168 protein-coding genes, 3 tRNA genes and 1 riboswitch are annotated in these 187,545 nt (G+C 36.6%); of the genes, 62 read left to right on the top strand and 109 right to left on the bottom strand.

Annotated features, from left to right (window positions below):
- From H560_RS0113360 to H560_RS0113350, 3 genes are all read right to left on the bottom strand, one after another.
- Positions 1–270 (bottom strand): transposase (locus tag H560_RS0113360; protein WP_027380512.1); only part of this gene is annotated, 270 nt, incomplete at its 3' end.
- A complete protein-coding gene (locus tag H560_RS0113355) occupies positions 267–623 on the bottom strand; it encodes a T6SS effector amidase Tae4 family protein (protein WP_228372475.1) in 357 nt (118 codons plus the stop codon). The genes H560_RS0113360 and H560_RS0113355, both read right to left, overlap by 4 nt.
- A 51-nt stretch (positions 624–674) precedes the next feature.
- The gene (locus tag H560_RS0113350; protein WP_027380510.1) at positions 675–1,778 is read right to left on the bottom strand and encodes a hypothetical protein; all 1,104 of its coding nucleotides are present in this window, start codon (positions 1,776–1,778) and stop codon (positions 675–677) included.
- Between the two features lie 103 nt (positions 1,779–1,881).
- Between H560_RS0113350 and H560_RS0113345 the strand changes: the two genes are divergently transcribed.
- Both H560_RS0113345 and H560_RS0113340 read left to right on the top strand, forming a co-directional pair.
- On the top strand, positions 1,882–2,250 hold the full coding sequence (locus H560_RS0113345) for a helix-turn-helix domain-containing protein (RefSeq protein ID WP_027380509.1): 369 nt from the start codon (positions 1,882–1,884) through the stop codon (positions 2,248–2,250).
- A complete protein-coding gene (locus H560_RS0113340; protein WP_027380508.1) occupies positions 2,251–3,009 on the top strand; it encodes a type III pantothenate kinase in 759 nt (252 codons plus the stop codon).
- A gap of 81 nt (positions 3,010–3,090) precedes the next feature.
- Here the strand turns inward: H560_RS0113340 and H560_RS0113335 are convergent, their stop codons facing one another.
- From H560_RS0113335 to H560_RS21615, 11 genes are all read right to left on the bottom strand, one after another.
- Positions 3,091–3,522 carry a nucleoside deaminase gene (locus H560_RS0113335; RefSeq protein WP_027380507.1) on the bottom strand — a complete coding sequence of 144 codons (432 nt, stop codon included), beginning with the start codon at positions 3,520–3,522 and terminating at the stop codon, positions 3,091–3,093.
- Positions 3,523–4,146, bottom strand: coding sequence for a hypothetical protein (locus tag H560_RS0113330; RefSeq protein WP_228372473.1), 624 nt, complete (start codon positions 4,144–4,146; stop codon positions 3,523–3,525). It lies immediately after the preceding gene.
- 55 nt (positions 4,147–4,201) lie between these two features.
- Complete coding sequence (locus tag H560_RS0113325; protein WP_027380505.1) at positions 4,202–5,122, bottom strand: helix-turn-helix transcriptional regulator; 921 nt, start codon at positions 5,120–5,122, stop codon at positions 4,202–4,204.
- 317 nt (positions 5,123–5,439) lie between these two features.
- Entirely contained in the window at positions 5,440–5,916 is a 477-nt protein-coding gene (locus H560_RS0113315; protein WP_027380504.1) for an SMI1/KNR4 family protein, read from the bottom strand.
- Between the two features lie 7 nt (positions 5,917–5,923).
- On the bottom strand, positions 5,924–8,308 hold the full coding sequence (locus H560_RS0113310; protein ID WP_027380503.1) for a hypothetical protein: 2,385 nt from the start codon (positions 8,306–8,308) through the stop codon (positions 5,924–5,926).
- A gap of 71 nt (positions 8,309–8,379) precedes the next feature.
- Positions 8,380–12,165 carry a hypothetical protein gene (locus H560_RS22440; protein WP_051289332.1) on the bottom strand — a complete coding sequence of 1,262 codons (3,786 nt, stop codon included), beginning with the start codon at positions 12,163–12,165 and terminating at the stop codon, positions 8,380–8,382.
- A gap of 20 nt (positions 12,166–12,185) precedes the next feature.
- The gene (locus H560_RS0113300; protein ID WP_027380502.1) at positions 12,186–13,850 is read right to left on the bottom strand and encodes a hypothetical protein; all 1,665 of its coding nucleotides are present in this window, start codon (positions 13,848–13,850) and stop codon (positions 12,186–12,188) included.
- A gap of 2 nt (positions 13,851–13,852) precedes the next feature.
- Positions 13,853–14,485, bottom strand: coding sequence for a leucine-rich repeat domain-containing protein (locus H560_RS0113295; RefSeq protein ID WP_027380501.1), 633 nt, complete (start codon positions 14,483–14,485; stop codon positions 13,853–13,855).
- Positions 14,486–14,760: 275 nt separating this feature from the next.
- A complete protein-coding gene (locus H560_RS22965) occupies positions 14,761–14,931 on the bottom strand; it encodes a hypothetical protein (protein WP_162143861.1) in 171 nt (56 codons plus the stop codon).
- A 309-nt stretch (positions 14,932–15,240) separates the two neighbouring features.
- The gene (locus H560_RS0113285) at positions 15,241–16,278 is read right to left on the bottom strand and encodes a patatin-like phospholipase family protein (protein WP_027380500.1); all 1,038 of its coding nucleotides are present in this window, start codon (positions 16,276–16,278) and stop codon (positions 15,241–15,243) included.
- 190 nt (positions 16,279–16,468) lie between these two features.
- Positions 16,469–16,945: a M15 family metallopeptidase gene (locus H560_RS21615; protein ID WP_228372474.1), complete on the bottom strand. Its 477-nt coding sequence runs from the start codon at positions 16,943–16,945 to the stop codon at positions 16,469–16,471.
- A 206-nt stretch (positions 16,946–17,151) separates the two neighbouring features.
- Here H560_RS21615 and H560_RS0113275 point away from each other — a divergent pair, with 206 nt between their 5' ends.
- Positions 17,152–18,423 (top strand): Y-family DNA polymerase, encoded by a 1,272-nt coding sequence (locus H560_RS0113275; RefSeq protein ID WP_027380499.1) that lies wholly within the window; start codon positions 17,152–17,154, stop codon positions 18,421–18,423.
- Between the two features lie 50 nt (positions 18,424–18,473).
- Here H560_RS0113275 and H560_RS0113270 read toward each other — a convergent pair whose 3' ends face one another.
- The 3 genes from H560_RS0113270 to H560_RS0113260 all read right to left on the bottom strand — a co-directional run bounded on the left by H560_RS0113270 (position 18,474) and on the right by H560_RS0113260 (position 21,899).
- Positions 18,474–19,088: a YdeI/OmpD-associated family protein gene (locus H560_RS0113270; protein ID WP_027380498.1), complete on the bottom strand. Its 615-nt coding sequence runs from the start codon at positions 19,086–19,088 to the stop codon at positions 18,474–18,476.
- Positions 19,089–19,133: 45 nt separating this feature from the next.
- A complete protein-coding gene (locus H560_RS0113265; protein WP_034752856.1) occupies positions 19,134–20,273 on the bottom strand; it encodes a serine hydrolase domain-containing protein in 1,140 nt (379 codons plus the stop codon).
- An 84-nt stretch (positions 20,274–20,357) separates the two neighbouring features.
- Positions 20,358–21,899, bottom strand: coding sequence for a glycine--tRNA ligase (locus tag H560_RS0113260; protein WP_027380496.1), 1,542 nt, complete (start codon positions 21,897–21,899; stop codon positions 20,358–20,360).
- Between the two features lie 350 nt (positions 21,900–22,249).
- On the opposite strand from H560_RS0113260, the gene H560_RS0113250 reads away from it, so the two are divergent.
- Positions 22,250–22,945: a pseudouridine synthase gene (locus H560_RS0113250; RefSeq protein ID WP_027380494.1), complete on the top strand. Its 696-nt coding sequence runs from the start codon at positions 22,250–22,252 to the stop codon at positions 22,943–22,945.
- A 208-nt stretch (positions 22,946–23,153) separates the two neighbouring features.
- A complete protein-coding gene (locus tag H560_RS0113245; protein ID WP_027380493.1) occupies positions 23,154–24,191 on the top strand; it encodes a quinone-dependent dihydroorotate dehydrogenase in 1,038 nt (345 codons plus the stop codon).
- A gap of 48 nt (positions 24,192–24,239) precedes the next feature.
- On the opposite strand, the gene H560_RS0113240 is transcribed toward H560_RS0113245, so the two are convergent.
- The gene (locus H560_RS0113240) at positions 24,240–25,121 is read right to left on the bottom strand and encodes a hypothetical protein (RefSeq protein WP_027380492.1); all 882 of its coding nucleotides are present in this window, start codon (positions 25,119–25,121) and stop codon (positions 24,240–24,242) included.
- A gap of 30 nt (positions 25,122–25,151) precedes the next feature.
- Positions 25,152–26,396 (bottom strand): DUF445 domain-containing protein, encoded by a 1,245-nt coding sequence (locus H560_RS0113235; RefSeq protein WP_027380491.1) that lies wholly within the window; start codon positions 26,394–26,396, stop codon positions 25,152–25,154.
- A gap of 263 nt (positions 26,397–26,659) precedes the next feature.
- Between H560_RS0113235 and msrB the strand changes: the two genes are divergently transcribed.
- Both msrB and H560_RS0113225 read left to right on the top strand, forming a co-directional pair.
- Positions 26,660–27,103, top strand: a complete 444-nt coding sequence (gene msrB, locus H560_RS0113230) for a peptide-methionine (R)-S-oxide reductase MsrB (protein ID WP_027380490.1) — start codon at positions 26,660–26,662, stop codon at positions 27,101–27,103.
- A gap of 126 nt (positions 27,104–27,229) precedes the next feature.
- A complete protein-coding gene (locus H560_RS0113225) occupies positions 27,230–27,985 on the top strand; it encodes a murein L,D-transpeptidase catalytic domain family protein (RefSeq protein ID WP_027380489.1) in 756 nt (251 codons plus the stop codon).
- A gap of 149 nt (positions 27,986–28,134) precedes the next feature.
- On the opposite strand, the gene fabF is transcribed toward H560_RS0113225, so the two are convergent.
- From fabF to H560_RS0113155, 13 genes are all read right to left on the bottom strand, one after another.
- Positions 28,135–29,376, bottom strand: coding sequence for a beta-ketoacyl-ACP synthase II (fabF, locus tag H560_RS0113215; RefSeq protein ID WP_027380488.1), 1,242 nt, complete (start codon positions 29,374–29,376; stop codon positions 28,135–28,137).
- Complete coding sequence (locus H560_RS0113210) at positions 29,377–29,802, bottom strand: PaaI family thioesterase (protein WP_027380487.1); 426 nt, start codon at positions 29,800–29,802, stop codon at positions 29,377–29,379.
- 7 nt (positions 29,803–29,809) lie between these two features.
- Positions 29,810–31,078, bottom strand: a complete 1,269-nt coding sequence (locus H560_RS0113205; protein ID WP_027380486.1) for an acetyl-CoA C-acetyltransferase — start codon at positions 31,076–31,078, stop codon at positions 29,810–29,812.
- A 10-nt stretch (positions 31,079–31,088) separates the two neighbouring features.
- Positions 31,089–31,694, bottom strand: a complete 606-nt coding sequence (locus tag H560_RS0113200; protein ID WP_027380485.1) for a TetR/AcrR family transcriptional regulator — start codon at positions 31,692–31,694, stop codon at positions 31,089–31,091.
- A gap of 101 nt (positions 31,695–31,795) precedes the next feature.
- Positions 31,796–32,200, bottom strand: coding sequence for a hypothetical protein (locus tag H560_RS0113195; protein WP_027380484.1), 405 nt, complete (start codon positions 32,198–32,200; stop codon positions 31,796–31,798).
- Entirely contained in the window at positions 32,200–33,339 is a 1,140-nt protein-coding gene (locus tag H560_RS0113190) for a hypothetical protein (protein ID WP_027380483.1), read from the bottom strand. The genes H560_RS0113195 and H560_RS0113190 overlap by 1 nt, the downstream gene beginning before the upstream one ends.
- A gap of 191 nt (positions 33,340–33,530) precedes the next feature.
- Complete coding sequence (locus H560_RS0113185; protein ID WP_027380482.1) at positions 33,531–33,950, bottom strand: OsmC family protein; 420 nt, start codon at positions 33,948–33,950, stop codon at positions 33,531–33,533.
- A gap of 89 nt (positions 33,951–34,039) precedes the next feature.
- Entirely contained in the window at positions 34,040–34,906 is an 867-nt protein-coding gene (locus H560_RS0113180) for a helix-turn-helix domain-containing protein (protein ID WP_027380481.1), read from the bottom strand.
- Between the two features lie 141 nt (positions 34,907–35,047).
- Positions 35,048–37,741, bottom strand: a complete 2,694-nt coding sequence (locus H560_RS0113175; RefSeq protein ID WP_027380480.1) for a TonB-dependent receptor domain-containing protein — start codon at positions 37,739–37,741, stop codon at positions 35,048–35,050.
- 106 nt (positions 37,742–37,847) lie between these two features.
- Positions 37,848–38,213 (bottom strand): hypothetical protein, encoded by a 366-nt coding sequence (locus H560_RS0113170; protein WP_027380479.1) that lies wholly within the window; start codon positions 38,211–38,213, stop codon positions 37,848–37,850.
- An 18-nt stretch (positions 38,214–38,231) separates the two neighbouring features.
- A complete protein-coding gene (locus H560_RS0113165) occupies positions 38,232–38,882 on the bottom strand; it encodes a hypothetical protein (RefSeq protein ID WP_027380478.1) in 651 nt (216 codons plus the stop codon).
- Positions 38,883–38,960: 78 nt separating this feature from the next.
- Positions 38,961–39,647, bottom strand: coding sequence for a response regulator transcription factor (locus H560_RS0113160; protein WP_027380477.1), 687 nt, complete (start codon positions 39,645–39,647; stop codon positions 38,961–38,963).
- A gap of 92 nt (positions 39,648–39,739) precedes the next feature.
- Positions 39,740–41,284: a sensor histidine kinase gene (locus H560_RS0113155; protein WP_027380476.1), complete on the bottom strand. Its 1,545-nt coding sequence runs from the start codon at positions 41,282–41,284 to the stop codon at positions 39,740–39,742.
- A 205-nt stretch (positions 41,285–41,489) separates the two neighbouring features.
- Here H560_RS0113155 and H560_RS0113150 point away from each other — a divergent pair, with 205 nt between their 5' ends.
- Positions 41,490–41,978 carry an SRPBCC family protein gene (locus H560_RS0113150; RefSeq protein ID WP_027380475.1) on the top strand — a complete coding sequence of 163 codons (489 nt, stop codon included), beginning with the start codon at positions 41,490–41,492 and terminating at the stop codon, positions 41,976–41,978.
- Between the two features lie 199 nt (positions 41,979–42,177).
- Here the strand turns inward: H560_RS0113150 and H560_RS0113145 are convergent, their stop codons facing one another.
- From H560_RS0113145 to H560_RS0113130, 4 genes are all read right to left on the bottom strand, one after another.
- Positions 42,178–42,522 (bottom strand): hypothetical protein, encoded by a 345-nt coding sequence (locus H560_RS0113145; protein ID WP_027380474.1) that lies wholly within the window; start codon positions 42,520–42,522, stop codon positions 42,178–42,180.
- Between the two features lie 120 nt (positions 42,523–42,642).
- On the bottom strand, positions 42,643–44,685 hold the full coding sequence (locus tag H560_RS0113140) for a S9 family peptidase (protein WP_027380473.1): 2,043 nt from the start codon (positions 44,683–44,685) through the stop codon (positions 42,643–42,645).
- An 88-nt stretch (positions 44,686–44,773) separates the two neighbouring features.
- The gene (locus H560_RS0113135; RefSeq protein WP_034752887.1) at positions 44,774–45,514 is read right to left on the bottom strand and encodes a uroporphyrinogen-III synthase; all 741 of its coding nucleotides are present in this window, start codon (positions 45,512–45,514) and stop codon (positions 44,774–44,776) included.
- A gap of 12 nt (positions 45,515–45,526) precedes the next feature.
- A complete protein-coding gene (locus H560_RS0113130; protein ID WP_027380471.1) occupies positions 45,527–46,195 on the bottom strand; it encodes a DUF4271 domain-containing protein in 669 nt (222 codons plus the stop codon).
- A 75-nt stretch (positions 46,196–46,270) separates the two neighbouring features.
- Between H560_RS0113130 and H560_RS0113125 the strand changes: the two genes are divergently transcribed.
- The 4 genes from H560_RS0113125 to H560_RS0113110 are packed head-to-tail and all read left to right on the top strand — an operon-like array spanning position 46,271 to position 49,678.
- Complete coding sequence (locus tag H560_RS0113125) at positions 46,271–46,987, top strand: polyprenol monophosphomannose synthase (RefSeq protein WP_027380470.1); 717 nt, start codon at positions 46,271–46,273, stop codon at positions 46,985–46,987.
- Positions 46,988–46,996: 9 nt separating this feature from the next.
- Positions 46,997–47,368 carry a DUF4296 domain-containing protein gene (locus tag H560_RS0113120; RefSeq protein WP_027380469.1) on the top strand — a complete coding sequence of 124 codons (372 nt, stop codon included), beginning with the start codon at positions 46,997–46,999 and terminating at the stop codon, positions 47,366–47,368.
- A 57-nt stretch (positions 47,369–47,425) separates the two neighbouring features.
- A complete protein-coding gene (gene tgt / locus H560_RS0113115) occupies positions 47,426–48,556 on the top strand; it encodes a tRNA guanosine(34) transglycosylase Tgt (RefSeq protein WP_027380468.1) in 1,131 nt (376 codons plus the stop codon).
- A gap of 9 nt (positions 48,557–48,565) precedes the next feature.
- A complete protein-coding gene (locus H560_RS0113110) occupies positions 48,566–49,678 on the top strand; it encodes an LptF/LptG family permease (protein WP_027380467.1) in 1,113 nt (370 codons plus the stop codon).
- Here H560_RS0113110 and H560_RS0113105 read toward each other — a convergent pair.
- Complete coding sequence (locus H560_RS0113105) at positions 49,672–50,385, bottom strand: biotin--[acetyl-CoA-carboxylase] ligase (RefSeq protein WP_027380466.1); 714 nt, start codon at positions 50,383–50,385, stop codon at positions 49,672–49,674. The genes H560_RS0113110 and H560_RS0113105 overlap by 7 nt on opposite strands.
- A gap of 86 nt (positions 50,386–50,471) precedes the next feature.
- Here H560_RS0113105 and rsfS point away from each other — a divergent pair, with 86 nt between their 5' ends.
- The 5 genes from rsfS to H560_RS0113080 all read left to right on the top strand — a co-directional run bounded on the left by rsfS (position 50,472) and on the right by H560_RS0113080 (position 55,146).
- Positions 50,472–50,840 carry a ribosome silencing factor gene (rsfS, locus tag H560_RS0113100; protein WP_027380465.1) on the top strand — a complete coding sequence of 123 codons (369 nt, stop codon included), beginning with the start codon at positions 50,472–50,474 and terminating at the stop codon, positions 50,838–50,840.
- 15 nt (positions 50,841–50,855) lie between these two features.
- Positions 50,856–52,874 carry an ATP-dependent zinc metalloprotease FtsH gene (gene ftsH / locus H560_RS0113095; protein WP_027380464.1) on the top strand — a complete coding sequence of 673 codons (2,019 nt, stop codon included), beginning with the start codon at positions 50,856–50,858 and terminating at the stop codon, positions 52,872–52,874.
- 135 nt (positions 52,875–53,009) lie between these two features.
- Positions 53,010–53,591 (top strand): LUD domain-containing protein, encoded by a 582-nt coding sequence (locus H560_RS0113090; RefSeq protein ID WP_027380463.1) that lies wholly within the window; start codon positions 53,010–53,012, stop codon positions 53,589–53,591.
- Between the two features lie 24 nt (positions 53,592–53,615).
- Positions 53,616–54,488, top strand: a complete 873-nt coding sequence (locus tag H560_RS0113085; protein ID WP_027380462.1) for a phosphatidate cytidylyltransferase — start codon at positions 53,616–53,618, stop codon at positions 54,486–54,488.
- Between the two features lie 4 nt (positions 54,489–54,492).
- On the top strand, positions 54,493–55,146 hold the full coding sequence (locus H560_RS0113080; RefSeq protein ID WP_027380461.1) for a phosphatidylserine decarboxylase family protein: 654 nt from the start codon (positions 54,493–54,495) through the stop codon (positions 55,144–55,146).
- Between the two features lie 199 nt (positions 55,147–55,345).
- On the opposite strand, the gene H560_RS0113075 is transcribed toward H560_RS0113080, so the two are convergent.
- The 4 genes from H560_RS0113075 to H560_RS0113060 form a co-directional block, all read right to left on the bottom strand.
- Positions 55,346–55,696 (bottom strand): DUF1801 domain-containing protein, encoded by a 351-nt coding sequence (locus H560_RS0113075; RefSeq protein ID WP_027380460.1) that lies wholly within the window; start codon positions 55,694–55,696, stop codon positions 55,346–55,348.
- Positions 55,697–55,762: 66 nt separating this feature from the next.
- Positions 55,763–57,601, bottom strand: coding sequence for an ABC transporter ATP-binding protein (locus tag H560_RS0113070; protein WP_027380459.1), 1,839 nt, complete (start codon positions 57,599–57,601; stop codon positions 55,763–55,765).
- Positions 57,602–57,794: 193 nt separating this feature from the next.
- Positions 57,795–58,715, bottom strand: a complete 921-nt coding sequence (locus tag H560_RS0113065) for a M28 family peptidase (protein WP_027380458.1) — start codon at positions 58,713–58,715, stop codon at positions 57,795–57,797.
- Positions 58,716–58,960: 245 nt separating this feature from the next.
- Positions 58,961–59,350 carry a DUF4293 family protein gene (locus tag H560_RS0113060; protein ID WP_027380457.1) on the bottom strand — a complete coding sequence of 130 codons (390 nt, stop codon included), beginning with the start codon at positions 59,348–59,350 and terminating at the stop codon, positions 58,961–58,963.
- Positions 59,351–59,497: 147 nt separating this feature from the next.
- Between H560_RS0113060 and rho the strand changes: the two genes are divergently transcribed.
- Together rho and H560_RS0113050 are read left to right on the top strand one after the other, a co-directional pair.
- Entirely contained in the window at positions 59,498–61,336 is a 1,839-nt protein-coding gene (gene rho, locus H560_RS0113055; RefSeq protein WP_027380456.1) for a transcription termination factor Rho, read from the top strand.
- Positions 61,337–61,659: 323 nt separating this feature from the next.
- Positions 61,660–62,256 carry a superoxide dismutase gene (locus H560_RS0113050; protein WP_027380455.1) on the top strand — a complete coding sequence of 199 codons (597 nt, stop codon included), beginning with the start codon at positions 61,660–61,662 and terminating at the stop codon, positions 62,254–62,256.
- Positions 62,257–62,306: 50 nt separating this feature from the next.
- Here H560_RS0113050 and H560_RS0113045 read toward each other — a convergent pair whose 3' ends face one another.
- Both H560_RS0113045 and H560_RS0113040 read right to left on the bottom strand, forming a co-directional pair.
- Positions 62,307–62,729 (bottom strand): DUF6146 family protein, encoded by a 423-nt coding sequence (locus H560_RS0113045; protein WP_027380454.1) that lies wholly within the window; start codon positions 62,727–62,729, stop codon positions 62,307–62,309.
- A gap of 44 nt (positions 62,730–62,773) precedes the next feature.
- A complete protein-coding gene (locus tag H560_RS0113040; RefSeq protein WP_027380453.1) occupies positions 62,774–63,964 on the bottom strand; it encodes an endonuclease/exonuclease/phosphatase family protein in 1,191 nt (396 codons plus the stop codon).
- 251 nt (positions 63,965–64,215) lie between these two features.
- Here H560_RS0113040 and H560_RS0113035 point away from each other — a divergent pair, with 251 nt between their 5' ends.
- Both H560_RS0113035 and H560_RS21610 read left to right on the top strand, forming a co-directional pair.
- Complete coding sequence (locus H560_RS0113035; protein WP_027380452.1) at positions 64,216–67,083, top strand: carboxypeptidase-like regulatory domain-containing protein; 2,868 nt, start codon at positions 64,216–64,218, stop codon at positions 67,081–67,083.
- A 36-nt stretch (positions 67,084–67,119) separates the two neighbouring features.
- Positions 67,120–68,433 (top strand): DUF5689 domain-containing protein, encoded by a 1,314-nt coding sequence (locus H560_RS21610; protein WP_051289331.1) that lies wholly within the window; start codon positions 67,120–67,122, stop codon positions 68,431–68,433.
- A 150-nt stretch (positions 68,434–68,583) separates the two neighbouring features.
- Here H560_RS21610 and H560_RS0113025 read toward each other — a convergent pair whose 3' ends face one another.
- The 5 genes from H560_RS0113025 to H560_RS0113005 all read right to left on the bottom strand — a co-directional run bounded on the left by H560_RS0113025 (position 68,584) and on the right by H560_RS0113005 (position 72,141).
- Complete coding sequence (locus H560_RS0113025) at positions 68,584–69,054, bottom strand: DUF6702 family protein (RefSeq protein WP_027380451.1); 471 nt, start codon at positions 69,052–69,054, stop codon at positions 68,584–68,586.
- A 58-nt stretch (positions 69,055–69,112) separates the two neighbouring features.
- On the bottom strand, positions 69,113–69,865 hold the full coding sequence (locus H560_RS0113020) for an LOG family protein (protein ID WP_051289330.1): 753 nt from the start codon (positions 69,863–69,865) through the stop codon (positions 69,113–69,115).
- 9 nt (positions 69,866–69,874) lie between these two features.
- Positions 69,875–70,588, bottom strand: a complete 714-nt coding sequence (locus H560_RS0113015) for a nucleotidyltransferase family protein (RefSeq protein ID WP_027380449.1) — start codon at positions 70,586–70,588, stop codon at positions 69,875–69,877.
- A 79-nt stretch (positions 70,589–70,667) separates the two neighbouring features.
- Positions 70,668–71,078 (bottom strand): RapZ C-terminal domain-containing protein, encoded by a 411-nt coding sequence (locus tag H560_RS0113010; RefSeq protein ID WP_027380448.1) that lies wholly within the window; start codon positions 71,076–71,078, stop codon positions 70,668–70,670.
- A 43-nt stretch (positions 71,079–71,121) separates the two neighbouring features.
- Positions 71,122–72,141, bottom strand: coding sequence for an aminoglycoside phosphotransferase family protein (locus H560_RS0113005; RefSeq protein WP_027380447.1), 1,020 nt, complete (start codon positions 72,139–72,141; stop codon positions 71,122–71,124).
- Positions 72,142–72,189: 48 nt separating this feature from the next.
- On the opposite strand from H560_RS0113005, the gene xrtF reads away from it, so the two are divergent.
- Both xrtF and H560_RS0112995 read left to right on the top strand, forming a co-directional pair.
- On the top strand, positions 72,190–72,720 hold the full coding sequence (gene xrtF / locus H560_RS0113000) for an exosortase family protein XrtF (RefSeq protein ID WP_027380446.1): 531 nt from the start codon (positions 72,190–72,192) through the stop codon (positions 72,718–72,720).
- On the top strand, positions 72,707–73,135 hold the full coding sequence (locus H560_RS0112995) for an exosortase F system-associated membrane protein (protein WP_027380445.1): 429 nt from the start codon (positions 72,707–72,709) through the stop codon (positions 73,133–73,135). The genes xrtF and H560_RS0112995 overlap by 14 nt, the downstream gene beginning before the upstream one ends.
- Before the next feature lie 95 nt (positions 73,136–73,230).
- On the opposite strand, the gene H560_RS0112990 is transcribed toward H560_RS0112995, so the two are convergent.
- The 20 genes from H560_RS0112990 to H560_RS0112895 form a co-directional block, all read right to left on the bottom strand.
- The gene (locus tag H560_RS0112990; protein ID WP_027380444.1) at positions 73,231–74,229 is read right to left on the bottom strand and encodes a cation diffusion facilitator family transporter; all 999 of its coding nucleotides are present in this window, start codon (positions 74,227–74,229) and stop codon (positions 73,231–73,233) included.
- A 53-nt stretch (positions 74,230–74,282) separates the two neighbouring features.
- A complete protein-coding gene (locus tag H560_RS0112985) occupies positions 74,283–75,275 on the bottom strand; it encodes an aspartate-semialdehyde dehydrogenase (protein ID WP_027380443.1) in 993 nt (330 codons plus the stop codon).
- A gap of 78 nt (positions 75,276–75,353) precedes the next feature.
- Positions 75,354–75,785, bottom strand: coding sequence for a hypothetical protein (locus H560_RS0112980; protein WP_027380442.1), 432 nt, complete (start codon positions 75,783–75,785; stop codon positions 75,354–75,356).
- 94 nt (positions 75,786–75,879) lie between these two features.
- Entirely contained in the window at positions 75,880–78,507 is a 2,628-nt protein-coding gene (locus H560_RS0112975) for a TonB-dependent receptor (RefSeq protein WP_027380441.1), read from the bottom strand.
- 210 nt (positions 78,508–78,717) lie between these two features.
- Positions 78,718–79,578 carry a carboxylating nicotinate-nucleotide diphosphorylase gene (nadC, locus tag H560_RS0112970; RefSeq protein WP_027380440.1) on the bottom strand — a complete coding sequence of 287 codons (861 nt, stop codon included), beginning with the start codon at positions 79,576–79,578 and terminating at the stop codon, positions 78,718–78,720.
- Positions 79,579–79,587: 9 nt separating this feature from the next.
- Entirely contained in the window at positions 79,588–80,220 is a 633-nt protein-coding gene (locus H560_RS0112965) for a hypothetical protein (protein ID WP_027380439.1), read from the bottom strand.
- A gap of 13 nt (positions 80,221–80,233) precedes the next feature.
- The gene (gene nadB / locus H560_RS0112960; protein ID WP_027380438.1) at positions 80,234–81,805 is read right to left on the bottom strand and encodes an L-aspartate oxidase; all 1,572 of its coding nucleotides are present in this window, start codon (positions 81,803–81,805) and stop codon (positions 80,234–80,236) included.
- Positions 81,806–81,838: 33 nt separating this feature from the next.
- Positions 81,839–82,465 (bottom strand): NAD(P)H-dependent oxidoreductase, encoded by a 627-nt coding sequence (locus H560_RS0112955; protein WP_027380437.1) that lies wholly within the window; start codon positions 82,463–82,465, stop codon positions 81,839–81,841.
- A gap of 126 nt (positions 82,466–82,591) precedes the next feature.
- Positions 82,592–84,586, bottom strand: a complete 1,995-nt coding sequence (locus tag H560_RS22435) for a T9SS type B sorting domain-containing protein (protein WP_027380436.1) — start codon at positions 84,584–84,586, stop codon at positions 82,592–82,594.
- Positions 84,587–84,841: 255 nt separating this feature from the next.
- Positions 84,842–86,830, bottom strand: a complete 1,989-nt coding sequence (locus H560_RS22430) for a T9SS type B sorting domain-containing protein (RefSeq protein ID WP_081413976.1) — start codon at positions 86,828–86,830, stop codon at positions 84,842–84,844.
- A gap of 293 nt (positions 86,831–87,123) precedes the next feature.
- Positions 87,124–89,373, bottom strand: coding sequence for a T9SS type B sorting domain-containing protein (locus H560_RS22425; protein ID WP_051289328.1), 2,250 nt, complete (start codon positions 89,371–89,373; stop codon positions 87,124–87,126).
- A gap of 164 nt (positions 89,374–89,537) precedes the next feature.
- On the bottom strand, positions 89,538–90,014 hold the full coding sequence (gene rnhA / locus H560_RS0112935) for a ribonuclease HI (RefSeq protein ID WP_027380435.1): 477 nt from the start codon (positions 90,012–90,014) through the stop codon (positions 89,538–89,540).
- 174 nt (positions 90,015–90,188) lie between these two features.
- The gene (gene dnaB, locus H560_RS0112930; protein WP_027380434.1) at positions 90,189–91,781 is read right to left on the bottom strand and encodes a replicative DNA helicase; all 1,593 of its coding nucleotides are present in this window, start codon (positions 91,779–91,781) and stop codon (positions 90,189–90,191) included.
- Positions 91,782–91,949: 168 nt separating this feature from the next.
- The gene (locus H560_RS0112925) at positions 91,950–94,022 is read right to left on the bottom strand and encodes a T9SS type B sorting domain-containing protein (protein ID WP_027380433.1); all 2,073 of its coding nucleotides are present in this window, start codon (positions 94,020–94,022) and stop codon (positions 91,950–91,952) included.
- A gap of 87 nt (positions 94,023–94,109) precedes the next feature.
- A complete protein-coding gene (locus H560_RS0112920) occupies positions 94,110–96,188 on the bottom strand; it encodes a T9SS type B sorting domain-containing protein (RefSeq protein WP_027380432.1) in 2,079 nt (692 codons plus the stop codon).
- A gap of 91 nt (positions 96,189–96,279) precedes the next feature.
- Complete coding sequence (locus tag H560_RS0112915) at positions 96,280–97,515, bottom strand: MFS transporter (RefSeq protein ID WP_034752844.1); 1,236 nt, start codon at positions 97,513–97,515, stop codon at positions 96,280–96,282.
- Positions 97,516–97,607: 92 nt separating this feature from the next.
- On the bottom strand, positions 97,608–97,973 hold the full coding sequence (locus H560_RS0112910) for a hypothetical protein (RefSeq protein WP_027380430.1): 366 nt from the start codon (positions 97,971–97,973) through the stop codon (positions 97,608–97,610).
- A 69-nt stretch (positions 97,974–98,042) separates the two neighbouring features.
- The gene (locus H560_RS0112905; protein ID WP_027380429.1) at positions 98,043–99,542 is read right to left on the bottom strand and encodes a GH3 auxin-responsive promoter family protein; all 1,500 of its coding nucleotides are present in this window, start codon (positions 99,540–99,542) and stop codon (positions 98,043–98,045) included.
- A 126-nt stretch (positions 99,543–99,668) separates the two neighbouring features.
- A complete protein-coding gene (locus H560_RS0112900) occupies positions 99,669–99,938 on the bottom strand; it encodes a hypothetical protein (protein WP_027380428.1) in 270 nt (89 codons plus the stop codon).
- A 205-nt stretch (positions 99,939–100,143) separates the two neighbouring features.
- A complete protein-coding gene (locus H560_RS0112895) occupies positions 100,144–100,536 on the bottom strand; it encodes a hypothetical protein (RefSeq protein ID WP_027380427.1) in 393 nt (130 codons plus the stop codon).
- A 252-nt stretch (positions 100,537–100,788) separates the two neighbouring features.
- On the opposite strand from H560_RS0112895, the gene mfd reads away from it, so the two are divergent.
- The 7 genes from mfd (at position 100,789) to pth (ending at position 109,827) form a co-directional block, all read left to right on the top strand.
- Positions 100,789–104,160 carry a transcription-repair coupling factor gene (gene mfd, locus H560_RS0112890; protein WP_027380426.1) on the top strand — a complete coding sequence of 1,124 codons (3,372 nt, stop codon included), beginning with the start codon at positions 100,789–100,791 and terminating at the stop codon, positions 104,158–104,160.
- Positions 104,161–104,742: 582 nt separating this feature from the next.
- Entirely contained in the window at positions 104,743–105,564 is an 822-nt protein-coding gene (locus tag H560_RS0112885) for a hypothetical protein (RefSeq protein WP_027380425.1), read from the top strand.
- 19 nt (positions 105,565–105,583) lie between these two features.
- On the top strand, positions 105,584–106,399 hold the full coding sequence (locus tag H560_RS0112880; protein WP_027380424.1) for a hypothetical protein: 816 nt from the start codon (positions 105,584–105,586) through the stop codon (positions 106,397–106,399).
- A 5-nt stretch (positions 106,400–106,404) separates the two neighbouring features.
- Entirely contained in the window at positions 106,405–107,148 is a 744-nt protein-coding gene (locus H560_RS0112875; RefSeq protein ID WP_027380423.1) for a hypothetical protein, read from the top strand.
- A gap of 143 nt (positions 107,149–107,291) precedes the next feature.
- Entirely contained in the window at positions 107,292–108,140 is an 849-nt protein-coding gene (locus tag H560_RS0112870; RefSeq protein WP_027380422.1) for a hypothetical protein, read from the top strand.
- Between the two features lie 102 nt (positions 108,141–108,242).
- A complete protein-coding gene (locus H560_RS0112865; protein ID WP_027380421.1) occupies positions 108,243–109,175 on the top strand; it encodes a hypothetical protein in 933 nt (310 codons plus the stop codon).
- Positions 109,176–109,263: 88 nt separating this feature from the next.
- The gene (gene pth / locus H560_RS0112860) at positions 109,264–109,827 is read left to right on the top strand and encodes an aminoacyl-tRNA hydrolase (protein WP_027380420.1); all 564 of its coding nucleotides are present in this window, start codon (positions 109,264–109,266) and stop codon (positions 109,825–109,827) included.
- A gap of 6 nt (positions 109,828–109,833) precedes the next feature.
- Here the strand turns inward: pth and H560_RS21590 are convergent, their stop codons facing one another.
- From H560_RS21590 to H560_RS0112800, 10 genes are all read right to left on the bottom strand, one after another.
- Positions 109,834–110,256, bottom strand: coding sequence for a hypothetical protein (locus H560_RS21590; protein ID WP_051289327.1), 423 nt, complete (start codon positions 110,254–110,256; stop codon positions 109,834–109,836).
- A 381-nt stretch (positions 110,257–110,637) separates the two neighbouring features.
- Complete coding sequence (locus H560_RS0112840; RefSeq protein WP_027380419.1) at positions 110,638–111,273, bottom strand: carbonic anhydrase family protein; 636 nt, start codon at positions 111,271–111,273, stop codon at positions 110,638–110,640.
- Between the two features lie 46 nt (positions 111,274–111,319).
- Positions 111,320–112,912 carry a SulP family inorganic anion transporter gene (locus H560_RS0112835; RefSeq protein WP_027380418.1) on the bottom strand — a complete coding sequence of 531 codons (1,593 nt, stop codon included), beginning with the start codon at positions 112,910–112,912 and terminating at the stop codon, positions 111,320–111,322.
- A gap of 138 nt (positions 112,913–113,050) precedes the next feature.
- Positions 113,051–113,350, bottom strand: coding sequence for a hypothetical protein (locus H560_RS0112830; protein WP_027380417.1), 300 nt, complete (start codon positions 113,348–113,350; stop codon positions 113,051–113,053).
- Positions 113,351–113,372: 22 nt separating this feature from the next.
- A complete protein-coding gene (locus tag H560_RS0112825; protein ID WP_027380416.1) occupies positions 113,373–114,041 on the bottom strand; it encodes a carbonic anhydrase in 669 nt (222 codons plus the stop codon).
- Positions 114,042–114,291: 250 nt separating this feature from the next.
- Entirely contained in the window at positions 114,292–114,849 is a 558-nt protein-coding gene (locus H560_RS0112820; protein WP_027380415.1) for a serine acetyltransferase, read from the bottom strand.
- Positions 114,850–114,890: 41 nt separating this feature from the next.
- Positions 114,891–116,042, bottom strand: a complete 1,152-nt coding sequence (locus H560_RS0112815) for a glycosyltransferase (protein ID WP_027380414.1) — start codon at positions 116,040–116,042, stop codon at positions 114,891–114,893.
- The gene (locus H560_RS0112810) at positions 116,043–116,606 is read right to left on the bottom strand and encodes an acyltransferase (RefSeq protein ID WP_027380413.1); all 564 of its coding nucleotides are present in this window, start codon (positions 116,604–116,606) and stop codon (positions 116,043–116,045) included.
- Positions 116,603–117,766 (bottom strand): glycosyltransferase, encoded by a 1,164-nt coding sequence (locus H560_RS0112805; RefSeq protein WP_027380412.1) that lies wholly within the window; start codon positions 117,764–117,766, stop codon positions 116,603–116,605. The genes H560_RS0112810 and H560_RS0112805 overlap by 4 nt, the downstream gene beginning before the upstream one ends.
- Positions 117,766–118,608, bottom strand: coding sequence for a glycosyltransferase family 2 protein (locus H560_RS0112800; protein WP_228372472.1), 843 nt, complete (start codon positions 118,606–118,608; stop codon positions 117,766–117,768). The genes H560_RS0112805 and H560_RS0112800 overlap by 1 nt, the downstream gene beginning before the upstream one ends.
- 85 nt (positions 118,609–118,693) lie before the next feature.
- On the opposite strand from H560_RS0112800, the gene H560_RS0112795 reads away from it, so the two are divergent.
- The 4 genes from H560_RS0112795 to H560_RS0112780 all read left to right on the top strand — a co-directional run bounded on the left by H560_RS0112795 (position 118,694) and on the right by H560_RS0112780 (position 123,015).
- Entirely contained in the window at positions 118,694–119,464 is a 771-nt protein-coding gene (locus H560_RS0112795; RefSeq protein WP_027380410.1) for a class I SAM-dependent methyltransferase, read from the top strand.
- Between the two features lie 25 nt (positions 119,465–119,489).
- Complete coding sequence (locus H560_RS22740; protein WP_081413975.1) at positions 119,490–120,518, top strand: acyltransferase family protein; 1,029 nt, start codon at positions 119,490–119,492, stop codon at positions 120,516–120,518.
- 135 nt (positions 120,519–120,653) lie between these two features.
- Entirely contained in the window at positions 120,654–122,087 is a 1,434-nt protein-coding gene (locus H560_RS0112785; protein WP_027380409.1) for an MBOAT family O-acyltransferase, read from the top strand.
- Between the two features lies 1 nt (position 122,088).
- Positions 122,089–123,015 (top strand): hypothetical protein, encoded by a 927-nt coding sequence (locus H560_RS0112780; RefSeq protein WP_228372471.1) that lies wholly within the window; start codon positions 122,089–122,091, stop codon positions 123,013–123,015.
- On the opposite strand, the gene H560_RS0112775 is transcribed toward H560_RS0112780, so the two are convergent.
- The 21 genes from H560_RS0112775 to H560_RS0112675 form a co-directional block, all read right to left on the bottom strand.
- Complete coding sequence (locus H560_RS0112775) at positions 123,007–123,948, bottom strand: glycosyltransferase family 2 protein (RefSeq protein ID WP_027380407.1); 942 nt, start codon at positions 123,946–123,948, stop codon at positions 123,007–123,009. The genes H560_RS0112780 and H560_RS0112775 overlap by 9 nt on opposite strands.
- Before the next feature lie 67 nt (positions 123,949–124,015).
- On the bottom strand, positions 124,016–124,951 hold the full coding sequence (locus H560_RS0112770) for a glycosyltransferase family 2 protein (protein WP_027380406.1): 936 nt from the start codon (positions 124,949–124,951) through the stop codon (positions 124,016–124,018).
- On the bottom strand, positions 124,951–126,747 hold the full coding sequence (gene asnB, locus H560_RS0112765; RefSeq protein WP_027380405.1) for an asparagine synthase (glutamine-hydrolyzing): 1,797 nt from the start codon (positions 126,745–126,747) through the stop codon (positions 124,951–124,953). Before asnB ends, H560_RS0112770 begins: the two co-directional genes overlap by 1 nt.
- A 6-nt stretch (positions 126,748–126,753) precedes the next feature.
- Complete coding sequence (locus H560_RS0112760; protein ID WP_027380404.1) at positions 126,754–128,352, bottom strand: hypothetical protein; 1,599 nt, start codon at positions 128,350–128,352, stop codon at positions 126,754–126,756.
- Between the two features lie 5 nt (positions 128,353–128,357).
- On the bottom strand, positions 128,358–129,143 hold the full coding sequence (locus H560_RS22420) for a class I SAM-dependent methyltransferase (protein WP_027380403.1): 786 nt from the start codon (positions 129,141–129,143) through the stop codon (positions 128,358–128,360).
- Positions 129,144–129,166: 23 nt separating this feature from the next.
- A complete protein-coding gene (locus H560_RS0112750; RefSeq protein WP_027380402.1) occupies positions 129,167–130,090 on the bottom strand; it encodes a glycosyltransferase family 2 protein in 924 nt (307 codons plus the stop codon).
- A 33-nt stretch (positions 130,091–130,123) separates the two neighbouring features.
- Positions 130,124–131,044, bottom strand: a complete 921-nt coding sequence (locus H560_RS0112745; protein ID WP_027380401.1) for a glycosyltransferase family 2 protein — start codon at positions 131,042–131,044, stop codon at positions 130,124–130,126.
- A gap of 4 nt (positions 131,045–131,048) precedes the next feature.
- Positions 131,049–131,717, bottom strand: coding sequence for a Rossmann-fold NAD(P)-binding domain-containing protein (locus H560_RS0112740; RefSeq protein ID WP_027380400.1), 669 nt, complete (start codon positions 131,715–131,717; stop codon positions 131,049–131,051).
- Positions 131,714–132,679 carry a capsular polysaccharide synthesis protein gene (locus H560_RS0112735; RefSeq protein ID WP_027380399.1) on the bottom strand — a complete coding sequence of 322 codons (966 nt, stop codon included), beginning with the start codon at positions 132,677–132,679 and terminating at the stop codon, positions 131,714–131,716. The genes H560_RS0112740 and H560_RS0112735 overlap by 4 nt, the downstream gene beginning before the upstream one ends.
- Before the next feature lie 48 nt (positions 132,680–132,727).
- On the bottom strand, positions 132,728–133,639 hold the full coding sequence (locus H560_RS21575; protein WP_051289326.1) for a glycosyltransferase family 2 protein: 912 nt from the start codon (positions 133,637–133,639) through the stop codon (positions 132,728–132,730).
- 76 nt (positions 133,640–133,715) lie between these two features.
- Entirely contained in the window at positions 133,716–134,882 is a 1,167-nt protein-coding gene (locus tag H560_RS0112725; protein WP_027380398.1) for a glycosyltransferase WbsX family protein, read from the bottom strand.
- An 18-nt stretch (positions 134,883–134,900) separates the two neighbouring features.
- Positions 134,901–136,400 carry a glycosyltransferase family protein gene (locus H560_RS0112720; protein ID WP_027380397.1) on the bottom strand — a complete coding sequence of 500 codons (1,500 nt, stop codon included), beginning with the start codon at positions 136,398–136,400 and terminating at the stop codon, positions 134,901–134,903.
- A gap of 3 nt (positions 136,401–136,403) precedes the next feature.
- Positions 136,404–137,504, bottom strand: a complete 1,101-nt coding sequence (locus tag H560_RS0112715; RefSeq protein WP_027380396.1) for a DegT/DnrJ/EryC1/StrS family aminotransferase — start codon at positions 137,502–137,504, stop codon at positions 136,404–136,406.
- 10 nt (positions 137,505–137,514) lie between these two features.
- Positions 137,515–138,447: a GNAT family N-acetyltransferase gene (locus H560_RS0112710; RefSeq protein WP_034752835.1), complete on the bottom strand. Its 933-nt coding sequence runs from the start codon at positions 138,445–138,447 to the stop codon at positions 137,515–137,517.
- Between the two features lies 1 nt (position 138,448).
- Positions 138,449–139,315, bottom strand: coding sequence for a GNAT family N-acetyltransferase (locus tag H560_RS23700; protein WP_081413974.1), 867 nt, complete (start codon positions 139,313–139,315; stop codon positions 138,449–138,451).
- On the bottom strand, positions 139,305–139,706 hold the full coding sequence (locus H560_RS0112700; protein WP_027380394.1) for a sugar 3,4-ketoisomerase: 402 nt from the start codon (positions 139,704–139,706) through the stop codon (positions 139,305–139,307). The genes H560_RS23700 and H560_RS0112700 overlap by 11 nt, the downstream gene beginning before the upstream one ends.
- Positions 139,703–140,962 (bottom strand): ABC transporter ATP-binding protein, encoded by a 1,260-nt coding sequence (locus tag H560_RS0112695; RefSeq protein WP_027380393.1) that lies wholly within the window; start codon positions 140,960–140,962, stop codon positions 139,703–139,705. The genes H560_RS0112700 and H560_RS0112695 overlap by 4 nt, the downstream gene beginning before the upstream one ends.
- 38 nt (positions 140,963–141,000) lie before the next feature.
- Positions 141,001–141,849 (bottom strand): ABC transporter permease, encoded by an 849-nt coding sequence (locus H560_RS0112690; RefSeq protein ID WP_027380392.1) that lies wholly within the window; start codon positions 141,847–141,849, stop codon positions 141,001–141,003.
- A 178-nt stretch (positions 141,850–142,027) separates the two neighbouring features.
- The gene (rfbA, locus tag H560_RS0112685) at positions 142,028–142,891 is read right to left on the bottom strand and encodes a glucose-1-phosphate thymidylyltransferase RfbA (RefSeq protein ID WP_027380391.1); all 864 of its coding nucleotides are present in this window, start codon (positions 142,889–142,891) and stop codon (positions 142,028–142,030) included.
- 18 nt (positions 142,892–142,909) lie between these two features.
- Positions 142,910–143,989 carry a dTDP-glucose 4,6-dehydratase gene (gene rfbB / locus H560_RS0112680; protein WP_027380390.1) on the bottom strand — a complete coding sequence of 360 codons (1,080 nt, stop codon included), beginning with the start codon at positions 143,987–143,989 and terminating at the stop codon, positions 142,910–142,912.
- A gap of 68 nt (positions 143,990–144,057) precedes the next feature.
- Positions 144,058–145,368, bottom strand: a complete 1,311-nt coding sequence (locus tag H560_RS0112675; RefSeq protein WP_027380389.1) for a UDP-glucose dehydrogenase family protein — start codon at positions 145,366–145,368, stop codon at positions 144,058–144,060.
- Positions 145,369–145,587: 219 nt separating this feature from the next.
- On the opposite strand from H560_RS0112675, the gene rimP reads away from it, so the two are divergent.
- The 5 genes from rimP (at position 145,588) to H560_RS23375 (ending at position 151,789) form a co-directional block, all read left to right on the top strand.
- The gene (gene rimP, locus H560_RS0112670; RefSeq protein ID WP_027380388.1) at positions 145,588–146,055 is read left to right on the top strand and encodes a ribosome assembly cofactor RimP; all 468 of its coding nucleotides are present in this window, start codon (positions 145,588–145,590) and stop codon (positions 146,053–146,055) included.
- A 15-nt stretch (positions 146,056–146,070) separates the two neighbouring features.
- Entirely contained in the window at positions 146,071–147,306 is a 1,236-nt protein-coding gene (nusA, locus tag H560_RS0112665) for a transcription termination factor NusA (protein ID WP_027380387.1), read from the top strand.
- A gap of 77 nt (positions 147,307–147,383) precedes the next feature.
- A complete protein-coding gene (infB, locus tag H560_RS0112660) occupies positions 147,384–150,392 on the top strand; it encodes a translation initiation factor IF-2 (RefSeq protein WP_027380386.1) in 3,009 nt (1,002 codons plus the stop codon).
- A gap of 108 nt (positions 150,393–150,500) precedes the next feature.
- Positions 150,501–150,833 (top strand): hypothetical protein, encoded by a 333-nt coding sequence (locus H560_RS23380; RefSeq protein WP_228372470.1) that lies wholly within the window; start codon positions 150,501–150,503, stop codon positions 150,831–150,833.
- A gap of 233 nt (positions 150,834–151,066) precedes the next feature.
- On the top strand, positions 151,067–151,789 hold the full coding sequence (locus tag H560_RS23375) for an IS3 family transposase (protein WP_262486280.1): 723 nt from the start codon (positions 151,067–151,069) through the stop codon (positions 151,787–151,789).
- A 55-nt stretch (positions 151,790–151,844) separates the two neighbouring features.
- On the opposite strand, the gene H560_RS21555 is transcribed toward H560_RS23375, so the two are convergent.
- Entirely contained in the window at positions 151,845–153,755 is a 1,911-nt protein-coding gene (locus H560_RS21555; RefSeq protein ID WP_051289325.1) for a S8 family serine peptidase, read from the bottom strand.
- Between the two features lie 132 nt (positions 153,756–153,887).
- On the opposite strand from H560_RS21555, the gene H560_RS0112640 reads away from it, so the two are divergent.
- The 9 genes from H560_RS0112640 to pckA all read left to right on the top strand — a co-directional run bounded on the left by H560_RS0112640 (position 153,888) and on the right by pckA (position 168,385).
- A complete protein-coding gene (locus H560_RS0112640) occupies positions 153,888–156,761 on the top strand; it encodes a SusC/RagA family TonB-linked outer membrane protein (protein WP_027380385.1) in 2,874 nt (957 codons plus the stop codon).
- A gap of 22 nt (positions 156,762–156,783) precedes the next feature.
- Positions 156,784–158,325, top strand: coding sequence for a RagB/SusD family nutrient uptake outer membrane protein (locus H560_RS0112635; protein WP_034752832.1), 1,542 nt, complete (start codon positions 156,784–156,786; stop codon positions 158,323–158,325).
- Positions 158,326–158,344: 19 nt separating this feature from the next.
- Positions 158,345–159,145: a hypothetical protein gene (locus H560_RS0112630; protein WP_027380383.1), complete on the top strand. Its 801-nt coding sequence runs from the start codon at positions 158,345–158,347 to the stop codon at positions 159,143–159,145.
- A gap of 130 nt (positions 159,146–159,275) precedes the next feature.
- Positions 159,276–161,207, top strand: coding sequence for a putative porin (locus H560_RS0112625; RefSeq protein WP_027380382.1), 1,932 nt, complete (start codon positions 159,276–159,278; stop codon positions 161,205–161,207).
- A gap of 15 nt (positions 161,208–161,222) precedes the next feature.
- Positions 161,223–162,812 carry a bacillithiol biosynthesis cysteine-adding enzyme BshC gene (gene bshC / locus H560_RS0112620; protein WP_027380381.1) on the top strand — a complete coding sequence of 530 codons (1,590 nt, stop codon included), beginning with the start codon at positions 161,223–161,225 and terminating at the stop codon, positions 162,810–162,812.
- Positions 162,813–162,849: 37 nt separating this feature from the next.
- A complete protein-coding gene (locus H560_RS0112615) occupies positions 162,850–164,772 on the top strand; it encodes a LysM peptidoglycan-binding domain-containing protein (protein ID WP_051289324.1) in 1,923 nt (640 codons plus the stop codon).
- A 70-nt stretch (positions 164,773–164,842) separates the two neighbouring features.
- The gene (fabD, locus tag H560_RS0112610; RefSeq protein WP_027380379.1) at positions 164,843–165,718 is read left to right on the top strand and encodes an ACP S-malonyltransferase; all 876 of its coding nucleotides are present in this window, start codon (positions 164,843–164,845) and stop codon (positions 165,716–165,718) included.
- A gap of 13 nt (positions 165,719–165,731) precedes the next feature.
- On the top strand, positions 165,732–166,637 hold the full coding sequence (locus tag H560_RS0112605) for a GYDIA family GHMP kinase (protein ID WP_027380378.1): 906 nt from the start codon (positions 165,732–165,734) through the stop codon (positions 166,635–166,637).
- A gap of 128 nt (positions 166,638–166,765) precedes the next feature.
- Positions 166,766–168,385: a phosphoenolpyruvate carboxykinase (ATP) gene (gene pckA, locus H560_RS0112600; protein ID WP_027380377.1), complete on the top strand. Its 1,620-nt coding sequence runs from the start codon at positions 166,766–166,768 to the stop codon at positions 168,383–168,385.
- A 125-nt stretch (positions 168,386–168,510) separates the two neighbouring features.
- Here the strand turns inward: pckA and H560_RS0112595 are convergent, their stop codons facing one another.
- Positions 168,511–168,921: a type II 3-dehydroquinate dehydratase gene (locus tag H560_RS0112595; protein WP_027380376.1), complete on the bottom strand. Its 411-nt coding sequence runs from the start codon at positions 168,919–168,921 to the stop codon at positions 168,511–168,513.
- Positions 168,922–169,042: 121 nt separating this feature from the next.
- Here H560_RS0112595 and H560_RS0112590 point away from each other — a divergent pair, with 121 nt between their 5' ends.
- The 10 genes from H560_RS0112590 to H560_RS21550 all read left to right on the top strand — a co-directional run bounded on the left by H560_RS0112590 (position 169,043) and on the right by H560_RS21550 (position 180,321).
- The gene (locus H560_RS0112590) at positions 169,043–169,462 is read left to right on the top strand and encodes a Fur family transcriptional regulator (RefSeq protein WP_027380375.1); all 420 of its coding nucleotides are present in this window, start codon (positions 169,043–169,045) and stop codon (positions 169,460–169,462) included.
- A gap of 43 nt (positions 169,463–169,505) precedes the next feature.
- A complete protein-coding gene (locus H560_RS0112585) occupies positions 169,506–171,461 on the top strand; it encodes a heavy metal translocating P-type ATPase (RefSeq protein ID WP_027380374.1) in 1,956 nt (651 codons plus the stop codon).
- A 204-nt stretch (positions 171,462–171,665) separates the two neighbouring features.
- Complete coding sequence (locus H560_RS0112580) at positions 171,666–172,025, top strand: hypothetical protein (protein WP_027380373.1); 360 nt, start codon at positions 171,666–171,668, stop codon at positions 172,023–172,025.
- Between the two features lie 132 nt (positions 172,026–172,157).
- Positions 172,158–172,433 carry a YHS domain-containing protein gene (locus H560_RS0112575; protein WP_027380372.1) on the top strand — a complete coding sequence of 92 codons (276 nt, stop codon included), beginning with the start codon at positions 172,158–172,160 and terminating at the stop codon, positions 172,431–172,433.
- Positions 172,420–173,100 (top strand): SCO family protein, encoded by a 681-nt coding sequence (locus H560_RS0112570; RefSeq protein WP_155845005.1) that lies wholly within the window; start codon positions 172,420–172,422, stop codon positions 173,098–173,100. Before H560_RS0112575 ends, H560_RS0112570 begins: the two co-directional genes overlap by 14 nt.
- A 105-nt stretch (positions 173,101–173,205) precedes the next feature.
- Positions 173,206–173,880, top strand: a complete 675-nt coding sequence (locus H560_RS0112565) for a superoxide dismutase (RefSeq protein ID WP_027380370.1) — start codon at positions 173,206–173,208, stop codon at positions 173,878–173,880.
- Positions 173,881–173,985: 105 nt separating this feature from the next.
- Positions 173,986–174,170, top strand: a riboswitch (cobalamin riboswitch).
- 111 nt (positions 174,171–174,281) lie between these two features.
- Positions 174,282–176,303 (top strand): TonB-dependent receptor, encoded by a 2,022-nt coding sequence (locus H560_RS0112560; protein WP_027380369.1) that lies wholly within the window; start codon positions 174,282–174,284, stop codon positions 176,301–176,303.
- A gap of 4 nt (positions 176,304–176,307) precedes the next feature.
- Positions 176,308–177,435 carry a YncE family protein gene (locus H560_RS0112555; protein ID WP_034752865.1) on the top strand — a complete coding sequence of 376 codons (1,128 nt, stop codon included), beginning with the start codon at positions 176,308–176,310 and terminating at the stop codon, positions 177,433–177,435.
- A gap of 13 nt (positions 177,436–177,448) precedes the next feature.
- Positions 177,449–178,645: a hypothetical protein gene (locus H560_RS0112550; RefSeq protein WP_027380367.1), complete on the top strand. Its 1,197-nt coding sequence runs from the start codon at positions 177,449–177,451 to the stop codon at positions 178,643–178,645.
- A gap of 35 nt (positions 178,646–178,680) precedes the next feature.
- Positions 178,681–180,321, top strand: coding sequence for a T9SS type A sorting domain-containing protein (locus tag H560_RS21550; protein ID WP_081413972.1), 1,641 nt, complete (start codon positions 178,681–178,683; stop codon positions 180,319–180,321).
- Positions 180,322–180,601: 280 nt separating this feature from the next.
- On the opposite strand, the gene H560_RS0112540 is transcribed toward H560_RS21550, so the two are convergent.
- From H560_RS0112540 to H560_RS0112515, 6 genes are all read right to left on the bottom strand, one after another.
- Positions 180,602–180,673, bottom strand: a tRNA-Glu gene (locus H560_RS0112540).
- Positions 180,674–180,768: 95 nt separating this feature from the next.
- Positions 180,769–180,840, bottom strand: a tRNA-Glu gene (locus H560_RS0112535).
- An 11-nt stretch (positions 180,841–180,851) separates the two neighbouring features.
- A complete protein-coding gene (gene rpsT / locus H560_RS0112530; RefSeq protein ID WP_027380366.1) occupies positions 180,852–181,106 on the bottom strand; it encodes a 30S ribosomal protein S20 in 255 nt (84 codons plus the stop codon).
- A gap of 68 nt (positions 181,107–181,174) precedes the next feature.
- Positions 181,175–181,495, bottom strand: a complete 321-nt coding sequence (locus H560_RS0112525) for a hypothetical protein (RefSeq protein WP_027380365.1) — start codon at positions 181,493–181,495, stop codon at positions 181,175–181,177.
- An 11-nt stretch (positions 181,496–181,506) separates the two neighbouring features.
- Positions 181,507–181,581 (bottom strand) — tRNA-Glu (locus H560_RS0112520).
- Positions 181,582–181,639: 58 nt separating this feature from the next.
- On the bottom strand, positions 181,640–182,926 hold the full coding sequence (locus tag H560_RS0112515) for an N-acetylmuramoyl-L-alanine amidase family protein (RefSeq protein ID WP_051289323.1): 1,287 nt from the start codon (positions 182,924–182,926) through the stop codon (positions 181,640–181,642).
- A 64-nt stretch (positions 182,927–182,990) separates the two neighbouring features.
- Here H560_RS0112515 and H560_RS0112510 point away from each other — a divergent pair, with 64 nt between their 5' ends.
- The 3 genes from H560_RS0112510 (at position 182,991) to H560_RS0112500 (ending at position 186,480) form a co-directional block, all read left to right on the top strand.
- On the top strand, positions 182,991–185,579 hold the full coding sequence (locus H560_RS0112510; protein WP_027380363.1) for a putative LPS assembly protein LptD: 2,589 nt from the start codon (positions 182,991–182,993) through the stop codon (positions 185,577–185,579).
- A 68-nt stretch (positions 185,580–185,647) separates the two neighbouring features.
- A complete protein-coding gene (locus tag H560_RS0112505; RefSeq protein ID WP_027380362.1) occupies positions 185,648–186,028 on the top strand; it encodes a RidA family protein in 381 nt (126 codons plus the stop codon).
- Positions 186,028–186,480: a hypothetical protein gene (locus tag H560_RS0112500; RefSeq protein WP_027380361.1), complete on the top strand. Its 453-nt coding sequence runs from the start codon at positions 186,028–186,030 to the stop codon at positions 186,478–186,480. Before H560_RS0112505 ends, H560_RS0112500 begins: the two co-directional genes overlap by 1 nt.
- A gap of 49 nt (positions 186,481–186,529) precedes the next feature.
- On the opposite strand, the gene H560_RS0112495 is transcribed toward H560_RS0112500, so the two are convergent.
- Complete coding sequence (locus H560_RS0112495) at positions 186,530–187,027, bottom strand: hypothetical protein (RefSeq protein WP_027380360.1); 498 nt, start codon at positions 187,025–187,027, stop codon at positions 186,530–186,532.
- Between the two features lie 6 nt (positions 187,028–187,033).
- A complete protein-coding gene (locus tag H560_RS23595; RefSeq protein WP_262486278.1) occupies positions 187,034–187,168 on the bottom strand; it encodes a hypothetical protein in 135 nt (44 codons plus the stop codon).
- A gap of 137 nt (positions 187,169–187,305) precedes the next feature.
- On the opposite strand from H560_RS23595, the gene H560_RS23775 reads away from it, so the two are divergent.
- Positions 187,306–187,545 (top strand): transposase (locus H560_RS23775; protein ID WP_155845007.1); only part of this gene is annotated, 240 nt, incomplete at its 3' end.

Below are 187,545 nucleotides of genomic sequence, written 5' to 3'. Positions count from 1 at the left end.
GATGCCTACCGCCTTTTTTAAGATATCACGTTCAAGCTTTGTTTCTTCCAGTTCTTTGCGAAGTCTCAATAACTCTTCCCTTATTGGATCAGAGGATATTTGTTTTTCCTTGCTAAGTTTACCTTCTTTGTGAAGTTTTCGCCAATTAACGAGACTTTCTTTACAGATCCCCAATTCTTCAGCTACCGAGGATACATTGCCTCGCTGCTCACTTAAAGATACTGCTTGGATCTTAAACTCTAGACTGTAATTTTTTCTGATCTTTTTCATACTCTTAAAGATAAAGAGTATAAGAATTGTGTCCTAACAAAGTTAGCAACTCCAACATGACCTGTATAATTAGCTTGATGAGAATCATTATTTACAATAACGTATATTCCTGTTTTTCCTTTTAAAAAATTTGCGACTTTTGTAGGGTTATTAGCATCTGTTCCTTCTAATTTATACGATGGATTTCCAAAAATTTTTTGCATTGCATCTCCCGCAGTTACAGCTCTCATGTAATAATATCGTGATTGTCCGTTTACGTCTGCACCTCTTAAACTTAAACTATTTTGTGGAATTAATATTCCTAACCTATTCATTGCTAATGACCATCTTACGGTACAGGCATTTCTGTAAATACCATTATCTCCTCCTTTTGAAAATATACAAACTTTTTAAGGGATCACCTACTATTGAATAGACTTGTGATGCGGGCATTTGTTTATAGTATCCAGATAACCATAATAATCTAATTTAGGAAAGGCATTTACAAATTGAGAATAGGTGGGCATCTGTTTCGTTTGATACTGTATTGTGTTAAGTATATCGTCTAAATTATCAATGTATTCTCCGTCGCTATCCTCGGATTTTGTAATAAACCAATTTTCAAACTGCTCCCAAGTTGTTTCTGAGTTGTCATTTTTAAACTGTACAGCCCAGCTGATAAAATTCTTTACTTCCTGAGAATATGTATTGCTATAAAAATAATTATTCAATCCCCAATAAAAATCCAGATTACTTTCACTGTTGATTACCTGCTGAAGGTTTGTTGGTAATTGATGAATCAGTCTTGTAAAAGCAAAATTATTAGGTACAGGAAGTGTAGGAGTTAGAGGATCTAATGTGCCCGGATCTGAAGGATTCGTAGGGCCTCCTATTGTTCCGGTGCCGCCTCCATTTCCGGTACAGGAAATTTCCTCTATTTTAACATAAGTTTGTGGCTTTTGAGGGTGAGTACACTGCCCCCAATCCTGTATATTGGTAGAATTATGCTGGCCGGATCCGCATTGTATATACACTGTTGTCTCCCTGTAGCATCTTCCGTTAGATTCAAATTTTCCGTTCAAGGCATTGGCGTCAGTAGTAACAGAACTTACTTTTCCTGCGTAATCTATTCCGTTACCTTTTAGCAATTGAGATTTTTCATGCCCGGTAAGGTTATAGCTTACTATTTTTGTTTTTATCTCTCCATTAGGATATTGGGTAACTACAATATTTTGAAAAGGAGCATCAGGATTGCTGTTTAGTATTTTAAAGGTGTAGGTTTCCCGGTCACCATACTGCAAATATTCTACATGATTATAGTCAATAAAACTTTCGGTACTGTCTTTTTGTAAAATCCCGGAGAATGATGCTTTCTGAGCAATAAGGCTGCTTTTTTCTAAATTAATGGTTCTAAAGGAAACCTTTTGATTGTCAGGTATTGTTTCATTTTCAAAAGTAAGGTTCTCTTCTCTGCAGCCGAAGAGCAGGAATGCTGATACTAAAAGCATCAGGAAATAAATTTTTTTCATCGTGTATTGAATTATTTTTTTTGCAATACTAAAATAAATTCCCTGATGTGCAATACACTTTCGCGGAAAAATTATTACTTTTACGAAAAGTATTTTTACTATTATGGAAAAAATTATCAAAAAGATAGCGGAAATCCGCAGTAAAAAAGGGTTCTCTTATGAGAATATGGCTCATGATCTCGATCTGAGTACTTCCGCATACCGCAAAATAGAAACCGGAGAAACAAAGCTGACGGTTGAGAGACTGGTTGATATTTCTAAAATTTTGGAAACTCCTCTTAATGAATTTTTAGATACTGATTCGCAAAAAAATTTTAACCAAGAAATACGAGAAAACGGAACAGGTTATCAGGCTGTTGATAATGAAAATATTTATTATGAATACTCAGAAGTTTCAAAAAAACTAATTGAAGTTTACGAGCAGCAAATCAAAGACCTGAAAGTAGAAATTGAGCAATTGAAAACCAAATAAATGAATTCAATCGTAATAAACATAGGGAACAGCAATATCAGATTTGGGCTTTTTGATGATGACAATTGTGATATTTCGTGGGTAATCAATACAAAACCCTACAGAACGGCGGATGAGTTGTATGTCCAGATGCTGATGCTGTACCAGACCTATAAAGTGGAACCGCAGGAAATCAATAAAGTAATTATAGGATCTGTCGTACCTCAGCTGACGAAAGTGATGAGCTCGGCGATCAAGAAAATTCATGGGATTCTTCCTGTGATTGTCGATAGAAGCACACCTTCCGGGGTTCTGGCAAAATCTAAGCAGATGGGAACGGATATTTATGCGAATCTTGTTGCAGCCCACAATATGTACCCGGACAGAAAGAAAATTGTGCTGGATTTCGGAACGGCTCTTACCGCCAGTTGTGTTGCTGAAAATGGTGAAACTTTAGGCGTTATTATCGCTCCGGGAATTGTTACGGCCCTGAATTCGCTGATCAGCCAGACCGCTCAGCTTCCTGAAATAGAATTGAAGAAACCAAAGACTGTTTTAGGCTTAGATACCGTTACTTGCATGCAAAGCGGGATGGTGTATGGTTTTTTAGGCATGGTAGAAGGTTTTATCGATAGAATCAACGAAGAAGTGAATGATAGCTGTTTTGTGGTTGCCACCGGCGGAGTTTCTCATGTATACAAGCCTTTAACGGATAAAATCCACGTGATGGACAGGCTTCATACCTTGAAAGGATTATACTTTTTGGGGAAAGATTTGTAAAATAAGGTTAAGATTAAGGTTGAGGTTGAGGCTGAGACTAATATATTAGGATGTTTGTCTCAACCTTAACCTCAATCTCATTTATCTTTTTGATTTAAAAAATTCTTTTACAATAGAAGAGCATTCGTTTTCCATAACTCCGGTTACGATTTCCGTTTTTGGATGAAGGTTGAGGTTTTTATTGATGAAGCCCCTCTGCTCGTCTCTTGCTCCAATCACAATCTTGGAAATCTGTGCCCACGAAAGCGCTCCCGAGCACATTACACAAGGCTCAAGGGTTACATAAAGTGTGCAGTCTTTCAGGTATTTTCCGCCTAAGAAATTAGCGGCTGAGGTGATGGCCTGCATTTCTGCATGGGCTGTTACATCGTTTAAAGTTTCTGTGAGGTTATGTGCTCTTGCGATTATCCTGTTGTTGGAAACCACAACGCAGCCAATGGGAACCTCATCTTTTTCTAATGCATTTTCGGCTTCATTGAGAGCCATTTTCATGAAATATTCGTCGGTAAACATTTATTCAAAATTCATGGTTAAAGGAAGCCTGAAACGATATCTTACCGTATTTCCTTTGAAAACAGCAGGTGAGAATTTTTCTGAAATAGAGTACAGTGCAATTTCTGCCTGTCTGTTGAAGGTAAAATTATTTCCCTGGGCCTGAACATTGCTGATCGTTCCGTCTTTTTCTACAATAAATGCTACATTGGCCTTTACCAGCTTTTCATCTGCATACACACCGTCGGTATAAAAAATATTCACCACTTCCTGCCGTAAAGCATTAAGTCCACCCGGATAGTCTGCCGCCTTATCGGTTACGGGAATAAAATCTGCATTGGGATCTATTTTAAGGTTTCTGCTTTGAATCTTTGAGAGATCTTCCAGATTTTTTACTTTTAATAAAGCTCCGATAAGTGCAACGTTTTCTATACTGTCCATCTTTTTCATAAAAAATACAAAATCACGCTTGATCCCATCCTTAGAAAGAATATTAGGCTCGTTTTCATATTTTTTCTTAAACTCATTATTGAGCAGTACACGATGATGGTTGTAATAGTTCTTTACATTCTTAAACTCTTCCAGCTGCTGTGAAAAGCAATAGGAAGAAATAAGACAAAAAAAGCAAAGAAATAGTGATTTCACTTTTGATATATTTATGTAAATGTAATCAAAAAATATCAAAAATCTGCGAAACTTTTCAGCTGTCCAGGTAGCTGTTAAGAGATTCCTGCAGGTGGTTTCGGATTTCATCAACTAAAACTTTCGGTTCCAAAACACGGACTTCTTTTCCGTAGGATAGAATCTCCTGCATAAAGTCGTATGTCGGGTGAAGGAAGAACTCAAAAAAGATCTCGTCGGGAGTTTCTTTGGTTTCTTTCTGCGACTGATGAAGCGGGAAGCTTTTGATATATTCTCCCTGATGACGGCTGCATTTCAGCACAATTTTTTGTGGATTCTGTTCGGTAAGATTCATCACTCCGAATGCATTTTTAAAATGTTCCCGGAAATTGTATTTATATTTTTCCCGAAACTGCTTATCACTTACATCAAGGTAATTGATCCTGTCTAATCCGAAAGATTTTAAAATTTTATCCTTTGTATCAATGGCAATGAGATACCACCTGTCTTTGGATTCTTTTAGGGCTAAGGGATGAACTTTCCGTGAGGTCATCAGCTTATTTTTGTAATTGTAATGCTCGAAAGAAACGATTCTTTTATTACGGATGGCGAAAAATAAGTCATAAAAATTCTCCACTCCGGTGGGTTTTCTGCTTTCAAAAAAGATAAAATCTGCAAAATCCGGATGGGTGTTCATAGCGTTGCTTACCTGGAAAGATTCGAGCAGCTTTTGATTGTATTCATCCACTTCCATGATGGGGCGGCTTTCGATATAATAGCGGTTGTCACCCTTCTTTTTATTGTGAATGGAAAGATTAAAAAGATCGGAAATCTCACGAATATCCCTTTGAAGGGTACGAATCGAGTAGCTCTTGATCCCTGCGTCCTGAAATTCGAAAGAGTTGAGTAGATAGTCCTCCAGCTGCGAATAGGTAGCCGGAGAACTTTCTAATCTTTTAATAATTAAGGCATATCTTGTCAGGTAAAAATCTTTTTTCATGGTAGAATTTTATAAGACAAATATATGGGCTTAATGCGACAAATGGTGTCGTGTTTTATTTTTGTGGATAAGTTTTTGAAAACGATTTTCTAAAACTTGTACATTTTCTTTGCTATGTTTTTGCCATTAATTCTGGTAAATCATGATCGTTTTGGTTTAAGATTTTTTTTCACTAAAAAGAGACTGTCTCAAAAAGTCAAATTATTTGGTTTTGTCATTCTGAAGAACGAAGAATCTCTTGGGTAATTAATTATTTGAGATTCTTCATTCCGTTGCATTTTATTCACAATGACACTTTTGAGACAGCCTCTTTTGTATTAATATCCAAACTTGGAAAAATGAATGGACTTGTCTATTACTGTACTTATAAACTCACTAAAAGTTTCATTTAATGCATAAATAATTCCTTTATCTTCGCCATCATAAGTTACTCCCCATACTTTTGGATCTTCTGTGTTTTCGTCTAAGTAAAAAAAGTAGAATTGGTCAAAACTGTCTTTTTCTGCTATTACCCAAAAAGGTCTGGCAATGTCTAGCTTTTTTCCTTTTAAAGCTTCTTTTAAATAGCCTAATACCTCATCATCTGCCAGCATATCTAAACTGGTATGGCCGTCTGCGAGTTGTAATCCGCCCGTGTATTCACCAGCTAAGAGTAAAAACTCTTTATAGGCGAGTGGGAATTTGATATTTAGTCTATTTTCTACTTTTGTAATCTCGGCTGCGGAAACACCTCTTGTTTTTTGATCTCTTATTTTAGGTGCATCTGCTAATTTTTGCATATATAGATATCCCATGAATAATTTATTTTAAATTTTTTATTGCTTCTAAAAATTCTATATTTCCCACTACATATCGGTTTTTATTGAATCTAACTGCCTCTACACTTAATTTTTCTATTTTATACATTTCTTGTCTTATGATGATTTGTTTCTTACAAGATAGGCAAGGCTCATATAGAGATTTAAAATTGTTTTCTATAACCTGCACATTTTCTTCGCCATGTTTTGCCATTAATGCTGCCAAATCATGATCATTTTGTGCAAATATTTTGTGTTCTGAATCTTTGAAACGTAACATTTTACCATTTTGTTCTAAAGTTTCGTAATGCAAATTTAATTCTTCCATTGACATTCCTAATTGCTTTGCTATGTAATCTTTATTAGGATTTCCACAAAATCCTGGGGCATTTTCGGTCGCAAAAGCTTTGTACTCTAATTCGATTACTTCACCTTTTACTCTTACTTTTTGCTTCATAACAGCTACGTTTGAAGCTTTTTTGTCTCCTAAAAACTTTCTTCTCCAGTCCAGCATCATTTCCATATCTTGCTTTGAAAGATCACGCATAGGCTTCAGTTTATCCCAACTTTTTATTACTTTGGCTACATCCGCATATTTAAGCAACAAATCTCTAAATCCTTTATAAAAAGCTTTTATCAATCTTTTTTGCAATGCAATTTCTGCCGGACCTAAAAGAGGGAGTTGCATATTCAAAGAACTTCTAGTTTCTTTGGAATAAAGCTTAAAAGCTTCAAAGACTTCATCAATCATTTTACGAATTTCTTCTTTGCCCTGACTCAAAAAATCAATAAAAGCGTCTAAAATGCGAATGAACTCATCTATAACTTTAGAAAATAGTCTTGCTCCTTTTTGCCAAGCTTTTTTTACTCCTCTAGCAAATGTAGTGAAAAAGCCAAAAAGTTCTTGTCCTAACCTACGTATAATTTCTTCTACTGAAAGAACACCTCCTGTAAGTAAAATACCAATAATAACTTCAATAATTAAGGATATTATAAACCCACAAAAACCACCGACAAAATAAGCTATATGAATTAAATCTATATTTAAAGCAGCATTAATAGCTTTTTCAAGAAAATATAAAGTAAGTTGATAAAGATCTAAATTGTCAAATTTTTGAAGTGCTTCTTCAACTCGATCTACTAGTCTGGGCAAATAAGTATTCAAGTTTTTCATTAATTCCTTTGTTGACGTGCTGATATTGATAATCATTTTCACCATATCCAGAAGGCTTATAACAGCATCTAATAAAGAATTCCAAACACCACAAACAAAAGCATTCCAGGTTCTGATACCAGTTTTAAGTAAATCAGAAACATCTATAGTTTCCAAGTTTTTGATGATTGACTGGCATTTTTGATAGATCTGTTTAAAAGAATTATAAACAATTTCATTAAGACTTAAATCTTTTGACCTTTTTTGTTTATTAGAAGATACATTTAATAGTTTATTAAAAAAGATATCATAACTTCTAAATTTATCACTAAGCTCTTGAACAATTCCTCGAATCTTTTCATTCAATTTTTTATCATCTAATTTGTCAAGCTCATTTTCAATTGCTAATGGATAAAATTTAGGATCAAAAGGTTCTGGAGATTTTGGATTCCAACGATGATCCTCAATCTTTCCTTTGTTGATAAATTCTATAGCTCCATCCAATAGTTTGCTTAATCCATAATTTGAAACTTCTGTAATTGTTCCAAATGAGACGAAATCTATAATTGTATAGGCTACAGATATTGTTTTCAATGCAGGATATTCTGCTTTTCCATTTTTTAATAATTCTTCTACAAAAGTTTTTTCCAAGAAATATCCTGTTTCTTCTACAAAAGAATTTAATATATATGAAATTAAATTTTCATTCTTTTCAATATCTTGTTCATAATTATTCAGGAGATTTTCTTTCAATTTATTTCCAATGCTTACAGCTCCGAAAATAAAATTAGTTTTATCGGTTGCATTGTCTTCAAGAAAAATTAGAAGTTCGAACTCACCGGGAGTAGTACTCATAAACGCTTCTTCTAGTTTTTTTGCACTAGGAGAGATATAAATTTTTACTTTGTAAGCAAATTTTTGATCTTTACTTTTAGGAGAATAGCTAAAATCACCTTCTTTAATTTTGATTTTGTCAGGATCTGATTCAGGATCTACAATAGTATCAATTCCATTATATGAAATGATTTTAGCATCTACAAAATAATTTAACGTTGTAAAATCAGAATTTCCAGATACGGCTCCATTTGCAAGTCTTGCACTGATATGATCCATGCCTCTGTATGAACCTCCATAGGAAGTATTTATTTTTGACTGCTTATTAATATTAAACTTATTCTCCATCGACAAAGCCTCCTCACCAATATCAAAAACATCTTTGTATTCTGTGTTTTTCATTTTTAATAATTTTAAAGATTAATAAAAAGGCAGAGCTTTACACTCTGCCTATTAAGTATGATTAAACAGAATTATTGAAGAGCCTCTTTAAGGTCAGCTAAAGGAAGCTGGGCTACGACTTCTTTTGGGTTGTCATCTGTAGTGAGCTGAAGGAATCCGTTATTTAATTCAATGTTGTCGACAAATCTGTCGTCTCCGGAATTCAATTGAGAATCTACAATTGAGAATTCAGTTTCTGTAACTACATCAGAAGGAACTTCAAACTCCTCAGTATTTTCCTGTGTGAATGGTAATGCTGTAGCAGTTATCAATCCGGCAGAATCTTTTTGAAGAATGTTTAGCGAGGTCGGTAAAGTGGTGATCCAGGCTTTTCCTTGTTTTACACCTACTGGCTCACGCATTTCATCAACAATACTCATATACATCGGGTCTCCTATTACAGGAACTTCTCCGCCATTCCAGATTCTTCCGGTTGTAAGGAAGAACTGAACCGCGTCTTCAAATCCAGGGTTTACCGTAACAACTACTCTTGCCATACCCGCCTGCAGGAAGCTTCTGAATAATGGATCTGCACTTTCCGACAAGTACATCGTCTGCCATTCTTCACGGTTGGCCCAATAATACGGATAGAAGGTATAATCCATAATGGTCCATTCAAATGCCTGTTCCATAAACTTGGCTAAAGCCGTGTACTGATCAAGGTTTTCATCCAAAATAATACTGAAATCCTGCATTGCTTTTGCATTATTGGTAAGGTTTTTACCTAGTGCGGAATAATCCTGAAGCAAGAAAGCAATACAATTGTGTTTTAGGATTACTCTTTCCATATCACGGTAGAAGTTGGATAATTTTTCTTTGTTGGCTTCTTCCTGCTCTTTTGCAGCCGCTTCCAATTCTTTTTTCTTCTCCTGGAATTCGGCATAAGCATCCTGATAAGCTTTGATGATGACGTCAAAATTTTCCTGCTTCCATGCATTCATGTAGGCATCAGAAAGTTTACAAGTCACTTCAAAATTAAAGTTGACAGAATCAATATTCGAACCTTGATAAACAAAATCATAACTACCGGTTACGTTTTGCGGAGAGAATTCTGCAGTGGCGTCAATAGAACGTCCTCCGTTATAGAAAGAAGACATACCTCCGGCAAAATTACTTGTATATAAGGTACTTCCTCCAGATCTGTTTCTTTCAAATCCGTACCACATTTTCACGTGGCTTGCCTGGTAATTCGCTGGAATGTCAATTGTTAAATGCTTATAACCGCCATCCCCGTTCAATTTAATCCATTGTACACCTGTAGTGAATTTTTTGGTAGATTCTATAAGCTCGGTCAATTTTACATTGTAAATGCTTGCCCAATGCTGCAGCTGATCTACTGTTGCCGATTTAGGATCTGCCATTGTCCATGGAGCCGGAGCTGTTCTAGGGTCAATTGGTGCTGTTAATGTCTCAGTTACAGAAGCGGCTGTTGCAAGACGGTGTAATTTTGCAGGTTCCGGAATCATGAATTCAAACATGGTACGTTTTCCATAATTATAGATCTGATTTTTCATTTTTTTATCTACCCATCTGTAAACGCCGATTACATGCTTGTCTCCATTTCTGTTATCAAAGCCATGAGCATTATTTTCCTCAAATTCTTCAATAATTTTTTCAATTCTTTCTTCTGCTACTTTTGTAAGAAGTCTCTCGGTTGCTTTTTCTGTAATCTCCTGAGATTTTGCAACAGCTTGTCTGGTGCTGATTTCTTTAGAATTATTTGTAGCGAAACCACCTCCAACTTCATAAGGCAGTTTTCCACCACCATATCTAAAATGAGCTTCAGCATTGATTTGGCTCTGAATAATATTCGCCACTTCAGACTGCATATCATTTCTTGTTGTAGTAGTTGTATCATTAAGAGTTTCTCTTTCTGTAGATTTTGAAGTTGTTGTCTGGATTTCGCTTCTTCTCAGTCTTCTGGTAGATTTTTGCTTAAACTCTTTTGCCATTACATTCTCAATATGGGTTACTTCTCCGGGAACATAAGCATGAGTAGACTGTACAACTTTTAAATAATCTGCGATACCCAATCTTTTTACCCCGAAATGTTTAGGGAAGAAAGTGCCAGGCTGTGGTGTCCCTATACCTTCTTCGGGAGTTTCAGGATCTTCGGTTAAGGTTTCTTCTGTATATAAAATCCCAGTATAAGGCTGATCTATAATAAGGTCGGTGTATTCTACAGTTGCCTGTTTTCCATTGTTAAAGAAAATCTGAATTCTTAATGACCTGATCAACTTGCCAAATTTATCAACTAAAAGAGGAGGGAATGTTACTTTATTATCTACAATAGCAATATTGGAATGTGTTTCTTCAAAACTTCCAAAATCCGTAGTAGCTAAAATTTTTGCGGACCCTAATCCCCAAGAGCTGCTTTCTGCCTGATAATAGAAAACAATAGATGCAGGTGTTCTTGAATAAACCGGATTATAGGTAGCTTTTAAATAATAGGTTCTTGAAATAATCTGCGAAAGATTGCTTCTGGAATTGCTGACAGGAACCAGAATATTTCCAAGATTAAGATACTTCTGCTCCTGAAGTGGTGCTTTTTGGAATAATTGTCGGGTATTGGCAGATAACTCTTCGTCTAATTTTTCAAAAAGTTCAACATAAGTGTCATAAAAGTCGATTATTTTTATAATGGCACTTCCCAGCTGTAGCTTTCTGTCTGCATATACGAAGGTATTTGAATAATCGTAACCATCCGCCGGGATTTCTCCACTTTCCAGTTCTGTAAAAATATTTACAAATAGCTTTAAAGAGTCTAAGGAAAGTTTCTCCGTAAAATCTGTGAAGTTAAGCTCTTCTTTATAAACAAATTCAAAACCCGGAATATTTAATGGTTGAAATCCTGCATATAATTCTTCGATTTGATCTTCCGTCATTCCCTCTCTAATTTGAGACTGAATATGCTCAAGCTGCAGGTTATAAGCATTAATTTGTTCCTTATATTGCTCCTTATAAGCCTTTAAAGCCTCTTCGTAAGCTTTATTCTTAGCTTTTACATATACAAGCTGAATTTTTTCCAGCTCGGCTTTTAATCTCGTAAGACCTTCTTTTTCAAAATTAAGTTTTGATAATTCTGTGATTTTATCACCTTCGGCCTTTAATTGTTGCTGGATGGACATTGGAATATCTGTTCCGTTGATCACCCCGTCTCCGATTTGAGAAACATTTACCTGGAACGCATTGTTTCCTGTAGTTCCGGAAGGATTCGTTGTAGCCACTCCTTCATAACCGTCCCCGAAAAATTTCATCGGCAGTACAACCCTTGCTTCAAGGGCCTTTGCCTTCAAGTCGTCTCCGTTGATTTTTATAAGTTCGGGCGTTACAGGCAGGTCGCATACATATCCGAAATGCAATGCTTTTAAAATATGAACTAAAGCTTCTTTTACATAAAAGTTTTTCTCAGTAACCGTTTGATACATTAAATTATCCCATACCGCTGCAACTTTGCTTTGAATGCTGCTGCTGTTGTACAGGCTTTTGGCTGTATTTTCATCGGCTACAGTAAGAGCTTCTCTTTTACTGATTTTTCTACCGATTTTTAAAGCTTCGGATAAGGCTCCCTGTTCGATAATCAGCTCAGATTCGTATCCTGCAGGATCGAAACTTTTTGCAGCTCGCTCCAGGGCTTGGAATTTAGCTAATGCAGATTCATTTGGGTTTACAGCATTATCAAAAGCACTCGGTAGTGCGGATGATCTTAGGATAAAGCCTAGATTTTCTTTTTTAGTTTCCGTTAATTGCGGATTTCTTAAGCTTACAAATCTGAAAAGAGTTTGTGCAGAATTGTTTTGTGTTTCGTTTGTTGCCATTTTATATTAATAATTTAGTGTTAGTTTGTTGTTTTTGTGTATTCAAGGGTTAGGGTGAAAGAATCAATAAGTGAATAATCGTAATCCGGCATTTTGATGGACTGAATTTTCACTGACTTCGGCTGTATTGTTATGAATGCTTCTGCGTTCCATTGGTTTCCGGCAAAAGCAATATCCATCGCATACCATTCTGTAAACATCTGATTGGAAACAATCATTTCAACATCTGTAAAATCTCGTGAAATATCTATTTCTCCATGATAAGGAAGGGTATTATATACTACAGTCTTTCTGTAAATCGGTTTTCCGTTGATCCATTTTCCGCCGGTTTTTTCTTCCTGAGATGTATAAGAATGTTGTTTGTCTGAATATTTTTTCTGAATAAATGAATTATCTGTATAATAAGCACCATAATAATAAGAGCCCAATATACCGTTTGCTAAGGCACTTGTTCCGTTTAAGTCTATTCCTGATATGTCTACATTGCTTGAGTTTGGACTATTATTAATTTCCACAACACCGTCATCTAAAAAAGAGATGTAAGAATTGTAAGCGTTTCCTTTTAATACTTTTGTGCCATTCAGATTATCAAATTCAATATTTCCTGTAATAGGTTTGTTGATTTCAGTCCCAGATAAAGGAATTCCGGTAACTTTATTCTCCCATCCAAAAGTTCCGTCCGGTTTAGCGACAATATTTTTTGTGTAGCTGCTGTCAGATGAAGGCATTTGACCTGGAGTTACGGAAAATTTTCCGTTGATGTTGACGTATCTGTCAACAAAGTCTCCTGAAATTAAAGCATGAGAAACTGTTTTGATAGAACCTAAAGTAGAAGAGTGTATATATAATTTATTTTGTAAAACGGCATTACCAAAAGTTGATTCTGCACCAATAATAATATTATTAGTTGAAAGGGTTCCTAAGCCACAACCGGAAAAATACCCCAAAATAGTATTCTGCGTTAAAGTGTCACCTGAAAACAACCCAGCATAAGTTCCGTAAACTGTGTTAGCAAATGCATTATTTGCATTACTGAAGGCATTATAACCAAATACAGAATTTTCGCTTGAACTTGTGGATTGTGCCATTGAGAAATGTCCAACCACGGTGTTTCCAATTGAGCCACTGTCATTAATAGCCACTGCATTATTTCCAATTACCAGATGATCAGTTCCCTCTGGTTTTGTTCCTTTTCCAATAGCAATAGTTCCTCCAGCTCTATTATTTACAAATGTAGATTCATCTCCGATAATAATGTTCTGCGCATTTTCTAATCCTCCAAAGTAAATTCCCTGAATTTTAATATTTTCGGTTGTTTCTTTGCCTCTTTCCGTAACTGTCTGTAAGGTTCCAATGTCTCCTTGTGTAATATTGACATATTGCGTTTGAGCCCATCTGTAAAGATTGTCATTATCTATTGTTACATAAATTTTCCCCGATTCTCCCTGCGCTGGTAAAGAAGAGAAAGAAGGAAATTCAACTACATCATCCACATAGCTTGGAAGCTGCGAAGCGGGAACTTTTCCACCGAGAAGGTCTGCTTTATGTGAAAGATCCAAGTCTACTTTGTCCGCAGGAATCTGTTCTTCTTTATGCCAGTAAGAGTCTTGCCATTCCCAGAATTGTTCCTGATTTGGGATGTCTCCGTTTTCGAAGAATTTTTTTATTTCTTGTTTTGATTTCATGATTATCTGTATGTGATTACTGCGGTAGATGGAATTCCTGCATTGCTTAAGTCTAATCCTGTGGGAGCTGAAACTGTCTGCAAAGATGGTATGTCAAATGATCCTACACCTATGGATCGTACAGAAGAAGGAATGTATAGGTTTTTACAAAGTATTATTTTAGGAGAACTAAATGCATAATTACCAATAGTGGTAAGTCCTTCATTAAGTATAATTTCTTCTATTGAATCCACCCCATTGATATTATTTCCTTGGTTTGCAAATGCATAACTTCCAATAATTTTCAGGGTAGAAGGAGTTTTAATACTCTTAATATTTTGAGTGTGAAAAGCAGATGATTCTATTTCTTCAAGCCCTTCATTAAAAACTGCTTTGACAATTTGATATGACATTCCCGTGTATGCATACGCAGAGTTTAGAATCTTTTTAGTGTTTTTAGGAATTGTAAGCAGCATAGCTGAGCCTTGTAAATTGTCATTTATTAGAAAAGGAATTATTTTCTCAATTCCTTCTAAGGAATCTTGTGTAATTTTCTCATCCTTATGCCAATAAGAGTCCAGCCATTGCCAGAAATGTTCTTGTGTAGGCTTGTCTCCATTTTCAAAATAGAGTTTTAGTTCTTCTTTTGTTTTCATAAATTTTTGTGATTGTTTAATTAGTTGTATTACTGAACTTTTTATACGTTTTGTTTTGCCTGATTTTAAGATTGGCAGGCGTTGTTTTTAACTTTTGTCCTTTTTCATTTTCTGTTTTGAATTTTTGTTTTTAAACACAGTTCTGGCTGTCCAATATTTGTGAATGGTGAATTCAAAGGATTGGAGAAAGTTTATTTGATTGTTTTTTTGCTTTATTTATATCTTCAAAATTAATATCAGACAGCGACAGAACTTGGCGTGTTTAAAAATTTAGTTTAATAAATATCTTCTTCAAGAATATCTTTTTCAAAATCTTCGCGGAAGAAGCTTTCGATGTCATTCAGATAGTTTTCATAGTCTATCTCTGCATTTTCGATGTCGCTCCACTCAATGGTATAGAGATCTTCATCGAAAACAGTATCTGGATTGTGATTTGGTGTTTCCATGTTTTGTGACTGGTGTTTGGTGTTAAAAATTGAGCGTTTTTCTGGCTGTTCAGCATTAATAAATGTTGAATTCAATAGTTATTTTTTAAGTTTTATTTGATTGTTTTGTGCTTTGTTTTATACTTCAAAGATAGAAGCGGAGGGCGACAAAACTTGACGTGTTTTAAACGTTTTTTAGAATAAAAAATATTTTCTTTTAAGTATTTATTAATCAATAAGAAAAATAAAGTGTCAAAAAATTAGAATATAATCGATTTATTTTAGTTATAAGTTAAAAAGCTTATATTAGACTGTTATAAGCTGTAAAGCTTATATTTTGTTTTTGATTAATTTCTGTACGATTTGGTTTAAAACTTCCCTGTTATCATCGATATAGCTTAATCCGGCCTGTATCAGGTTCTCAATATTCGATCCTCTAACGTTATCCATTGCCGGAGTAGCATTTTTCAACGAAGGATTTAGTCGATAATAATTTTGCTGATTTCTCACTCCTAAAGTCTGGAACATCTGGCATAGCTGATAATCTACGGTTTCCGCATTAGCTGACATTAAAATGTCTATAATAGGATTTACCCAACCTATTTTTCCGGCCTTTTGCAGTTTTTTAAAGGAATATGGCCTGGACTCTACACCAGTTCCTATGGAAACTATCAGGAGATCATTCACCGTAGGATGGTTGGCCTTTTGATGGTTCTTCAAAACTTCCGCAAAAGGTATTTTCCGGGCTTCCGCGTATGCACAAAGTGCAGGATTATTGGCAAACATACCGCCGTCTATCAGGCTGAAAATCTGCCCATACATTGATTTAATCTGAACCGGGCTAAAATATGTAGGTGCAGCCGAAGTCGCTCTGCAAACATCTTTTACATAAAAATTATCTGTACTCAGGCTCGCCTTCCATGAGTTGAAAATCTTTGCTCTTCTGTTTTCGATATCATAGCTTGTTATTAAACACGGTTTTATTAATTCTTTTAGTTCTAAATTTCCAAAAAAGTCATTCAAATTTTTTTCAAGCTCTTCCTGTGAGATTTTTTCATTAATTAATCCAAACGGATTTACTAAACGCTCCCAAAAAGAAACCTGGAATATGTCGCCACCTTTTTCGGCGTATAATTCTAATCCTTTCTGGATAGAATACTTTGCCTTCCGGTGTTCATCGGGACATAGAATAATAGACGCAATCAGCCCTCCTGTGCTGCTTCCGGCCACGAGATCAAAATAGTCTCCAAGCTTGGCGCTTGGTTTATCATGAATCTGCAGCTGCTCTTCTATGTAACGCAGAATAATGCAGGTGATAATTCCCCTGATTCCGCCCCCGTCCAAAGAAAGAATGGTTGTCTTTTTCATGTTGCTTTTACATTTTTCCTGGAAAAACCTTAGCAGCCTTAGACAAGTAAAACCAATAGTTTTCCGAAGAATTAACTATTGGTTTTAGCTTATTATTGAGATCGCTTTTGGTGTTTTCCTGTAAAGCAAAGGTAGGTCGGGGAAGCGACAGAACTTGTCGTGTTAAAAATAAATTTCAATTAAAGGAGAATTAAATAACCACATACCCGTCCTCATCTGTATTCATTTTTATGAGTGTTCTCCAGCTTGTTTTTACTATACCTTTTTTCGTCAGGATGCTTTTCTTTTCAAAATGGGGAAGGTCCTTAAAGGTTTTCCAGTTTCCACCCCAGTCCCAGCCGTGTTTTGCAAAAATCTTTACGCATTCGTACCAGTCGGCTACTTTATCGTTATCCCAGTCTTTTACGGTGTCCCAGCTCGCAGTTTTCCCGTCAATCATCATACAAATATCCACTGCGAAGCCATAATTGTGAATGCTTTGTCCGGCCTTGGCATTGGTTACTTTTTTTCCTGTGGTAATTCTTCCGATTGCGTACAGTTTTTCCTGCTCTTCAAAACTTCTCAGGCCCTGCGTAATTCTTACTTTCGCTCTTCCCGTTAAGGCTGTGTCACATTCTTTAATGATCTGTTTTACTTCTTCCCTTACTGACGGGTGAAGCTTTTCTATTCTCTATAAAGTCACTTTATCCATATCAATTATTTAATGTTTTTGGAAAGCAAAGTTAGCGCTGTGGTACGACAAAACTTGACGTATTTGGAGTAAATTAATGTATTGATAATCAAATATTTAATATACTGTTAAAATTTAAATTTAACATAAATATCTATTCAAAAAGTTATAATTTTGTATTGAAAATGTTTCATCAGTAAGCCATGTATGCTTTAGTAGATTGCAATAATTTTTTTGTTTCCTGTGAACGGACTTTAGATCCTGAGCTGGAAAATAAGCCCGTTGTGGTTCTTTCCAACAACGACGGATGTGTTGTGTCCCGAAGCAAGGAAGCCAAAGAGCTTGGAATTCCGATGGCGGCTCCTGCGTTTAAGTATAAAAAGCTTTTCAAGGAACATGACGTGAAATCTTTTTCTGCGAAATTTGAGTTGTATAATTTTAAAAGCCAGCAGGTTATTCGTATTGCAAAGTCCTATGTTGTAGAGCATGAAGTCTACAGTATTGATGAATTGTTTTTAAATCTTACCGGTTTTAAATATGTCAGTATTTACGATTACTGTCTTGAGATTAAAGATAAAATTAAAGAAGAGGCAAATATTCCGGTAAGCATAGGAATTGCCCCTACAAAAACCTTGTGTAAGGTTGCGAACAGGATTGTCAAAGATTTTCCTGAGAAATTCAATGGTGTTTACATTTTAGATACTCCTGAAAAAATCGAAAAAGCACTAAAATGGCTAAATATTGGAGATGTTTGGGGAATCGGAAGAAGACTTACCGTTAAAATGCAGGATAGCGGCGTTCACAAAGCATGGGATCTGCTCCAAAAACCTGAAATGTGGGTCCGTAAAGTAATGGGAATTCATGGGGTACGGATGATTAACGAGCTGAAGGGAATTCGTCAATTGGAATTAGATACTCCATCAGCAAAAAAATCCATTGCGGTCACAAGAAGCTTCATGGAAATGCTCACAAAAAAAGAGGATGTCCGTGAACGTTTGGAAACTTTCGGTATGTATTGTTCTGAAAGGCTCAGAAGGCAAAATACCTGCTGTAAAAAGGTCACGGTTTTTGTGCAGACGAACCGTTTCAGGAAAGATCTTCCGGAATACAGAAATGCAGCCACAAAAATTCTTCCTAATCCTACAAATTCCTCCATCCTCATTGGAAGGGTAGTGAATGAACTGTTTGAAAGTATTTACAGAGAAGGATTTCATTATAAAAAAGCAGGCGTTATTGTAAATGATTTCGTTCCTGAAGATCAGAGATTAATCAATCTTTTTGAAGAAGATACCCAAAATCAGCATCTGCCGGTAATGAAGGCAATGGATGCCATGAATAAGAAATATGGGAAAGATAAAGTGCGGCTTGGAAGCATGAGTGGTCAAAATACTTTCGGGCGTGCCCAACTGTCTCCGGAATATGAAGCATTCTTAAAAAATAATACGCTAAATGAAGCCAACTTCCGGTTCCACTAAAAACTTAGTTTAAAGAAAAACTTCTGCTTCCATTGCAAATTCAGACGCGCTTATTTCTTTTTTTCATATTTCCAGTTTCGTCCTTTTCCTTCAGAAATCCATTCCAGAACCTGGTCTATTCTTTTGTTTCTGGTGGCCTCTGTTTTAGCATCAATAATCCAAGTGATGTATTCTTTCCGGAAAGAAGGTGACGCTTTTTCAAATACCTGTAAAGCTTTTTTGTTTTCATTTAATGCACTTTGAAACTCATCAGGAACTGCAATTTCTGTTTTAGATGGTGGCGCTTTCTTCAAAGTAACCCCCATATCTGTTAATTCCATGGCTTCTTGGATAATTTTTGTGAGCTGAGGTTTGGGAGGCAGATCTTCTGTTGTAGTGATCTTTCCAAGGCTGAACATATTGGTTTTTTCAACATCGGTTTCAAGATTCTTTATGGTTTTCATCTCACCATGAAGCCAGAAGCCCATGCTGCAATAATTTTTGAATGCAACCATTGAACAAAGAATTTTTCCTTTATACATAAAAGTTGGAAATTTCCATTTTATAGCTTCTTCGCAATCGGGACATACTTCATGAACAACTTCCCGGAGATAGTTTAGGATAGGTTTTGCAAAATCTGCAGATTTCTCAATATATTCATCCACGGAAGGATTGTATTTTTCCATCTTATTACTTTTAAATATTTTAAACTTAAACCTTAGTTCCAGCCTTTAAGCAAATAATTTTACGGTTTCATTTACTAAAAACTTCACCTGATCGGGCCTTCCTCTGTCGGTTTTCGGAAGATTATTGTAGCTGCCGGTTCTTACGATGACCATTTTATGTTCCGGAACCATGATAATATATTGTCCCTGAAGTCCCAGAAAATAATAATGTTTAATAGGGTTATCATTATTAATCCAAAAGCCCATTCCGTAGATTTGCTGGGATTTTTCGGTGGGATTTTTCATTTGGTTGATAAAATCAGGATTTAAGAGCTGTTGGTCGCCAACTTTTCCGTTATCTAAAAATAACTGTCCCAGCTTTGCAAAATCTCTTGCGTTGGAATGGATGCAGCAGTAGGTTTTTTCCATGCCGCTTTCGTCTGTGCTCCAGGTTGCAGCATATTCCATACCCATCGGAACCCAGAATTTTTCAGATAAATAGCTGGCCAGAGATTGTCCCACCGCTTTTCTTACGGCAAATCCCAGCAGTTGTGTGGAGCCGCTCTGATATTCAAATTTTTCTCCCGGATTTTCTTTAAATTTTCTTGAAAAAGTAGCTTTTATAAGGCTTCTTCCATAATAAGCTTTTGCGTTGGGCAAAAAAGGATTTTTATAATCTTCGTCCCAATTAAGGCCGGCTTCCATTTGGGCTAAATTTTTAAGGGTTAAGTTTTTACCAAATTCTTTCTGCTTAAACTCTTGAAAATAATCCGAAAAAAGAGCATCAATATTTTTAATTTTCCCTTCTTCCAGGGCTTTTCCGAAAAGCATTACAGTGATGGCTTTAGCCATCGAAAAAGAATTGGTGTTGGATAATTTATGATAGCCGTTGAAATATTGTTCATGAACAAGTTCTCCATCCTTAACAACAAGGAATGATGCAGTGTTCGAGTGCTTTAAATCATCAATTATATTTTTCGGAAGTTCAGTTTTATTGTATGTTGCCGCTTCCCGCCAGGGTTTCGGATTTTTTGTGGCGATGAGGTTGCTGGTAAAAAACTTTCCGTCGTCGATATTAGCACTTAGTTTTCCTTTAAGATAGGTTTTGGAAATCCCGTTAAACAGATAGCCGTATCCTAAAATGTAAACAAGGATAACCGAAATAATAAGGAGAATTAAAATGCCTTGTAAGATGATCAGCCCCATAAATATTTTGAATTAAATAGTTTAGAAACAAATCTATTCAAAAAAAGAACATAAAAAAAGCCCTGATTTCTCAAGGCTTTCAATCTATATTTTAGAAAGTAAATTTCTGAAATTCGTTTTTTCGTCAATGATTCTTCTCAGCTCGGAAACCGGAACCCTTTCCTGTTGCATGGTGTCTCTGTCTCTTATTGTCACGGTGTGATTTGTCAAAGAATCGTGGTCTATGGTGATACAGTAAGGCGTCCCGATAGCATCCTGTCTTCTGTAGCGTTTTCCAATTGCATCTTTTTCTTCGTAGAATAGGTTGAAATCGTACTTCAAATCATTGAAAATCTGTTCTGCATATTCAGCTAAACCATCTTTTTTCATTAATGGAAGAATTGCAGCTTTGATTGGTGCTAAAGCTGGTGGTAAAGATAAAACCGTTCTTTCTGAACCATCTTCCAAAGTTTCATCTCTTAAGCAATGAGCGAAAATAGAAAGGAATAATCTGTCTAAACCAACCGAAGTTTCCACTACGTATGGAACATAATTTTCATTTCTTTCCGGGTCGAAGAATTGAAGCTTTCTTCCTGAGAACTCTTCATGAGCTTTTAAATCGAAATCTGTCCTTGAATGAATACCTTCCAGTTCTTTGAATCCGAAGGGGAAATTAAACTCAATATCTGCCGCAGCATTCGCATAGTGGGCCAGTTTCTCATGATCATGAAATCTGTAGTTTTCATCACCCAAACCTAAAGCTAAGTGCCAATTCAGACGCTTTTGTTTCCATTGTTCGTAGAATTCTAGTTCCGTTCCCGGAGCAACGAAGAACTGCATTTCCATTTGTTCGAATTCACGCATTCTGAAAATAAACTGTCTTGCAACAATCTCATTTCTAAATGCTTTTCCGATTTGTGCAATACCGAAAGGAAGCTTGTGACGTGAAGTTTTCTGTACATTCAAGAAATTAACGAAAATACCCTGCGCTGTCTCCGGTCTTAAATAAAGATCCATCGCGGAATCTGCAGAAGCACCCAGTTTCGTTCCGAACATCAGGTTGAACTGTCTTACTTCCGTCCAGTTTTTAGAACCCGTGTCAGGATCAGCAATTTCCAATTCTTCAATTAAAGCTTTTACATCAGCAAGATCTTCATTTTCCAGAGATTTTGCCAGTCTTGAAAGAATGGCTTCTCTTTTTGCCCTGTATTCCAATACTTTTGGATTCGTTGCAACAAACTGATCTTTATCAAAGGATTCACCGAATCTTTTCGCCGCCTTTTCGATTTCCTTATTTTCTTTATCTTCAATTTTAGCGCAATAATCTTCCACCAAAACATCTGCTCTGAAACGTTTTTTAGAATCCTTATTATCAATCAGTGGATCGTTGAAAGCATCTACGTGGCCTGATGCCTTCCATGTTGTAGGGTGCATCAAAATTGCCGAATCAATACCCACAATATTTTCGTTAAGCTGTACCATCGCTTTCCACCAGTATTGTTTGATATTATTTTTTAGTTCGGCACCGTTCTGTCCATAATCATACACAGCGGATAAACCGTCGTAGATCTCACTGGAAGGGAAAATAAAACCGTATTCTTTAGCGTGAGAAATCACTTTCTTGAAAACATCTTCTTGCTTTGCCATATTTTTATCGTCTGAAGTTGCAAAAATAGTGAAAAAGCGGGAAGTTGGAAGCTGTAAGGCAGAAGTTTTTGTTTATATGGGAATTAGGAGCCGGGAACCTGCTTTCGCTACTCGCTTTTTCTGGGATTTGGGTTTGGGCGGGGGCGGAGCCCCCGCCCAAACCCAAATCCCAGAAAAGAGCTCAGACATGCCGCTCAATCAGGGCTATTGACTGTTGTACCTTTACAAAACCTAACGGGTTTTTAAAACCCGTTAGGTTTAATTAACAGACAAGCACCACTTTTTTCTAAAACCTTCAAGGTTTTCAAAACCCTGAAGGTTAGCAATTGAAAAATATCTACTTTTGCCCTATGTTAGAAATTCTTTATCGTGACGAACGCCTTATTGCTATCAACAAACCCAGCGGATTATTGGTTCATAAATCATTTTACTCCGGCGAAGCCGATACTTATGCCATTCAGGAGTTGAAAAAGCAGATCGGGCAAAAAGTGTATCCGGTGCATCGTTTAGACCGAAAAACTTCGGGAGTTTTACTTTTCACATTAGATAAAGAAACGCTTAGGATCATGAGTGAGAGATTTGCAACTAGGGAAGTGGAAAAAAAATATATTGCTATTCTTCGTGGCTGGACGAAGGAAGAGGAAACCATTGATTATGATTTAATTAATGAAAATGAAATCAGACAAAATGCAGTTACTTATTATCATCGTCTGCAGACTTCAGAAATAGCTTTACCTTTTTTAAAACATCAGACTTCCAGATATTGTCTGGTGGAAGCCATCCCTGAAACGGGAAGATTTCATCAGCTGAGAAAACATTTTAAGCATATTTTGCACCCAATTTTAGGCTGCAGAAAACATGGTTGTAATAAACAGAATAAATTGTGGCTGGAAACATTCGGTATCAATAAAATGACACTTCATGCCCATCAGTTGATTTTTAATCATCCTGTTTCTAACGAAAGAATTACGGTAAATGCGACTATAGATGAAGAGTTCAAAAGAGTAGGGAACATTTTGAAATTGGATCTGAGTTCTTATTCTTAATGATTTAAACGCAAAGATTTTATTGCTCAATGTTTATTTAGGAAGTAAAGGCAAAAATTTGTTTCACGGCTCTTCAAGATGTAGCTTCATTAAATCAGCGTAGGCTTTGTATCTTATAGATATCATTTATAATATCTTTTTTCATAAAGTATCATGTGGTAATCAAACATTAAATTTAAAATGAGTATTTTTGTAAAACTTTTTTTCAATGTACAAATCGCTCATTCGCCCGATTCTTTTCAAATATGATCCCGAAGAAGTTCATCACTTTACCTTTTCGGTGCTTAAGAATTTCGGATTTCTTACTAAATTATTTTTTCCAAAACCTATTGAAGACAAGCGTCTGGAAAGAGAAGTTTTCGGTTTAAAATTTAAAAATCCGGTTGGATTAGCGGCAGGTTTCGATAAAAATGCGGTTTTGTTTAATGAACTGGGAGATTTAGGCTTTGGATTTGTTGAAATTGGTACGGTTACGCCTAGAGCGCAGGCCGGAAATCCTAAGAAAAGATTATTCCGTCTCATTGAAGATGGTGGAATTATCAACAGAATGGGTTTCAACAACGATGGACTTGAAGCTGCCATTGAAAAGCTGAAAGGCAACAAAGGCAAAATAATTATCGGCGGAAATATCGGGAAAAATACAGATACGGCACCGGAAAATTACACTCAGGATTATTTGGATTGCTTTGAAGGTCTTCATCCTTATGTAGATTATTTCGTTCTGAATGTAAGCTGCCCGAATGTAGGAAGCCACGCGAAACTGGAAGACGTAGAATATCTTCGTGAATTAATTACAGAAGTTAAAAAAATCAATCAGACAAAAGCTGTACAGAAACCGATTCTTTTGAAAATTGCTCCGGATCTTAATAACAATCAGCTAGATGAAATTATTGAATTGATTTCAGAAACAAAAATAGACGGTATCGTAGTTTCAAACACTTCTGTGAACAGGGAAGGTTTAAAAACATCACCTGAAGTTTTAGCACAAATCGGAAACGGCGGTTTAAGCGGGAAACCGATTCGTGAGAGAAGCACAAAAATGATCAAATATCTGGCGGACAAAAGCGACAGAGCTTTTCCGATCATCGGTGTCGGAGGTATTCATTCTGCAAAGGATGCGATTGAAAAACTGGATGCCGGAGCGAGTCTGATTCAGCTTTACACCGGATTTATCTATGAAGGCCCGGAACTGATTAATGATATTAATAAAGAACTTTTGATAAGAGCAAGCAGATTACCGAGATAATTAAATTAAAAAATTAAAATATTAGAGAGTCAATTTGGGCTCTCTTTTTTATTTTGACTTTATCACAGAAGCATTTTTTACATCCACTGTTAAAGTATATGCCGGCGAAACCGTTGTTTTCTGAATATTAAATTTTAAAATCTTACCCTCTTTTGATTTCGTCATTTTAGTGTCATAAATATTTTCGATACAGCTTTCTGTAAGAAAATCTTCATATTTTTTAAAGTTCCAGTCGTTGGTAAAATAGATGACCCGGTAACCTTTTTCGCCGTCGCTTGCCCCGCACATTCCGCAGAAATTGAAATTGGACACTTCTTCAAAATACAATAAAACCCTGTTGCCATATTTATCGGAAGCATAGGAAATGAGCTCATTTCCGCCACGCGGATTGATAAAATCATAGGTGTTGATTTTTTTATTGTTCGGAATGGTAATGTAATTATTGTAACGGTAAATCCGGGTGTCTTTTGTGAATAATTTTGCCGCATGGGTCTTATTTCCTAAATAAAAATTTCCTGCAACCGGCTTGTCAAAATCCTGCCCGGAAAAGCTCAGTATTTCTTTTGCCTTCAACGTTTTTGCGATACTGTCTGACTTTTCGATGAGGTCGCGGGTTATTTTTTGTCTGAAGCTTTTTGTCGCTTTTTTCTGTTGATCCCCAAAATTAAAAAGGTACAGGTCTCCAAGGTTGTAAACTCCGGTAAGAGAGATTTTCTTTTTGTATTTATCATAATAATACCAGCCGTCCACAAAATGCTGGTACTGGTGACAATCAATAATTCCACTGTAATTAAGCTGTATGGTAATGGGACTTCCTGCAATTTCTCCTTTAAAAATCTGTGAGGAGTCGGTTATTTTTTTTAGTTCCACTTTTTGGCTGAAACAGAGAATGCTGCAGAAATAAAATAAAAGAGTTAAAATGTTTTTCATGGTTTAGTTAGAGTTTGGTGTAAAAAGTTTTTAGAGGAAGAAGTGTGCGATGGTGTAAATGATCAAGCCTACCAAGCCTCCGACCAATGTTCCGTTCACCCGGATGAACTGCAGGTCTTTTCCTACTTCCAGCTCCAGTTTTTCGCTTAATTCTTTTCCCTGCCAGTTTCCTACGGTGGAGCTTATAAGGCTGCCGAACTGATGCGTATTTTTTAGAATATATTTATAAGCAGTCACACGGACCCAGTGATCTATTTTATTTTGAAGATTTTCGTCTGTTTTAAGATTTTGTGAAAATTCATTCAGGTTTTTGGAAACGTATTTTTTTAATGAAGATTCGTCTTCCTGTAGTTCATTTTTAAGCGTATTTTTAATGGAAATCCAGATGTCGTTTGAATATTCATTCAGCTTTTCATTTTTAAGGAGATCTTTTTTAATGGTTTTAAATTCATTTTCCCATTTAGGATCTTGTTTTAATTCATTGGAAAACTCATAAATCTTTCTTGTCACCAAACCCCTGATCTCATGATCCGGATCTTCTTCCACTTCTCTGAAAAAATCCGAAAGCCCGGTTGATATTTTATCTGCAATTTTATTATCAACAAATGCTGGTATGAAAGTGTAGCTTCCTTTTTTTACGCGGTCCTTGATCATTTCATCATTTTCGAGGATATAATTTTTTATTTGCGCCGAAAGATTGGTGATGATTTTCTGATGATCATTTTTATCCAGAAGATAATTGATTCCGTTTCCGAGAATAGCATTAAGCTTGATATTATCGGTCATTTCCGTTACCTTTTTGCTGATGAAATGACTTACTTCAGAATCGTCAAGCTTACTGAGAATATCAAGAATAATATCAGAAAGATTTTTAATGAGAATTTCCTGGTTTTTCTCCTTTCCGAGCCATTCTCCAACGAAATTCGAGATTTTTAATTTTTGGATATACGGACGGATATTTTGAGGTGAAAGGAAGTTATTAACCACAAAACTTCCCAGATTATCACCCAGGCTCTGCTTGCTGTTTTCGATGAGGTTGGTGTGGGGAATAGGCAGCCCCAAAGGGTGACGGAACAATGCAGTAACCGCAAACCAGTCTGCCAAAGCTCCTACCATCGCAGCTTCCGAAAAGGCACGCACATATCCAAGCCAATGCGTATCGTGGGACTTTTGTAAAATAGTTGTAATAACGAAAATAACAGCCATCAGAAGAAATAATCCGGTGGCGAATGCTTTATATTTTTTGAGCTGTTTTCTTTTGGCTTCATCATTCATACTCTCAAATTTAGTAAATTTGGTTGTGAAACTTATGATTTATTGTAACCATATAAGTCACAAAAAATTTAAACACATAATTTAGTTAAAGTTAAAATTATACAACAAAAAGTACACATTAGCTTTCGAAAATCTTGATTTTCTTCTTGTGTGAATTATTGTTTTCAAAGCTGTAAACGTTTTAAAATAAATGTTTTAAAGTGTCAAAAGCTTTTGTGCCTTTTGTAGTTTAATTTTTTAAACAAAATATTTAAAATAATTCTATGGAAAACGAAGCAAAAAACAATCCATACTATTCCAGAACAGACACTACAAAACTGGAAGTTTCTAATGAAGAATGGAAAAGAATCCTGGCTCCGGATGTATATGCTATTGCAAGAGAGGCCGCTACGGAAAGAGCTTTTACAGGGAAATACAATGAATTTGATGAGGTGGGCGAATATTATTGTGCGGTCTGCGGAAATCACCTGTTCCGTTCGGATTCAAAATTTTCCAGCAGCTGCGGATGGCCAAGCTTTTTTGAAGCAGATAAACAAGGAGTCTACTACAAGCGTGATCTTACCTACGGGATGGACAGGGTAGAGGTTCTATGTCAGCGTTGTGATTCCCATTTGGGACATGTTTTTGATGACGGCCCAAAGCCCACCGGACTGCGTTACTGTATGAATTCGCTCAGCTTGGAATTTGTTCCGGATCGTGAAAAATAAGCTATTTTAATCACAAAATCAGTAAGTTAAAGTTTCTTAAATTGCGTTAAACTTATACAGTTTATTCCCCGAAATATTTATGTTTTTCTAAATTTGCTTACTCAATTGGATTTAACATAATATTGAATGAAAGGATTTTATAGCTTATTAGGTATCATTTACATGGTAACTACTTCATTCTACCTGTCTCCAAAAAAGGCAGTCTCGAAGAATGAAATCAGTACAAAAAAAATTGAAAGATTAGCCAACACGAAATCTGAGAAGATCACAAATACTGTATCTTCATCAGAAGAATTATACAGATCTATTGCATTTGAACAAGGGCATGAGCTGAACCAGGATGTTTTCTTTAAAGCTCTCACAGGGTATGAAAACTTAAAGAAGGCAGGTTTACTTAATCAGGATTCGCATTTACTTACGGTATGCGATTTTTCTATGTCATCAAATACAAAAAGACTTTGGGTAATTGATATGAATGAGAGAAAAGTTTTATTCAACTCATTAGTTGCACACGGTAAAAATACAGGCGAAGAATTTGCAACGAATTTTTCTAACACGGAAAGTTCGTTACAGAGCAGCCTTGGATTTTATATCACGGATGCCACTTATGACGGGGAAAACGGGTACTCTCTTAGATTATTGGGTATGGACAAAGGTTTTAATGATGCTGCTTACAAAAGAGCTATCGTGATGCACGGTGCAGATTATGTAAGCGAAGATTTTGCAGCAATGCATAAGAGAATCGGGAGAAGCTGGGGTTGCCCTGCTGTTCCGAGAGACCTTACACAGCCGATCATTAACACAATAAAAGGAAGAAATCTTCTTTTCATTTATTATCCGGACCAGAATTACCTTTCCCAATCGGAATGGTTGAAATCATAACACAAAAAGCAGTCATTTTTTTGACTGCTTTTTTATTTGTATTAATTCTACTGCTTTTTGTCATTCTGACGAAGGAAGAATTTCTCAGCTCTTACTTAGATTTTAATAATTTAATTCTCAAAATCTGCGAGAAAGATTTAAATTAAAAATTAAGAAAACTTCTTAAAAATCAAAGTAGCATTATGCCCTCCAAATCCGAAAGCATTACTCAGGGCATAATTGATATTCTTTTCCTTTGCCTCTCCAAAAACGATATTGATATCTTTCGGGATATTTTCATCAATAGTATGAAGGTTTATTGTTGGTGGAATGATTCCCTTTTCAATTGCTTTGATGGAAAGAATGGCTTCTGCTGCTCCGGCTGCTCCTAACAAGTGTCCTGTCATAGATTTTGTGGCACTGATGTCGAGATTCTTGTTTCCTTTAAACAGTTTTGTAATCCCGTTTAGTTCCACCAGGTCTCCTAGCGGGGTAGAAGTTGCGTGCGGATTGATATAATCTATATCCTCTGCATTTATTCCTGCTTCATTTAATGCTAATTGCATAGCTTTTATAGCCCCGATTCCTTCCGGATGAGGTGCGGTCATATGATACGCATCAGCTGTCATGGCTGCTCCTACTAATTCTGCGTAAATTTTGGCTCCTCTTGCTTTTGCATGCTCATACTCTTCAAGAATTAAGGATCCTGCGCCTTCTCCCATCACAAAACCATCCCGGTCTGCGTCATAAGGACGGCTGGCTGTGGAAAAATCGTCATTTCTTGTAGACATTGCTTTCATGCTGGAAAAACCGCCGATGGAAGCTTCAGTAATGGCTGCTTCAGAACCACCGCTGATGATTACTTTTGCTTTTCCGAGACGGATATAGTTGAAAGCATCCATTAATGCCGTATTTCCCGTAGCACAGGCTGAAACTGTGGTGTAATTGATGCCCTGGAGCCCATATTTCATGGAAATCATCCCTGAAGCCATGTTAGCAATAAATTTGGGTACAAAAAAAGGATTAAATCGCGGAGTTCCGTCTCCTTTTGCGAAAGCATTCACCTCATTTTCAAAGGTGATCATTCCGCCTTGCCCTGTTCCCCATATAACCCCGATATCGAAAGGATCCATGTTTTCTATTTCAAGTCCGGAATCTTTTAACGCTTCCGCGGAAGAATACATGGCATATTGTGAAAAGAGATCGCTTCTTTTAATTTCATTGTGGGTGAGATGTAATTTCGGATCAAAATTTTTAACCTCACATGCAAAATGTACTTTAAATTTTTCTGTATCGAAATGGGTTATTTTATTAGCCCCGCTTACCCCGTTGATACTGTTTTGCCAAAATTCTTCGACATTATTTCCTAAAGGCGTCACTGCGCCAAGACCTGTAATGACAACTCTTTTCATTTAATTGTTGATTTTGAATAAATTAGAGGTTCCTCTTGCAATCAAGCGTGTTTTATCTGCGTTCCATATTTCGCATTGTGCATTTACAAATTGTTTTCCTCTTTTAATGATTTTAGTTTCCGCTACAATATTATCATTTTCTTTTGCAGTTGAAAAATAATCTATGACATTATTTATGGTGGTTATGAAAGAAGTTTCGTTCAAAGAAAACATAGTGGCCCCAATGATGTCGTATACAATAGCAGCGGTAACGCCGCCGTGGAGATTTCCTATCGGGTTCAGCCATTCCGCTCTTACTTTATACTGAAACTCCAGCTGTCCTTCTTCTGCGGAAAGTACTACAGGATTGAGCCATTTCATGAACGGTGAAGGAGATTGGGTAAATTCCTTTCCGATGAATTGCTGTAATTGTGCTAATCTGTCCATATCAGTTTTATTTTTCTAAAATCATCGTAACTCCCTGTCCACGGGCTGCGCAGATGGAAATGAATCCTTTTCCGCTTCCTTTTTCATCTAAAAGTTTGGCCAGGGTTCCTATAATTCTTCCTCCAGTTGCTGCAAAGGGATGAGCTACGGCAAGGCTTCCGCCTTTTACGTTTAATTTATTTCGGTCAATTTTTCCCAATGCTTTTTCCAGCCCGAATTTTTTAGCTAAATCATCATTTTCCCATATTTTTAGGGTCGCTAAAACCTGTGCCGCGAAAGCTTCATGGATTTCATAATAATCAAAATCTTCCAAACTCATGCCTGCTTTTTTTAACATTCTGTCGGCGGCGAAAACAGGAGCAAGCAATAGGTTTTGTTTATTTTCCACATATTCAATTCCTGCAACTTCAGAGAAGGTGATATATGCTAAAACAGGAAGATTATTATCTTTTGCCCATTCTTCACTTGCTAATAAAACTGCAGAGGCTCCATCGGTAAAAGGTGTTGAATTTCCGGCTGTTAAAGTCCCGTTTTGTTTGTCAAAAGCCGGCTTTAATGAAGCTAATTTTTCTAAACTTGTATCCCTGCGAAGATTATTATCCGTATTCAAACCATAAGCAGGAGTAATCATATCATCAAAAAAACCTTCATCATAGGCTTTTGCCATATTCTGGTGGCTTTTTAGAGCCAGTTCATCCTGATCTTCGCGTGAAATCTGGTAATATTTTGCAGTAATTTCTGTGTGGCCGCCCATCACGAGCCCGGTTTTAGGTTCCTGGCCTTTATAGGGAATCGGCATCCAGTCTTTTATTTTTGGACTTAATAATTGTTTTACTTTTCCAAAAACGGATTTTTCTTTATTAGCCTTTAACAAGGCTTTTCTTAACTTCGGTGAAGATTCAAAAGGAATATCGCTCATGGCTTCAACACCGCAGGCAATTCCACTTTCGATCTGGCCGAGGGCAATTTTATTCCCGATATAAATGGCAGCTTCAATTCCTGTATCGCAGGCTTGCTGAAGATCGCAAGCCGGAGTTGCGGGGTCCAGAGAGGTTTCCATTACAGATTCTCTGATGAGGTTGCTTTCGGAAATATGCTTGATTACGGCACCGCCGGCGACTTCTCCCAAAAGTTTTCCTTTGAGATTGTATTTATTAATAAGACCGTTCAGCGCGGGAACCAGTAAATCCTGGTTTCCTTTATCTGCATAGGCTGTATTGATTCTGGCAAAAGGAATTCTGTTGTATCCTACAATGGCCACTTTTTTTGTTTCCATATTGTAAAGTTTATGATGGAAGGAGTTTTAATTCTTTATCTATGATTAATAATATTCTGTCGAGAGCAAGATTGAGGTATTTTTCTTCACCGGTGGTTTTTGAAAGTAAAATGCCGCCCTCTACGATCATAATAAACAATGATCCGTATTCTTCAGCATTTAATTCTTTATGAATTTCTCCATTTTCCTGCCCCTGAATGATAATTTCTGAAAGGTTCTTTATCCACCCTGCGAAAGATTGTGTAACCTGTTCTTTTAAAGTTGGAAATTTATCATCGGCTTCTGTGGCAGCGTTCATTAATGGGCATCCGCCGTTTTCAAAAACAGATTTCCAGCATTTACGGTAAAAATCAACAAAAGCATGCAGTTTATCAATTGTCGTGGAAAATTCATTGCTAAGCGAATGTGCCATATTTTTTCCAAGCAAGCCGGAATTATACTTGTACACCTCCAATGCTACTTCATCTTTGTTTTCAAAATTTCCATAGACACTTCCTTTGGTAAGCCCCGTAGCTTCCGTAATGTCTGAAAGCGACGTGGAAGTATAGCCTTTGGTGTTGAACAAAGTTGCGGTTTTTTCAATAATGAATTGTTTTGTCTTTTCTGCTTTTGACATTTTCAATTGATAATGGTACAAATGTACAAAAATATACCGAATGGTATATTTTTTTCAAAATTAAATCTGAATATTTCAAATATTCAGATTTAATTTCTAAGCTAATCCTCTTTATGAGTCCATCCTCTCTGGACGGCTAGATTTTTTATCTTTTTTGCTTTCTTTTTTATTTGAGTTGCGTTTTCAACATTATTGTAATCTATATTAGAGTGACCATCAAAGGGATTATTATCTTCTTCTACCTTTAAATCACCTACTGAATTTACTTCATCAATTGTTACAGATAATACTCCAGTTGATTTGTATTCAGAAGTGAAGTGAATATATGATTCTTTAGGTGAAAACTTATCACCATTATATACAGATAATTTTTTATCATCTTTCTCAGATGGGATAAATGCTAATGATGCAATATTATTTTCTGCTAAAAACGCTTGGGAAGATATAGTGTCATTCTGAACCCAAGTAGGATGTATCTGTCTATGTAGTAATGTTTCTTCGTTCATTAGATGATACTTTTTGCAATAAGATTATTAATTTTTTCCCATTCAGAATTGAGATTTAAATTAATTTCTTCCTGAAAATCATTATGGTCATTATCCATCTCGAAATAAAATAATTCTGCATTTAAATTACTTAAATTAACTTCTAAGGAAATTTCAATTTCACCTTTTTTCCATTCAAGAACAAGATCGCCATTTAACGTTGGAAATATGGCAGGAAGTTGTAAGTTAGAATTAAAATAATTTTTAAAGAAACTTTCAAAAATATTGGCTTTTTCTTTATTTATGACTTTGCCTTGAATACCATCATACCACTTATCTTCTAATTGAAATAAACTTTGCAATCTAACATTAATATCATAAGCATCTAACACATCCATTGATTGAATATCCTCTATATGTACAAGTTTATTTTGTTCATTAAATATGCCAGTTGCTTTCAAAGAAACTAGAGTTTTGTTTTCATATTCTTGAAATGCCAAATAAATAGTATCGCAAAAATCATCAATTATAGGTTGTTCAAACGTAGAGTCTTTTAATTCAACATGGAAAATTTTATTTTTTTTATCAATTGAAGATATAAGGACATTTTCATGAATTATTTCAGAGTAAACAAGTTTCTCTTCCCTAGATAAAAGTATCTTTCTTCTCGTATTTTTGTTTAATTTAACATTTCTATTTAGTAACGTAGAGTTTAAAAAGTCTATTGTTTCACCATCTTCTAAATTTTTGCCAATACGACTAAAGTAATTTAGAAATTTACTATCCATTTCAACTGACTTTCCAGAATTTGCACTTTCAACTATTTCAAAGACTTTATCTCGTGCTTTTTCAAAATAACTAAAATATTCATCATTATCAATAGGAATAGTTGGGGTAGAGATACTTGTTGCAACTGCAATTAATATCTGTGGAATTGTACTACCTTCTTCGATTTTAGAAAGTTTTAAATAAACATTATCAGTGAATCCTTTAGGAACTCTTTTTCTTTGTGGATTTTGGTCTAAGTATATTTTTTTCGCGAGCTCAAAAATTAGTTCTTCAAAAGCAGAAAAATCTTCTAAAAGACTAACAGGAAGTGTGTGATCATCAAAACGATGTCCTTCAAGTCTAGGCGATATAAAAATCTTCTCTGTTGACATATTAAAATTATTATGATATCTGCTAAAATACAAATTTATATATTTTTTGGTTCCGAACGCATAAAACTTATTATAAGTTCAAAATTTATATTCGTATATTACAAATGTAAAGTTTATATACGACAAAACTGGTCGTGTTTAGCAAATAAAAATGTGTGAAGTTTCCACACATTTTTATTATTAATAAATTCTTAGTTAGCTAAAGTAGCATTCAAAGTAATCTCAAAGTTGAAAGCTGCGCTTACCGGGCATCCTTCTTCAGCGATTTTAGCATATTTTTGAAATTCTTCTTCTGAAATTCCCGGAACTTTTGCTGTTAAAGTCAATTCAGATTTTGTGATTTTCCCGATGTTCGGGTCTAAAGTGATTACAGATTTTGTAGTTAATTCTTCCGGAGTAAAACCTGCCTGAGAAAGTTCTGCGCTCAGCTTCATGGTGAAACATCCTGCATGAGCTGCTGCCAGTAATTCTTCAGGATTTGTCCCGACTCCGTCAGCAAAACGGCTGTTGAAAGAATATTGAGTCTGGTTTAAAGTTGTGCTTTGAGTAGTGATGTGTCCGTTTCCTTCTTTGATGGTACCGTTCCAAACGGCTGTTGCGTTACGTTTCATAATTGCTTTATTTTTTAGTTGTTATGTTGTTTGTTTTTGATGTTACAAAGATATATCGGTTATTGTTTTAAATAAATAGATAAAAAGACTTAAATATTGTACTTTTTTCCCGAAGCGTAATTTTTTTTGAAATTTGAAGGAGTACTTCCTATTTTATTGGTGAAAAGACGGTTGAAATAAGCCGGATCTTCATAGCCCAGGTCATAGGCAATCTCTTTTACGGGCTTATCTGTGTAGAATAAGAGCCTTTTGGCTTCCAGAAGAATCCTGTTGATGATAAACTGATTGGGAGATTCCAGGTTTAAGCTTTTAAATTTATGAGTCAGTGTTTTTGGAGCGAGATGGAGGAGGTCTGCGTAATCTGCCACATTGTGTTTGTTTCTGAAATGAATTTCAAGATGCCTGCTGAAATCCCGGAAAATATCCATTTCGCTGCCGGGAATTTTGATAGTGTCATTGTCAAGATTTTGCTTCTTCCATTTTCTGGTGGCACGGATGATGATCTGCTTCACATAAGTACGGATCATTTCTTCGGCGGAGGAATCTTTTGATTCCAGCTCATCTTTTATGTTTTGAAATAAATTTTTAATGATGTCGGTTTCATCGGAATTCATCTCTACAAAAGGAATTTCAAAGACATTATGAAAGAGAAGCCCGTCACAGGCCACTTCTTTATCATGAATCTGGATGCAGTAAAAGTCACGGTTGTAGTATAAAAGTACGGCTTCCTCTTGTCCTTTTTCTACTTTCAGATGCTGATTGGTAAGAAAAAACAGAGTGGGTTTAGTAGTTGTAAAATGATTAAAATCCACGGAGAGCTCATAACCGGCAGGAATAAAAAATACTTTAATATCATATCTGAATTTATTTCCATTAATTATTTCAAAGTTTTTATCTGAAAAAAATTCAAGGCCGAGCTTTTTATAATTATCCTCAAAAATAAGCGGGTGTGGCATGCATTTACTTTAGTTTAAAGATACAAAAAAGCATGGTTTCTTTAACATTAAATTATTGAAACCATGCCTTTTTAATTTGAAAATTTGAGAATGAAATAATTTGAAAATCACTCAAGCTTTAAAACTCTCAAACACTCAAACCTAAAAAATAACATCCAAACCAACGTAAATATTCGCTTTCATAATCGGCGCATACACCATTCCTCCATCAAAATAATTCCCGAAAGGATTTTTGAAATCTACAATGGCATTTTTCTGATAGTAGGAAGTAAGATTTTCACCACCAACGTACGCTCTGATCTTTTTGTTGAAATTCCTTGAAATCTGAGCATTCAAGACGGCATAAGATTCGGAATATGCAGGCAGTTGAAATTCTTCCGGATTTGCAGAAGTGTTCGGAAGCCTTTGTTTTCCTACCCAATTCAATGTGGTGTCAAAACTCCAGAATCCGCCTTTATCATTTTTATTAGTAGCATAAGCAAGGTTCACAAAACCTCTGTTCTTCGCCATGAAAGGAACTTCACGTCTTCCGTCCATATAATCTGCCTGAACATCATAGTATTTATAGGCTAATCTTACATCGAAATTCTTAAAAGGAGAAAAATCCCACTGCGTCTGGAAAGAATTGGCGAAAGATTTTCCTTCTAAATTATAAAAAACCAGTTGCTGAGGTGATCTGTCCAGGTCCACCAATACCTGATTCTGAAAATCTGTCCTGAAAAAATCTGCTACAACGGTAGATTTTCTTCCGAAAAGCTTGAACTCCTGCTGTAAGCTTACACCATAATTCCAAGCAATTTCTGGCTTCAGGCCATAGATATTTCCGCCGTTCTGCAAAATCTGGATTGATCTGTTTGATGCAAAATACTGCTGGCTTTCCGCAAAGACATTTGCCGTTCTGAAGCCTCTTCCCGCAGAAAGTCTTAAGATGGTTTGTGGAGTAATATCATATTTAAAATTCATTCTTGGGGTAAACTGTGTCCCTGCAAGGTTATGAAAATCAACTCTTGCGCCTGCAACCAAAGTGTATTTTAACCCTGTTAATGTATATTCTGCAAAAACTCCGGGAACAATTTCGTTTCTTTTTATATTGTCTTTTAAATAGGTTTCCTCATAAGCGTCATACAAAAAGCTCGCTCCGGCTTTATATTTATAGTTTGTATTTCCTAAAATATTTTCAAAAATTAGATTTGAATAATAAGTATGCTGTTTTCCGGCGTAATTTCTAAGTCCGAAAAAACTGTCCTGCTGATGGTAAGTGTACTGATTCATCCAGCCAAGGCTCTGGTAAGGCTTTCCTTTAAAAACATAACCTGTTTTATTCCAAACCTGAAATCTTGAAATATCAATTCCGACTCCGTAAAGAGACTGTTCCTTCTGGCTCAGGTTTTTATCATAACCCATTTGGCCGGAAGTTCTTTCATCACGTATAAAATTAATTCCAAAATGTGAACCTAACCCGGAATGATCTAAATCATTGAAATTTAATAGATAAGCAGCGTTTAGCTGAGTTCCTTTCAGTCTGTCAAGAAAACCGTCATCATTCATATCCGTGTCCCCGAAAGTTCCGTTTCCATGCAATAAAAATGTCTGTGTCCAGTGTTGATTAATTGCTTCTACATGGGTAATATTCGCTTCGGCTCTTCCGTTAAAATCCGAAAAAATATTTAAAGATGTTTCAGACTTTTCAGCATGCTTTAATAATTCTGTATTAATCTGTCCGGTAATACTTTCGTAGCCGTTGGTAACAGTGCTTCCGCCTTTTGTAAGCTGAATGCCTTCAATCCATCTCCCCGGAATAAAATTCAATCCGTAAGCAGAAGCCAGACCTCGGATTTCGGGTAATAATTCTTTTGTAAGGCTTGTATATTTTTGGTCTAAACCTAACATTTTCAGCTGTTTTGATCCTGTAACGGCATTGCTAAACGATACATCAACGGTTGCATTGGTTTCAAAGCTTTCAGATAAATTACAGCAGGCTGCTTTTAACAATTCTTTTTTATCGATATTAAAAATGAGTCCGGCATCTTTTTTATTTAAAGAAGTTGAGGCTTTTCCGCCGGTTACGGTCACGCCCTCAATAGATTTCTCATTGTGATTATGCTCGTCTTCTTTATTTGAAGCTGAGTTTTCGGTGTGTACTGCATGATCAGACTGTTCATTTTCCTCGAAATGAACTTTAGGATTAGCTTCCCCAAAAGGAATTTCCCTGTCATACAGGCAGCATGAAGGAAGGTTTTTATACGTACTGTCATTTGATTTGTACTTTTCATTATCATGTCCCACATCCGCAATTTTCTTTAAAATTTTGCCTGATGAGGTTTTTGCAGGATCAAAATCAAGCGTAACCATTTGCTTTTCCGCATTCCATTCCGCTGAGTCTGCACCAGCATCTTTTGCTGCTTTTTCTATTCTTGCCTTACAAGATCCGCAGTTGCCTTTTACATAAAACTCATTGTCTTCTTTTGAATGATTTTGATGAGCTTCTGCAGCTTTTGCAGGAGTTTCTCTTTCATAATGACAGCATCCGGGAAGCTTTTCATAGCTTTCATCAGTTGCTTTAAACTTTTCATTGTCATGACCTGCTTCGGCGACTTTTTTTAATATTTCGTCCGTGGAAATAGCTGGGTCGGTTTCTAAGGTTAATATTTGTGAATCAACTGAATATCTTGCTTCTTTAGCACCGGCTTTTTTCGCTGTACTTTCGATTCTTTCTTTACACATATCACAGTTTCCTTTTACTTTAAACTGGTTTTTAGAAAGATTTTGGGCAAAAAATAATTGTGCAGATAATATAAATATGCCAAGAATAATCCTGGAAATATATGATTTCATTTTTGTTTAAAATTTAGATTAATTTAATTTAGCGTAACAATATAACAATCTGATAATCTACCAATTATTATACTGGTAAACTGATACATCGTTACATTTTGTTTAATTAACCTAATTTCGGCGGCTGCCAGATTTCTTTTAAACGATCTGAAATATAGGGATCTGAATATTGAAATTGTAAATTTTTATTGGCTTTATAGTAGGAAAGCTCCAGGTTGGTGCTTTTTGAAAATGGAGTTTCTATAAAAGTGTAGCATGTCATGCAGAAAGAACAGCAATCATCATTGCATGAGGAAGACTTTGATTTTCCGTCGTGCTTTGAAGGAGTATTTTTATGATCTTTATCGCAGCAGCTGGTCTCAGAGCTGGATTTGCAGCAGTTTTCCTGCATATTTTGAGCATAGAAATTATCTTTGGGAGTCAGAAGGAGACCCAAACAGAAAACAATTGCTATGATCTGAAATAATTTCATGCGTGCAAAAATACAAAATTATGGCAAAGGTTCACCTACTTTCACACCACAATTATGCCATGGTTCACCGTGTGCCGGGTTTAGTTTTGGCTTTTCACCTGTAGGGGCGGGCGTAGGAGCCGGTGCTGGTGTATTTTGGGCAATAGTCTGAGCGGGCTGTGGCTGAGGTGCAGGTTTGCTGTTAAGGGGCTGTCCAACAGGGATGTCACATCTGTGTCCGGGTTCTCCATGCGGAGGATTCATGCCCGGCGCTGTTTTTACCGTTTTTGCTTTTCCGTTTTTATCAACAGAGAATTTTCCCGGCTGAAGAGCGTTCGGGTCAATTTGAATAGTTTGGCCCTGATTAGCATTCACGGTTACATTTTGACTTCCTGGTTTCGCAGGTTGTGCCGGTGCAGAATTTAATGGCTGTCCAACAGGGATATCACATCTGTGGCCCGGCTGTCCGTGTGGAGGATTCATTCCGGGAGCTGTGGCTGCAGGTGCTGCCGCATTTTGTGTCGGTTGAATTCCGGCCTGGTCGAGAATAGAAGGTTTGGGTGTATTATTTACCGCAACTGCAGGCTGTTGAACGCCGGCTTCTTCCGTTAAATACGTTGGTCTTTCATCTTTTTTGCAGGAAACGGTAACTATAGAGATGGCAAGAATGCCTAAAAATGTCGTCTTCATATCTTTTGCTATGAAACAAAATTAGCAAAACATTTTCAATTGTTTTGCTAATTTTACATTTATAATGTTTTTTTAGAATTAATTCTTAACTAAAAGCCTGAATCCTTCCCCATGAACATTGATAATTTCCAACCCTTCATCGTCTTTTAACAGTTTTCGAAGTTTTGCAATATAAACGTCCATACTTCTTGCGGTAAAGTAATTTTCTTTCTTCCAGATTTTTCTTAAGGCAAGATCTCTTGGCATAAAATCATTTCTGTGAATGCAAAGAAGTTTAAGTAATTCATTTTCTTTTGGAGAAAGTTTGTATTCATTATCACCTACTCTCAATTGTCTAAGCATAGAGTCAAAGAAAATATTGCTGATCTTGAACTGCTCCTGTTCTTCATTTTCCAAAGTAGAGCTTCTTTGAAGAATTGCTTTGATTTTGTATAAAAGCAGCTCAGTATCAAATGGTTTTGTGATATAATCGTCTGCTCCTAATTGATATCCTTTCAGTATATCTTCTCTCATGTTTCTTGCTGTGAGAAAAATAATTGGAGTATTTTTATCTATTTTTTTAACGTCTTCAGCTAATGAAAATCCGTCTTTTTTAGGCATCATAACATCGAAAATGCAGATATCGAATTCATTTTCTGTAAATTCTTTTAATCCCTGTTCACCATCTGTGGCAAGAGTAACTTCGAAATTATTTATCGTTAAATAATCCTTCAGCACTGCCCCGAAACTCTGGTCGTCTTCTACTAATAATATTCTGTTGCTCATAGTTTTTAACTAATTAAATTAATAATTGAGAATGAACACGGTCACTCTTCTCTTCTATATTTTGTTTTGGTTAATATCTTTTTTATCATCTATTACATCGGAAGCTTGATTGTAAACGTACTTCCTTTATCTTTATAAGAATCCACTAAAATCTGGCCTTTATGGAGCTCTACGATTTTTTTAACGTAAGAAAGCCCTAATCCCTGTCCTTTTACATTGTGGATATTCCCCGTTTCTTCGCGGAAAAACTTCTCAAAAATTTTGGTTTTATTGTGGGTTTCCATTCCCATTCCTTTATCTGAAACTTCTATTACATAATAATGTCCTTCGTTTTTTGTCCTGATTGTAATTTCAGGAGCTTCCGGAGAATATTTATTAGCATTATCCAGAAGGTTTACCAGCATATTCGAGATGTGGAATTCATCTATTTTGAAGATGTAATTCGTAGCGTTAAACTCCTGATTAAGCACTCCGTTTCTCTGCTGGACAATTAGATTAAAAGATTCCGTCGTCTTTTTTATAAGCTCTCTTACATTGGTTTCTTTTAAAAATAATTTTACCTCATTACGCTCCATTTTTGACATGTTCAAAACATTTTCCACCTGCTTTTTCATCCTCAGATTCTCCTGCTTTATCAGTTCGGAATAATATTTTACCTTATCCGGATTGGTGGCTATTTTATCATTGGCCAAAGAATCCGTTGCCACAGAAATGGTTGCAAGCGGAGTCTTAAACTCGTGAGACATATTGTTGATGAAGTCGGTTTTTACTTCCGCAAGTTTCTTTTGCCTCATCATATAATTAATGGAAATAATATAAATCCCCAAAATGGTAAGCAGTGAAAGGAAAGTTCCCAGCAGCATCGGCCAGTTGTTCATCGCCAGAGAATATTCTTTTTTTGGGAAAACCAGAGCAAGACTGTATAACGTTCTTTCTTTTTTATCCGTGAAAAGGGGATAGCTGTATGTATTGTTATCCTTTTTCTCTTTGTAATCTTTACTTACAACGCTGGTAAGATTATTATTTTTATCGATAATTCCATAACCGAATTTGGCTGAAATACCTCTTATTCTCAGTTCTTTAGCAATAACGGAATCCAGAACTTTTGGATTTACTCTTTTGGTAATGGGGATGTTGTTTCCTAAGATTTTTGCATATTCTCTTAGATAAAAATCACCATTTTCTAAATCACGATTTATATCTGTAGTTAAAAGCTCATGATTGGTAGTATCTCTTTTTATGGTGTAAGCCGCTTCATCGGTATATAACTTTGTCAGGGTGATAGAATCTCCTTTTTTAGAAATCGGAAGCTGGCTTTTTTCAATGATGTTTTTTGAATAAATAATCTGTCTTTGTGTCCCGGAATCTTCCACCTGCTGAATGGTAGTAAGGGAAGGCTGCTTGCTGTTTGCAAGAATATTGTTCCGGAAATCTTTATTTTCAATATTCAAATATTTATCAACCTCAATTTCGCCAATGTTTTTAGCGGTACCTTCAAGCGCAGAATATACTTTGGAAGAAAAATCCTGTTCCAGTGCACCATAATAATTCTTCAGCCAATAAAATTGGAGCGTAACAAAGACAATCAGTGAGATCGTCATAAACACCGAAATTATTGGGATGAACTTATTATTCATTTACTTTATTTTATGAGTTTTTTAAAAATGTGAATGTTAAAATTAATTATTTTAAGACTTCATGAACAAAAAACGAGCCAAAAAATTGTATAATTTTTCTTAAAAGACTGTTTTTTAACATTTTTTTACAAATTCAGATTACTTGTCATATGAAAAGATGTACTTAAAAATAATGGTTTAGCTTTGTTTTAAACAAAATATCATTATGGAATCTACTATCATTTTTAACAAAGATTTTAATTCAAAAAGTGTTTATGTAATGAAAATTTATGACGCTGACGTATCAAAAGTATGGGATTATTTTACAAAAGCTGAGCTTCTGGATCAATGGTGGGCACCAAAGCCATGGAAATGTGAAACATCAAGACAGAATTTCAAAGAAAACGGAGAATGGCTGTATTCAATGGTTGGTCCGGAAGGAGAAAGGCATTATGCAAAAGTAGTTTATGGTGAAATCATGGAACACAGAAGTTTTGACGGGACAGATTCTTTTTGCGATAAGGATGGGAATATTAATGAAGATTTTGGGCAGTCAAAATGGCTTATCGATTTCACAGGTGTGGATGAAGGAACGAAAGTAACGGTTAATATTCACTTTCAGTCAATAGAAGCGATGAACCAGCAGATTGAGATGGGATTTGAAGAGGGTTTTAAAACTGGGCTTAATCAGCTAGAAGAGATTTTAAAGGGCTAACACGAATAACACTATCGTATTTTATTAATAGGAACGGGCTTTAGCCCGTTTTTTAATTTAAGACAAATGCATTTAGCTTTAGCCAAAACTTAATAGTAAAAATACTTTTAATAACCTATTTAATTCAAAACAAAAATGGAGAGTAAAGCTTACCTTCCATTTTTATTTATAAAATTCAAAAAATTTCAATTATCTATTTTTAAATTAACTCTTCATCCTGAAAATACTGAATAATTGCCTTTTTCATCAGGATTTGCTGTTCATTTGGTTTCAGTTCCGGAAGTTCTTCCATTTGATCAAAGTGCGGATATCCGTCATCATCATAATGCGAAAATTTGTAATATCCAAAAGGCTCCAATAATCTGCAGACTGCAATATGGATTAGATTCACTTTGTCATCTTTCGTATATTTCTGTTGACCGCTGCCCAGTTCCTGAAGCCCGATAAGAAACAAATAAGTCTCAATAGGAGCGTCTTTTTCAGTATCAAAATTCTCAATAAAAAACTGTTGTACTTTCTGCCAATATTCCGCTTCGTTCATCATAATTTGTAAATGATAGAATTTATTATAAACTCATTTAATGTGTGTTTGTCATTCCGTAGAAATCCCTGCTGTTAAGTAAAGTCAAAGCTTAGATTTCTACGGAATTACAAAGTTGAATAATTATTTTTTATCAATCATAAGTAAAAATGCATATTCCAGCGCATCTTCCTTCAATGATTCAAATCTTCCGCTTGCGCCGCCATGTCCTGCGCTCATATCTGTTTTGAAAATTAAAATATTATCGTCAGTTTTTAATTCTCTTAGTTTTGCAGTCCATTTTGCGGGTTCCCAATATTGCACTTGAGAATCATGTAATCCGGTTGCAATCAATAGGTTTGGGTAGTTCTTGGCTTCTACGTTATCATACGGAGAATATTCTTTCATATAATGATAGTATTCTTCATCGTTTGGATTTCCCCATTCATCATATTCTCCTGTAGTTAAGGGAATTGTCTCATCCAGCATCGTTGTAACAACGTCTACAAAAGGAACCTGCGCCACTATGCCGTTGAATAATTCCGGTTCATAATTCATCACGGCTCCCACCAAAAGTCCTCCGGCGCTTCCACCCATTCCGTAAAGGTGTTTTGCGGAAGTATAATTTTCTTTAACCAAATATTTCCCGGCATCAATAAAATCAAAGAACGTATTTTTCTTAAACAGCATTTTTCCGTCTTCATACCATTCTCTTCCAAGATATTCGCCGCCGCGGATGTGGGCAATAGCATAGATAAAACCCCTATCCAGAATAGACAGTCTTACATTGGAGAAACTGGCATCAACAGTGTGTCCATAGCTTCCGTAACCGTACAAAAGTAAGGGTGTGTCTACCGATCTTTTTGTATCCTTATGATAAACCAGAGAAATTGGGATTTTTGTTTCCCCGTCTCTGGAATCTGCCCAGATTCTTTCTGAAATATAATTCTCCGGTAAAAATTTTCCACCTAAAACTTCCTGCTGTTTCAGGAGAGTAGTGGTTTTTTCCTTCATGTGGTACTCGTAAGTGGAGCTTGGCTGTGTTAATGATGTGTAGCCATAGCGTAAAATTTCGGTGTCAAATTCAAGGTTAACTCCAATATAAGCGGTATAAGTAGGATCTGAAAAAGCTAAATAATGGGATTCCTGGGTCTTTTCGTCAATAATTTTTATTTGCAATAAACCTTCTTCACGCTCTTCAAGAACAAGATAATTTTTAAAAATTTCGAACCCTTCCAATAAAACTTTTTCACGATGAGGAATAACATCCACCCAGTTTTCCATCCCGCAATTATTGATTTTTGTTTTTACAATCTTAAAATTGGTAGCATCGTCTGCATTGGTGATAATGTAAAATTCATCCTCATAATGTTCTACTGAGTATTCCAGGTCATCAATTCTTGGCTGAATGATCGTCCAGTCTGCAAAAACATCATCCGAAGGAATAAATCTATGCTCATCAGAAATTGTGCTTGAACTCGCGATGAAAATATATTCCAGCGATTTTGTTTTAAAAACATTGACATCAAAAGTTTCATCTTTTTCATGGAAAATCAAAACATCTTCTGCGGTATCTGTTCCCAGTTTATGTCTGTAAACCTGGAATGCTCTCAGGCTCTCGTCTTTTTTTATGTAAAAAATGTGTTCATTATCATTGGCCCAGACTGCTTTTCCGGTGGTATTAGGGATTTTATCGGGGAGGACTTCTCCTGTTTTGAGGTTTTTGAAATTGATGGTATAAATTCTGCGGCTTACATTATCACTTGAAAATGAAGCTAATTCATTATTCGGAGCCACCGCAACGCTTCCTACTTCGAAATAGCTTTCGCCTTCTGCAAGAATGTTTACATCCAGTATAACTTCCTCCTCGTTGCTGAGGCTTTGATATCTCCTGCAGAAAATAGGATATTCTTTTCCTTCCTCGTAGCGTACGATATACCAGTATTCATTAAAAAAATAAGGAATAGATTCGTCATCTTTCTTGTATCGGGCTTTCATTTCTTCGAAGAGCTCTTCCTGCAGCTGTTCCGTATCTTTCATTACAAAATCAGCATAGGCATTTTCTTCTTCCAGATATTTAATGACTTCGGGGTTTTCCCTTTCGTTGAGCCAGAAATAATTGTCAACCCTTTTATCTCCGTGTATTTCTAGTATTTTTTCTATTTTTTTTGCCTTTGGAGCTTCCATTCAATGTTAATTCTTGTTCAAATTTACTTAAAAAAAAACCATCTTTCCTTATTCGAAAAGACGGTTGCTTTATATTTTAGATTAAAATCTACTTGTGAAGGGCTTTAATGTATTTTTCCAGTGCCATTGTCATGGATGGAGTTTCTTTTGTAGGAGCCATTAAATCCACTTTTAATCCGGCTTCTTCGGCGGCAGCCAGAGTAGTTGTCCCGAAAACACCGATTTTTGTTTCATCCTGCTTGAAGTCCGGAAAATTTTGCTGTAATGACTTTATTCCCTGCGGGCTGAAGAAAATCAGCATGTCATAATCCTTTACATTAATATCGGTAAGATCGCTGCAAACGGTTCTGTACATGATAGCTCTGGTCCAGTCTACATTCGAGGCTTCCATGGTTTTCACAATATCCGGGCTCAGAACGTCTGAAGACGGCAGCAGATATTTTTCCGTCGGAAATTTCTTGAAAAGAGGAAGCAGGTCAGAAAAGTTTTTCTCTCCGAAGCTGATTTTTCTTTTTCTGTAAACAATATGTTTTTGAAGATAATTCGCGATGGCCTCAGACTGGCAGATATACCTCATGGTATCTGGCACGGCAAACCTAAGCTCTTCCGCTAATCTGAAATAATGATCAATCGCATTCTTACTCGTGAAAATAATTCCGGTATATTGCGTAAGATCTATCTTCTGAGTTCTTAATTCTTTGTTGTCAACTCCTTCGACGTGGATAAAAGGACGGAAATCAATCTTTATTTTTTCCTTCTTCGCAATTTCCAGATACGGAGACGACTCACTAGGGGCTGGTTGAGATACCAATATAGACTTTATTCTCATCATTGACAGTTATTAAAAAAATAATAATTTCCAAAGCAGCAAAAGTGGTGTTATTTGGAGGGTGCAAATATACAAAAATTTATAATACCATTTTTCAGGTAAGATGTTGTTCTTGTGAAATAAATAGAAAAAAATCTTGAAAATAAATACAAATACGAAGAAGTATAAGTAATACAAAAACATTTTATTTCTGTCGATCGGGAAATAATAGTGGGTTACACATAAAATTATCAATAAAAAAGACAGGATAAAATAAAATTTTGTAGAGGTAAAATAAAAAATAGACCATTTTTTGCCATCACCAATACTTTGGTAAAATAAAAAGCCCAAGCTGGTTTTTGTAAAATAAAAAAATACAATAGCCAGCAGGCTGAACCCGAATTTATTCAGCTGGTACCCAAAAACTTCCAGATCCGCAATAAATTTCGGAACAATAGGAATGTATTGCGATACCAGAACTGCAAGGCTCAGAGTCGTAACACAGGACGTGATTACCCAGCTTGGCAGGTTATTGCTTGCGTCAAAATACTTTTGAAGCAGAAAATCTTTCAGATTGGCCTCTCTCTCCACGATATTCATCATGAACAGGTATAAAAAGATGCAGCCCAGCAATATAAAGACCACCCAATCATTATTCTCAGGTATTCTTATATGATTTGTAATGTTTTGTGATAACGGCAACGGAATTTTTTTGCAAAATTATAGATTATTTTGTATAAAATAAAAAGGTTAAATAAACTATCTTTGCAAACTGAAATGAAAAAGCTCGTCATCATTCCCACTTACAACGAAAAGGAAAATATAGAAAATATTATTTCCGCAGTTTTTGCGTTAGAAGATGACTTTCATATTTTAGTAGTGGATGATACTTCTCCGGATGGAACGGCGGAAGTGGTAAAGGACCTTCAGAAAAAGTTTCCACACCATTTGCATCTGTCTGTAAGGCATACCAAAGACGGTTTGGGGAAGGCCTATATTCATGGATTTAAATGGGCCATTGAGAATAGATATGATTATATTTTTGAAATGGATGCCGATTTTTCTCACAACCCGAATGATCTGCCTAAACTTTTTGAAGCTTGCTTGAATGCAGATATGGCTATCGGTTCAAGATATTCAAAGGGGGTAAATGTTGTCAATTGGCCTATGGGAAGGGTTTTGCTCTCCTATTTTGCCTCAAAATATGTAAGATTCGTTTTAGGGTTACCGATTCATGACACGACGGCAGGTTTTGTCTGCTTTTCAAGAAAAGTATTGGAAGAGATCGGGTTAGATAATGTAAGATTGAAAGGCTACGGATTTCAGATTGAAATGAAATTCAGAGCTTTTAAAAAGGGATTCAGAATTGTAGAGGTACCTATTATTTTTACGAACAGAATCTTGGGAGAAAGCAAAATGAATGGCGGAATCATTCATGAAGCGGTTTTTGGAGTTTTAAATTTAAAATGGAAATCTATAATCAACAGACTATAAAATTAACTGATGAAAAAGCTGATCTTCATTTTCGTTTTGATGCTTGTAGTTTCCTGTAGAGGAGATTATATTGATAAGCCTAAAAATCTGATCCCGAAAGATCAGATGGCAGAAATTCTTGCCGATCTGGCTATTAATGATCAGGCAACATTCATGTATCCGAATTCCAATCTGGAAGCAGGAACAAGATTCGTTCTGAAAACGCATAATGTAAAGCCAAATGATTTTACGGAAAGCTTTAAATATTATGTAATCAAGCAAAAAATGAACGAGATTGCAGAAGATGCACAGAAAATAGTACTGGAAAAGGATCCGAAAGCGGATCAATATGTAAAGGATAAGCTGAAGAAGAATCAAAATTTACCGAATTTCGCAAGATAATTAAAGCAGGAAATTTTTCTGCAAATATAAACCGCGAACGGTGAAAAAAATATAAGAATGAAATTTTTTAATATAGAAAAAACCTCTGAAGGAAAGGCCAGGGCCGGAGAAATTACCTCAGACCACGGTAAAATCCAGACCCCGATTTTTATGCCTGTAGGAACTGTTGCCAGCGTAAAAACAGTTCACCAAAGAGAATTAAAAGAAGACATCAAAGCCCAGATTATTCTTGGGAACACCTATCATTTATACCTTCGTCCGGGCATGGAAACCATGCAGGAAGCGGGAGGATTGCATAAATTCATGAACTGGGATCTCCCGATTCTTACGGATTCAGGAGGGTTTCAGGTCTTTTCATTGGCCAGCAGCAGGAAAATGTCTGAAGAAGGAGCAAGATTTAAGTCTCATATCGACGGAAGTTATCACATGTTTTCCCCGGAAAAATCTATGGAAATTCAAAGACAGATCGGAGCCGATATTTTCATGGCTTTTGATGAATGTGTAGCCTATCCGTGCGAATACAATCAGGCAAAATCATCCATGGAGCTTACCCATCGCTGGCTAAAAAGATGCATCGAATGGACGGAGAATAACCCTGAATTATACGGCTACAAGCAAAGACTTTTCCCAATTGTACAGGGATCCACTTATTCGGATTTAAGAAAAATTTCTGCTGAAGTTATTGCAGAGGCAGGAGCTGAAGGAAATGCAATCGGCGGACTTTCGGTAGGAGAGCCGGAAGAGGAAATGTACAGGATTACCGATGAGGTTACCGATATTTTACCTAAAGAAAAGCCGAGATATTTAATGGGAGTCGGAACTCCTTGGAATATCCTGGAATCCATTGGTTTAGGGATTGATATGATGGATTGTGTAATGCCGACCAGAAATGCGAGAAACGCCATGCTTTTCACCTGGAAAGGGGTGATGAATCTTAAGAATGAAAAATGGAAAAAAGATTTTTCGCCTTTAGATGAGTTTGGAACAAGTTTCGTAGACAAAGAATATTCGAAAGCATATTTGAGACATTTATTCGTTTCTAAGGAATATTTAGCAAAACAAATCGCTTCAATTCATAACTTAGCTTTTTATTTGGATTTAGTAAAATTAGCCAGAGAACATATCATTGCGGGAGATTTTTATGAATGGAAAAAATCTGTGGTGCCTGTTCTCAGACAAAGACTTTAAAATATTTTTATGTTAAAGATTATAGACAGATACATTGTAAGAAAATACCTTGGAACCTTTAGTTTCATGCTTGTCTTGCTGTCTATAGTGGTCCTTGTGATCGATGTTCAGCAGAAAATCCCCAGGATTGAAAATGCCACAGCCATTGATCCGAAGCTTAACCTTACCTATTTCCTCACCCATTTTTATCCTTTCTGGATTGTGAATCTGGTAATGACATTCCTTTCGATTTTGGTGTTCATTTCCGTGATTTATTTCACTTCCAGAATGGCAAATAATACTGAAATTGTGGCTGTTATCAGTAGCGGAGCCAGCTTTCACAGGTTTGCAAGACCATATTTGATCACGTCATTGTTTATTGCGGCTATTTCGTTGATTGTCAATCATTTTGTATTGCCTTGGGCGAATATTCAAAAAAACCAGCTGGAAGCCTATACATACAACGCAACAAATAAGGAGAAAATGCTCGGAACAGCTCCTGCATCTGCACAATTGAGCAAAACGGAGTATATTTTCGTTAATTCATGGAATAAAAGAGAAAAAAGAGGTTCAGGTTTCGTATATCAGAAGTTTGATAAAAACAGGAAAATGCTGTATGAATTAAAGGCTTCCGATGTGAATTGGGATAAGGATAAAAAACAGTTTGTCCTGAATTCTTACACAGAAAAAACAATCAATAAAAACGATACAGAAAAGCTGGCAAATGGTTTTGATCTAAAGAAAAGCTTCGGGCACGATCCTGAAGAGCTTTTCCCGAATGAGCTTCTGGGGCAGAACAAAACAACACCCGAGCTGTTGAAATTCATCAAAAGAGAAACAGAAAAAGGAAACAGCAACCTCAATGCCCACCTGAATGAGTTGCATCAAAGGACCTCAATGCCTGTTTCTATTGTTATTTTAACGTTCCTGGCGCTTTCCCTTTCTTCACAGAAAAAACGGGGAGGGTTGGGGATTAACTTAGCATTGGGGATTTCGTTGGCTTTCGTGTTTGTATTCTCGTTTGAAGCTTTAAAAGTAGTCTCAGAAAATAAAAGCATGTCACCGGCATTGGCTATGTGGTTCCCGAATATCGTATTTTTCCCACTGGCAGCCTACCTGTATCTCAAAAGAGCAAATCAGTAAAGCAGTTTTATTTCTTTGTGATAAAAAGACCGCAAACCATCTTCAAATTCTATCCAGAGTTCACCATTTTCATCTGCTTTTCGGATGATGCCATTTTGGCGCGTTTTATCAAGCTCAAACACAGAAACTTCATCTTTTTTAAATAAATAAGTATTAAAAAGATTCATAATTTCATGATTTGAAGGGATGTTTTTTAATCTTTCGATGAGAAAATCGTTAAGGTTTAAAGCGAATTCTTCAAGGTCAAATTTTATCCCGGTCTGCGTAAACAGTGATCCGGCATTGGAAATTTCATCAAATTCTTCCTGAAGAACATTCAAGCCAGCTCCGATAATAAAATAGTTGTTTTGATTAATTTTTTTCTTCTCAATTAGAATTCCGACGATTTTTTTATTTTTGAGGATAATGTCGTTCGGCCACTTTATTTTTACGTCCTTTTCAGTCAATTTGGCAAGATAATCCCTGATTACGATTGCGGTATAATAATTGAACATAAAATCTGAAAGCGTAAAGTTTTGGGTCTTTACAGCCAGAGTGTAGGCTAAATTTTTTTCAGCACTGGATGACCACGTATTTCCGTACTGTCCGCGGCCTTTGGTTTGATTGAATGTATACAATGTTACAAAATCTGAATTTTCATAAAGTAAAAACTTTGAAATTTCGTCATTAGTAGAAGAGCATTCCTTCAGGTAGAATAGTTGACTCATTTAAGAAAACTTTAAGACTTTCGGGAGCCAAAAGTAAGGCTAAAGTAAAAGAAAAACAATAAATTTGCAGATTATAGTATTTTTTAATGAATAAAACAGCAGAAAAACAAGAATTATTAGATAAAATCGTTGAGGCAATTCAAGATGTAAAGGGTGAAGATATTATGATCTTTGATCTTTCAAACATTGAAAACTCTGTAGCTGAGACGTTTGTAATATGTAGCGGGAATTCCAACACACAAGTTGCTGCACTGGCAGGAAGTGTTGAGAAGAAAGTGAGAAACGAACTAAAAGAAAGACCTTGGCACGTAGAAGGTACCGAAAACGCAATGTGGGTTTTGGTAGATTACGTTTCAGTGGTGGTTCACATTTTCCAGAAACAGGTACGGGAGTACTACGATATAGAAGAACTTTGGGGTGACGCAGTTATTACAAAGGTTGAAAATGAATTTTAATTTTAAAAAGTATAAATGAACAATAAAGGATTTAACTGGTTTTTTCCTATCATGATTGTAGCTCTTTTGCTATTCTTCGCATCCAATTTTTTTGGTGACAGCAGTGCAAAGACTATAGATGAAGACGGTTTCTTTAGAGAAATGCAGGCAGGAAAAGTTCAGAACATTATAATTTATAAAGATACAGAAAAGGCTGATGTGTTTCTTACACAGGCTGCAAAAACGGCAACGGTTGCAAAAACCAAGGAAAATGATCCGCTTTCTGCATTCTCTATGACTCCACAGGCAGATTTTACTGTAAAATATGGAGATCTTCAGCTTTTCCTTCAAAAATTTGATCAGATAAGAGCAACAAATCCGGCAATTAAAACAACCAAAGATTACGGTGCAGGGAAAAGTCCTTTTATGGATATCTTAGTTTCTGCATTGATCTGGATTGCTATTTTAGGGTTATTCTATTTCCTTCTTTTCAGAAAGATGGGCGGTGGCGGAGGTCCCGGCGGACAAATTTTCTCTATCGGAAAATCTAAAGCTAAGCTTTTCGACGAAAAAGAAAGAATTCAGGTGACATTTAAAGATGTTGCAGGTTTGGAAGGAGCTAAAGAAGAGGTTCAGGAAGTAGTAGATTTCTTGAAGAACTCAGAAAAATATACAAAGCTGGGAGGTAAAATTCCTAAAGGTGTACTTTTGGTAGGGCCTCCGGGAACTGGTAAAACGTTATTGGCAAAAGCTGTAGCGGGTGAAGCTAAAGTTCCTTTCTTCTCGCTTTCAGGTTCAGATTTTGTGGAAATGTTTGTGGGAGTAGGTGCTTCAAGAGTAAGAGACCTTTTTGCCCAGGCTAAAGCTAAATCTCCTGCAATTATCTTCATTGATGAGATTGATGCCATCGGACGTGCAAGAGGAAAAAATAATTTCTCAGGCGGAAACGACGAAAGAGAAAATACATTGAACCAGTTGTTAACCGAAATGGACGGTTTCGGAACGGATACTAACGTAATTGTAATGGCTGCGACTAACAGAGCTGATATTTTAGATAAAGCTTTAATGAGAGCCGGGCGTTTTGACCGTTCAATCTATGTAGACCTTCCGGAATTACATGAAAGAAGACAGATTTTTGATGTTCACCTGAAAAAAATCAAGCTTGATGATACGGTTGACAGAGAGTTCCTGGCAAAACAGACTCCCGGATTCAGTGGAGCAGATATTGCGAATGTTTGTAACGAAGCGGCTTTAATTGCAGCAAGAAACAATCATACATCAGTAAATAAGCAGGATTTCCTTGATGCTGTAGACAGAATCATCGGTGGTCTTGAAAAGAAAAATAAAGCGATTAAGCCTTCGGAAAAAAGAAGAGTAGCTTATCACGAAGCGGGACACGCTACAATTTCATGGCTGGTAGAGCATGCTTCACCGCTATTGAAAGTAACAATTGTACCGAGAGGACGTTCTTTAGGGGCAGCCTGGTATTTACCTGAAGAAAGGCAATTGACGACTACAGAACAAATGTTAGACGAATTATGTGCAACATTAGGTGGTAGAGCTGCAGAACAGGTGATATTTAACAATATTTCTACAGGAGCGCTTTCAGATTTGGAAAGTGTTACGAAGAGAGCTCAGGCTATGGTTACAATCTATGGATTGAGCCCGAATATTGGAAATATCTCTTATTATGACAGCTCAGGACAGGCTGAATACAATTTTGGAAAACCTTATTCCGAAGAAACAGCTAAGAAAATTGATGTTGAAATTAAAGGAATTATCGAAACTCAATACGAAAGAGCAATTCAGATTTTAACGGAAAATAAGGACAAGCTTGATGCTTTGGCGAATAAACTATTAGAAAAAGAAGTAATTTTCCGTGAAGATTTAGAAGAAGTATTCGGAAAAAGAGCATGGGATCCGGAACTTACGGAAAAACCGGTTACCAATACAATTCCTACGATTGGAGAAATTGGAGAGCCCATCGTAATCAAAGACAAAGAAAAGGAAGAAGAAAGTGAAATTCAGGCTCCTGAAAGCCCGACTCAACTTTAATATTACTTTTAAAACAATAATAAAAACCTGGCAATTCCAAAATTGTCAGGTTTTTTCATATTTATCGGCATGTTTTTGGATTCTTATGTAATTAATTTTATATTTTTGTATAAAGTTGATTAAAAATTAATTGAGTTGAATTTATTCAAGAGGATTGTAAGCAAACTTACCAACCAGCCTGAAGAAGAAGAAAAACAGAGCTTGGAGAAACTCGGGGATTCGTTGAAAAATGCGGATCTCGACTATAAATTTGCCCAATTGTTCACGCATTCGGGCGGTTTTTTTAATTACTGTGCAGATGAGGCGGAAGCTTTACAGACGCTGAATCAGATTATCAAAATAGAAGGGATTCAAAATCTTTTCTGCTGGGACAAGGATCTTCAGAATTTTTTGAATGTAGTAAAGTCTCCTTACACTCCGGAATTGCAGACGGCAAATGATGCCGCATTCATCACCTGCGAATATCTTATCGCTTACGATGGAAGGATCATGCTTTCCCATAATAATATTCTTCATTATCATTCTTCGAGGCTTCCGAATAAAATTATCATCATGGCCAATGTTTCACAAATCGTGAATAATCTGAATGATGCCATGGGTAAGATAAAAAGAAACGGGAATATTAAAAATCTCACGTCAATAAGCGGAGGGCAGTCGAAGCTCGATACATCTTCGAATACAAATACGAAACTGTTTTTATTGCTGCTTGAAGATTAAGCATCAACTTTTAAATTTAAAATTTTGGACAAAAATCTCATTCAAAGAACCCTTTCAGGCATTGTTTACGTAGCAGTCATTATTCTTTGTACCACTCCGCTCGGAGCACAGCTTATCAACAGCATTTCGCCGGGTCTTGTAAAGCAGGAATATTTATACTACGGGTTAATTACGCTTTTGCTGGGTGTAGGTTCCTGGGAATGCTTCAAAATAATGAAGTTTGGAAACGGTTACGAAAGGTGGGCTGTTTTTCCTCTGATTGCGTTTATCTTTTACATTTTTTCCAAAAGATACTTCTATTTTGATTTCTTTTTTGATTTTAGAATAAGCGAAATATTGGCGATGGCTCTCATTGTAATCGCTGTTGTTACTTTATTTAAATATCCGAACGAATTGTATTTCGACAGCGGAAAACTGATCTTTACTGTTATTTATGTGGCTCTACCGTTCAGTTTTGCATTGGGCCTGCCTAAATTTTCAAGGTTTGATGACAGGTTTTCGCTCGAGGTTCTGTTTTTATTTATATTAATCTGGAGCAGTGATACTTTTGCCTACCTTACCGGGAAATTCTTCGGAAAACATAAAATGGCTCCCAAAATCTCTCCTAAAAAGACTTGGGAAGGATATATTGGTGGAGTTGTACTGACCTTGGTTTTATCCTATTTTGTAGAACACTATCATCCTGATCTTCGCGGAAACTGGATGGTTGTAGGCTTTTTGGTGGCTGCATTTGCTCCTGTGGGAGATCTTGTGGAAAGCCAGCTGAAAAGAAATTTTGGGGTAAAAGACAGCGGAAACATCATTCCGGGGCATGGTGGAGTTTTAGACAGGCTGGACAGTTTTTTAATCTGCGTTCCTGTCGTATATTTGTACTTTATTTTAGAAAAATTTATTTAATCTCATGAAATTACACAGAGAATCTAAAGGAACGATTACCGTAGCAACCATACTTTTCATCATATTAGGTGCGTTGGCTATTTATTTTCTAGAAATGTGGTCATTGGTGATCATCCTGCCTTTATTGGTGGTTTACAGCCTGGTATTCTGGTTCTTCCGGGTTCCGGACCGTGATATTCAGGAGCACAGGGAAAACGTTATCGCTCCGGTAGATGGAAAAGTGGTGATGATAAAAGAAGTGGAAGAAGATGAATTCATTAAAGGAAAAGCGATCCAGGTTTCTATTTTTATGTCTCCGCTGAATGTTCACATCTGCCGATATCCCGTTTCAGGAAAGGTTATTTACAAAAAATACCATCCGGGAAAATATCTTGTGGCCTGGCATGAAAAATCTTCTACTGAGAATGAGAGAACAACGGTTGCCGTGGAAAGTTTAACCAATCATAAAGTGGTTTTCAGACAGATTGCAGGATATGTTGCAAGAAGAATTGTTTTCTATTGTAATGAAGGTGATGACGCAAAAGCAGGACATGAATTCGGTTTCATTAAATTCGGTTCCAGAATGGATGTTTTTCTGCCTTTAGATACAGAAATTATCTGCAAAATCGGAGATATTACAAAAGGTGGTCTGGATGTAATCGCGAGAATGAAAGATTAAGATTTAAATTAAAAATATTTTAAAGACTGTTTCGAGAGAGATGGTCTTTTTTATTTAAACATAAATTGAGCGAATATTTTTCACGAATAAACACAAAAATTATGATATAAATTTAAACACAGTATTTCCATCAATAGGAACGGGCTTTAGCCCGTTTAGCAATTAAACCCAATCAATTGGCTTTAGCCAAAACTTATAGTTAGGCCCTAATAAACTGTTTTACTTCATTTATCAGCCCTAAAATAAGATCCATCGGCAGATCCTCTTCCATGTCAATTAAAAGAATTTTAAACTTCTTTCTGCCTTCCTGAAGCAGCAATGGATGGTACAGCCGGTCACCGTGGTAAAAGCTTACGTAATGTTTCTTGTATTTTTTGCTGTAATACAAATAACACAGCATTTTCTTTTTGTACTTGAAAAAAGGTAATCCGAAGCTCAGCGTTTCTGTAATATTTTCTGTATCGGATTCCAGGATTTTTTTGCGTAAAAAAAGAAGAGTACTTCTATTAGGCTCTTCAATTCTGTAGAAATACTCTTGTATTGGATTCATTTTTAAATTTTATTACTTTACTGCAAGAACTCCTAGCTTCTTACTTCCAGCTTCCAGCTCTTAAATTTAGTCAAAATTCTGAAGTTCAACCAGCTTATGATACATTCCTCTTTTTGCGATAAGGTCGTGGTGGGTTCCCTGTTCTACAATGTCGCCCTTTTCCATTACTACGATCCAGTCGGCCTTCTGAATGGTTGAAAGACGGTGGGCAATCACCAGAGAGGTTCTGTTTTCCATCATTTTTTCCAACGCATCCTGCACAAACCTTTCTGATTCTGTATCCAAAGCAGAAGTTGCTTCGTCCAAAATCATGATCGGTGGATTTTTCAATACAGCTCTTGCGATAGAAACTCTCTGTTTCTGACCTCCGGAAAGCTTCCCGCCATCATCCCCGATATTAGAATCATAACCTTCAGGAAGATTAGTAATGAACGAATCTGCATTGGCAATCTTTGCGGCTGCAATTACTTCTTCCCTCGTTGCATCTGGTTTCCCCATCAGGATATTATTGTAAACGGAATCATTGAATAAAACGGATTCCTGCGTTACCATTCCCAGAAGCTGTCGGTATTCTTTTAACTTTAAACTTTTAATATTAGTCCCGTCAATAAGGATTTCACCTTCCGAAACATCATAAAACCTGGCCAAAAGGTTCGCTATTGTAGTTTTCCCGCTTCCACTTTGCCCTACAAGAGCAACGGTTTTACCTTTTGGAATCGTTAAAGAGAAGTTTTTAAGAATCGTATGGTCTTTATCATAATAAAAACCGATATTATTAAATTCAATCTGATTATTAAGAGTAGAAATCTCAACAGGACTGGCCACTTCATCAATTTTTACATCGGCATCAAGAATATCCAAAACCCTTTCCAGAGAAGCTTCACCTTTCTGAACATTGGAAATAGAGGTTGACAAGCTTTTTGCAGGCGGCAGAATCTGGAAGAACATTCCCAGGAAAACAAGGAAGTCAGCAGGAGAAATGGATTGTTCCACAATGATCTGTTTTCCTCCGTACCAGGCAATAATTAAGAATGTAATAGATCCTAAAAATTCGCTCATTGGGGAGGCCAGCTCTTTTTTTCTTCCCAAGCTGATGGAGCTGTTGATCCATTTTTGCATGGATTGTGAGAATCTGTTGCCCATGATTTTTTCAGCATTAAAAATCTTGATCACTTTTGAAGACTTCAAGGTTTCATCTACAATGGAAAATATGGTTCCCATCTCGTGCTGGGCTTCATGAGAGTCTTTTTTCAGGCTTTTTCCTACTAATGCGATCATGGTTCCCATTACAGGCAGTACAAGTAGTGAAAATAGCGTCATTTCCGGGCTCAAAAAGAATAAAGTCACCAATGTGCTGATCAGCATAAACGGTGCATTAATCAATTCGATAAGGCTTCCCAGAATATTACCCTCAACTTCTCCCACGTCATTGGACATACGGGACATCAGATCGCCCTTTCTGCGTTCTGTAAAAAATGAAACAGGAAGAGAAAGTATTTTATTGTACATCGCGCCGCGAAGGTCTTTTGTAACCCCAACACGATAATTTATAAGCAGGAAAGATCCCAGATATCTGAAAAGATTTCTCAGTAAAAACATAAAAGCAGTGACAATACAAAGCCACGCCAGGACATTCAATGCGCCATGCTCAGTAACCAAAGTCTGAACATAATAATTGGAATATTCTTTCAGGTATTTAAAAAAGTCAACCACCTCACCAGAATAAACCGGTGCAGTTTCATATTTTTCAGGCTTAATGGTCCCGAAAAGCATTCCCAAAACCGGCAGAATAGTTCCTAAAGAAGCAATCTGAAACACAGAATACATAATGTTGAAAAATAAACTTCCGTAAATATATTTTCTATGAGGCCTTGCGAACTTTAGTATTTTAAGATATTGATTCATTCAATGAAAAAATTGGATAGCAAAATTACGTAATTTAAATGATAAGACGTTTTTAATAGTCTTTTACTTTGTCTTAATATGTTTGATTTCAGACGGATTTGTTACATCTTTCAGACAATAAAATTCAGAATTTTGCCCAACAGCAATAAAAAACCACCAAAAATGGTGGCTTTGCGTTATGATTAAAAATTTATTAAAATTTCACTTTCTCATTATATTTCGGAGCAAAATTCTTTGGGGTAAGTTTTTCCAAAGTCTTTCCGAAATTATTGACAATCTGTGTCATATTATCAAAATCAACGATATTCACATCATCACTTTCATTATGATAATGAGAGGCTTTCGTCATGTCGACCGTTGAAAAAGAGTGGGCAATAATTTTCTTTTTTACAAAGCTTACATTATCCGAACGGTAAAATAATTGTTGGGCCGCGTAAGGATCAGGATTTACTTTTAATCCGTTCGCAGCATTTTGATTGAATAATTCATCTAAATCCGAAAACTCGTCACCGGTCATAAACAAAGCATTCTTCCCAAATGCAGACTCTGTAGCCACCATTTCAAAATTGAAAAGAGCGGTCATATTTTTGTAAATTTTATCTAAATTCTTGTCCTGAGAAATAGCTCTTGAGCCCAACATTCCTTTTTCTTCACCATTAAATGCCATAAAAACCATGGAAAAATCAAGGGTTTTATTTTTTAAATAATCTGCAATTCCCACTAAGGTTGTGATTCCGCTGGCGTCATCATCGGCTCCGTTGTAAATGTTGTCTTTAGGATTATTGCTCGTTCCAATGTGATCAAAATGTCCTGAAAAGCCAAGATATTTATCTGTTTTTCCTTTTTTAACTCCACAAACATTGTAAGCTGTTTTTCCTTTATAATCAAATGGAACCAAATAAGAATTTCCTGTACAGTATTCCAGGTTGTTTTCTTTAAAAAGCTTTGCAATATAATGGGCTGCATTGTCATTTTCAGCAGTTCCGATCTCGCGGCCTTTCATCTCATCAGAAGCCAGTGTGGAAATCACAGTTTTAATTCTTTCTTTTGAAACTTCCTGTGCGAAAGAGAAAAAGGAAAACAGTGAAAAGGTAAGGTAGGTTAGTTTTTTCATTAAATTTAAATTTATAATAATCTGTCGCAGTTTAAACGGAAATGTTGCATTTAAATTTTATTTACCACGGATTTTCACAGATTCTTGTGCTTTATCAAAATTTCACCTGATTTCATTGATAATTTCGCATAGTTAAGCGAATAAATAAACATAAACATCTGTGAAAATCCGTGCAATCTGTGGGAGATTAAAAACAAAAACAGCTCCCAAAAGGAAGCCGTTTCACTCAAAAAATCGTTGTAAGGTTATCGAAGTCTGTCCACAGATTTTACGAGCCTTTCATCTTTCCTGATATAAATGTTTGCTATAAGCAGACAGATAATCGCAATTAATGAAAAAACCGGCTCAATACCCTTCTCAGGAAACTGAATTCCTCCGGATAATTTTAGTAACCAGTACATCAATACACCAATCAACAAAGCGTTTATAATAATGCTGATCGTATTCAGCAAAATTTGTCTTTTTCTGTTTTTAAAGCTGAAAATACTTAGCAATCCAACTAAAACAAGCGCCACACAGGCAATATTAATCACAGGAAAACTATCTGAAAAGATAACATCCTGCGCTGTAACAAACAGAAACACAGCAGCCAAAACTGCCAAAAAAGTCCATATAGTCTGTATTCTTTGTAACATTGAATATTAAATTCTACGCAAAAGTAGCATAAATTTTGCACAATTCAAAAATAAGTGTAGATTTGCATTATACGAATGCACTTGAAAACAAAAGTCACCCGACTTACTTTTCTTATTCACAATTAATTACATTTTTTTACATTAAATATGTTTAACATTGAAACGTTAAGGTCAAAATCCGTAACGGAGCTGACTAAAATCTTAAAGGATTTAGGCGTTAAAGTTGCAAGAAACAGCACTGAAAATGACAAAATCTTTGCAATTCTTGACTTTCAGGCTTCAAATCCCAAAGTGGCAAAAGATTATTTCAACGCCACGGAAACCAGTATGACTACTGAAGAAACACCGGCAGAAAAACCTGCAAAGGCTCCCGCAAGAAAAGCTGCTCCCAAGAAAACGGCAGCCAAACCCAAAGCGGAAACAAAACCTCAGGCAGAGATAAAACCACAAGCTGATGCAAATGCAGAAGCGGAAGTAAAAGAAACGGTTTCTGAAGAATCTAAGCCGGAAGAAATAAAAACGGAACAGGCAGCAGCTGCTACAGAAGAAGCAACATCAGCTTCCGCCAAGAAAAAAAGGAAAAGGGTTTCTACCAACGCAGGAAATACAGAAACAATTCCTCAGGAAAAACAAGAAGCTCCAAAAAACACAGAACCCCAGGAAACTGCTCCGGTGGAAGAAAGGCCAAACAACCCTCAATCTCAGGCCAGACCTCAAAAAGGACAACAACACAACAATCCGCACAACAACGGAAACCAGAATAGAAATCAAAACCAAAACCCGAATCAAAACCAAAATCAGAATAAGCAGCAACAGCAGCATTCTGAGAGGCATGATGAGCAGCACCACGAATCGAGAAAAGAATTCAATTTCGATGGAATGGTGAGCATTGAAGGGGTATTGGAGATTTTACCTGATAACTACGGCTTCTTACGTTCATCGGATTTCAGCTATATATCTTCGCCTGACGACGTGTATGTTTCTACAGCACAAATCAGAAACTTTGGTTTAAAAACCGGAGATACGGTAAGAGGTATCGTGAGATTGCCGAAAGAAGGTGAAAAATATTTTTCATTATTAAAACCTACTGAAGTAAACGGACGTGACCTGGCTTTCATTAAAGACCGTGTTGCCTTCGAATATCTTACACCACTTTTCCCTGAAGAAAAATTTAACCTTGCAGGGAATAACTCCACAATTTCTACGAGAATTGTTGATTTAGTTGCGCCGATTGGGAAAGGACAGAGAGCTATGATTGTTGCCCAGCCGAAAACGGGTAAAACAATGCTTTTGAAAGATATCGCTAATTCTATCGCGGCCAATCACCCTGAAGTTTATATGATGGTTCTTCTTATCGATGAACGTCCGGAAGAGGTTACCGATATGGAAAGAAGTGTAAATGCAGAAGTTATTGCATCTACATTTGATGAAGCAGCAGAAAAGCACGTAAAAGTAGCCAACCTTGTTTTAGCAAAAGCTCAGAGAATGGTGGAATGCGGACATGATGTGGTGATTCTTTTGGATTCAATCACCAGATTAGCAAGGGCTTACAATACTGTTACCCCGGCATCAGGAAAGGTGCTTTCCGGTGGTGTTGATGCCAATGCTCTTCACAAACCGAAAAGATTTTTCGGTGCGGCTAGAAAAATTGAAGGCGGTGGTTCTTTAACGATTATTGCAACTGCTCTTATCGATACAGGTTCTAAAATGGACGAAGTGATCTTTGAAGAATTCAAAGGTACAGGTAACATGGAACTTCAGCTTGACAGAAAAATTGCCAACAGAAGAATTTATCCTGCTATTGATCTGGTAGCTTCAAGTACACGTAGAGATGATTTGCTTCTAGATGAGGTTACTTCTCAGAGAATGTGGATTTTAAGAAAATACCTGGCTGAAATGAATCCGGTAGAAGCTATGGAATTTGTAAGTAAAAACATCAAAGGAACTCTTAATAACGAGGAATTCCTGATGTCTATGAATAAATAGAATTAATTTAATTTGTTACAAGAAGCACGAATTTGTATTCGTGCTTTTTTTGGCTGTAAGATGAAATGCTGGAGGTTGTATTTTGATTAAACCTAACGGGTTTTAAAAACCCGTTAGGCTTGAGTTTTGTGAAATATAAAGAAACAAAAGATTCATTCACACTTTAAAAACTTCCCGCTTCCATCTTCCAACTTTCTATATCAAAATTTAATTCATTCTAAATCAATTCATCAATGTTAAAGATTTATTAAAATAATCCCTATACTTTGAATATAGGTTAATTTATGGCTAAATTTGGGTTAATAACATTAAAAATAAAAATTATGTCATTTGAATTACCAAAATTAGGATATGCTTACGATGCACTGGAGCCGACTATCGACGCAAGAACTATGGAAATCCACCATACAAAGCACCACCAAGCATATATTGACAATTTAAATAATGCCATCAAAGGAACTGATTTAGAAGGAAAAACAATAGAAGAAATCTGCAAGACGGGAACTGATAAGCCTGCAGTAAGAAATAACGGCGGAGGACACTTCAACCATACTTTATTCTGGGAAATTTTAACCCCGGGAGGCAGCAAAGAGCCTGTAGGTAACGTAAAAGCTGCTATTGAAGCATACGGAGGTTTTGAAAAATTCAAAACTGATTTTTCTGATGCTGCTAAAACAAGATTTGGTTCTGGATGGGCATGGTTGGTAAAAAATGCTGACGGTTCTGTTGCGGTAACTTCTACTCCAAATCAGGATAACCCGTTAATGCCTGTTGCAGACGTAAAAGGAACTCCGGTTTTAGGACTTGATGTTTGGGAGCACGCATATTATTTAAACTATCAAAACAGAAGACCTGACTATGTTGCAGCATTTTTCTCTGTTGTAAACTGGGATAAAGTAGAAGAATTATTCAACAAATAATTTTTAAACTATTATAAAAAGAAAAGGTTCAGAGCAATTCTGAACCTTTTTTAATATCTTGTTACGTCACTTCCCGAAAGCCCATTCATTCGCAATCCGTATTTCCAGTTTACATAAGCAAAAACCTGATACAATTTATACTCGAATTTTAAGCCGTAATTTTCTTTGGGATCATAATCAATTGAGGATTCAATGACATTTCTGTATTTTCCCGAAGAATAGTAAGAATTCCATTCACTTACCAAAAGTGTATTTTTAGTTTTTAAATATGATTCTGAATATTGGCTGATAGGTTTAGCAACGGCATTCAAAAAATAATCAAACTGAGTGTCAATTACCGTAAGATCCCATTCTCCGTCTTCATTTTTTGAAGGTTTCATTTCTGATTTCTCCTGACCGTCTTTTGTATCAGTCTGCGCGCGGCAGCCGAACGGCAAAAGAAAAATGATGAATAGTAAGATTATGTTTTTCATATTTTAAAGGTACAAAAAAAGCACCCAAAAATGAGTGCTCTGTTTTATGGTTCTTTCTGGAGAACTACAAATGCCGGGAAGTGGTCGCTATAACCACCGGTGAACTGATCGCCGTTCCATGAGCGGAAAGGATAGCCTTTGTAATTTCCTTCTTTATTCACTAAATAAGGCGGAGCAAAAATTTCTGCTTTGTAAACAGAATATTCTTTTGTTACCTGATCTGCCACTACATTTTTAGAAACAATAATCTGGTCGAATAAGTTCGGTGCATCCTGATAAGCTAAAGAAGCCACCCCTTTTTTGTATAAAGGATACATTAGATTAAGATAAGGCGTGTTTTCGCTTAAATCTTTAGGGTTTGCCTGTGCTTTCAGATGATTTTTTAAACTTGCGCTTACAGGATCATCATTAAAATCTCCCATTGCAAATAATTTTGTAGAAGGATCTGCTGCTCTTACACTGTCCATTTGTTGTTTCAATAAAGCTGCGGCTGCATTTCTTTTAGGTAAGGAAATAGCCTCACCACCTCTTCTTGAAGGCCAATGGTTCATGAAAAATGCTACTTTTTCATTGTCAAGCATACCGGTTACCACTAAAATATCCCTCGTATATTCCCTTCTGCCGTCATCACCGAATACCTTCAGTTCTTTTTTTAACGAATTAGTAGGCGTGAATCTTCTTTTCTGATAAATCAGGGCTACATCAATACCTCTGTAATCGTATGAGTTGTAATGGATAATCCCGTAATCATATTTTGCCAGTGCGGGTTGTTTTACAAGATCTTCAATAACCTGTCTGTTTTCCACTTCTATCAAGCCTACTACAGCCGGGGCCGTTTTTGTGTATTGTGCTCCAAGCTCAGAAATTACTTTTGCCTCATTGGCAAGTTTTGCCTTGTAAATTTTTGTATTGTAATTTTTAGCACTGTTGGGCGTAAATTCTTCATTTCCGCTCTGATATCTTATTACTTTTTTACCTTTAAGGGCTTCATCGCTCCATGGGCCTTCATATTTTTCTGCTTCCAGAAATTTGATGGAATCCATAGGAATACTTCTGTGGAATGCCGGATTTTTAACATCTTTGGTTCCATCTATATAATCTGCCGAGCGTATCGTGTCCCAAAGGTTTTCTACATTCAAAAAGCCTACTGTGGCCACTTTCCTCAGTTTTCCCTGCTGCTGTGAAAATGCCATAACCGAAAAAGTAATGGCCAATAAACTCAAAAATCTTTTCATCCTCGTAGAGTTATTACTAATACAATTTAATTTGCAAATTTACTCTTTTTTAATTCATACCAATTTAAATATTTGTAAATTTAAAGTATGGTATCCGTGTTTTTTTATATAATGATTCTTAAAAGTTTGCAACGTTAAGAAAAAATAATGTTAAAAAGGTTGTAAATTCTAAATTTTGATTAAATTTGCGTCCCCAACTTTTAAACTGTTGATAATTAATAAGAAAAGTATTTAAAAAAGAAAATATACTCATGATTAAAAAACTATCATTAGTCTCTTTATTTACTTTGCTTCCGGCTTCATACTATTTTGCGCAGACTACGGTATTTGCGTATCTTAAAGATGCAGAAGGCAAGCCCGTGGAAAGGGCAGAAGTAGATCTGAAAGGGAATGACAATGATGTAACGGCTGACAAAATTGGATACTTCCAGTTTGTAGATCTGCAGCCGGGGCATTATCAGATTGTGATTACGAAACCGAATTACGAAACCAAAGTAATGGAGTTCGACGTAGCCAATGAAAAGAGAAAGGATTTAGGAGTTGTTACTCTTTATTCTACACTTACTAGCGCAGATCAAGGTTTAGCAATCATTGACAGTGATGGTGATGATGAGGACAGCAACAGCGGACAGGCTTCTACGGTAGGTTTACTGCAGTCTTCCCAGGATATTTTCAGCAGAATCGCAGCATTTGACTTGGGATTTTACTGGTTTCGTCCGAGAGGGATAGACGGTAGGTTTGGTGAAACGATGCTTAACGGAGTTTCCATGATTAAATCTGATAACGGAAATGTAGACTTTGGAAACTGGGGCGGTCTTAACGAAATTACAAGATACCCGGAAATTTCCCAAAACCATTCTCCTTCGGAATATGCTTTCGGTGGAAACAGCTCTGTAGTTTATAAAAACACGAAAGCAAGTGAATACAGAAAAGGATTTCAGTTTACCCAATCTTTAACCAACAGAAATTACAGAAACAGAACTTCGTTACGCTATAGCTCAGGTATGAGCAAGTCGGGATGGGCGTTTACTGTAATGGGAGCAAGAAGATGGGCAGAGGAAGGTATTCAGGAAGGAACTTTTTATGATGCTTACGGAGCTTATTTAGGTGTTGAGAAAAAGTTTAATGATAAGCATACGATGACATTCAACTTTATCGGTGCGCCTTACAGAAGATCTACATCCAGCCCGAGCACTCAGGAAGTTTATGACTACAGAGGGGTTCACTATAATTCATATTGGGGTTACCAGGATGGTGAACAGAGAAGTGAAAGGGTAAGAAAAGGTTTCCAGCCGATCTTCCAGGTTCAGGATTTCTGGAAAATTAATAAAAATACGAGTCTTTGGACTTCATTATCCTACCAGTTCGGAAAAGATAAAGGTTCACGTTTAGACTGGCAGAATGTACAAAACCCGTCACCTACCTATTACAGAAACCTTCCAAGTTATTATGATTCTCTGAATCCGGATGCTTCAGTAGTAAACCCGGACGGAACTATGACAACGGCTCAGGATGCCTTCCAGACTTCTCTCAGAGGATGGGAGACCGGGGATCCTAATATTACACAAATCAACTGGGACAGACTGTACAGAAGAAATATGCAGCAACCGGCTGATAATTATTATGGTCAGTTTGGGAGAAGAGCTTTATATTATTTAGTAAATGATGTAAGCGATGATAAAATCTGGAATGCGTCTACTCACTTGATTCATAATTTTAATGATACAACTAAATTCTTATTAAACGTATCTTATCAAAATTACCGTTCAGAGCAATACAGAGAAGTAAATGACCTGTTAGGTTCGGATTTCGTTTTAAACAGAGACCCGTTTGCGGCAACAAATCAGCCGGGGAAATCAGGATTATTTAATGAAGGCGAAGAAAATGTAACGAAAAAAGTAGGAGACAGAATGACCTACGACTATATTTTCAGAAGACAGGAGGTAAAAGTAAATCCGGGATTAAAGTTTTCAACAGGAGCTTTTGATGTGTTTGTTTCCGGAATGGTGGGCTATTCTTCTTCAAATAGAGAAGGATTGTTTAAACATTATTTATACAAGGATTCTTACGGAAAAGGAGCAGATTACAATTACTGGAACTATGGTCTGAAAGGGCAGGTTGTTTATAAAGTAAACGGAAGAAACTTTATTGTTTATAATGGTGCTTATTATTCTCAGGCTCCATATCTGGAAGATTTGTTCATCAATCCAAGAGTAAACGGCTCTACCGCTCCGAACGTGAAAAATATGGTAGTAAGCGCGAACGACTTAAGCTACGTTATTTCTACACCATTCTTAAAATTGAGATTAACAGGATATTTAGTAGACACAGAAAACGAAACTACAGTTCAAAGATTCTTTGCTGATGGTATTCAGCTGAACAATACGGATGATCAGGGAGACCAGACCATCGTTCAGAGTGCTTTCGTTACCCAGGTAATGACAGACGTAAAGAAAAGAAATATGGGGTTGGAATTAGGAGTTGATGTAAAAGTTCTGCCTACTTTATCCTTACAGGGTTTAGCTAGTTTAGGCCAATATACTTACAGAAATGATCCTACAACTTATTTCGCATCAGATGCTACCGGTACTTTCTCAAACGGACTTTCTTATTTGAATTTAGGAAAAACGTATATCAACAATTACCGTCAGGGAGGAACGCCTCAGCAGGCCTTCTCATTAGGTTTCCGTTACAACAATCCGAAATACTGGTGGGTAGGAGCAAACTGGAACTATTTTGATGATAATTATCTTGATCCGTCTGCATTAATCAGAACAGAATCTTTCATTCAGAATAATAATTCCGGAACACCTTATTATAACCTTACAGAATCTGAATTAAGAAGAGTATTGGAACCTACAAGACTGCCTTCGTCATTCTTCCTGAATGCTAATGCAGGGAAATCCTGGGTGATTGGAAAATATTACGTTCTAATTTCTGCTACGGTAAATAATATTTTAGACAATAAAAAATATATTACAGGAGGTTTTGAGCAGACCAGAAATGCAAAATTCCCTGATTTTGTGCAGGATTCAGACAGAGAATTTACCTTGTTCGGGCCGAAGTACTGGTACACACAAGGGAGATCATATTTTGTAAATTTACAGTTTAGATTCTAAAAAATCCACTAACTACTTTAATTTAAAATTATTAAGATGAATAATATAAAGAAATACTTAAGTTTAGTAACGGGAGTTGCATTTGCTGCGATTTCGATTACATCTTGCGTACAAAAGGATGAATGGGATACTCCACCCATCAAATGTGAAAACAAATTCGGAGAGCCAAATACTACTATGGCTGCTATCAAGGCAATGGCTCCTGCAAGCGGTGTTACCTTGATTAATACAGATCAGATCTTTGACGGGTATGTAGTTTCTTCCGATGAAAACGGAAACTTCTATAAAACCATCTCTTTCCAGGATAAACCTGAAAACCCTACCGTTGGACTTCAAATTGAAGTAGACAGATCCAGCAACTATGCAGATTTTCCTGTAGGTGCTCATATCAGAATCAATGCTAACGGCTTAAGAGTGGCTCTTGACAGAGGAACTGTAAAACTGGGTTCTGTAGATAATCAATATGCTATCGGAAGAATTCCGGGAGCTTTGTTCAGCAAATATGTTTCAGGGGTTTGCAACGGAAATGGACTGGATGTAGCAACAATGAAGCCTCTTGAATTGGCTACTTTAAAGCTGGCAATGGATGAGAAATACATCAATATGCTGGTAAAAGTACCGAATGTACAGTTTGCAGCCGGTGAATTAGGAAAGAAATATATAGACTATGAAGCAGGTGCAGGAAAAGATACAGACAGAAGCATTGTAGATCAGTCTGGAAATGCTACTGTAATCAGAAACTCAGGTTTCTCTACTTTTGGCTCTACTTTATTGCCTGAAGGAAAAGGGGATCTTACTTTTGTGGTAAGCCGTTATAACTCAAGCTGGCAAATGCTAATCAGAAATACTAAAGATGTCAACTTTACAGGGAAAAGATTCTTCTTCGAAGGATTTGATGGTGCCTTAACGGATAACTGGGAAACAGTAAGCGTTACAGGAGCTCAGGTGTGGAATATTCAGCAGTTTGGAAATCCAAAACCATGCGTGGTAATGAATGGTTTTTCCGGTGGAAATAATATTAACGAAGACTGGCTGATCTCTAAACCAATTTCTCTGGCAGGCTTTACTTCTGCTTCATTATCTTTTGAAACTGATGTAAGATATGCAGGAAATGTTCTTGAAGCGTATGTAACAGACAACTACACAGGAAACCCTGCTACAACTACGTGGACAGCACTTCCGGCTATAATGGACCCGAATAATGCTCAATTCAATACATGGACATATTCTGGTGATCTAAGCTTAACGGCATTTGTAAATAAAGATATTCGTGTTGCATTTAAATATACTTCTACTTCATCAGCAGCTTCTACCTGGGAGCTTGATAATGTGAGGGTTGTAGGCAATTAAATTATCACTACATAATATAAGAAAGGCGGACTGGTTGGTTCGCCTTTCTTATTTATAATAATAAACCTGATGAATGATATAATCTTCGGTATCATAAGGTAATAAAAAAGCCACCGCAATTGCAGTGGCCTATAGTATTTTATTATTCGTTTAAAAAGAAACTTCATTCACTTCTTTTCCTCTTTGGAAGTTCATTGTTTTCTGACTTCCTTTATAAGCGATATTAACGAGGTTAATCTGCTTAGGAAAAGCACTTAGAAGTATCGTGTTTTTAATCTTTAAGGTGCTGATATCGGAGACTCCTCCTGCTTCAAAATACACCCATACAGTTTCTCCGCTTACCTGACTTCCCGTGAAGGTTATCGTTTTCGGGGAGCCATTGACGTACACATCAAAATTATTATTTACATATTTTTTTACCTCTGCTTCAAATCCGGCTGTGTTAGGATTTATTTTAATGGCATCTGAAATATGACTTGTATTCATTTTTGTGGTGAACTTCAATGTTTTGCTTCCGTCTATATAATCCACTTTTGTCATTGAAGAGAAAAAGTCTACATACGTGAAACTCATTAACACAAAAAATGTTAAAATTCCTGAGATATATAAAAATTTTTTCATCTTAAATATTAGATTTACAATCATGATTGTTTATTGTAAGTGACAAATAACATGCCAATTAAAAATTAACATTTACCGAATACTTGTCGTAAAATGCCTTAATATGTGCTACTGCCTCGTCAGCGGTATCTACCACACGGTAAAGATCAAGATCTTCTTCGTGAATCATTTTTTCTTTTAACAAAGTTGCCTTGAACCAGTCCAGCAATCCGCCCCAGAATTCGGAGCCCACCAAAACAATAGGAAACCTCCCGATTTTATTGGTCTGAATCAGCGTTAAAGCTTCCGTAAGTTCATCCAGAGTCCCGAAACCTCCCGGCATTACTACAAAGCCCTGAGAATATTTCACAAACATTACTTTTCTTACAAAGAAATAGTCAAAGTTCATGGAATATAATCTGTTGATGTACGGATTAAAATGCTGCTCAAACGGAAGATCTATATTTAAGCCAATGGATTTTCCCTGTGCATTAAAAGCACCTTTATTTCCGGCTTCCATGATTCCCGGGCCGCCGCCGGTGATAATTCCAAAACCTATTTTTGTAATTTTTTCGGCAATTTCCACTGCCATTTTATAATATTTACTTTGTGGCTTCAGCCTTGCAGAACCGAAAATAGAAACGCAAGGCCCGATTTTGGCCAGCTTTTCATAGCCGTCTACAAATTCTGCCATTACCTTAAAAACCATCCAGCTGTCTTTGGTAATGGTCTCATCCCAGGTTTTCTGTCTGAGGCTGTTTTGGAGTTTTGTTTCGTTTATATCAAGCTCAGGATTTATTAAGCTTTCATCCCTGGTTCCTTCAATTCCCATTGCAAAAAATTATTTAAAATATTTCTCGGCCTCCGTTACGGATTCCGGTCTTCCCACGTCTATAAGAACACTGTCATGCACAAAGCCATGAATCTTCTCGGTCTGCATAAGATCCAGATATTCTTCCATCACGGAAAATTTGCCTGTTCTTTTTATCTTGTCAAAAATAACAGGATTAATACAGTGAACTCCGCTGAAAGCCAATGCTTTGAATCCTTTATTGAATTCCGCGAGTCTTTGTTCACCGGTCTGCACATTCAGCCAGCCTCGTAAAACCAGCTCATCATTGAAAAGCAGCTTTCTTGAGCTTTCCCTGTCTGACACGGCTAATGTAGCAAAATCTTTTATATTTTTATGATAATTAACAAGATCCGTGATGTTGATATCTGTTAAAATATCAGCGTTCATGATCAGGAAATCTTCTCCATGATCGAGAAATTTTCTAGCAAAAACCAAGCCGCCACCTGTTTCCAGAAGTTCTTCAGATTCATCTGAAATTTCTATTTTACACTCGAAATTATTGTTTTGCTTTAAAAATTCAACAATCTGATTTCCAAAATGATGAACATTAATGACAAAATCTCTTATTCCGAAATTTTTTAAATATTTAATATTTCTTTCCAAAAGCGGAACATCGTTCACTTTTGCCAGCGCTTTCGGATGGTGATCTGTGAAAGGTTTTAATCTGGTACCTTTTCCTGCCGCGAAAATGAGAGCTTTCATTGTTTATGAGTAATTAGAATGATATTGAATTTTAAATAATAATTAATGAAGTTAAATATTACTTATTGCACATTACCCATTACTTATGATTAAGTTGGTGCTGTTCGTCATGATGAAGGCTTACTTCCACTTTTTCGCCGTATTTTTCTTCAACAAAATGAGCAATTTTTATTGCTGAATATACCGATCTGTGCTGTCCTCCCGTACACCCGAAATTGATCTGAAGGTTTTCAAACCCCCTTTCAAGATAATTGTCGATGCTCATTGAGATCATGCTTTTTACCAGCTCAAGAAACTTTGGCATTTCGGTTTTTGTTTCCAGGTATTCCTGAACGCCAACGTCTTTTCCTGTCTGAATTTTATATTCTTCCACTCTTCCCGGGTTCAGGATTCCACGGCAGTCGAAGGTAAAGCCTCCGCCGTTTCCTGTTTCATCTTTCGGAATTCCTCTTTTTTTATACGAAAAACTGTGTATGTCTATGTGTAGCATTTCTTTTATTTATTTTTTTAACCATTAAGGTCTATTTAAGAAGTTAGTGTTTCAAAATTTCTTCAATTTTCAATCTCGTTTTTTTCAATCCCAATTGCCCAATTACTTTTTCCAGTTCAGGATATTCTTTCATCTGATCCCAGTTTTGAGCAAAACTTATAATATTTTCGATACCTTTTTCAATGCTTGCAACGAAATGTTGCTTCCTCTGGATCAGGCCTCTGAAACCGTAAGCTCCCAGAACCTGTAAAAATCGCATCATCTGGATAGGCTTCACCGAGTTTCTTAGTTGAGCCCTGGCTTCTTCATTATCAAACTGACTGATATAAAATTCAAGCATTTCATTTTTAAAATCCTCCGGAAAATTGGCCTTGGCCTGAAACAGAAAAGAAATGACATCATACATCAAAGGTCCTTCCATGGCCGACTGATAATCAATAAATGAAACTTCATTTTTTTCATTCACCATAATATTTCTGGCCTGGAAATCGCGGATCATTAATCCTTTTGGTTCAAGATTTTCGATGAGGTTTACAATTTTTTTAAATTCTTTCAGAAGGGTAGACTTATGATATTCAAGCTCAAGAACGTCCGCCACAAAATTTTTAAAATAATATAAATCGTGGGTTACAGGAAGCTCATCGTATTTTTCATATTCAAATGTTTTGCTGAAATCTATTGCACCCTGTGTTGAAATTTGTAATTGATACAGCTTTTCAAGCGTTTGTTTTACAAGATATTTTACATTTTCAGATACATTTTCCCGGGCAATGACTTCAGAAAGAGTATTTGCTCCCAGAAATTCCTGGATATAGATTTTCCTGTTATCAGAAATAGCAAAAATTTTGGGTGTATTCAGGTTCAGATTTGAAAAGATTTCGGAATAATATAAAAAACTTTCGTTCTCCTGAATATTTTCATTGTATGTAATAATATACTTTATATTTTCATTTTTGGCTAAAAAATTTACCCTCGACGAGCCACTTTGAGCTAAAACATTAAACTCAGAAGATTCTTTACCTGTAAAATTTTCAAAAAATCGTTTTACGTTTCCGGAATTCATAGATGAAACAAATATAGTAATTTACGGGCGAATTTCTATATTTGCATTATGCTAAAGGATTTTAAACCAGTATTAGGCATTCTGTTACGTTTCATCATCATTTACCTGGTGCTGCTTTTTGCGTATCAGTTTTACCTGAATTCTTTTAAAGAGTTCGGTCTCGATCCTTTTTCAAGGATGATTGCAGATCAGGTGCGGCATATTCAGAATGCAATTGGATTTCCGACGCAGCTTTATGATGATGTAAAAGGGGAGCAGGTTTATTTTTATGTAAGAAAGGAATACCCTACAAGGATGGTGGAAGGCTGTAATGCAGTTTCTGTAATGATTCTTTTTGTAGCATTTGTTTTTGCTTTTTATAAAGGGATGAAAACATTTGTTTTTGTGCTGATTGGTCTTGTTTTGCTGTATGTTATTAACTTATTGAGAATTACAGGCCTGAATATTGTTCTTCTGGACTACAAACAGTACGGAAAGATTGCCCATGATTTTGTTTTTCCGGCCATAATCTACGGTTCCGTAGTTGTTCTGTGGCTGGTCTGGATTAAATTTTTTGCTTTAAAAAATGAAAATTCTTAGCTGGTTTCTGGTTATTGCAGGTGTTTTTGGCCTGATTGGGGTGAGAGCACTCGAAGACAGGATCTTTTATGACCCTTTTCTTAATTATTTTCATGAAGCCAATAAAAATATACCATTTCCCGCCTTTGAGTGGGGAAAATTAATTGCGGGATATCTTTTAAGGTTTATTTTAAACTTATTTTTCTCCTGTCTTATTATTCATTTTTGGTTTAAAAATAAAGAATGGACTATTCAGGGAACTATTTTAATTACAATTATTTTCTTAATTACTTTCCCTATTTATCTTTATTGTATTTACGACAGATTTGAAATTGGTTATCTTTTTTCTTTTTATATGAGGAGATTTGTGATTCAGCCATTGATTTTATTACTCATTATTCCGATGTTTTATTACCGAAAGCAAATGCAGAAATAAGGATATAAACCTAAAGAGGCTCAGACTGGCTCTGGTTAAAATCAACTTTTATAAATTTAGTGAAATGTCATCCTGAGCGGAAGCAGTCGAAGGATCTAATTGGCGGTATGCTTATTAACTCTGGTAGCGTTTTCCGGAGTCCATTTTACCCTTTTTACAAAATCTCTTTCACGGACAGGACAGTCTGAAATCTGACAGACAGGGCATGAAATCGGCTTACAATCATCCATGTGGAAATTAAATTCAACGCTTCTTTTGGTGTTTTTTGCTAAAAGGATAATCATCTTTTCCATCTCATTATGAGCATCACGAAGGCTGTAATACCAGGGCAGGGTAATGTGGGCGTCAATATGCAGACTGGCCCCAAACTGCTGGATTTTCATATTGTGAACATCAATCCATTCCGTACGTCTGTTTTCTTCGAGAACTTTAATAATTTGGTTTAATAATTCCGGATCCTGCTCATCCATGATACCGCTTAAGGATTTGCGGACAATTTTATAGCCTACAACAATAATATAAGCCCCGAAAGTAAGAGCTACAATGGAGTCCAGCCAGTATATTTTTGTGAAATAAACCACAATTAAGCTGATCACAACGCCTAGCGTGGTAATGGTATCTGACTGCAGGTGTTTCCCAGAAGAAATTAAAACCAATGAATTTTCCCTTTCCCCTTTTTTAACGGAAATATAGCCTAACAGATAATTAATAACAGCAGTTGCAGCAATAATCCAGATTCCCGTATCTATTTTGCTTAGAACCTTTCCCATTATCAAGCTGTTGATGCCTTCATAAATGATCATTATTCCGGCAATGGCAATCAGGGCTCCTTCGATTCCCGAGGTCACAAATTCTACTTTTCCGTGGCCGTAAGGATGATCTTCATCTTTGGGTTTGGCGGCAAGATATAAAGAGTAAAGGCCCATGAATGCACTGATAACATTCACAATACTTTCCATGGCATCAGAAAAAACAGCATCGGAATTGGTAAGCTTCCACGCAATAATTTTTCCGATAAAAAGGATCACTCCAAAAGCGGCAATAAGCTTCTGAAAGGCTAATTTATCTTTATTATTATTTTTTTCCTGTTTCATAGTTTGATAAAAAAAAGAATCTCAGTTTGAGACTCTTTTTCTATTTTGTTAGTTTACACTAAGTTGTTAGCTACGATATATTCAGCGATTTGTACTGCGTTGGTAGCAGCACCTTTTCGAAGGTTGTCTGCCACAATCCAAAGGTTCAGTGTCTTCGGCTGTGAAAGGTCTCGCCGTATCCTTCCTACGAATACTTCGTCTTTTCCTTCCGAATAAAGCGGCATTGGATATTCGTTATTTTTAACGTTATCCATTACCACAACTCCCGGAGTTTCAGATAAGATTTTCCTTACTTCATCAAGATCAAATTCATTTTCAAATTCGATATTCACACTTTCAGAATGTCCGCCCTGAACCGGAACTCTTACTGCAGTTGCCGTTAAATTAAAGGTATCATCACCTAAAATTTTCTTAGGCTCTTTCATTAATTTAATCTCTTCTTTAGTATAATCATCGTCCGCAAAAACATCACAGTGTGGAAGTGCATTTTTAAAGATCTGATAAGGATACACTTTTGCAATAGAATCGTCACCGCTGATCTCAGCATTTAACTGGTCAACAGCCGCTTTTCCTGTTCCTGTTACGGATTGGTAAGTGGAAACAATGACTCTTTTTAAATCATATTTTTTGTTCAAAGGTCCTAAAACCATTACTAACTGAATCGTAGAACAGTTCGGATTTGCGATGATCTTGTCTTGTTTTGTTAAAACATCTGCATTGATTTCCGGAACCACTAATTTTTTATCCGGATCCATTCTCCAGGCTGAAGAATTATCGATCACTGTAGTTCCTGCTTCAGCAAACAGCGGAGCGAATTCCAGCGAGGTAGAACCTCCCGCCGAGAAGATAGCAATATCCGGTTTGGCAGCTATAGCGTCTTTCATGCTTACGATTGTAAATTCTTCCTGTTTATACTTCACCTTTTTGCCAATAGATCTTTCCGATGCTACCGGAATTAATTCTGTGACAGGGAAGTTCCTTTCTTCAAGAACTTTCAGCATAACTTGTCCCACCATTCCTGTGGAACCTACTACAGCTACTTTCATTGTTTTGATTAAAAAATTTAAAGATTAAAATATTTAGAAATTATAAACTCATCATTTATAATTCATAACTCATAACTTTTACGAACCGAAGACTCTTGCCCACGGGAACGCGAATGCGAATAAACCTACTGCGATTAACCCCATAATTACAATTCCTAAAGAAATGGTAGGGTTTGTTTTAACTTTCTTGTTGATGATAGTCATCAAAACAGCAGCAATAAGCATAGAAAACGGATGCTCAACATATTGGAATCTAAGATCTGCATTTTTCATAATGGAGCCCATATCCATACCTTTTGTGAGATTAATGATCAGCATTACAATTCCCAGTAAAAACTGAACGTGGAAGAAGATCATTGTAAACAGTGTTGTTTTTTTAAGGAAATTATTCACTTTCCCGCTGAAACCGAACATGGTAGCCAAAAGAGCAATCGTAAATAATGTCACTAAAAGGATTTCCAAATATCCAAATCCTTTGTGCGCATTAAGCAAAATGTTGTAAAAATCCATAATCTATTTTTTCTTTTTTCTAGTACACAAATATAGCAAAAATCCCGGCGATTTGCCGGGATTGATATGTATAAAATCTAATGTTTTGTTTTTATTAGAAGTTGAATGAAAGGTTTGCCGCCCAAGTTCTACCAAATCCGAAGTAAACTCTGTTTCCATTAGCAATACCTTTATACATGTAGCCTAATTGCTCATAAGTTAGCTTCTGAGTGTTTTGGGTTCCATCAGCTAATGTTGTAGGAGAATCACTTCCAAAAATGTTTGTTGCTCCGTCAGAGATATAAGTAGTGTCTAACAAGTTATAAACATTAACACCAACTGTAAAATATTGTGAAGGGTTTTTTAATCTGATTTTATAAGATGTACCAACATCAAATAGATTAAAGTCTGGTAATTGAAGTGTTCCTTTTTCTTGACTTTCTGGCTTAGAGAATGCTCCCGGGTCAATTGAAGAATAGATCTTACCGGCATATCTCCAAGTTCCAAATATATTAAGATCTTTTACAGGCTTAATAGTTGCACCTAATGAAGCAGTAATTTGTGGAATACTGTTGCTGCTGCTACCTCCTACCTTTACTCCGTCAAGATAAAGTGTAGTGCTGTTAGAAGCGCTTCCTGAAACGTTAAGAGGGTTATTGTTATCATCAAACGTTGCTCCGCTAGCATTGCCTTTATATTTGTAATCTCCAACAGATAGCATCCCCTGTAATTCTAAGAATTGAACAGGCTTATATGTTGCATCAACTTCAACTCCCATGTGAACCTGAGTGATTCCACTGATCTCTGCATAACCATTTACAATAGAAGTTCCGGTTGGTGAAGTAGCATCTGGCACTTCAAATGGAATATTACTTCTTCTCAACCATCTGTCTTTCCATTCTGTTCTATAAAGGTTAACATTTGCGTTTAATTTTGAAGATCTGAATCCATATCCAACTTCAGCAGAGAAAATTTTCTCGTTCGTAAGTGTAGGGTTAAGAACCTGGAAATTACTTGGATATACAGCATTCATGAAAGGTTGCTTGCTGTAATAACCGATATTTGCGAATACGTTATTTTGAGAGTCAATGTTATAGTTAGCCCCTCCTTTAATGTTATATCCGAAGAGATTCTTAAATCCTGTTTTTGTGTTAACAACCTGACCAGTTGTTGGGTTTGGCTGTCTTGTTACACCATCTTGCACAAAGTTATCAATTCTTTGATAAGATTGGTTTGATACTGATCCTTGTAAGAAAGCAGATAAATTATTTTTAGAGTATTCTATCTGAGCAAATCCGCTATACCATAGAACCTCTCCATCATTGCTGTAACCAACTTGCTCTTCTAAAGGTGCTGTGCTGCCTCCGAAAGGATTCCAAGAAAGCTTTTTGTAATCGTAAATTTTATTTACAATATAAGGAGAAACATTTTTATTATTTCCTTCTTTATATCCCGCAGCTCCATAAAGGTCAGATACTACCTGATAATGATATCCATAATAATATCTGTCATCTGTACCTACTGAGAAATTCCAATTATCATTAATTTTATGCTGGAAGTTAGCTAAAATACCATACCAGTTGTGAGAGTTAATACTCGCCCGACGAATAAGAGTAGCTCCATTACCTGCAGTATTTACATTTACAGCCTGGTTCGCTGCAAATACCGCATCATAGTTGAAATGACCCATGTTGTCATAGAAGCTAGTTAAAGATTTTCCTCCAACTCTACCAAGATCACCAGTTCCACCACCTCTACCGTTAGACATGTAAAGAACTGTACTTAATTTAGACTTTTCATTCATTGTCCAGTCCCAGTTTAGCATCATTACAGGTTTAGCATAGTAATTTGATCTGTTAGCAAGGGCAACTTTATTTCCATTTGCATCAGTATAGAAACCAAAGTCAGAGTTATATTGTCTGTATGGAGTTCCGTCCTGATCTGGATTAAACTTAATGTAATTAGCAATCGTAGGAGCAAAAGTTCTTTGATCGTGCCATTGTGGAGCTGATGTCAAAGTAAATTGGAAGTTATGCTTTTTGTTTGGCTCCCAACCTAATGCAAAGTAATATGCGTAAGCTTCGTAATCAGTATTTTCAATATACGTTCCTCCGGATTGTCTGCTCATTAAGAAAGATGAAGACCATCCTTTATCAGATTTTCCAGTATTATAAGCAAATGAAGTTTTTAAATAATCATTGTTTCCAACTCCCAATCTGATAACTCCTCCTTTCTTCATATCAGCTGAACGGGTAAGGAAGTTAATTGTTCCACCTACTGATGCAATAGCCAATTTAGAAGAACCTAAACCTCTTTGTACCTGAAGTGTACTTGTAACATCAGATAAACCTGTCCAGTTAGAAAAATAAACAGTACCACCTTCCATGTCATTTACAGGCATACCATTTACCATGACAGCAATGTTTCTGGATTCGAACCCTCTCATGGTGATACCTCCATCACCAAAACCTCCTCCTGATTTTGTAGCATATACAGATGGGGTAGTATTCAAAATTTCAGGAAGCTCTTGGTTTCCTAATCTTTCTATAATTTGTGCTGCTTTAATTGTAGAAACAGCAACCGGTGTTTTTCTATCTTTTGCGATATCGGTTACACCTTGTAAAATTACCTCTTCAATGTCTTTAGATTTTCCTACGGTATCCTGAGTTTGTTGAGCGTAATAAACACTAGCTGTAGATAAGGTAATTATCGCAGTTAGCATTGTTTTGTTGATTAATTTCATAATCGTTAGTAATAGTTAGATTTAAATTTTCTGCAAAATTCGGGAAATATAATTTAACTAATATTAACGTTGTGTTAATTTTTAATCAATCTTAATAAGGTTTAATAAATTGATTTACAATGCATTGAATAATAATTGATATTTTACATGAAAAAAATCATTTTATTGAATTTTTAACAAACCGAGGTCATTTTTATCAATAACTCAACGTTATTTCAGGGCTTTGAGGCTTAAATCCATATTTTCTGCAGAATGGGTCAGCGCTCCTGCGGAGATGTATGTAACGCCTGTAGAAGCAATTTCTTTCAGCTGATCACGGGTAATTCCGCCGGATGCTTCCGTTTCGCAGGCTCCGTTAATTAGCTTTACTGCCTTTTTCATGGTTTTTACATCCATATTGTCCAGCATGATTCTGTCAACCTTTGCATTGATAGCTTCTTTTACCTCTTCAAGATTTCTGGTTTCAACCTCTATCTTTAATTTCTTTTTATTTTTTTTGATATAATCCTTCGCCATTTTCACGGCATTGGTGATGCTTCCGTTGTAATCAATATGATTGTCTTTCAGCATAATCATGTCGTAAAGACCGTACCGGTGATTGGTTCCTCCACCGATGGCAACTGCCCATTTTTCACAAACCCTGAAATTCGGGGTGGTTTTTCTTGTATCTAAGAGTTTAGTTTTAGTCCCTATTAACCTTGAATCCCAGTCATGAGTAAGCGTAGCAATCCCGCTCATTCTCTGCATGCAGTTCAGGACGAGCCTTTCGGTTGATAAGATTGACCTTGCGCTTCCGGTTACAATAAATGCTACATCGCCTACTTTTACGGCATCTCCATCCTTTACAAAAGTTTCTATTTTTAAGTTTTTATCAAATGTTTTAAAAATAATTTCAGCGAGCTCCACACCTGCAAGAATACAGTTTTGCTTTACAAGAAGCTTTGCACTTTGTTCAAGGTCTTTGGGAATGGTAGACAGAGTAGAGTGATCGCCATCCTGAATGTCTTCTTCCAAAGCATTTTTAATGAATTGTTTTAAAACTTTATCTGTAACGTATGCTGGTCTTTTCATATTTTTAGTTTAGTAGTAAAAAGAAGTTTTTTTTCCAAATACCAGATCGTGAATAATAAACAGCAACAGAATTTCATTCTCTCTTGCATTTATTTTTTCAAATTCTATATTGTCTTTTATTTTTGTGTTATTTTGATTTATGGCCTCAAACGCTAATATCTCTTTTCCGTTCTTACCTTGGGGAATGACTTTATAATTCCAATTAAAAGTTTCCCAGTCGTATTCTTGCGTGTAATAAGTTATTTTATTATTATCAAATTTTAAAATCGGGTATTGATTATTATTGATGTAAAATAAAGTTAAATTTAATTTATTATCTTTAATTATATTGTTCAAATCAAATTTTAAACTTCCATAGTAATCTGGTTTCCCTAAACCTTTCATATTACATAGAAGATTTAAAACCAAAGGGTATTTGGATCTGGGGATTATAATTCTTTTTAATAATGTTACTCCAAACAATCCACAAAGGAGCGCAAAAAATAATATCCCTATAAGTATAATTCCATTTGACATACTATTAATCTTTTGTTCTTGCTCCCAAAAAAGTAATAATACAAAACCACCGATCAGTGAGATTGCTATTCTTGAATAGAATAAAATATTGACTGTAGTCAGAATATTAAAATCAAAAGCTTTCATTGTTTAATAAAAACTAAGCTAAATCTTTATTATAAAATGCACCTTTATTTTCCATCATTTCCATAGATTGGGTAATGATGAGGTGGGCGACAGTTGTTAAGTTCCTCAGTTCTGATAATTGCGGCGAAAGAATGGAGTAGTGGTAGATTTCATCCACGGCAGCGGCAATTTCCTGATGTTTTTGTAATGCCATATTCAGACGGCGGTTGCTTCTTACGATTCCTACAAGGTCGCTCATCATTTCCTGAAGCTGTTTTCTTAAGTATGAAATAATCACCATTTCATCCATGATTTTCATGCCTTCTTCATCCCATTCCGGAACGGCTTTTAAATCATCAAAATTAAAATTATTTTCATTCAGAAGATCAACGGTTTTCATGGCGGCGTTATGGCCAAAAACCAAGCCTTCCAGTAATGAGTTTGAAGCCAGTCTATTCGCTCCGTGAAGTCCGGAATTCGTGCATTCTCCCACAGCAAAAAGATTCCTGATGGAAGACTGTCCGTCTTTGTCTACTTCAATTCCGCCCATTAAATAATGACAGGCCGGAACCACGGGAATCAGCTGTGTGAAAGGATCAATTCCTTCGTCCTTGCATTTTTTATAGATATTAGGGAAATGTTCCAGGAACTTTTTGTGATCCATATCCCGGCAATCGAGACCTACATATTCATCTCCGGTGATTTTCATTTCTGCATCTATGGCTCTTGCTACGATGTCTCGGGAAGCAAGTTCCTCACGTTCATCATATTTATGCATAAATTTTTCACCTCTTTTTGTTCTTAATTTAGCACCGTCTCCACGCACGGCTTCCGAAATCAAAAACAGCATTCCATCCATTTTACTGTATAAAGCTGTTGGGTGAAACTGGTAATACTGCATATTGGAAACCTGCCCTTTTGCCCTTGCTACAAAGGCAATTCCGTCTCCGGTAGCAATGGTAGGGTTGGTGGTGTTTTTATAAACGTGGCCGGCTCCTCCCGTAGCCACCAAAGTTATTTTTGAGGTGATTTTTTTTATTTTCTTGCCTTTTTCATCCAGGATATAAGCTCCGTAGCAATGGATGTCGCCTTCATTCAGCTCTTTTCCGGGAACATGGTGCTGGGTGATGATATCGATTACGTAATGATGATCAAGAATTTCTATGTTTTCACTTTTATTGGCGGTTTCCAGAAGGGCTCTTTCAATCTCAAAACCGGTAATGTCTTTGTGGTGCACAATTCTGTTTTCGGTATGTCCGCCTTCACGTCCTAAAGCAAATTCGCCGTTTTTCATATCAAAATTTGCTCCCCATTCTACAATTTCCCTGAATCTTTCCGGGGCTTCCTTTACTACCATTTCTACAACATCGCGTTTGTTTTTTCCGTCTCCGGCGCGCATGGTGTCTTCTATATGTTTATCAAAATTATCGTTTTTGGAATCCGTAACTACCGCAAGGCCGCCCTGGGCGTATTTTGTGTTGCTTTCGTCTTCGTCAGATTTTGTTACGATGATTATTTTGGCATCAGGAAGCTGTTCAGAAACCTTAATGGCGTAGGAAAGTCCCGAAATCCCGGAACCGATTACTAATACATCCGCTTTTATCATTATGCTGGCTTTAGGTACAATCGTCTAAAATAATTAAATAAATTTAAACAATTTTTCGTTTGGTTTTCTTACTTTTTTCATGTGCTGGAAGTGATCTTCTTCTGAGCGGTAGCCCAAAGCAAGGGTTACAGTCACTTTTTCAGCTTCAGGATTAATGTTCAGAATTTCTTCAATGACCTCATGGCGGAAGCCTTCCATCGGGCAGGTGTCTATATCTTCTATCGCTGCGGCGTACATTAAATTGGCCAAAACGATATAAGACTGTTTTTCTGCCCAGTTGAAAATTTCATCCTGATTTTTTTGCTTAATATGTTGATTGATGCTGTTTCTGAATAGTTCCAGATTTTCGAGAGGAGTTTCCCTTACATCGGAAATATGCCTGAAATATCCGTTGATATAGCTTTCATCTACTGTTTTTTTAGAAATAATGACAATGAGATGAGAGCAGGTGGAAATCTGGGACGGATTATAAAATGCGGGTATAAGCTTTTCTTTCATTTCCGGGCTTTCCACCACAAGAATTTTATAAGGCTGAAGACCAAGAGAGCTTGCAGATAATTTCCCCGATTCAAGAATGTTGAATAGTTTTTGCTGAGGAATAATCTCATTGTTAAATTTCTTAACAGAATATCTTCTGCTTAAAGCCTCTAAATAATTCATAAGACAAATTTAAGAATTGAACGTGAATTAATTTAGTTTAAAAACAAATATCTGTTTATAAATTTTGGTTAAAAAAAGATCACTCCGGTTTTGAAGTGATCTTAATTATAATAAAAATAATTGTGATTAATCTCTGTTTTTTACAAGAACCCAGCCTGAATATTTGATTGGTGTATTTTTCTTGTCATTTTCATTCCATGAAACCGAGTACCAGTAGCTTCCCGTAGGAACTTTTCTTCCTGCCACTGTTCCGTCCCATCTGTATTTATTCGATTTGTCTGCTCTGTGAAGCTGCGCTCCGTATCTGTCGAATACATTGAATACGAGATTCTGTTTTCCTGCCAACGCTGAATAATCAATACCGTCATTAATTCCGTCTCCGTTCGGGGTGATCACATTGATGATATTCGGTACTACGATGGTAATATCTATTGGTTCGCAGTCGTAAGCATCTTTCAGATAAATCTTGGCATCGCCTCTGGCTACGTTTTTAAACTCGTTAGAATCCTGCCAGTTGATCCCGTCCATAGAATATTTATAAGGTGCTGTTCCTCCGCTTGCATATACGGTTACGGTAGAACCGGAAATATCAACGCTTGATATCACAGGCTGCTCTGCAGGATATACTTTTACGGTTTGTGTAGCAATACACTGGCCTGTAGTTAATCTTACCCAGTATGTTCCAACTCCTATATTGTTTACTGATTGTGTGGTAGCACCTGTGCTCCATTCGTAGGCAGTAAACCCTGGACCGGCATCTAATGTGGTTCTGTCTTCAATACAGATGATTTTATCTTCAAGAACATTCGAGAATACCGGCGGAAGTACTTCAAGGGTCACTTTTGCAATGTCAAAACATCCAAAGCTGTTGGTTACCCTGATGTACACCACTCCTGTAGGAGCTACATAATTCACGGGATCTACAATAGGATTGGTTTGATTCTGGGCATCCGTTAATGAAGGATAATATTCTTTTGTAATACCTGTAGAACTGCCAATTACTGCAGCTGTTGTAAGATTGAACAATGCTGTAGACGGCTTTGTTTCAATAAAGCATGAACGTAACGTTGCTGAAGTTGTGGTAACCTTCGGAGCTACTTTTAAAGTTATTGTTGCATCATTGTTATCACATAAAACCTGTGCAGGATCTTTAATAACTACAGAAATGCTGGTGTTTGTATTGTATTGGAAATTCGTAGGGTTGGCAATAGGCGTTCCGTTTCCTGTAATATAATAGGTAAAATTGTAATTACTTGGGGTTGCGGTAAGCTGGGAATTAAATGAAGTTAAATCTACTGTTGCCATTCCTGTTAAATCCGGGCAGATGTCCTTACTGATTGCAGAAGTTAATAATGGAACTTTATCTACAAAAACCTTCACGTTTTTAATGGAATGTCTCGATCTGTTTCCACCCGTAGAAGCTGAAAACCCGAAATAACCTACAGTCATCCCGGCAGCAGTGCCTGATGGTGCAAACGACTGATTACAGATCACGTTACCATTAATTGTAATTTTTATGATCCAGTTGGCCGGAGCTGCAGGATCTACTTGTGCAGTTACTTCCACATGTTTGTAGTTTGTGCCCTGAAAAGGCAGCGTAGTATTCATATCCGGTGAATGAAAAGAGCTTCCGGGGATATTGAAGTATTCTACATTGTTCTGGTCTGTTGTATTGGCAATTTGGCCATACCCAACGTGTACTTTGCTCATTACTGCTGTTGTAGTGTTGTTGTACGTGTCAAAACCTACGACTAAGCCTACTGCATTTTGGGAAACTCCAAGACCGGAACCTAATACGCTGGCAACAGGCGGGTTTTGCAGATACCAAAACGCGATTCCGTCACCATTGGCGGTCTGGTTAGAGTCCATTCTGAAATCAAATTCCACTCTCCATTTATCACAGTATTTTAAGTTGATAGGGGTGTTTACCCTGATAGATCCGGATTGGTTATTGGTGTCCGGAGTAAGCTGTACAAAGTCCGTGCTTACTGTGGTGGGAGCAACCATTGTCCACCCTGCTGTGTTAACGGGATTCCCTGTCAGCTGATAAGTTTGAGAATAAAACTGCTGGGAAAAAATGAGAGAAAGGATGAAAAATAAAAGGGGTAGTTTTTTTTCCATATGATATTATTTTTACTAGTTTTTTTATTTTGTAAATATAATCAATTCCAGTTGATTATAATACGATGCTTTCGATAATTTAGTATTAATTCTATAATCAAATTTTAAAAATGAAATTGATTATTTAAAGGTGTGGTATTTTTTTAAGGGTATGTTTAATATGAGTTGAAATAATTCTTATTTATTTTAATTAAAAAAATCACTCCAGAATATTCTGAAGTGTTTTTTTTGATATGTGAATTTATTATAAAATGCTTATTCTCTGTTTTTTACAAGAATCCAGCCGGAATATTTTACAGAAGTGTTTTTTTTGTCGTTTTCATTCCATGAAATAGAGTACCAATAGTTTCCGGTAGGAACTTTCCTGCCGCCTATTGTACCATCCCATTTATATTTATTAGACTTGTCAGCCGAATAAATTTTTGCACCATACCTGTCAAATATATTGAAAACAAGGTTTTGCTTTCCTGCCAGAGCAGAAAAATCTATACCGTCATTCATTCCGTCTCCGTTTGGCGTGATAACATTTACGAGATTCGGAACCACAATATTCACAATCATCGGGTCGCAGTCATAAGCGTCTTTTACATATATTTTTGCGTCACCTCTTGCTACATTTTTAAATTCATTAGAATCCTGCCAGACAATACCATCCATGGAATATTTATAAGGAGGAGTGCCCCCGATTGCATAAACTGTTACAGTAGAATTAGAGATGTCAATATTTGAAATAACAGGCTGCTCAGTAGCGAAAACCTTTACGTTTTGTGAAACAAGACATTCTCCTGATTTTAGCTTTACCCAATAGGTTCCTACTCCTGCCGTAATGGTTTGGGTGTTTTCTCCGGTACTCCATTCATAGCTGGTGAAGCCTGGCCCTGCATCTAAAATGGTTTTATCTTCAATACATATAGTTTTATCTTTTAAAGTATTTGAATAAACAGGGGCAGTTACTATTAAATTTACTTTAGCAATTCTATAGCACTCACCGGTAAAAACCTTGATGTAGATAGACGTGCTGGTAGATATATACGCTGTAGGATTCAGAATTTCATTTGTCCCGTTTTCTGCGTCGGCTAATGATGGGTAATATTTTTTAGTCACGCCCGGAGTGTTTGTTACAGCAGCAGTGGTAAGGTTGAAAAGCCCTGTTGAGGGTTTTGATTCGATAAAACAGGATCTCAGTGTTGCATCATATACTTCTGGTGTTGGCAAAATTTTTAAAGTGATGCTTGCATCGTTATTGTCACATAGCACAGAAGTAGGATCTTTGATGACTATAGAGATATTAGTTTCTGTGCTGTATTGGAAATTGCTAGGATTGGCAATGGGAGTGCTGCTTCCTGTAATATAATAAGTAAAATTATAACTATTGGGTGTGGTGGTAAATTGAGAATTTAATGCTGTAAGATCAATAGTGGCTTTTCCTTCCAGATCAGGGCAAAGACTTTTCGTAATAGATGTCTGAAGTAATGGGATTTTATCTACAAAGACTTTTACATTTTTAATAGATTGTGCCGCCCGCATAGTACCCGTAGAGGCAGAAAACCCAAAGTATCCCTGAGTCATTGTGGCAGCAGCACCATCAGGAGCAAAAGACTGATCTACAACCAGCATCCCATCAATACTTATGGTAACAAACCATGCATCTGGATTTGAGGGATCAATCTTTCCGTCTACAATAACGTGTTTATAGGTTGATCCTAAAAATGTATGAGTAGGATAATAATTAGGGGAGTGGAATGAACTTCCCGGGACATTATAAAATTCTATATTATTATTATCAGTAGTATTAGCTACCTCACCATAAGCAACATGTACTTTGTTCATATACCCGTCGGAAGGGTTGGTATTGTTGTAATTATCAAAACCTACCATAAAGCCAACCGCATTCTTAGAGATTCCAAGTCCAGCTCCCAAAACGCTTGAAGTGGGCGGATTGGCAAGGTACCAAAAAGCAATTCCATCTGCTGCTGCACCACTTGGAGTTTCCATTTTAAAGTCAAATTCTACCCTCCATTTATCACAGTATTTCAGGTTAATTGGTTCGTCAAGCCGTATTGAGCCGGATTTGTTTCCGATATTTTCTGTAAGTAAAATATAATCGCTGGGGGCGGTTGCAGAAACCATAGTCCATCCTGTAGTATTAATAGGATTTCCTGTAAGCTGATAAGTCTGTGATAACAGTTGCTTGGGAATAAGTAGCAAAAAAGGTAAGAATAAAAAGTAATATCTTCTCATCATTTGAAAGTGTGTTGTTTTATGATCGCAAATATAATTATTTATATGGTGATTTATTGAATATATATCACTGTTTGATGTGTTTTTATGTTAATATTTGTATTTAATTAAAATATAAATTGGAAAGTAATCAATTGCGTTTAAAAAATTAATTAATAGCCTGTTAACAGCATATTTGTTTTTTCAAAAAAAATCACCTCAATGATGAGATGACTTTATGATGCTCCGTTTAAGCTTTTTTAAAGCGGAATATTATTAATGAAAAACCCGCTTCTTAGTTGAAGCGGGTTATAACTTTATTCTCTGTTTTTTACCAATACCCAGCCTGTGTAAACGGTTTGCGTATTGTTTTTATCATTTTCATTCCATGTGATGGTGTACCAGTATGTGCCTGTTACCACTTTTTTATTTCCGGCAGTGCCATCCCACTTGTAGTTTCTTAATTTATCAGCTTCATATAATTTATTCCCGTATCTGTCGTAGATCGTGAAGACAAGGTTTTTCTTGTAAGCTAAGGCGGTGTAATCTATCACATCATTCATATTATCTCCATTCGGAGTAATAGCGTTGATAAGATTCGGTACTGTGATCTGTACGTGAATAGGTTCACAATTGTAGGAATCTTTCACATACACTACCACTTCACCTCTTTGAAGTCCTGTGAATATATTAGAATCCTGCCAGTTAACACCATCCAAAGAATATTGATATGGCGCTTTCCCACCGTTTACGTTTACTGTAATGGTATTATTGGTAATATCAATGCTGGAAATTACCGGCTGTGGTGCCGGGCTTACTTTTACCAGCTGTAATGCCGTACATTTTCCGGTTTTCAACTGCACCCAATACTGGCCAGGTGTTACACCTGCAATGGATTGTGTGGTGTCGCCTGTGCTCCACAAATAGCTGTCAAATCCCGGGCCTGCATCAAGAGTGGTTCTTGAATCAATACATATAATTTTATCCTTTAATACAGTAGAATATACCGGTTCCAATACTTTCAGGCTTATTTTTACAATGATATAACAGCCGGCAACGTTGGTAATTTTTACATAAACTGTTGAGGTTGTGGAAATATATGCTGCTGGATTTAAAATTTCATTGGTCCCGGCTAATGCATCAGCCTGCGTTTTAAAATATTTCTTAGTCACATTCGGTGCTGAAGTGATATTGGCTTGCGTAAGGTCAAAAGAAGCTGTATTTGGAGCGCTGCCAATGAAACAAGATTCTATTAAAGCATCATTTGATACAATCGGCGGGAAGAAAGCCAGGGTAATTGGCGCAGATTCCACACATCCAAGAGGAGTTGTTACCTTTACATATACTGTTCCTGCTGCAGAAACATAAGCGGTTGGGTTCAATATTTCATTGGTTCCGGCATTAAGGTCTGCTAATGTTTTGTAGTATTTTTTAGTAGATCCCGCCGGTTCATTTACATTGGCTAAAGTAAGATTGAAAGTAGCAGTTCCCGCATTATTATTGTTACATGCCTCAAGCGTTGCAGGAGTCGCTGTAAACGGAGAAAGATTTAACTGTATTTTTCCATCCGGATTGTCACAAAGTATCCCCGCGTTATCTTTAATTAAAACAGAAACCGTTGTATTGGCTCCGAACTGGTAAGCTGTCGGGTTTGTAATCGGAGTTCCTGCCACACTGTATGAAAAGGTGTAGTTAGCCGGGTTTGTCACAAATTGGTTCTGATAGGAAGTAAGGTTCACTGTTCCCTGCCCAGTTGAAGGATTTGGACAGAAAGTATCCGTCACTGTCTGCTGGTTGATGGCAACCTTGTCAGTATAAATTTTTACGTTTTTAATAGAGTGTCTGGATCTGTTACCTCCCGTGGAAGCCGAAAATCCAAAATATCCCACAGTCATAGCAGCTGCCGTTCCTGAAGGAGCAAAAGACTGATTGCAAATCACATTCCCGTCTATTGTTATTTTTACAATCCAGTTAGCCGGAGCTGCCGGATCTACTTCTGATGTTACTTCTACATGCTTATAGGTGGCACCCTGAAAAGGTAATGTAGTATTCATATCCGGTGAATGGAATGAGCTCCCGGGAGTATTGAAGAACTCCACGTTATTGGTATCACTAGTGTTTTGTACTTGTCCGTAGGCAACATGTACCTTACTCATTACGGCCGTAGTAGTGTTGTTGTAAGTATCAAATCCTACAATAAATCCTACTGCATTCTGTGAAACTCCAAGACCGGAACCCAAAACACTTGCTACCGGCGGGTTTGCAAGGTACCAGAATGCGATACCGTCTCCATTTGCAGTTTGGTTAGAATCCATTCTGAAATCAAACTCCACCCTCCACTTGTTACAATATTTCAGGTTGATAGGATCATCCAGCCTGATGGATCCGGACTGGGTATTAAGGTCCGGTGTGAGCTGTACAAAATCAGTATTTACCACTGTAGGAGAAACCATCGTCCACCCGGTTGTATTCACAGGATTTCCTGTTAGCTGATACGTTTGAGCAGAAACATTTGCAAAAAAGCAAAACAAAAATATGGTTAAGCAAGCAAGTAGTTTTTTATTCATTTATCGGGACACTTTAAAATTAGACGCGTAAAGATATTAAATCCCAACCAATAAATGTGTATTTAATGTTAAACTTGCGGAAATTGATGGTTATTTGGTAATAAATGATTACTTAAAAAGCGAAATGATGAAAAATTTTAATTAAATTTTAATTTGTAAATAAATTAAAACAGAGAATTATTTTCTATATTTTCGAAAAATGTATCAACTTCCAAAGAATTTGATGCGGCGGCTGCTACGGCAAGCCTGTCACAAAGTTCATTCTCAAAATGCCCTGCATGGCCCTTTATCCAATGCATTTTCGGGTGATGAAGATTGTATAAAATGGCAAATCTTTGCCACAAATCTGGGTTTTTTACATTTTTCCAGCCTCTTTTGATCCATCCTGCAAGCCAGTTTTGGTTAATGGCGTCTGCTACATATTTGCTGTCGGTATAAATATGAATGTCGTTTTCCGTAGATTTTAATTTTTCCAGAGCAGTGATTACCGCCAGAAGCTCCATTCTGTTGTTGGTGGTTTTCCGGAAGCCTTTTGAAAATGTTTTCTGATAGTTTTTTTCGGGAACACGCATGAGAATCCCATATCCGCCTTTTCCGGGATTTCCGCTGCAAGCTCCGTCGGTGTATATTTCTATTCTCAAGTTTTTATTTAATTGAAATTATTTTAAAAATGAAAGAATTCTATCTTTTTTAAGCCGGAATCCTTCGACTGCTTCGCGCTCAGGATGACAGTGCTGTAAAAATAACGGTAAGTATTAGAAATGTCATCCTGAGCGAAGTCGAAGGATTTAAAAACATTTTTTATTTAAATTAATTTAAAAAGGAAAATCATCCTCATCATCAAAATCGTTCATGGAAGACCCTGAAAGTTTTGAGCTGTCCGGAAGATCAAAAGCTGCGCCCGGCTGGATGGTAGTTTTAATTTTATCGAAACCACTTGGTTCAGGAGATCCGGAGTTTGAAGGATATCCGCCTCCAGCACCGCCATCAAAGGCCGCCTCAATATCCCCGAATTTTGCAAAATGCTTTAAGAAAGACAAACGGACATCGGCCGTTGCACCATTTCTGTGCTTTGCAATAATTAATTCTGCCTGGTTTTCGGTTGAAGTTTCCTGTCCCTCCTCATCATTATCCCAAACGGTAATTTTATAATATTCCGGACGGAAAATGAATGATACGATATCCGCATCCTGCTCAATCGCTCCCGATTCCCTCAAATCCGAAAGCTGAGGTCTTTTTCCGGGACGTGTCTCCACACTTCTGGAAAGCTGGGAAAGTGCAATTACAGGAACGTTGAGTTCTTTTGCAATCGCTTTTAAGGAACGTGAAATCATGGAGATTTCCTGTTCACGGTTTCCAACGCCTTTTCCGCCTCCTCCGGCTGTCATCAGCTGAAGATAATCGACCATGATAAGACGTACGCCATGCTGCATTACAAGACGGCGGCATTTTGCACGGAAGTCGAAAATGGAAAGGGAAGGGGTTTCGTCTATGTATAAAGGGGCGTTCTCCAGTTCGGAAACGTTGGAGAACAGTCTTTGCCATTCTTCATCGTCAAGGGTTCCTTTTCTTAATTTTTCTGAAGAAATTCTTGTTTCTGAGGCAATCATCCTGGTAATAAGCTGTACGGATGCCATCTCAAGAGAGAATAATGCCATCGGGATTTTATGTCCCACTGCAATATTTCTCGCCATGGAAAGAAGAAATGCTGTTTTACCCATCGCCGGACGTGCCGCGATAATAATAAGGTCGGAATTTTGCCAGCCTCCTGTTTCTTTATCCACATCTCGGAATCCCGAAGGTACTCCGGAAAGTCCCTGCTTGTCTTTGAGGGATTTTATAGTGTCAATAGCCTGTTTTACCAATGAATTGGCGGTATCAAAACCTTTTTTAATGGTTCCGTTGGTGATTTCAAAAAATGATTGTTCGGCTTTGTCTAAAAGCTCAAAAACGTCTGTGGATTCTTTATATGAAGCATCAATTACGTTTGCAGAAACGTTAATCAAACTTCTTAAAATATATTTTTCAAGAATGACACGAACGTGATATTCAATGTGGGCAGATGAGCTTACTCCCATCGTAAGGTCTATGATGTAGCTGTCTCCACCGGCCTGGCTGAGCTTTTCTTCTCTTTTTAAATCCTGTATGATGGTCATTAAATCAACCGGATGGTTGCTTTCATACAATTTCAGAATGGTAGAAAAAATTACCTGATGTCTCGGATCATAGAAAACCTCAGGTGTAAGCAGGTCAATAGAGTGGTCCAGTCCTTTTTTATCAATTAAAAAAGTACCGATCACCAACCTTTCAAAATCTACTGCATTGGGAGGCATTTTCCCGTCTGCAATTGAGAGCTCTTTCGCAAAGTTTCCGTTCGTCAAAGAAGATAATGTTTCTTTCTGCGCCATAGTTCTGCAAAGATAGTTTTTTTGAAAAGCAAATGAAAAATAGTAACCAACATTTTATGAGTTTGATTTTCATTTAAACCAGTATTGAAGCATGCTGGTGTTGTTGTGCATAAAAAAATCACCCCAAAACTGAGGTGATTTAAGTGTCTGATAGTAAAGGGTTTTAATTTATTCAATATTCTTTACCAATACCCATCCGCTGTATTTGGTTTCGGTATTGTTTTTATCATTTTCATTCCATGAGATGGTGTACCAGTAAGTTCCGGTAATGATTTTCTTACCGCTTGAGGTTCCGTCCCAGGTATAATTTCTGATTTTGTCTGCTTTGTACAGCATGTTTCCGTATCTGTCATACACTGTGAAGACAAGATTTTTCTTATAAGCCAGCGCCGAATAATCTATGAAGTCATTTTTGTTGTCTCCGTTCGGGGTGATAGCGTTCAGAAGGTTTGGTACGGTTACCTGCACTTCAATAGGGTTACAGTCAAAAGAATCTTTTACATATACTTTGTTTTCACCTCTAGGAAGCCCTGTGAATATGTTTGAATCCTGCCAGTTTACTCCGTCAATGGAATATTGGTAAGGTGCTTTTCCGCCTTTTACGTTTACAGTGAAGGAATCATTTGTAATATCAATGCTTGCAATTACGGGCTGTTGAGAAGGATACACGTTAACTGCTTGTAGTGTCCAGCATTCTCCGGTTTTTAATTTAACCCAATAAGCACCTACTCCTACGTTTGAGATAGACTGAGTGGTTGCTCCGGTGCTCCATTCGTAGCCATCAAATCCAGGGCCGGCATCTAGTGTTGTTTTATCTTCTATACAAATTGTTTTGTCTGCGAGAACATTTGATTTTACAGGAGGCAAAACTTTTAATGTTATTTTTGAAATAGCATAACAGTCATTTTCTGTGATCACTCTCACATAAACCACGCCGCTGGTCGCAATATAAGCATCTGGCTGCTGAATCGGATTATTTCCTGAAATGGCGTCTGCCTGAGTTTTAAAGAATTTCTTAGTAACACCGTTTTGCGAAGTTACATCAGCAAGCGTTAAATCAAACGAAGCTGTTGTGATATTCGAAGCAATGAAGCAAGACTCTATACTTGCATCATGAGCCTCTGCCACCGGATGGAACTGAAGGCTGATCTGGGAGTGTCCCGTACACTGTCCTGCTGTGGTGACCTTTACATATACTGTTTTCGGAGCTGAAACATAGTTAAATGGATTCTGAATTTCGTTTACATTGTTATTAAGGTCGTTAAGCGTAAGATAGAATTTTTTATTAGCCGAAGTATCTGTAGGATATACTGCCGCTGCATTCAGGTTAAATGTTGCTGTTCCTGCTCCGTTGTTATTACATGCGAGAAGAGTTACATTCTGAGGGGTAATTGCTCCTAATTTAAATTTAAAAGAACCGGTCTGCCTACAAGCATTTAATGGATTGTTTGGATCAGCCGGGTCCTGATAATGCATACTGTAGTAATAAGTATCTGTACCATTTACCATAATAGGTGCCGTAATAGGACTTGTCCCGAACAAGGCATCGTTAGGGGTGGTATGATAGCTGATGATGAAGTTTGGATTACCGTTTAGAATTCCTGCTGATAATGTATTGAAATTAAACAGAGAAGGAAGAGGACATGTGGCAACTTCATTAGGTCCGCCTGCCGGATTCGGGTCTCCCGGTGGTAAAAAAGGGTTTGGGGCTAATGTAGGATCCGTAAATGCGGAAGATAAGCTGGCCGTTCCTCCCCATGTTAAAGAGAAACCATAAGGGTTATTCGGAATATAGTTGTCAATAAGAAGATAATACGTTTCTCCCGCGACTACATTTAAAGGGGGTTCCCATTGGTCTCCTGTTTCTGTGGAGCTTAATCCAGTCTCGCCGTTCAGCCCGGAGAAATTACAGCTTACGGCATTACCGAAATCCCATGTAGCACAGTTGATATTGGGCCCATAAACTGCAAAATCATAATCATAATGGATAACGTTGGGAACTGTATTAGGAGTTATGGTAAACTCAATTGTCCCTGTAGTGGCTGCAGTAAATACATACCATACGGAGTAATGCTCTACATCCAGACAGCTGTTTTGGGTCTGTTCCGGGATGGTTCCGTTGCTGCTGGGGTTATAGGAAATATCAGAGTTACCGCAAACCGGAATGGCCGAAACGCAATCTGATTGTGCAAAAGTCATTTGTGTTAAAAATAATACGAAAAGCAGTAATAACTTCTTCATTAGTGAATGATTTTTATACAATGTTTAATTTTATAATGTGAAAAAAACCGCTTGAAAAAGCGGTTTTTCTCTTTAAATATCTTTAGATTATTCTCTGTTTTTCACCATCACCCATCCTGAGAACTTGAATGGTGTGTTTTTCTTATCATTCTCATTCCATGTTACAGAATACCAGTAAGTTCCCGTAGGTACTTTTTTACCACCTGTGGTTCCGTCCCATTTGAATCCTGATAATTTATCTGCCTGGCCCACTTTTACGCCATATCTGTCGTAAATGCTTAATACAAGGTTTTGTTTTCCTGCTAAAGCTGAGTAGTCGATAATATCATTTACTCCGTCTCCGTTTGGTGTGATAACATTTACAAGATTAGGAACCACTACCGTGATAGTAATAGGATCACAATCATAAGCGTCTTTTAAATAAATCATATTATCACCTCTCGGAACGTTTGTAAACACGTTAGAATCCTGCCAGTTGATACCATCCATTGAATATTTGTATGGAGCAGTTCCTCCTACAGCACTTACAGTAATGGTATTGTTAGCAATATCAACACTTGAAATAACAGGCTGCTCAGAAGGATAAACTTTTACAGTCTGTCTTGTAACGCACTGTCCTGTAGTAAGATCTACCCAGTAGGTGCCGACAGTTATATTATTTACAGTCTGTGTAGTAGCACCCGTACTCCATAAATAAGCTGTAAAGCCTGGGCCTGCATCCAGCGTTGTGGTATCTTCTATACAGATAATCTTGTCTTCCAATACATTAGAATATACAGGGGGAAGTACAATCAAAGTTACTTTCGCTACTCCGTAACATCCGTTTGCATTAGTTACTTTAATGAAAACCACTCCGTTTGGAGAAATGTATGCGGTAGGATTTAAAATTTCATTCGTACCGGCCACCGCATCTGTAAGAGACGGATAATATGTTTTAGTAACACCGGATTGTGTAGTCACTGCTGCAGTAGTAAGATTAAATAAAGCTGTCGAAGGATTAGTTTCGATGAAACAAGATCTCAATGTAGCTTCTGTTACTACCACTACAGGATTAAAGTTCAATGTGATCTGAGCAGTATCAGAACATCCCTGAAGGGTGGTTACATTTACGTATACAGTACCTGTGGATGAAATGAAGTTTGCCGGGTTCGTAATTTCGTTTGTTCCAGCCAAAAGGTCAGCCATTGTAGGGTAATACTTTTTAATGGCGGTAGGGTCAGACGGCAGAACATTCGCTGATGTAAGGTCGTATAGTCCTGTTCCTTCATTATTATTATTACAAGCTGATAATGTTACGTCCTGTGCCGTGATATTACCCTGCTTGAATTTGAATGTTCCGGTTTGTTTACATTTGCTTATCGGGCTGTTCGGGTTTGTAGGATCTACATAGCTTATACTGTAGTAATATACCGTTGTTGTGTTTACTACTAATGGAGATGTAATCGGGTTATTTCCCGTAAGTGCGTCATTAGAACTTGTGTGGTAGCTCACTTGGAAATTTGGATTTCCGTTGATGATTCCTGCAGATAACGTTGGGAAATCGAAAGTAGCAGGATCGGAGCATATAATTACCTCATTCGGTCCTCCAGGATTTGCGTTAGGAACGCCCGGCGGTACAAATGGATTCGGCTGAATCGCTGAAGTAAAAGGAGAGGACAAAGTAGCAGTCCCGCCCCAGCTAAGAACGAAGCCGTTTGCATTTGCTGAGAAATTATCTACAATTAAATAATAAGTTTCACCTGCAACTACATCAAGATATCTTACAAAGCCGTCACCGCCTGCTCCTTCACTAAGGTCTGTTGCAGTCATATTAAGACCTGTTAATATACCACTTGCTGTAGATGCATAAGAACATCTTAAAGGAGCTCCAAGGCTTCCGCAAGGTTTATTAGGCCCGAAAACAGCCCAGTCATAATCTGCCTGTGCGTTTGGAGTGATCAAAAATGTAAGTGTTCCACTTGTAGATACGGTAAATGTATACCATACAGAAAAGTGTTCAATAGAAAGACATCCGTTGCCTAACGGGCTTTCCTGGACATTTCCAAACCCGCTGGGGGTATAAGAAATGTTAGAATTCCCGCATACAGCAAGAGCCGAAGTACAGTCCGACTGCGCGTAAAATATCTGAGCAATCAAGCTCAAAAAAATGAGTAAAGTTTTTTTCATGTAGGGGAGATTTTTATATACAAATATAAAAAATTATTAATCTTAATTTAAAGTTTTTAAGATTAATTTAATAAATATATAGTTATACTTTCTAATATTGCATTTTTCTTAATTTATGATTGGTGGTTCCTACAATAATAGCAATGAGTACCGTCATGGTTCCTCCAAACACTACAGATCGTACAACCCCAAGCAGTTTTGCCATCAGTCCGCTCTCAAATTGCCCCATTTCATTACTGGACATAATGAAGATGGAATTTACGCTTAACACCCGTCCTCTGATGTTGTCCGGGGTTTTCAGCTGAACAATTGTTCCTCTGATGACCACTGAAATTCCATCCAGCATCCCGCTTAAAACAAGGAACATGAATGAAAGCCAGTATAAGTGCGACAACCCGAAACCTATAATACAAAGTCCAAATCCTGTAACCACAGCAAGTAAAATCTTGCCTTGGTTTTTTCTTAGCGGAATAATGGATAGAAGAGTAATGATACACATTGACCCTATATCCGATGCCGCATTCAACAGCCCGAAACCTTCTGCGCCCACCTTCAGAATATCTGTGGCGTACACCGGAATCATGGCAACAGCACCTCCGAAAAGAACCGCAAACATATCCAAACACAGCGCTCCCAGAATTTCTTTAGTTTTAAAAATATAAGAAATCCCTTCACGCATACTGTCTATAACGTTAATATTTTCTTTTTTGTATTTAGAATATTGTTTTTTTAACTGAAAAAAGAATAATGAAGCTAAAAATATTAATGAAATGATAACAATTAATGTCCATTTTACACCAAAAAAACCGATCAGGAATCCGCCGGCAGCATGACCGCAAACGGATGATATTAAGAAGGTTGCTTGGTTGAGAGTAACGGCATTTGGAAGGTTTTCTTTCTTTACAATCTTAGGAATCATGGATGGAACGATAGGCCCGATAAAAGCTCTTGCAATACCCGTAAAAAATATAACTCCGTAGATAAAATAGGTAATTTCATGCCCCGAAAAATGCAGTTCAACGTTAAAAAATGCAGGAATCAGCAATAATCCTATTAAAAATATATAAGCATAATTACATATTAATAATAATCTTTTCTTTTCGTTCATATCGATTACATGTCCCGCGTAAAGGGCGCAACTCACCGCCGGAATTACTTCCGAAAGCCCGATAAGGCCAATTGAGAATGGATCTTTTGTTAATTGATACACCCACCATCCCAATAAAGTAGCGAGCATCCTGAAAGCTAAAACAATAAAAAATCTCCCTGTAAGAAGATTCCTGAATTCAACATTTTGTAATGTCTGTAACGGAGTAAAGGATATCATCAGACAAAAATAGCCTCAAATATTCATTTGAAGCTATTATATCATGATTTTTTTTAATGATAAATTAAATGAGGTCTAAAAGATAATATCTATTAGTTATCTGCCCTGGAAGCACTGATCACCAATGCCGCAACCCCTGCAGCGCCTATTACCACAGCTCCTGCCGTAGTTCTGGCTTTTCTGCTGTCTCTTACCGCAGCTACGTTTGCTTTTGGAATAACTACCGCTGTACTGTCTTTTTTTCCGGCTGTTCCTATCAAATTATCGCCATCTACGTTACGGAATAGCATTCTTTGGTTTTTGGAACCGTCTTTCATTGTAACAACATACATTCTTCCGGCTTGTAAATTAGAATAATCATTTTTCGAAATGTCTTCTGAATATTTTGTAGTTGCACAAGATGAAATTACAAATAACGACGTCAGTAAAGATGATTTTAAAAGTACAGATGCTTTCATTATTATTTTTTAGTTTTCCAAATTTATAATTTTTTTCGAATATACGTTTCCGGAATTGAAAAAATGTGTTTAAAGTTTGTAAATTTCCAATAAATCTGCAATTTTTCTATCATTGGCGAGTCTTGGAATTTTATTTTGCCCCCCGAGTTTGCCCTGTGATTTTGCATATTCCTGAAAAGCATTTTTTTTCAGCTTTGTGATATGAAGCTTTTGAAGGATGTTTCCAGAAATAAGATCATCATAATAAGTATTGCGCTTTCTAAGCTGCTCATCCAGCTCATTTTTAAACTGATCTAAATTGTCTGGCTCTTTTTCAAACTCAATAAACCATTCGTGATAGGGAAGTCCTTCGGCCGGGTTTACCTGCGGAGCCAGATGAAATTCCGTAATCTGTGACGGATATTTTTCCATTGTAGCTTTCATGGCCTCTTCCACTTCGAAAGCAATTACATGTTCTCCAAAAGCTGAGGTAAAATGCTTTGTCCTGCCGCTCACCAGAATCTTGTGCGGACTTTTATCAATAAACCTTACCACGTCACCAATAGAATACGCCCATAAGCCTGAATTTGTGGTTAAAATTAAAGCATAATCCTTATTAAGCTCAACGTCTTTAAGAGTCAATCTTCTGGCATTAGGTCTGCCGTATTCTTCCAGCGGAATAAATTCATAGAAAATCCCATGATTGGTTAAAAGTAATAAGCCTTCTTTAGTATAATCATCCTGAAAAGCAAAAAAACCTTCGGAAGCAGGAAATGTCTGCACAATATCCACTTTCCCGCCCAGCAGTTCTTCCATTTTATCGCGATAAGGCTCATAATTAACTCCTCCGGTTACTATCAGCTGTAGGTTAGGGAAAATCTGCTTTATTTTCTTTCCGTGTTTTTCAATTAGTTTTTCAAAATACATGATCAGCCAGGGAGGAATTCCCGAAATTAAGGTCATGTCTTCCTTTTCCGTCTCTTCGACAATCTTATCCACTTTGGCTTCCCAGTCTTCCATCATGTTGGTTTCGAGGCTTGGGAGCCTGTTTTTTTGAAGGTAGTTCGGAATATGATGAGCCACAATTCCGGAAAGACGGCCGGTTTTTATACCGAAAATCTCTTCCAGCTCGGGACTTCCCTGTAAGAAAATCATTTTCCCTTTTACGAAATCTGCATTATTTTTTTTAGCAATATAATGGAAGAGTGCGCTCTGGGCTCCTTTGATCTGGAAGGGCATTCCTTCTTTAGAAATAGGGATGTATTTTGCACCTGATGTAGTCCCTGAAGTTTTAGCGAAATATTCGGGAGTATTTGTCCAGAGAATATTGGCCTGGCCGCGTTTTACTCTTTCTATATATGGTTTCAGATCTTCATAATCTGCAACAGGAACCTTTTGCTGAAAATCTTCTACGGTTTTTATATTTTCGAAATCATGTTCTCGTCCAAAAAGTGTTTTCTGGGCTGTATTTACCAGGGATAGCAGTAGTTCTACCTGGTTTTTTTCTGCATTTTTCTTGAATTCTTCAGCTTTACGGACGTGTTTTTTTGCCCATACCAGCGCTGCATTTTTCTTTAGAAAGTTTAACATGCTCCAAATTTATAAATTACTGAACGATTTGTGGTAATTTTATCATACGTGCACAAAAAAACCGATGAATGAGTGGTCATCGGTTCTTCGAAATTTGATTATGAAAATAACAACTATAATGTTGAGTTACTTGTTTGCTTTATACCTTTTGTCCGGAGTTCCGTCCTTTTTCAGCATTTTATTTTCCTTGTATCTTTTATCCGGCGTTCCGTCTTTCTTCATTTTTGCTGCAGGCGCCGGTGTAGCGGGAGTTGCTGCTTTTACCGTTTTTGTTTCTGAAGCTTTTACTGTTTTTACAGTTTGGTGAGTTTTTGCCGTTGCGGCAGGAACAGTCTGTTGTGCAGTGGCAAGTCCTAATCCTAAAACTAAAGACATTACAGATAATAATTTTTTCATAAAGATTGTTTTGTATTGTTTTCTTGAATCAAAGTTATGCAAAAATCAGACTTAAAGTAAGTGTTTTCTAAACTTAACTAAAGTTTATTACAGCTTAAAAAAAGATTAAAGATTGTTTAAAAACTAGGCAATGCATTTATTTAAAACAAAACCTGCTTTCTCGTTTTCCGAAAAAGCAGGCCCTAACATATGTATGAAAAGTTGGTTACCGTGTACAGTTGGCTGTCCACGTTTTGCCATCCTTTAAATAGAGTATTTTTAATTCATTGTTATCAATTCTGATATACGAAGTAGCGGTGGAACCCACCATCACCAAAGTATTGTCTCCTTCCTGGTTAAATTCTATTCCGTTAAGATCCGGAATTCCGTTAGAGAAAGAGAAATTGTACTTCGTGCCACTTGCAATTTTAGTTACAAATACACTTCCCTGATCTGTACTGATGTTATTGTCACTGTCGTTATAGGAGATGTTTCCTCTGTAAGTTCCTGCGAAGAAATCGTTGTTTGCAGGGTCGTCGTCATCGCTGCATGAAGTAATTGTCGTGACTGCAAAAAACACTAACAGGAATAATCCTAAAAGTCTGATTGCTTTTTTCATAATATTATTTCTTTAAGAGTTTGGTAAAGTAAATTTTTCAAACAATGTGCCACGAGCTGATATGTAGATTTTTTTTAACTGTAAATTAAAATTTTTAGTAAAAAATTAAGAGTTTATTGATTTTTGCAATTCTTTTTATACCATATTGTTGTGCTCATATTTCTAAAATAAAATTATCACTACCTTTGCTCTGGTCAAACGATTCCGGAACAGTCCCGGAATCGCTTTTGTCGTTTATTTTTAATACTATTTATGCAGTTAAAAACCATTACTGAAAAATTCCTTCCGGATTTGCTGCAAAAAGAATTTGGAAAGGAAATTTTTACACCACTGGAGACTCACCAGCATATTTCTGTAAAGGGAAATGCGGGATCCTCGGTTTCCGTTTATACAGCAGAGCTTTTCCTGGCCCGGAAGAAACATATTCTATATATTGTTGATGATAAGGAAGATGCATTGTATGCCAATACGGAGATGGAAGATCTTATTGGAAAAGATAAGGTTTTGTATTTTCCGGCCACTCATCTTGAGCCCTACCAGGTTGAAAAGACACAAAATGCCAATCTTGTTTTAAGAACTGAGGTTATCAATAAAATTACATCAGATAAATCACCAAAAGTTATTGTTGCTTATGCAGGAGCTTTATCTGAAAAGGTTTTGAAGAAAGAAGATTTCAAGGCTATTTCACATCACATTAAGGTCGGCGACCAGCTTGACTTCGATTTCGTGGATGAACTTCTGAATCATTATAATTTCCAGCAGGCGGACTTCGTTTCCGAGCCCGGAGAATTTTCCGTGAGGGGAGGTATTGTAGATGTTTTTTCATTTTCGAATGAAAAACCTTACCGTATCACATTTTTCGGGAATGAAGTGGAAAGCATTAAAACGTTTGATATCGAAACACAACTTTCGGTGGATAAAGTGACCGACTTTCAATTGGTTTCCAATATGAACTTTACAGTGACGGGAAGCCGGGTTTCTCTGCTTCAGCTGCTGCCTGATGAGAGCCTCGTTATTTCCAAAAATGCAGTTGTAGGAATGCAGAGATTAAAAACATTCTACGAAAAATCACTGGAAAAATTTGAAACATTAAATAAAGATATTGCCCACAGGCCGCCACAGGAGCTGTTTATTTCTGATCAGGAGTTTTTATGTGATTATAAAAAATTTAAAACAATAGATTTCGGAAGTGTTTCTGTGGAAGGAATTAAAGATTTAATTGAAATTAAAATTGACCAGAACCAGCAGCCGTCTTTCCATAAAAATTTCGAATTGCTGATTCAGGATCTGGAGGAAAAACAAAATAACGGATTTGATACCTGGATCTCTTTTTCATCCGAGAAACAAAAAGAAAGGCTGGAATCTATTTTCGAAGAACTGGAGCATGAACTTCCTTTTAAAAGCTTTAAATCTGAGCTTCATGAAGGATTTGTAGACCACGGTCATAAGCTGTTGGTATATACCGATCACCAGATTTTCGACAGATACCAAAGGTATAAAGCGAAAAACACCTTTGCAAAATCCGAGCAGCTGACACTGAAGGACCTGATGTCTCTGAAAGTAGGAGATTATATTGCCCATATCGACTATGGAATCGGGAAATTCATGGGTTTGGTGAAAGTAAATAATGACGGAAAAATACAGGAATGCTTTAAATTAACCTATAAAAACGGGGACTTATTATATGTAAGCATTCACTCTCTTCATAAAATTTCGAAATATAACGGACCGGATGGAAGAGAAATTGTTTTGAGCAAACTGGGTTCGCCAACCTGGAAATCCTTAAAGCAAAAAACAAAAGCAAAGGTAAAGCAGATTGCTTTCGACCTGATCAAATTATACGCCCAGCGAAAAACGGCTAAAGGATTTGCCTACACTCCAGATTCTTACCTGCAGAATGAGTTGGAAGCAAGCTTTCTGTACGAAGACACTCCGGATCAGGAAAAAGCAACCATTGATGTGAAAAAAGACATGGAAGCTGATACTGTAATGGATCGCCTCGTGTGCGGAGACGTAGGTTTTGGTAAAACGGAGGTTGCTATCCGTGCGGCATTCAAGGCGGCAACTGACGGAAAGCAGGTGGCAGTTTTGGTTCCTACCACTATTTTGGCCTTTCAGCATTATAGAAGCTTTAAAGAAAGATTAAAGGATTTTCCGGTAAATGTGGCTTATATCAACCGTTTCAGAACGGCAAAACATAAATCTGAAACACTGGACGCTCTTAAAAACGGAAAAGTTGATATTATCATTGGAACCCACCAATTGGCAGGCAGTTCTGTGAAATTTAAAGACTTAGGTCTGTTGATCATTGATGAGGAACACAAGTTCGGGGTTTCTGTAAAAGATAAATTGAAAACCTTAAAAAATAATGTGGATACCCTCACATTAACGGCTACACCCATTCCGAGAACATTACAGTTTTCACTGATGGCAGCGCGGGATTTGTCGGTTATAAAAACGCCGCCGCCGAACAGGCAGCCTGTTGATACTCAATTGATAGGATTTAATGAAGAAACCATCCGTGATGCAGTTTCTTATGAAATACAGCGTTACGGACAGGTATATTTTATTAATAACAGGGTAGAAAATCTCAAAGATATTGCCGGGCTCATCCAGAGGCTCGTTCCGGATGCAAGAGTAATCACCGGACACGGACAGATGGAAGGAAAGCAGCTTGAGAAGAATGTACTCGATTTTATGGAAGGGAAATATGACGTGCTGGTTTCTACAACTATTATTGAAAGCGGGGTAGACGTTCCGAATGCAAATACGATTTTCATTAATGATGCACAGCGGTTCGGGATGGCAGATCTTCACCAGATGAGAGGTCGTGTGGGACGTAGCAACAGGAAAGCTTTCTGTTATCTGATTACGCCGCCTTATGATATGATTACTTCCGATGCCAGAAAGCGGTTGGAAGCTATTGAGCAGTTTTCTGATTTGGGAAGTGGTTTCCAGATTGCAATGAAGGATCTGGAAATTCGGGGTGCGGGAGATTTGCTGGGCGCCGAGCAGAGCGGTTTTATTAATGAAATGGGATTTGAAACGTATCAGAAGCTGATGCAGGAAGCCCTGGAAGAATTAAAGGATGACCGGGAATTTGAAAATCTTTTCGAAAATGAAGAAGAAAGAAGCAAGCTTTTCAAAACAACCAAAGATGTTAATATAGACACGGATCTGGAGCTGATGCTGCCGGATTGGTATATCTCAAATACGGAGGAAAGACTGCTGCTTTACCAGAAGCTTGCTGAGGTAGAAAATGAGGAAAGCCTGTTAAAATTCGAGTCTGAATTAATAGACCGTTTCGGAAATTTACCGGATGAGGCGAAAAACCTGTTAAAAAGCGTAAGCCTGAAATGGCTTGCCTGCGATATAGGATTTGAAAAAATTGTAATGAAGAACGCTGTGTTTTTAGGCTATTTTCCAAGTAATCCTCAGGATAAGTTTTACCAGACAAATAAGTTTAGACACATTGTCAATTACTTAACCAAAAATCCGAAAGAAGCTCAGCTGAAAGAAAAGGTAAGTAAAGACGGAAATCAGTTGATGATGAGAAAAGACAATGTGATGAATGTGGATGAGGTGAATGAACTTTTAAAATCAATCTTAAAAAGTGGGGAGTAAGATGCAGAAAAGAGAGATTATTTCTTAAATTTTATTGAAAAAAGGCAATGTGTAATCAAAGATTTTTCATGATATAAAATGAAGAATATCAACCGAATTTTACATTTAGCTTAAATATTTTATCAAAAATGAAGCCTTGTAGATAAAAATCTACAAAAAAAATATTGCAAAAAAAAGTGGTTTGAAATATTTTAAAACCACTTTTTTTTTCGAAAAAATTGGACTGAAAAATTAAACTTTTTCTAGGTGACTATCAACAGAATTCTAATAATTTATCACACAAAATAGATTAATAATAATGCATTATTATTATCTATATCCTTTATAAAATGCCTTTAAAACATGAAATAAGCAAACATAAAAATCACTTTTTATTGATTAAACAGTATCTTATAAGTTACTTTTTAGTGAATTATTTGTTAATTTCATTCCGGAAGAATACGATAACCTAACTTTTGTTCGTAGAAATAATTCTAATAATTAATAATTCACTAAATATTGTAATTGATTAGTTTATAAATGTTTATAAGGGAAAACTCTACTTTTTACGATTTTTTTTCTTTACCTTTGCAGTCCCTTATTATGAAAAAAACTATGTATTGCTGCATAGCTGGATTGTTAACTACAATCCAGGCCTATGCACAGGTGGGAGTTGGTACAAGTGCCCCCAATTCTGTTCTCGATATCAACGGGAAAACCACCTTAAGAAAAGAACTTAGAGTCGGCGGTACTTCGACGTCAGCCGGAAATCCCGGCTTGAATGGCCAGGTATTGGTTTCCCAGGGAGAAGGTTTGCCTCCCGCTTGGAAATCTTTGAATGTTTCCTTCATAGAAGAAGGTCAGTACAGATTAATCAATTCGTACCTCTCAACGGATCAAACGGGTATTACAACTCTTTCTAACGGTATCTTAGGCGACAACGTGTATAAAAACAATGTTGGCGATGACATTACAGATACTACCAAAGGAAAATGGATTAAAATTCCCGGTCTCGAAAACAATTTCACCATTAAAGACAGTAGAAACAGGCTTACGTATCAGTTCCAGACAGGAGTTGAAATGAAAGCTTCATCTGCTACCACATCGCAGAACGTGAGCTTTGCATGTGGAGTATTCAGAAACGGCAGGCTCGTTGCCATACGTCCTGATAAAGTGGCATCTACAAATAATTCTGAAAAAAATGGTATGCAGGAATATGTTTTTACTTTGAATTATACGGAACCTAACGTTCCGGCAGGAGCTCAGAAAATTGAGGTCGCTTGTAGGAAAATTAATGCATCAAGCTCGAACGCCCAGTTTACGATTGGACGAAATGTATCTAATACAAACAACGTTTCAAATGCATTTAATCTGGAATCTGTGATGAAAGTTGATATCATAGAATATGTAAGCTATACCAATTAAACTCTTTTAAAAATAATTCATGAAAAATATATTTTCTATCCTATTCATCGCAATAGGGTTATCCCTCTCTGCTCAAATCGGAATAAAGACAGAATCTCCAAAAGCAAAGCTGGACGTAAACGGAGACGTGAATCTGCGTGGAAAACTTGCTGTTTTGAATGTAACGGACAACAAACTTTACGAAGGAACGGATGCTCAGATTCTGGTTTCTCAGGGGGCTGGATATCCGCCGATCTGGAAGACATTAAGAATTCCGGAATATGAAGCTAATAAATATTACCTGATTTTTAATAATTCATTTGCGGATAATACGGGTGTTTCTTTCACTGCCAGTGAAGAATCTACCATTACTTCAAGATCTGCAACGTTTACTAAAAATAATACGTATAACAATTTTAACAATTTCAAGAAAATCCCCGGACTTACACAGACGATTAATGTTTACAGTACCATAAGTAAAGCATATTTTCAGTTTGAAACCGTAGTTCAGGCTACTTTCGGTGCTGCAGGAACTACGGACAGCTCCATTGATTATGCTTGCGGTATTTTCGTAGATGACAAGCTTGTTAATATAAGACAGGGTAATCTAAAGGCCAGCAGTGCAAATTATCCGTTTCTTACCCATAACCAGATCGGCCTTATCGAAAACCTTTCAAAAGGTGCCCATACTGTAAGTGTGGCATGCTCAAGATTAGATTCTTATAATGTGGGCAATGGTATTACTTTGGGGGTAGGAAGGGCAGTTCAGACCAATATTGACTCCTTCATTGCAGAGTCTTCTTTAAAAGTGGATATCTATGAAGTTCCACAGGTGTTTAACACAATTACAAATTAATACAAATGAAAAAATTATTTCTAATAATAAATTTACTTGCTGTATTTTTTATCAATGCGCAAGTGGGAATCAATACTAATACTCCGGTGAACATGCTTGACATCAACGGTGACCTAAATGTAAGAAAGGAATTAAGAATGGGAGGTACCAACACCGTAAAAGGGTCTGCAGGTGCAGCAGGGACAATTTTTCATAACAGTGCCAGTCCTAATGTAAACGACTGGAAAAGTATTAAGGTTGCAGACGGATTGACAAGTATGTCATTATTTTCCATGAATACACTGGAAGATAAAACCGGAGTATCTTTTTCGGGAGCTAACGGCTCTACTTCGCCTTATACGGAAGGAGGATCCATTACAGCTTCCTGGGGAGTGCTTACAGGAACAGTTTCTACATTTTCTACAACTAATGCTGTTAATAAAGTAACATTTAATTTTCAGACAACGGCCCAGAAAACAGGAAACGGAAACACTTCTACAAGCTTCGCGTGCGGGATTTTTGTAGATGACAAACTAAGAGCTGTAAGAACAGACGTGATTCTGGGAGGCGAAGGAACTAATAAAATTTTTAACCTGAATGCCACACTGGAAAACCTTACCCCGAAAAATAATTATACAGTAAAAGCTGCCTGCATTAAAAGAAATATTAATGACAACACGCTGGGAATCGGCAGAGCGGTGGATACTACTTATCTGAATGCAGACATGTCAAAATCAGTCTTAACAGTATCGGTATTACAACCATATTAATTTGTAAGAATAAATGATAATTTAAAAGTCTAAAAGCGAAAGTTTTTAGACTTTTTTATATAATTCTGAAATTTATTTGGGAATTTTAATTCTTTCATTAGGGAAAATCAATTATATTTGACGGCATTAAAAATTAATATTCTATGACGAAGAAATACTTTCTTTCAACTTTTGCAGCTTTAGCACTTGGGTTTGTAGTATCTTGTGACAATACAACAGATGATCCGCCTAATCAGAATAACAATTCCTCTGGAAGCGGTACTATTACAGGTCCAAGAATTTTAAGTAAAGTAAATATCGGTACAAAAGATATTGAAGAGTACATTACCAACTCGGGTGTTCTTTCTGAAGCATACATGAGAGATGCCGGATCTACCAACACTATTGCGGCTACAGTAACCTATACCGGCAACAAAATCACGAAAATCAAATATCAGGACAATGTAAATCCACATGTAATAGATAATCTGTATAATATTACGTATACAAACGGAAAAATGACAGCTATTACAATGGATCAGACGGTAATGTCTGTTACCAACCACAGTGATTTTGAAGTCCTTTATGATGCAAACGGACAGCTGTACAGAATTGTAGAAAAGAAAAAGCTGGGAGGAAATACCTACACCCATTATGTGGAATACAAATTCACATTCTCAGCAAGCAACGTAGTGAAGATGGATCAGACATCGATGCTCATGAGCGGGGGAACTCCTGATACCTCTACAGCAACTGTAATGTCTTATGCTTATGATAATTATGATGCCAAAATAAATCCTTATACAACACTGCCGAAAGAATATTTCATGGTAACCGGAACAATTACTCCTGTTAATTTTTATATGCTTTCAACCAATAATGTCGGGAAGATTACAATTCAAGGTCCGGCAGGTGCGCCGGTATCTGTTCCTAAAGGATACCTGTATGATTCTCAGAATTATCCGGTTTCTGATCAGAGTCAGGCAGTTAAATACATATACAAACCCTTATAATTTAAGATTATTCTTTTAATAGTTGACCAGAATATAAAGAAATATATGATTTTTATGCAAAAAAAAATTATATTTGTGGAAAAATAAATAATCCCTATTGGAATGAAACGACTTTTTTACTTTATTTTATTATTAGTTGGTGTTTCTACGATCCATTCTTGTAAAGATTTATTAGATGAAGACGGGAATCCATTGCTAGATGTTAATAGCAATACCGGGCTTAATGGTCCGAGAGCCTTATACAGAGAAATTACAAATTCTGATACATTAGCTACGTATTATTACAGCGGATTACACCTGTCTCAAGTGATCAGAGACAGTGCCTCGGTGGCTGATATAGCTTGGAGCGGAGATAAAGTAAGTAAAATTGACTTCAAAGGTTTCCTGGATCTGGATGGTGACGGTGATTTAGATGGAGACAGTATCTCTTTCACGCAGCTGTTTACCTATGGAAGTACAGGAAAGCTGGAATCTATTTCAGAAAACAGATCTTATTTTCACAGGGTAATTGTACCGCCGGCTACTACACCGGGACCACAGACTTTATACAGAAAGACAAAAACGCTTTATAACCTGAAATATGCTGCAGCCACTGCAAAATTGGATTCCATCATTATGAGAACGGGACCTGAGAACCCTGCTACTCCTTTTGCATATACAGATTATTCCAAAACAAAGTATGAATACATTGGAGACAATATTTCCAAGGTAGTAAGACACTATGGACCTATAAACAGTGGCGGAAGTTTTGGTGCAGCTATTGAAAAATATGGATATGATTACGCAGATTATGATGCAAGAATCAGCCCGTTCACATTGGTTCCTACGGCTTACAAAATCTCAAGATTATTGGCTACAGAGATTAATGACGTAGAAAGCTGGATATTATCACCGAACAGCCCGAAAAGATATGCTGTTTCAGATCTTACGCAGCCGATTCCTTCTCCAGTGGTATTCTCTACCAATTATAATTATGATCCTCAGACATACATGACGAAAGGATACGGAGTAAACTATATTTACAAACCATTGTAAAAAATAATTTTAGTAATATTTTAAAACTCAATCTTTCCGAAGGTTGAGTTTTTTATTTTAATGCCTTAATTTTGCAAAAAATTTCTCAATGAAATATTTAATTGTCGGTCTTGGAAACAAAGGCCCGGAATATGAAAATACACGTCACAATATAGGTTTTAAAGTAGCTGAAAAGATCGCGGAAACTTTAGAAGCACCATTTAATACTACAAATTTTGGCTGGATGGCAGACGGAAAGTATAAAGGAAGAAGAGTTTTGGTTCTGAAGCCGGATACTTACATGAACCTTTCCGGGAATGCGGTGAGATATTGGATGCAGAAAGAAAATATCCCATTAGAAAATGTTTTGATTGTAACAGACGATCTGGCCTTGCCGTTCGGGACTTTAAGGATGAAAGGAAAAGGCTCTGATGCCGGGCACAACGGGCTGAAAAATATTAATGAAGTGCTGCAGACACAAAATTATGCACGCCTGCGTTTTGGGATTTCTGCGGATTTCTCTGAAGGCAGGCAGGTAGATTACGTTCTCGGAACCTGGAATGAGCAAGAATCTGAAAAGCTTCCCGAAAGAATAGAGAAGTTTTCCAAAGCATGCCTTTCATTTGTTTTTGCCGGGATCAGCAATACCATGTCAGCTTTTAACGGAAAATAAAGGCGGTTACCTATAAACAACAATATCCTTGATGATCTTTTTCTCAAAAAAATTCCGTTCGCTTACAGTAAAACGGTAATTATGCTCCTGCTCGAAGAATTCAATGGGGGTAGTTGGAACGGTGTCTGCCTTCCATCGTATAATCAGCGTACTTTGGTTTGCGGAACTAATATCCTTTTCTGAAAACCTGAACATGGTGCTTTGCAGAGGCACGCCCGGATCTTCATTTATGTCAGATTTGGCCATTTTAGGCTGCATTTGGGTCATATCTTTTAACAGCAGGGAAAACGGCTTCCCAATATATTTTTCCTTATTGGTTTCGAATTTTTTAAGGTAAGCCAGCGTATCTGTCACAGGCTTTTGGGCCTTTACAAAAACATGTAGGCACAATAAAAAAGCAACCGGAAATATCTTGAAATACATTTTCATAACGATGTACAGTAAATCTGCATCAAATGTAGTTTTTTTGGAGCTTTTTCCCGCTTTCCGCTACAATCTTTTTTTTGCAAAAAAGGATTTTCACTACAATCGGGGCTAGGATTTCAGGATTGGCGGCTTCGGGAGCCTCAGCCACCACAGAGCTTTCAGTCTTTTTTATTAAAAAATTGACGGCACATTACTGAAGCTCCAAATTCACTCCTCCATAGAAGTTGCGAAATCCCAAAGAATTTTTGACGGGTGTTCAATTACATAAAAAAAGACCACCGGAAAACCGATGGCCATGAATTGTACTTTTAAAAATTATTTCCAATCTATCTAACTATAACATTCTTAAAATGTACATTCCATAAGAAAAAGGTGTAAAAAATCTTACAACCAGCTTACAGCGCCTGTTTCAACGTCGTAATTGGCACCTACGATTTTTATTTTACCTTCCTCCTCAAGCTTCTTCAAAGTAGAGCTTTGCTTGCGGATATCTTCTATGGCGTTTTTTACATTTTGATGGTTCAGCCTTTCAAGAAGCGAGCTGTTCTTGGAGGAACGTTCTTCTCCTTCTTCAATAACCTCAGTGATGATAGGATCAAAATGATTGATAAGGTGGTTCAGGTTGTCCATTCCCATCCCTTCGATCTGTGCTGCATCAAGACCTCCTTTCAAAGCGCCGCATTTTGTATGTCCTAAAACAACAATCAGCTTGGAGCCTGCAACGTTACACCCGAATTCCATGGATCCCAAAATATCCTGATTTACGAAATTACCGGCAATCCTGATACTGAAAACGTCGCCCAATCCCTGATCAAAGATAAGTTCTGCAGAAGTACGGCTGTCTATACAGCTTAGGATTACTGCAAAAGGCCACTGTCCTTCACGGGTAGCATTTACCTGCTCCAGAAGGTCTCTGTTTGCCTTTAAGTTGTTTACAAATCTCTGGTTTCCTTCTTTTAAAAAATCTAACGCTTTCTCAGGTGTTATTGTTGTCTGAGTTTCGTAAGTATGTGCTTTCATATAATGTTGTTATATTTTAAAATTAAAAAAAATTGTTTAATAAAGATTACATTGCTCTTCTGTGAGTGATCAGGATGTGAGAATCCTCATCTGTTTCATAATCTTTGTATGATGTTTTGAATCCTAAAAGTTCTACGGTAATATCTTCTTCTTTTGCACGGATATTGGCAAAATCCTGTATCATTTCCAGGACATCTGTTGCAATATACGAGGTCCCTCTTGCATCGATGGTTACTGTAGAATTAGGCTTGATGTTTTTTAGAGTTTTTTTAATGGCTGCTTTATTCAGGAAAGAAACTTCTTCCGCAAGCTTAATATTGATACCGTCTGCATCATCCAGGTTCTCTTTGCTTAAATAGTAAGCTCTTTTCATATTTCCCTGAAGGATATAGAAAATAGAGATGGCAAGGCCTATCGCCACACCTTTCAATAAATCCGTTGCCACAACAGCAACTACCGTTGCCACGAACGGAATAAACTGGAATTTACCTAAATGCCAGAAATGTTTGAACGTAGCAGGCTTCGCCAGTTTATATCCAACCATAATCAGTACCGCAGCTAAAGTGGCCAGTGGAATCAGATTAAGAACTACAGGAATAGAAAGAACACAAATTAGCAGCAAAACCCCGTGAATAATGGTAGAAAGTTTTGAAGTAGCACCAGAATTAGCATTGGCAGAACTTCTTACCACTACCGATGTCATTGGAAGCCCGCCTATGAATGAGCTTACAAGATTACCAATTCCCTGGGCTTTTAGTTCCAGATTGGTATCCGTAATTCTTCTTTGCTGATCCAGCCTGTCTGAAGCTTCAATACAAAGTAGTGTTTCAATAGAAGCTACAATAGCGATGGTTGCTCCCACAATCCATACTTTTGGATTTGTAAATCCGTTAAAATCCGGCATTGTAACGAGGTTTTTAAAATCATCCAGAGATTGGGGAACCGGCAGGGAAACCAAATGCTGGGTTTCGATGGCCAGTGAGCTGCCTGTCATTTTAAAAATCTGATTTAAAACAATTCCCACCACTACTGCCACTAATGCTCCCGGAAGCATTTTTATTCTTTTAAGTGCAGGAATTTTGTCCCATGCAATCAGGATAGCTACGGAAACTAGCGTAACTATAATGGCTCCGGGATGTATAGCCCCGAATAATTCTGTAAAATACCCGAAGTTTAATCCGTTATCAAAAATAGATTCATGACCTTCATAATCTTTATCAAATCCCATTGCGTGAGGGATCTGCTTTAGAATAATAATGATACCGATGGCTGCAAGCATTCCTTCAATAACGTTATTCGGGAAATAATTGGAAATGCTTCCAGCTCTTATAAACCCTAAAACCAGCTGGATAATTCCGGCAATAATTCCGGCACAAAGGAAAAGTTCAAATGCGCCTAAATCCGTAATTGCCGTTAAAACAATGGCTGTTAAACCCGCTGCCGGCCCGGAAACAGAAATGTTAGAATTACTGAGTGTTCCTACAACAATGCCTCCCACAATACCGGCGATAATTCCGGATAATGGCGGAGCGCCTGATGCTAATGCAATTCCTAAACATAGAGGAAGTGCTACTAAAAATACTACGAGTCCTGAAGGGAAATTCTCCTTTATTCCTCCTATTAATGATGTCTTTTTCATGATGCGAAGCTGTGATAATAACCGATTTATCAGTCTTTTAATAAATCAATTATAAAAGATTGGAAATTTAAAATTAAAGCACGTCTATCCGATATCAATTGCTGACACGAATAGTATTAAAAAAATCTAATTTTAAATTTACGCTTCCGGAGGCGGGGAAAATATGGAAAGTAAAGGGGATGGATGAAAGGAATCATCTACAAGTATAAAAGATCCGCCTTCCAGAGACGGCTCGAAAAATTTAAGATAATCAAACACGTCCAACGTTTTTGGAAGTGTCTTTTCATAAACTATAAATGATGAAGGATGAGAATGCGGCTCTTCTTCATTGATCACTACATTGGTTCTTGTAAGATCCCAACCGAAAACAGCAGCCATACCAGGTAATGCTGTAAAGTTTAGAAAAAACAATAATGTAATAATACTCCAGAATTTCATTTTACATCCCTTTTTTGAAAAACTATTTGGTTTTTTTGCTCATCACCCAGTCGGAACTTGTGAGGTTATAGATCTTTTGAATGTCTTTCAGTATTTTTTCGAAATCTATCTCAAGATCAATAATTTTACCTGTTCTGAGGTCAAAAACCCACCCGTGGACCACGGGATATTCTTCTAAAATATATCTTTCCTGCACGCAGGCCATTTTAATTACGTTAATACACTGCTCCTGAACATTCAGCTCTACCAGCCGGTCATATCGCCTGGCTTCATCCTCAATACCATCCAGCTCAGCCTGGTGTAATCTGTACACATCGCGGATATTTCTCAGCCACGGATTCAGTAATCCCAGATCCTGAGGTGTCATTGCTGCTTTCACGCCGCCGCAGTTATAGTGTCCGCAAACAATAATGTGCTTCACTTTCAGGTGTTCCACAGCATATTGAATAACGGCTGTAGAGCTCATGTCCAAAGTATTTACCACATTAGCAATATTCCTGTGGACAAAAACCTCTCCCGGCTTTGCACCCATCAATTCTTCCGCTGTAGCTCTGCTGTCTGAACATCCGATATATAAATAATCCGGTGTCTGGGTTTTTGCAAGCTCATGAAAGAACTCGGGGTTATCTGCAAGTTTTGATTCTACCCATTTTCTGTTGTTCTCAAAAATAACTTCGTACGATTGTGACATAACTTACAATTCTAAAAGATGTGATTATTTATTTCGTTTAAATTATTTTTAAAATCAATAGACCAAATCAATAACTATGCAAAAATATAATTTTTGTAGAGAAAGCAAATACTTTTAACAAAGTTTAATATTAAAATATGCTTAAAATCATCGGTTTTTCAAAATAATCCAGCAAAAAAATCAGCATAAATTTACAAAGTATTCTAATAAAATAGAAATTTTGATATTAAAAAAACAATAATTTAAGCTATTAAACCTTATTATTGATATAACCTTCAGTAGCGTTTTCGCTTGGAGAAATCTTAGCAGGGTTTCCGATAACAATAGAATTATCAGGAACATCAAAGTTAACGTAGGAATTTGGGCCGATCAGCACATTATTTCCTATGGTTACACCACCGACGATCACAGCATTGGTACCAATCCACACGCTATCACCGATTACAGGAAAGCCTGCATTTTTGCCACGGTTCTGCTGCCCGATAGTCACACCCTGAGCGATATTGCAGTTTTTGCCGATTTTTGCTTTTGGGTTAATGACAAGGCTTCCCCAATGCCCAAGGTAGAAACCTTCCCCGATTTCAGTTTCGGGATAGATCTGAAAACCATACTTGATCTGATGCTTTCTTAAAACCAGCCTCCAGAAAAGGCCCGCCAAAGATTTTTTCTTATGCTTTTGTGCCTGTCTTAAAATATAAATGAAATGAAGATTGGGATTTACGCATTTTGCCCAAATCTCAAAAGTAGAAAGCCATTTTCCACTTTCTCTGTAAAAGTCTTTCTGAAGCGTAGAGTACTGATCTGCCATAAAACAAATGTAAGGAAATTGTGATTTTAGGTGATAATTAATTATAATTCATCTAAAACAGATGTAATCTTATTCACGGAATTTTCCAGATTGAACGGCATTTCGTAGCGCTTCAGCTTTTCAGTGTACTGTTCAAAAAATTCTGGTTCAGACAGGGCTTTTTTCATACCGTCATAAATTCCTTCCTCCGAATTTTCCACCACCAGGCCCAGTTCGCCGTTATTCAACATTTCGTTGGCTCCGGAAACTTCGGTGGATATAATTTTCTTTTTTAAAGTGATAGCTTCAAAAAGGACGGTTGGAAAACCTTCATACCTTGAGCTCAGGATATAAAAATCTGCATTTTTAAAATAAGGATAAGGGTTATCTGTAAATCCAAGCATAGTCGCAGAATCATCCACCCCAAGCTCTGATTTTAATTTTTTGATATTTTCAAAATCATAGCCGTCGCCCACGATTAAAATTTTATGCTTGAAACCTTCATCTAAAAGGTGCTTATGAACTTTCAGCAGCCTGTCAAACCCCTTTTGAGGAAATACCGTTCCGACTGAAATAAACGTAGGAAGCGTGCGGTCAAATGTATAATTCAGCACAGGCTGGTCCGCTTTCGAAATAAACTCTTCTGTATCCAGAGGATTATAAATTTTTACAATCTTATCTTTTTCTGCCTGATTTTTAGCTAAACTTAAAAAAAGCTGCTCTATTTTTTCGGAAATCACCATGATTTTATCAAACCCGAAAAATTTTTTGATTTCTTCGTTGGTATAGCCTTTCACCTGAGAAAGATCATTATGGATCCAGACTATTTTTTTAGAATTTTTTAAAGGCGAGCCTAAAACTTCGTCCCTCATTCCATGAATGGCGGCAAATTCTATGTCGTATTGTTTATTGTTTAATTTTCCTTTATACAAGAGGTTTGGGAATCTTTTCAATGTTCCCTGATAAATCACTCTGGCAGCCTTTCTGGGAATTTCATGAGGCCGGTTTGTGGTGATCATTTCACCTTTATTTAGATATAAAATATTGATCCAGGAAGGTACTTCAGGTAAATATTTACCGGAATAAAGATTCAATAGTAAATCAATTTCATATTTATCCTGCGGAAGATTTTTTAAAAAAGTAACCAATACTTTCTCTGCACCGCCATGACGCAGGGAACCAATGCGAATGAGGATTTTCTTTTTTTCAGCCATTTATTTTTTTACAGGTTTATAAATATGAGGGGTGTGTTCCTTAATATACGCTTCCAGTTTTGCCCTTTCCGGCTCCAGTTCTCTTGGGTACATAACGTTGTTTTCCAAAGCTTTATCGCCATATTCTTCAATAGTACAAATGAATTTCGCAGGAGTTCCCGCATAAACGGAATTATCCGGCATACTGGAATTTAGTACAGATCCTGCCCCTAAAATACAATTGTCGCCCATTTGTGAGCCGGGAAGAAAAATACAGTTATTTCCTACAAAACAATTCTTTCCAAGTTTTATTCTGCCGAAATTTCGTGCATCTTCATATTTTTTCATGCTTCGGATCACATACATAGCACCATCATGGTTGATGAATTTACAGCCAGCCGTGATCTTTGTCCTATCACCAATTTCAATTAAAAAAGGTTCTGAACCAAAATCCGGCGCTTCTACGAAAATGACATTTTTCCCAACTTTCAAGCCTCTTGAGATTGAAATTTTAATGTAAATATTTTGAATGATCTTTTGGTAAATGGTATGAAGTTTCAGAATAATACGGTATAAGAAAATCATTGTTCTTTTTTTGCTAAGTTAATAATGATATTTTCAACAGAATCAAAAATCTTCTTGTTGTCAAATTGTTCTTCAATATTTATTAAATTTTCTTTAATCTCCGAAATCAGTTTTGGTTCTGTAAGAAATTTTTTCATGGATTCGTACATTTCATCCGTTTCATAGTTGATGAGGTAGCCTGTTTTTCCATGTTCTATCATTTCAGGGATTCCTCCTACATTGGTTGCGATGATTGGTTTCTGAAGTATAAGGCTGTCTGCAATGATCAACGGCCAGCTTTCGGACTCGGATGGAAGAATGAAAAAGTCTGCAAATTTTACATAAGGATAAGGATTTATAGAAGAGCCCAATAGTTTGAAGCTTTCTGTAACCTTAAGATTTTCAGCTTGTTTTTTCAGATTTCCCATTTCTTCACCGTCACCAATAACAACTATATGATGATCATAGCCGTCTTTAAGTAATTTGGCATGTGCTTCCATAAGTTTATGAAATCCTTTCCTGCTGTGAAGTCTTGCTACAGAAGTAAAAACTGGCTTATCAGGAAATTCTACTTTTATATCCAATGCTTTTTGTTTTATCTCATCAATAGGAATGGCATTTAAGATAACCTGATTTTCAGGTAGGTTGAGGTTGGGGTAAGTTTTTATTAAAATATCTTTTGTTTGTTGGGACCCGAAAATAAAATAATCAAATTTAGGAATCTGCTTTAAAATTTCAGGAACCAAAGGCTGTAATTTGGGAAGTGTAATATCTGAGTGAAACCAGCCAATTTTTTTAGACATTTTATTGGTAGAATTTAAAACGGATGAAAAAGCAGCATAAGTTGGTGCTATTTCCACATCATATTTCTCACCAAGAATCTTATCGGCTATTTTTGGATCTTTTTCAGCTTTGGCAAGTTTCAGCTTTCTTTTTGCCAGCTGAAGCTTTTGAATGAAAGGATTTTGTGATAAATCTTCTTTTCCGTCAGTAAGATAAACCTTTCGGATGTGTTTAGGGAATTCATTTCTGAGCTCTCCCTGGTTAATATTTAAACAAATTGTAAGATCAAATTTTTCCCTGTTGAGGTTATTGAGCATGCTTAAAACCACTTTTTCCACCCCTCCCATTTCCATAGACCGGTGCCTGAAAAGCACCTTGATTTTTTTGTTGTCTGCCATTAGCCAAATATTTTTTGTAAAAAAATAATCAAATTTTTCCTAATACGAAAAATTGTTTTGTTTTGATACTCTAAAAGAGCAAAAATTTCCTGAGGATCGGTATAGCTTTCAGGAACAGGCTTGCCGTTTATTTTTTTGAGATTCCTGCGCTGCATGGCTTCCCAGATAGAGCGGGCATAGTAGCTGTAGGATTTTCCTTTATTTTCATTTTGGGAGATTCCCCCTGCATGAGCTCTGTAAAGATAATCTGTCTGATTAATAAAATATGCATCGCCTACCTCATACAATTTGAAATAAAGATCCTGGTCTTCTGCAATTTTAAGCTCGGGATTTATTCTTGGTCCGCGTAAGTAAACATCCCTGCGAAAAGCTACGAACGGCGCAATCTGTATCGGAAAATTGAAAAAAGTTTTCTGCCTGTTCGGAACCTGCATTGCTGCACGGAATTCTTTCAAAATATTCAGGTTTTGATCACATTTTGCCAGTCTGGAATAGGTGAGGACTACATTTTTTTTCTTTTCCAGAACTTTCATGGCACTTTGTATGGCATTGGGCTTAATGACATCATCGGGATCCAGGTATCCGCATATATCCCCGGTAGCATCTTCAATAAGTTTTGCTTTGGTAACGCCTACACCGTAATTCTCCTCATTTTCGTATAATTTGAATCTGTTATCATCGCCTATTATCTTTTTTATGACTTCTACAGAATCATCCGTAGATCTGTCATCAATAATAATTACTTCCCAGTTTTTATATTCCTGATTCAGAATAGAGTCGTAGCAGTCTTTAAAGAATTTGCCGTTATTATAATTGGCAATTAATACAGAAAATTTCATCATGTTTGTGTTAATAATTTTTTACAAATATAATTATATATTAAAAATAAGAGAAAAATCTTTATTTTTGTGTCCTAAATTTAACACAGTGAGTGAAATATCAAGAGTTCTCAAAACATTTATTGCCTATCTGAAAAGACCTGATCTTTATCCTGAATTAGGAAGAAAAATCATCAAGAACACCGTCAACAGAGGGAATGCATTTAAAGGAAAGGATAAAACCAATTCCTGGGCAGCTTCAAGAGCAATTACGCAGAAAGAAGCAGTTTCCAAGCTTTTCGGGATTGATATTGACCCGTTCAGATCTTTATATGCAGACATTTTAAAAGTTTCTGAGCAAAGGGAAAAGGATTGCCCCATCAAAATGGGCGGACCGGGTGCGTTGGAATTGATTTACTATTCCTGTGAATTCACCAATGCGAAAAATGCCGTGGAAACGGGTGTTGCTTATGGATGGTCTTCTTTGGCCGCATTGCTTTCACTGGAGAAAAGAAGGGGAACTTTATACAGTTCGGATATGCCGTATCTGGCTCAGGACGGCGATCAGTATGTGGGGTATGTGGTTCCGGAAAACCTTAAGCCAAACTGGAAATTATTCCGTTTTGCGGATAAGGAATCTCTTCCGAAAATCTTTGCAGACAATACCACTTTTGATGTGGTGCATTATGATTCAGATAAAAGCTACAACGGAAGATTCTGGGCATATAATGAGCTTTACAAACATTTGAGAGCAGGAGGTGTTTTCATCAGTGATGATATCGGGGATAATTCTGCTTATCAGGATTTCTGTGAAAAAAATAATATTGAGACCACCGTGGTGGAATATGAAGGGAAATACATTGGTGTTTTTGTAAAATAAAAGCATTTAAGCGTATTTTTGGCCCGTGAAAATCAGTCAGATTACTTTTACGCGATTTGTAGCGGCTATTGCAATTGTTATTTCTCATTTTAACAAGGATTTATTTTTATATAAAATCAAATATATCTCCGATATTTTCCTCAGGGCGAATATCGGAGTTAGTTATTTCTTCATTCTTTCGGGCTTCATCATGATTGTAGCCTATCACAGGAAGGCAAAAATTGATTATCTTGATTTTTACAGGAACAGGTTTGCAAGAATTTATCCGCTGTATGTTTTGGGGCTGCTTTTGTATCTTGTTACAAAATATTCGGGTTTTAGCTTTTACAGGCTTTTTCTTTATCTTTCAGGACTTCAAAGCTGGATTCCGGGTGATGCTTTGGTATTGAATTTTCCGGGATGGTCTATCTCAGTCGAATTTTTATTTTATCTGATTTTTCCTTTGCTTTATAATCATTTTTATTCGAAAGAAAATAAAAGTATCTGGGTTATAACGGCTCTTATCTGGATCGGAACTCAGTTTTTTACAAACCTTTATGTGAATTCCGGCGCTTACAAAGGGCCGCATACCGTGAGCTATGAGTTTATCCATTATTTCCCTCTTCTTCATGTTAACGAATTTTTGGCGGGAAACCTTGCAGGCTTATTTTTCATAAAAAATTTCAGAGAAAGGAATTATGATATTACGATTGTATTAATTTTCACGGCAGTTTTATTGAGTCTGATTTTTATTCCGTTAAATTTCCACAATGGTTTAATGGCGGTTTTATTTATCCCTTTGATCTATTTTATCTCATGCAATAAGGGGCTTTTGACAACCGTATTTTCGCTGAAGCCTCTGGAATATTTAGGTGAAATCAGCTATGCGGTGTACATTGTGCATATTCCTGTTTTATATATTTTAAGAATGGTTTTATGGGAATATTTCCAGATTTATGAAAGTAATTCCGTGTTCTGGATTTACATGGCTGTACTGCTGTTGGTTTCTGCTGTTTTTTACCAGTTTATTGAAAAACCGCTGAGAGAATATTTAAAAAAACTGAAAGTCAGATAAAAATCTTTATTTTTGCTAAACATAAATGAACACCTTATGATTAAAAAGAAGTTCCCTTCATCACTTTTTACCATTAAAAACATCCTTTTTTGCAGATATAATCTTTTGAATTATCAAAGAATTAAATTTTAAGATATGCTGTTTAATTCCATTGGTTTTCTCATTTTTCTGCCAATAGTTTTTATTCTTTACTGGTTTGTATTTAATAAAAAGTACCAGCATCAGAACCGGCTTCTTCTTTTTGCAAGCTTTTATTTTTATGCCTGCTGGGACTGGAGATTTCTTTTCTTACTGATGTTTTCCATTGGTTTGGATTTCTTTTCTGGAATTCAGATTGAAAGGAGTAAAAACAAAAAGCAGGCGCAATTCTGGCTTGCTTTAAGTATTATAATTAATCTGGGGTTTTTAGGTTTTTTTAAATATTACAATTTTTTTGTAGAAAGCTTTTCTGAATTATTATTGGGATTTGGTTTCCACGCCAATGTATGGCTGCTGAAAATTGTGCTTCCTGTAGGAATCTCATTTTATACATTTCACGGGCTTTCTTATATCATTGATATTTATAAAAAAAGAATTCCTGCCGAGAAAAACTTTATTGATTATGCCGTTTTTGTGAGCTATTTTCCGCTATTGGTAGCCGGGCCTATTGAGAGGGCAACCCATCTTTTGCCTCAGATTCAAAAAAAGAGATCTTTTAATTATGAGCAGGCGGCAGACGGAATGCGGCAGATCCTTTGGGGGTTTTTTAAGAAAATTGTAATTGCGGATAATTGTGCTCCGCTTGTAAATGATATTTTTGCGAATTATCATACAGAAAGCCCCGGGACTCTTGTTTTGGGCGCTGTTTTATTTGCTTTCCAGATTTATGGAGATTTCTCAGGATATTCTGATATTGCCTTAGGAGTGTCCAGGCTGTTTGGTATTGAACTGCTTAAAAACTTTGCATTTCCTTATTTTTCCAGGGATATTGCAGAATTCTGGAGAAGATGGCATATTTCACTCTCATCCTGGTTCAGGGATTACCTTTATATACCTTTGGGCGGAAGCAAAGGCGGACTTGGAATGAAAATACGGAATACTTTCATAATTTTCCTCGTCTCGGGGTTCTGGCATGGCGCCAATTGGACTTTCATTATCTGGGGAGGGCTGAATGCTTTGTACTTTATGCCGCTGCTTGTGGCTGATAAAAACAGGCAAAATCTGGAAGTTGTGGCAATGGACAGGCTGTTACCTTCATTTAGGGAAATTTTTCAGATCCTGATTACTTTTGCGCTTACATGCTTTGCGTGGATTTTCTTTAGAGCTGCATCCGTCTCGGAGGCGGTATCTTATATAAGAAGAATTTTTGATCCTTCGGTATTTGCTATTCCCGCTCATCTTCCCTACAAAGTAATGGCTCTTATTACATTTATGCTAATTATTGAATGGATGAACCGCAGCAGGTTTCACGGACTGGAGATTGAAAGATTCCATCCGTGGATCAGAAGGGTTTTGTATGTAATAGTTACTTATATTATTCTCCGCTATGCTAATTTCGGGAATAATGAATTTATTTATTTCCAATTTTAGAATGAAAAAATTTTTCTTCAAAATATCATTTTATCTCGTAGGCTGCATTGCTCTGCTGGCTGTGTTAGGGTCATTCGCGGATGGCAATACAGATGATAATTATATGCATTTTGCCGTGGAAAAGCCCCACAATATTATTTTGGGAGATTCCAGAGGTTCTCAGGCTGTTGTGCCAAGTATTTTACAGCAAAAGCTTCACAAGAAATTTGATAATTTCGCCCTAAATGTTGTAGAATCACCTTACGGACCCATTTATCTGAAAGCGTTAAAAAGAAAGATTAATCCGGATACTAAAAACGGAATATTTATCTTAACAGTTGATCCATGGAATCTATCTTTGGGTAAAACAACTCAAAGACTTGAAGATTTTCCGGAGACAAAATCTCCACTGAACAAAATGTATTTCTATGACCTTTCTCCCAATTATGAATATCTTATAAAAAATTATACGAGAAGCTGGTTCAAAATTTTTAGCGAAAGGGAAGCAAACGGAAGATCCAGTACTTTTTTACATAAGGACGGCTGGCTGGAAGTAAGCGTAAATATGAATAAAGATTCTGTTGCAGCGAGAGAAAATGAAAAAATTGATATTTTTTATACAGATTTATCTAAAAAGCAGGCAGTATCGCAAATGAGAATAAATGCTCTGGAAGATATTATAAAGTTTCTAAAGCCAAAAGGAACTGTCTATCTTGTAAGAATTCCCACATCCGAAAGACTTACAAAGCTTGAAGAATCTTATTCGCCTGATTTTAATCAAAAAATGGAAGCAATTTCTAAGAAATATGCTGTTTCCTATTTTGATTTTTCAAAAGAATCTAATTCCTACGAATATACGGACGGAAATCACATGTATAAAGAGTCAGGAAAGGTTTTTACATCAAAAGTTGCAGATTCAATTCTTTTCAGCACGAAAATTTTAAAATAAATCTTTTCGGAAATTAATATTATAAAGTCCGGACCGGATGCTTGGATAGTCTGAGATCAGGTATTTAGCAATCATTCCCCATTTCTGTAAACCGGGTGCAAGCGCAATTTCATAGCTTCTGTGCATCCTTCTGATATGTTTTTTAACATCTTCAGGAATGGTAGTTTCATTGTCAGACCAGTTTTTTATTTCCCTCCAGAGTAAAACTTTGGTCGTAGCCGGCTTTATTTTTTTTGTGTCAACAGCTGTTATTCTATTGCTTTCATGAACTCCTCTTACAGCTACTGCTTCATCTAGAATTCCTGGGTAAAGATCAAGATAATAGGATAATCTGAATAAGAATTCCGTGTCCTGATGAAGCCTTAAATTTGTTTTAAAAAAAGGATTTAATTTTTTTACTAAAGCATCCCTCCTGATCGTCAATGTATCAATGCTGAAAAGCCCGAAGCTCCCTTTCATGCTTATTTGCCCCGGAAAAACATCTTTAGGATCGTATCTTTTATAAACAGTTGTTAAACGGTCTCCAAACAAATGATAATACTGTTCTTTAGCCTTTTCAGAATAATAATGTACACCTAAAGCTCCATAAACACCTTCTACTTTTGGATCTTTGAAAAGCTCTCTTTCTGCATCAAAACGATTAGGAAGATAGTAATCATCAGCGTCAAGGAATGCGATGAAATCTCCTGTTGCCATTTCCAGTCCGAGGTTTCTGGTAGGGCCCGCCCCGTGATTTTCTTTATCCGGGTGTTGAAAAAGCCTTACCCTATCGTGTTTTTCAGCCAGCAGTCTGCAGACTTCCAATGCGTTGTCCGGAGATTTGTCTTCCACCAAAACCACTTCAAACACTTCATCAAACTGTAGAGCAGATTCCACAGCCTGGGTTACATATTTTTCGGCATTGTAAACAGGGATAATTACGGAGATTTTCATTGAGTAATGTGTTTTGAATATTTTAAATAATGGTCTCTAATGGCAGGCTTTCCTTGTTATTAGTTGCTTATCTGTAATAATTAAATCGGTATTTTGTCTTTAATATTTCAGGATTTTTAATGCTTTCCAAAAGAATATTGCTGTATTTTGCCAATCCTTTTTTTTGCGAAAGGTCAAAAGATTTAAAGCTTAAATAAATTCTTTTTTTGTACTCCGAAGCCAAATTATTTTCGCTGGCCCAATCATACAGGGATTTCCAGTAAATATACTGTCTTTGATTGTACTGAGGCGAGTACTGGACGATTTTTGTAATCCTGTTATCATCATGAATTCCTCTTATGGCAACAGCTTTGTCAATAATTCCGGATTTCAGGTAACAATGATAAGAAAGCTTAATATTAAAATCAGAATCCTGATGTACCCGAAGGTTTTCATTAAACCGAAGCTTGTTTCTTTCCAGTGCAGATTTTCTGATGGTTAATGCATTCAGATGAAAAAAGGTTCCGAATTTTTTTGGAGTTAAGCTTAATAATCCTCTGAAAACTTCTTCACCTTCCGCCGGATAACTTACAGTTGTAAGGGCTGCATCCTTGAACTTGGTTTCATATTCCTGCCGGCCTTTCTCCGTTAAATATTCTACTCCGATAGCCCCAAAAATTCCTTCGATTTTAGGATCTTCGAAAGCTGTTTTCTCAGCGTCAAATCTATTGGGAAGATAATAATCATCAGCATCTAAAAATGTGATGAAACTTCCCGTTGCCTTTTCTATTCCGAGATTTCGTGTGGCCCCGGCCCCGTGATTTCCCTGGTCAGGGTGCTGAAACAGTTTAATTTTAGGGTTTTGTAAAGCGAGTTCACGGCATATTTCCAAAGAATTGTCTGTAGATTTATCTTCCACCAGAATAATTTCTTTTACCTCTTCGAAATGTGCGGCAGAATCTACAGATTTTTCCAAAAACTGTCCTGCATTATATACCGGTATGATGACGGAAATATCAAGCATTATAAAACGTTTTGGTTATTGTGAGCCCAAAGAGCCAGCTGTAAAAGATTCCAGTGCTTGTGGTCTTTTTTCAGGAAGTTCTGAGTAGCTTTAAAATCAATAAAATTAAATATTTTCTGATCAGGATTTTTCAGCAGGTCATTGGACAGGCTAACAAGGTTTTCCTCTTCAAACCAGCTTTTTACGCTCATTCCAAAGCCCTGTTTATGGCGGTTCCTGATTGTTTCCGTCCAGTAAGATCCCATCGCTTCCCGAAGAATGATCTTATCACTGTCATTGTCAAGCTTTAGCTGTTCAGGAAGCTGGATGCAAAATTCTGCAAAATCGATATCAAGAAAAGGTGTTCTCACTTCAAGAGAATTGGCCATGGCCATTCTGTCTGATTTTACCATCATATTTCCCGGAACATAACCTTCAAGGTCTACTCTCATAATGTCATTCAATGAATCCGGATTTGGAGCAAAGCTGTATGGCTGGGCATATGAAGCAGAAATTCCTAAGGCATTTTTTTCTTCTTTATTAAAGGAATTTCTTACAAAATTTTGATGAAAATCCAGGATATTATCATGTGCCAGATTTTTTTGCGTAATAAAAGAAGTTGGCCTTAATTTTTGATATAATTTTAATCCGAATTTAGCAATAATGTTATTGTAGCTGAAATGTTTTCTTAATTGATTTTCAACCCGGTAGAAGTTATATCCGCCAAATAATTCATCACCTACATCACCGGAAAGAACTACGGTAAGGTTTTTCTTTGCATTTCTGCAGATTTCAAAATGCGGAATGAAAGAAATATCGGCAAAAGGTTCATCAAAAAAAGGAGAAATTTTCAGAAGTGATGTCGCCAGATCTTCTTTCTTTTCGTGAACTTCAATATGGTTTGTTTTATATTTTTCGGCTATTTCTTTAGCGTATTTTAATTCGCTGTCCTCATGGTCATAACCAAAGCTTATGGTTGTCTGTTTAGGTAAAAACTCTGCCACCAATGCTACGATGGAGGAGGAATCCAAGCCTCCGCTTAAAAAACTTCCTACTTCCACGTCAGCAATAAGCTGCTTCTGAACGGCATTTTTTAAAAGATAAATAAATTCTTCCTTTGCATCAGATAAGCTTAAAACCCGGTCTTTTGCCGGTAAGCTGTAATATCTTGAAACAGAAACTTTTCCATCTTTCCAGATCAGCTGATGAGCAGGGGGAAGCGTGTGGATATTTTCATAAATGCTGTGATAGGTACTCACATAGCCATACTGCAAATAGTAGGAAATAGCTTCCTGATTCACTTTCGGCTGGATAAGCCCTGAAGCAAGGATCGCTTTTATCTCTGAAGCGAAAATAAATTCATTGTTTTTCCCGATTGCGTAAAAGAAAGGCTTTTCTCCAAACCGATCTCTCGCACAAAATAATTCCTGTTTTCCATTATCCCAAATGGCAAAAGCAAACATTCCCGGCAGATCATGAATGAGATTTTCCTGTTTTCTCTGATACATGGCAAGAATCACTTCCGTATCAGAACTGCCTTTATAGGGATATTCCGGGTATTGGGCCTTGATATTCTGGTAGCCGTAGATCTCACCGTTCAAAACAATGCATTCATTTTTTGTGCTGGAAAGCATAGGCTGTTTTCCATTATCGGAAAGGTCTATGATTGAAAGTCTGCGATGGCCTAAAGCCGCATTTTCATAAAATTCAAAATCAGAAGAATCAGGACCGCGATGCGCCATGGCATCTGTCATTTTTTTGAGTTCTTCCTGATAATTTCGTGCATTGTTAGCAATTATTCCGGCTATTCCACACATTTGCTTTTAATTTTTTTGATATTGGGAGGGAATGTATAATGTAAATCTTCCGGTTTTTACAATTTGATAATTCTCCGGATGGTTTACGAACTCTAAAGGTACAATTTCTTTTGGACTAAAAGGATAATCGTTACTTTCTATGTAAATAAAATCATCTGGAGTTTTCTTTTCTTTTTCTATTATAAATTTAATATAATCTTTTAATGTAAAATAATAATAAATAGGTGGTTTTGCATTTAAAATGTATAGATAACCCATCAAATGATTGCTTGAATAGATTACGTTGGGCTGATTTTCCAGATATGGACGAAGATCTTCTATATCTTTTTTTCTTCCTTTGTCTAAATATAAATCAAAACCATTAACCTTTACTTTTTCTGTCTGCTCTGTAAAAACAAAATCTTTCCAGCCTTTATCTTTTAAAATATGAGGAAATGCAATAATCATGATGGATATCTTTACCAGATATCCTGCAATCCATAAGTTATTTTTATAAAGTTTTGTAAGACAAATAAATATAAGGAGAAAATAATAAAATTTATAAGCATTAAGCCTTAGGTGGAACCATGTCTGTGAACCGAAAGCCAGGCAATAGGGTATTATTAAAAGTAAAATAATCACATATTTATTTTTTAAAGCTTCAGTTTTTTCAACCCAGAATCTTAACGCCAGCAAATGAGTAAAAAGAATGAAAGAGAATATGTAAAATTCATATTTAAAACAAAATAGCAGAATTGTGATACTACCCAATACAGCTAATATTTTATCTAGAATATGTATTGAATTTTCTGAAAATTTTGATTTCCATAATATGAAATAACCAATAGCAGTCGGTAAAATAGCATTGAGGAAAAGATAAACGCACCATAAAACCATAAAAGTTTTTGAATGCTGCTTTCTATGAAAGCTGAGGTATTCTTTAAGGAATTTAAATTGAAAAATAAAATTATCTACAGTGTCTAAAAATGTAAAGTAAATGATGACTCCGATGATATAGCCCGAAAAAAAGTATAATAAGTTTGATTTTCGGTTTTCCGAATCGCTCAGAATGAAAAAAATAAGGATAGGAATAATAACTACCGCATGTGAATTTCCGTTGAATAAAACAAAAGACAAAACAAATCCTGAGAATATCAGTATAAATTGTCTTCTGATTATTAATGATAGAAGCATTAATGATACGCCTATATTCACAAGAATGGTATTGCCGATATACTGCTGAATAATCAGGTTGCTGATATTCCAGCTTTCAAATCCTATAAAAATTCCTAACAGGCTGTAAAAATATAATCTATTATTAAATTTTAAATATTTGAAAACAGTAATGCAAAGCAAAAAATTGCTTAAAACTAAAGCTGTTATTGAAATAATCCTGAAATGATAAATGTTCGGCGTGTACAGAAACCTGAATATTCTAAAAAAATTGGTTCTGTCAAAACTCAGATAATCACCATGATTACTGTAATACGAAAGGTAATAAGCTTCATCATTGAAAATAAACCCTTTATCAAGATTATCATAAGTGATATAAGCCAAAAATACAGCTCCGAATAGAAATACAATGCAGGCAAAAAAATATGCGGGATTTTGAAGCAGTTTCTTCATACACGTTATTTTTCACATTCAAATATAAACGCCGATGCAATATTTTTACTTAAAGGGTGGTATTGTAGAATAACATCTAAAAATTTAATAGGAAAAGTAAGGCACATTACAATGATTAATAAGATATTATGCAAAGGCCTGATTCCGAAAGAAAACAGCATTACAAACCATTCCTGCAGTGGCCAAAGCATTCCTCCTGTAGGACTTATTGAGTGTATTTTCAGGTTGTTAAATTCTTTGAACTGTACTTTAATTCCTTCGTAGGTATATCTCTGGAAATCATAAGGTGAAGCATGAAAAGCCTGCATAAAAGGTATTTCGCATAAAAGTTTTCCGCCCGGTTTTAGAACACGGTGGATTTCTGCAATTACCGCCTGAGGATCCGGAACATGCTCCAAAACTGCAATATTAATAATCTGATCTACAGAATTATCCTTAAAAGGTAATTTTGTAATGTCACAAACAACGTTCACGGGGTTATAAGGAATAAGATCTACGTTAATGATATCATCTCTGAGGTCTGTGTACCCGCTTCCGAGATTTACGACTACTTTATCAGAGTTTTTGGTTTGTTTCAAAACCCTTTTTAAAAAGAAATATCTGGAAGGATATAATGGTGCAATAATGTAAATCAGAAGCTCATACAGCCATACATACTTCTTGAAAAAAGTTTTAATCTTATCAAGAGGGTCTGATACAATGTCTTCATCAAATTCCAGGAAAACAAATTTTCCGTCCTTATACTCATACTTAAAGTTATTGTCAATAATTGACTGTATTTTTTCTTTCATTTTAAGGGGGATAGGTTTGTGTTTTAGTTGATTGTTTTTTCGATTATGGTATGAGGTCTGTTTCTTACCTCGTTGTAGATTCTATAAATATATTCTCCAATAATTCCGAGGCTTATCAGCAGAATGGAGCTGAAAAACATGATCATAATGATAATGGTGGTATAACCAGCCACTTCAATTTCATTATTAAAATACCTGAAAATGGTAAATAAAGTAAATAAAATTGAAATCAGAAGCCCAAGATTTCCAAGAATACTGATAATCTGTAATGGAATCGATGAAAAGGAAAAAATTCCGTCTTTGGCGATTTTTATAAGCTTTTTTAAAGAATATCCGGATTCTCCTTCTATTCTTCCGCTACGTTCATATTCCAGGCCTATTTGCTTAAAACCTACCCATGCTCTTATACCCCGCAGATAAGGGTTTTGCTCGTTGAGGGTAAGCATTTTATCTTTAACATTTTTAGTCATTACACAAAAATCTCCGGAGTCCAAAGGGATTTTCGTATCACTTATAGAGCTGAGAATACGGTAAAAACTGGTATAAGCCATTTTTTTCATCCTGTCTTCTTTTCTTTTTTTCCTGATGCCGTACACTACTTCATAGCCTTCCTCAAGTTTCTCAAAAAATCTTGGAAGTAATGAAGGCGGATCCTGCAGGTCGTCGTCAATAATGGCAATATAATCACCTGTGGCGTAGCTCAGACCTGTTCTTACGGCAATCTGGTGACCAAAGTTTCTGGAAAGCTTAATACCTCTGATGTAATGATATTCCCGGGCAAGTTTTTCTACCACCTCAAAGCTGTTGTCCGGGCTGCCATCCTCCACCAGAACTACTTCAAGATCCCAGTTTGATGCTTTTCTTTGTTCATCAACTGCCTCCATGGTTTTATGAAGAAACTTCGATGAATTATAGACGGGAATGATAAGGCTAATTTTTTTATACATAGTGTTTTACGATTTTCAAAAATACATAATATATTATGTTTTTAAGAAGGTTGTGCCTTTTTTGCTTGATCTATTCTTTATTTCAATCAGAATACTTGATTTTGTTAATATTTCTTGATGTTTTTGAAAAAGTTGTTTTGATTTTTTAAAATTTAATAGAAAAAAATTCTTTATTGCGCTTTGGATTAAAGCCTTTTTTTCCAGTTGTAAAGCGTTGGGGAATCCCGGATTCATAATATTTGTTTCAATCCTAAGATCTTCATACTTAGTATAATCTACTTTTTGTAAAGATTGTTTCCCGTCATGCACCACTTTACTTTTTGGAGCCAGTAAAACCTTTTTCTTATGAAAATGGACTCTGTTTACATATTCATTATCTTCGCCGTAATGGAAAAAGAAGGGGTTAAAACCGCCTACTGTTTCTACGGTTTCTCTGGGGATAAACCAATGGGCAGCATTGATGAAATCAAGCTCATAAACAGGTTGTAAAGTCTGAAAATACAGATCAGAAATGAGCCTTGTTTTATCGCAGTTATAGGAAATATATTTATCAAGGAAAATATCCAGTTTTTTTTCGGTTCCGTCAATATGCATCGGGCTGATGATCCCGATTTCTTTTTTGTCGGGATATTCTTCATATACTTTCAAAAGCTCTTTCAGACTGTCTTCATACAGCCATGCATCCTGATTCATCAGATAAAAGAAATCAGCGCCTTCTTTGTAAGCTTTTTCTATGCCGATATTATTCGCTTTTCCGAATCCCAAGTTTTCTTCAGACTGAATAAAATCCACCTCAGGAAAATTATTTTTAATATAATCCTGAGAGCCGTCCGTGGAGCCATTATCAATCACAATACAATGAACGGGAACAGAAGACTGCCTTAGGCTGGCAAAGCATCTTTCTGCCCATTTCATGGCATTATAAGTGACTATTATAAAATAAACCTTCGGCATTGTGCTAAATATATTTTTTTGCTAAAATTTTCAGGTATTCGTCAGGCTTTACTGAGGAGAAAAAACGGCTGGTTCCGTCATCAAAGTTTACTTTGTAAAAATCTCCCTCCTCTGTTTCTTCAAAATCTGCATCTTTCTGCATTTGATCCTGAATAGCAGAGATAATTTCCTTTAAATCATAATAATATGGATATGCAAAATTAATTATTCCGCTGTTTATGCCATTGCAGTTCTTAGCTATAAATTTTGATATATCGTCAATATCCAGCAATAATCTTCTGGCTTTGGTATGTACTTTAAATTTGCTGCCGTTTGCAATCTGGTTTTTAAGGAAATTAAATAGGGTATTAGGGTTTCCTCCCTGTCCAACGATATTTCCTATTCTTAGGATCAGGTAATTTTTGCAGTTATTTTTAATATAATCTTCTATGGCGAGTTTGTGAAGCACGTAGAAGCTGTCCTGCTTCGACTGGTCATTGATGCTCAGTGTAGAAAAGTAGATCAGCCGGCTGTCCTGATTGCCTTCCAAGCTGCTTTTCAAAAGGGAAAACTCTCTTTCGAACTCCGAACTTCTTGTTTCGAGGGAATTGGAAACTCCTGAAGCAAAAAATAGGTTGTCTTCAGAATCAATATTTTTTAATGAATTGGCAATAAGCCCATTTCCGATAATCATTGTTTTGATGTGTTTATTTTTTGGAACAGTAAATTAATCTGGTGCCTTATAATGAAAAATGCATAGTTTTTACGCCTTTTTATCTTATTGAAATAATAATTGGGCTCATTTGATATAGAAAATAAGAAAGACTTTTTCTTATATTTTCCGTATGCAATATCTGCATCCATGATATTTCTGCCATTCTTTTCAAATTTTATAAGTTTCGGATAATGCCCGGGAGCTTTATCCTGAAGAAATAATCGGCTTAAATCTTTTCCTTTAATTTTTAGATTAAAGTTATAAAAGTGAGCCATATCATTTGCCGAAATCATCATTATCCGGTAATTTTTTGATCTTCTCATGACGGTCATCGCTGCCTGGTAGGCAATGAGATAATCCAGCAGCCAGTCTTCAGTAATATTCTGTCTCATAGCGGGATTGTTTTTTATTTCAGGATAGAAATTATGGGGATCAGGAGAATAATAACATCTTCTGAATTCCATATGCCAGTCATGAATCATTTTGCCGTTTTTAGGGGAAGCTATAAACCAGGTTTCCAACACGGGATATTCAAAATTATTAGTTACCAAGTCAGAATAGAAACCGATGAGGTCTGTATTGTATTTTGATTTTATGTTGTAAATCCAGTCGAAATTTTCTGTCAGCATAATGCTTGCATCCAGCCAGAAGCCACCGTATACATCCAGCACATTTAATCTTACGAGGTCCGTGAAGTTTACAAAAGAAATATCCTCACGGATCTGTATTTCTGCCTCAGGTAAAAATTTCTTCACATTTTCCCTGTTTAAAATATGAACTTCAAAGTCCGGCAGGTATTTTTTTACATTTCTAAAGCATGCGTTTACCAATGGAGATTCTGTGGGATAATCCCAGAATGACCAGATTATTTTGGGAATGGAATCGGTGCTTTCCGGGCCATCTCCCCAAAGTATTTCTCTATATTTAACCGGCGGAAGCATACTTTTTAGTTTGTATAATTTATATTTTTTATAGTAATGTTTTTGTTATTATTTAGATAATAGTTTTGTCCTGATCTGATGTTTTAATAATTTATATCTAAAATATGAATAGGCATAGAAGAATGGTCTTACATGCCGGAACAGAAACAGTAAAGATACAGATTGTCTTTGCATCTCATAATAAATCCAGAAATGTTTTCTTTCATAAGAAAGTTTTTCTCCAAGAGTTTTATAGATAAAAGACAGCACAAGCAGATATTCCTTATACCTGTTTGTGGATTTATTGCTCCTGGTAGTTTTGTCGTGAAATCTGAAATGATTAAGCACTTCACTGCAGAAATAGACATTTCCTGTAGATAATACTTTGGCCCAGAAAAGCCAATCTCCGGCAAAAAACATTTTTTTCATTTCAGAGAAATCAAAATTCTGCTTTCTGAAAAGGCATGCGCTGGCATTAGGGACTGTATTGGTATATCTTACGAAATTTTTCAGCTCGTCATTTCCATTATTGAAATAAGTGCTTTTCCATTTTTGATTATCAAAATTGTCGGGGTAAAAAGTATCAAAAAATTTTCCGTTTTCATCTACATTATTGGAACGGCAGTAAACCAACACTACATTTTCCTCTTTAAAGAAAAGCGGAACCAGCTTCTCCAGAAAATCGGGTTCACAAAAGTCGTCACTTTCGGCAATCCATATATAATCCCCTTTTGCTAATCCCAGTCCTTTTTCCCACTGAGCAAACGGACTTCCCGAATTTTTTTCGTTAAATACTACATGGGAGGTCTTAGGATGTGAAGCATATAGTTCCAATACAGATCTGCTATCATCCGTAGAAGTGTCATCCAGAAGAATTACTTCAAAGTTTTGATAGGTCTGTCCAAAAACACTTTCCAGCCTTTGTTTTAAAAAGCGGGCATGGTTATAATTGGGTATTATTATGGAAACCAATGGGTTCATCTATGTGCTTATTATTAGTTAATAAAGATTTGAAATGAATCTTATTGTCAAAGTTATTAAATCTATAATTTACAGGTCATTTAAAAACATCTTTTATCACCTCAAGATAGCTCCTTCCCCAGGTTCTGCTGGGCTCCAGAAAGTTTCCTTCTGCCCATTCGTTCCAGGCATTAATGAAAAACAGATTTTCGTCTTCGCTGAACGGCTCAAAAGTTTTCACCTTTTCTTCCAGCCAGTATTTAAATTTTTCCGGAGTAGAATCTTTAAGGATAAAATAATTCTTTGCTTTTCGGGGGCTGTTGTCAAATCCCGGGCATACACATCTGTAGAATTTGTGATCCGGTTTTTCCTTTTTGTGAAATTCTATATCCGCCTCCACAAAATCTGAATATTCTACAATACTTCCGTCCGGTTGCTCCGGTTGAGGTTCATTTTTTATTTTCAGCTTCTTTGTCCAGTGGTCATAGCTTTGCTTTATGGTCTGAAGGCTTATTTCGTCACGTAAAGATTTAAAATTTTGCCTTACTTCCAGAGCTTTTTCTTTTTTTACATCACCCCAGACCTTTAGCCCGGAATGCGGCTGAAATTCTATACTGGCGTCAATATTTTCAGTAATAAATTCATTACCCCTCTCTCCAAAGCTTTCAATTCTGGTGATGTATAATTCCACACCATGTTTTCTGGCTTCATCTTTCCACATTTGGGCAACTTTGTCAAAATCAGGTATTTTTGTTGTTCTGTAAACAGCAAAAACAGCCTTTCCATCTATTTTTATGTATCTTTCGTCTTTAAAAAAGGGGATGAGATAATTAATATGGGCAATATGATCCGGCAGGTTTTCATAATCCTGAGCCATCAGAATATTATTTTCTCCACCATCCCATACTCTGGTCCAGTTTTCATTGGCCCAGCAAAGCATAAATGGAAAATCTTCAGCCGGATTTTTCAGTTTTTCTTCAAGAGGCCTTTCCATTAATAATTTCCCATTAAACCAGTAATGATAATAGCAGAAACCAAAAAAGCCGTACTCTCTGGCCAGTTTTTCCTGTTCCAGCCTGCAGTCTGCAAGGCGAAGATCATAGAACCCAAGATCTGTAGGCAGCTGCGGCTGATCATGCCCTTCATATAAAGGCTTGGCTTTGGTTACATTCGTCCATTCGGTAAATCCTTTTCCCCACCATTCGTCATTTTCCGGGAACGGGTGAAATTGGGGGAGGTGTATGGCTATTGGGCGTAATTTCATATTTGGTCTCATTTATAATTATCTGCCGATTAAATATTTAAGCGTTCTTTTTTTGGATAACACTTTTACCCATGAAGGATTTCCGAAAGATAAAAAGATAACCTTCAATCTTGATAAAAATCCAAGTTTTCCTGTATAGCTGTAATGATTCATTGATATAGGCTGTATCACGGATACCAATTCTTCATCCCTGCCATCCAGATATTTTTCTTCGGAAGGTATTGTACGGACAGAATGTTTTTTGTTTTTTGTAATGGATTTTATTCTTTCTAATTGTGACGACCATGCTTCTGCAGAGAAATATTTCCTTAGATACTCTTGCTGAAGACTGGTGAGTTGTTTTCTATATGTCTCGTCTGTTATTATTTTTTCAACTTCCTGATGCCACGCTGCCAGATCTTCGGGATAAAAAATACCTTCTTCTTTTTTATCATCGAATACCTTATACACGCTTGCGGGATCATAATGAAGAACGAACGGCATTCCTGCCATTGCAGGTTCCAGCAGGGAAGTGAATGATGGTACGGGAAAGCCCTCCAGATAGAGATCCGAATCTTCAATATACTTGTCGATTTCTCTTGTAGGAGGTATCAGGATCAGCCTTTTATGCTGGTATTTTTTCCGGTTTTCATTGGTTTCAGCAATCCCGACTATTGTAAAAATTACATTTTCAAATTTTTCTACAATTTTGAGAGCCGCTTCATAAAAATTATATATTTCGTTCGGCTCATATTTGGATTCTCTTCCTATTGAAAGGATATTGAAGGTTGTTCTTTCTGTTTTTTTCAGTTTGAATGATTCATCTACAGGTATGGGCAGGAAAAACTGATCTTCAACCGGGATATTCCTGTTTTTTGAATCCTTTATAAGATTGGTTTCCCTGATTTGTAATAAAAAATCAATGATAGGTGCACCCAGCCAATAAGTATGCTCTGCATGATTCAGGAAAAATACCGGATATTCCAGCATTTTTGAAGAAAATACCATTGACGGAATGACATCATGCGGATGAATATGTAAAACAATACGGCTAAAGTCGTTATTTTCTAATACCTCAATGATTTTCTGAGCTTTTTCAGGAATTGTAATATCTTTCTCGAAAGTAAATAAATTGTTGTTTATCTTATAGTTATAAGATTCTGCAATTTCGGAAACCAGCTCTTCGTTTTGCCAGGAACTAAGCAAGTAATGACTGCTGTTTTTATCATTTTCTATCCAGCTGAAAATAAGTTTGGAATGTCCTCCGACACGGCTTATTTCAGAGAAAAAGTGCAATGTTTTGTCCTTTTGGAGCTCGGCTGTCTTTTGTTTTTTGAATTGTAATGTTTCTGAGGCGATATTCCTGATAATAGATTCTATAAGATTAGAAGTATAATATCCGGGAAAGTTGTACCAGGCGGAATAGGAGAGTCTTTCTATATACAGCAGACAATCGTTGTACTTCTTTTCCTGGTAAAGAAGCTCAGCGATTTTCAGTGTTTTAAGAAAATACTTTTTATTTTCCTCCAGCCTGGACATTTTCTAAAATTTATTTGCAATTTCAATAATTCTACCAATCTCTTCCTCGCTCATTACAGGTGAAATCGGCAAACTCAATACTTCATTATGGATCTTTTCACTAATCGGGAAAGAAAGATTATTCCATTCCGAATAAGCTTCCTGCTTGTGTGGCGGGATCGGGTAATGAATAAGAGTCTGGATGCCATTTTCCGTAAGATAAGCCTGCAGTTCGTCTCTTTTTTCTGAGCGGATCACAAAAACATGCCATACATGCTCTTTTTCATCTTCAGGAAATTCAGGAAGAATGATATTATTATTTTTTATTTCATCGATAAAACGTTTTGCAATTTGCCTGCGAATTGTATTTTCATTATCAATGTATTTAAGCTTTACGTCAAGAACTGCCGCCTGAATTTCATCAAGCCTTGAATTTAAGCCTTTATAAATATTTACATATTTCTGATTGGAGCCGTAATTGGCTAAAGCTCTTATGGTTTTTGCCAGCTCATCGTCATTTGTAGTAACAGCACCTGCATCACCTAAAGCACCAAGATTTTTACCGGGGTAAAAGCTAAAACCAGCTGCATCACCAAGATTGCCGGATTTTTTTCCTCTCCATTCTGCTCCTATGGCCTGTGCATTATCTTCAATAATTTTCAGGTTATACTTTTTTGCAACTTCTGTAAGCTCATCAGAGAAAACGACTCTTCCCTGAAGGTGTACAATAAGAATCCCTTTAGTTTTTGGTGTTATTTTTTCTTCAATTTTCGAAATATCAATATTGTAAGTAGTAAGCTCCGGTTCTACTAAAACGGGAACTAGCCCGTTATCTGAAATTGCTAAAATGGAGGCAATATAGGTGTTGGAGGGTACAATAATTTCGTCTCCTGCCTTCATAAATCCTAATTCCATGTATGCTCTCAGAATAAGCCTTAGAGCATCCAGTCCGTTGGCAACACCTATAGAATGTTCTGCTCCGATATAGTCTGAAAGATTTTTTTCGAAGGTTGAAAGCTGGCTTCCCATAAGGTACCAGCCGGAACGGAAAACTTCTAAAAGCTTGGCTTCAATTTCATTTTGATATTGTAGATTGATCTTTTGTAAGTCAAGAAATTTAATCATTTGGTTTAATTTAAAGTTTAATTGAGTAAAAATCTAATGCAATTCCTCTTGCACCCATATTTTCTTTCTGCTGAATCAGGCCTTCATTTAAAAAGCGACCTTGTTTTTCTGTTGAAATTCCAAAGCTGTAATACTTTCTGTCACTGAATTTTTGCAGAAGGGTATGATTGATGAAATCCAAAGCCCCGAGCTTTCTGCCCTCTTGTGATGCGGCCATATACTGAGTGTGGACTACATTTCCAAAATCAAAAAGTACGATTCCTGCCAAGAGGTTGCTTTCAATTTTTGCTTCAAACAGTCTTATATTTTCAGGAAATTTATCTTTAAGCAGTTTAATTTCTTCTGCGGTGTGCACCGGTTTTGCATCAAATTTCTGAAGTACAGATGAAAGCAGGCCCCAATATTCTCCGAAATTTTCATTTTCTATTACGGTAATATTTTTTTCCTCACATTTTCTTACCAGCTGTCTTTTTGTTTCAGAAAAACGGATGGGTTTGGCAAGGTCAATCACAGAAGAAATATCTCTTCTGAAAAGCAATGCTTCATGGCGGAAAAGCGCATACAGATCTTCTTCAGACGGATATTTGTGAAAAATATGAGGAATAGCTTTATAAATTATCTCACTAAAAGTAAGCTCTTTATAATACTGTTTTATGCGATTAAATATTTCTACAACTTCAGCAGCTTTTACATAATGTGAAAGCAGTAAGGAGCCGAAGGTAAGCCCGCCATGTGAAATGATTTCTTTTCCGGATTCACTGGCCGGAAATAGGGCGAGAATTTTGTTATTATTAAAAATCAAAAGCGAATGGTCTGTAAAACGGTCGGAATGGTATTCCATAAAGTTTCTGTCAAAAAAGAAAAGTCCGTTTTTGCTTTCGTTTATAAATTGATTCCATTCATTAAAATATTCCTGTGTGTATTTTTTTATCTCAACACTCATGCTATAAGTTTAATGACATTTTTATATTAGAATCTGTACGGTCGGTAATTATAAATCCTGCTTTTTCATAGGATTTTACAGCTCTGATATTATCAGGGATTACATTCAGATAAAGGCTTTCCAATTCAAAATCCTGCTTTGCCGTTTTAAAAATGATTGAAAAAAGGTCTTTGCTCAATCCTTTTCCCCAATATTCTTTCTCTCCAATGTAGCCAAAATATTCCGCTGTTTTATTAGAGCGGTCTATTTTTTTTAAACCTGTAACTCCAATAATTTTATTATCATACTGAATGCCCCGCACCCAATAATTCTTGTTATTTTCTAATCCTGCAAACCAATTTTGCTGGTCTTCTTTTGAAAAATCCGGTGTGCTGGTAAGATGCTTTATTTCAGGGTCGTTAAGCCACTTCCATGATTTCTCCAGAATTTCTTTAGTGTAATTTACTAATGTAAGCTCGTTAAGCTTTAAAAAATCATCATAATTTCTTACGTAATCTTCCTCGTTGTAAGTATGTGATGCCAATACAAGACAGATTGCGCCTGAAGAAAAATTAATTTCTGACGCCCAGATTCCGGGAGGTATGTGGAGGCCTATATCCGGACGATTAAGAAAAACCTGTCTTTTAAATTTTCCGTCATCCAAAGATACCTCAAAACTTCCGCTGGCGGCAATCAGAAACTGATGGCATTCTTTGTGAGAATGTGCTCCTCTGCTTTCGCCGCCGGCAATATCATAAAGGTAAAAAACTCTTTTTACATTAAATGGAAATGAAGAATTATTCTCAACAACCGTGAGATTTCCTTCGTCAAAACTGATTTTACCCAAATCAATCACGCTACAGTCAAAAACAGATATATTATTTCCCATTTACCAGAGCTTTAAATTCATCAAAATCTCTTATATAGTCATCTTCACAGTAAGGCTTGTCTGATACGATAAGCGCCAGTGAATTGGTTGAAAAATTTTCTAATCTTCTCCAATACATTTTAGGAATATACAGTCCATAGTATGATCTGTTCAGAGAAAAAGATTTTTCTTCTTTGCCGTCATTAATAATAACGTCGAAACTTCCTGAAAGAGCAATAATAAATTCCTGCTGCTCCTTGAAGGCATGGCTTCCTCTTTTCTCTCCTCCGGGAACATCATATACCCAATAGGTTCTTTCAATCTCAAAAGGCAGGTTGGAAGGATGCTGAAAAAAGGAAAGATTCCCTCTTTTATCATATATTTTTGGAAGCTCTATTATTTTTGGAATCATGGCTTAATGACGTTATAATCAAAATGAGGTCTTGTAACACCCGGATATACATGCATTTTGTTTCCAACTTTCACGTTTTCAACCTCGAAACCGATAAAGTTATCAATTCCGTACAGCAATACAGTCTGATCTTTTCCGAAGTATAGCTTAAAATAGTAATTTCCTGCATTAAGAAGTCCTGGCGGAATATCAAACTCAACAGTATATTCTCCTACTTTTGAATCGTTATTTTGTGATAAGGCTTTTCCTACATGGAAAATTACCAGTTCTTCGTAAGTACGCAGCTCAAAAGTGGAATCAAGAGTAATATCCGGACAATAGTTTTCAAATACCAGTTTTACACGAATTCCGGAGTCAATATCTATCAGCTGCCCGGTGACAGGCTTTACAGAAAATTCTTTAATCCTGATGTTTTCGTTTCCTATGGCTTCATTTATATTGCCGTTATAATAATATGAGCTCGCTTTCGCACTGGTTTTCTGGTATTCAATGATAGTACTCAGCATATCGCCTTCGTATTGTAGATTACCCTGGGTAAGAAGAATACCTTTGTTACAAAGTTCTTTTACGGCAGTCATATTATGGCTTACAAAAAGGATGGTTCTGCCCTGTCCTTTAGTAACATCATTCATTTTTCCCAGGCATTTCTTTTGGAAATCGGCATCACCTACCGCCAGAACCTCATCCACGATAAGAATTTCAGATTCCAGGTGAGCAGCCACAGCAAACGCAAGACGAACATACATCCCTGAAGAATATCTTTTCACAGGGGTGTCAATATATCTTTCAACACCTGAAAATGCAACAATTTCATCGAATTTTCTTGAAATTTCTTTTCGTGTCATTCCAAGAATGGCCCCGTTTAGAAAAACATTTTCACGGCCGGTCATTTCAGGATGGAAGCCAGTTCCTACTTCTAAGAGTGAAGCTATTCTTCCTTTTGTATATATTTTACCAGTGGTAGGTTTTGTTACTTTACTTAAAAGCTTTAGCAGGGTAGATTTTCCTGCTCCGTTTCTTCCGATAATTCCGATAGCATCACCCTGCTCGATTTCAAAATTGATATCACGCAGTGACCATACGTACTCGGAAGAGCCTTTTGTAGTTCTGTCATTGGCTTCGCCGATCTTAAGATACGGGTCTTCCTTTCCTCTTACTTTATGCCAGAACCTGTTCAGGTCATGGGATAAAGTACCTGTTCCCACTTGTCCGAGGCGATATTGTTTTGATATGTTTTCTGCTTTTAGAGCCAGCATTTTTTTGATTTAATTTTAAGGGAATTAATAAATTTTTTTTAAACAGTGTCCATGAATGTTTTTTCTACTTTATTGAAAATAACTGTTCCGGTTACCAACAATATTAGAATAATTGCTGTACTGATAATCAGCATCATAGGAGAGAAGTCTCCTACGCCAAGCCATGCATATTTGAAGCATTCGAAAATACCTGTCAACGGGTTATAAAAAGCCAGTTTCTTAAGAAATGCAGGTAAAGCAGAAGTAGGATATATCACTGGTGTGGCGTACATATATAAGCTTACCCCGAATCCCAGCAGCATACTTAAATCTTTATATTTTGTAGTTAACGCCGAAAATATCATACCCATCCCAAGAGCAAAAAGCGCCATTAAAACCACTAAAAAAGGGGTTGCAAGAATCCATAAATTAGGATGTATTTCACCTTTGGAAAAATAATAAGCCCATGCAATAACAAATAATATAAACTGTACGCCAAAACGCATCAGATTAGATATTACAATGGATAGCGGCGTTACAAGCCTGGGGAAATATACCTTACCAAAAATATTGGCGTTACCTACAAAAGTGGATGAGGTTCCCAAAAGACAGGATGAAAAATAATTCCAAAGGGTAACCCCCGAAAGATAAAAAAGTAATGGCGGAGCCCCGTCCGTAGGTAAATTAGCTATTCTTCCAAAAATTAAAAGATAAACAATAGTTGTAAGAATGGGATTAATAAAAAACCATATCGGCCCCAAAATTGTCTGCTTAAAACTGGATATAAAATCCCTTTTCACAAACATGTAAACAAGGTCTTTATACCTCCAGACTTCCTTTAGCTTTAAATCAAATAAAGAATGATTGGCTTCAATTGTTTCAGTCCACTTCTGTTGTGGTTCATTCATCTGTGTGAAAATTTTAGTGCAAATTTATAATATTTAATTTATCCGGCATTTTCTGCATTATGAATTATTATTCACATAAAACCTGAAAATAAAAACTAAGATATTAATATTTGACGTTATACGCAAAAACTATTAACCTTAAGGCTAATAGTTCCGAAAATTATTTATCAGAAATTGATTATTTGTTTACCAGCTGTTTCAGGTATTCTCCGTATCCGCTTTTTCCATATTTGGTAGCCGTTTCAAGGAGCTTTTCTTCATTGATGAATTTGTTCCTGAAGGCAATTTCTTCGATACAGCCAATTTTAAAGCCTTGTCTCTTTTCAATTACTCTTACAAATTCTGAAGCATCATTAAGGGAATCAAAAGTTCCTGTGTCCAGCCATGCTGTACCACGGTCCAGAACCCCTACCTCAAGTTTTCCTTTTTGAAGGTAAACATTGTTCACGTCTGTGATTTCAAGCTCACCTCTTGCGGAAGGCTTAATATTTTTTGCAATTTCCACGACCTCGTTGTCATAGAAATAAAGTCCTGGAACTGCATAATTTGATTTTGGCTTTAAAGGTTTTTCTTCAATGGAAACCGCTTTGAAATCATTATCAAATTCCACCACGCCATATCTTTCAGGATCTGAAACGTGATAAGCGAAAACTACACCTCCCTCTGGATTTGTTTTATCCTTTAGTAAAGTTCCCATTTCGGAACCATAGAAGATATTATCGCCCAAAACCAAGGCGGCAGCGTCATTCCCAATGAATGTGTCTCCCAAAATAAATGCCTGCGCAAGGCCGTCCGGACTTGGCTGAACTACATATTCAATATTACATCCGATTTGGGAACCGTCTCCTAACAGTTTAACAAAACCTTCTTGGTCGTGTGGCGTTGTAATAATTAAAATGTCTTTAATCCCTGCCAACAATAGTGTTGATAACGGATAATAGATCATCGGTTTATCATAAACAGGCATCAGCTGCTTGCTAACAGCGATGGTAAGAGGGTAAAGTCTGGTACCGGAACCTCCGGCTAATATTATTCCTTTCATTTTTTTGTATTTGTGTTTTTAGTTATATTGTTTATTATAATAATCCTGATAGTTACCGGAAGTTACGTTTTCCAGCCACTCTTTATTTTCAAGATACCAGTCGATGGTTTTGCCTAAACCTTCTTCGAATGTTACAGATGGTTTCCAGCCAAGGTCTTTATTCAGTTTTGTTGCATCGATAGCGTAACGCTTATCGTGACCCGGTCTGTCTTTTACAAAAGTTATCAGCTTTTCAGAATAGCCTTCAGGTTTTCCTAATTTCGCGTCCATCTGCTTGATTAATTCTTTTACCAGATCAATATTCTGCCATTCGTTGAACCCTCCGATATTGTAGGTTTCACCGGTTTTTGCTTCATTGAAAATCTGGTGGATTCCTTTAGCATGATCGATTACAAATAACCAGTCTCTTGTGTACTTTCCGTCACCATAAATAGGCAATGGCTTTTCATTAATGATATTGGAAATACAAAGAGGAATCAGCTTTTCAGGGAAATGATTCGGTCCGTAATTGTTGGAACAGTTAGATATGATGAACGGCATTCCATACGTATTTCCATAAGCTCTTACCAGGTGGTCGGAAGCTGCTTTTGATGCTGAATACGGAGACTGCGGATCATAAGCAGTAGTTTCTAAAAAGAATCCTGTTTCGCCCAAGCTTCCGTAAACTTCGTCTGTAGAGACGTGGTAGAAAAGATTGGTTCTTTTTTCATCAGGAAATCTTCCGTGGGTGTGGTCCGGGTTTAGGGTCCAGAATTCTTTGCAAAGATTCAGAAGATTGGCTGTACCGTTTACATTGGTGTTGATAAACGCCATCGGGTCAGTAATACTCCTGTCTACATGACTTTCCGCTGCCAGGTGAACAACGGCATCCGGATTATATTTTTCGAAGATTTTTCTTAATTCTTCAGGTTTTGTAATGTCTGCTTTTTCGAAAACATAATTGGGTTCATTCTCAATGTCCTTTAAGTTTTCAAGGTTTCCTGCATAGGTGAGAGCATCAAGGTTAATGATGGTTGTATCCGGATTATTTTTTACAAATTCCCTTACAACGTGGGAACCAATGAAACCTGCTCCTCCTGTAATAATTATATTTTTCATATTTGATATGCTTTTAGCCTTTAGCCCTTTGCTAATTGCTTTTGGCTTTTGAATTTTTAACTTAATTCTTATTTAATAGTTTTACGGCCGATACTTTTATAGAAGAAACCGTTTTGCTCGGCAATTTCCAGCGGGAACATATTTCTTCCATCGAAAATTGCTTTATTTTTCATTTTTTTCGCCATTAATTCAAAGTTAGGGTTTTTAAATTCAGGCCATTCTGTTGCAATGAATAATGCATCTGCATTTTCCAATGCTTCATACATATTTTTTGCATATTGGATTTTATCCCCTAGTATTTTTTTGACATTATTTTCCGCAATTGCGTCGTATGCCACTATTTTTGCACCTTTTTTTAATAAAAGATCAATATTGTCCAATGATGAGGCCTCGCGGATATCATCTGTATTGGCTTTGAAAGCCAGTCCCCACATTGCGATGGTTTTCCCTTCAATATTTCCTCCGAAATAATTTTCAATTGCTGAGACAAGGATTACTTTTTGGGCAACGTTCACGTTTTCTGTGGCTTCTAAAATCTGGAAATTAAAATCTTCCTGCTTTCCTGATTTTATCAATGCCTTCACATCTTTAGGAAAACAGCTTCCACCGTAGCCAATTCCCGGGAATAAGAATCTGTGCCCGATTCTGTCGTCACTACCCATCCCCAATCTTACCTTATCAACGTCCGCGCCTACTTTTTCACAATAGTTGGCTATTTCATTCATAAACGTAATTTTTACGGCTAAGAATGAATTGGCAGCATATTTCGTAAGTTCAGAAGATTTTTCATCCATGAAAATAATAGGAATTCCGGTGTTGGTAAACGGCTGATAAATTTTAGCCATAATATCCTGAGCCTTTTCGGAGCTGGCTCCTACAACCACTCTTGCCGGATTCATAGAATCTTCAACCGCAAAACCTTCTCTTAAGAATTCCGGGTTGGAAACTACGTCAAAGGGAATGTGGGTTTTAGATGCGATTACTTCTCTTACTTTATCTGCTGTGCCTACGGGAACTGTACTTTTATTAACGACAACTTTATATTCCGTCATCATTTCTCCGATATCATTCGCCACCTTTAATACATAAGAAAGATCCGCGGATCCGTCTCCTCCCGGTGGAGTGGGCAGGGCCAGATAAATAACCTCGCTTTTGTCTAATGCTTCCTTTAAATCGGTCGTGAAAAATAACCTTTCTGCCTGAATGTTTCTTAAGAACATCTCTTCAAGGTTCGGCTCATAGATGGGAACTACGCCGTTTTTCATGCCTTCTACTTTTTTTTCATCAATATCTACACAGTATACTGAATTGCCAAGCTCTGCCAGGGTGGTTCCTGTAACCAGCCCTACATAACCTGTTCCTACAATAGTAATATTCAAAATGTATGTTTTTAAAAATTCAATGACAAAAATAGTAAAAATACCATCACCGTGATCTTTAATTTAATGTAAATGAAAATTAACATATTTGCTTGATAATAAGATGTTTTGCTTTTTTAATAAAAATTCGTATATTTGCAATGGATTTACGGTAAACATGCGAAGGCCTTCGGAAGAAAGCCTTTTTTCGTACAGTAAATCAAGATTTTAAATAACTTTATGGAGTTTAGAAAAAGAATTGAAGAATTATTAAATGAATTCCTTGAAACCAGAAAAGATTTATTTCTTATCGATTTAAAATTTTCTGCGGGGGATGACATCACGGTGATTTTAGATGGTGATAACGGAGTTTCTTTGCAGGACTGCCTTGATGCAAGCCGTGCAATAGAATTCAATATGGATCGTGAGGAGCATGATTTCAGCTTACAGGTAATGTCTGCAGGTCTGAGCGAGCCTCTGGCAACTCCGAGACAATTTGCCAAGAATATAGGAAGAGAAATTGAGGTTTTACTTAATGATTCTTCGAAAATTGAAGGTGAGCTGGCAAAAGTAGATGAAGAAAAAATCACGCTTATCCTGCGTTATCGCAAACCGAAAGATATCGGTAAAGGAAAAGTAGATGTGGAGGAGGAAAAAGAAATTCCGTACTCTGAGATTAAGAAAGCATTAGTAACAATTAAATTTTAAAAGAAAAAAGAATAGATGGACAATATAGCGTTGATTGAATCCTTTGGTGATTTTAAAGACGAAAAAGGGATCAGTAAGATTGATCTTATGGCAATTATTGAGGATTCACTGAAGACACTTTTGAGAAAAAGATATGATTCAGATGATCATTTTGATGTAATTGTGAACCCGGATAAAGGAGATTTTCAGATATTTTTGAATAAAACCATCGTTGAAGACGAAATGTCTGAAGATGATGATTTGGAAATAGAAATTTCTGAAGCTAAAAAAATCGACCCTACTTTTGAAGTAGGTGAAGATTTTACAATGGAAATTCCTGTTGCACAGTTGGGAAGAAGAAATATCCTTACTTTGAAGCAGATTTTGGCTACGAAATTGCAGGAACACAACAATGCCATGTTGTATGAGCAGTTCAAAGACAGAATCGGGGAGATTGTAGTGGGAGAAATCCACCATATCCGTCACAAGCACGTGATCCTGCTGGATGATGAAGGAAACGAATTCATTTTGCCTAAAGAAAATCAGATTCCATCAGATTTCTTTAAAAAGGGTGAGAATATCAGAGCTATTGTGGAAACAGTAGATTTCAAAGGTTCAAAACCGCAGATTATCATTTCCAGAACTGCACCTAAATTCTTAGAGAAATTATTAGAGCTGGAAATTCCTGAAATCCAGGACGGAACCATCATGCTGAAAAAAGTAGTGAGAATTCCTGGTGAAAAGGCAAAAATTGCAGTAGATGCTTACGACGACAGAATAGATCCTGTAGGAGCCTGTGTGGGTGTGAAAGGATCAAGAATTCACGGTGTGGTAAGAGAGTTGAGAAATGAAAACATCGATGTGATCCAGTGGTCGAAAAACCCTGAGATTTTGGTGAAGAGAGCTTTAGGAAACGTTACTGTTAATAAGATTGATATTAACGAAAACAGCAGCTATGCATTGGTATACACACCTGTTGAGGAAATTTCTAAGGTAATCGGAAAACAAGGTCAGAATATTAGACTTGCTTCTTGGCTTACAGGTTATGAAATTGATGTGCACAGAGAATCCAGCGAAGATGATGACGTAGAATTGAAAGAATTCAATGATGACATCGAGCAGTGGATTTTGGATGAATTTAAGAAAGTAGGTCTTACTACTGCGAAATCGGTTTTGGATAAAGAAACTGAAAGCTTACTGAATATGGTAGATTTGGAAGAGGAAACTATTGAAGAAGTGAAGCGTATTCTTAGAGAAGAATTTGAAGATTAAGATTTTAAATAAATTTTAATAACAGTAAAAAGAAATACTTTAATTTTAAGAATTAAAAAAAATAGTAAATAATATAGATGCCAAAAATTAGATTAAATAAAGCGGTTAAGGAATTCAACATTTCGATGTCCAGATTAGTAGAGTTTTTACAATCAAAGGGTTTCGAGGTTGAAAGCAATCCTAACGCTCAATTGGAAGAAGCGGCATATTCTGCATTGGAGGCTGAGTTTGCTAAAGACGGCGAACAACGTAAAGCTTCCCATGAGGTGGTGATCACAAAAGTTCCGGAAGAAAAGCTGGAAATTGAAGAAAAGAAAACCCCTGAAGTAATAAGAGCTAAAGCTAATAAACCAGAAACTAAAATTTTAGGTAAAATAGACCTTGAGTCTAAACAGCCTGAGGCTGAGGAAGTTTCTGTTCCTACTCCAGCTCCAGAACCTGCTCCTAAAGCAGAACCTGTAGCAGAGGAGAAGAAAGAGGTGGAGGCTGCTCCGGCTCCCGAAGTAAAAGCAGCACCTGAAAAGCAGGAATTTAAAGTTCTGGATAAAATTGATTTGTCTCAAATAGAATCTAGAAACAGACCTGTAAAAAAAGACAAACCAAAAATGGAGGAGAAAAAAGCAGAGGAAAAACCTGTAGAAAAACCAGTAGAGCCTGTGAAAGAAGCACCTAAGCCAGTTGTTGAAACACCGGCAAAACCTGTTGAGGTAAAAACTACTGAGCCAGTAAAAACAGAAGAAGAACCTCAAGAACCTCAAAAAATTGAAACTGTTTATCAAAAACTTGACGGTCCTAAAATCGTCGGGGAAAAAATTGATTTAACACAGTTTGCGCCTAAGCAAGGAGCCGGAGCGAAGAAAAAAAGAAAGAGAATTGAAAAGCCGGGAGGTAATAACCAACAGGGTGGAAACAATAATCAGCAGGGCGGAAATAATAACAATACCCAGGGTGGCCAAGGAAACCGTCCTCAAGGACAAGGTGGAAACAGAACCCAGGGACAAGGCGGACAGGGAAATCGTCCTCAGGGTCAGGGCGGACAAGGCGGAAACCGTTTTGGAAACAACAACCAGGGGAACCGTCCACCGGGACAAGGTGGAAATCGTCCTCAGGGTCAGGGCGGACAAGGCGGAAACCGTTTTGGAAACAACCGACCTGGCCAAAGAACAATGCCTGTAGAGCTTACAGACGAACAAGTTAAAAACCAGATCAAGGAAACCCTTGAAAAATTAACCAATAAAGGAGGTAAATCTAAATCTGCTAAACACAGAAAAGATAAAAGAAACTTCCGTAGAGAACAGGACGAACGCCAGCAGGAAATTGATGCGGCAGACAGAACATTAAAAGTAACGGAATTCATCACAGTAGGTGAATTGGCGAGCTTAATGAATGTTTCCCCTACAGAAGTAATTTCTGCTTGTTTCTCATTAGGGGTAATGGTTACCATGAACCAAAGGCTGGAAGCGGATACCTTATTATTGGTAGCTGACGAATTTGGATATAAAATTGAATTTTCCGATGCGGATCTTGAAGAAAGTGATGCGGAAGATGAAGTTGACAATGAAGAAGACCTGGTATCAAGAGCTCCGATCGTAACGGTGATGGGGCACGTAGACCACGGTAAAACTTCATTGCTGGATTACATCAGAAAAACTAACGTAATTGCCGGTGAATCCGGAGGTATTACGCAGCATATCGGTGCTTACAATGTGAAGCTGGAAAACGGGCAGAGAATTACATTCCTTGATACACCGGGTCACGAAGCCTTTACAGCGATGAGAGCAAGAGGTGCTCAGATCACGGATATTGCAATTATCGTAATTGCTGCCGATGATGATGTAATGCCTCAGACTAAAGAAGCAATCTCGCACGCACAGGCTGCAGGTGTACCGATGATTATTGCAATCAATAAAGTGGATAAGCCAAACGCGAATCCTGACAACATCCGTCAACAGCTTTCCGGAATGAATATTCTTGTGGAAGAATGGGGAGGAAATGTTCAGGCACAGGAGATTTCGGCTAAATTCGGAAACAATGTAGATGTTTTACTGGAGAAAGTTTTACTACAGGCCGAAATGCTTGAGTTAAAAGCTAATCCGGACAGAAACGCACAAGGTGTTGTTATTGAAGCTTCATTGGATAAAGGAAGAGGATATGTGGCTACAATGCTTGTACAATCAGGAACTTTAGTGGTTGGTGATTATGTATTGGCAGGTAAAAACCACGGTAAAGTAAAAGCAATGCTTGATGAGAGAGGGCGAAACCTTAAGGAAGCCGGTCCATCAATTCCGGTAACGATTTTAGGTCTTGACGGAGCTCCTACTGCGGGTGATAAGTTTAAAGTATATGCTGACGAAAGTGAGGCTAAAACTATTGCCAATAAGAGAGAGCAGCTTCAGAGAGAGCTTTCTATCAGAACTAAAAAGCATACAACGCTTGAAGAATTGGGTAGAAGAATTGCTTTAGGTGATTTCAAAGAATTGAACATTATCCTTAAAGGTGACGTGGACGGTTCTGTTGAAGCATTATCTGATCAGTTACAAAGATTATCTACTGCTGAGATCAATGTTAATATCCTTCATAAAGGTGTTGGTCAGATTACTGAATCTGACGTCAACTTAGCTGCTGCTTCTGATGCAATTATCATTGGATTCAACGTAAGAGCTGGTGCCAATGCAAAAGATCTTGCAGACAGAGAAGAGATTGAGATCAGAAATTACTCAGTTATCTACGCTGCTATTGAAGAAGTAAAAGAAGCGATGGAAGGTATGCTTTCCCCTGAAATTAAAGAACAGGTTATCGGTAATGTTGAGATCAGAGAAGTCTTTAAGATTTCAAAGGTGGGAACAATTGCAGGATGTATGGTTCTTTCAGGAAAAGTGACAAGACAATCCAAAGTAAGAGTTCTTCGTGACGGCATCGTGAAATTCGATGGCGAACTGGAAAGCTTAAAACGTTTCAAAGATGACGTGAAAGAAGTAACCAAAGGCTACGAATGCGGATTAAACCTAAAAGGATACAACGACATTGAAGTTGGCGATATTCTTGAAGTTTATGAAGAGGTTGCTGTGAAGAAGAAATTGAAATAATAATATAATAATGTATTAAATAAAAAAGCCAGGAATATATATTCCTGGCTTTTTTATTTAAGTTTATGTCTAGTCCTGAAATAGCGATACAAAAAAAAACAAATTGTTATGAAAGACCCTTTAGAAGTGCTTTATGTAAAGCGCACGCAGAAAGATTACAGTTTGAGTCTGAAACTACAAATTGTAAAAGAAATCGAAGCTGGTAAATTAGGCATGAGCGAATGTCTGAGGAAATATGTGATACAATCTCGTTCTACCGTTGTGAGTTGGCTCAGAAAATATGGTACCTTTGATTGGGAAAAACAAACACCGAGTAATATGGCAAAAACACCTGAACAACGAATCTTGGAACTTGAAGCCGAAGTAAATCTGCTAAAGAAACAAAAAGCCTTTTTAGAAAAACAAGCTTATGTAGCAGATAAAAAGGCGGTTATTTTTTGATATGATGATCAATCTGGCAGAGAAAGAATATGATATTGACATCAGAAAAAACTTACCACCCGAACAATCGACAACTTTCGCAGCGAAGAAAAAAAAACTTTAATCTTCAGCTGTGGATTGTTCGGGTGGAACAGACAAGTTTATTACAGGAGTATAAAAAGAACCAAAATCCGTAAGGATAAGGCTTCACAAGTCGTAGATCTGGTAGAAAGCCTGCGTTTGAAAATGCCGAAATTAGGAGGAAACTATATTTTCTATTGAAAGTCGATTTGGCGTTCCTAAAAATAGGGAGAGACGCTTTCTTTGATATTCTAAGAGCTAATCATTTATTAATTGTTCCGAAGAGAGGCTATCATATTACTACCAACTCTCACCACCGTTTTAAAAAACACAAAAATCTGGTGCTGGATTATGAAGTTACAAGACCCAATCAAGTCTGGGTTGCATACATCGGAAACAGGAAGAATCCGAGTTATTTAAGCTTAATTACCGATGCTTATTCCAAGAAAATTGTTGGACATTATCTAGCAGATAACCTCAATACAGAAAGTAGTCTGATGGCATTAAAGAAGGCGTTAAAGAGCAGCAAATCGTCTATGGAGTCACTAATTCACCACTCTGACAGAGGTTTACAATATTGCTCGAATGACTACCAAAAAATTTTAAAAAGACATCACTTAAAATGCAGTATGACACAAAACTCAGATCCGTACGAAAATGCTGTTGCAGAAAGAATAAATGGTATTCTGAAACAGGAATTTGATATTGATAAATATAATATTGAAAACAACCTAAGAAGAAAGATCGTAGAGCAATCCATTAAAGTTTATAATGAATTACGTCCACATTTTTCCAATCATTATCTAACGCCAAACCAGATGCACAGCCAATGCGAATTGAAAATGAAAACCTACAAAACAAAAAACCAAAGCAAAAACGTCTTTGCTTTGGTTTAATTATCTTATTTTTAACCTATAATCTGTATCGGATTTTCAGGGCTAGTCATTATTTTTAATTTTTAATAAATTTAAAAGTCTTACTAACTCCCGATTTAGAAACATAGTTAACAATATAATTGCCTTTTAAAAGGTTACTGATATTTAATTTTCCATCGTTAAGCTTTGTTTTTAAAACTAATTTACCAGACACATCATAAATACTTATATATAGATTATTTTCTTTTTCTTTAATATAAAGATAGTCTTTTGCAGGATTAGGATAAAAATCTACAGTATTTTCATTTAGAGCCAAATTATTAGTAGACAAAACTGAAAGATTTTCTGAAGTTGCAATTAAACTGAAATTTTGACTTCCTCCAGAGAGAGTTCCTTTATGTGTTACAGTTATAGTATAAGTTCCTGAAGGATTGTTAATATCTACCCTTTCGTAATTATCGGCATTATTGGTTGAATTATTAGTAGCAGGATCTCCGGGATTCGACATTCCTTGCATTTTCCAAGGATAATATGTAGCGTCATTATTTGTTACCTTAATATCTAAATCATTAATTAGATACTTAGTTGTGGGGTCTACAGTTCCTGTATTTATTGTCTGTGATTGCGGGTCAGTCCAAGATATCGATATTTTTAAAGGATTTGTACCATTTGCTGTAATTGTTTTGGTATAAGTAGAATTATTATTTAAAGTTAATTCTTCTATTATACTTTTGGTAGATGTAGTAGAGTTTTTATCACGGATAGTAACGGCGGCTTTTTCAGCATTAATAAGCCCCCAGCCAAATTCGTAATCTGGACCAGGATAGATGCCTGCTTCATCGGCAGTATGCAATATTAAACCTTTCACTGTGGCAGATTTCATATAATTACTATAAAGTTGATTATAATACTGTTGCAAAAGTAATACAACACCAGTTACTCCTGGTGATGCCATTGATGTTCCTGACATAATGCCGACAGCAGTATCTGATGTTGATAAAGTAGATCTTACACTTACTCCTTTCATAGAAATATCAGGTTTAATTCTTCCGTCATCTGATGGTCCCCAACTACTAAATGAAGACATAATAACACTAGATGGATTGACATAATTTGCAACTTGGTTTACTGCAGCAACTGTAATAGCATTTTTTGCATTCCCGTGCCCAAAAATCATATCATATCCTCCTTTTGTTCCTAACTGAGTTGATCCAGGTGGAGTCACTTCGTTACGATCATTTCCTGCGGAAACAACCGGGAGATAATAAGGATTATTATAACAAATATTATCAATTTGTCTTGCTCTGCTATCATAGGCTCCGTAAAACCACAGGCTACTAAGTGAACCAATACCATATGAGTGGTTGGATACTAATGTACCTGATGATGCCTCTGTTAGCATTTCACTTAAATCATCAGTCCAATTATAAGATCTTATAGAAGAATTAAAAGCCAAGCCTCTAACTAAGCTGTTGATGCCTTGTGCGGCAATTGTACCTGCAACGTGTGTGGAGTGATCTGCGAAGGTTACTGCATCCATATTTGTAATTTTACTAAAACCATTTACTACAAATTCCTGATGAGTATCTCTAACATTGCCTCCATCCCAGACACAAGCTGTCATGTTTTGTCCTTGTATATTTATACCTAAAGATCCTCCATTGTATAATTGAGTTGCCCGTGCTGTAGTTGCTGCTCCTAAATTATAGGTTCTGGCATATATTTTTTCTCCATTAGGTAATACATCAATTATTTCCTGAATTCCAAATTCTCCAATTTTGGTTCTTTTAATAATTTTCTCAAAAGAACTAAAATATGTTTTTAACCTAAATTTTCGTTCAAAATCTTCTTTTTTCAAAATTGAAGCTAATTTTTGATTTTCAAGTTGATTAGACTGAAGTGAGATTTTTTTGCGCTCTTCAAAAGTTTGAGCATTGAAAAAAGATACTACTAGAAAAGTATTTATAAAAAGTATTTGTCTCTTCATATTTAAAATTTTATCAACAAATATATAGAAATATAATGATTTTAATAGCTTATTAAAAATATAACGTAATTTATTTGGAGGATTTAATATTTATTAACATATTTGCACCTATAATATTAAATTTTGTTAATAATGAATGGTAAACTAAAAGTGCTAAGTGCTGGAGTTATGTTCTTTATAGGAGGACAGCTAACAATGGCGCAATCAACAAAAAAGGTAACCGATACTGTTCCAAAGACTTCTAACATTGAAGAAGTTGTGGTATTAGGGTATAGTAAAACTCAGACTAAACCACAAAATGCTACTGCTTCTGTAACGATTTCAGGAGAAAGATTGGAAAACAGACCCAATGTTTCTTTTTTACAATCAATGCAGGGGGAAGTTGCTGGTCTTAGTGTAAGTTCTACTTCAGGATCTCCAGGTTCTGCAAAAATGGATCTAATCATCAGAGGGGTAAGTTCAATTAACTCTCAGTCTGATCCATTATATGTAATTGATGGTATGATCTCTAATGCAACACAGTTTCGTAACTTAAATCCAAACGACATCGAAAGTTCTTCAGTTCTTAAAGATGCTGCTGCAACTGCAATTTATGGTAACAGAGGGGCGAATGGTGTAGTTATCATCAATACGAAAAGAGGAAGATATGGAACTAGATTTGATGTTTCTTATAATACAAGTATAGGGACAAGTTTCTTGCCGGAAACAAAATATGATATGGCAAGCGCACAAGAATTGCTGACAATTCAAAATCGTGCAGGTTTAGGGCAGGGTGCTAATATGACTCCTGAACAAATTGCAAATTATACAACGAATACAAATTGGAGAAAGCAATTCTTCAGAACGGGTATAACTCAAAGTCATGATTTACAAATATCAGCAGGAGGTGCGAATTTAAGTAACTATTCTTCTGTTGGATATATGAAGCAGGATGGTATCGTGCCTACTACAGATTTCCAAAGATTTACATTAAGGAATAACTTAATGGGTAAATCGAAAAATAATAAATTTAATTACTCACTAAATATTGGTTTAGGTCATTCTGTAAGACATCAGTTAGAAGAGGAAACCAGAGGTGATATTAATTCTAATGTTATACAAAATCCTCTATTAGGGTCTATTGTAGGTTTGCCAACTTTAGCACCTGATGTATATGCTAATGGTCAGGATTTATTAAATGGTATTGGTTCTGATTTTAGTAATGGTAATAACGTGTATGTTTTACAAGATATCTTAAAAGGAACGCTTCCTAACAAACTTACTGAGACTAGTATTATTGCAAATGCGGCTTTGTCTTATAAAATTACTGATGACTTGACCGTTGGTAACAGAACAGGTATTGATTATAAGTATAATCAAAGAATTTTCGCAAGAGCTCCTTGGTCTTATTTAGCTTTAGTTGTTGCTTCTTCTTCAGGCACGGAGTATGGAGGAGTTGAAGATAATGTTAAATCAACAGATCTTACATTCAGCTCAATTACTAACGTAAGTTATAAAAAATCTTTTGGAGAGCACACAATTGATCTTGGCGCTTATTTAGATTATATGAAAGTTCACTATGAGGCTACTTCAGGACGTCAAAATGGTTTGAACCCACTAAACTGGTCATTCGGAGCTGGAACAGGATGGATCCCATTCAATCCAGCAACTCCAAATATTTATAACCCATCAAACAGCACGTCTAAAATTACAGCTGGTACATTAGCTTATTTTGGAACTTTTGATTATGATTATGCTAATAAATATGGTGTTTCTGGTACAGTAAGAAGAGACGGAAGTTATAGATTTACTGGTGATAACAAATGGGCTACTTTTTGGGCTGTGGCAGGTCGTTGGAATATTGATAAAGAAAACTTTATGCAGGGTTCCAATATTGATATGTTAAAATTAAGAGCTTCGTATGGTACTAACGGTAATGCTCAAGTTGTTACTGCTGCTTATGGAACCAACCCATTAATTGTAGGAACTAACTTGGTTAGGGATACAAATACTGTGGGGCTAGGATATAATAATAACAATGCAGTGTATTATACAGGAGTAATTGCAAACCCAGACATTCAATGGGAAGAAATTTCACAGTTTAATGTTGGTTTAGACTATATGTTCTTAAACAGAAGATTAGAAGGTAGCTTAGATTATTACAAAAAAAGCACGGATAAATTATATAGTCCAATTAACATTTCTGCAATTACAAGTTTATATTCTATCAATGGAAACAACGGAAAATTACAGAATGAAGGTGTAGAAGCTAGTTTAAAGTATCACCTATTTAGAAATTCAGATTTCAAATTATCTGTATATGCTAACACGGCTTATAATAAGAGTAAGATTGTTGACCTTATCCAAAATCAAACAACAGGAAGTATTAGAAATGTAGTAGGAGGTCAGTTATCTGAATGGTACATGATTCCTTACGTAGGAGTAAATCAGAGTAATGGTAACTTATTGTTCTTAGATATCAACGGAAATGTTACTGAAACTCCAGATGTTAACAGAGATGCTAGAGCAACAGGTAAAAACTACTTGCCAAAATGGGTTGGTGGTTTCGGTGTAAATTCATCTTATAAAGGATTTACTTTAGATGTTCATTTCTCATATCAGCAAGGAGCATACAAATATGATAATCAGTTAGATTATGTATATGATTCTACAACAGTTGACGGATATAATGTATCTAGAGAATTATTAAATGCTTGGACAGCTAATAACACTAATACAAACGTACCTTCTTTATTTGCAACAAACTTTGCTTATAACGGAAATTCTGACAGATTCTTAAAAGACGCTTCTTTCATCAGATTAAAAAATGTTGTATTAGGATATAAGGTTCCTAGTGAGATGTTTGGTAATAGCGGAATCAGAGGAGTTAGAGTATTTTTACAAGCAGAAAACTTGTTAACATTTACAAAATGGCAAGGATTTGATCCTGAACCAACTTTCGCAACTTCAACGTCAGTATATCCTAATATGAAAACAGTTTCTTTAGGTGCTAATATTGACTTTTAATTAACAGTAATTAATAATAAAAATGAAAAATATTTTTTATAAACTATTGACAGTGTGTTTCGCTTGTACTGTTTTAGTATCTTGTAAAGATGCTATTGATATCGTACAGGAAGGCGAACTTAATGACCAAACTGTTTTTAAAACAACATCAGACTTAGAAAAATATTTACTAGGATCAGTATATACGAGTGTTGATGTTACAAACCAAATTAAGTTTTCTTCTGTTTTTACAGATGAATTAAGAGTAGGACCAAGTAATACAGGACAAGATCAAGGATTATATAGATATGTATTAACTCCAAATGATGGATATGCATCTGCTATTTGGATACAAAATTATACTAATATCAATAGAGTTAACAGATTATTAGAAGCTGCTGAAAAAATCACACCTGATGCTTCTGAAACTGTAACATATAATAATATACTTGCAGAAGCAAGAACATTGAGAGCTTTAGCTTATTTGAACTTAGAGTCTTATTTCTCTCCAAATATGGCTGATGATAATGCTTTAGGTGTAATATTGATCAACAGGGTTCCTGAAATTGATGAGCAATTACCCAGAAGTAAGAATGCTGATATTTGGGCTTTAGTAGAATCTGATTTGCAATATGCAGAAAATAATCTTGCTCCTCCAACTGCGCATAACTTTCCTTTCTTTGCAAGTAAGACTCTAGTGAATGCAATGAGAGCTAGAATGTACCTATATAGAAAAAACTATACTTTAGCTAAACAATATGCTCAAAGTGTAGTAACGAGTTCAGGTGTTTCTCTGACAGTTTCTACTCCTGTTCCAACAGGAACTCCAGGTACTGCAGCATGGAATACAGCATTTTATGCAGCTGCTCCAACCAACCCATATAGAAGACTTTGGGCTGATTTAAATAACGGTGAAAATTTATTTACATTAAGTAGACCAGTAAGTGGAACAGGAGGTAATATTGCAGGTATCTATACAACTAATACAACTAACCTGTCAGGCTCTCCATTATGGACTGTAGGATTGAACCTATTCAACAGATTGAATGTGTCAAGTGGTACAACTCCTCAATATTCATTAGATATTAGAAGATATGCATTTATAGATCCAACTTCTGTACCTGCACAAGGAGTGTATATTATAGATAAATATCCTGGTAAAACAAACGCACCATTAAGAAATGATGTAAAAGTTTTCAGATTATCAGAAATGTATTTCATTCTTGCAGAGTGTGAAGCTCAAACTCCGGCAGGTTATGTGGCGGCAGCTACATATATCAAAGCGGTAAGAGATGCAAGAAGATTTAATTCTACAGCTACTTTACCGGTATATTCTAGCAAAGTTGATGCACTTAGAGATATTTTGGCTGAAAGACGTGCAGAGCTTGCTTTTGAGGGACACCGTTATGTTGATTTGAGAAGACTTGGTGCTGAGGCAGGAGTAAGTATTGATAGAAATGCTAATGATGATTTCAACCCAAATACACCTCTTACTCTTAATATTACTGATTATAGATTTACATTACCAATTCCATCTTCAGAAATTTTAGGAAATCCATCAATCCAGCAAAATCCTGGTTATTAATTTTTAAAATAATAATGTTATGAAAAATTTTTCAAAAATAATATTTCTTTTTATTACTGTACTTCTTGCTTCATGTAAACAAGAGGAGGAGCCTTACTATGATGGGGATTCTTTTGTACAGTTTAATAAAGGAACCACTGCTAGTGCTTTTGTTGTAGCAGGCTCTACATCTTCTGACTTTGATATTAACTACGGAGTTCTTAAGGGAGTAGAAGGAAGTCACCAGGTTAAATTAGTTTTTGATCAGGCTAAATCCACAGCAGTATTAGGAACAGATTTCCAAATTGTAAATGCAACTGATGAGCTTTCAAATGGTGAAACAATGGGTAAATTTGTTGTAAAATTATTAGAAGCTGGAGCAGTTCAAAGTGGGAAAAAAGCAGTTTTCAGACTAGAATCTTCATCTTTGCCAATTGCAGCATTTAATAATGAATTTACACTAGATGTATCATTAACTTGTCCTATATCTTACTTTGTAGGAGATTTTACAAATACAGAAACTTGGTGGAATGCAGGTCCTGGAGGTACATACCAAATCGTGGAAAGTACAGTGGCTAACCAAATTTTAGTAAAAGATTTTTGGGATATAGGTATAGATTTAGTGTTAAACTATAACCCTGAAACTTTTGTTGTTAGTGTGCCTGAACAAGAAACAGGGACTCTTCATCCAACTTATGGAATGATTAAAGCAAAGGCATCTACTGATGCTACTTTAATTTCAATTTTCAATCCTTGTACTAGAAAGCTTACAGTATACATGAATTACTTTGTTACTGCAGGAACTTTTGGAAATCAGAAAGAGGTTTTCCAAGGAATATAATTTTTTTATTCATAATAAAAACCCCGTCCTACGACGGGGTTTTTTATTCCCCATTATTTCTTATTTTTGCTTTACAAAATTTGATGGTATAACTTTACAGCATCATTTTTTGCATAATATAAATGAACACATGAAGTATATACTTTCAATAATACTCTTTCTGAGTCTCACTGTACAGGCGCAGGTCGTAAACAAAACAGATTCCAATAAGCTTCCCAAAGAAGATACATTGGTGATTGATTCCGGGAAGAAGGATTCTTTAAAAATATTTAAGCCTACCATTAATGATTATCTCTATCAGACACAATTCTCGGAGAAAAAAGTGTTTGATACGGTGATGACTTTTGATAAAACCTATATTTTTTCACAATACAATAATAAAGACAATTTTGGAAAAGTTCAGTTTGCAAATATTGGGGCGGGATTTAATCCGCTGTCCTATGAAGTGAATGCTGAGCAGAATCTGGCTTTATTGCCCACCAATAAATCTTACGGTATTTTAGGTGTTAATGATATTCATTATTATGATGTTAAAACACCGACAGCCACTTTCATTTATCATAATGCCATGAAAAACGGGGCTGCTTTGAGATCATCCTATACCCAAAATATAGGAAAAAGGTTTAATTTTGCTTTAGAATATATGGGATTGCGTTCGCAGGGACTTTACAGGAATTCTTTGGCTTCCAATAACAATACTTTATTTTCAGGGCACTATGTTTCAAAAAGCGGAAATTATGAATTGTTTGCCCACTATTTACATCAAAATGTAAACAACCAGGAAAATGGAGGAATTGCAGTGGACAGCCTTTTTCAAAACGGGGACAGCAACTCCAGAAACCGTCAGAATATGCAGGTGAATCTGGAAACATCAAGTTCTCAGTTTTCTTACAGAAGATATTACCTCACACATCAGTTTGCGCCTTTCAAATCAGAGAAAATTCCTTTTAAATTAAGACATACAATTTCTCATCAGGGAAATAAATATTATTATACACAAACAACTCCGGAATCTTACTGGTATGATGTTCCGGCAGAGCTTGTAAACGGTGCCCCGCTTACTTCAAAAAAATATTCGGATAATTTCAGCAATACGGTAAGCCTGGTTTGGGATAATGAAAAATTCAAGCTGGACGCGGGAGTCCGTTATCAGATGTTAAAGTTCGGAACCAGTGAAATTGTTCTTCCGCTTTTAGTGATTCCTACGGAAATTAAGGAAAGCAGAATTGGTGCAGTCGGGAATTTACAAATTAAACTTTTTGATAAGATTCAATTGAATTCATTTGCAGAATTTTCAAATGGAAGCGAGTTTGGAACTTATGTAAAAACCACCAACAATTTGAAATTTGAGCCAATAAAAGACTATTTTGTCAATGCAAAAGTAAATTTCCAGAGTGCTTACCCTTCGTTCAATTATCTGTTGAATACTTCGGTATATAATAATTTTAACTATTATCTCCAGAATGCAGAAAATCAGTCCATCACGGAAATCGGGGGGAGCATTAACCTGAAGTGGTTCAAAACGGAATTATTTGCCAATTATTTCAGAATAGATAATTATACCTATTTTGACATGACTGCAATGCCAAGACAAAGCGAAAGCTCACTCAATATTTCTCAAATTGGAGGAGATGCCACATTCAGTTACGGAAGTTTTCATCTGAATACAAGACTTCAGTTCCAGAACGCGCTTACCAATAAGGATCTTTTACCTATGCCCGGATTTATCGGACGAGCTAATCTTTTCTTCCAGTCAAAAGCATTTAAAAAAGCTGCAGAAATTCAGGCGGGGATAAAGGTTTATTATTTTTCAAAATTTGCTTCAAGAGAATATTTCCCTATTCTTAATGAGTACATTCTGCCGGGAACCAATTCATTCTCGATCGGTGGACAGCCAATGGTTGATCTTTATTTTAATATGAAAGTTAAAAAAATGTTCTTCTTTATCGAAGGTCAGCAGATCGGAACCGTCATCTCGCATAATAAAGCTTACGCATTTCCAAGCTACCCAACTTATGATTTTAGGTTGAATATCGGAATTGTGTGGTATTTGTTCAACTAAAAATTTTCACCAAAGTTGAAAACTATTAAAAAAATATCATTTCAGGATATAGAAAGCATTCCTCAATTAATAAAGGATTTTTTAAATCAAAAAATTGAAGGTTTTGAAAATAAAACATTTTCCCTGGAGAATTTCCGCCAGCAGATCCACCTAAAAATTGATAATACATTATCATTGCAGCAGAGGGAAAAATTGTCTGATACTATTGAAAGCCAGCTTTCGGATCTAAAGCTGTCATCAAGCCAAAGAACGAATTTGGAAAACATAAAGCAGCCGAATACATTTACCATCACAACCGGACATCAGCTGAATCTGTTTTCGGGGCCGGTATTTTTTGTATATAAAATTTTACAGACCATCAAGACATGCTCTTATTTAAAAGAGAATTTCCCGGATTTTAATTTTGTTCCTGTGTATTGGATGGCGTCCGAGGATCATGATTTTGCGGAAATTAATCATTTCAAAACAGAGAATAACTATTATGAGACCAATGAAAAGTCTGGTGGTGCTGTCGGAAGAATCCAGATAAATGATACGTTTTTTATTTCAGAATTTGAAAAGGAATTCAAAGATTATGTTTTCGGTACGGAATTGATTTTAATGTTAAAAGAAGCCTACAAAACCGGAAATACTTTGACGCAGGCTATTAAGATTTTAGTTAATCGTCTGTTTTCGGATTTCGGACTGCTCATTGTGGATGGAGATTCAAAAGCATTGAAAAGCCAGATTAAAGAAACGTTTAAAGATGAGCTTCTTCATTTTAGTCTGAATAAAAACTCAAAAGAGAAAGTAGATTTTTTAACCGAGAAATATGGGAAAGTTCAGGTAAACCCGCGTGAAATCAATCTTTTTTATCTTTCTGAAACGCGTGACAGAATTGAATTTGACGGACGGAAATACATCATTGTCGATAAAAATATCAGCTTTACAAAAGAAGAAATTTTAAGTGAGCTGGAAAATTTTCCTGAAAAATTCAGCCCAAATGCATTGATGAGGCCTGTTTACCAGGAAACGATGCTTCCCAACCTTGCATATATCGGAGGAAATGCTGAAATCATGTACTGGCTGGAGCTTAAAGACTATTTCACAAAAATCAATATTCCTTTTCCTATCCTTATTCCGAGGAATTCAATGCTGTTTTTAAAAGAAAAAACTTTAAGTAAAATTGATAAGCTAGGCTTAAATATAGAAGATTTCTTCAAAAATTTCGCAGCGATTACCAATAACAAAATATTGGATAATAATGAGATTCTGAACGCTTTGGACGAGAAGGAGAATCTTTTGGTAAATAATTTTTCAGAGTTAAAAACGATTGCGGAAACCACTGAAAGATCTTTCGGGAATATGGTAAAAGCAGAAGAAGTAAGGCAGCTGAAATCTTTCAAAAGAATGAAAAAACGCCTTCTTCACGCAGAAAAAATAAAACAAAGAGAATTGTTGGAAAGACTGGAAAATTTGTTTTTAGATGTACATCCTTCTAAGAATTGGCAGGAAAGGGTTTATAATTTTAGCGTATTTTTTGCAGATTATGGATATTCATGGCTTGAAACTTGTTTAGAAGAAATGCAAATTGAGGAGTCAAAACTAATAATTGTTGCCATTTAATTTTAAAGAAGTATTTTTGTAATTATAATCATCGAATATGATAAAGAGGTTTTTTATTCTATCCAGTTTATGTATGGTTTTGGGAGTTTCTGCCCAAAGATCGCACACTGTTGTAAAGGGAGACAATCCCTACAATATTGCAAAAAAATACGGGATGACTGTAGATGAATTGCTGAAACTGAACCCAAAGGTAAAAGACGGCAAACTGGCGATCGGCGATATTTTGACCGTTAAAAATGATAAAGCAGCTTCTGCAAAAGCGGCTGTTTCTACAAAACCTGTGAATAATTCTCAGGTTGGTAAGATCATTCTTCAGCCAAAGCAAACCATCTACGGAATTACAAAACAATACAGAATTTCAGAAACCGACCTGCGTAAGCTGAACCCGGAGCTGGATTCTCACATGAAAATCGGTGACGAGATTACATTACCTCTTGAAAGCATCAAAAAATACGGCGGAGATCAGCAGCAAGTTGCGACTACTACACCTGTTACCAGCCCTGTGGAAAAAACAATCGAAACTCCGGTTGCCACCGCTTCGGAAGGTGAATACATTGTGCAGGCAAAAGACAATTATTACAGAATTTCAAAGCAGTTCGATATTACTAAAGAAGAGCTTTTTGCTTTAAATCCGGGCCTTGAGGATAAAGGTCTTAAGCCTGGTGAGAAGATAAATGTAAAAAAATCTAATACAAATACAGTTTCCGAACCCGTTTCTTCTAAAGAAAAAATGGATTCAGGAAACGAAAGGCCTAATGCTTCCGGTAATACTGCTGTTGCAGATGATTATGTAACATACACCGTTCAGCAGGGCGATACCGTTTTCTCTATTGTAAACAGATTCGGAATTACAATTGATGAGTTGACGGCTCTTAACCCGGAATTATCTCACGGGTTAAAAACAGGAATGGTTTTAAAAATAAAAAAACTTGATCCTGCTTATGTAAAGAAAAACGGGGATGCATTAAGCGTGGTTTTAATGCTGCCTTTCGGGTACAGTACAAATGAGACCCAGTACAGAACTATGGCGATGGATTTCCTTACCGGAGCCAAGCTTGCCATTGAAAGAAATGCCAGAAACGGACAAAAGCTTGAAGTAAAAATTGTTGATTCAGGGAATGAAGCGACTTTCAGGAATTCTTTGACACAGCTGAATCCGGATAATACAGATTTAATTATCGGGCCTTTCTTCAAGTCAAATGTTGTTGATGTTCTTGACTTTACAAAAAATCAGAAAATTCCGATTGTAGCACCTTTTGCCAACTCTCCGGAACTGTATAATTACAGCAACCTGATTATTGTGGAAACCAATGACCAGACCTATGCAGATAAGATTGTGGAGGAAGTAAAAGCGGCCTATTCTGACCAGAAAATCTATGTGGTTGCAGATTCTAAAAAAGAAAATGCCAATTATATCAAAGCAGGTCTTGAGAAAACCTTAAAAAATCCAAGCGTTACCATTGTAGATTCTTCTGCAGATATTAAGCTTGATCAAAATATGATGACAGGGCAGTCTGCACCGGTGATTGCCATTCTTGCAACTGACAATGACGCGGCAGGTGAAGCTTTTGCCAATAAAGTCATAGCTTTGTCTAAAGAAGTTCAGGGAGTAAAAGCGTTCAGTATGCATTACGCTCCGGTTTTTGAGAAAAAAGTGGATGATCTTAGTCAGGCCAATCTGGTTTACCTGATGGACAGAAAAATAAACACGGAAGGAAGCTTCGAAAAAGAAATCCTTGCTGCTTATAAAGCTAAATACTGCAAAACTCCTCCGAAATTTGCAATCGTAGGTTTTGATGTTGTCAACGACATGCTGACCAGAGAAAACAAAAAAGGAGAGATCTTTAAGCAAATGAATAAAGTACAGACTCAGCTGGCAACAAAATTCGAGTTTGTAAAATCTAAAGCAAACGGTGCGTATGTAAATACCGGATATCGTGTAATCAGGCTAGTTCCATAAATGATTTAATCGCTTTTAAAGAATATCGTTAACATTATATTTATATTTGCATAATATTTTAAATTAATACATGAAAGCACTTGTATTTCCAGGGCAGGGTTCTCAGTTCGTAGGAATGGGGAAAGAATTATATGATTCTAGAAAAGACATTAAGGACATGATGGAATCTGCCAACGAAATTTTAGGGTTTGATATCCTTTCCGTTATGTTTAACGGAACGGATGAAGATCTTAAGAAAACAGAGGTTACCCAACCTTCAATTTTTATACATTCGGTAGCTGCCCTTAAAGCAGTGAACGGTCTTGGAGCCGAAATGGTGGCAGGACATTCTTTAGGAGAGTTTTCAGCGTTGGTAGCCAATGGTGTTTTATCCTTTGATGATGGTCTGAAACTGGTTTCCGAAAGAGCAAAAGCAATGCAGGCTGCTTGTGATGCAAATCCGAGTTCTATGGCAGCAATTTTAGGATTGGAAGATGCTAAAGTGGAAGAAATCTGTTCTACAATAAACGGAATCGTAGTTCCTGCAAATTACAACTGTCCAGGGCAATTGGTGATTTCAGGGGAAACTGCTGCGGTGGAAGAAGCTTGCGTAAAATTAAAGGAAGCAGGAGCAAAAAGAGCTTTATTGCTGCCGGTAAACGGAGCATTCCATTCTCCATTAATGCAGCCGGCTCAGGAGAGACTGGCTTCAGCTATTGAGCAGACTAAGTTCAGAAAAGCAACAATTCCTGTTTATCAGAACATCACTACAACGGCTATTTCTGATCCGGACGAAATCAAGAAAAACCTTATCGCACAATTGACGGGGCCTGTAAAATGGACACAGTCTGTGCAGAATATGATTAAAGACGGGGCAGCTAATTTCGTAGAAGTTGGACCTGGAAAAACGTTACAGGGATTAATCAAAAAAATTGATTCTTCCGTAGACGTTGCATCTGCAATCTAAAAAATAAAAAATCATGGGCGAGATATTTTCACCGGGAAAGCTAATGCTTACTTCAGAATATTTCGCTATAGACGGGGCTCTTGTCTTAGCGGTACCTACCAGGCTGGGACAAGAGTTTTCCTTTGAAGAAAAAGACGATCAAAAATCGCTGATCTTCTGGGAAGCATACCATCAAAACAAATTATGGCTAAAAGCTGTCATCGATTACAAAAGCTGGCAGATTTTAGAAACCAATATCCCCTCAAGTGCTGAATTTATAGTAAAAACATTAAAAAACGTTCAGTCACTTTCTACCATTAAATTCAAAGATAATTTTACTTACAATCTAAAAACAAACCTTCAGTTTCCTGCAGATTACGGCTTGGGAAGCAGCTCTACCCTGATGAATAATCTGGCGGAATGGGCAGAGATTGATCCTTTTCACTTAAATTCCATCAGTTTGGGAGGAAGCGGGTATGATATTGCCGTTGCAAAAGAAAAATCAGCGGTTCTTTATCAAAGCGTTCCCGAAATCAAATATGAAAGGGTAAATTTTAATCCTCCTTTTAAAAATGAGCTTATATTTATTCATTTAAATCAGAAGCAGAACAGCCGTGAAGGAATCAATTTTTACAAGTCAAAAAAAAGGTCCCAAAAACTGGTTGAAGAATTTTCGAATCTTACAAAGAATATTTTGTTATGCAAAGAATTGGAAAATTTTTCAGAGCTTATGTTAATTCATGAGCAAAAAATATCAGAATTCCTTGAAATTCCCACAGTTAAAGAGAAGTATTTCGCAGATTGCCCGGTTTTCGTTAAAAGTTTAGGGGCATGGGGCGGAGATTTTGTAATGAGCTCAAAATTTGAAGGGTTTAAGGACTATTTTTGGGGAAAAGATTTTAATACTATTTTCGAATGGTCTGATTTAATTGATTCTTAATCAATAAATTACAAACTTGTTTTTTTATTTGCCATTCTGACTTATATCATTATATTTAAACCACCTTTAACAATTAATTAATATTAATTTTGTTGGACTTAAAAAAAGAAATAGAAAATATAAGTAAAATGAAACACGCTAAAATCATCCAGGATTTAGAAAAATTAGGGATTAAAGGAAACTATGAAGTCGTATATAATCCTTCTTATGAAGAGTTGTATCAGGCTGAAGTTTCTCCTGAAAATCAGGGCTTTGAGAAAGCTGAGCTTACGGAATCTGGTGCAGTATCAGTAAAAACAGGAATTTTCACAGGTCGTTCACCTAAAGACAGATATATTGTTCAGGATGATGTTACAAAAGACACTATTTTTTGGGATGGTAAAGTAAACTTACCTACAACTCCGGAAACTTTTACGTCTTGTAAAGAATTAGTGCTGAACCAACTTTCTGCAGCTAAAAAAATCTATGTGGTAGATGCTTTCTGCGGAACAAATATAGATACCAGACTGAAAGTAAGGTTCATCGTTGAAGTAGCGTGGCAGGCGCATTTCGTTACGAATATGTTCATCCGCCCTTCTCACTATGAGCTGGAAAACTTCGGGGAACCGGATTTCACAGTGATCAACGGTTCCAAAACTACAAACCCGAACTGGGAAGCTCAGGGATTAAACTCTGAAAATTTCGTGATGTTTAACCTTACTGAAAAGCTTCAGATCATAGGAGGAACATGGTACGGCGGAGAAATGAAGAAAGGAATGTTTGCCATGATGAATTATTATCTTCCATTAAAAGGCATGGCTTCTATGCATTGTTCTGCCAATGTAGGTGAAGAGGGAGATGTAGCCCTTTTCTTCGGACTTTCCGGAACAGGAAAAACAACTTTGTCTGCTGACCCGAAAAGATACCTGATCGGTGATGACGAGCACGGCTGGGATAACAATGGCGTATTCAACTATGAAGGTGGCTGTTATGCAAAAGTGATTGATCTTTCTGCTGAAAAAGAGCCGGATATTTTCAGAGCAATCAAAAGAGATGCGCTTCTTGAAAATGTTGTGGTAAACAACGGTATTGCTGATTATACAGACGGATCTATCACAGAAAATACAAGAGTATCTTATCCTATCTATCATATTAACAAAATTGTTCTGCCTTCAAAAGCAGGTCATGCAAAAAAAATTGTTTACCTTTCCGCAGATGCATTTGGAGTATTGCCTCCGGTTTCTGTTTTGGATGAAGATCAGGCACAATATCACTTCCTTTGCGGTTACACTTCAAAATTAGCAGGAACTGAAAGAGGAATTACGGAGCCTCAGCCGTCATTCTCACCTGCATTCGGTGAAGCATTCTTAACATTACACCCAACAATGTATTCTAAAACATTGATCGGAAAAATGAAAGAGCACGGTGCAAAAGCCTATCTTGTAAACACAGGCTGGAATGGTACAGGTAAAAGAATTTCTCTTAAAGATACAAGAGCGATCATTGATGCCATTATTGACGGTTCCATCGAAAATGCTCCGAAAACAAGAATTCCAATCATGAATCTTGAAATTCCTACAGAGTTACCAAACGTTTCTGAGGGTATTTTAGATCCAAGAAATACGTACAATGACGTAGCAGAATGGGAAGAGAAAGCAAAAGATCTTGCTGCAAAATATATCAAAAATTTTGATCAGTATTGTAATACGGAAGAAGGTAAAAAATTAATTCCTTCCGGGCCTCAGTTACAACAACAAACAACAAACTAAAAATAGAAATCCTCATCAAAGCGATGAGGATTTTATTTTAATTAACCACAGACTTTCTCAGATCAACACAGATGTTTGCATATAGAATCTGTGCAAATTTGTGAAAATCTGTGGTCAATAATTATTTAGGATTTAAAGCTCAAAATTGCCAATCTGTATCCTTCCATTCCGAAACCGGATAAAACGGCATCCGTATTCGCTGCCGTTACAGATTTCTGCCGAAATTCTTCTCTTTTGTAAATATTGCTGATATGAACTTCAATTTTCGGTTTTTGAATATTTTTTAAACAATCCGCAATGGCATAAGAATAATGAGTAAAAGCTCCCGGGTTGATCACCAGAGCATCAAAATCATCTTCCTGAAGACGGTTGATAATTTCTCCTTCCACATTAGACTGATAGTAATGTATTTCATGAGAAGGAAATCCGGATTTCAAATTTTCCAGATAATCTTCCATTGAAATTGTCCCGTAAATTTCGGGCTCTCTTGTTCCTAACAGGTTTAAATTGGGGCCGTTTACTATTAAAACTTTCATGGGCTAAAATTAAAACATTTCCGTGTTATTTTGATATAATTAAAAGTTTATCTTCTCTTTAAATTTATCTCTAAAAGAAAACTGCTAACTTTGATAGAATATTACATCAAGCTCCTGAGGTATGAAAAAAGACATTGAAAATAAGCTGATCGATAAAAATACAAAACCCACAAGCATGAGGATTTTGGTGTATGATTTTTTGAGTTCACAGGAAGCCGCATTGTCATTGTCTGAAATTGAAAATTATTTTGAAAATGCCGACCGCACAACGATTTACAGGACATTAAAAACTTTTGAAGAAAAAGGAATTGTTCACAGTATCCAGGAAAATACAACTACAAAATATAAGCTTTGTCATGACGGCTGTGATGAACGCACGCACAAAGACTGGCATCTCCATTTTTACTGCAAGATCTGCAAACAGACAACCTGCAGAGAAGATATTTCTTTCCCGGAAAATATTCGGACCAATTTCAGGATTGACGAAATACGGCTTTTTGCTAAAGGCATCTGCGAAAACTGTCTTGAAAGTTTGCAATAGTATTGCATCCGGTTTTGGCCTAATTTTGATTAAAATTTAAGTTATGGAAGAATGTTGCAGTACAAAACCGAAAAAAGAACAGCACAATCATAATCATGAAGGTCATGATCACGACCATTCTCATGAAACGGAAGGGAAATCTGCATTTCAGATGTTTCTTCCGGCAATTATCTCTTTTGCTTTGTTGTTATTGGGAATTATTCTGGATAATTATATAAAACCCGACTGGTTTACCGGCTGGATCCGTTTGGTCTGGTATTTAATTGCTTATGCACCAGTCGGCCTGCCAGTTTTGAAGGAAGCTTATGAAAGTATCATTCATGGTGATGTATTTTCAGAGTTTTTTTTAATGGGAATTGCCACCATTGGCGCTTTTGCCATTGGGGAATATCCGGAAGGGGTAGCGGTGATGCTTTTTTATTCTGTTGGGGAAGTTTTTCAGGCGATGGCGGTATCCAGAGCAAAAAGAAATATCAAATCTTTATTGGATCAGAGGCCCGATGAAGTTACCATTTTAAAAAACGGGAAACCACAAACGGTAAAAGCGGAAACAGTAGGAGTCGGAGAAATTATTCAACTAAAATCAGGTGAAAAGTTAGGATTGGACGGTGAGTTGTTATCAGAAAAAGCTTCGTTCAATACCGCAGCGCTTACAGGAGAAAGTAAGCCGGATACAAAGATGAAAGGTGCGCCTGTTTTGGCCGGAATGATCAATTTAAACACCGTGAGCCAAGTCAAAGTAACGGCCGCTTACAAAGACAGTAAACTGAGCAAAATTTTGGAATTAGTACAAAATGCCACCGCTCAAAAGGCTCCGACAGAGCTTTTCATCAGGAAATTTGCAAAAATATATACACCAATAGTGGTATTGCTTGCTATTGGAATTACCTTCTTACCTTATTTTTTCGTTGAAGAATACGAGTTTAGAAGCTGGTTGTATCGTGCATTGATTTTCCTTGTAATTTCCTGCCCCTGTGCCTTGGTTATTTCTATTCCGCTTGGATATTTTGGAGGTATCGGGGCAGGGAGCCGAAACGGTATTTTATTTAAAGGAAGTAATTTCCTGGATGTTCTGGCCAATGTTCAAAATGTAGTTATGGATAAAACAGGAACCATGACAGAAGGTGTTTTCAAGGTTCAGGAAGTTAATTTTAAAGATCAATTTGATAAAAATAATATTTTAAAGTTGGTCAATGCACTGGAAAGCAAAAGCTCGCATCCCGTAGCTACGGCTATTCATGATTTTGTGGGTGAAATTGATCATTCCATTGAATTAAAAAATGTGGAGGAAATTGCAGGGCAGGGATTAAAGGCAGAAATCAGCGGGAAAGAGTTACTGGTAGGGAACTTTAAACTGATGGATGCATTCAGTATTACTTATGATATAAAACCTGAAAGCATCGTTTACACTGTAATCGCTATTGCTTATGATAAGGAGTTTGCGGGATATCTTACCATTGCGGACTCCATTAAGCCGGATGCACAGTTGACCATTAACAGATTAAAATCTTTAAATGTAAAGACCACCATGCTGAGTGGTGATAAAACCTCTGTTGTAAAATATGTAGCCGACACATTAGGAATTGAAAACGCTTACGGAGACCTCCTTCCCGAAGATAAAGTGAATAAGGTAAAAGAAATAAAAGTAAAAAACCAATCGGTGGCTTTCGTAGGAGATGGTGTGAATGATGCACCCGTAGTGGCCCTAAGTGATGCCGGAATTGCAATGGGCGGGCTGGGAAGCGATGCCACGATAGAAACAGCGGATGTTGTAATTCAGGATGATATGCCGATTAAAATTCCCATGGCCATCAATATCGGAAAGCAAACTAAAAAAATAGTCTGGCAGAATATTGTGCTTGCTTTTGCTGTAAAAGGTGTTGTGCTCATACTTGGAGCAGGGGGAATCGCCACCATGTGGGAAGCTGTTTTTGCCGATGTGGGTGTTGCTTTATTGGCTATTTTAAACGCGGTCAGAATTCAGAAAATGAAGTTTTGATGGACTCGAAATATCAAATTTAATATTCCCACAGATTGCACAGATTTTCACGTTTATTTCTTATAAATTAATATGCGCAATCATCTGTGAAAATCTGTGCAATCTGTGGGAAAACCTACTTACCCATAAAATTATACCTGACTTTCATCATGAATGAATCGTAAAAAGAATTTGAGTAGTATATTTGTAGGACAGAATTGATAATTGAAGTTTTTCATTTCCATATTTGTTATTTTTACCATTGCACTGCGTCCGGTTTTGCCATTGGTAAACTATGCGGTAAACTATGATTATATCGTAAAAAACCTGTGTGAAAACAGAAATACTCCACAATCTACCTGTAAAGGAAAATGCTACCTTGAAAAAGAGCTTTCGAAGACAGAAAAGCAATCCAACAATAATCAGAATATAAAAATTGCAGGGCTGGATGTATTTTTATCCCATGAAGTTTTTTCTTTTCCGGAAATCCAGGCTGAAATTCTTACCAAAAATATAAATACGGAAACCGTTAGTTTCCATACCTCAGAATATTTTGCAAGGATATTCCATCCTCCGTTAGCTTAAATTTTATTTAAACTAAGTTGTTATTTCAATAACATCATTTTTTTCTGTGAGTTGCTTTAAACCTAAATTAAAATTTAGCTTACAACTCTTCATTATTTCTAAACATTATTATTAATTTCAATTTAAGCTAAAATGAAATCAAGAATTTTTTTGACAGCATTTCTGTCAGTATCACTGTTGTCCTGTGCGCAGGAAACGCCTAAAGTAAAGCACAAAAGCCATATACACTCTTCAAAATCAACGATAAAAAATGTAAAGGTTGTGAATGAAGAAGATCCTATTTGTCACATGAAAACGGATGAATACACTAAAGATACGGCGGTGTATAAAAATAAAACGTACGGTTTTTGCAGTAGCTATTGTAAAGACGAATTCAAAAAAAATCCTGAGAAGTATGCCCAAAAATAAGAATGCAAACAATGCAAAAGCTAAAGTAATTATTCCGATTGTGGTAATTGCGCTGCTGTTTTTGGGTATCGGTGTCGGGATGGGATATTTTAAAAAGAACCTTTATACTGTGATGAAAGTCCCGGATTTTCAGCTTACGGATCAAAACAACAGGAAAATTTCCAATAAAGATATGCTCGGAAAAGTCTATCTGGTGGAGTTTTTCTTCAGCAGATGCCCTACGATCTGTCCGGTAATGAATTCGAACATGAGAGCAATAGAAAATGAAATCAATAATGAGGATTTCGGGATCATTTCCATAAGTATTGATCCTGAAAACGATACGCCGCAAGCTTTAAAGGAACACGCAAAAAAGATTGGCGTCAAATCTCCAAACTGGCATTTTCTCACTGGCGACAGGGATTATATCGGTAAAATTGCCGACCAGTTTAATATTTATGTTGGCGATAAGGAAGATGAGAGCGAAAGCCTTAACCACAGCGGGATGATTGCCCTTGTAGATAAAGAAGGTAATATCAGATGCAGGTACAACAAGGAAAATATGCCTATTCTTTATTATTCAGGACTTAATTATGAAGATCCGGAAGGGAAAACGCCGAAGCTCACCGGGAAATATCATCCTGACAGGGAAATATTGATTGAGGATATAAAAAAATTATTGAAATAAAGTGGCTGGAAAATGGAGGCCTGAAGTTTTTTATACAATATTAAAACTTCCAGATCTGACTTCAATCTTCCAGCCAAAAATTATAACCACTAAAAACAAAACGTTATGAAGATTATGAAAATTGCTGCTTTAAGTGCAGTATTAGCGGCGCAGTTTGCATTTGCGCAGTTCAAGCAGACTCCTTTACCTTATGCTTACAATGCATTGGAGGGTAATATTGATGCCCAAACCATGGAAATCCATTATTCAAAACATGCTGCAGCGTATGTAAGCAATCTGAATAAGGCAATTGCCGGAACACCACAGGAAAAACAGACCTTGTTTCAGATCATGTCGAATGTTTCAAAGCTGCCTGCAGCAGTAAGAAACAATGCGGGAGGTCACTATAATCACGAATTATTCTGGACTGTACTTACCCCGGAAAAGAATACGCAGCTTTCTGCAAAATTAGCGAAAGCTATTAATGATGCCTTCGGAAGTATGGATGGTTTTAAGGAGAAGATGAGCAAAGCTGGTGCAGACCGTTTCGGTTCCGGATGGGCCTGGCTGTCTGTGGATAAAAATGGAAAACTGTTTGTTTCTTCCACACCGAATCAGGATAATCCTCTGATGGATGTGGTAGAGGAAAAAGGAACTCCGATTTTTGGGATTGATGTTTGGGAACACGCCTATTATCTTAAATATCAAAACAAAAGAGCAGATTATCTTACCGCTATCTGGAATGTTACCAACTGGAAGGAAATCAGCAGAAGATATGATGAAGCTTTAAGCAAAAAGTAAAATTTTAGCTGTAAATAATAAAAAGGCGATTCTTGTTCTAAGAGTTGCCGTTTTTATTGTCTAAAAATCATTTTTTAACAGGATTTTGATTCTGTGATTTATTTTCTATCTTTGCCGGAATCTGGTGAGCCGTAAAAAGCGCTTAAAAGGGAATCCGGTGAAAATCCGGAACAGACCCGCTGCTGTAAGCTCCACAAAAAAGTTTTTGAAGATAATATCCACTGTTTTTTAATGGGAAGGATTTCAAAAATGGAGTAAGTCAGAAGACCTGCCAGAAGATTTAACGTTTGACGCTTTCGTGGAATAAAGCTTAGGACATCAATGATTCTGTGCGGTTTATGACTGTGCTTTGTCGTTGTATTCTTATATCCATTAGCGTCATCATTATTCTGAAAGAGCTAATGGTGACAACATTTTTTACATCTCAACTTCATAAGGTTGTTTTCACATTTTTTGTGTTAACAGCATCATTTTTTTATACCCAGGTTAAAAAAGATACAATTAAGGAGCAGACCATCATTCCTGTTCATATCAACAAGAAAAATTTTAAAGAAATCCTTCCCGCGCAGGTTTTGTCCGGTGAAGAGCTGGAAAGGTTAAACAGCCAGTCGGTTGCAGATGCGCTGCGGTATTTCTCCGGGGTTCAGATTAAAGATTATGGTGGGATTGGCGGATTAAAAACCATCAATATCCGAAGTATGGGAAGCCAGCATGTAGGAGTTTTTTATGATGGAATTCAAATAGGAAATGCTCAGAATGGTGTTGTAGATCTTGGAAGGTATTCTTTGGATGATCTTGAGGAAATTTCTTTGTACAATGGGCAGAAAAGTGAAATATTTCAGCCTGCAAAGGATTTCGGGTCGTCGGGTTCTATTTATCTGCAGCCAAAAATTCCGGTTTTTAAAGGAAATAAAAAAACAAATCTGGTTGTAAGGTTTAAAAACAGTTCTATTGATTTATTTAATCCTTCTTTCCGGTTAGAACAGAAAATTTCAGAACATATTTCTGCAAGTTTTAGTTCAGAATTCATTCAGAGTGACGGAGTTTACAAATACCGTTACAGGAAAAAATATCCGGACGGGGAAGTGGCTTACGATACTGTTGCAAAAAGATTTGATTCTGATATTCATGCAAAACGTTTTGAAACAAGCCTGAATGGAACACTCCATAACGGTAGCTGGAATGTGGGGGGCTACGGTTATCTTTCAAACCGGGGAATTCCTGCTGCGATCGTCAATAACCGTTTTGATGGAAGGGGCCAAAGGCAGGTTGATGAAAATTATTTCGTACAGGTGAGCCTTAAGAAAAAAATATTCCCAAAATTAGAAACTCAGATCAAAGCCAAATTCGCTTATGATTATACCCATTATATTGATACCGTATCGTCCATAAAAATTCAGAATCAATATATTCAGCGGGAGCTGTATGTGTCTTCATCTAATTTATATTCCATCACCCCGGATTGGGATGTAAGTGCAAGTGTAGATTTTCAGTATAATAATCTTGATGCGGATTTGGTTAATTTTTCTTACCCTGCCCGTTATACCACTTTAGCGGCTTTTGCAACGACCTATCAATGGAAACGGCTGAAGTTTTTAGGAAGTTTTTTAGGGACATTTGTTGCTGAAAATGTTGAGAAAAACTCAAAATCACCGGACAGGACAGAGTGGACACCGGCCGCCTTCCTGAGTTATCAGCCTTTTGCTTCAAAAGATTTTACAGTACGGGCTTTTTATAAAAGAATTTTCAGGATGCCGACTTTTAATGATCTCTATTATACAATGATCGGCAATACTTCTTTGAAACCGGAATTTACAAACCAATATAACCTCGGGTTTACCTATTCCAGGACATTTCCAAATAAAGTTTTCGAAAAAATTTCTGCCAAAATAGACGGTTATTTTAATAAAGTTGAGAACAAAATTATTGCCGCCCCGAACGGCAGTATGTTCAGATGGACTATGTTAAATCTCGGAAATGTAGAAATTATCGGAACCGATGTTAATATTCAGGCTGATGTAAAAGTTGGAAACGTTAAAATAAGACCATTATTAAACTACACTTTCCAGCGGGCAAGAGATTTTTCGGATCGGGAAGAGTCTTATTTCGGGCACCAGATTCCTTACACGCCATGGCACAGCGGTACTTTTTCCCTAATGTCTGATTACAGAAACTGGAGCTTCAATTACAGCTTTATCTATGTTGGAGAGCGCTACGATGTAAACCAGAATAATATTCAATACAATTATATCCAGCCTTGGTATACCCATGATTTGTCGGTTCAAAGAAAAATTAACTGGAAATCTCATCAGTTCAAAGCCAGTTTTGAGGTCAATAATATTTTCAATCAATATTATGATGTTGTTTTGAATTATCCGATGCCCGGAAGAACTTTTAAACTCATTGTCAGTTTTACATTATGAAAAAATTAAACTATTGTTTCATTATTTTATCTTTTTTTCGCTGATCTCATGCAGAACAGACGAGTATATTACCCGCGAAGAAACAGAATCCGGACTTGCACCACCGGAAAACACGGCTATCAAAGGTTTTTATCTCTTAAACGAAGGAAATATGGGCAGCAATAAAGCCACCCTGGATTTCTTTGATTATACTACAGGAACCTATCACCGGAATATTTATGCACAAATCAATCCTAATGTTATTAAAGAACTTGGTGACGTGGGAAATGATATTCAGATTTATGGAAATAAGCTGTATGCAGTGATTAATGTGTCCAACAAAATAGAAGTTTTGGATGCAAAAACGGCTAAAAAAATTAAAACCATTAACCTTGAAAACTGCAGATATATCAAGTTTAGTAACGGAAAAGCCTATGCTTCAAGCTATGCAGGCCCGGTGGTTTTAGATCCGAATGCACCTTTGGGAAAAGTGGTCGAAATTGATACTGCTTCTTTAACAATTCAAAGATCAGCGGTTGTAGGTTATCAGCCTGAAGAAATGGAAATTATCGGAGACAGGTTATTTGTTGCGAATTCCGGGGGCTACAAATTTCCAAATTATGATAAAACAGTTTCTGTAGTTGATCTGAATTCCTTTACTGAGACTAAGAAAATAGACCTTGCCATTAACCTTCACAGAATAGAAAAAGACACTTACGGCGATCTTTATGTGAGCTCAAGAGGGGATTATTACAACGTTCCATCAAGCTTATTCGTAATTGATGCGATAACAGGAACGGTGAAAAAAGATTTTCACGTTTCGGTAAGTGAAATGACAATAGTGAACGACAAGCTTTATTATTTTGGAAATGAATTCAATTATAATACCCATTCTTACAAAAAATCTTTCGGGATTATTGATGTAAAAACCGAGCAGATTATTTCTAATACAGTTATCGACCAGCAATATGTAGACCTTATCAAAACTCCTTATGGAATGGCTGTAAATCCTATTACGGAAGATATTTACATTACCGATGCCAGAAATTATGTTTCAACAGGATATGTTTATTGCTTTGATAAAAACGGACATTTCAAATGGAAAACCGAAGGAGGAAATATACCGGCACATTTCACTTTTTTATACAAATAAAATAAATTTTAATATGAATAAAAATATCTTAAAAATTACAACTGCAGCAGTTTTCTTAGCCGTTATGACTGGGTTAAACAGCTGTAAAAATGAGGTTGATGAAGAAGAATTTAATTTTAAAGGATTGGAAGAATCTTATACGGTTGAACGCTTCAAAGTTCTGAATATTGATACCAAAACAGGTGGAAATTTTACATGGAGCATCAATGATTCTATTATTTCCCAGGATTCTCAGCTGGATTTTATAAGTCCGGTGGCAAAAACTTATCCTTTAACGCTAAAAATAGAAGCTAACGGTTCTACAAGAACATTTAATTCCAAAATCATTGTAAAGCAGGAAGCAGGGACATACAGCAAGTATATTTCGGATGTTTTTGATTTTCGTCCGGCAGTTGGCCAGTTTTTGAACGAAATCCCTGAGTATGAACCCGGAAATTCTTACAGCCAGATGCTCCAAAAGGCAAAAGAATCTTTAGTAGGAGGAAGCTCTTCTATGCTGACCCTGGGTGGTTTCGGAGGATATGTTGTTTTTGGTTTTGACCATACAATTCCGAATATGAATGGGAAAGATTTTAAGATTTTAGGAAATGCATTCTGGGGAAATGATGCCAGCCAGCCGCGTTCCGGATCATGTGAGCCCGGAATCATCATGGTAGCTTATGACCGGAACAAAAACGGAAAGCCGGATGATAATGAATGGTATGAAATTGCCGGAAGCGAATATTTTAAAAATACAACAGTAAAAGATTACAGCATCACATACTTCAAACCCAATGAAAGCAAACCTCCCGTTCCAGGAAGTGAGTTTTGGCAGACTGATATTGAGTATATAAAATGGCAGGATAATCTCGGGAATTCAGGATATAAAACAAAGAATACCTTCCATGCGCAAAGCTACTATCCATTGTGGCTTGGTGATACTTCTTACAGTTTTACCGGAACAAAGCTTCAGGATAATTTTAGTGATCAAAGCGGAACGGGAGCTTATTGGGTAGGGAAATCTTATGACTTCGGGTATGCCGATAATGCCCCGAATAACGACGAGGCTTCCAATATTGATATTGCCTGGGCAGTGGATAAGGCGGGAAAATATGTAAAGCTTCCGGGAATCGATTTCGTGAAAGTCTATACCGGGGTTAACCAGGAAGCAGGCTGGGTAGGTGAAGTTTCTACGGAGGTTGCGGGAGCTTATGATTTATACCTTAATTAAAATTCAACAATAAATATTTATACAATTTAATTAAAATGAGAAAGATTTATCTTTTAACAATGCTTTTTCTGTCGGCATCTTTTACAAATGCACAGACGGGAAGTTTTACGGACGGCTATTTTATGGTGAATGAAGAATGGTTTGGTCATACCAACGGTTCTGTAAATTTCATTAATAATAATGGTACAGTTAATTACAGAGTGTACAGCAATGTCAATAACAATCAGGCTTTCGGAGCTACAACACAGTATGGTACGATCTACGGTAATAAATTTTATTTTATTTCCAAACAAGCGGCAGACGGTGGTGATACGCAATATACACCGGGTGGCAGATTAGTAGTTGCCAATGCACAGACAATGCAGAAAATTGCCGGATTTAACAATATCGGCGGGGGAGACGGCAGATCTTTTGTCGGAGTTAATGAACACAAGGGCTACATCGGTGCTTCCAATGGAATTTATACCTTCGATATTGATAATATGCAGGTGGGAACTCTTATTCCGACTACCGGTGGCGGGAGCCAGTATGCAGGGCAGATTGGGAATATGATCAGAACTTCACAATATGTTTTCGCAGTGAAGCAGGCAGCAGGTATTTTGGTTATTAATCCAAATACTGATGCTGTAGTTACTACTATTGCCGGATCTTTTCACTCAATTGTTCAGGCGAAAGATGGAAGTGTATGGGCTATTCAGGACCAGAAGCTGGTAAATATCCATCCTACGACTTTTGCAATGACTGTATATAACATTCCTACCACAAAATACTTAGGTTCGTGGGGAGCCTGGAACGCAGGCAGCTTTACAGCAAGCAGTCAGAATAATACTTTATACTGGATTAATTCTGTAAACAGCTTCGTTTCAGGAACGCAGATTGTGAAATTTGATGTGACATCAAAGACTTTTAATGAAAATTTTGCCGTCATTCCCGGACAGACTGGAACATACAAGCAGATTCCTTACGGAGCAGCTTTAAAAGTAAGCCCTACAACCGATGAGTTAATTCTGAATACCACAGAAAGTGGCTTCGGAGCACACTATCTAAATAACTGGATCCATACCTATAATAATAGTGGAGTTTTAACTAATACAAAAAAGCTTGACGATTACTACTGGTTTCCGGCAATGGCTGTTTTCCCTGATAATACATTGCCAGTTGTGAATAATACTTTCCCAACCCAGGTTAATGTAAATACGGTGACGGTAATTGATTTAAAATCCGTTATTTCTGATACCGATAATCTTGCTGCAGCGGTGGTGAAATCTGTAAGGTCCAATACCAATTCTTCGATTGTTTCTGCTGTAATAAATTCAAATGACGAACTGGTACTTACACCTCAGGGAAATGGTTCGGCAAGTATTGTGATCGGATTCAATTCTAATGGCAGAGTAGTAGAAAAAACGTTGGAGATAGCAAGCTCAACTTCAGTATTAGCAACTTCAGAAGTTAAAAAACTTGAATTTAGTATTTATCCAAATCCAGCAACCGATATTGTCAACATCCGAACTCAGGAGAAGATTTTAACCGTTTCTGTATATGATATGTCTGGTAAAATAGTTAATGCGCCGTTCAGTAATGGACAGATTAATGTAAGTATGCTTCCTAAAGGAATATACATTTTAATTGCAAAAACTGATAAAGCAGTATATCAGCAGAAATTGATTAAAAACTAATCTTAGTATATCCTATTTTGTTTTGACCTTCACCTTTGGTGGAGGTTTTTTTATTTTTTTGAACAGGCTGAATAATAATGGTAATTTAATACTGAATGATTTAAGTGTACTGTAATAATAATGTGATCAGTGATTAATTAGCCTTATTATAATGTTTTAAAATAATGGCAATTGTTTATATAGAATCCCGTTTACCTAATGGAATGATATATTTCTGAAAAGGCTAATTCACAACAAAGAGAAATAAAAAAAGAGATTCAAAAAATGAATCTCTTTTAAGTAGCCCGTAGGGGAATCGAACCCCTCTTACCAGAATGAAAATCTGAGGTCCTAACCGATAGACGAACGGGCCATCTGTCTTCCATTAATTAAATTAATGTGTTAGTTTTTTGTTTTTATAAGTTGCAACTCTTATATCAATCACCGGTTAGATTAGTGATTAATTTGTAGCCCGTAGGGGAATCGAACCCCTCTTACCAGAATGAAAATCTGAGGTCCTAACCGATAGACGAACGGGCCAACTATACTTATTAAGCTAGTTTATTAACGTGCTTAGTTAATTTGCTTTTTAAGTTAGCAGCTTTGTTTTTGTGGATAATATTTTTCTTAGCTAATTTATCCAACAAAGAGATAACTTTTGGCAACTGCTCAGAAGCAGCAGCTTTATCCTCTTCATTTCTTAACACTTTCATTGCTGTTCTAGCAGTCTTGTGGTAGTATCTGTTACGAAGTTTTCTAGCTTCGTTTTGTCTAATTCTTTTTAATGCTGATTTATGATTTGCCATATCGTTCAAATGTGAGTGCAAAAGTAAAAACTTTTTTTTTATCTACCAAATTTATCCTTGAAAAAATTTTAATTTTCTTCTGATAAATACTTTCGGAGTTTATCTATTGCCTGTTCTATTTTAAAATTTTCTTCTTCTCTTTCTAATTTATTGATCGTGCCCGTGAGCATGACCATTGCGTTGTTCCATTCTCCAGTGGTATTGGTGAAGGTAAGTCCGTCAATCGTTACTTCAAAAGCGACCCTTTCTCCGGTCCTGTAAAGTCTGAAACTTATTTTGTCATCTCTGCCTGTAATCCCATCTTCATTGATCTTTAAATCGTAACTTTTTGGGTTAGAGTGGATTTTCTTAAAAAGCAATTTCGCTTCTTGTATTTTTAAATCCGGCATGATATGAAATTTGGTAGCCTATAGGGGAATCGAACCCCTGTTGCAAGAATGAAAATCTTGAGTCCTAACCACTAGACGAATAGGCCAAATTTTGAGGTTGCAAAAGTAATAATTAACTTTTTAACTTCAAAATTATTTTTAGAGTTATTTAAAAACTTTTTGGATTACAGTGTTCTTGATTCCCTTGGCATCAATGTCTTTCTGAAGCTTTACTGCATCCTCCAAAGTGTAAATTTTTCCATACGTATAATAGAATACTCCGTTTTCCTTATTTCTTTCTACATCTTTTAAAGTTTGCAGAATGAAAGAATTTCCATTCAGTTTATCTCCCGCATATAATTCTATGGTATAGTAGCCCGTATTCAGCTTTTGGTTTGGCATAAATCCTACGGCATAAGCATTTCGGAATCCTGCATCTTTTGCTGTTTTAATATTGATATCTCTTACGGAAGCAAGGTTGGTGACACCATAATAATACTTGTACTGTCCGTTTTCTTTAATAGGTAAAATATAGTTTAGACCTTTCAAAGCCGGATCTCCCGTATTGTATCTGGTAGGAGTGCTTAATAAGAGAATTCTGAAATCATTTTTAAGCGCTACTTCCGCAAGCTTGTCCGGTTCCGGTTTTTTGGTTACTATTGGTCCGCCGGATTTTCTGTCGACTGCTTTTTTATAATCAATAACGGCATTGTAGATACTTTCCGCAATCTCTGTCTGCCCTCTGTCCGAAGCTAAATAGTGACTTTCTTCCGGATGATTGATAAATCCTGTCTCAATAAGAACCGAAGGCATCGCATTCATACGAAGAACGTGAAGGTTTTTCTGGAAAACACCTCTTGAGAATCTTTTGTCCTTGTTCACGAAATTGTCTTCTACCAGTCCGCCCATCAAAAGGCTGGATTCAAGATATTTGCTCTGCTGGAGTTTTAATGCGATTAGGGATTCCGGAGAGCTCGGATCGTAAGAACCAAACGTCTGTTTATCTTTTTCGTCAAGGAAGATCACGTCGTTTTCCCTTTTTGCCACTTCCAGGTTGGTGTCATTCTGGTCCGGCCCCTGTACGTAAGTTTCTGTTCCATAAGCTGTATTTCTTACTGCAGAGTTACAGTGGATGGATACAAAAAGATCTGCTTTACTCCTGTTGGCCAGGTTGGTTCTGTCTGAAAGTGAAGGATATTCGTCTATTTTTCTTGTGTAGATTACTTTAAAATCTTTATTTTTTTCAAGCATTGCGCCTAATTTCAAAGTAATGGCCAGCGTAACATCTTTTTCTGCAACCCTCCCGATATCGGAGTAAGTTCTGTTAGCCCCATGATCACTTCCCCCGTGTCCTGCATCTAAAACGATGGTAAATTTCTTTTGCGAAAAAATAAAGTTGGCGAGGAGTATAAGGAGAAATGATAAAATTATTTTAAAATTTACTTTGTGCATCTTACAGTTTTAAAAATTATATTAATTTTGAGCCTTAATTATATACATTAAATATAACAATAAATTGGTCAAAACCGTCTCCAAAAATATATTACAAATTTTAATTATCCTAATTTTTAACAATTTTTTAGCACAGGAAACGCCTGAAAAATTGCCTAAAAATACGGCTAATGATACTATTTCCAAAAACGATACCATAGTTCTGAAAAAAGAATCTCTGGAGGATGTGCTTCAGACAAAAGCAGATTATAACCGCAGAGATTTCCAGAAAAAAATGATTTATCTGAACAAAAATGCTCAGGTAAAGTATCAGGATGTACAGATTGATGCAGATTATATCTCCATTGATGAAGAAAAAAGTCTCATGTTTGCACGTGGAAAACAGGATTCTTTGGGTAAAATTATTGAACCGGCTGTTATTACCCAGGCAGGAAAAAAATATGAGACGGATCAGTTTCAATACAATACAAAAACAAAGCAGGCCATTGCATTCAACGCCAGAACTGAAGAAAGTGAAGGGGTAATTGTCGCGGAAAAGACAAAAAAGTATAACGATTCGGTCTTTGCAATGAGAAGAGCAAATTATACTACAGACGATTATTTTATTAAGAAAAAAGATACCGCGGCGGATTACCATTTACGGGCTTCCAATATTAAATTGGTTAAAACAAAAAACAAATCCTCCATCATTTCAGGGCCTATCCAGATGTATATTGAGCAGGTTCCGACTCCTTTGATCATGCCGTTTGCCATTTTGCCGTTCTCGGATAAGCGGTCGGCGGGTATTTTGATTCCGAGCTTCGGGGAGAGGCAGGACGTTGGTTTTTTCCTTAATGGATTAGGGTATTACCAGCCTATCGGGGAACATTTTGACCTTAAAATTCTTTCTGATATTTATACGAAAGGAAGCTGGAACTTACGTCCTGAAATGAATTATGTAAAAAAATACCGCTACTCCGGGAATTTCTCGGCGGATGTAGGTACCATGGTTCGTGGGATCAAAGGGTTGGATGATTACAGCAAAACAGGGACCTACAGAATTGCATGGAGACACACGCAGGATACCAAGGCAAATCCGTTCCTTACTTTCTCCGCATCCGTAGATATTGTAAGCACGAAGTTTTATAATAATACACTGAACAATAATTATATTTTAAATCAAAACGTATTAAATACGCAGCAAAACTCCACCGTTACGGTTACTAAAAGGTTTTTAAAATTACCGGTAACCATTACAGGAACTGCTTCATATTCCCAAAACTTTGCCACCGGACTGGCAGATCTTCGTCTTCCGCAGATGAATATTGCCATCAACCAGTTTTATCTGTTTAAATCTAAAACAGGGGTAAGATCCGGCTTATTGGAAAATTTAACGGTAAATACCGGGATCAACCTTACCAACTTTGTGCAGACGGAAGAAGGAGAGCTTTTCAAAAAAGAAATGTGGGAAAAAATGCAGACCGGTTTGAAAAACAATATCGCATTAGGAACCAATACTACCGTTGCAAAATATTTTACTTTCAGCTTAGGAGCTAATATTGATAATGCTTTAACCACAAAATCCGTTAATAAATTTTATGACCCTATTCAGAATAAAGTAGTAACGGAAACAGATAAAGGGGTAACGGGCTATTCCACATTCTCCACTACAGCCAGTATCCAGACTACTTTGTACGGAATGCTTAATTTCAAAAAAGGTTCTGCCATTGAGGCAATCAGGCATATGGTAACGCCAAGCATCGGGTTTACTTATTCTCCGGATTTCGGGACTTCACAATTCGGGTATTACAGAAATTATTATGACGCGAACGGCGCTTTGACGCCTTATTCAATTTTTGAAGGGGGAATCATCGGAAGCCCGTCCAGCGGAATGGTAGGAGCTTTAGGCTTCAACGTGGGGAACAATATCGAAATGAAAGTAAAATCAAAGAAAGATTCCACCGGCGTGAGAAAGATTAAGATTTTCGAATCTTTAAACCTTTCGGGAAGCTACAACTTTGCGGCAAAAGATCACCCATGGTCTATTCTTACACTGAACGGGCAGTCTTCTTTCTTTGATAATAAATTAAGCGTAAATACCAGCTTGTCATTAGACCCATATAAAATTATTTATCTTCCGGGACAGGAAGCGGGCATCAGAACCGAGGAATTCGGGCATTTCAGCGTGCAGGGATTCAATGTTCAGCTTTCTTATCCTTTGAGCAGCGAATTGTTCGGGGAGAAAACGGATTATGCTAAAAAATATCAGTCGAAGGGGGAAATCAGAAATGAAAATTATTATTTTGATGATGATAATTACGCTCATTTTGATCAGGCCTGGACTTTAAATGTGAATGCCAACTACGCCTACACAAGAAGCGCTGCCAGCAGAACGCCTACGAAACTTGCGTCTATTGGTCTGGACGGAAGCTTAAAGCTTACCCCATACTGGAATATCAACGGAAGCACGCATTATGACCTTGTGACCAAAGAATTGGCATATACAAGGATCGGTTTTTCCAGAGATCAGCGAAGTTTTACAATTAATTTTAACTGGGTTCCGTTCGGGCAATATAAAGTATATGACTTTTTTATCGGTATCAAAGCCAACATCTTAAGTGATGCGCTGAAGTATAAGGACAGAAGTTTTACCCAGCCAAATGCACCATTCTAGCATTGTATTTGATATTTGAGAATATAAATAGAATATAAATTTTATATTTGCACCCAAAATAAAATCTAATGAAACAAATAATCAACACTGTAAATGCTCCTGCAGCTATAGGACCTTACTCTCAGGCAAACATGGCAAACGGAGTTTTGTATATCTCCGGGCAGATCCCGGTAGATCCTGCTACAGGTAAATTGGTGGAAGGAATTGAGAAAGAAACGCACCAGGTAATGAAAAACCTTGAAGCAATTCTTACAGAAGCGGGAATGACTTTTAAAAATGTTGTAAAAGCTACGATCTTCCTTAAGAATATGGATGATTTTGCTGTAATGAATGATATTTATGCTTCTTATCTGGATTCAGAAAGCTATCCGGCACGTGAAACGGTACAGGTTTCCTGCCTGCCAAAAAATGTTGATATCGAAATTTCAATGATCGCACATCAGGATTAATGAGCTTTATAAGAAATACATTCGCGGTTATTGTAGGGCTCGGGATTGCAGCGCTTACGATTACTCTTGGTATAAGGGTATTTCCGCAATGGGTTACTTTTGATGCCTTTGCTCCGTTTGAGCATTGGCAGAGATTTCTTGAAAGCATGCAACATGATGATGCTTTCTTCGGCTTTTTGCTTTTTATTTCCGGATTAGGCACTACTATTGGTGGTGTGGCTACTGCTATTATTGTAAAGTATGCTAAAGTAGCTTATGCTATTCTTATTGGCTTCATAATGCTTTTTATAGCCATGCTGGATGTGATTATTTTTCCTTATCACCCTACATTCTATAAAATCTCCATTTTCCTTACTTTCTTCCCTTTTTCGTGGATAGGCGGGAAAATCGTGGCAGTCATTTATGAACGGAAAAAGAAAAGAATTATCGCTGAAAAAATGAATAAATCATAAATAAAAAACGCTGCAATCTGCAGCGTTTTTTGTGGATATGAAATTAAGTTTAGGCACAGCTAATTTGGCAATCAAGTGAGCATAATAACACTCCTGTATTAGTAGGCTGTCCGTAACAGTTATTTGCTCTATGACATTTTGTAACACATTGAGCAGGGGTTTCTGTTATACTTGTTACCGGACCAAGTCTTGCTGATGTAGGGTCTCCTTTAAGAATATTTTTTAAATTATGAACAGTAGATGAATCTAGAGCTTTCCCATTCTCAGCAGCATAATAAGTTGCAATTGGTTTTTCGTTTTTGTCTAATGTGATTTTGAAGTAAAAGCCTTGCCCTAAAGCATTTTCTTTGTATATAACATAGTAAGCTACAGCTTTTTCATCCGATTTTTTATTGAGAAGATTGAACTGCTCGTTTTCAGGTTGTTCATTCTTTTTAAAAGTTTTAAAATAATCCTTATCGTGAGGTCTATTAGTAGTATTGTTTGCTTTTACAAGTGTAATTGTAAATATCAAAAGAAGAAACTGTATTAATATTGTCTTTTTCATAATGTTTTAATTTTGTAGTTCTAATTTGTTTTCTGATTCGTATTCTTTAATCATTTTTTTCTGCATGTCATTAGCCAGCTTTCTAATATCAATCGTATTTCCGTTACTATCTTTTTTTTCAAAAATTTGGGCAGCATTCATTAATTCAAATGTTCTTTGTAAAGGAGCCTGTATATAACTTTCACTGGAGTTGCTAACTTTGTTAGGACACAATTCTTATACTCTTTATCTTTAAGAGTATGAAAAAGATCAGAAAAAATTACAGTCTATAGTTTAAGATCCAAGCAGTATCTTTAAGTGAGCAGCGAGGCAATGTATCCTCGGTAGCTGAAGAATTTGGGATCTGTAAAGAAAGTCTCGTTAATTGGCGAAAACTTCACAAAGAAGGTAAACTTAGCAAGGAAAAACAAATATCCTCTGATCCAATAAGGGAAGAGTTATTGAGACTTCGCAAAGAACTGGAAGAAACAAAGCTTGAACGTGATATCTTAAAAAAGGCGGTAGGCATCTTCTCCAAG

This window comes from Chryseobacterium daeguense DSM 19388 (assembly GCF_000430825.1).
In the GTDB taxonomy this organism is placed as follows: Bacteria; Bacteroidota; Bacteroidia; order Flavobacteriales; family Weeksellaceae; genus Chryseobacterium; species Chryseobacterium daeguense.
This window is presented reverse-complemented; position numbering and strand designations above follow the sequence as displayed.

Excerpts from the sequence above, each read along its gene's own strand:
- H560_RS0113350 (WP_027380510.1), bottom strand. The coding sequence starts at position 1,778 with ATGAAAAAAATTTATTTCCTGATGCTTTTAGTATCAGCATTCCTGCTC.
- H560_RS0113345 (WP_027380509.1), top strand. The coding sequence starts at position 1,882 with ATGGAAAAAATTATCAAAAAGATAGCGGAAATCCGCAGTAAAAAAGGG.
- H560_RS0113340 (WP_027380508.1), top strand. The coding sequence starts at position 2,251 with ATGAATTCAATCGTAATAAACATAGGGAACAGCAATATCAGATTTGGG.
- H560_RS0113335 (WP_027380507.1), bottom strand. The coding sequence starts at position 3,522 with ATGTTTACCGACGAATATTTCATGAAAATGGCTCTCAATGAAGCCGAA.
- H560_RS0113325 (WP_027380505.1), bottom strand. The coding sequence starts at position 5,122 with ATGAAAAAAGATTTTTACCTGACAAGATATGCCTTAATTATTAAAAGA.
- H560_RS0113315 (WP_027380504.1), bottom strand. The coding sequence starts at position 5,916 with ATGGGATATCTATATATGCAAAAATTAGCAGATGCACCTAAAATAAGA.
- H560_RS0113310 (WP_027380503.1), bottom strand. The coding sequence starts at position 8,308 with ATGAAAAACACAGAATACAAAGATGTTTTTGATATTGGTGAGGAGGCT.
- H560_RS22440 (WP_051289332.1), bottom strand. The coding sequence starts at position 12,165 with ATGGCAACAAACGAAACACAAAACAATTCTGCACAAACTCTTTTCAGA.
- H560_RS0113300 (WP_027380502.1), bottom strand. The coding sequence starts at position 13,850 with ATGAAATCAAAACAAGAAATAAAAAAATTCTTCGAAAACGGAGACATC.
- H560_RS0113295 (WP_027380501.1), bottom strand. The coding sequence starts at position 14,485 with ATGAAAACAAAAGAAGAACTAAAACTCTATTTTGAAAATGGAGACAAG.
- H560_RS22965 (WP_162143861.1), bottom strand. The coding sequence starts at position 14,931 with ATGGAAACACCAAATCACAATCCAGATACTGTTTTCGATGAAGATCTC.
- H560_RS0113285 (WP_027380500.1), bottom strand. The coding sequence starts at position 16,278 with ATGAAAAAGACAACCATTCTTTCTTTGGACGGGGGCGGAATCAGGGGA.
- H560_RS0113275 (WP_027380499.1), top strand. The coding sequence starts at position 17,152 with ATGTATGCTTTAGTAGATTGCAATAATTTTTTTGTTTCCTGTGAACGG.
- H560_RS0113270 (WP_027380498.1), bottom strand. The coding sequence starts at position 19,088 with ATGGAAAAATACAATCCTTCCGTGGATGAATATATTGAGAAATCTGCA.
- H560_RS0113265 (WP_034752856.1), bottom strand. The coding sequence starts at position 20,273 with ATGGGGCTGATCATCTTACAAGGCATTTTAATTCTCCTTATTATTTCG.
- H560_RS0113260 (WP_027380496.1), bottom strand. The coding sequence starts at position 21,899 with ATGGCAAAGCAAGAAGATGTTTTCAAGAAAGTGATTTCTCACGCTAAA.
- H560_RS0113250 (WP_027380494.1), top strand. The coding sequence starts at position 22,250 with ATGTTAGAAATTCTTTATCGTGACGAACGCCTTATTGCTATCAACAAA.
- H560_RS0113245 (WP_027380493.1), top strand. The coding sequence starts at position 23,154 with ATGTACAAATCGCTCATTCGCCCGATTCTTTTCAAATATGATCCCGAA.
- H560_RS0113240 (WP_027380492.1), bottom strand. The coding sequence starts at position 25,121 with ATGAAAAACATTTTAACTCTTTTATTTTATTTCTGCAGCATTCTCTGT.
- H560_RS0113235 (WP_027380491.1), bottom strand. The coding sequence starts at position 26,396 with ATGAATGATGAAGCCAAAAGAAAACAGCTCAAAAAATATAAAGCATTC.
- msrB (WP_027380490.1), top strand. The coding sequence starts at position 26,660 with ATGGAAAACGAAGCAAAAAACAATCCATACTATTCCAGAACAGACACT.
- H560_RS0113225 (WP_027380489.1), top strand. The coding sequence starts at position 27,230 with ATGAAAGGATTTTATAGCTTATTAGGTATCATTTACATGGTAACTACT.
- fabF (WP_027380488.1), bottom strand. The coding sequence starts at position 29,376 with ATGAAAAGAGTTGTCATTACAGGTCTTGGCGCAGTGACGCCTTTAGGA.
- H560_RS0113210 (WP_027380487.1), bottom strand. The coding sequence starts at position 29,802 with ATGGACAGATTAGCACAATTACAGCAATTCATCGGAAAGGAATTTACC.
- H560_RS0113205 (WP_027380486.1), bottom strand. The coding sequence starts at position 31,078 with ATGGAAACAAAAAAAGTGGCCATTGTAGGATACAACAGAATTCCTTTT.
- H560_RS0113200 (WP_027380485.1), bottom strand. The coding sequence starts at position 31,694 with ATGTCAAAAGCAGAAAAGACAAAACAATTCATTATTGAAAAAACCGCA.
- H560_RS0113195 (WP_027380484.1), bottom strand. The coding sequence starts at position 32,200 with ATGAACGAAGAAACATTACTACATAGACAGATACATCCTACTTGGGTT.
- H560_RS0113190 (WP_027380483.1), bottom strand. The coding sequence starts at position 33,339 with ATGTCAACAGAGAAGATTTTTATATCGCCTAGACTTGAAGGACATCGT.
- H560_RS0113185 (WP_027380482.1), bottom strand. The coding sequence starts at position 33,950 with ATGAAACGTAACGCAACAGCCGTTTGGAACGGTACCATCAAAGAAGGA.
- H560_RS0113180 (WP_027380481.1), bottom strand. The coding sequence starts at position 34,906 with ATGCCACACCCGCTTATTTTTGAGGATAATTATAAAAAGCTCGGCCTT.
- H560_RS0113175 (WP_027380480.1), bottom strand. The coding sequence starts at position 37,741 with ATGAAATCATATATTTCCAGGATTATTCTTGGCATATTTATATTATCT.
- H560_RS0113170 (WP_027380479.1), bottom strand. The coding sequence starts at position 38,213 with ATGAAATTATTTCAGATCATAGCAATTGTTTTCTGTTTGGGTCTCCTT.
- H560_RS0113165 (WP_027380478.1), bottom strand. The coding sequence starts at position 38,882 with ATGAAGACGACATTTTTAGGCATTCTTGCCATCTCTATAGTTACCGTT.
- H560_RS0113160 (WP_027380477.1), bottom strand. The coding sequence starts at position 39,647 with ATGAGCAACAGAATATTATTAGTAGAAGACGACCAGAGTTTCGGGGCA.
- H560_RS0113155 (WP_027380476.1), bottom strand. The coding sequence starts at position 41,284 with ATGAATAATAAGTTCATCCCAATAATTTCGGTGTTTATGACGATCTCA.
- H560_RS0113150 (WP_027380475.1), top strand. The coding sequence starts at position 41,490 with ATGGAATCTACTATCATTTTTAACAAAGATTTTAATTCAAAAAGTGTT.
- H560_RS0113145 (WP_027380474.1), bottom strand. The coding sequence starts at position 42,522 with ATGATGAACGAAGCGGAATATTGGCAGAAAGTACAACAGTTTTTTATT.
- H560_RS0113140 (WP_027380473.1), bottom strand. The coding sequence starts at position 44,685 with ATGGAAGCTCCAAAGGCAAAAAAAATAGAAAAAATACTAGAAATACAC.
- H560_RS0113135 (WP_034752887.1), bottom strand. The coding sequence starts at position 45,514 with ATGAGAATAAAGTCTATATTGGTATCTCAACCAGCCCCTAGTGAGTCG.
- H560_RS0113125 (WP_027380470.1), top strand. The coding sequence starts at position 46,271 with ATGAAAAAGCTCGTCATCATTCCCACTTACAACGAAAAGGAAAATATA.
- H560_RS0113120 (WP_027380469.1), top strand. The coding sequence starts at position 46,997 with ATGAAAAAGCTGATCTTCATTTTCGTTTTGATGCTTGTAGTTTCCTGT.
- tgt (WP_027380468.1), top strand. The coding sequence starts at position 47,426 with ATGAAATTTTTTAATATAGAAAAAACCTCTGAAGGAAAGGCCAGGGCC.
- H560_RS0113110 (WP_027380467.1), top strand. The coding sequence starts at position 48,566 with ATGTTAAAGATTATAGACAGATACATTGTAAGAAAATACCTTGGAACC.
- H560_RS0113105 (WP_027380466.1), bottom strand. The coding sequence starts at position 50,385 with ATGAGTCAACTATTCTACCTGAAGGAATGCTCTTCTACTAATGACGAA.
- rsfS (WP_027380465.1), top strand. The coding sequence starts at position 50,472 with ATGAATAAAACAGCAGAAAAACAAGAATTATTAGATAAAATCGTTGAG.
- ftsH (WP_027380464.1), top strand. The coding sequence starts at position 50,856 with ATGAACAATAAAGGATTTAACTGGTTTTTTCCTATCATGATTGTAGCT.
- H560_RS0113080 (WP_027380461.1), top strand. The coding sequence starts at position 54,493 with ATGAAATTACACAGAGAATCTAAAGGAACGATTACCGTAGCAACCATA.
- H560_RS0113075 (WP_027380460.1), bottom strand. The coding sequence starts at position 55,696 with ATGAATCCAATACAAGAGTATTTCTACAGAATTGAAGAGCCTAATAGA.
- H560_RS0113070 (WP_027380459.1), bottom strand. The coding sequence starts at position 57,601 with ATGAATCAATATCTTAAAATACTAAAGTTCGCAAGGCCTCATAGAAAA.
- H560_RS0113065 (WP_027380458.1), bottom strand. The coding sequence starts at position 58,715 with ATGAAAAAACTAACCTACCTTACCTTTTCACTGTTTTCCTTTTTCTCT.
- H560_RS0113060 (WP_027380457.1), bottom strand. The coding sequence starts at position 59,350 with ATGTTACAAAGAATACAGACTATATGGACTTTTTTGGCAGTTTTGGCT.
- rho (WP_027380456.1), top strand. The coding sequence starts at position 59,498 with ATGTTTAACATTGAAACGTTAAGGTCAAAATCCGTAACGGAGCTGACT.
- H560_RS0113050 (WP_027380455.1), top strand. The coding sequence starts at position 61,660 with ATGTCATTTGAATTACCAAAATTAGGATATGCTTACGATGCACTGGAG.
- H560_RS0113045 (WP_027380454.1), bottom strand. The coding sequence starts at position 62,729 with ATGAAAAACATAATCTTACTATTCATCATTTTTCTTTTGCCGTTCGGC.
- H560_RS0113040 (WP_027380453.1), bottom strand. The coding sequence starts at position 63,964 with ATGAAAAGATTTTTGAGTTTATTGGCCATTACTTTTTCGGTTATGGCA.
- H560_RS0113035 (WP_027380452.1), top strand. The coding sequence starts at position 64,216 with ATGATTAAAAAACTATCATTAGTCTCTTTATTTACTTTGCTTCCGGCT.
- H560_RS21610 (WP_051289331.1), top strand. The coding sequence starts at position 67,120 with ATGAATAATATAAAGAAATACTTAAGTTTAGTAACGGGAGTTGCATTT.
- H560_RS0113025 (WP_027380451.1), bottom strand. The coding sequence starts at position 69,054 with ATGAAAAAATTTTTATATATCTCAGGAATTTTAACATTTTTTGTGTTA.
- H560_RS0113020 (WP_051289330.1), bottom strand. The coding sequence starts at position 69,865 with ATGGGAATTGAAGGAACCAGGGATGAAAGCTTAATAAATCCTGAGCTT.
- H560_RS0113015 (WP_027380449.1), bottom strand. The coding sequence starts at position 70,588 with ATGAAAGCTCTCATTTTCGCGGCAGGAAAAGGTACCAGATTAAAACCT.
- H560_RS0113010 (WP_027380448.1), bottom strand. The coding sequence starts at position 71,078 with ATGCTACACATAGACATACACAGTTTTTCGTATAAAAAAAGAGGAATT.
- H560_RS0113005 (WP_027380447.1), bottom strand. The coding sequence starts at position 72,141 with ATGAATTCCGGAAACGTAAAACGATTTTTTGAAAATTTTACAGGTAAA.
- xrtF (WP_027380446.1), top strand. The coding sequence starts at position 72,190 with ATGCTAAAGGATTTTAAACCAGTATTAGGCATTCTGTTACGTTTCATC.
- H560_RS0112995 (WP_027380445.1), top strand. The coding sequence starts at position 72,707 with ATGAAAATTCTTAGCTGGTTTCTGGTTATTGCAGGTGTTTTTGGCCTG.
- H560_RS0112990 (WP_027380444.1), bottom strand. The coding sequence starts at position 74,229 with ATGAAACAGGAAAAAAATAATAATAAAGATAAATTAGCCTTTCAGAAG.
- H560_RS0112985 (WP_027380443.1), bottom strand. The coding sequence starts at position 75,275 with ATGAAAGTAGCTGTAGTAGGTTCCACAGGAATGGTGGGACAAGTTATG.
- H560_RS0112980 (WP_027380442.1), bottom strand. The coding sequence starts at position 75,785 with ATGGATTTTTACAACATTTTGCTTAATGCGCACAAAGGATTTGGATAT.
- H560_RS0112975 (WP_027380441.1), bottom strand. The coding sequence starts at position 78,507 with ATGAAATTAATCAACAAAACAATGCTAACTGCGATAATTACCTTATCT.
- nadC (WP_027380440.1), bottom strand. The coding sequence starts at position 79,578 with ATGAAAAGACCAGCATACGTTACAGATAAAGTTTTAAAACAATTCATT.
- H560_RS0112965 (WP_027380439.1), bottom strand. The coding sequence starts at position 80,220 with ATGAAAGCTTTTGATTTTAATATTCTGACTACAGTCAATATTTTATTC.
- nadB (WP_027380438.1), bottom strand. The coding sequence starts at position 81,805 with ATGATAAAAGCGGATGTATTAGTAATCGGTTCCGGGATTTCGGGACTT.
- H560_RS0112955 (WP_027380437.1), bottom strand. The coding sequence starts at position 82,465 with ATGAATTATTTAGAGGCTTTAAGCAGAAGATATTCTGTTAAGAAATTT.
- H560_RS22435 (WP_027380436.1), bottom strand. The coding sequence starts at position 84,586 with ATGGAAAAAAAACTACCCCTTTTATTTTTCATCCTTTCTCTCATTTTT.
- H560_RS22430 (WP_081413976.1), bottom strand. The coding sequence starts at position 86,830 with ATGATGAGAAGATATTACTTTTTATTCTTACCTTTTTTGCTACTTATT.
- H560_RS22425 (WP_051289328.1), bottom strand. The coding sequence starts at position 89,373 with ATGAATAAAAAACTACTTGCTTGCTTAACCATATTTTTGTTTTGCTTT.
- dnaB (WP_027380434.1), bottom strand. The coding sequence starts at position 91,781 with ATGGCGCAGAAAGAAACATTATCTTCTTTGACGAACGGAAACTTTGCG.
- H560_RS0112925 (WP_027380433.1), bottom strand. The coding sequence starts at position 94,022 with ATGAAGAAGTTATTACTGCTTTTCGTATTATTTTTAACACAAATGACT.
- H560_RS0112920 (WP_027380432.1), bottom strand. The coding sequence starts at position 96,188 with ATGAAAAAAACTTTACTCATTTTTTTGAGCTTGATTGCTCAGATATTT.
- H560_RS0112915 (WP_034752844.1), bottom strand. The coding sequence starts at position 97,515 with ATGATATCCTTTACTCCGTTACAGACATTACAAAATGTTGAATTCAGG.
- H560_RS0112910 (WP_027380430.1), bottom strand. The coding sequence starts at position 97,973 with ATGAAAGCATCTGTACTTTTAAAATCATCTTTACTGACGTCGTTATTT.
- H560_RS0112905 (WP_027380429.1), bottom strand. The coding sequence starts at position 99,542 with ATGTTAAACTTTCTAAAGAAAAATGCAGCGCTGGTATGGGCAAAAAAA.
- H560_RS0112900 (WP_027380428.1), bottom strand. The coding sequence starts at position 99,938 with ATGAAAAAATTATTATCTGTAATGTCTTTAGTTTTAGGATTAGGACTT.
- H560_RS0112895 (WP_027380427.1), bottom strand. The coding sequence starts at position 100,536 with ATGAAAAAAGCAATCAGACTTTTAGGATTATTCCTGTTAGTGTTTTTT.
- mfd (WP_027380426.1), top strand. The coding sequence starts at position 100,789 with ATGCAGTTAAAAACCATTACTGAAAAATTCCTTCCGGATTTGCTGCAA.
- H560_RS0112885 (WP_027380425.1), top strand. The coding sequence starts at position 104,743 with ATGAAAAAAACTATGTATTGCTGCATAGCTGGATTGTTAACTACAATC.
- H560_RS0112880 (WP_027380424.1), top strand. The coding sequence starts at position 105,584 with ATGAAAAATATATTTTCTATCCTATTCATCGCAATAGGGTTATCCCTC.
- H560_RS0112875 (WP_027380423.1), top strand. The coding sequence starts at position 106,405 with ATGAAAAAATTATTTCTAATAATAAATTTACTTGCTGTATTTTTTATC.
- H560_RS0112870 (WP_027380422.1), top strand. The coding sequence starts at position 107,292 with ATGACGAAGAAATACTTTCTTTCAACTTTTGCAGCTTTAGCACTTGGG.
- H560_RS0112865 (WP_027380421.1), top strand. The coding sequence starts at position 108,243 with ATGAAACGACTTTTTTACTTTATTTTATTATTAGTTGGTGTTTCTACG.
- pth (WP_027380420.1), top strand. The coding sequence starts at position 109,264 with ATGAAATATTTAATTGTCGGTCTTGGAAACAAAGGCCCGGAATATGAA.
- H560_RS21590 (WP_051289327.1), bottom strand. The coding sequence starts at position 110,256 with ATGAAAATGTATTTCAAGATATTTCCGGTTGCTTTTTTATTGTGCCTA.
- H560_RS0112840 (WP_027380419.1), bottom strand. The coding sequence starts at position 111,273 with ATGAAAGCACATACTTACGAAACTCAGACAACAATAACACCTGAGAAA.
- H560_RS0112835 (WP_027380418.1), bottom strand. The coding sequence starts at position 112,912 with ATGAAAAAGACATCATTAATAGGAGGAATAAAGGAGAATTTCCCTTCA.
- H560_RS0112830 (WP_027380417.1), bottom strand. The coding sequence starts at position 113,350 with ATGAAATTCTGGAGTATTATTACATTATTGTTTTTTCTAAACTTTACA.
- H560_RS0112825 (WP_027380416.1), bottom strand. The coding sequence starts at position 114,041 with ATGTCACAATCGTACGAAGTTATTTTTGAGAACAACAGAAAATGGGTA.
- H560_RS0112820 (WP_027380415.1), bottom strand. The coding sequence starts at position 114,849 with ATGGCAGATCAGTACTCTACGCTTCAGAAAGACTTTTACAGAGAAAGT.
- H560_RS0112815 (WP_027380414.1), bottom strand. The coding sequence starts at position 116,042 with ATGGCTGAAAAAAAGAAAATCCTCATTCGCATTGGTTCCCTGCGTCAT.
- H560_RS0112810 (WP_027380413.1), bottom strand. The coding sequence starts at position 116,606 with ATGATTTTCTTATACCGTATTATTCTGAAACTTCATACCATTTACCAA.
- H560_RS0112805 (WP_027380412.1), bottom strand. The coding sequence starts at position 117,766 with ATGGCAGACAACAAAAAAATCAAGGTGCTTTTCAGGCACCGGTCTATG.
- H560_RS0112800 (WP_228372472.1), bottom strand. The coding sequence starts at position 118,608 with ATGATGAAATTTTCTGTATTAATTGCCAATTATAATAACGGCAAATTC.
- H560_RS0112785 (WP_027380409.1), top strand. The coding sequence starts at position 120,654 with ATGCTGTTTAATTCCATTGGTTTTCTCATTTTTCTGCCAATAGTTTTT.
- H560_RS0112780 (WP_228372471.1), top strand. The coding sequence starts at position 122,089 with ATGAAAAAATTTTTCTTCAAAATATCATTTTATCTCGTAGGCTGCATT.
- H560_RS0112775 (WP_027380407.1), bottom strand. The coding sequence starts at position 123,948 with ATGAAAATCTCCGTAATTATCCCTGTTTACAATGCCGAAAAATATGTA.
- H560_RS0112770 (WP_027380406.1), bottom strand. The coding sequence starts at position 124,951 with ATGCTTGATATTTCCGTCATCATACCGGTATATAATGCAGGACAGTTT.
- asnB (WP_027380405.1), bottom strand. The coding sequence starts at position 126,747 with ATGTGTGGAATAGCCGGAATAATTGCTAACAATGCACGAAATTATCAG.
- H560_RS0112760 (WP_027380404.1), bottom strand. The coding sequence starts at position 128,352 with ATGAAGAAACTGCTTCAAAATCCCGCATATTTTTTTGCCTGCATTGTA.
- H560_RS22420 (WP_027380403.1), bottom strand. The coding sequence starts at position 129,143 with ATGAAAGAAAAAATACAGTCAATTATTGACAATAACTTTAAGTATGAG.
- H560_RS0112750 (WP_027380402.1), bottom strand. The coding sequence starts at position 130,090 with ATGTATAAAAAAATTAGCCTTATCATTCCCGTCTATAATTCATCGAAG.
- H560_RS0112745 (WP_027380401.1), bottom strand. The coding sequence starts at position 131,044 with ATGCCGAAGGTTTATTTTATAATAGTCACTTATAATGCCATGAAATGG.
- H560_RS0112740 (WP_027380400.1), bottom strand. The coding sequence starts at position 131,717 with ATGATTATCGGAAATGGGCTTATTGCCAATTCATTAAAAAATATTGAT.
- H560_RS0112735 (WP_027380399.1), bottom strand. The coding sequence starts at position 132,679 with ATGCTTCCGCCGGTTAAATATAGAGAAATACTTTGGGGAGATGGCCCG.
- H560_RS21575 (WP_051289326.1), bottom strand. The coding sequence starts at position 133,639 with ATGAACCCATTGGTTTCCATAATAATACCCAATTATAACCATGCCCGC.
- H560_RS0112725 (WP_027380398.1), bottom strand. The coding sequence starts at position 134,882 with ATGAAATTACGCCCAATAGCCATACACCTCCCCCAATTTCACCCGTTC.
- H560_RS0112720 (WP_027380397.1), bottom strand. The coding sequence starts at position 136,400 with ATGTCCAGGCTGGAGGAAAATAAAAAGTATTTTCTTAAAACACTGAAA.
- H560_RS0112715 (WP_027380396.1), bottom strand. The coding sequence starts at position 137,504 with ATGATTAAATTTCTTGACTTACAAAAGATCAATCTACAATATCAAAAT.
- H560_RS0112710 (WP_034752835.1), bottom strand. The coding sequence starts at position 138,447 with ATGAGTGTTGAGATAAAAAAATACACACAGGAATATTTTAATGAATGG.
- H560_RS23700 (WP_081413974.1), bottom strand. The coding sequence starts at position 139,315 with ATGGGAAATAATATATCTGTTTTTGACTGTAGCGTGATTGATTTGGGT.
- H560_RS0112700 (WP_027380394.1), bottom strand. The coding sequence starts at position 139,706 with ATGATTCCAAAAATAATAGAGCTTCCAAAAATATATGATAAAAGAGGG.
- H560_RS0112695 (WP_027380393.1), bottom strand. The coding sequence starts at position 140,962 with ATGCTGGCTCTAAAAGCAGAAAACATATCAAAACAATATCGCCTCGGA.
- H560_RS0112690 (WP_027380392.1), bottom strand. The coding sequence starts at position 141,849 with ATGAATGAACCACAACAGAAGTGGACTGAAACAATTGAAGCCAATCAT.
- rfbA (WP_027380391.1), bottom strand. The coding sequence starts at position 142,891 with ATGAAAGGAATAATATTAGCCGGAGGTTCCGGTACCAGACTTTACCCT.
- rfbB (WP_027380390.1), bottom strand. The coding sequence starts at position 143,989 with ATGAAAAATATAATTATTACAGGAGGAGCAGGTTTCATTGGTTCCCAC.
- rimP (WP_027380388.1), top strand. The coding sequence starts at position 145,588 with ATGGAGTTTAGAAAAAGAATTGAAGAATTATTAAATGAATTCCTTGAA.
- nusA (WP_027380387.1), top strand. The coding sequence starts at position 146,071 with ATGGACAATATAGCGTTGATTGAATCCTTTGGTGATTTTAAAGACGAA.
- infB (WP_027380386.1), top strand. The coding sequence starts at position 147,384 with ATGCCAAAAATTAGATTAAATAAAGCGGTTAAGGAATTCAACATTTCG.
- H560_RS23380 (WP_228372470.1), top strand. The coding sequence starts at position 150,501 with ATGAAAGACCCTTTAGAAGTGCTTTATGTAAAGCGCACGCAGAAAGAT.
- H560_RS21555 (WP_051289325.1), bottom strand. The coding sequence starts at position 153,755 with ATGAAGAGACAAATACTTTTTATAAATACTTTTCTAGTAGTATCTTTT.
- H560_RS0112640 (WP_027380385.1), top strand. The coding sequence starts at position 153,888 with ATGAATGGTAAACTAAAAGTGCTAAGTGCTGGAGTTATGTTCTTTATA.
- H560_RS0112635 (WP_034752832.1), top strand. The coding sequence starts at position 156,784 with ATGAAAAATATTTTTTATAAACTATTGACAGTGTGTTTCGCTTGTACT.
- H560_RS0112630 (WP_027380383.1), top strand. The coding sequence starts at position 158,345 with ATGAAAAATTTTTCAAAAATAATATTTCTTTTTATTACTGTACTTCTT.
- H560_RS0112625 (WP_027380382.1), top strand. The coding sequence starts at position 159,276 with ATGAAGTATATACTTTCAATAATACTCTTTCTGAGTCTCACTGTACAG.
- H560_RS0112615 (WP_051289324.1), top strand. The coding sequence starts at position 162,850 with ATGATAAAGAGGTTTTTTATTCTATCCAGTTTATGTATGGTTTTGGGA.
- fabD (WP_027380379.1), top strand. The coding sequence starts at position 164,843 with ATGAAAGCACTTGTATTTCCAGGGCAGGGTTCTCAGTTCGTAGGAATG.
- H560_RS0112605 (WP_027380378.1), top strand. The coding sequence starts at position 165,732 with ATGGGCGAGATATTTTCACCGGGAAAGCTAATGCTTACTTCAGAATAT.
- pckA (WP_027380377.1), top strand. The coding sequence starts at position 166,766 with ATGAAACACGCTAAAATCATCCAGGATTTAGAAAAATTAGGGATTAAA.
- H560_RS0112595 (WP_027380376.1), bottom strand. The coding sequence starts at position 168,921 with ATGAAAGTTTTAATAGTAAACGGCCCCAATTTAAACCTGTTAGGAACA.
- H560_RS0112590 (WP_027380375.1), top strand. The coding sequence starts at position 169,043 with ATGAAAAAAGACATTGAAAATAAGCTGATCGATAAAAATACAAAACCC.
- H560_RS0112585 (WP_027380374.1), top strand. The coding sequence starts at position 169,506 with ATGGAAGAATGTTGCAGTACAAAACCGAAAAAAGAACAGCACAATCAT.
- H560_RS0112575 (WP_027380372.1), top strand. The coding sequence starts at position 172,158 with ATGAAATCAAGAATTTTTTTGACAGCATTTCTGTCAGTATCACTGTTG.
- H560_RS0112570 (WP_155845005.1), top strand. The coding sequence starts at position 172,420 with ATGCCCAAAAATAAGAATGCAAACAATGCAAAAGCTAAAGTAATTATT.
- H560_RS0112565 (WP_027380370.1), top strand. The coding sequence starts at position 173,206 with ATGAAGATTATGAAAATTGCTGCTTTAAGTGCAGTATTAGCGGCGCAG.
- H560_RS0112560 (WP_027380369.1), top strand. The coding sequence starts at position 174,282 with ATGGTGACAACATTTTTTACATCTCAACTTCATAAGGTTGTTTTCACA.
- H560_RS0112550 (WP_027380367.1), top strand. The coding sequence starts at position 177,449 with ATGAATAAAAATATCTTAAAAATTACAACTGCAGCAGTTTTCTTAGCC.
- H560_RS21550 (WP_081413972.1), top strand. The coding sequence starts at position 178,681 with ATGAGAAAGATTTATCTTTTAACAATGCTTTTTCTGTCGGCATCTTTT.
- rpsT (WP_027380366.1), bottom strand. The coding sequence starts at position 181,106 with ATGGCAAATCATAAATCAGCATTAAAAAGAATTAGACAAAACGAAGCT.
- H560_RS0112525 (WP_027380365.1), bottom strand. The coding sequence starts at position 181,495 with ATGCCGGATTTAAAAATACAAGAAGCGAAATTGCTTTTTAAGAAAATC.
- H560_RS0112515 (WP_051289323.1), bottom strand. The coding sequence starts at position 182,926 with ATGCACAAAGTAAATTTTAAAATAATTTTATCATTTCTCCTTATACTC.
- H560_RS0112505 (WP_027380362.1), top strand. The coding sequence starts at position 185,648 with ATGAAACAAATAATCAACACTGTAAATGCTCCTGCAGCTATAGGACCT.
- H560_RS0112500 (WP_027380361.1), top strand. The coding sequence starts at position 186,028 with ATGAGCTTTATAAGAAATACATTCGCGGTTATTGTAGGGCTCGGGATT.
- H560_RS0112495 (WP_027380360.1), bottom strand. The coding sequence starts at position 187,027 with ATGAAAAAGACAATATTAATACAGTTTCTTCTTTTGATATTTACAATT.
- H560_RS23595 (WP_262486278.1), bottom strand. The coding sequence starts at position 187,168 with ATGAATGCTGCCCAAATTTTTGAAAAAAAAGATAGTAACGGAAATACG.